Annotated in this window: 193 protein-coding genes, 4 tRNA genes, 1 other RNA gene, 3 pseudogenes and 1 riboswitch (2 of these 202 running past the window's edge); of the genes and pseudogenes, 90 read left to right on the top strand and 111 right to left on the bottom strand. The window is 71.1% G+C overall.

The features are described from left to right. On the bottom strand, positions 1–349 hold the beginning of the coding sequence (locus tag EGX94_RS08515; protein ID WP_028706683.1) for a proline dehydrogenase family protein. Its footprint begins 584 nt before the window's first position; the window shows 349 of its 933 coding nt (coding positions 1–349); the start codon lies at positions 347–349; its stop codon lies beyond the left edge, outside the window. A gap of 608 nt (positions 350–957) precedes the next feature. Here EGX94_RS08515 and radA point away from each other — a divergent pair. Continuing rightward, entirely contained in the window at positions 958–2,352 is a 1,395-nt protein-coding gene (radA, locus tag EGX94_RS08510; RefSeq protein WP_123826189.1) for a DNA repair protein RadA, read from the top strand. 93 nt (positions 2,353–2,445) lie between these two features. On the opposite strand, the gene EGX94_RS08505 is transcribed toward radA, so the two are convergent. Then, positions 2,446–3,039, bottom strand: a complete 594-nt coding sequence (locus tag EGX94_RS08505) for a hypothetical protein (protein WP_021798728.1) — start codon at positions 3,037–3,039, stop codon at positions 2,446–2,448. Positions 3,040–3,509: 470 nt separating this feature from the next. Here EGX94_RS08505 and EGX94_RS08500 point away from each other — a divergent pair, with 470 nt between their 5' ends. The 4 genes from EGX94_RS08500 (at position 3,510) to EGX94_RS08485 (ending at position 7,826) form a co-directional block, all read left to right on the top strand. Next, complete coding sequence (locus EGX94_RS08500; protein ID WP_043150541.1) at positions 3,510–4,418, top strand: HhH-GPD family protein; 909 nt, start codon at positions 3,510–3,512, stop codon at positions 4,416–4,418. 405 nt (positions 4,419–4,823) lie between these two features. After that, positions 4,824–5,510: an ECF transporter S component gene (locus EGX94_RS08495; protein WP_021798890.1), complete on the top strand. Its 687-nt coding sequence runs from the start codon at positions 4,824–4,826 to the stop codon at positions 5,508–5,510. A gap of 1 nt (position 5,511) precedes the next feature. Next, complete coding sequence (locus tag EGX94_RS08490) at positions 5,512–7,029, top strand: ABC transporter ATP-binding protein (protein ID WP_123826187.1); 1,518 nt, start codon at positions 5,512–5,514, stop codon at positions 7,027–7,029. Further along, the gene (locus tag EGX94_RS08485; RefSeq protein WP_123826185.1) at positions 7,026–7,826 is read left to right on the top strand and encodes an energy-coupling factor transporter transmembrane component T family protein; all 801 of its coding nucleotides are present in this window, start codon (positions 7,026–7,028) and stop codon (positions 7,824–7,826) included. The genes EGX94_RS08490 and EGX94_RS08485 overlap by 4 nt, the downstream gene beginning before the upstream one ends. Before the next feature lie 56 nt (positions 7,827–7,882). Here the strand turns inward: EGX94_RS08485 and aroD are convergent, their stop codons facing one another. From aroD to dacB, 10 genes are all read right to left on the bottom strand, one after another. Further along, positions 7,883–8,662: a type I 3-dehydroquinate dehydratase gene (gene aroD, locus EGX94_RS08480; protein WP_123826183.1), complete on the bottom strand. Its 780-nt coding sequence runs from the start codon at positions 8,660–8,662 to the stop codon at positions 7,883–7,885. Between the two features lie 136 nt (positions 8,663–8,798). Then, positions 8,799–11,330 carry an ATP-dependent Clp protease ATP-binding subunit gene (locus EGX94_RS08475; RefSeq protein ID WP_021798281.1) on the bottom strand — a complete coding sequence of 844 codons (2,532 nt, stop codon included), beginning with the start codon at positions 11,328–11,330 and terminating at the stop codon, positions 8,799–8,801. A 566-nt stretch (positions 11,331–11,896) separates the two neighbouring features. Next, a complete protein-coding gene (locus EGX94_RS08470; RefSeq protein WP_021796748.1) occupies positions 11,897–12,217 on the bottom strand; it encodes a histone-like nucleoid-structuring protein Lsr2 in 321 nt (106 codons plus the stop codon). Between the two features lie 172 nt (positions 12,218–12,389). Then, positions 12,390–12,959 (bottom strand): 2-amino-4-hydroxy-6-hydroxymethyldihydropteridine diphosphokinase, encoded by a 570-nt coding sequence (gene folK, locus EGX94_RS08465; protein WP_021796750.1) that lies wholly within the window; start codon positions 12,957–12,959, stop codon positions 12,390–12,392. Then, entirely contained in the window at positions 12,956–13,426 is a 471-nt protein-coding gene (folB, locus tag EGX94_RS08460; RefSeq protein ID WP_226906017.1) for a dihydroneopterin aldolase, read from the bottom strand. The genes folK and folB overlap by 4 nt, the downstream gene beginning before the upstream one ends. Then, positions 13,423–14,235, bottom strand: coding sequence for a dihydropteroate synthase (gene folP / locus EGX94_RS08455; RefSeq protein ID WP_028706677.1), 813 nt, complete (start codon positions 14,233–14,235; stop codon positions 13,423–13,425). Before folP ends, folB begins: the two co-directional genes overlap by 4 nt. Before the next feature lie 366 nt (positions 14,236–14,601). Then, positions 14,602–15,207 carry a GTP cyclohydrolase I FolE gene (gene folE / locus EGX94_RS08450; RefSeq protein ID WP_051245516.1) on the bottom strand — a complete coding sequence of 202 codons (606 nt, stop codon included), beginning with the start codon at positions 15,205–15,207 and terminating at the stop codon, positions 14,602–14,604. Positions 15,208–15,265: 58 nt separating this feature from the next. Then, positions 15,266–15,817 carry a hypoxanthine phosphoribosyltransferase gene (gene hpt / locus EGX94_RS08445; protein WP_021796752.1) on the bottom strand — a complete coding sequence of 184 codons (552 nt, stop codon included), beginning with the start codon at positions 15,815–15,817 and terminating at the stop codon, positions 15,266–15,268. A 217-nt stretch (positions 15,818–16,034) separates the two neighbouring features. Further along, positions 16,035–17,033, bottom strand: coding sequence for a tRNA lysidine(34) synthetase TilS (gene tilS / locus EGX94_RS08440; protein WP_028706676.1), 999 nt, complete (start codon positions 17,031–17,033; stop codon positions 16,035–16,037). Positions 17,034–17,037: 4 nt separating this feature from the next. Then, positions 17,038–18,366, bottom strand: coding sequence for a D-alanyl-D-alanine carboxypeptidase/D-alanyl-D-alanine endopeptidase (dacB, locus tag EGX94_RS08435; RefSeq protein ID WP_021798867.1), 1,329 nt, complete (start codon positions 18,364–18,366; stop codon positions 17,038–17,040). A 100-nt stretch (positions 18,367–18,466) separates the two neighbouring features. Between dacB and EGX94_RS08430 the strand changes: the two genes are divergently transcribed. Then, positions 18,467–19,024 (top strand): inorganic diphosphatase, encoded by a 558-nt coding sequence (locus EGX94_RS08430; protein ID WP_021798865.1) that lies wholly within the window; start codon positions 18,467–18,469, stop codon positions 19,022–19,024. Positions 19,025–19,317: 293 nt separating this feature from the next. Here the strand turns inward: EGX94_RS08430 and EGX94_RS08425 are convergent, their stop codons facing one another. Together EGX94_RS08425 and EGX94_RS08420 are read right to left on the bottom strand one after the other, a co-directional pair. After that, on the bottom strand, positions 19,318–19,686 hold the full coding sequence (locus tag EGX94_RS08425) for a fluoride efflux transporter FluC (protein WP_021798868.1): 369 nt from the start codon (positions 19,684–19,686) through the stop codon (positions 19,318–19,320). Continuing rightward, positions 19,683–20,333, bottom strand: coding sequence for a fluoride efflux transporter FluC (locus tag EGX94_RS08420; RefSeq protein WP_123826181.1), 651 nt, complete (start codon positions 20,331–20,333; stop codon positions 19,683–19,685). The genes EGX94_RS08425 and EGX94_RS08420 overlap by 4 nt, the downstream gene beginning before the upstream one ends. Positions 20,334–20,435: 102 nt before the next feature. On the opposite strand from EGX94_RS08420, the gene EGX94_RS08415 reads away from it, so the two are divergent. From EGX94_RS08415 to EGX94_RS14495, 6 genes and pseudogenes are all read left to right on the top strand, one after another. Then, entirely contained in the window at positions 20,436–21,509 is a 1,074-nt protein-coding gene (locus tag EGX94_RS08415) for a TRM11 family methyltransferase (RefSeq protein WP_021796864.1), read from the top strand. A gap of 133 nt (positions 21,510–21,642) precedes the next feature. Beyond that, complete coding sequence (locus EGX94_RS08410) at positions 21,643–22,188, top strand: SixA phosphatase family protein (RefSeq protein ID WP_081707324.1); 546 nt, start codon at positions 21,643–21,645, stop codon at positions 22,186–22,188. Between the two features lie 105 nt (positions 22,189–22,293). Continuing rightward, complete coding sequence (locus tag EGX94_RS08405; RefSeq protein ID WP_021796862.1) at positions 22,294–23,325, top strand: hypothetical protein; 1,032 nt, start codon at positions 22,294–22,296, stop codon at positions 23,323–23,325. Positions 23,326–23,461: 136 nt separating this feature from the next. Continuing rightward, positions 23,462–23,737 carry an ammonium transporter gene (locus EGX94_RS13870; RefSeq protein ID WP_021796860.1) on the top strand — a complete coding sequence of 92 codons (276 nt, stop codon included), beginning with the start codon at positions 23,462–23,464 and terminating at the stop codon, positions 23,735–23,737. Beyond that, positions 23,734–23,922 carry a hypothetical protein gene (locus tag EGX94_RS13865; RefSeq protein ID WP_021796857.1) on the top strand — a complete coding sequence of 63 codons (189 nt, stop codon included), beginning with the start codon at positions 23,734–23,736 and terminating at the stop codon, positions 23,920–23,922. Before EGX94_RS13870 ends, EGX94_RS13865 begins: the two co-directional genes overlap by 4 nt. A gap of 156 nt (positions 23,923–24,078) precedes the next feature. After that, positions 24,079–24,381, top strand: a pseudogene (locus EGX94_RS14495) (P-II family nitrogen regulator); the annotation flags it as partial. A gap of 7 nt (positions 24,382–24,388) precedes the next feature. On the opposite strand, the gene EGX94_RS08390 reads toward EGX94_RS14495, so the two are convergent. From EGX94_RS08390 to EGX94_RS08380, 3 genes are all read right to left on the bottom strand, one after another. Then, complete coding sequence (locus EGX94_RS08390) at positions 24,389–25,750, bottom strand: flavin monoamine oxidase family protein (RefSeq protein ID WP_021796863.1); 1,362 nt, start codon at positions 25,748–25,750, stop codon at positions 24,389–24,391. 152 nt (positions 25,751–25,902) lie between these two features. Beyond that, entirely contained in the window at positions 25,903–27,399 is a 1,497-nt protein-coding gene (locus EGX94_RS08385; protein WP_021796858.1) for an amino acid permease, read from the bottom strand. 303 nt (positions 27,400–27,702) lie between these two features. Further along, on the bottom strand, positions 27,703–28,191 hold the full coding sequence (locus EGX94_RS08380; RefSeq protein ID WP_123826179.1) for an NUDIX hydrolase: 489 nt from the start codon (positions 28,189–28,191) through the stop codon (positions 27,703–27,705). A 123-nt stretch (positions 28,192–28,314) separates the two neighbouring features. Here EGX94_RS08380 and EGX94_RS13440 point away from each other — a divergent pair, with 123 nt between their 5' ends. Beyond that, complete coding sequence (locus tag EGX94_RS13440; protein ID WP_155945028.1) at positions 28,315–28,473, top strand: hypothetical protein; 159 nt, start codon at positions 28,315–28,317, stop codon at positions 28,471–28,473. 291 nt (positions 28,474–28,764) lie between these two features. Here EGX94_RS13440 and EGX94_RS08375 read toward each other — a convergent pair whose 3' ends face one another. After that, positions 28,765–29,643: a hypothetical protein gene (locus EGX94_RS08375; RefSeq protein WP_021796176.1), complete on the bottom strand. Its 879-nt coding sequence runs from the start codon at positions 29,641–29,643 to the stop codon at positions 28,765–28,767. 461 nt (positions 29,644–30,104) lie between these two features. Between EGX94_RS08375 and EGX94_RS08370 the strand changes: the two genes are divergently transcribed. After that, positions 30,105–30,533 carry a hypothetical protein gene (locus EGX94_RS08370; protein ID WP_021796174.1) on the top strand — a complete coding sequence of 143 codons (429 nt, stop codon included), beginning with the start codon at positions 30,105–30,107 and terminating at the stop codon, positions 30,531–30,533. Positions 30,534–30,793: 260 nt separating this feature from the next. On the opposite strand, the gene EGX94_RS08365 is transcribed toward EGX94_RS08370, so the two are convergent. Beyond that, positions 30,794–31,063: a hypothetical protein gene (locus EGX94_RS08365; protein ID WP_021796173.1), complete on the bottom strand. Its 270-nt coding sequence runs from the start codon at positions 31,061–31,063 to the stop codon at positions 30,794–30,796. A gap of 14 nt (positions 31,064–31,077) precedes the next feature. Beyond that, complete coding sequence (locus EGX94_RS08360; RefSeq protein WP_021796177.1) at positions 31,078–32,790, bottom strand: sodium:solute symporter family protein; 1,713 nt, start codon at positions 32,788–32,790, stop codon at positions 31,078–31,080. Positions 32,791–32,994: 204 nt separating this feature from the next. On the opposite strand from EGX94_RS08360, the gene galK reads away from it, so the two are divergent. From galK to EGX94_RS08340, 4 genes are read left to right on the top strand one after another with little or no spacing between them, the layout of a single operon-like run. Continuing rightward, the gene (galK, locus tag EGX94_RS08355; RefSeq protein ID WP_021796170.1) at positions 32,995–34,176 is read left to right on the top strand and encodes a galactokinase; all 1,182 of its coding nucleotides are present in this window, start codon (positions 32,995–32,997) and stop codon (positions 34,174–34,176) included. After that, positions 34,176–35,552 carry a UTP--glucose-1-phosphate uridylyltransferase gene (locus EGX94_RS08350; protein WP_028706665.1) on the top strand — a complete coding sequence of 459 codons (1,377 nt, stop codon included), beginning with the start codon at positions 34,176–34,178 and terminating at the stop codon, positions 35,550–35,552. The genes galK and EGX94_RS08350 overlap by 1 nt, the downstream gene beginning before the upstream one ends. Next, positions 35,549–36,487, top strand: coding sequence for an aldose 1-epimerase family protein (locus tag EGX94_RS08345; RefSeq protein WP_021796169.1), 939 nt, complete (start codon positions 35,549–35,551; stop codon positions 36,485–36,487). Before EGX94_RS08350 ends, EGX94_RS08345 begins: the two co-directional genes overlap by 4 nt. Further along, positions 36,466–37,488, top strand: coding sequence for a LacI family DNA-binding transcriptional regulator (locus tag EGX94_RS08340; protein ID WP_028706664.1), 1,023 nt, complete (start codon positions 36,466–36,468; stop codon positions 37,486–37,488). Before EGX94_RS08345 ends, EGX94_RS08340 begins: the two co-directional genes overlap by 22 nt. A gap of 111 nt (positions 37,489–37,599) precedes the next feature. Here EGX94_RS08340 and EGX94_RS08335 read toward each other — a convergent pair. The 12 genes and pseudogenes from EGX94_RS08335 to EGX94_RS08285 all read right to left on the bottom strand — a co-directional run bounded on the left by EGX94_RS08335 (position 37,600) and on the right by EGX94_RS08285 (position 49,926). Beyond that, a tRNA-Thr gene (locus tag EGX94_RS08335) sits at positions 37,600–37,675 on the bottom strand. 123 nt (positions 37,676–37,798) lie between these two features. Continuing rightward, complete coding sequence (locus EGX94_RS08330; protein ID WP_051383697.1) at positions 37,799–39,433, bottom strand: alpha/beta hydrolase; 1,635 nt, start codon at positions 39,431–39,433, stop codon at positions 37,799–37,801. Continuing rightward, complete coding sequence (locus EGX94_RS08325) at positions 39,433–39,687, bottom strand: hypothetical protein (protein ID WP_123826177.1); 255 nt, start codon at positions 39,685–39,687, stop codon at positions 39,433–39,435. Before EGX94_RS08325 ends, EGX94_RS08330 begins: the two co-directional genes overlap by 1 nt. A 118-nt stretch (positions 39,688–39,805) precedes the next feature. Beyond that, positions 39,806–40,858, bottom strand: a complete 1,053-nt coding sequence (locus tag EGX94_RS08320) for a DoxX family protein (RefSeq protein WP_021796790.1) — start codon at positions 40,856–40,858, stop codon at positions 39,806–39,808. A 320-nt stretch (positions 40,859–41,178) separates the two neighbouring features. After that, positions 41,179–41,607 (bottom strand): annotated as a pseudogene (locus EGX94_RS13860) (transposase); the annotation flags it as partial. Continuing rightward, a complete protein-coding gene (locus tag EGX94_RS13855; RefSeq protein WP_196807730.1) occupies positions 41,580–42,572 on the bottom strand; it encodes an IS1634 family transposase in 993 nt (330 codons plus the stop codon). The pseudogene EGX94_RS13860 and the gene EGX94_RS13855, both read right to left, overlap by 28 nt. 449 nt (positions 42,573–43,021) lie before the next feature. After that, complete coding sequence (locus EGX94_RS08310; RefSeq protein ID WP_123826175.1) at positions 43,022–44,335, bottom strand: DNA polymerase III subunit delta'; 1,314 nt, start codon at positions 44,333–44,335, stop codon at positions 43,022–43,024. A gap of 146 nt (positions 44,336–44,481) precedes the next feature. Then, a complete protein-coding gene (locus EGX94_RS08305) occupies positions 44,482–44,883 on the bottom strand; it encodes a hypothetical protein (protein WP_021798943.1) in 402 nt (133 codons plus the stop codon). A gap of 17 nt (positions 44,884–44,900) precedes the next feature. After that, on the bottom strand, positions 44,901–46,973 hold the full coding sequence (locus tag EGX94_RS08300) for an ABC transporter ATP-binding protein (protein WP_021798942.1): 2,073 nt from the start codon (positions 46,971–46,973) through the stop codon (positions 44,901–44,903). Positions 46,974–47,042: 69 nt separating this feature from the next. After that, positions 47,043–47,765, bottom strand: coding sequence for a hypothetical protein (locus EGX94_RS08295; RefSeq protein WP_123826173.1), 723 nt, complete (start codon positions 47,763–47,765; stop codon positions 47,043–47,045). A gap of 119 nt (positions 47,766–47,884) precedes the next feature. Continuing rightward, positions 47,885–49,255: an alpha/beta fold hydrolase gene (locus EGX94_RS08290; RefSeq protein WP_192962639.1), complete on the bottom strand. Its 1,371-nt coding sequence runs from the start codon at positions 49,253–49,255 to the stop codon at positions 47,885–47,887. Between the two features lie 278 nt (positions 49,256–49,533). Then, entirely contained in the window at positions 49,534–49,926 is a 393-nt protein-coding gene (locus tag EGX94_RS08285) for an SdpI family protein (RefSeq protein WP_043123583.1), read from the bottom strand. A 311-nt stretch (positions 49,927–50,237) separates the two neighbouring features. Here EGX94_RS08285 and EGX94_RS14075 point away from each other — a divergent pair, with 311 nt between their 5' ends. Then, the gene (locus EGX94_RS14075; RefSeq protein WP_231386122.1) at positions 50,238–50,399 is read left to right on the top strand and encodes a hypothetical protein; all 162 of its coding nucleotides are present in this window, start codon (positions 50,238–50,240) and stop codon (positions 50,397–50,399) included. 95 nt (positions 50,400–50,494) lie between these two features. Here the strand turns inward: EGX94_RS14075 and EGX94_RS08275 are convergent, their stop codons facing one another. From EGX94_RS08275 to EGX94_RS14380, 6 genes are all read right to left on the bottom strand, one after another. Beyond that, entirely contained in the window at positions 50,495–50,899 is a 405-nt protein-coding gene (locus EGX94_RS08275) for an SdpI family protein (protein ID WP_021798948.1), read from the bottom strand. 35 nt (positions 50,900–50,934) lie between these two features. Then, positions 50,935–51,867 carry a methyltransferase gene (locus EGX94_RS08270; RefSeq protein WP_192962638.1) on the bottom strand — a complete coding sequence of 311 codons (933 nt, stop codon included), beginning with the start codon at positions 51,865–51,867 and terminating at the stop codon, positions 50,935–50,937. Between the two features lie 154 nt (positions 51,868–52,021). Beyond that, positions 52,022–53,143: a radical SAM protein gene (locus tag EGX94_RS08265; protein WP_192962637.1), complete on the bottom strand. Its 1,122-nt coding sequence runs from the start codon at positions 53,141–53,143 to the stop codon at positions 52,022–52,024. After that, positions 53,140–55,041: a RiPP maturation radical SAM C-methyltransferase gene (locus EGX94_RS08260; RefSeq protein WP_021798945.1), complete on the bottom strand. Its 1,902-nt coding sequence runs from the start codon at positions 55,039–55,041 to the stop codon at positions 53,140–53,142. Before EGX94_RS08260 ends, EGX94_RS08265 begins: the two co-directional genes overlap by 4 nt. A 1,096-nt stretch (positions 55,042–56,137) precedes the next feature. Beyond that, complete coding sequence (locus tag EGX94_RS08255; RefSeq protein WP_043123589.1) at positions 56,138–56,539, bottom strand: SdpI family protein; 402 nt, start codon at positions 56,537–56,539, stop codon at positions 56,138–56,140. Positions 56,540–56,787: 248 nt separating this feature from the next. Further along, entirely contained in the window at positions 56,788–57,159 is a 372-nt protein-coding gene (locus EGX94_RS14380; RefSeq protein ID WP_081660811.1) for an SdpI family protein, read from the bottom strand. A 155-nt stretch (positions 57,160–57,314) separates the two neighbouring features. On the opposite strand from EGX94_RS14380, the gene EGX94_RS08245 reads away from it, so the two are divergent. From EGX94_RS08245 to EGX94_RS08235, 3 genes are all read left to right on the top strand, one after another. Then, positions 57,315–58,382 carry an IS630 family transposase gene (locus EGX94_RS08245; protein ID WP_021798944.1) on the top strand — a complete coding sequence of 356 codons (1,068 nt, stop codon included), beginning with the start codon at positions 57,315–57,317 and terminating at the stop codon, positions 58,380–58,382. Positions 58,383–58,596: 214 nt separating this feature from the next. Next, the gene (locus tag EGX94_RS08240; RefSeq protein WP_123826171.1) at positions 58,597–58,956 is read left to right on the top strand and encodes a helix-turn-helix domain-containing protein; all 360 of its coding nucleotides are present in this window, start codon (positions 58,597–58,599) and stop codon (positions 58,954–58,956) included. 483 nt (positions 58,957–59,439) lie between these two features. Then, complete coding sequence (locus EGX94_RS08235; protein WP_123826169.1) at positions 59,440–59,688, top strand: hypothetical protein; 249 nt, start codon at positions 59,440–59,442, stop codon at positions 59,686–59,688. A gap of 1,156 nt (positions 59,689–60,844) precedes the next feature. Here the strand turns inward: EGX94_RS08235 and tmk are convergent. The 4 genes from tmk to EGX94_RS08215 form a co-directional block, all read right to left on the bottom strand. Beyond that, complete coding sequence (gene tmk / locus EGX94_RS08230) at positions 60,845–61,498, bottom strand: dTMP kinase (RefSeq protein WP_028706577.1); 654 nt, start codon at positions 61,496–61,498, stop codon at positions 60,845–60,847. After that, a complete protein-coding gene (locus EGX94_RS08225) occupies positions 61,495–62,916 on the bottom strand; it encodes a hypothetical protein (RefSeq protein WP_123826167.1) in 1,422 nt (473 codons plus the stop codon). Before EGX94_RS08225 ends, tmk begins: the two co-directional genes overlap by 4 nt. A 125-nt stretch (positions 62,917–63,041) precedes the next feature. Then, entirely contained in the window at positions 63,042–65,864 is a 2,823-nt protein-coding gene (gene topA, locus EGX94_RS08220; RefSeq protein WP_021796668.1) for a type I DNA topoisomerase, read from the bottom strand. Positions 65,865–66,273: 409 nt separating this feature from the next. Further along, complete coding sequence (locus tag EGX94_RS08215) at positions 66,274–67,869, bottom strand: DUF7059 domain-containing protein (RefSeq protein WP_021796666.1); 1,596 nt, start codon at positions 67,867–67,869, stop codon at positions 66,274–66,276. A 759-nt stretch (positions 67,870–68,628) separates the two neighbouring features. Between EGX94_RS08215 and EGX94_RS08210 the strand changes: the two genes are divergently transcribed. Next, positions 68,629–71,178: a DEAD/DEAH box helicase gene (locus EGX94_RS08210; protein WP_123826165.1), complete on the top strand. Its 2,550-nt coding sequence runs from the start codon at positions 68,629–68,631 to the stop codon at positions 71,176–71,178. A gap of 295 nt (positions 71,179–71,473) precedes the next feature. Here EGX94_RS08210 and EGX94_RS08205 read toward each other — a convergent pair whose 3' ends face one another. The 7 genes from EGX94_RS08205 to ssd form a co-directional block, all read right to left on the bottom strand. Beyond that, complete coding sequence (locus EGX94_RS08205) at positions 71,474–72,067, bottom strand: Rv3654c family TadE-like protein (protein ID WP_021798562.1); 594 nt, start codon at positions 72,065–72,067, stop codon at positions 71,474–71,476. Continuing rightward, positions 72,064–72,507, bottom strand: a complete 444-nt coding sequence (locus tag EGX94_RS08200) for a TadE family type IV pilus minor pilin (RefSeq protein WP_021798556.1) — start codon at positions 72,505–72,507, stop codon at positions 72,064–72,066. The genes EGX94_RS08205 and EGX94_RS08200 overlap by 4 nt, the downstream gene beginning before the upstream one ends. 258 nt (positions 72,508–72,765) lie before the next feature. Continuing rightward, positions 72,766–73,071, bottom strand: a complete 306-nt coding sequence (locus tag EGX94_RS08195; protein ID WP_021798555.1) for a DUF4244 domain-containing protein — start codon at positions 73,069–73,071, stop codon at positions 72,766–72,768. Positions 73,072–73,889: 818 nt separating this feature from the next. After that, positions 73,890–74,636, bottom strand: a complete 747-nt coding sequence (locus tag EGX94_RS08185; RefSeq protein WP_021798558.1) for a type II secretion system F family protein — start codon at positions 74,634–74,636, stop codon at positions 73,890–73,892. Beyond that, entirely contained in the window at positions 74,633–75,433 is an 801-nt protein-coding gene (locus tag EGX94_RS08180) for a type II secretion system F family protein (RefSeq protein WP_051245470.1), read from the bottom strand. The genes EGX94_RS08185 and EGX94_RS08180 overlap by 4 nt, the downstream gene beginning before the upstream one ends. After that, on the bottom strand, positions 75,430–76,581 hold the full coding sequence (locus tag EGX94_RS08175; protein WP_021798561.1) for a TadA family conjugal transfer-associated ATPase: 1,152 nt from the start codon (positions 76,579–76,581) through the stop codon (positions 75,430–75,432). Before EGX94_RS08175 ends, EGX94_RS08180 begins: the two co-directional genes overlap by 4 nt. Continuing rightward, entirely contained in the window at positions 76,574–77,623 is a 1,050-nt protein-coding gene (ssd, locus tag EGX94_RS08170) for a septum site-determining protein Ssd (RefSeq protein WP_051245471.1), read from the bottom strand. The genes EGX94_RS08175 and ssd overlap by 8 nt, the downstream gene beginning before the upstream one ends. Positions 77,624–78,078: 455 nt before the next feature. On the opposite strand from ssd, the gene EGX94_RS08165 reads away from it, so the two are divergent. The 3 genes from EGX94_RS08165 to EGX94_RS08155 all read left to right on the top strand — a co-directional run bounded on the left by EGX94_RS08165 (position 78,079) and on the right by EGX94_RS08155 (position 80,940). Beyond that, the gene (locus EGX94_RS08165; RefSeq protein ID WP_021798639.1) at positions 78,079–78,828 is read left to right on the top strand and encodes a class I SAM-dependent methyltransferase; all 750 of its coding nucleotides are present in this window, start codon (positions 78,079–78,081) and stop codon (positions 78,826–78,828) included. 139 nt (positions 78,829–78,967) lie between these two features. Beyond that, a complete protein-coding gene (nhaA, locus tag EGX94_RS08160; protein ID WP_226906016.1) occupies positions 78,968–80,317 on the top strand; it encodes a Na+/H+ antiporter NhaA in 1,350 nt (449 codons plus the stop codon). A gap of 143 nt (positions 80,318–80,460) precedes the next feature. After that, positions 80,461–80,940, top strand: coding sequence for a phage holin family protein (locus tag EGX94_RS08155; RefSeq protein ID WP_021797738.1), 480 nt, complete (start codon positions 80,461–80,463; stop codon positions 80,938–80,940). Between the two features lie 106 nt (positions 80,941–81,046). On the opposite strand, the gene EGX94_RS08150 is transcribed toward EGX94_RS08155, so the two are convergent. Further along, on the bottom strand, positions 81,047–81,310 hold the full coding sequence (locus EGX94_RS08150; protein WP_021797736.1) for an HPr family phosphocarrier protein: 264 nt from the start codon (positions 81,308–81,310) through the stop codon (positions 81,047–81,049). Between the two features lie 211 nt (positions 81,311–81,521). On the opposite strand from EGX94_RS08150, the gene ptsP reads away from it, so the two are divergent. Continuing rightward, positions 81,522–83,207 carry a phosphoenolpyruvate--protein phosphotransferase gene (ptsP, locus tag EGX94_RS08145; protein WP_028706586.1) on the top strand — a complete coding sequence of 562 codons (1,686 nt, stop codon included), beginning with the start codon at positions 81,522–81,524 and terminating at the stop codon, positions 83,205–83,207. A gap of 133 nt (positions 83,208–83,340) precedes the next feature. Here the strand turns inward: ptsP and EGX94_RS08140 are convergent, their stop codons facing one another. From EGX94_RS08140 to EGX94_RS08125, 4 genes are all read right to left on the bottom strand, one after another. Next, complete coding sequence (locus tag EGX94_RS08140) at positions 83,341–83,694, bottom strand: RNA-binding S4 domain-containing protein (RefSeq protein ID WP_021796479.1); 354 nt, start codon at positions 83,692–83,694, stop codon at positions 83,341–83,343. Positions 83,695–83,763: 69 nt separating this feature from the next. After that, positions 83,764–84,462 (bottom strand): NUDIX hydrolase, encoded by a 699-nt coding sequence (locus EGX94_RS08135; RefSeq protein ID WP_021796466.1) that lies wholly within the window; start codon positions 84,460–84,462, stop codon positions 83,764–83,766. Next, positions 84,459–84,914 (bottom strand): RidA family protein, encoded by a 456-nt coding sequence (locus EGX94_RS08130; RefSeq protein WP_021796469.1) that lies wholly within the window; start codon positions 84,912–84,914, stop codon positions 84,459–84,461. Before EGX94_RS08130 ends, EGX94_RS08135 begins: the two co-directional genes overlap by 4 nt. Further along, positions 84,911–85,123, bottom strand: coding sequence for a DUF4177 domain-containing protein (locus EGX94_RS08125; protein ID WP_021796472.1), 213 nt, complete (start codon positions 85,121–85,123; stop codon positions 84,911–84,913). Before EGX94_RS08125 ends, EGX94_RS08130 begins: the two co-directional genes overlap by 4 nt. Before the next feature lie 171 nt (positions 85,124–85,294). On the opposite strand from EGX94_RS08125, the gene EGX94_RS08120 reads away from it, so the two are divergent. The 3 genes from EGX94_RS08120 (at position 85,295) to EGX94_RS08110 (ending at position 88,601) form a co-directional block, all read left to right on the top strand. Then, positions 85,295–87,499, top strand: coding sequence for a transglycosylase domain-containing protein (locus EGX94_RS08120; protein WP_021796463.1), 2,205 nt, complete (start codon positions 85,295–85,297; stop codon positions 87,497–87,499). A gap of 4 nt (positions 87,500–87,503) precedes the next feature. Further along, positions 87,504–88,418: a metallophosphoesterase gene (locus EGX94_RS08115; RefSeq protein ID WP_021796477.1), complete on the top strand. Its 915-nt coding sequence runs from the start codon at positions 87,504–87,506 to the stop codon at positions 88,416–88,418. Between the two features lie 109 nt (positions 88,419–88,527). Further along, positions 88,528–88,601, top strand: a tRNA-Pro gene (locus tag EGX94_RS08110). A 115-nt stretch (positions 88,602–88,716) separates the two neighbouring features. Here EGX94_RS08110 and EGX94_RS08105 read toward each other — a convergent pair. From EGX94_RS08105 to EGX94_RS08095, 3 genes are read right to left on the bottom strand one after another with little or no spacing between them, the layout of a single operon-like run. After that, the gene (locus EGX94_RS08105) at positions 88,717–90,126 is read right to left on the bottom strand and encodes a sugar porter family MFS transporter (protein WP_021796464.1); all 1,410 of its coding nucleotides are present in this window, start codon (positions 90,124–90,126) and stop codon (positions 88,717–88,719) included. After that, positions 90,123–90,914, bottom strand: a complete 792-nt coding sequence (locus tag EGX94_RS08100; RefSeq protein ID WP_021796476.1) for a TIM barrel protein — start codon at positions 90,912–90,914, stop codon at positions 90,123–90,125. The genes EGX94_RS08105 and EGX94_RS08100 overlap by 4 nt, the downstream gene beginning before the upstream one ends. Next, positions 90,911–91,144: a Gfo/Idh/MocA family oxidoreductase gene (locus EGX94_RS08095; RefSeq protein ID WP_021796480.1), complete on the bottom strand. Its 234-nt coding sequence runs from the start codon at positions 91,142–91,144 to the stop codon at positions 90,911–90,913. The genes EGX94_RS08100 and EGX94_RS08095 overlap by 4 nt, the downstream gene beginning before the upstream one ends. Positions 91,145–91,436: 292 nt before the next feature. On the opposite strand from EGX94_RS08095, the gene EGX94_RS08090 reads away from it, so the two are divergent. Then, positions 91,437–92,453 carry a LacI family DNA-binding transcriptional regulator gene (locus EGX94_RS08090; RefSeq protein WP_021796465.1) on the top strand — a complete coding sequence of 339 codons (1,017 nt, stop codon included), beginning with the start codon at positions 91,437–91,439 and terminating at the stop codon, positions 92,451–92,453. Between the two features lie 76 nt (positions 92,454–92,529). Here the strand turns inward: EGX94_RS08090 and EGX94_RS08085 are convergent, their stop codons facing one another. The 8 genes from EGX94_RS08085 to EGX94_RS08050 form a co-directional block, all read right to left on the bottom strand. Continuing rightward, positions 92,530–94,341, bottom strand: a complete 1,812-nt coding sequence (locus EGX94_RS08085) for an ABC transporter ATP-binding protein (protein ID WP_081707285.1) — start codon at positions 94,339–94,341, stop codon at positions 92,530–92,532. A 16-nt stretch (positions 94,342–94,357) separates the two neighbouring features. After that, positions 94,358–95,041, bottom strand: a complete 684-nt coding sequence (locus EGX94_RS08080) for a hypothetical protein (RefSeq protein ID WP_021796468.1) — start codon at positions 95,039–95,041, stop codon at positions 94,358–94,360. Between the two features lie 44 nt (positions 95,042–95,085). Beyond that, on the bottom strand, positions 95,086–95,949 hold the full coding sequence (locus EGX94_RS08075) for a hypothetical protein (RefSeq protein WP_021796459.1): 864 nt from the start codon (positions 95,947–95,949) through the stop codon (positions 95,086–95,088). Between the two features lie 4 nt (positions 95,950–95,953). Next, the gene (locus tag EGX94_RS08070; RefSeq protein WP_021796470.1) at positions 95,954–96,664 is read right to left on the bottom strand and encodes an ABC transporter ATP-binding protein; all 711 of its coding nucleotides are present in this window, start codon (positions 96,662–96,664) and stop codon (positions 95,954–95,956) included. Next, positions 96,661–97,044: a lasso peptide biosynthesis B2 protein gene (locus tag EGX94_RS14375; RefSeq protein ID WP_211223462.1), complete on the bottom strand. Its 384-nt coding sequence runs from the start codon at positions 97,042–97,044 to the stop codon at positions 96,661–96,663. The genes EGX94_RS08070 and EGX94_RS14375 overlap by 4 nt, the downstream gene beginning before the upstream one ends. A 44-nt stretch (positions 97,045–97,088) precedes the next feature. Next, positions 97,089–97,349, bottom strand: a complete 261-nt coding sequence (locus tag EGX94_RS14370; protein ID WP_021796473.1) for a PqqD family peptide modification chaperone — start codon at positions 97,347–97,349, stop codon at positions 97,089–97,091. A gap of 30 nt (positions 97,350–97,379) precedes the next feature. Then, complete coding sequence (locus EGX94_RS08055; RefSeq protein ID WP_192962635.1) at positions 97,380–98,960, bottom strand: asparagine synthase-related protein; 1,581 nt, start codon at positions 98,958–98,960, stop codon at positions 97,380–97,382. A gap of 342 nt (positions 98,961–99,302) precedes the next feature. Next, complete coding sequence (locus tag EGX94_RS08050) at positions 99,303–99,533, bottom strand: lasso RiPP family leader peptide-containing protein (RefSeq protein WP_123826157.1); 231 nt, start codon at positions 99,531–99,533, stop codon at positions 99,303–99,305. A gap of 473 nt (positions 99,534–100,006) precedes the next feature. Between EGX94_RS08050 and EGX94_RS08045 the strand changes: the two genes are divergently transcribed. Together EGX94_RS08045 and EGX94_RS08040 are read left to right on the top strand one after the other, a co-directional pair. Beyond that, a complete protein-coding gene (locus EGX94_RS08045) occupies positions 100,007–101,083 on the top strand; it encodes a sensor histidine kinase (RefSeq protein ID WP_162142573.1) in 1,077 nt (358 codons plus the stop codon). An 8-nt stretch (positions 101,084–101,091) separates the two neighbouring features. Then, positions 101,092–101,742: a response regulator transcription factor gene (locus EGX94_RS08040; RefSeq protein WP_231386071.1), complete on the top strand. Its 651-nt coding sequence runs from the start codon at positions 101,092–101,094 to the stop codon at positions 101,740–101,742. A gap of 86 nt (positions 101,743–101,828) precedes the next feature. Here the strand turns inward: EGX94_RS08040 and dhaM are convergent, their stop codons facing one another. Genes dhaM through dhaK form a run of 3 tightly spaced genes read right to left on the bottom strand, consistent with a single transcriptional unit; the run spans position 101,829 to position 103,874 of the window. Further along, entirely contained in the window at positions 101,829–102,236 is a 408-nt protein-coding gene (gene dhaM, locus EGX94_RS08035; RefSeq protein ID WP_021796475.1) for a dihydroxyacetone kinase phosphoryl donor subunit DhaM, read from the bottom strand. Beyond that, on the bottom strand, positions 102,233–102,871 hold the full coding sequence (gene dhaL, locus EGX94_RS08030; RefSeq protein WP_021796474.1) for a dihydroxyacetone kinase subunit DhaL: 639 nt from the start codon (positions 102,869–102,871) through the stop codon (positions 102,233–102,235). The genes dhaM and dhaL overlap by 4 nt, the downstream gene beginning before the upstream one ends. 1 nt (position 102,872) lies before the next feature. After that, complete coding sequence (gene dhaK, locus EGX94_RS08025) at positions 102,873–103,874, bottom strand: dihydroxyacetone kinase subunit DhaK (protein WP_021796461.1); 1,002 nt, start codon at positions 103,872–103,874, stop codon at positions 102,873–102,875. Between the two features lie 106 nt (positions 103,875–103,980). Between dhaK and EGX94_RS08020 the strand changes: the two genes are divergently transcribed. The 4 genes from EGX94_RS08020 (at position 103,981) to EGX94_RS08005 (ending at position 107,859) form a co-directional block, all read left to right on the top strand. Continuing rightward, the gene (locus EGX94_RS08020; RefSeq protein ID WP_021798916.1) at positions 103,981–105,255 is read left to right on the top strand and encodes a threonine/serine exporter family protein; all 1,275 of its coding nucleotides are present in this window, start codon (positions 103,981–103,983) and stop codon (positions 105,253–105,255) included. A 48-nt stretch (positions 105,256–105,303) separates the two neighbouring features. Next, complete coding sequence (locus tag EGX94_RS08015; RefSeq protein ID WP_021798918.1) at positions 105,304–105,825, top strand: YbaK/EbsC family protein; 522 nt, start codon at positions 105,304–105,306, stop codon at positions 105,823–105,825. A 150-nt stretch (positions 105,826–105,975) separates the two neighbouring features. Next, positions 105,976–106,833, top strand: a complete 858-nt coding sequence (locus tag EGX94_RS08010; protein ID WP_021798917.1) for a class I SAM-dependent methyltransferase — start codon at positions 105,976–105,978, stop codon at positions 106,831–106,833. Between the two features lie 90 nt (positions 106,834–106,923). After that, the gene (locus EGX94_RS08005) at positions 106,924–107,859 is read left to right on the top strand and encodes a carbohydrate kinase family protein (protein ID WP_021798919.1); all 936 of its coding nucleotides are present in this window, start codon (positions 106,924–106,926) and stop codon (positions 107,857–107,859) included. A 75-nt stretch (positions 107,860–107,934) separates the two neighbouring features. Here the strand turns inward: EGX94_RS08005 and EGX94_RS08000 are convergent, their stop codons facing one another. Beyond that, complete coding sequence (locus EGX94_RS08000; protein WP_051245479.1) at positions 107,935–109,779, bottom strand: murein biosynthesis integral membrane protein MurJ; 1,845 nt, start codon at positions 109,777–109,779, stop codon at positions 107,935–107,937. Next, positions 109,776–111,047, bottom strand: coding sequence for an aspartate kinase (locus EGX94_RS07995; protein ID WP_021797022.1), 1,272 nt, complete (start codon positions 111,045–111,047; stop codon positions 109,776–109,778). Before EGX94_RS07995 ends, EGX94_RS08000 begins: the two co-directional genes overlap by 4 nt. A gap of 72 nt (positions 111,048–111,119) precedes the next feature. On the opposite strand from EGX94_RS07995, the gene EGX94_RS07990 reads away from it, so the two are divergent. From EGX94_RS07990 to EGX94_RS07980, 3 genes are all read left to right on the top strand, one after another. Further along, positions 111,120–111,767: a DUF1707 SHOCT-like domain-containing protein gene (locus tag EGX94_RS07990; protein WP_021797021.1), complete on the top strand. Its 648-nt coding sequence runs from the start codon at positions 111,120–111,122 to the stop codon at positions 111,765–111,767. A gap of 95 nt (positions 111,768–111,862) precedes the next feature. After that, a complete protein-coding gene (locus EGX94_RS07985; RefSeq protein WP_021797019.1) occupies positions 111,863–112,849 on the top strand; it encodes a Gfo/Idh/MocA family protein in 987 nt (328 codons plus the stop codon). 226 nt (positions 112,850–113,075) lie between these two features. Beyond that, on the top strand, positions 113,076–113,966 hold the full coding sequence (locus EGX94_RS07980; RefSeq protein ID WP_028706594.1) for an NAD(P)-dependent oxidoreductase: 891 nt from the start codon (positions 113,076–113,078) through the stop codon (positions 113,964–113,966). Positions 113,967–114,173: 207 nt separating this feature from the next. Here EGX94_RS07980 and ileS read toward each other — a convergent pair whose 3' ends face one another. Next, positions 114,174–117,365, bottom strand: coding sequence for an isoleucine--tRNA ligase (gene ileS, locus EGX94_RS07975; protein WP_021797928.1), 3,192 nt, complete (start codon positions 117,363–117,365; stop codon positions 114,174–114,176). 700 nt (positions 117,366–118,065) lie between these two features. Between ileS and EGX94_RS07970 the strand changes: the two genes are divergently transcribed. Next, positions 118,066–118,965 (top strand): RNA polymerase sigma factor, encoded by a 900-nt coding sequence (locus EGX94_RS07970; RefSeq protein ID WP_021797926.1) that lies wholly within the window; start codon positions 118,066–118,068, stop codon positions 118,963–118,965. Positions 118,966–118,973: 8 nt separating this feature from the next. Next, positions 118,974–119,942: a hypothetical protein gene (locus EGX94_RS13435; protein WP_021797929.1), complete on the top strand. Its 969-nt coding sequence runs from the start codon at positions 118,974–118,976 to the stop codon at positions 119,940–119,942. A 5-nt stretch (positions 119,943–119,947) separates the two neighbouring features. Here EGX94_RS13435 and recR read toward each other — a convergent pair whose 3' ends face one another. From recR to EGX94_RS07930, 7 genes are all read right to left on the bottom strand, one after another. Beyond that, positions 119,948–120,553 (bottom strand): recombination mediator RecR, encoded by a 606-nt coding sequence (gene recR / locus EGX94_RS07960; protein ID WP_021797924.1) that lies wholly within the window; start codon positions 120,551–120,553, stop codon positions 119,948–119,950. Between the two features lies 1 nt (position 120,554). Next, positions 120,555–120,863 (bottom strand): YbaB/EbfC family nucleoid-associated protein, encoded by a 309-nt coding sequence (locus EGX94_RS07955; RefSeq protein WP_123826457.1) that lies wholly within the window; start codon positions 120,861–120,863, stop codon positions 120,555–120,557. A gap of 109 nt (positions 120,864–120,972) precedes the next feature. Next, the gene (locus tag EGX94_RS07950; protein ID WP_043150458.1) at positions 120,973–123,534 is read right to left on the bottom strand and encodes a DNA polymerase III subunit gamma and tau; all 2,562 of its coding nucleotides are present in this window, start codon (positions 123,532–123,534) and stop codon (positions 120,973–120,975) included. 136 nt (positions 123,535–123,670) lie between these two features. After that, on the bottom strand, positions 123,671–126,343 hold the full coding sequence (locus EGX94_RS07945) for a multicopper oxidase domain-containing protein (RefSeq protein WP_021797038.1): 2,673 nt from the start codon (positions 126,341–126,343) through the stop codon (positions 123,671–123,673). Next, positions 126,340–127,590, bottom strand: a complete 1,251-nt coding sequence (locus tag EGX94_RS07940) for a hypothetical protein (RefSeq protein WP_021797035.1) — start codon at positions 127,588–127,590, stop codon at positions 126,340–126,342. The genes EGX94_RS07945 and EGX94_RS07940 overlap by 4 nt, the downstream gene beginning before the upstream one ends. 43 nt (positions 127,591–127,633) lie before the next feature. Continuing rightward, positions 127,634–128,338 (bottom strand): helix-turn-helix transcriptional regulator, encoded by a 705-nt coding sequence (locus EGX94_RS07935; protein WP_123826153.1) that lies wholly within the window; start codon positions 128,336–128,338, stop codon positions 127,634–127,636. A 5-nt stretch (positions 128,339–128,343) separates the two neighbouring features. Then, positions 128,344–128,631 carry a DUF2249 domain-containing protein gene (locus EGX94_RS07930; RefSeq protein ID WP_021796327.1) on the bottom strand — a complete coding sequence of 96 codons (288 nt, stop codon included), beginning with the start codon at positions 128,629–128,631 and terminating at the stop codon, positions 128,344–128,346. Between the two features lie 688 nt (positions 128,632–129,319). Here EGX94_RS07930 and EGX94_RS07925 point away from each other — a divergent pair. The 15 genes and pseudogenes from EGX94_RS07925 (at position 129,320) to ffs (ending at position 146,734) form a co-directional block, all read left to right on the top strand. Further along, positions 129,320–135,484 carry a DNA/RNA non-specific endonuclease gene (locus EGX94_RS07925; protein WP_021796344.1) on the top strand — a complete coding sequence of 2,055 codons (6,165 nt, stop codon included), beginning with the start codon at positions 129,320–129,322 and terminating at the stop codon, positions 135,482–135,484. 10 nt (positions 135,485–135,494) lie between these two features. Then, the gene (locus EGX94_RS07920) at positions 135,495–135,989 is read left to right on the top strand and encodes a hypothetical protein (RefSeq protein ID WP_123826151.1); all 495 of its coding nucleotides are present in this window, start codon (positions 135,495–135,497) and stop codon (positions 135,987–135,989) included. Positions 135,990–136,173: 184 nt separating this feature from the next. Then, a complete protein-coding gene (locus EGX94_RS07915) occupies positions 136,174–137,160 on the top strand; it encodes an IS630 family transposase (RefSeq protein WP_123826149.1) in 987 nt (328 codons plus the stop codon). Between the two features lie 12 nt (positions 137,161–137,172). After that, entirely contained in the window at positions 137,173–137,565 is a 393-nt protein-coding gene (locus tag EGX94_RS07910; protein ID WP_021796345.1) for a GIY-YIG nuclease family protein, read from the top strand. Then, entirely contained in the window at positions 137,566–138,420 is an 855-nt protein-coding gene (locus tag EGX94_RS07905) for an Imm51 family immunity protein (RefSeq protein ID WP_081707271.1), read from the top strand. 706 nt (positions 138,421–139,126) lie between these two features. After that, positions 139,127–139,267: pseudogene (locus EGX94_RS14365) on the top strand (hypothetical protein); the annotation flags it as partial. A 66-nt stretch (positions 139,268–139,333) separates the two neighbouring features. Continuing rightward, entirely contained in the window at positions 139,334–140,605 is a 1,272-nt protein-coding gene (locus tag EGX94_RS13430; RefSeq protein WP_192962634.1) for a polymorphic toxin-type HINT domain-containing protein, read from the top strand. Further along, a complete protein-coding gene (locus EGX94_RS07885; protein WP_123826147.1) occupies positions 140,595–140,915 on the top strand; it encodes a hypothetical protein in 321 nt (106 codons plus the stop codon). The genes EGX94_RS13430 and EGX94_RS07885 overlap by 11 nt, the downstream gene beginning before the upstream one ends. Positions 140,916–141,017: 102 nt before the next feature. Next, positions 141,018–141,443 (top strand): hypothetical protein, encoded by a 426-nt coding sequence (locus EGX94_RS07880; protein ID WP_123826145.1) that lies wholly within the window; start codon positions 141,018–141,020, stop codon positions 141,441–141,443. Positions 141,444–141,618: 175 nt separating this feature from the next. Continuing rightward, positions 141,619–142,686, top strand: a complete 1,068-nt coding sequence (locus tag EGX94_RS07875; RefSeq protein ID WP_081707272.1) for an IS630 family transposase — start codon at positions 141,619–141,621, stop codon at positions 142,684–142,686. 14 nt (positions 142,687–142,700) lie between these two features. Continuing rightward, positions 142,701–142,913, top strand: a complete 213-nt coding sequence (locus EGX94_RS07870) for a hypothetical protein (protein WP_021796346.1) — start codon at positions 142,701–142,703, stop codon at positions 142,911–142,913. A gap of 215 nt (positions 142,914–143,128) precedes the next feature. Then, entirely contained in the window at positions 143,129–144,505 is a 1,377-nt protein-coding gene (locus tag EGX94_RS07865; RefSeq protein ID WP_021796348.1) for a polymorphic toxin-type HINT domain-containing protein, read from the top strand. Continuing rightward, entirely contained in the window at positions 144,492–144,914 is a 423-nt protein-coding gene (locus EGX94_RS07860) for a hypothetical protein (RefSeq protein WP_021796349.1), read from the top strand. Before EGX94_RS07865 ends, EGX94_RS07860 begins: the two co-directional genes overlap by 14 nt. Positions 144,915–145,420: 506 nt before the next feature. After that, positions 145,421–146,065: an IS630 family transposase gene (locus EGX94_RS07850; protein WP_081707275.1), complete on the top strand. Its 645-nt coding sequence runs from the start codon at positions 145,421–145,423 to the stop codon at positions 146,063–146,065. 572 nt (positions 146,066–146,637) lie between these two features. Then, positions 146,638–146,734, top strand: an RNA gene (gene ffs, locus EGX94_RS07845) — signal recognition particle sRNA small type. 255 nt (positions 146,735–146,989) lie between these two features. On the opposite strand, the gene ilvA is transcribed toward ffs, so the two are convergent. Further along, the gene (ilvA, locus tag EGX94_RS07840; protein ID WP_226906015.1) at positions 146,990–148,264 is read right to left on the bottom strand and encodes a threonine ammonia-lyase IlvA; all 1,275 of its coding nucleotides are present in this window, start codon (positions 148,262–148,264) and stop codon (positions 146,990–146,992) included. A 128-nt stretch (positions 148,265–148,392) separates the two neighbouring features. Here ilvA and EGX94_RS07835 point away from each other — a divergent pair. Both EGX94_RS07835 and EGX94_RS07830 read left to right on the top strand, forming a co-directional pair. Continuing rightward, positions 148,393–148,480: transfer RNA gene (locus EGX94_RS07835), tRNA-Ser, on the top strand. Positions 148,481–148,921: 441 nt separating this feature from the next. Next, positions 148,922–149,755: a hypothetical protein gene (locus tag EGX94_RS07830; protein WP_021796342.1), complete on the top strand. Its 834-nt coding sequence runs from the start codon at positions 148,922–148,924 to the stop codon at positions 149,753–149,755. Positions 149,756–149,797: 42 nt separating this feature from the next. On the opposite strand, the gene EGX94_RS13425 is transcribed toward EGX94_RS07830, so the two are convergent. The 3 genes from EGX94_RS13425 to EGX94_RS07815 form a co-directional block, all read right to left on the bottom strand. Then, positions 149,798–150,037, bottom strand: a complete 240-nt coding sequence (locus EGX94_RS13425) for a hypothetical protein (protein WP_021796328.1) — start codon at positions 150,035–150,037, stop codon at positions 149,798–149,800. Continuing rightward, positions 150,034–151,623, bottom strand: coding sequence for a class I SAM-dependent methyltransferase (locus tag EGX94_RS07820; RefSeq protein WP_021796331.1), 1,590 nt, complete (start codon positions 151,621–151,623; stop codon positions 150,034–150,036). The genes EGX94_RS13425 and EGX94_RS07820 overlap by 4 nt, the downstream gene beginning before the upstream one ends. Before the next feature lie 165 nt (positions 151,624–151,788). Then, on the bottom strand, positions 151,789–152,559 hold the full coding sequence (locus EGX94_RS07815; protein WP_021796332.1) for an SDR family oxidoreductase: 771 nt from the start codon (positions 152,557–152,559) through the stop codon (positions 151,789–151,791). A gap of 227 nt (positions 152,560–152,786) precedes the next feature. Here EGX94_RS07815 and manD point away from each other — a divergent pair, with 227 nt between their 5' ends. The 6 genes from manD to EGX94_RS07785 all read left to right on the top strand — a co-directional run bounded on the left by manD (position 152,787) and on the right by EGX94_RS07785 (position 162,389). After that, positions 152,787–154,001 carry a D-mannonate dehydratase ManD gene (gene manD, locus EGX94_RS07810; protein WP_043120127.1) on the top strand — a complete coding sequence of 405 codons (1,215 nt, stop codon included), beginning with the start codon at positions 152,787–152,789 and terminating at the stop codon, positions 153,999–154,001. Between the two features lie 31 nt (positions 154,002–154,032). Beyond that, positions 154,033–155,058, top strand: a complete 1,026-nt coding sequence (locus EGX94_RS07805) for a zinc-binding dehydrogenase (RefSeq protein WP_021796347.1) — start codon at positions 154,033–154,035, stop codon at positions 155,056–155,058. A gap of 61 nt (positions 155,059–155,119) precedes the next feature. Continuing rightward, positions 155,120–156,625: an MFS transporter gene (locus EGX94_RS07800; protein WP_021796339.1), complete on the top strand. Its 1,506-nt coding sequence runs from the start codon at positions 155,120–155,122 to the stop codon at positions 156,623–156,625. 366 nt (positions 156,626–156,991) lie between these two features. Further along, on the top strand, positions 156,992–158,212 hold the full coding sequence (locus EGX94_RS07795; protein WP_043120208.1) for a metallophosphoesterase family protein: 1,221 nt from the start codon (positions 156,992–156,994) through the stop codon (positions 158,210–158,212). 1 nt (position 158,213) lies between these two features. Further along, a complete protein-coding gene (locus tag EGX94_RS07790; protein ID WP_043150866.1) occupies positions 158,214–161,459 on the top strand; it encodes an AAA family ATPase in 3,246 nt (1,081 codons plus the stop codon). Between the two features lie 69 nt (positions 161,460–161,528). Continuing rightward, entirely contained in the window at positions 161,529–162,389 is an 861-nt protein-coding gene (locus tag EGX94_RS07785; protein WP_021797512.1) for a MerR family transcriptional regulator, read from the top strand. Between the two features lie 522 nt (positions 162,390–162,911). Here EGX94_RS07785 and EGX94_RS07780 read toward each other — a convergent pair. The 6 genes from EGX94_RS07780 to EGX94_RS07750 all read right to left on the bottom strand — a co-directional run bounded on the left by EGX94_RS07780 (position 162,912) and on the right by EGX94_RS07750 (position 170,835). Next, on the bottom strand, positions 162,912–165,695 hold the full coding sequence (locus EGX94_RS07780; RefSeq protein ID WP_021797513.1) for an FAD-binding and (Fe-S)-binding domain-containing protein: 2,784 nt from the start codon (positions 165,693–165,695) through the stop codon (positions 162,912–162,914). Between the two features lie 316 nt (positions 165,696–166,011). Continuing rightward, positions 166,012–166,344 carry a hypothetical protein gene (locus EGX94_RS07775; protein WP_043121543.1) on the bottom strand — a complete coding sequence of 111 codons (333 nt, stop codon included), beginning with the start codon at positions 166,342–166,344 and terminating at the stop codon, positions 166,012–166,014. A gap of 351 nt (positions 166,345–166,695) precedes the next feature. Next, entirely contained in the window at positions 166,696–166,908 is a 213-nt protein-coding gene (locus tag EGX94_RS07765) for a hypothetical protein (protein ID WP_123826141.1), read from the bottom strand. Positions 166,909–167,196: 288 nt separating this feature from the next. Continuing rightward, positions 167,197–168,873 carry a glucose-6-phosphate isomerase gene (pgi, locus tag EGX94_RS07760; RefSeq protein ID WP_021797509.1) on the bottom strand — a complete coding sequence of 559 codons (1,677 nt, stop codon included), beginning with the start codon at positions 168,871–168,873 and terminating at the stop codon, positions 167,197–167,199. Positions 168,874–168,956: 83 nt separating this feature from the next. Beyond that, on the bottom strand, positions 168,957–169,928 hold the full coding sequence (locus EGX94_RS13845) for a C40 family peptidase (RefSeq protein WP_021797511.1): 972 nt from the start codon (positions 169,926–169,928) through the stop codon (positions 168,957–168,959). A gap of 205 nt (positions 169,929–170,133) precedes the next feature. Next, positions 170,134–170,835, bottom strand: a complete 702-nt coding sequence (locus tag EGX94_RS07750; protein ID WP_021797517.1) for a beta/alpha barrel domain-containing protein — start codon at positions 170,833–170,835, stop codon at positions 170,134–170,136. Between the two features lie 324 nt (positions 170,836–171,159). On the opposite strand from EGX94_RS07750, the gene EGX94_RS07745 reads away from it, so the two are divergent. Continuing rightward, on the top strand, positions 171,160–173,766 hold the full coding sequence (locus EGX94_RS07745) for a DEAD/DEAH box helicase (RefSeq protein WP_021797508.1): 2,607 nt from the start codon (positions 171,160–171,162) through the stop codon (positions 173,764–173,766). Positions 173,767–174,120: 354 nt separating this feature from the next. Here the strand turns inward: EGX94_RS07745 and EGX94_RS07740 are convergent, their stop codons facing one another. From EGX94_RS07740 to EGX94_RS07730, 3 genes are read right to left on the bottom strand one after another with little or no spacing between them, the layout of a single operon-like run. Then, positions 174,121–175,773: a glycosyltransferase family 39 protein gene (locus EGX94_RS07740; RefSeq protein WP_123826139.1), complete on the bottom strand. Its 1,653-nt coding sequence runs from the start codon at positions 175,771–175,773 to the stop codon at positions 174,121–174,123. Then, a complete protein-coding gene (locus tag EGX94_RS07735) occupies positions 175,766–177,283 on the bottom strand; it encodes a glycosyltransferase family 2 protein (protein ID WP_051383865.1) in 1,518 nt (505 codons plus the stop codon). Before EGX94_RS07735 ends, EGX94_RS07740 begins: the two co-directional genes overlap by 8 nt. Then, positions 177,280–177,876 carry a hypothetical protein gene (locus EGX94_RS07730; RefSeq protein ID WP_021798778.1) on the bottom strand — a complete coding sequence of 199 codons (597 nt, stop codon included), beginning with the start codon at positions 177,874–177,876 and terminating at the stop codon, positions 177,280–177,282. The genes EGX94_RS07735 and EGX94_RS07730 overlap by 4 nt, the downstream gene beginning before the upstream one ends. A gap of 423 nt (positions 177,877–178,299) precedes the next feature. Between EGX94_RS07730 and EGX94_RS07725 the strand changes: the two genes are divergently transcribed. The 5 genes from EGX94_RS07725 (at position 178,300) to EGX94_RS07700 (ending at position 185,919) form a co-directional block, all read left to right on the top strand. Next, positions 178,300–178,383: transfer RNA gene (locus EGX94_RS07725), tRNA-Leu, on the top strand. A 593-nt stretch (positions 178,384–178,976) separates the two neighbouring features. Continuing rightward, entirely contained in the window at positions 178,977–179,651 is a 675-nt protein-coding gene (locus EGX94_RS07720) for a hypothetical protein (RefSeq protein WP_021798779.1), read from the top strand. Between the two features lie 331 nt (positions 179,652–179,982). Further along, positions 179,983–183,678, top strand: a complete 3,696-nt coding sequence (locus tag EGX94_RS07715; protein WP_021796600.1) for a DEAD/DEAH box helicase — start codon at positions 179,983–179,985, stop codon at positions 183,676–183,678. Positions 183,679–184,224: 546 nt separating this feature from the next. Beyond that, positions 184,225–184,806: a transposase gene (locus tag EGX94_RS07705; protein ID WP_021796593.1), complete on the top strand. Its 582-nt coding sequence runs from the start codon at positions 184,225–184,227 to the stop codon at positions 184,804–184,806. 48 nt (positions 184,807–184,854) lie between these two features. Continuing rightward, entirely contained in the window at positions 184,855–185,919 is a 1,065-nt protein-coding gene (locus EGX94_RS07700; RefSeq protein WP_123826135.1) for a type ISP restriction/modification enzyme, read from the top strand. Between the two features lie 161 nt (positions 185,920–186,080). On the opposite strand, the gene EGX94_RS07695 is transcribed toward EGX94_RS07700, so the two are convergent. Together EGX94_RS07695 and EGX94_RS07690 are read right to left on the bottom strand one after the other, a co-directional pair. Beyond that, positions 186,081–186,464: a type II toxin-antitoxin system death-on-curing family toxin gene (locus tag EGX94_RS07695; protein ID WP_021796595.1), complete on the bottom strand. Its 384-nt coding sequence runs from the start codon at positions 186,462–186,464 to the stop codon at positions 186,081–186,083. Next, positions 186,461–187,015, bottom strand: a complete 555-nt coding sequence (locus EGX94_RS07690; RefSeq protein WP_123826133.1) for a Panacea domain-containing protein — start codon at positions 187,013–187,015, stop codon at positions 186,461–186,463. Before EGX94_RS07690 ends, EGX94_RS07695 begins: the two co-directional genes overlap by 4 nt. A 692-nt stretch (positions 187,016–187,707) precedes the next feature. On the opposite strand from EGX94_RS07690, the gene EGX94_RS07685 reads away from it, so the two are divergent. Then, positions 187,708–189,234: a hypothetical protein gene (locus tag EGX94_RS07685; RefSeq protein WP_021796606.1), complete on the top strand. Its 1,527-nt coding sequence runs from the start codon at positions 187,708–187,710 to the stop codon at positions 189,232–189,234. Positions 189,235–189,354: 120 nt separating this feature from the next. On the opposite strand, the gene EGX94_RS07680 is transcribed toward EGX94_RS07685, so the two are convergent. Beyond that, the gene (locus tag EGX94_RS07680; protein WP_021796592.1) at positions 189,355–190,191 is read right to left on the bottom strand and encodes a phosphoenolpyruvate hydrolase family protein; all 837 of its coding nucleotides are present in this window, start codon (positions 190,189–190,191) and stop codon (positions 189,355–189,357) included. Between the two features lie 9 nt (positions 190,192–190,200). Then, positions 190,201–191,433 carry a Tm-1-like ATP-binding domain-containing protein gene (locus EGX94_RS07675; protein WP_021796605.1) on the bottom strand — a complete coding sequence of 411 codons (1,233 nt, stop codon included), beginning with the start codon at positions 191,431–191,433 and terminating at the stop codon, positions 190,201–190,203. 122 nt (positions 191,434–191,555) lie between these two features. Between EGX94_RS07675 and EGX94_RS07670 the strand changes: the two genes are divergently transcribed. Next, on the top strand, positions 191,556–192,962 hold the full coding sequence (locus EGX94_RS07670) for an aminotransferase-like domain-containing protein (protein ID WP_021796599.1): 1,407 nt from the start codon (positions 191,556–191,558) through the stop codon (positions 192,960–192,962). Positions 192,963–193,172: 210 nt separating this feature from the next. On the opposite strand, the gene EGX94_RS07665 is transcribed toward EGX94_RS07670, so the two are convergent. The 5 genes from EGX94_RS07665 to EGX94_RS07645 all read right to left on the bottom strand — a co-directional run bounded on the left by EGX94_RS07665 (position 193,173) and on the right by EGX94_RS07645 (position 197,898). Beyond that, complete coding sequence (locus EGX94_RS07665; RefSeq protein WP_123826131.1) at positions 193,173–193,646, bottom strand: hypothetical protein; 474 nt, start codon at positions 193,644–193,646, stop codon at positions 193,173–193,175. A 194-nt stretch (positions 193,647–193,840) separates the two neighbouring features. Then, complete coding sequence (locus EGX94_RS07660) at positions 193,841–194,674, bottom strand: ABC transporter ATP-binding protein (RefSeq protein WP_021796598.1); 834 nt, start codon at positions 194,672–194,674, stop codon at positions 193,841–193,843. Continuing rightward, positions 194,671–195,696: a FecCD family ABC transporter permease gene (locus EGX94_RS07655; RefSeq protein ID WP_021796596.1), complete on the bottom strand. Its 1,026-nt coding sequence runs from the start codon at positions 195,694–195,696 to the stop codon at positions 194,671–194,673. Before EGX94_RS07655 ends, EGX94_RS07660 begins: the two co-directional genes overlap by 4 nt. A gap of 11 nt (positions 195,697–195,707) precedes the next feature. Beyond that, complete coding sequence (locus tag EGX94_RS07650; protein ID WP_021796601.1) at positions 195,708–196,739, bottom strand: ABC transporter substrate-binding protein; 1,032 nt, start codon at positions 196,737–196,739, stop codon at positions 195,708–195,710. Between the two features lie 121 nt (positions 196,740–196,860). Then, positions 196,861–197,898: an ABC transporter substrate-binding protein gene (locus EGX94_RS07645; RefSeq protein ID WP_021796603.1), complete on the bottom strand. Its 1,038-nt coding sequence runs from the start codon at positions 197,896–197,898 to the stop codon at positions 196,861–196,863. Between the two features lie 56 nt (positions 197,899–197,954). Beyond that, positions 197,955–198,131: riboswitch (cobalamin riboswitch) on the bottom strand. 490 nt (positions 198,132–198,621) lie between these two features. Between EGX94_RS07645 and EGX94_RS07640 the strand changes: the two genes are divergently transcribed. Continuing rightward, complete coding sequence (locus EGX94_RS07640; protein ID WP_043150214.1) at positions 198,622–199,890, top strand: coiled-coil domain-containing protein; 1,269 nt, start codon at positions 198,622–198,624, stop codon at positions 199,888–199,890. Further along, positions 199,877–200,815, top strand: coding sequence for a hypothetical protein (locus EGX94_RS07635; RefSeq protein WP_123826129.1), 939 nt, complete (start codon positions 199,877–199,879; stop codon positions 200,813–200,815). Before EGX94_RS07640 ends, EGX94_RS07635 begins: the two co-directional genes overlap by 14 nt. A 152-nt stretch (positions 200,816–200,967) precedes the next feature. On the opposite strand, the gene EGX94_RS07630 is transcribed toward EGX94_RS07635, so the two are convergent. After that, the gene (locus EGX94_RS07630) at positions 200,968–201,672 is read right to left on the bottom strand and encodes a hypothetical protein (RefSeq protein WP_123826127.1); all 705 of its coding nucleotides are present in this window, start codon (positions 201,670–201,672) and stop codon (positions 200,968–200,970) included. Positions 201,673–202,056: 384 nt separating this feature from the next. On the opposite strand from EGX94_RS07630, the gene mmuM reads away from it, so the two are divergent. The 3 genes from mmuM (at position 202,057) to EGX94_RS07615 (ending at position 205,037) form a co-directional block, all read left to right on the top strand. Next, positions 202,057–202,983: a homocysteine S-methyltransferase gene (gene mmuM / locus EGX94_RS07625; protein ID WP_028706340.1), complete on the top strand. Its 927-nt coding sequence runs from the start codon at positions 202,057–202,059 to the stop codon at positions 202,981–202,983. A gap of 256 nt (positions 202,984–203,239) precedes the next feature. Continuing rightward, positions 203,240–203,758 (top strand): hypothetical protein, encoded by a 519-nt coding sequence (locus EGX94_RS07620; protein ID WP_028706339.1) that lies wholly within the window; start codon positions 203,240–203,242, stop codon positions 203,756–203,758. Between the two features lie 97 nt (positions 203,759–203,855). After that, positions 203,856–205,037 (top strand): mannosyltransferase family protein, encoded by a 1,182-nt coding sequence (locus tag EGX94_RS07615; protein ID WP_021797742.1) that lies wholly within the window; start codon positions 203,856–203,858, stop codon positions 205,035–205,037. A 35-nt stretch (positions 205,038–205,072) separates the two neighbouring features. Here EGX94_RS07615 and EGX94_RS07610 read toward each other — a convergent pair whose 3' ends face one another. Then, complete coding sequence (locus EGX94_RS07610; protein WP_021797749.1) at positions 205,073–205,309, bottom strand: hypothetical protein; 237 nt, start codon at positions 205,307–205,309, stop codon at positions 205,073–205,075. A gap of 211 nt (positions 205,310–205,520) precedes the next feature. Between EGX94_RS07610 and EGX94_RS07605 the strand changes: the two genes are divergently transcribed. Both EGX94_RS07605 and EGX94_RS07600 read left to right on the top strand, forming a co-directional pair. Further along, complete coding sequence (locus EGX94_RS07605) at positions 205,521–207,341, top strand: glycoside hydrolase family 2 protein (protein ID WP_021797747.1); 1,821 nt, start codon at positions 205,521–205,523, stop codon at positions 207,339–207,341. Between the two features lie 331 nt (positions 207,342–207,672). Next, positions 207,673–207,939 carry a hypothetical protein gene (locus EGX94_RS07600; protein ID WP_021797745.1) on the top strand — a complete coding sequence of 89 codons (267 nt, stop codon included), beginning with the start codon at positions 207,673–207,675 and terminating at the stop codon, positions 207,937–207,939. Positions 207,940–208,321: 382 nt separating this feature from the next. Here EGX94_RS07600 and EGX94_RS13840 read toward each other — a convergent pair whose 3' ends face one another. Continuing rightward, the gene (locus EGX94_RS13840; protein WP_226906115.1) at positions 208,322–208,897 is read right to left on the bottom strand and encodes a hypothetical protein; all 576 of its coding nucleotides are present in this window, start codon (positions 208,895–208,897) and stop codon (positions 208,322–208,324) included. A 34-nt stretch (positions 208,898–208,931) separates the two neighbouring features. Between EGX94_RS13840 and EGX94_RS14360 the strand changes: the two genes are divergently transcribed. From EGX94_RS14360 to EGX94_RS07555, 9 genes are all read left to right on the top strand, one after another. After that, entirely contained in the window at positions 208,932–209,009 is a 78-nt protein-coding gene (locus tag EGX94_RS14360) for a hypothetical protein (RefSeq protein ID WP_377175672.1), read from the top strand. A gap of 617 nt (positions 209,010–209,626) precedes the next feature. Continuing rightward, positions 209,627–211,132 carry a hypothetical protein gene (locus tag EGX94_RS07590; RefSeq protein ID WP_021797741.1) on the top strand — a complete coding sequence of 502 codons (1,506 nt, stop codon included), beginning with the start codon at positions 209,627–209,629 and terminating at the stop codon, positions 211,130–211,132. A 302-nt stretch (positions 211,133–211,434) separates the two neighbouring features. After that, complete coding sequence (locus tag EGX94_RS07585; RefSeq protein ID WP_021797739.1) at positions 211,435–212,151, top strand: FhaA domain-containing protein; 717 nt, start codon at positions 211,435–211,437, stop codon at positions 212,149–212,151. Between the two features lies 1 nt (position 212,152). Further along, on the top strand, positions 212,153–212,626 hold the full coding sequence (locus EGX94_RS07580) for an FHA domain-containing protein FhaB/FipA (RefSeq protein WP_021797744.1): 474 nt from the start codon (positions 212,153–212,155) through the stop codon (positions 212,624–212,626). Positions 212,627–212,629: 3 nt separating this feature from the next. Continuing rightward, a complete protein-coding gene (locus tag EGX94_RS07575; protein WP_021797748.1) occupies positions 212,630–214,177 on the top strand; it encodes a PP2C family protein-serine/threonine phosphatase in 1,548 nt (515 codons plus the stop codon). Further along, the gene (locus EGX94_RS07570) at positions 214,174–215,571 is read left to right on the top strand and encodes an FtsW/RodA/SpoVE family cell cycle protein (protein ID WP_021797746.1); all 1,398 of its coding nucleotides are present in this window, start codon (positions 214,174–214,176) and stop codon (positions 215,569–215,571) included. The genes EGX94_RS07575 and EGX94_RS07570 overlap by 4 nt, the downstream gene beginning before the upstream one ends. After that, on the top strand, positions 215,568–216,992 hold the full coding sequence (locus EGX94_RS07565; RefSeq protein ID WP_021797754.1) for a peptidoglycan D,D-transpeptidase FtsI family protein: 1,425 nt from the start codon (positions 215,568–215,570) through the stop codon (positions 216,990–216,992). The genes EGX94_RS07570 and EGX94_RS07565 overlap by 4 nt, the downstream gene beginning before the upstream one ends. Before the next feature lie 82 nt (positions 216,993–217,074). After that, a complete protein-coding gene (pknB, locus tag EGX94_RS07560) occupies positions 217,075–218,880 on the top strand; it encodes a Stk1 family PASTA domain-containing Ser/Thr kinase (protein WP_021797752.1) in 1,806 nt (601 codons plus the stop codon). A 42-nt stretch (positions 218,881–218,922) separates the two neighbouring features. Beyond that, a complete protein-coding gene (locus EGX94_RS07555; RefSeq protein WP_192962633.1) occupies positions 218,923–220,704 on the top strand; it encodes a serine/threonine-protein kinase in 1,782 nt (593 codons plus the stop codon). 91 nt (positions 220,705–220,795) lie between these two features. On the opposite strand, the gene EGX94_RS07550 is transcribed toward EGX94_RS07555, so the two are convergent. The 5 genes from EGX94_RS07550 to EGX94_RS07530 all read right to left on the bottom strand — a co-directional run bounded on the left by EGX94_RS07550 (position 220,796) and on the right by EGX94_RS07530 (position 225,427). Beyond that, positions 220,796–221,959: a galactokinase gene (locus tag EGX94_RS07550; protein WP_123826123.1), complete on the bottom strand. Its 1,164-nt coding sequence runs from the start codon at positions 221,957–221,959 to the stop codon at positions 220,796–220,798. Further along, positions 221,956–222,492, bottom strand: coding sequence for a helicase HerA-like domain-containing protein (locus tag EGX94_RS13830; protein WP_123826121.1), 537 nt, complete (start codon positions 222,490–222,492; stop codon positions 221,956–221,958). Before EGX94_RS13830 ends, EGX94_RS07550 begins: the two co-directional genes overlap by 4 nt. Before the next feature lie 46 nt (positions 222,493–222,538). After that, entirely contained in the window at positions 222,539–223,120 is a 582-nt protein-coding gene (locus EGX94_RS07540) for a NifU family protein (protein WP_404825113.1), read from the bottom strand. An 11-nt stretch (positions 223,121–223,131) separates the two neighbouring features. After that, positions 223,132–225,018, bottom strand: coding sequence for a ferrous iron transporter B (feoB, locus tag EGX94_RS07535; protein ID WP_043122603.1), 1,887 nt, complete (start codon positions 225,016–225,018; stop codon positions 223,132–223,134). Positions 225,019–225,145: 127 nt separating this feature from the next. After that, positions 225,146–225,427 (bottom strand): FeoA family protein, encoded by a 282-nt coding sequence (locus tag EGX94_RS07530; protein ID WP_021798277.1) that lies wholly within the window; start codon positions 225,425–225,427, stop codon positions 225,146–225,148. Positions 225,428–225,776: 349 nt separating this feature from the next. Here EGX94_RS07530 and EGX94_RS07525 point away from each other — a divergent pair, with 349 nt between their 5' ends. Then, the gene (locus EGX94_RS07525; RefSeq protein WP_021798274.1) at positions 225,777–226,283 is read left to right on the top strand and encodes a LytR C-terminal domain-containing protein; all 507 of its coding nucleotides are present in this window, start codon (positions 225,777–225,779) and stop codon (positions 226,281–226,283) included. Between the two features lie 5 nt (positions 226,284–226,288). Here the strand turns inward: EGX94_RS07525 and EGX94_RS07520 are convergent, their stop codons facing one another. The 3 genes from EGX94_RS07520 to EGX94_RS07510 all read right to left on the bottom strand — a co-directional run. Then, positions 226,289–227,791 (bottom strand): potassium/proton antiporter, encoded by a 1,503-nt coding sequence (locus tag EGX94_RS07520; protein ID WP_021798278.1) that lies wholly within the window; start codon positions 227,789–227,791, stop codon positions 226,289–226,291. Between the two features lie 27 nt (positions 227,792–227,818). Then, positions 227,819–229,072, bottom strand: coding sequence for a hypothetical protein (locus tag EGX94_RS07515; RefSeq protein WP_028706326.1), 1,254 nt, complete (start codon positions 229,070–229,072; stop codon positions 227,819–227,821). Positions 229,073–229,422: 350 nt separating this feature from the next. Beyond that, positions 229,423–230,686 carry the 3' portion of a hypothetical protein gene (locus tag EGX94_RS07510; RefSeq protein ID WP_021798313.1) on the bottom strand. It continues 41 nt past the right edge of the window, so only the last 1,264 of its 1,305 coding nucleotides appear in the window; the start codon falls outside the window, past its right edge — the gene reads right to left on this strand; the stop codon is at positions 229,423–229,425.

Raw genomic sequence — 230,686 nt, 5'->3', positions numbered from 1 at the left:
GCGCGAGCCGGGCGCGCAGGAGCCCCTCGTCCCCGCCCGGGGCGCCGAGGGCGGACGGGGCGACGTCGAGGTCGGCGCCTGCGGCCAGCCCGGCCCCGGCGAGCGCGTCGAGACAGTCGAGGTAGGAACGCTCGTTGGCGGCCGCCGTCGCCTCGTCCGCGGCGTCGGCGAGCAGATGGTCAACACCGGCCGACAGGCCCTTGCGACGCAGATCGGCGAGCACGCCGACGAGCTCGTCGAGGGTCTCGCCGGCGACATACCGGCCGATCAGCTCGCGGGCGGCGGGCGCCTCGGCGAGCAGGCGGTGGAAGCGGTCGAGGCGCGACAGCCGCATGAGCATCCGCCTCATCGTCGCTCCGCTCGTCGTGGGGTGCCGCGGCACCGTCGGGGTCAAGGGGCCCCGCCGGGCGCCGGGGCCGTTTCAAGGGTAGTGGACCCCCGCGGGCCGGATCGACCGGCCGGCGTCTGACCCGCAGAAGGTGCGGGCCGAAGTGGACCCCCGCGGGCCGGATCGACCGGCCGGGGCGCCCCTCCGAGCTCCGAACGGGCGGGGGCCGCCCTTGATGTGGTCGGCAGGCCGGGCCCTCGCCGATCCCCTCCGAGCGGGCGGGGGCCGCCCGGGGCGCCGCTCCGGGCGGCTCGTGCGGCTCGGGGCCGCGGCCGTCTCGTCCCCGGCCCCGCCGCGGGGGGCGGAGGGATCGGTTCCGGAGCGCAATGATGTCCTCGGCCCCGCCGCGGGCGAGGCGGAGCGATGGCGATGCCTGCATCCCGCATGATCCGTCCCCCGGCCCCGCCCGCGGTCGAGGCGGAATGCTCGCGGTCGTCGGTGCTTTCCAGGGGCGCCTCGGCCCCGCCCCGGGCGGGGTGGGGGACTGTCTCCACGGTCTGCTGCGGCGTGCCAGCCAGGTGGTCCCGCCCGGGCGGAGAACTGTCGGTGCCGGTCCCTACGGTGGGGGCATGGCCAGGAAGCAGGACGCGTACCGGTGCGGCGAGTGCGGGTGGACGAGCCCCGTGTGGGTCGGGCGCTGCGGGCAGTGCCAGACCTGGGGCAGCGTCGCCGAGCGCGACGCGCCCCGGCCCGGGTCCGTCGCCGCGCACCGGCCGGCCGCGCAGGCGGTGCCCATCGCGCAGGTCTCGGCGCAGGCCGCCGACCGGCGGCTGACCGGCATCGGCGAGCTCGACCGCGTCCTGGGCGGCGGCCTCGTGCCCGGGGTCGTCGTCCTGCTGGCCGGCGAGCCGGGCGTCGGCAAGTCGACACTGCTGCTCGAGGTGGCGGCGCAGTGGGCGCGCGGCGGCAACCGCACGCTCTACATCACCGGCGAGGAGTCGGCCTCGCAGGTGCGGCTGCGCGCCGAGCGCACCGGGGCCCTGGCCGACGAGCTCTACCTGGCCGCCGAGAACGACCTCGGCACCGTGCTCGGCCACATCGAGCAGACGGCGCCGACGCTCATGGTGCTCGACTCCATCCAGACCGTCGGCGCCTCCCAGGCCGACGGCATCATGGGCGGCTCGGCCCAGGTGCGCGAGGTGACAGCGGCCCTCGTGCGGGTCGCGAAGACCCGCGGCATGGCGGTCGTCATCGTCGGCCACGTGACGAAGGACGGCGCGATCGCCGGCCCCCGCACGCTCGAGCACCTCGTCGACGTCGTCCTCAACTTCGAGGGCGACCGCCACTCGGGCTTCCGGATGGTGCGGGCGGTGAAGAACCGGTACGGCCCCTCCGACGAGGTGGGCTGCTTCGAGATGGCCGAGCACGGCATCGTCGAGGTGCCCGACCCCTCGGGACTGTTCACCACCCGCCACGACGAGCCGGTGCCGGGCACCTGCGTCACGGTGACGATGGAGGGGCGCCGCCCGCTGCTCGCCGAGGTGCAGGGCCTCGCCGCGGCGGTGCGCCGTGAGGGCCCGGTGCGCCGGGTCACCAACGGCGTCGAGTTCTCGCGCGTCTCGATGGTGCTCGCCGTGCTCCAGTCCAAGGCGCGGCTGCGCCTGTTCGACCGCGACGTCTACGTCAGCACCGTCGGCGGGGCCCGCATCACCGATCCGAGCGCCGACCTGGCGGTGGCGATCGCCGTCGCCTCGGCCCTCGTCGACCGCAACTTCCCGCACAAGGTGCTGGCCCTGGGCGAGGTCGGCCTGGCCGGCGACCTGCGCCGCGTGCCGGGCCTGGAGCGCCGCCTGGTCGAGGCGGCGCGCCTCGGCTTCGAGCTGGCCGTCGTCCCGGCGGGCAGCCGCGACCGCGGGGCGCGGCTCCCGGGCCGTCTGGAGGTCGTCGAGGTCTCGAGCGTCGCCCAGGCCCTCGGCATGCTCGATCTGCGCAGGCCGGGCCGGGCCGGGGACGACGAGCGGTGAGACCGCCCGACCGGCGCCGGGGCGCCGACCGCCGTCAGCGGGCGACGCACCAGTGCCGCCCGGCGGGCGCCGGGGGCCCGCTTCAGCGGTGGATCAGCTCAGCGTGAGCTGCGAGGTCGCGGAGGCCCCGCCGGCCACGCCGACGGTGACGGCGTAGGTGCCGGCCGCGACCGCCTCGCCGGTGTCCGCGCAGGCCCCGTCCACATGGGTGCCGGGCCAGGTGACGGTCAGCGGCACCGGGTCGGCGTCCATGATCGCGATCTGCCCGCTCGGGGCCGCGTCGGTGCAGGCCTCGGTGCTCCAGTACTCGTCCGTCCCGGAGTTCACGGTGACGGACAGGGCGTGGTCGTCCAGACTGAGCGAGCACGGGGTGCTGGCGCCGGCGCCGGGCTCCACGGTCAGATCGACCGCCTGACCGGCCGCGACGCCGTCCGGGGCGGTGATGCCGAGGGTCAGCTCGTCGAGGACGCACCGGCCCTCGTCCCCGGAACCGCCCGCGCCGGACGTCCGCACCACTGCGGTCGCCGTGGGGCCGGCAGCGGCAGCGCCCCCGGCGCCGTGGCGGATGCGCCCCGTGACGAGGCTGATCACCGCGATGATCGCGATGACGACGAACATGATCACGGCGCGTCGACGCCAGTACACGGCCTCGCCCTCGGGCCCCTGCGGGTGCAGGAGTGTGTTCATGCCCCTCATGCTACGGGCGGAGAGCATCCGCCCCGGGCGCGGCGCGCCTAGTCGCTGCGCATGAATCAGGGCCGAGCCGCGCTCCGGCGCCGTCCGTGGCCGGGCCCGGCCACGGGGCGCGGACGGGACGGCTCAGCGGTGCTGCCCGGCACCCGGTCGAGTGGGGCAGCCCTGCCCGGGCTGTCTGCCGAGCGGGTCTCTGGGATCAGCCCCGGACGCGGAGGCGGCCGCAAGCTCATTGTGAAATCCTCTCATGGTGAACGGGCCAACCCCGAGCGCGGGGGCGGCCCCTCCGACCTGGCTGCTGGACCATCCGTGACGCCGGGGCCGGCCCCGGATCGTCGCCGCGGGCCCGGACGCCGCACCGGCCCCAGCGCGCAGGAGGAGCGGAACGTGTTGGAGCGGCGCCCCTCGGCGCACGGCGCGCCGGACGGGGAGCGGCACGCGCGGGCGCGCATAGGCTTGTCGGCATGTCCGCCGCACGTCCCGCGCCCGCCGGGCCCGGCCCGGACGAGCGCGCTCGGGTCGTCGCGGCCGTCAACGACTGGTTCGCCGACGCCGCGCGGCCGCTGCCCTGGCGGGAGCCGTCGACGAGCCCCTGGGGCGTCCTCGTGAGCGAGGTCATGGCCCAGCAGACCCCGGTGGCCCGGGTCGTCGAGCCCTGGCGCGCCTGGTTGCGCCGCTGGCCCGGGCCGGCGGATCTGGCCGCCTCCCCGGCGCGCGAGGCGGTCGCCGCGTGGGGACGGCTCGGCTACCCGCGGCGCGCCCTGCGCCTGCACGGGGCGGCCACCGCCATCGTCGAGCACCACGGCGGGCGGGTGCCGGCGGGACTCGACGAGCTGCGCGCGCTGCCCGGCATCGGCGAGTACACGGCGGCCGCCGTCGCGAGCTTCGCCTTCGGCGCCCGCGCCGTCGTCCTCGACACGAACGTGCGGCGCGTCCTGACCCGGCTCGACCGGGGCCGGCAGTACCCGGCGAACTCGACGACCGCCGCCGAACGGCGCATGGCCGCCCGGTGGCTGCCCGACGACGCCGCGACGGCCTCCCGCTGGGCCGCGTCCTCCATGGAGCTCGGGGCGCTCGTCTGCACGGCAACGGCCCCCGGCTGCGCGGGCTGCCCCGTGGCGGGCCACTGCCGCTGGTCGGCGACCGGCCGCCCCGCCCACGAGGGCCCGCCCCGGCGCCGGCAGGCCTACGCCGGCACCGACCGGCAGGCCCGCGGGCGGCTGCTGGAGCAGTTGCGCAGCCACGAGGCCGGCGTCGAGGTCGAGGCACTGCTCGGCCACTGGGACGCCGACGAGGCCCAGGCCCGCCGGGCCCTGGCCGGGCTGCTCGCCGACGGACTCGCCCACCGCAGCGGGGATCTCATCACCCTGTGAGGCGGGCCAGCGCGCACCCGGGTCCGCGCGTCCGGACAGGCCGGATCGGGCCCCTCCCGTGCGCGCGCGTGCGCCCGTTCGACGCCTGCTGATAAACCCGCAGATCATCCGCCCCTCCCGTGCGCGCACGCGCGCCCGGGTCCTGTGAGCCGGCCGATGCGCTCGGCACGGAGGCGGGCGCGCGACGAACCGCTCGGGCCCTCGGCCGGGGCGCGCGCCCGGGGACGCGCCCTATACTCGGGTACCGAACACGGGAGTCCGGTGCACCGGGCTGAGAGGAGGGCGACGAGCCCTCGACCGTCGAACCTGATCCGGGTCATGCCGGCGCAGGGAGGCCTCTTGCGGAGCGCTTCCGCACCGTGCCCGCCGGGACCGCACGAGCGGCCCGCAGAGGAAGGGGCACACATGTCATCCACACCATCCACGTCGTCCTCGTCGTCAGCATCGTCGGCGGGCCAGGCGCGACCGGCCGAGGACCGTCCCGATGTCGACGAGACCCGCCCGGCCGAGACGGGCCGCCACGGCTGGCGCGTCGTCGACATCGTCGTCGCGGCGGTCCTCGCCGTCGCGGTCGGTCTGATCTTCTGGCTCTGGAACACCGCCGGCTACGCCTGGGGCCAGGCGCTCGGCGCCCTCACGCCGGGCCTGTCCGGCCTCGCCAACGGCATCTGGCTGCTCGGCGGCCCGCTGGGCGGCCAGGTCATCCGCAAGCCCGGCGCCGCCGTCTTCGTCGAGCTCGTCGCGGCCCTCGTCTCGACGGTCATCGGCAACCAGTGGGGCATCACGACGCTCACCTCCGGCCTGTTCCAGGGCCTCGGCGCGGGCCTCGTCTTCGCGCTCGCGCGCTACCGCGTCTGGTCGCTGCCCGTCACGATGCTGGCAGGCGCCGGCGCGGGCCTCGGCGCCTGGTTCAACGAGCTGTTCATCGGCACCACCCCGAACATCACGCTCGGTCCGGCCTACAACGCGATCTACCTGGTGACGAACGTTCTCAGCGGGGCCGTCCTGGCCGGCCTCCTCGCCTGGCTCATCACCCGCGCGCTGGCCCGCACCGGCGCGCTGAGCCGTTTCGCCTCGGGCCGTACGGCCTGAGATGGGCCGGGCGGTCGAGGCCGGCGACTGGGGCTGGCGCTGGGCCGGCCGCAGCGCCTGGGCGGCCCGCGGGCTCTCGTTCGCCCTCGACGAGGGCGAACGGGTGCTGCTCCTGGGCCCCTCCGGCGCGGGCAAGTCGACGCTGCTCGCGGCCCTGGCCGGCGTCCTGGGCGGGGCGGACGAGGGCGAGGAGTGCGGCTCCCTGCTCGTGGCCGGCCGCCACCCCACCCGCATGCGCGGCGCCGTCGGCCTTGTCATGCAGGACCCCGACTCCCAGGTCATCTGCCAGCGCATCGGCGATGACGTGGCCTTCGGATGCGAGAACCTCGGCATGACCCGGGCGGACATCTGGCCGGCGGTCCGCGCCGCGCTCGAGGCGGTCGACCTGCGCCTGCCGCTCGACCGGTCCACCGGGGCGCTGTCGGGCGGCCAGAAGCAGCGCCTGGCGATCGCCGGGGCCCTGGCCATGCAGTCGGCCGGCCCCGACGGCCCGCGCCTCCTGTGCCTGGACGAGCCGACCGCCAACCTCGACCCGGCCGGTGTGGCGCAGGTGCGCGGTGCCGTCGAGGCGGCGGTGGCCGACCGGCGCACCGGCCTCGTCGTCGTCGAGCACCGCGTCGAGGTCTGGTCGGGGCTCGTCGACCGCGTCATCGCCCTGGCCCCGGGCGGCGGCATCCTGGCCGACGGGACGCCCGACGAGGTCTTCGCAGCCCGCCGCCGGGAGCTGACCGACGCCGGGGCATGGGTCCCGGGCGCGGAGCCGGACGTGCGGCCCCGTCGGACGGCGCCGCCGGACGGGGCCGCCGCTCCGATCCTGGCCGGCCGCGGACTCGCGATCGGCCACCGCGCCGATCGGCCCGTCCTCACCGGGCTGGAGGTGGCCGTCCCGGCCGGCCGCTCGACGGCCGTCGTGGGCCCGAACGGGGCGGGCAAGACGACGCTGGTCCTCACCCTGGCCGGCCTGCTCGCGCCGCTCGGCGGGCGGGTCGAGGCGGCAGAGTCGCTGCGCCCCGGCCACGGCGGCCTGCTGCCCCGCGCCCTGCGCCGCCGCTTCGATCCGGCGGACCCGGCCACCTGGGCCAGCCGCGACCTGCTGACCCGCATCGGGGTCGTCTTCCAGGACCCGGAGCACCAGTTCGTCGCGGCGAGCGTGCGCGCCGAGCTCGGCGTCGGGCTGCGCGCCCTGGGCCGGGGCGCCGCGAGGGTCCGCGACGAGGTCGACGCGCTGCTGGAGCGCCTGCACCTGGACGGGGTCGCCGACGCCAACCCGTTCACGCTCTCGGGCGGCGAGAAGCGCCGCCTGTCGGTGGGCACCGTGCTCGCCACCGGCCCGGCGCTCATCGTCCTGGACGAGCCGACCTTCGGACAGGACCGCAGCACCTGGACCGACCTCGTGCGCCTGGTCCAGTCGATCCTGGACGAGGGCCGCACGATCGTCTCCGTCACCCACGACGAGGCCTATCTGCGGGTGCTCGGCGAGAACCTGCTGCCCCTGGGTCCGGCCGGGGAGGAATCATGAGCGCGACCGCCGCGACGCGCCGGAGCGGCGCCGGCCGAGGAGCGATCGAACGGCTCAACCCGGTCACGCGGCTGCTGCTGGCCGTCCTGGCCTGCCTGCCGGTGCTCGTGAGCCTCGACTGGCTCAGCGCCACCGTCATGCTGGTCGGCCTGCTCGTCGTCCTGCGGGCCGCCGGCGCGCGCCCTGCGGCGATGCTCGTCCGGCTGGCCCCCGTCGCCGTCGCCGCGGCGCTGGCGGCGGCGACGATGGCCCTCTACGGCAAGCCGGGCGGGCGGGTCTACTGGCAGTGGTGGCTCGTCGAGGTGACCCGGCGCTCGGTGACGATGGCCGGGGCGGTGGTCCTGCGGGTCCTCGTCCTGGGGCTGTCGGCCGTCGTGCTGCTCGGCGGCCTCGACCTCACGGCCATGGCCGACGGACTGGCGCAGGTGCTGCGGCTGCCCGCCCGCTTCGTCCTGGGGGCGCTGGCCGGGATGCGGATGCTGAGCCTGTTCGTCGAGGACTGGCGCACGCTGGGCCGGGCCCGCCGCGCCCGCGGCCTGGGCGACACCGGGCGGCTGCGGCGGTGGACGACGATGGCCTTCGCGCTGCTCGTCCTGGCGATCCGCAGGGGCACGAAGCTCGCCACCGCCATGGAGGCCCGCGGCTTCGACGCCCAGCACGCCCGCCAGCGCACCTGGGCCCGCCCCTCCCGGCTGGGGGCGCCGGACGTCATCGGTCTCACCGCAGCGGCGGCGCTGGACGCCCTGGCCCTCGTCGTCTCGATCCTGGCGGGCACCTTCGCCCCGGTGACCTCCTGACGCGGCCGCCCGCGGGCGCCGGCGCAGCGGGTCCGCGCCGCGCGGGGCCGGCCGGTTCAGGCGGAGGCCCGCCGGGGGCCTGGCACCCGGCGCAGCCGGTCGAGGCGCCCCATGACGTCCACGAGTTCGTCCACGGGCACCTGGCCCGGCGCGGAGGACCTGCCGCCGAGGGAGCCGAAGCCGGCCGCCGAGCCGAAGTCCTGGCCCATCACCCGGCTGACCAGGCCCAGCGGGCCCATCGCCATCGAGATGATCGGCCGGTCGAGTTCGGCGTGGGCGAGCGCCGTGGCCTCGAGGAGACGGGCCGTGTCGGCGGGCGTGCGCGCCGTGACGGCGAGCTTGCAGACGTCGGCGCCGAGCTCGGCCTGGGAGCGCAGCACCGCCACCATCGTGCCGGTGTCGGGGGTGAGGCTCACCTCGTGGTTGGACCCGACGACGAGCCGGCCCGCCGCGTGCACGGCGCCGATGAGTTCGTCCGCGCCGGGACGGGCGCACTCGACGTCCACGAGACCGACCCCCTCGGCCCCGGCCAGCGCGCCCACGAGACGGCCGTACTCGACGAAGCAGCTGTCGAAGCCGCCGCCCTCGACCACCGTGCGCACGGTCGCGAGCAGAGGGCGGTCGGCGTGGGCGGACACCTGGGGGGCGAGCCGCACGGCACGGGCCGGCGCGGGGTCGTCCAGCAGGTCGACGCGCCACTCGACGACGTCGGCCCGGCTCGCGGCGGCCTCGTCGGCCTCGGCGAGCAGCTGCGTGTCATCGACGCCGGTGAGCGGGACGATGATGGCGGCGCGCGGCCCGCCCAGTTCGACGGTTCCCAGTTCGATCGCGGGCATGGCCCTCAGGCTACCGCCGCGCGGCCCGCACGGTGCGGGGCCGAGGACGGCGGCGCGTCGCGCGGCACGGGGACCCGCACGGGAGGGGGCCGGCGCGCATCGCGCGCCGGCCCCTCGCGTCGTCGGATCGCCCCGATCACCCCTGAGCGGGGCCGCCGCCGGCCAGCTGGGCCAGCTCGGCGTCGGCGACGGCCGCCTTGGGCGTGCCGCCGAAGGTGAAGGGCTCGGAGCTCTTCTCGTCGGCGCCCTCGACCACGTCGACCAGGACGATCTCGCCGGGCTTCAGCTCGCCGTAGAGGATCCGCTCGCTGATCGGGTCCTCGATGTCGCGCTGGATGGCCCTGCGCAGCGGACGGGTGCCGAGCACCGGGTCGAAGCCGCGCCGGCCGATGAGCCGCTTGGCGGCGTCGGTGAGCTCGATGCTCATGTCGCGCTCGGCCAGGCGCTGCTCGATCTGGCCGACCATGAGGTCGACGATCCGCAGGATGTCCTCCTGGGTGAGCTGGTGGAAGACGACGATCTCGTCCACGCGGTTGAGGAATTCGGGACGGAAATGCGTCTTGAGCTCCTCGGACACCTTCGCCTTCATCGAGTCGTAGCTGCTCTCGGTGTCACCGACCCGGCTGAAACCGAGGTTGACGCCGCGGCTGATGTCGCGCGAGCCGAGGTTCGTCGTCATGACGATCACGGTGTTCTTGAAATCGACCACCCGACCCTGCGCATCGGTCAGCCGACCCTCGTCGAGGATCTGGAGCAGCGAGTTGAAGATGTCCGGATGGGCCTTCTCGATCTCGTCGAACAGGATGACGCTGAACGGCTTGCGGCGCACCTTCTCGGTGAGCTGGCCGCCCTCCTCGTACCCGACGTATCCGGGCGGGGAGCCGAACATCCGGCTCGCCGTGTGCTTCTCGGAGTACTCGGACATGTCGAGGGTGATGAGGGCGTTCTCGTCGCCGAACAGGAATTCGGCCAGCGCCTTGGTCAGCTCCGTCTTGCCGACGCCCGAGGGGCCGGCGAAGATGAACGAGCCGGAGGGGCGGTTCGGGTCCTTCAGCCCGGCGCGCGTGCGGCGGATCGACCGCGAGATCGCCTTCACCGCCTCGTCCTGGCCGACGTAGCGCTTGTGCAGCTCGTCCTCCATGTGGATGAGGCGCTGCGACTCGGCCTCGGTCAGACGCGAGACGGGCACCCCGGTGGAGTCGGAGAGGACCTCGGCGATCTGCTCCTCGCCGATGATGGCGGGCACGTCCGAGGCGCCCTCCTTCCAGGAGGCCTCCTTCTCGGCCCGGGCCGCCAGGATCTTGCGCTCGTCGTCGCGCAGCCTCGCCGCGGTCTCGAAGTCCTGGTGGTCGATGGCCGACTCCTTCTCGGCCCGCACGCCGGCGAGCCGCTCGTCGAACTCGTGCAGGTCCGGCGGGGCGGTCATGCGTGCGATGCGCATCCGGGCGCCGGCCTCGTCGATGAGATCGATGGCCTTGTCGGGCAGGAAGCGGTCCTGAACATAGCGGTCGGCGAGGGTGGCCGCCGCGGTGAGCGCCTCGTCGGTGATGGTCACCCTGTGGTGCTCCTCGTAGCGGTCGCGCAGGCCCTTGAGGATCTCGATGGTCAGCGGGATCGAGGGCTCGTCCACCTGGATGGGCTGGAAACGACGCTCCAGGGCCGCGTCCTTCTCGACGTGCTTGCGGTACTCGTCGAGCGTCGTGGCGCCGATGGTCTGCAGCTCGCCGCGGGCCAGCATGGGCTTGAGGATCGAGGCGGCGTCGATCGCGCCCTCGGCCGCACCGGCCCCGACGAGGGTGTGGATCTCGTCGATGAAGAGCATGATGTCGCCGCGGGTCTTGATCTCCTTGAGCACCTTCTTGAGGCGCTCCTCGAAGTCGCCGCGATAGCGCGAGCCCGCGACCAGCGCGCCGAGGTCGAGCGAGTAGATCTGGTGGTCCCGCAGGGTCTCGGGCACGTCGCCGCGCACGATGGCCTGGGCGAGGCCCTCGACGACGGCGGTCTTGCCGACGCCGGGCTCGCCGATGAGCACCGGGTTGTTCTTCGTCCGGCGGCTCAGCACCGTCATGACCCGCTCGATCTCCTTCTGGCGGCCGATGACCGGATCGAGTCTGCCCTCGCGGGCGGCCTGGGTGAGATTGCGGCCGAACTGGTCGAGCGTGTTGCTCGACGAGCCGGAGCTCGGGGCCTCGGGCGCACCGGCGGTGGCCGGCTGGGCGCCGTTCTCCTCCTGGTAGCCGCTCAGCAGGGCCAGCACGGTGGTGCGGACGCGGTTGAGATCGGCGCCGAGCTTGATGAGAACCTGGGCCGCGATGCCCTCGCCCTCGCGGATCAGACCCAGGAGGATGTGCTCAGTGCCGATGTACGAGTGGTTCATCTGGAGCGCCTCGCGCAGCGAGAGCTCGAGGACCTTCTTCGCACGCGGGGTGAAGGGGATGTGGCCGGTGGGCGGATTCTGACCGTGGCCGATGATCTCCTCGACCTGCTCCCGCACGGCCTCGAGCGAGATGCCCATCTGCTCCAGCGCCTTCGCGGCGACCCCCTCGCCCTCGTGGATCAGACCCAGGAGGATGTGCTCGGTGCCGATGTAGTTGTGGTTCAGCATCTTCGCTTCGTCTTGGGCAAGCACGATGACGCGGCGTGCCCGGTCGGTAAAGCGCTCAAACATTGGTCTCCTTCAGCGGACCCTCCGGGAGTCCTCCACGAGCGCTCGGCCCCGATCCCCGAGTGGCCTGAGTCCGGTGCGCTCAACTCTCATGATACAAACCCGTGCTCAAGGCCCAATCATCCCGCTGTTCGCCCCCGGCGCAAGGCCCGGGCCCGCGAGAAGGGATGACGCCGGGCACCGCTCCGAGGCGATGACGAGCCGGTCCGGGAGGCGGGCGGCGCCGGCGCCTCCACGGAGCAGGCAGCGCGCCTCCTCGGAGCGGGAACGACGCGTGCGCGCCCGTCCGGGCGGCGGGACGGGCCCGCGCAGTGCCCACGGCGCGGGCCCCGCGATCCCGTGGGGCATCACGGCCCCGTGGGACGAGGAGCCGCACGCGGCCCCGATCCGACGCCGTCACGGCGCGAGGGCGGGCCCTCGGCGCCGAGAGGCAAGAAGGACGGAGGGCCCCTTCCGTGACGACGCGGCGGGGCCGTCGGGGGACGGCAATGGGGCGAGGAGACCGGCTCCTCGCCCCATTCGCCGCATCACGGCCGTCGCGCCGCGGCACGACGGCGGAGGAATCGGAATCAGTGCTTCGCGGCCTCGTAGGCCTGGCGGACCTCATTGGGGATGCGCCCGCGCGGGGGGACCTGGTGACCATTGGCCTGGGCCCACTCGCGGATCTTGGCGGCATCGCTCCCGCCGCTGCGGCGGCGACCGGTGGTGCGACGACCGCTCACCCGGCGAGCATTGCCGACCCAGTAGGCGAGCTGATCGCGCAGCTTCGCGGCATTCTCGTCGGACAGGTCGATTTCGTAGGTGACGCCGTCGAGGGCGAAATTCACCGTCTCGCTGGCCTCGCCGCCGTCGACGTCATCGGTGAGGACCACCTGAACCTTGCGCGCCATTGTTCTCCTCCTCGTGGTGGCACCGCCCTGGTGCGATGCCGGTTGGTGTCTGCATGGACAGGAGCAATATAACCAGAGGAATGCGCCGAGGACAAAGAAATCGGCGAGGGCGGGCCCGAATTCGTGCAATTCGGGCGGCCGCGGCCCTTTGCCGGGTCAGGGGATGATGGGGTCATTCGCCGCGGCGGGGGTGGATCGGCGGATCGGTGCGCACCACACCGGAGGCGTCCATGCCGTCCAGCAGATCGAGAATTCTCCCCTGCGGGAGCACCGCCCGCGGTTCCAGCTCCGCCCAGGGAACGAGGACGAAGGCGCGTTCGTGCGCGCGCGGATGCGGCAGCCGCAGACGCCGCGTGGCGCTCGTGAGGCCCTCGACGACGACGAGGTCGATGTCGAGGGTGCGGGGGCCGTGGGGCACGCGCGGATCGCGCCGACGCCCGTGGGCGGCCTCGACGGCGTTGGCGCGCTCGAGCAGCGCGAGCGGCTCCAGTACGGTGTCGGCCGTGACGACGATGTTGAGGAAGTCGTCCTGACCGACGACACCGACCGGCTCCGTGAGGTACACGGATGAGACGCGGACGTGCGCGATGCCCGGCGTGGCGGCGAGGTCGTCGACGCCGGCACGCAGCGCGGCACGGCGATCCCCCAGGTTCGAGCCCATGCTGAGCACGACGTGCCGGCCCGCACCGGGATCGTCGGACGCCCCATTCGCGCCGGCGCCCGGCCGGGCGGCCCCGTTCATGCGGGCGTCCCGTCGGGCGTCGTGCCCGTCCCGGCGCCGTCGCCTGCGCGTCGGACGACGGTCGCCGAGACGTCCCGGAAGGGCAGGCCGATGGGCGCCTCGGGCTTGTGGACGCGCACGGCCGATGCGCGCACTCCGGGAAGGACCAGGCAGGCGTCGGCGATCCGGGCGGCGAGGGTCTCGACGAGGTCGACGTGGCCGCCGCCGACCGTCCGGACGATGACGCGGGCGACCTCAGCGTAGTCGACGGTGCGTGAGAGCTCGTCGCGCTCGGGTTCGTCGACGACCAGCTCCGCATCGACGATGAAGGGCTGCTCCTCGGCGTGCTCGACGGGCAGGACGCCGTGGCGGGCCATGATCCGCAGCCCGGTCAGCGCGATCCTCGCCCGGCCCGGCACCGCGTCTCCGCCCGGCCCGGCGCCCAGCGGCGACCCGTCCGCAGACATCGGGAACGGGCCGTCGCTCATGAGGCCCCGCGCAGGTGCTCGATGACGGTGATCGTGTCGACCTGGGAGCGCACCTCGTGGGTGCGCACCGCCCAGATCCCGCGCACGCAGCACCATGCCGAGACGGCGGCGGTCGCGGCGTCCCGCTCGGCGGTCGGGCGGCCGTTGAGCAGGCTGCCGAGGAAGCGCTTGCGGCTGGCACCGATGAGCACCCGGTGGCCCAGCCCGGTGAACGCGTCGAGGTGGGCGAGGATCCGCCAGTCGTGCTCGGCGTTCTTGGCGAAGCCCAGGCCCGGGTCGGCGATGACCCGCTCGGGCGCGATGCCGGCGTCCACGGCGGCCCGGCAGCGGGCCTCGAGCTCTGCGCGGACCTCGGCGACGACGTCGTCGTACTCGGCGGCCCTGTTCATCTCCGATCCGAAGCCCCGCCAGTGCTGGCAGATGTAGTCGACGCCGAGCTCGGCGACGGCGCCGAGCATCCCCGTGTCGGCCAGACCGCCCGAGACGTCGTTGACGATCGACGCGCCGGCCCGCACGGCGGCCCGGGCCACCGACGAGCGCATCGTGTCGACACTCAACGCGACACCGGTCGCCGCCGCCGGGATGCGGAGCCCCTCGATGACCGGCATGACGCGCGTCATCTCCTCCTCCTCGCTGACCCGCTCGGCGCCCGGACGCGTCGACTCGCCGCCCACGTCGAGAATCTTGGCGCCCTGGGCTATGAGGTCGAGACCGTGCCCGACGGCCGCCGACGTGCCCAACCACATGCCCCCGTCGCTGAACGAATCAGGAGTGACGTTGATGATGCCCATCACCAAGGTATGACCCATGGGGGTGAGTGTACGGAGTTCCGGGGCCCACGGGCCGGAATCCCACGCCCCGGGCGGAATCCGGCGACGAGTACGCCCTCCCCCGCGCGTCCGGCGACGGTCGGGCCCGGGGTCGGGCGGGCCGCCGTCGCGTAGCGGGGACCCGATCAGAGGGCATCCAGACCAAACCACCGACAGAACCCGGACGACACCGAACAGGACACCAGCCCGAAGGACCACGAGCCGGATCCCACACGACCCTCCCCCGACGCCGACCTCCGGACCGGGGCCCGCACTGGCCTCCGAGAGCCGGACCGGTGTGCCGGGCGGGCGGCCTCGGAGGGCCGACCGGCCCGGACCAGGCCGGGACCGATCGGCGGAACGGCGTCAGGAGTTGATGAGGCTCATGGCCTCGGCCCGCGTGGCGGGATCGCGCAGCTGGCCCCGCACGGCGGAGGTCACGGTGCGGGCACCGGGCTTGCGCACGCCGCGCATCGTCATGCACAGGTGCTCGCAGTCGACGACGACGAGGGCGCCGCGGGCCTGCAGGGTGTGCACGAGGGCGTCGGCGACCTGGCCGGTGAGGCGCTCCTGCACCTGGGGGCGGCGGGCGTACAGCTCGACGAGCCGGGCGATCTTCGACAGGCCGGTGACACGGCCGTTCCGGGGCGGGATGTAGCAGACGTGGGCGACGCCGTGGAAGGGCATGAGGTGGTGCTCGCAGGTGCTGTAGACCTCGATGTCGCGCACGAGCACCATCTCCTCGTGGCTGATGTCGAAGGTGCGGGCCAGCACCTCGTCGGGGTCGCGGCCGATGCCGCTGAAGACCTCGGCGTAGGCGCGGGCGACGCGGGCCGGGGTGTCGCGCAGGCCGTCGCGGTCGGGGTCCTCGCCCATGCCGATGAGCAGCTCGCGGACGGCCGCCTCGATGCGGGCGCCGTCGAAGCCCGGGGCGGGCCGGGCGCCCGGTCCCAGACAGGGCGTGTTGTCGATCTCGCGGGACGGCTTCTCGGTCACTGGATCACCTGGTCGGGGGTCGATTCGGCGGGCATCAGCGGTAGACGTGGGGCGCGAGCGTCGCGAGGTCGCGCAGGTTCCGGTAGCGGCCCGCGTAGTCGAGCCCGTAGCCGACGACGAACTCGTCGGGCAGGTCGAAGCCGACGTAGTCGGCCTCGACCGGGGCGTTGAGGGCCTCCGGCTTGCGGAACATCGTCGCCACCCGCACGCTCGCCGCGCCGCGGGTGGCGATGTTGTGCACCAGGTAGCTGAGCGTGAGGCCGGTGTCGATGATGTCCTCGACGATGAGCACGTCGCGACCGGCGACGTCGACGGTGAGGTCCTTGAGGATGCGCACGACGCCGGAGCTGCGGGTGCCGGAGCCGTAGGAGCTGACGGCCATCCAGTCGACCTCGACATGGCAGTGCATGGCGCGGCACAGATCGGACATGACGATCATCGCGCCGTTGAGCACGCCCACGAGGACCGGCCTGCGACCCGCGTAGTCGGCATCGATGAGGGCGGCGAGCTCCGCGACCCTCGCATCGATCTGGTCGGCGGTGCGGAGCACGTGCTCCAGGTCTGCGCTGATGTCGGCTGCATCCACGCCGACAAGGTTAGTGCAGCAGGATCGGCGCACGGGATCAGTGCCACGCGCGCGGCGGGGCCCGAGCCCGGCCGGCATCGACGCCGTGCGCCACGCGGATCAGCGCCGCGCTTCCGGGAGCCGACCCGCTCGTTCCGACGACCCACGGGTGCTTCGGCGCCGCGAGCGCGCGGCAAGAGCGGATCCGCGGCTCGGGATCCTTCTCCTCGGACCGTGATCAGTGCCGCGGGCGGGCGGCCCGCAGCGTGCCACCGGCGCGGACGACCCGCACGCCGCCGGGCAGGTCGACGCCCCGCTGGCCGTGCCAGTCCTCGACGAGGGCGAGCACCGCCCCCGTGTGGGCGGCGCTCGGCTCGACGACGCCGGCGCCGACCAGCCATGACCGGACGATGCGCCCGCGCAGGGCCGGCGGCTGGGCGGCGAGGGCGCCGGCGTCCAGGCCGCCGTCCCCGACGAGGCCGGGCGCGGCGCGGGCGGCGAGCCCGTCGAGCAGGTCGGCGTCGGCGGCGGCGAGGGAGGCGGTGCGGGCCAGGGCCCGGGCGATGCCGGGGCCGAGGCGGGCCTCGAGCAGCGGCATGATCTCGCGGCGCACCCGCACGCGGGCGTAGGCGGCGTCGTCGTTCTGGGGGTCGTGCCACGGCTCCAGGCCCCAGTCGGCGCAGGCCGCCGCCGTGTCGGCCCGGCGCAGACCCAGCAGCGGCCGCACGAGGACCGGGGCGGTGCCGCTGCGGGCGGGCATCCCGGCGAGCGAGCGGATGCCAGAGCCCCGGGCCAGGCCGAGCAGGACGGTCTCGGCCTGGTCGTCGAGGGTGTGGCCGAGCAGGACGAGGCCGGGCGCGGCCCCTGACGGCCCGGGGCCGCGCAGGGCCGCGTACCGGGCGCGCCGGGCGGCCGCCTCGGGCCCCGGGCCGGCGCCGCGGTCCACGTCGACGGCCGTGACGCGGGCCGCCAGGCCCAGCGCGTCCAGCTGCTCGGCGACGCGCCCGGCGACGCGCCCGGAGCCCGGCTGGAGCCGGTGGTCGACGACGAGGGCCTCCGCCATGAGGGCGGGCTCGCGGCGGGCGTGCCAGGCCAGCGCGGCGGCCAGGGCGAGGGAGTCGGGGCCGCCGGAGCAGGCGGCCCGCACCCGCAGGGCGCCGTCGAGGGCCTCGGCGACGACGGGCGCGAGGGCCCTCGTCACGGCGAGGGCCCTCGGTCCGAGGGCGCGGGTGCTCATGGGCTCAGGCCGCGCATCGGCAGCCGGTCAGGGCGGCGGCGAGCCGGTCGAGGAAGGGGCGGGCCTCGGTGCCGGAGCCGTTGATGACGATGGTGAACACGGCGATCGAACCGTCGGCGGTCGGCGTGTAGCCGGTCAGGGTGCTCGCCACGTCGAGGGTGCCGGTCTTGGCGCGCACCAGGCCGGCCCCGGCGGACGACGAGGAGTCCAGGTAGCGGGTCTCGAGGCTGCCCGTCGCCGCGGCGACGGGCATGCCGGCCAGGCCGGCCCGCATGTCGTCCGAGCCGGCGGCCACGACGACGATCCGGCTGAGTGTGTCGGAGGTGAGGCGGTTGTTCCCGGACAGGCCGGAGCCGTCGTGCAGGGAGTCGGCGTCCGACCAGACGCCGAGTGCGCGCATCCGCTGCTCGAGTGCGGTCACTCCTCCGGCGAAGTCGGCCGGCAGGCCCTGGGCGATCGCCAGGTGGCGCAGCAGGTTCTCGGCGATCGCGTTGTCCGAGTGCCGCAGGCAGAGCTGGACGATCTGGGACAGCGGCAGCGACTCGACCTGGGCGACGGTGCTCGCCGAGCCGTCGGCGGTGCGGGCCGTCGGTTCGCCGTCGACGGTGATGCCGGCCGCGGTGAGCTGCTCGGCGAAGGTGCGGGCCGCCGCGGCGCCCGGGTCGCCGGAGTCGTCGCCCTGGTCGATCGTCAGGGCGGAGACGTCGTTGACGTACTCCATGTCCCCCTCGGACCAGTCCGGATGACGGGTGGGGCCGGTGAACAGCGACTCGTCGTAGCCGAGGGAGATCGAGGTGACGCCCTGCGCCGACAGGGCACGGGCGGTCCGTTCGGCCAGCTCCTGCGAGGTCGCCGGGCGGGGGCCCTCGCCGTGGTAGGCCGACTCGGTGCTCGCCAGCAGGGGGTCGCCGCCGCCGACGAGCGTGTAGCCGCCGTCGGGCTCGGCCACCACGCTGGTGGTCCAGCGGGTGTCGGCGCCGACGGCGTCGAGCAGGCTCGTCGTCGTCATGAGCTTGAGGTTCGAGGCCGGGATGATGGCCTGCCCGCCGTTCTGGTCGAAGACCTCGTCGCCGCTCGTCGGGTCGCGGACCGAGACGGCCCACGAGGGGTCGAGGCCCGCGTCGGACAGGGACCCCGAGACGGCGCCGGGGGACAGTTCCGGGTACGGCCCGGGTCCGAGCGCCGGGTCGACGACGCCGACGCCCTCGTCCTCTGCCGCGTACAGGCCGGACGGGGCCGTGGAGGCCCCGCCGTCGACGAGCAGACCCGCCGCGCGCGCCCCGAATCGTCCCCCCGCGCCGACGGCGGCGAGCGCGACGACGACGCCGAGCACCGCCCTCCGTCGTCCCGACTGTCTTCTCGTGGAATTCACTCTGCCGCCCCCGAACGGGTAGTGTCTGGCCCAGGTTCCCCAATCATAAGGACGCAACGCTGTGACCGATGATTTTCGAATTGCCACGGGCCTGCCCCAGTACGGCTTGACCTTCGACATGACCGTCGAGATCCCCCGCGGCACGAAGAACAAGTACGAGATGGACCACAACACGGGTCGCATCCGCCTCGACCGGACCCTGTTCACCTCGACGCAGTACCCGTACGACTACGGCTTCATCGAGGGCACGCTCGGCGAGGACGGTGACCCGCTCGATGCGATGGTCATCGTGCCCGAGCCCACCTTCCCCGGATGCCTCATCGAGTGCCGGGCGATCGCCATGTTCCAGATGCAGGACGAGATGGGCGGTGACGACAAGGTCCTGTGCATCGCCACGGCGGACCGTCGGCGCGACTACATGGACGACCTGGACGACGTGCCCCAGATGGTGATGCTGGAGATCGAGCACTTCTTCACCGTCTACAAGGACCTCGAGCCGGGCAAATCGGTCGAGGGCGCGTCGTGGGCGGGCCGTGAGGAGGCCGAGGCGGAGATCCGCGCCTCGTACGCCCGCGCCAAGGGCACCCCGTACGAGCACCACAAGGTGGACCTGCAGTGAGCGGTCCCGCTGGGGCGGCGTAGCGGAGAACGGCGGCACCGGGGCCGGACGGCGATCCGTCCGGCCCCTCGTCATGCCCCGCGCCGTACGGCGGTCCGTCCTCCGGCCGGCACGGCCCGGTGCAACGGCCCACGATCCCGGTCCGCGGGCGCCGACGCATGGTCGGGACCGCTGCAGGCGCGGCCGCCGCCCGGGGCCGGAAGAGGACTCCTCCGCGTGCGTCGGCGGAACCTCCGGGGCCGGGGAGCACGACCCCGGGAGGGGATCCGCCACGGCCCCCGCCGGGCCCTGCCCTAACCGGCGACGAGCAGGCCGAGCCAGGCCGCCGCCACGGCGCCGAGGGCGTTGAGGCAGAGGGCCGCCAGCGCCGGCCGCGGCCGGTCGCCCCTCAGCAGGAGCACGATCTCGACGCTGGCGGTGCTGAAGGTGGTGAACCCGCCGCAGAAGCCCGTGCCCGCCACGGGGGCCAGCCGGCCGTCGGCGCCGGAGACGACCAGCCCGGCGACCAGGCCCAGGAGGAACGAGCCGACGAGGTTGATCGTGACCGTGCCCACCGGCACCGCGGTGCGGACGCGGGACTTGAGGAAGGCGTCGACGACGAACCGGGCGACGGCGCCGAGACCCCCGGCCAGGCCCATGAGGAGCACGAGTCCGGGGCTCATCGGCCGCCTCGTTCCCCGCGCGCCGCGCGTCCGCCACGAGCAGGACGCTCCGCGCTGCCCCCGCCGGCACCGCGAGCGGTACGGCCCGGATCAGCAGCACGCGCGGCACGACCTCGACCGGCAGGACCCTGACCGGCGGCACGGCCCCCGATGGCGGCGTCCCCGACAGCGCCCGGGGCCGCGGCGGCGCCGCGCTGCGCGCGGGAGCCTCGACCGGCGAGGAGGACGCCGGCCAGGGCGAGGAGCAGACCGCCCGCCACGGTGACGCACGGGTAGAGGAGCGCGAGCAGGCGGTTCCCGCCATCGGCGAGCATCACGACCTCGACGGCGAAGGTCGAGTAGGTGGTGAGGGCCCCGCAGAAGCCGGTGCCGAGACCGAGCCGCAGCGCACGGCGAAGACCCTCGTCCCGGTGGTGCGAGAGGGCCTCGAGAAGGAGCCCGAGGACGAAGGCGCCCACCAGGTTCACGACGAGGGTCGCGAGCGGCCAGCCGCCGCGCTCGCCGACCAGCCGCCGGAGGCCCCAGCGGCAGAGCGTGCCGAGGAAGCCGCCCGCGCCGACGAGCGCGAGAACGGACGGCCGGGAGTACGGGGGCCGCGGCGCGACGGCGAACCCCGGCCCGTCGCCGGCGCCCCGTGATGCGGCCATGTGCCTCGTCTCCGTGGTGCGTCACGGCCCCGGCCGTGATACGTGAAGGGGCGCCCGACCGCACCCGGACGGCGGGGTCCTCGTCGTGGGAGGATGGGGCGCGTGAGCGATTACGTCATGCTCGTCGCCCCGTCCGCGAACCGAGTCTACGCCGATGCCGCCCCCGCGCTCGCGGTGGCCGAGCTGGCCGTCACGACCGGCATCGAGGGCGCCCACCGCATCCGGATCGCCGGCGTCGACTACGTGGGCCTCGGCACGGACCGGCTCGACCCGGCGCAGCTGGCGCGCCAGTCCAGCGCGCTCGCCCTGTTCGAGCTCGCCGACGGGCTGCTGCGCCCGGTGGAGCTGCCGCGGGCGCGGATCATGGACGACGACCTCCTCACGATCACCAAGTACGCGGGCAAGACGAACGAGATGTTCACCCGCCTGCTCCTCCATGTCACCTGCGCCCAGGTGCGCACCGGTGGCGAACGGGCGGCCCTGCCGGGCGGGGGCGTCCAGCTGGACGTCCTCGACCCGATGGCCGGACGCGGCACGACGCTCCAGGCCGCATGGGAGACGGGCCACAACGGCTTCGGCGTCGAGCTCGACGAGAGGGCCGTCGAGCAGCTGGCCGCGTTCATGCGGACCTATCTGCGCCGCAAGCGCCTCAAGCACTCCGCCGAGGTCCGCCCGGTGCGCCGCCAGGGCCGCGTCATCGGTCATCGCTTCGACGCGAGCACCGCCCCGGCGGTCGCAACGAGCGGGCACCCCGCCGTCGAGGGCGCCCCCGCGCTGACGATGGGCGTCCTGACCGGAGACACCCGCGACGCGGCGGCCCTGTTCGGCCGGCGCCGCTTCGACGCCATCGTCACCGACGCGCCGTACGGCATCGTCCACGGCGCCCGCCGGAGGGGCCGGGACGCCGCGGCGGGGGACGGCGACGGCAGGGCCGAGCGCTCCCCCGCGGCGCTCCTGGCCGAGGCGGTCCCCGTGTGGGCGGGGCAGCTGCGCGGCGGCGGCGCGCTCGGCATCGCGTGGAACACCCTCGGGCTCGACCGGGACGGGCTCGCCGCGATCTGCGCCGGGGCCGGTCTCGAGGTCTGCACCGGCCCCGGATGGGACGACTTCGCCCATCGGGTCGACTCGTCGATCCGGCGGGACCTCCTCGTCGCCCGCAGGCCCCGCTCCTCCTGAACCCCGCCCGCCCGGGCGGCTCGCCCCCCATGCGGCCGGCGGGCCGGCCGGGCCGGTGCGCCGGTCCCCGCGGCCGCCGTCCGTCCTCGCGAGAACCGCGGGACGGGGAGCCGGGCGGCCATAGACTCGCCCCATGATGCGACGTCTCTACCTCATGCGCCACGCCCAGGCGGAGTCCTTCGGCCCGCACGGCGACAAGGACCGCAGGCTCAGCACCCGCGGGCGCCTCCAGGCGCGCGAGGTCGGCGAGCGGCTGGCCGGGGCGCGCATCGAGCGGGCGCTCGTCTCGGACGCCGAACGCACCCGCGAGACATTCGCCGAGCTGCGCCTGCCCGACGTGGACGGCGTCCCGGTGCATGTCGAGTTCCGGGCCGAGCTCTACGACGCCGGCACCCGCACCATGCTGGCCCGCATCGCCGAGACCCCCGACGAGGTGCGGACCCTCCTCGTCCTCGGCCACGCCCCGACGATCCCCGCGCTGGCCGGGGAGTTCACCCGGGCCTTCGACCGCGCCGGGGCGGCCCCGGCGCACGGCTCCTTCCCCACCGCGGCGATCGGCGCCTTCGACGTCGAGGTGCCGTGGGGCGAGCTGGCGGACTTCGACCCGTACGACTACGCCGGCTCGGGCCCCGACGAGGCGCCCGAGCCGCACTGCCCGGTCCGCCCGTCGACCGACTGACCGGCGGGCGCCGGCCCTAGGATGGTCCCGGCTCCGGCACCGGGTGCGTCGCGCCCCGTCGGGCGCGCACGGGGCACGGAACACGAGGCACGTAAGGAGACTCCGATGACCGGCAGACGCTCGTCCTCGGGACGCCTCCGCGGAACGGGCCGGCGCATCACCGCGTCCTCCGGCTACCGCGGGGCGCTCGGCAGCGCCCGGCACGTCTGGCACGCGCCGCTGCCCCTCGTCGTCGTGCCCATGGCGCTCGTCCTCCTCGCCGTCATCGTCTTCGGCGCCAGCCGTTCGGCGAACGGGCGCCCGGCCCCCGTGGAGGTGACCACCAGCGGGACGCCGACGCCCTCGCCGAGCCGCACGCCCCCGCCCCCGCCGGGCCCCGTCGAACCCGTCGCCGACGTGAACCTGGCCGTGCTGCGCTCCCAGGTCGAGGGGATCGAGTCGCGCTACGGCGTGCGGGTCGGCCTGGCCGTCGCCGGCGTCGCGCCCGTCGGGCAGCGCCTCACGGCCACCTGGACGGCCGGCTCGCTCACGAGCGGCCCGACGTGGGGCACGCTCGACGTGCCGATCGCCCTGGCCGTCCTCGACCTCGACCGGATGCCGAGCAATCTGACCTATCTGCTCACCAAGTCGATCAGCGAGTCGTCGCTGTCCTCCGACGAGGCGCTCTACACCTTCCTCGGCGGCGCCGACGATGCGGCGCAGGCCGTCGACAAGGTCTTCCAGGAGTTCGGGGACCCGGTGACGACCGTCGCCACGAGCACCGACCGGCAGGGCGTCCCGCCCTTCACCCAGACGGACTGGACGGTCGCCAGCCAGTCCGAGTTCGCCGGGCAGCTGTGGTGCTCCAGCGGCGACTGGTACGTCACCAGCCGCATGCGGCACGTCGACGACGAGCACTCCTACGGCTTCGGCGGCGTCGTCGGCAGCTACATCAAGACCTCCGAGGGCACGACCGCGGACGGCTCGGTCGTCGCACGGCAGATGGCGATCATCCCCACCTCGACCGGGGAGCGGGTCGGCGTGAGCCTCGTCGTCACCGCCCCGCCCGACCGGACGGGCGCCGCCCGCGAGGCCGCGGACGCGGTGGCCGGGCAGGTCTACTTCACCGCCCGCGGTTTCGAGGCCGGGCACTGCTGACCCGGGCCGATCCGTCGACGCCGACCGCCCGGGGCCGGGCACCGTCTGAAACGCGGCCGTAACGGGGCGGCGGAAGTCAACACGGGGTTGCGCGGACGTCACCGGAGCAGCAGGAGCATCCGGGAGAGTTCGGGGCATGACAGCTCTGGAGATCAACACGGGTGACACCGCGCGGGTGCTCATGAGGGCCGCGCTGGTCCTCCTCATGACGCCGGCCCCGGCCTTCTTCCACGGAGGCATGGTCCGGGCCAAGGGCGTCCTCACCATGATGATGTCGATCGTCACGATGGGCATCGTCGGCGTCGCATGGGTGCTGTCCGGCTTCTCGGAGGCCTTCGGCGACTCTCCTGGCACGGCCTGGTCGGCGACCCCGCCCAGCCGGGCCGCCAGGCGGTCGGGGCGCTCGCCGTGATGATCCACTCGTTCGTCGCGAGCCTGCTCATCGCCCTCATCGCCAAGCGGGCGATCGGCCAGCACGCCGAGGCCGGCTACGACCTCTCGCACGTCGGCCGCTCCACGCGCAGCATCTCGCGGACCGTGATGGTCCCGCCCGCGGAGCGCCCGGACGAGCCCGCCGGAACCACCGCACGGATCTGAAGGAGTCATCATGAAACTCATCACGGCGATCGTCCAGCCCCCGTCCCTCGAGGACATCGAGGTGGCCCTGGCCCGTGCGGGCGTCCACGGCATGACGTCTCGGGGGTCTCGGGCTACGGCCGCCAGCGGGGCCGCACGGAGGTCTACCGCGGGGCCGAGTACACGATCGACCTCATCGCCGAGGTGCGCATCGAGATCCTCGCCGCCGACCGCGAGGCGGAGCCGATCATCGCGACGATCTGCGAGGCGGCCCGCACCGGCACCGTCGGCGACGGCAAGGTGCGGAGCTGCCCCGTCGAGGATGTCGGATCCGCACCGGCGAGCGGGGCGTGGGCGCCGTCTGAGCCGCGGCCCCGGGCCGCCGCCGAGGAGCGTCTCAGCGCTCCTCGGCGCCGTTCCGTGTCGGCGCCCCCGCTGCGCCGTCCGGCCGGACGAACCGACCGCGGACCGCCCCGATGAGGGCGAGTCAGCGGGCGGTCCCGTTGAGCCTCAGAACGACCTCCTGAGCGGTCTCGGCGCCCGAGCGGACGGCGCCCTCCATGTAGCCGTTGAACTTGCCGGCGTACTCGGCGCCGGCGAAGTGGATGCGTCCGCACGGCTTGCCGAGCTCGGCGCCGGTGACGCTCCACACCCCCGGTGCGAAGTGCGCGCCGTGGCTGCCCCTGGTGAACTCCTCGGCGCCCCAGTCGATGTCGGTGTACTCGACCGGACGGGCCGCTTGCGGGCCGAAGACGTCGACGAGAGTGTCCTTGAAGATGCGCTGGCGCATCGACCGTGAGAACTTGGTGAGCATCGAGGCCTCGCCGCCCTCGAAGAAGCCCATGAGCACTCCGCGCCCGTCCGGGGAGTCGGTGCAGTCGAAGGTGACGCGCACCGCGCCGTCGTCGGCGCTCATCTGGCCCGACAGACCCTTGTCGCGCCACCACGGATGGTCGTAGACGACGTAGCACTTGATGACATTGCCGGCGCCGATCCTGCGCACCGCGTCCTCGCGCCAGCCGGCCAGCGGCGGGGTGACGCGGATCCGGAGGGCCAGCCACGGCGGCAGCGCCACGATCGCAGTGCGGGCCTCGAGGGCCTCGCCGAGGCTCGGGTGGACGACGACGCGGTCGTCGTCCTGCTCGATGGCGTCGACGACGAAGCGGTACCTGAGCCGGTCCCCCAGCTCGGACGCCATGCGCTCGGGCAGTTGGGCGAGGCCGCCCAGGACGCGGGCCTGGCCGATGTCGCCGTTGGCGGCGATGAGGTTCTCCATGTCGACGCCCTCGCGCACCTTGCCGAGCGCCTTGCGCAGCGAGATCCTGTCGAGCGGGCTCTCGAAGACGGCCTTCATGGCGGCGCGGATGTCACGGCGACCGGTGGGCGTGCGCAGATTGGAGACGATCCAGCGGTCGATGGACTGGTCGAGCCAGGCGGCGTTCGCCTCGACCCACATGTCGTCCTGGCCGGCGCGCTCGGCGAGCCGGCGCAGCCGCATGAGGCCCTGCCCGAGGTCGGCCACGGCGAACGGGGTGCGGGCGTCCTCGTCGCTGTCGGACTGGGCGACGTCGCGGATCTCGCCGTGCTGGACGAGGGTGAGCATCCCGGGGTTGGCCCCGATGAGCTCGAGGCCGGCGTTCTTGACGAGTTCGAGCATGCGGTCGTGGCTGGGGGCGATCCACTGACCGCCCAGGTCGATGATCTCGCCGCCGGAGAGGGTGGTGGAGACGACGCGACCGCCGGCGCGGCCCCTCGCCTCGACGAGCGCGACGTCGTAGCCGCGCTGGATGAGCTCCCTCGCCGCGGACAGGCCGGCGAAACCGGCACCGACGACCACGCAATCAAGCACTTTGCCCCTCCTGGACTCCCCGGTGGACGAAAAGGACATGCTGTGCCCGCGACTTTACTCATGGCCCCCTGCCCGGACGCAGTCGGGGTCGTACGGCCTCGCCGGGGCCGGAACGGTTGAGCCGCGACGGCGGTTCGGCCGTCCGGCGCCCGTCATGCCGGCGGTTCGGCGTCCTCCGCCTCGCGAATCTCCTCGGGGGCGCCCGGTTCGGGCCCTGCGGGGGCGAGCGCCAGGGAGCGCTCGCCCCCGACGATCGTGTCGTCGTGACGGGCGCGCCCCCGCACGAAGAGCCAGGCGATACCCAGGCCGATGAACCAGGCCGGTGTGACGGCCAGGGCCGCCAGGGTGTCGTGCTGGCGGGTGAGCACGTAGAGCGTGAAGGCGAAGAAGGCCAGCACGAGCCAGCTCGTGAAGCGCCCGAGCGGCATCCGGTACACCGACGCGGCGTGGGCCTGCGGGAACCGGTGGCGGTAGACGAGGTAGCTCACGAGGATGAGGCCCCAGATGAAGATGAAGAGCACGGCCGAGACGGTCGTCACGAGCGTGAAGGCCTCCATGATCGACTGCGAGAGGGTCAGCAGCAGCGAGGAGCCGACGAGGACGACGGTGACGAACAGGCCCCAGGCGGGCACGCCGTTGCGGGTGAGGCGACCGAAGCCGTCCGAGGCCATGCCCTTGTGGGCCAGGCCGTAGAGCATGCGGGAGGTCGAATACAGGCCGGAGTTCGCGCCGGAGGCGGCGGCGGTGATGACGACGAAGTTCATCACGGCCGCCGCGGCGCCGAAACCGACCAGCCCGAACATCGTGACGAACGGGGACTGGCCCGGGTCGAGGCTGTTCCACGGAGTGACGCACATGATGGCGGTGAGCGCGGCGACGTAGAAGACGAGCACCCGCACGGGCACCGCGTTGATGGCCTTCGGCAGATTCCTCACCGGGTCGTGCGTCTCGGCGGCGGCGGTGCCGACGAGTTCGATGCCGACGTAGGCGAAGACGGCGATCTGGAAACCGGCGAGGAAGCCGTTCGCGCCGGTCGGGAGGAAGCCGCCGTGCGTCCACAGGTTCGTGAGTCCGGCGCGGGCTCCGCCGGGCTCGGTGAAGCGCACGACGAGCAGCACGGCGCCCAGCACGATGAGCACGATGATGGCGATCACCTTGATGAGCGCGAACCAGAACTCCAGCTCGCCGAAGAGCCGCACGGTGAGCAGGTTCAGCAGGAACAGGACGACGAGGGTGCCGACGGCCAGGACGAGGGACCAGTTCTTCGACGGCACCCAGAACCGCCAGTAGTTCGACACGGCCACGATGTCGGCCATGCCCGTCACCACCCAGCACAGCCAGTACGTCCAGCCGGAGAAGAAGGCCGCCCAGGGGCCGAGCAGATCGGCCGCGAAGTCCTGGAAGGACTTGTACTGCAGGTTGTGGAGCAGCAGCTCCCCCATGGCGCGCATGACGAAGAACAGCATGACGCCGATGAGCGAGTAGACGAGGACGATGCTCGGTCCGGCGACGCTGATCGTCTTGCCCGAGCCCATGAACAGGCCGGTGCCGATGGCTCCGCCGATCGCGATGAGCTGGATGTGACGGTTGGAGAGGCTGCGCTGCAGATGCTCCCCGTCGTTGTCGACCGAGGCGTTCCCCGTGACCATTCGAGTCCCTTTCCCGTGACCGCGGCGCCCTGCGGGACCGGGCGCGCAACGGCCCGCAATCTACTCGCGGCACCGGGGCGCCGGGCCGCGGGTCCCAGCACCCAGACGGGCCGATGCGCGGCGCCAGGTCGGCGCCGAGGGGCACGAGCGACGCCCGCAGGTCGGCGCCGGGGGCGGGAGGAGTGCCGGCAGGCGCAGGGCGGGAACGGACCGAGGGGCGAGGGGCGGGGACCGTCCTTGCGCCCGGGCCCCGCCGCGGGAGGCGGCCGGGTCCCGCGAGGACGGCGCCGGGCCGAGGCGGGCTCAGCGCCCGTCCGCGCCGATCCGCACGCGCCGCTCGCCGGACAGGGCGTGGGCGACTTTGCGCCGGAAGCGCTCCGCCATCGGGGGCAGCGCGGAGACGGGGAACCAGCCGACCGCGGTGGACTCCTCGTCGCCGACGTGGGCCCGGCCGCCGACCGGATGGGCCAGCAGGCAGGTGTCGAAGAACTGGCACCGGTCGCCGTTGCCGTAGGTCTGGGGCGCGAGGGTCTCGACCCAGGTGACGCGGTCTATCTCGATCCGCACGCCGGTCTCCTCCAGGGCCTCGCGGACGGCCGCGGTGTCGACGTCCTCGCCCGGGTCGGCGATGCCGGTCACGGGGGTCCACTGGCCGTTGTCGGAGCGGCGCACCAGCAGCAGCTCGCGCCCGTCCGGGCCTTCGCGGACGATGACGGCGCTGACGCCGGGCAGGACGAGCAGTTCGTGCCCGACGCTCTCGCGCAGTCGCAGGACGTACTCCGGTGTGGCCATGGGGATCCTCCGCTGGATGGTGTGCCCGCTCTCCTCCCTCATCGTGGCACAAGGTCGTGGCCGTCGGTGCCGGGCGCACCAGGGCGCTCACTGCGCCGGCAGCGGCCTCCCTCGAAGGACCCCATGAAGAACCGCCTCACCATCGCCGCCGGAACCGTCCTCGCCCCGACCGGGTGCTCCTCTGCCGCGCAGCCCTCGAAGAACTCGTCGGCGTCCGCGAGCGCCTCGACCGACGAGCAGGAGTTCGACGCCTTCCTCGACGGCATCACCCGGGTCGGCTGATCCCGCCCGGCTCCGGCGGCACGGGTCCGGCCCGCGTGGGTGACGGTCGCGCATCGACGCCGGGGCGCCGACCGAAGAGGACCCCCGGCCGACGCCGCCGGAGGGACACGGGCAGGCGGGGACGGGACGGGCCTCGGACCGGCCGGCCGGCAGCCCCTCGGCCCCGCGCCCGGCCGGCGCGAGTGACCGCTTCAGCGCCGCGCGGGCTCCCACCGCGCCATGGCCGGGCGCATGGGCGCCCCGCCCGAGGAGGACGAGCAGCGTCATGACACGCCCCCCGGGCAGGGGCGGTCATGACCAGACCGAACCGGCGCGCGAGGCGGCGCTGTTCGCGCGGATGCCCTGCACGACGCAGACGAGCAGGTGCACCACCGTCAGAAGGGCCCAGAAGAGGATGTCGAGCATGACGCCCGAGTTGAGCGCGGCGGCGTCGCCGGGAGACTCCGCCATCGTCGTGAGACCGACCGCATAGAAGAGCACGAGGAGCGCGGCCGAGATGCTCGCAACGGCGATGCCCCAGTACATCGCCTGCGACGCGAACCGCCCCGGCGTCCCACCCGGACGCCGCTGGTTGGAGCCGACGACGATCATGACGATGCCCGTGATGAGGAGGTTGAAGAACGGGAACCCGATCAGCGCGATGAGCCCGAGGAACCACGACAGCGCGCCGGTCGGCGCCTGGACGATGCACGCCCCGGGTTGGTACGAGGTGTACGGGACGGGCCGGTAGGGAGCCGGCTGGTACGGGTACTGCTGGGGGACGGGCGCGGGGAGCTGCTGGCCGGGCACCGGCTGCGGCGGCGCGTACGGGAACGGGGGCACCGGCTGCTGGTACGGGTACTGCTGGAAAGCGGGCTGCTGAACGGGCTGCTCCGCGGAGGACGCTGCCTGGGCGGGCGACTGCTGCCCGACGAACGGCAGGGGCTGCTCCTGCGGCTCGCGGATCGGGACCCGTGCGGACTGCCCGGTCAGGTACGCCCCCTGCTGCGGGGCGGGCTGCGGCGGCGGGAACGGCGCGGTCTCGGCAGGGGGCTGCTCCGACGGCCCGGCCTCGGGCTGCGACGGTTCCTGCCGAGCGGACATCCCTCCGGGCTCCGACTCGTCCCCCGACAGGAAATCAGGACCGACGATGGGTTGTTCGGCGCCGCCGGCGGACGACTCCTCGCTCATGAATGCCCCCTGCCCCCCTCGTGCAGCCCTGTCCCGGGCGCCCCGTCCGGCCCGTTCGTGCGGCGCCGGCTCGCGGATCCTCTCCGGCAAGACTACGGCATCCCGCCCGATCCCGTCCCCCGGAGGAGGCCGACCGCCGGAGCGGCTGCTGCTCCCCGGGCACGCCCGGACCGCACGGGGCCCGCCCGCACGGAACCGCACGACGCACCCGGCCGACTCCCCGCCGGCCGGCCCGTCGTGCAGGGCTGCGAACGCCGGGGCCCACCAGCGGTCGGAGCCGTCGCCGCGCGGCGCCCGGGGACGATGGTGCCCGCCCCGGCCCGCACCCGCTGTGCGGAGATCGACACCGAACGGACGATCACCGCGCAGTGAACGGCTGCCGGGCGGTGTTACAGTACGGACGTCGACGCGCCGGGGACGACCGCACCCGAGGCGCACCCGCTCGAGGTCAGGAGAGCGCGATGGGCGCGAAGGACGTCATGCGCAAGGGAGCGAGGGGCGCGAGCGCCCTCCTCGCGAGCAAGGCCGTCGAGAGGCTCGTCACCCCGGAGAACACCCAGCGGGTCGTCGACGCCGTCAAGGACGCCCACCTCGGCAGGAGGGCGAAGCAGGCCGCCGCGAGGATGACGCCGCCGAAGCGGCCCAGCCGCTCGGAGCAGCTTCGGCGCACGCTCGACCAGATCGAGCGGATCGTCCGCGAGGACACCACCGGCAGCTTCACCGACGAGCAGACCGGACAGTGGCTGCGCACGGCGGGCTCACTGCGCAACTCGCTCGACATGACGCAGGTGCGCCGGGGCAAGGACCGCCGGACGAGGACCCAGGACCTCGAGGCCCGCGTCAACGCCCTCTACGAGGAGGTCTTCCAGGCGGCGATGCCGCAGGACTGAGCGCCCGGCGGTGACCGGGCGTCCCGCAACGGACGCCTGCAACGACCGCGAGCGGCCCGCGACCGCTCGACGCGACCCCCGCGCGCACTCACTGTGCGGAGTTCGACATCAGACGGATGATCTCCGCACGGTGAACAGTCCCGGACCGCCGGACGCGGCGGGCGGACGGGGACGGCGAGCGCAGGAGGACGAAGGCGGAAGGCGCCGTCCGGCCCTTGGGCCGGACGGCGCCTTCCGCCAGCAGGACCGGGAGTCAGCGGTCAGACGGCCTTCGCGGCCGCGTCGTCCGCCGGCTCCGGCACGTAGGTCGGGCGCAGCCTCGCCCAGGTCAGGAAGACGGCGCCGACGACGAGCAGGGCGATGCCGCCCCACAGGTTGGCGTTGACGCCGCCGGTCTTGTCGAGGGCCTTGTCGGCGAAGCAGCCCATCAGGGTGATGATGATGCCGTAGAGGCCCATGAGGCCCCCGATGACGTTGCGGACGTCGAACAGGCCTGCGCTGTGGCGGTGCGTCTGTGCGGATTCACTCATTGTCCGAACCCTCCTCAGAAGGCGATGTTGAGAACGATGACCAGGACCAGGGCGGTGATCGCCAGCGGCACCGGGCGCTTGAGCAGCGGCAGCGACGCCTCCTCCGGGTCCTTGAAGTGCGACCTCGGCGTCTCGGAGTAGACGAAGCCGACGAGCTCGGAGACCGGCTTCGGCTTCGTGCACAGCGAGACGATGACGCTCACCAGGACGTCCACGACGAAGCCCGTCGAGGCCGCCACGAAGGCCGTCCCCTGGCCGGGCAGCGTGATGACACCGACCTGGCTGAGCGCCCAGACGAAGATCGCCGAGAAGGTGCCCGCCAGCAGACCGCTCCAGCCGGCCGCCGGCGTCATCCGCTTCCAGAACATGCCCACGATGAAGGTCGCGAACAGCGGGGCGTTGAAGAAGCCGAACAGCGTCTGCAGGTAGTCCATGATGTTCGAGAACTGGCCGGCGATGAGGGCGGTGAAGATGGCGATGACGGTCGCGGCGAGGGTCGCGATGCGGCCGACCTTGACGTAGTAGGCGTCGTCGCGGTTCTTGACGGCATAGGCCTGCCACAGGTCGACGGAGACCACGGTGTTGAACGCGGAGATGTTGGCCGCCATGCCGGCCATGAACGCGGCGAGCAGACCGGTGATGGCCAGGCCGAGCAGACCGTTCGGCAGCAGATCGCGCATGAGCAGGATGATCGAGTCGTTGTACTTGACGACGGTGCCGGAGGCGCCGCCGGCGACGTCGACGCCCATCTTCGTCTGCATGATCTCGGGCACGAGGACGGCGGCGAGCATGCCGGGCAGAATCGTGATGAACGGCACGAGCATCTTCGGGAAGGAGCCGACGATCGGCGTCTTGCGGGCGGCCGTCATCGACTCGGAGGCCATGGCGCGCTGGACCTCGACGAAGTTCGTCGTCCAGTAGCCGAAGGAGAGCACGAAGCCGAGGCCGAAGACGATGCCGATGACCGACAGGACGGGGCTGTTGAAGCCGGACAGCGCCTGGCCGGGCCAGGAGTGCAGCTGCTGGGAGGCGGTGGCGACGTCGGCGCCCTGCGCGGCGGCGGTGTCGGCGAACTCGGTGATCCTGGCCTTCAGCCCGCTCCAGCCGCCGACGCGGTGCAGACCGATGAGGGTCAGCGGCAGCAGCGAGGCGACGATGACGAAGAACTGGAGCACCTCGTTGTAGATCGCCGCGGACAGGCCGCCGAAGCTGATGTAGGCGAAGACGATGACGGCCGCGACGACCAGCGCGACCCACAGCGGCCAGCCGAGCAGGGCGTGGACGATGGAGCCGAGCAGGTACAGGTTGATGCCGGCGATGAGCAGCTGGGCCATGGCGAACGACAGGGCGTTCACCAGGTGGGCGCCGACGCCGAAGCGCTTGCGCATGAACTCCGGCACGGAGCGCACCTTGGAGCCGTAGTAGAAGGGCATCATGACGACGCCCAGGAAGAGCATGGCCGGCACCGCGCCGATCCAGAAGTAGTGCACCGTCGGGATGCCGATCTCGGCGCCGTTGGCCGACATGCCCATGATCTCGACGGCCCCGAGGTTGGCCGAGACGAACGCCAGGCCGGTCACCCAGGCCGGCAGCGAGCGCCCCGACAGGAAGAAGCCGATGGTGTCGGACGCCTGTCGGCGGGCCGCCAGTCCGATGCCGAGGACGGCGGCGAAGTAGATCGCGATGATCAGGTAGTCCACGAGGTTCGCGTGGATGATGGTGCTCATCGTCCTTGATGTCCTCTCTCGCGGGTGACACGGGACCGGCCTCCGTGGCGGGCCCCGAATGTTTACGTCACCATTTGTGTTCCATCTCAGTCTGCGCGAAATGACGGATCATTGTCAACCCGAGGAGCCACTTGCGTACAACAGGTGTTTACGTCACCATATTGACGTGCGGGCCAGAGCGGTCCCGCATGAAGGAGACGAACGATGACGTACGAGATCTCTTCCTGGCCCGAGGCCGTCGGGGCCGCCCGGGCCGCGGAGCTGTTCACCACCGCCTTCGGGGCGGAGCCCGCCGGCGTGTGGGCCTCGCCGGGGCGCGTCAACCTCATCGGCGAGCACCTCGACTACAACGGGGGCTCGTCCGTGCCGATCGCCCTGCCGCACGCCACCTACGTGGCGCTGAGCCCGCGCGAGGACGGCAGGGTGCGCATCACCTCGGACGGCGCCGAACCGGGGCTGTGGACCGGCGCCCTGGCCGACGTCATGCCCGGCGGCGGGCAACCGACCTGGGTGAGCTACGCCCTCGGCGCCGCCTGGGTGCTGTCCCGGGCCGGGCACGCGCTGACCGGCGTCGACGCGGCGATCGTCTCGTGCGTGCCGACGAGCGCCGGGCTCTCCTCGTCCGCGGCCATCGAGTGCGCGGTCGGGCTGGCCCTCGTCGAGGTCCTCGGCCTGCCGGTCGGGCGCCGTGAGCTCGTGGGCGTCTGCCAGCGGGCCGAGAACGAGGTCGTCGGGGCCCCCACCGGCTCGATGGACCAGTCGGCCTCGCTGCTGGCGGACGCCGGGCGCGCCCTGGTGCTCAACACGCTCGACGGATCCACCGAGCTCGTCCCCTTCGACCTGTCGGACCGGGGTCTCTGCCTGCTCGTCATCGACACCCGCGCCAAGCACGCCCTCGTCGACGGCCAGTACGCGGCCCGCCGCGCCGCCTGCGAGCGGGTCGCCGCCCGCGAGGGCGTGGATCTGCTCGGACGGATCGCCGACCCGCACGCCCTGCTGGAGCGCCTCGACGACCCCGTGGAGCTCAAGCGGGTGCGTCACGTCGTCACCGAGATCGAGCGGGTCGACGCCTTCGTCGCGCTGCTGCGCGCCGGGGACTACGACCGGATCGGCCCCCTCATGGACGCCTCGCACGCGTCGCTGCGCGACGACTACGAGGTCAGCTGCCCCGAGCTCGACGGCGCCGTCGACACCGCCCGCGCCGCCGGGGCGCTCGGCGCGAGGATGACCGGCGGCGGCTTCGGCGGCTCGGCCATCGCGCTCGTGCCCGCCGGGCTCGTCGGCCGGGTGGAGCGGGCCGTCGAGGAGGCCTACGCCGAGCACGGCTGGGGCCCGCCGCGGTTCATCCCGGCGGTCGCCGCCGAGGCCGGACGGAGGGTGCGGTGATGAGCGCCACGGGTCTGGAGCGCGCCACCGCGCGGATGAGGGACGCCGGCATGCCGCAGCTGGCGATCGACGTCTTCGCCGACTACTACCACCAGCTCGAGCAGGGGCGCACGGGGCTCATCCCCGAGGAGTCCATCACGCCGATCACACAGGTCGACGACCTCGCCGACGCACGGTTCGGGGCCGAGGAGCAGGCGCAGGCGCTGCGCCGCACCGTCTTCGTCAAGCTCAACGGCGGCCTGGGCACCTCGATGGGCATGGACCGGGCCAAGTCGCTGCTGCCGGTGCGCGAGGGGCTGTGCTTCCTCGACATCATCGTCCGTCAGCTGCAGGCCGTGCGCGCGGCGACCGGGGTGCAGGCCCCGCTCATCCTCATGAACTCGTTCCGCACCAGGGACGACAGCCTCGCGCTGCTGGCCGGCCATCCGCCGCTGAACCCCGACGGCATCCCGTCCGACTTCTGCCAGCACCGCGAGCCGAAGCTTCTCGTCGAGACGCTGGAGCCGGTCGACTGGCCGTCCGACCCCGGGCTCGAGTGGTGCCCGCCGGGCCACGGCGACATCTACGTGGCCCTCCAGACCACGGGCATCCTCGACGAGCTCATCGCCCGCGGCTACCGCTACATGAACACCTCGAACGCCGACAACCTGGGGGCCGCCCCCGACGGGCGACTGGCGGCCTGGTTCGCCGCCTCGGGCGCGCCGTACTCCCCCGAGGTCTGCCTGCGCACCCCGGCCGACCGCAAGGGCGGCCACCTGGCCGTCCGGCGCAGCGACGGACGGATGATCCTGCGCGACACGGCGCAGACCCCCGACGAGGACATGCGCTGGTTCACCGACGAGCACCGGCACCGCTTCTTCCACACGAACAACCTGTGGTTCGACCTGGTGGCGCTGCGCGACGCGCTGGCCGTCCGCGGCGGCCCGCCGGGGCTGCCGCTCATCCGCAACCGCAAGCACGTCGACCCCTCGGACCCCTCGTCGCCCGAGGTCTTCCAGATCGAGTCGGCCCTCGGGGCGATCGTCGAGCTCTTCGACGGGGCCCGCCCGGTGCTCGTGCCGCGCGAGCGCTTCCTTCCGGTCAAGACCACCGACGACCTCGCGCTGCTGCGCTCGGACGTCTACGAGCTGGACGCCGACAGCCGCCTCCGCCGCACCACCGGGGGCATCCCGCTGGTGCGCCTCGACCCGGAGCACTACAAGCGGATCGCCGACTTCGAGGCCCGCTTCCCGGCCGGGGTGCCGTCCCTGCGGGAGGCCTCGAGCCTCACGGTGCAGGGCGACTGGACCTTCGGCTCGGGCGTCGTCGTCCACGGCGACGCGGTGCTGGGGCCGACCGAGCGGCCGATGCGCGTCGAGGACGGGGCACGGCTGTGAACGGCGGGCGGGGCACGGGCGCCGGGACATCCGGCGACGAGCTGGCCCTGACGCGGGAGGGCCAGAGCATCGTCGTCACGGCGTCCGGAGGGGCGCTGCGCAGCTACCGGGTGGGCGGGCGCGACGTCGTCGTCCCCTTCGCCCCGGGGGCGCCCACGCCGGGCATGCACGGCGCCGTCCTGGCCCCGTGGCCGAACCGGCTGGACGGCGGGCGCTACGTCTTCGACGGCGTGGAGCACCGGGTACCGGTCAACGAGCCGGGGCGCGACAACGCGAACCACGGCTTCACGCACGAGCTGCGCTGGCGACTGGCCTCGGACGGGGCGTCCGTCACCGCGTCGGTGCTGCTCGACGGGCTGCCCGGCTACCCGTTCACGATCCGCCTGGAGGTCCGCTACGCGCTCGGCCCGGACGGCCTGACGATCACGGCGACCGCGACGAACAGGGGCCGGACGGACGCGCCGTTCGGGATCGGCTTCCACCCCTGGCTGTCGCCGGGCGCCGAGCGCGTCGACGACTGCCTGCTGAGCGTCGATGCGGCCGCCTGGGTCGAGACCGACGACAGGCTGCTGCCGGCGGGCGTCCGGCCGGTTCCGCCGGAGCTGGACTACTCCACGCGCCCCCGGCCCGTCGGCGCGGCACGACTGGACGACGGCTTCGCCGAGGCCGTCCGCGGACAGGACGGCCGCTCCTGGGTGCGGCTCGCCTCGCCGGACGGCCTCACCGCCGCCGCCTGGTCCCGGGCCCCGCTGGACTTCTGGCAGGTCTGCACCGGCGACTTCCCCGACCTGGGGCCGTTGGAGCGGGCCGGTGTCGCCGCCGAGCCCATGTCGTGCCCGGCGAACGCGCTGGCAAGCGGTGATCATCTGATGAGACTCCACCCGGGGCGAAGTCGGACCGTATCCTGGGGACTGTGTCTGAACGAAGTCAGGTGAGTCGGCGCCCCCGGGCGTCCATGCAGGATGTTGCGCGCCTGGCGGGGGTGTCCGCGCAGACGGTCTCGCGCGTCGCGCGCGAGGAGGGCACGGTCAGGCCCGAGACGACCAGGAGGGTCCGCGAGGCGATGCGCCAGCTCGGTTACGCGCCGAACCGGGCGGCCCAGGCGCTGCGCAGCGGCGCCTTCAACACCGTCGGCGTCATCGGGCACAAGCTGGCCAGGACCGGGGAGGCCCACATCATCGACGCCGTGACGACGGCGCTGCGGGACGAGGGCTTCGGCATCCTGCTCGTCGACGCGCCCTCGAACAGCGCGGTCGACTTCACCCGGGCGCTCAACTCCCTGTCGCAGGCGGTCGACGGGGTCGTCGTGCTGCGCCTGGAGACGCCGAGCGCCACGCCGGTGCAGCTGCCCGACGGCATCCCCCTCGTCGTGGGCGACTTCCGCTACACGGACCGGCACACGGCCGTCGGTACCGACCAGACGAACGGCGCCCGCGACGCGGTGCACCATCTGCTCGGCCTCGGCCACGAGACGGTGCACCACATCGCCGGCCCATCGTCCTCGGTGCAGGCCCGCGCCCGCGAGCAGGCGTGGATCGCGACCCTGTGGGAGGAGGGCCGGGCCGTGCCCCCGCTCGTGCGCGGCGACTGGTCGCCGCGGTCCGGCTACGAGGCGGGGCGTCGGCTGCTCGAGGACCCGGACGTGACGGCCGTCTTCTGCGCCAACGACGAGATGGCGCTCGGCTTCATCCGGGCCTGCCACGAGGAGGGGCGGAGCATCCCCGAGGACATCTCGGTGGTCGGCTTCGACGACATCATGGCCGAGTGGATGTGGCCGCCGCTCACGACGGTCGCGCAGGACTTCGCGACGATCGGCACCGAGCTCGTGGCGGCCCTGCTGCCCCAGCTGCGAGGCGAGCCCGACGAGCCCCGCGGCATCCTCGTGCCGGCTCCTCTCGTGGTGCGGGGCAGCACGACGACGCCGCACCGGCGCTGAGGGCGAGCGCCGACGGAGGGGCCCGGCGCGCGCACGGGCCGGGAGGCACGAGTGGGAGGGCCGCTCGGCGGCCCTCCCACTGCGCGCTGGAGTCAACTGCCCACTGCGCGCTGGAGCCAACTGCGGGAATCGAACCCGCGACCTACGCTTTACGAGAGCGTCGCTCTACCGACTGAGCTAAGTTGGCGCGCCGTCCCGTCGGACGGCGGATTCACTATACCGGGTGGATCGGTCCGGGGGCGAATCCCCGGCCGGACGGGTCCCGCCGGCGCGGCGCCGTGGATGCGACGACCGGGCCCCGGCGGATGGTTCAGTCCGTGCAGACCAGACCGTTCTGGGGCACCGCGCCGTCGGCGAGGAAGCCGGTCACGGCGCCGTCGAGGCAACCGCTGCCCTCCCCGTAGGCCCCGTGGCCCTGCGCCTGCCGGCTCACGAGCACCGTCGTCGGCATCTGCTCGCGCATCCACTGCGCGTACTCGTGCGGGGTCGCCGAATCGCCCGTGTTCGAGACGATGAGGATCGTCGGCGCGTCCGCGGCCGTGATCCTGATCTGCGCCGCCGGCTCGGCCGCCCAGGTCGGGCAACTCAACCCGACCCCCATCGCCCGGCCCAGCACCGGCGCGGCGGCATGGTCGTCGTCCCGCCAGTCGTCGATCGCCGCCTCGACGCCCCGGTCCGTCGCGTCAGCGCAGCCGATCGCCGGGAACGAGTAGGCCAGCTGCTCGTACCCCCCGTCACCGCGCCCGTTCATCGTGTCGGCGGCCCTCAGCAGATGGTCCCCGTCCCCCGAACGGGCCCGCCCGATCGCCTCGGCGAGATCCGGGTAGGAGCTCGTGTCCTGGTAGAGGAACATCAGGATGCCGTTCACCGCCAGGGTCTGGGTCAGCATCCGGCCGCCCACCGCCAGCGGCCGCCCGTCCAGCCCGTCGAGGAGCGACGAGACCGCCCCGAGCACCTCCTCCCGGTCCTCGCCGAGACCGCACGACGAACCGGCGCACCAGTCCGCGAACGCGTCGAGGGCCTGTTCGAAGCCATCGGCCTGACTCACGCTGTCCCGGTCCGTCACGTTGACCGCCGAATCGAGCACCATCCGCCCGACGTGATCCGGGTACAGTTCCGCGTAGACCGCACCCAGCCACGTGCCGTAGCTGACCCCGTACCAGTTGAGCCTGCGCTGGCCGAGCAGGACACGGACAAGATCCATGTCGTAGGCGTTCTCGATGGAGCTGATGTGGTCGAGCAGCGCGCCCGAGTGCTCGCGGCACTGCGCCGCGAAGTCCTTGTTCACCGCGACGAGCGCATCCGTCTCGGCCTGGTCGTCGGGCGACCAGTCCGCGTCCTCCAGGGCGTCCGTCTGCTCCAGGTCGCCGCAGACCACCGGCGTCGAGTCCCCCGAGCCCCGCGGATCGACGCCCACGATGGTGTAGTCCTCGAGCCCGGTCGTGTCGATGGAGCCGACGAAGTCCTGGGCGCTGCCGCCCGGCCCGCCCGGGTTCACGAAGAGGGTCTCGTCCGAGTTCCCGTTCTCGGCCGGGCGCATCCGCATCGCCAGGGTGATCGCCCGCCCGTCCGGGTCGTTCCAGTCGAGCGGGACGATGACTCTCGCGCACCGGTAGCCGAAGCCCTCCCCACCGGAATCGCACCGGCCCCAGTCCACCTGCTGGTTCAGGTACCGCTGCAGCCCCTGACCGGCGGGCGCATCCGTGAACCCCGGCACCTCCGGCCCCGCGACGTCCAGCTTCTGGCGATCGGGCGCATCCCCGAGATCGTCCCACGTCGCCGACGGGACCGGCACGGTGAGCACCTCGTCCGCCGCCGAGGGGCTCCAAGCCGTCGACGTGGAGGGGATCAGTGTGGAGGGGAGGTCGGGTCCGCATCCGGTGAGTGCCACGGCGCAGACCACGGCGAGCAGAAGGGCCAGGCGGCCGGGACGGGGATCATCCATCACTGATTCCTCCTCGAGGTCACGGCGGCGGACCGGGCCCCATGGCGCCGGTGCACCTCGCAGCGGGCCGGGGCGGCGCAGGCGGGCACGCCGGAGCCGTGGGCGGACCCGCCGCGCCGCACGGCGGTGTCCGCCTCGACAACGCCCTCGACGGGACGGAGGCCCCCGTTCCCGGGCACGGGCCTGCCGTCACCGCCGACGGGAGGATGGCGCTGCCCGAACGGCTCGGAACACACGGCCGGGGTCCTCGTCATGACCAGCACGATACAGCGGGCGCCCGGGAGTCGGGCCGGGTGAGCGACACCGGCCCCGAACGCGACGGCCCCGCCCGGCGGTTCGCCGGACGGGACCGTTCGTCGGAGAAGGATGGGATCAGCCCTGGAGCCTGGCCTTCCTCCTGGCCCGCGAGCGGCGCAGCCCGGCGTCGACGGACCAGCCGCCGGCGCCGACGAACAGGAGGCACAGGCCGATGCCGGCCAGCAGGAACTCCAAGTCGCCGGAGAAGCCGGCCCGGCCCGCGACGAACGGGTTGAAGTGGCCCCAGCGGAAGAGCACGAGGGTGGCCACGGCCAGCGCGGCGAGCAGGACGGCGGCGATGCGGGTGCCCAGGCCGAAGAGGATCATCGCGGCGAGGACGAGGGCGAGGATGCCGACGCCCATCGCAACCATGTCGGCCTGCGGGACGCCGATGCTCTGGAGGGCGTCGGTGACCGGGCCGGTCTCGGTGACGATCTGGAAGCCGAGGACTCCGACGACGGCGGCCGCGACGATGCGCAGGAGAACGAGGCCCAATGAGCCGGCGAACCTGTCGGTCGTGCGCTTGGCGGGCGCCGCGGCGGCGGGGGCCTCGGCAGCAGCAGGGGCCTCGGCGGCAGCGACGGTGCCGAGACGGCGGTCGCGCTCGGCCTTCTGACGGGCGCGGGCGGCGGCTTCGGCCTGCTGGGCACGGACCTCGGCCTCGCGAGCGGCGCGCTCGTAGGCGGCCTGGGTCTCGGCGTCCTTGCCGGAGGCGTCCTCACCCGGGGCGATGATCCTCGTCCCGTCGGCCTTCGTCCCGTCGAGGCCGTCGTCGGGCCCGGCTGCGGCGTCCTCGGCGGCGTCATCGTCGACCGCACCGAGGAGAGCGGTCCGCTCGGGGTCGTCCTCCGCAACAGGGGCCCCGGGCCCGCCGCCGACGGCCGAGTCCTCCAGGGGGGACGTCCCGACGACACGGGTGTCCTCGTCGAACTCGGCGAGCGCGGCCGTCTCGTCGTCGAGCTGCTCGTCGGGCTCCTCCACGGCCGCCCGCTCGGCGACGACGGGCTCGCCGCCGAGGGGCTCGGGGTCAACGGATGCGCCCGCCCGGGACGGGACGCCGGAAGTCTGCACGGGCTGGTCGGCGGGCGTGCTCACACTGTCGTACAGGCCCTCGTTCTGGTCGCTCACAGGCTGGTCCTCTCCGCTGCTCGGTGCGCTGCGCCCATCAGGGCGCTGGACATACACACGTCATTGTCGTGGAGCCGTCGCGGGACGAGCCGCTTCAACACGCCCGGCGGGGGCGGATCGGGTCGCCCGGCCCGGGGCGGCGGGCGCGTCGCCCCGCTCAGCGGGCCGCCAGGACGTCGTGGTACCACGTAGTGAGCTCGGTGAGGCTGCGGTCGAGGGCGTCACCTGACTCGTGTCATTTTAGTGTGGGGCCAGGTGAGGCCGAGGGTGTCGAGGATGTCTTGGGCTGCTGGTGTGATCCGATCGTGGGCGTGCAGGGTTCACCCGGCGATGTTGACGTTCATCTCGTGGATCGGTTCGAGTGTCTCGATGACTTCGGCGACGGATTCCCCCGTGATTGTTTGCAGGCGGTGAGAGACGGCGAGTGCGGCCATCACGATGGTGAGGCGGGCTTCGATCTCCTCGTGGGTGCGATGGAGGATCGGGCGGGCTTTCAGATCGCTCTTGCCCATCCTGAATGATTTCTCGACTCGCCAGAGCCCGTGATAGTCGCCGACAACTTCCGCAGCGGAGATCCGAGTGGCGGGCATGTTCGTGACGTAGTCTTTCAACCCGACCAGTCGACGAGCCCGATCGAGGGCCTTCTTGCCGCGCAGTGTTTTCACGAATCGCGAGCTCTTGACCGTCTCGGCGCCGTTGATGACAGCAACAGCCCTGTCGGTCATCTTCGCCAGGTTGCGGGTGTCCCTGACAGCCCGCTTCCCGGAACACGCCCAGACCGCCCGCCACGACCCCGAATGAACCGCCGGGCCCCGGACAGGTTCATCACGAAAACGCGGATCCGAAACGGCTTCGCGGCAGCCGCCGCGCCGGGAAGTGGCCGGGAAGTGATCGTGTCGATGATCCGGCCGCCCTCGAACGCGTCACCGCGCCAATGGAAATGTGATTCCAGATCGATGGGCGCTTTGACCTGCCGGGATCCGACAATGAATTTCAACCCGGCCCCATCCAGAGCGGTCAGGTTCGCCGCTGACAGCGCACCAGCGTCAGCAGCGACCACGAGATCACGCAGATCGTGGCGGGCGAGGAAGTCCATGACCTTCGGCAGCATCGTGAGCGTTTCGGTCCTGTCACCTTTCCAGCAGGTCAACCCCAGCGGGAACCCGGCCCTGTCGGTGAGCAATCCGACCACGATCCGCGGGTCGACACGACACTCCTCGGAGAAGCCGACTTCGCGGAGCCCGTCTTCATGCTCGGCCTCGAAACACAAAATCGTCACATCGTAGAGGACCAAGGTCAGGTTCCCATCAACACGGGCATTCTCGAAACACAGCTGCGAGATCTCCGAACGATAATCCTCGGCCCGGAACCGGGCCGAGCAACGGAACACGGAGCGCAACCCGGCATGCGGGATGCCCAAAGCATCAAGCTTGCGGATGCTACCGGCCTTCGAAGTCGGCTTGATCACCCGCGCCAGCACCAGCTGAGCGAACGCGTCGTCCGCGAGGACCTCGAAACCAAGATCGGTGTGGACGCGGCGCAAGCTGCCCCACAACGCGATCGAACGCCTGCCAGTGATGGTCACCGACCGCGACGCCGCAGCCGACGGCAGGAAGTCCAGCTCGTCCTGCAGCGGCGCAAGCCTCTGCCTTGCCGCGGCGACAAGGGGAAACAATTCCTCGGAGGTATGGGCCGAACCGAGATGCTCCAGCACACGGTCGCGCCTATCCCGATGCTCCGCGATCTGGACGGCCGTCGCACCCGAGGCCGTTCTCACCTTCCGAACGTAAGCCACAACGCCCCCTCCCACAACCCGATTAGCGCGTGAAACACACCACCCAACTCCGCCCTGACCAGGCAAAACACCCACACACGCCCACCCACCGCCAAAAATGACACGAGTCAAGTCCGGATGCGCCCGCCCGGGACGGGACGCCGGAAGTCTGCACGGGCTGGTCGGCGGGCGTGCTCACACTGTCGTACAGGCCCTCGTTCTGGTCGCTCACAGGCTGGTCCTCTCCGCTGCTCGGTGCGCTGCGCCCATCAGGGCGCTGGACATACACACGTCATTGTCGTGGAGCCGTCGCGGGACGAGCCGCTTCAACACGCCCGGCGGGGGCGGATCGGGTCGCCCGGCCCGGGGCGGCGGGCGCGTCGCCCCGCTCAGCGGGCCGCGCCGACGAGCCGGACCAGCATGGCCTCGACGGCGAGCACCTCGCCGACGTTGTGCTCCAGGGCCTCGCGGCAGGCCAGGATCGCGTCGATGCAGGCGAGCGTGCGCTCGGGCGTCGAGGCCGCGGCGGCCGCCCGCACCTTCTCGTGCATGTCGACGTTGATGAGACGGGGCTCCGGCGCGGAACCGCCGGCGGACGACGGCGGGACCTGCCCGGGGTCGACGGCGCCGGTCTGGACCGCCAGGACGTCGCGGTACCACGTGGTGAGCTCGGTGAGGCTGCGGTCGAGGGCGTCACGGCGCAGACGCTTGGCGCGGGCGGCCTGCTGGTCGGCGAGCGACCTGAGGGCGGCCGCCGCGTTCCGCGGTCGGGCGCCCCTGGCCCCGTAGCCGAGGGCCTCCTGGAGCTCCTTCTTCTCGCGATCGTCGAGCTCGTCGGTGACCTTCCGGGCCTCGGCGGCGGCGCCGTCGACGAGCTCGGCGGCGATCGACAGCGCGGCGCCGAGATCGGTGAGCCGAGCGGGCACCCGGAGCACCGCGCCGCGGGCGACGCGGGCCTCCTCGCTGCGGGCCAGCGCCTTGGCCCGGCCGATGTGCCCCTGGGCGGCGCGGGCCGCGGACTCGGCCATGGCGGGGTCGACCCCGTCGCGCTCGACGAGCAGGCGCACGACGTCGGCGTCGCCGGGGGTGCGCATGCCGACCCGGCGGCAGCGCGAGCGGATGGTGACGATGACGTCGTCGGCGGTGGGCGCGCACAGCACCCACACGGTGCGTGCGGGGGGCTCCTCGATGCTCTTGAGCAGCGCATCGGCGCCCTGGACGGTGATGCGGTCGGCGTCCTCGACGACGAGCACCTGGTAGCGGCCCAGGGTGGGGCTCATGGCGCCCTTGCGGACGAGCTCGCGCACCTCGTCGACACCGATGGACAGCTTCTCGGTGCGCACGAGCGTGACATCGGGGTGGGCGCCCGACAAGGCCGAGCGGCAGTCGCGGCAGCGGCCGCAGCCCCCCGAGGGGCACTGGAGCGCGGCGGCGAAGGCGCGGGCCGCGTTGGAGCGCCCGGAGCCTGGCGGGCCCGTGACGAGCCAGGCGTGCGTCATGGCGTGGGCGCCGCCGGCGACGGCCCGGCGCAGGGCGGTGACGGCGTCGCGCTGGCCGACGAGGTCGGCCCACACGCCGGTGAGGGGGCCGGGCGCGGAGGGTGCGTCAGGCTCGGGGACGGCCCCGGACTGCCCGGGGCCCGTCTGCCCGGTGTCTGATCGTCCGACGCCCGCAGGCGCGGCGTCGGACGTGCTTCCCGTCATGATGTGGACCCTCCCCTCGGCTCCGCCATTCGCCGACGCCACCCGCCGGCCGCGGCCGCACCGGTCAGCGCTGCCTGCCGACACCGTCCACCGGCCAGGGCCCATCATGCCAGCAGGCACGGACAGGGCCGACCCGTCGGGGACGATCAGGTCCCGTGGCGCGTGGAGCGGTTCTCCCGCGCCTCCTCCTCGGCAGCCCGCTTGGCCGCGGACCGGGAGAACACGGCGTTGAGCCCCAGGGAGACGAGGCAGCAGCCGAAGAGGACGCTCTCGACGAGGACGAGATCAGAGGGCCGGGACCGGAGGACGATCAGGCAGACGAGGGCGACGCCGCTGATGCCGACAAGGTCGAAACGGATGAGCCACAGAGCCGTCGCGTACCCCGCCCGAGAAGGCGCCGGGGAGTTCGCCGGCCCCCCGGCCGCCCGGGACGACCGGGCCGCCTCGGCCAGCGCCCGGCTCCTCCGGGAGATGATGGCCGTGGCCGTCACCGGGACGACGACATCGGCCGCGAACATCACCCATGCGATGACTGGAATTCCTGACATGGTGTCACTTCCTCGGTTCATTGATTCTTGGAGGCTTGTTCACAGGGGTCGTCAGCAGGAGGGTTTCTCCTTGTCAGGCCTCTATCCTGTCGTGCTGTGAATAAGCTTCCCGGTTCGGTGGTCTGCTGCGCGCGCCGCGCCGCGCCCCACCGTCCCCCGTCCGCACTCGCGCCGTCCGTGCCCGGGACCCCGACGACCGCGCGGGAGGGATCGGGGCGGCCAGGCGCGCCGGATCGACCGGCGCCCGGGCCGAGCGGCGCTCCACGAGTCGGCCCCTCCGGCGGGGCCCCGCGAGGTCCCCCGCGAAGGCCCGCGGCCTGAAGAGCGAACATCTGGGCGTAGACCCCTCGTCTCGCGAGAAGCTCCGCATGCCGTCCGACGTCGACGATGCGGCCGTCGAGGCAGCAGACGATCAGATCGGCCTGGCGCGCCGTCGACAGCCGGTGCGCGACGACGATCGTCGTCCTCCGCGCGCGGTCCGCGAGGACGCCCTCGATGACCCGCTTCTCCCCGAGCGAGTCGAGGGCTGCGGCGGGTTCGTCCAGGACCATGACGTCGGCATCGCTGAACAGGGCGCGGGCCAGTCCGATCCGCTGCCACTGCCCGCCCGACAGCTGCGCGGCGCCGCCGAAGGCGTTGCCGAGGACCGTGTCGAGGCCGGCGGGCAGACCCCTCAGCCATTCGCCGAGCCCGACCCGCTCCAGCGCGCGCACGATCTCGTCGTCGGAGCCCGACAGGCGACTGACATCGCCGAGGGCCACGTTCTCGCGAAGGGTGAGGTCGAAGCGCACGAAGTCCTGCTGGAGGACTGCGACCCTCGATCGCGCCGGCGCATCGGCCAGCAGGCTCGCATCGACGCCGCCCACGCGGACCCGCCCCTCGGTCGGGGCGTAGTACCCGGCGATGAGTTTCCCGATGGTCGACTTGCCGGAGCCGTTCGGGCCCACGACGACCACGTGCGCGCCGGCGGGCAGGTGGACGTCCACGTCGTGGAGGACGCAGCGGTCGGAGCCCGGGTAGCGGAAGCTCACGCCGTCGAGATCGACCGCCGTGTCCCGCGGCCGGGGAACGACCGGTGCGGCGTCGCGCTCCGGACCGTTCAGGAAGTCGACGAGCTCGCCGAAGAAGAGCCCGCCCTCGTAGATCGACCCCAGCTTCGAGAAGAGCCCCTGCGCCCCCGACTGGACCGTCGTGATCGCGGCGAGGAAGCCGGCGAACCGGCCGACCTCACCGGACGCGATGGCCCCCTGGGCGGCCATGAAGATGGCCCATCCCGTCGCCACGACCGACAGCGAGCCCAGCCCGCCCGCGACGAGCGTCCGACGGTTGAGGAGGCGGGTGTCGGTGCTCTCCATCTCGTCGTCGAGCCCGACGATCCGGCCCACCAGGGCCCTGGAGCAGCCCAGCCCGCGGATCTCCCGGAACGTGGACTCCGTGGTGAACAGGCCGGAGAGGTAGGAGACCCGCCGGCGCAGTGCGGTGCGCTCGTGCTCGATGCGCCAGGCGACCCGTCCGTACAGCGCGCTGGCGACGATGCCCGGCGCGGGGCTGACGATGACGGTCACGGCGACCATCGGGCTCCACGAGAAGAGCAGCACGGCCGTGCCGACCAGCGAAAGCACCCCCGTCATGGCCGAGACGAAGTCCGTGAACAGCTGGTACGCGCGCTGACCGCCGTCGCGGGACGCGCGATCGATCCGGTCGTAGGTGTCCGTCTCCTGGAAGCTCGCCAGGTCGAGCCGTTCGGTCTTGCGCACGATGTCCTCGGTCACCGTGCGGGTGACGCGGAGCCGCACCAGCCCGGAGGCGTGGTCCCGCAGCACGGTGAGCAGATACGACAGGAACGCCAGACCGATCAGCAGGGCGACCGAGATCATCACGCCCGCCCCCGTCGCGGGGCCCGAGACGGAGACGGCGTTGGCGACGGCGCTCACGGCGACGGCGAGCAGCAGAACGTTGAGGGTCGGCACGAGGGCCAGCAGGACGTAGCAGGCGCAGACCGCGGACGATCCCGGCGGTGACACCCGGAAGCAGAGCCTGATCGCCCTGCCCGCGTTCACCGTTGCCGGCGGGTTGGCGCGATGAGCCATCTCGGCTGTCCCCCTCGGTCGGGGTGTGGCCTCCCGGCGATCCGGGAGGCCACCCCGGTGTTGATGCGATCAGGCGGCGACGGCCTCGGCGTCCAGAACGATGATGTCGTCGATGCTCACCTTCGACTCGACACGCAGGCGGGTGCCGTCCGCCTCGAACTCGACGACCTTGTGCTCGTAGCCGTCCTCGGTGAACTCCGACCGCTCGGTCTCCCCCTCGAGAACGCCGCGCCGCAGCAGGGCCCGCAGCCTCGCCGGGCTGAGGTCGAATCCCTCCTGAAGGCCGGAGATGAGGCCGGGGTCGACGCTCTCGTCGAACTGCAGCCGCAGGGCATGCGGAGTGCTCTCCGAGGGCTCGGATGGATTACCGGTCAGAGTGAAAGCGGCACCGGCAACAACAACGACGACGGCGCCTCCCATCGAGTAGACCGCGGCCTCATGGTAGACGACGCCATTGGCGACGACCTCGGCGTTCGCCGCACCGTTCGTGTTCGCGCCCCAGAATGCCGCCGGCTGCCTCGGGGCGGAGTCGTCGAGCAGCGTCCGCACGGTCTCGATGCTCGAGGACGCCGAGGCGGCCGGGACGGCCCGGAGCAGCTCGGACAGCGTCGCGGGCCCCGCCTCGACGGGCAGCTCCACGTCGAGCGAGCGGACGACGACGGCCCCGGACGGGTCCGAGGCGAACTGCTTCTTGAACATCTCGTCCTCGTCGAGCAACCGCTCCAGCTCGAGGACGCGATCCAGCGGTCGCGTCGGAACCGAGGTGGTGATCGGTTCAATGGTGGTGGTCATGGTGGTGTTCCTCTCTGTGAAGAAGTTCTCGTACCCCTCACCGACGGCGAAAGGCACTCCGTGATCCGCAGATTCCGACCTCCTTTCAGCTGTTGTCAGCGCCGGCATCGAGCGAGAGCTCACCCGGCGAAGAGCGGCGCGTCACTGCCGCACCCGGCCGATGGCCGGGGAGGGGCGCCGGAGGCGACGTACTCGGAGAACTGCGCGGCCGCGCACGACGATCCCCGCAGCACCCCGTGCCCCCAGCCGTCGGCGACGACGACCGCCGCGCCGCGGGGGCCGAGGCCCTTCACCCGGTCGGCGCCCCATTCCCCGACGACAGGATCATGGGCGTTGCTCAGGACGAGGAAGGGCACGTCGATCGTGCCGTAGTCCGGAATGCCGACAGAATCCTCGAGGTTCCCGGTGGCGGGCCAGCCGTTGCAGATAGAGTCCTGGGAGATCCAGTAGTAACCGAATCCCGGGCTGTCCGCCTCGGCGGCCGCGGCGCTCATGAACCATGCCTCCCGCTGCGGCGGCTCATGGGCGTCGGCGCACATCACCGCGTCCACGGTGAGCATCCGGGAGACCGTCGTGTCCTGCGATGGCGCCCCTGACCCGGCGCGAGTCTGCGGACCGATCACAGAATCGCCTGATGCGGGTTCCCCATCCGGCGCCGTGCCGTCGGCGACCTGGGCCAAGGCATGGATGAGACCGAGCAGCGTCTCGTAGTCATCGCGGCCGTTCTGGTTGAACCGGTACAGCGCGCTGACGACCGTGCTCTGGAACGCCGAGGCGTCGAAGCTCCCCGTTCCCGGGACCGTGAGCCTCTCCGTCCGCAGTGCCCTGGTCACGCGCTCGTAGTCGGATCGGATCATCGGTGCCCACTGGCAACGGCTGCCCGCCGACTCGCAGGCGCTGAACAGGTCCTCCAGGGTCTTCCCGCTGTACTCCGCCGTGCCGAGCCGGGCCCACAGGGGGTCGGGCTGGCCCGCACCGAACCAGGCGTTCGGGTCGTCCGGGCTGTCGAGGGTCAGGGTGCGCAGATGCGCCGGGAAGAGCCGGCTGTACACGGCGCCGATGACGGCTCCGTACGAGATGCCGTAGTAGTCGATCCGGTCGACCCCGAGAAGACATCTCACCTGCTCGATGTCGCGTGCCGCGTCGACACTCCCGGCATGCTTGAGAAGGGGCGAGTCGGAATCGCAGGTCCCCCGCAGCCACGGGTCGAGGGCGTCGAACTGCTCCGCCAGCTGCTCGGCGTTCGCGGGGAGGACGCTGTAGGAGGTCGACGGGGGCTCCGTGGTCATGGCCCCGCAGGGAATGCCCTCCGAGCCGCCGACGCCGCGCGGGTCAACACCGATGATGTCGTGGTCACCCCTGACCTGCGGGCTCAGCTTGGCCGCGAAGGATGCCAGGCCCTCGACCGGGGAGAGGCCGGGGCCACCAGGGTTGTAGAAGATCGTCCCCCTGGCGTTGCCACCAGTCGCGGGAATCCTCCCCACCCTCACCGCAGTACTCCCAACCGAAGGATCCGAGTGGTTCAGGGGAACAGTGACGACCGCGCACTCGACGCTCTGATCACCCCGATCCGAGGAGCACGGGCCCCAGTCGAACGGACTCGGGGCAGCGCCCCGGGGCGTTGCATCAGCGCCACCCGCATCAGCCGACGCAGGAACCGGGAAGGACGAGAGGACGACCATCGCAGTCATCACGGACAGGCACGTGATGCACCGCGTCATGTGTACAAGGCCCTGACCACGAGCACGCCAGCCGGTCAGGACGCCTGTCATGAGCCGCGATCCTCGTCATGCCGGCGCTGGGAGTGAGCCATTTTCCCAGCCATCGTGCTGGTGTGCCAGAAGTTGAGCAGGAACGAGATGACATAGCCGCCGAAGATGATGCACTCGGCGAGCACCAGATGCCACGACCTGAGCGTGAGCAGGCAGATCACCGCCGCCCCGCAGAAGCAGATGACGTTCACCCTCTCCCACCGGAAGGCCGCCCGGTGCGCCGCCCGCCACACCTCCGGCGAACTCGCCACCACCCTGATCCTGATACCGGCCCAACGATTGGGCCTACCGCCGGGCCTCACCTGAAAATAGTAGGACAGAAAGACCGCTACCGGAAGAATGATGTTCGCCGCAAACATGATCCATCCAGTGGACGTGACGTCAGACATCGCATTACCTCCTCATCCCTGTCAACTCCTGCATGACCCGATCGCGAAGCCCTGACCAAGAGCACCCCGTCCGATCAGGACGCCATCCATCGGCACCTCGGACACGACGCGAGGCACCCACTCGTACGCCCCCGCAGCCGGCGAACCCGCCCTCGGCAACCATCATGGGTCGGGCCCCATCCTCACGGCGACTCTGGGAATCGACCATTCTTCTCGCCACCGCGCAGGCATGCCGGACGTTGAACCCGAACGGGATGAGATAGCCGCAATAGAGAATGCTCTCGGCGAGCACCAGATGCCACGACCTGAGCGTGAGCAGGCAGATCACCGCTGCCCCGCAGAAGCAGACGAGGTTCACCCTCTCCCACCGGAAGGCCTCCCGGTGCGCCGCCCGCCACACCTCCGGCGAACTCGCCACCACCCTGATCCGAATACCAGCCCAACGATTGGGCTTGGCCCTGGGCCGACTCTGAGCATAATAAGTCAGGACAGCCGCCACCAGCAACACCATATCGAGCATGAACATTATCCATCCGGTACTCGAAATACCGGTCATCGCCTTGCCCCCTCACATCTTTTCATTTCGACCCCTTCCACGGAGGTGCTCATAATCCCACGAAAGAACTTTCTCGGCCGCCTTGACGGCGTGCCATGTGTTGAGTCCGAGCGAGACGATGCAGCAGGCGAAGACAACGCACTCCGCCAGGACGAGCCACCGCGCCGGGAGGAGGAGCAGGCAGATCAGGACGGCGCCGCAGACACCGATGACATCGAGTCTCGACCAACGGAAGGCCGCCGGGTGCGCCGCCCGCCACGCCTCGGATGATTTCATCGTCGCCCCGACCCGAATTCCGGCCCAGTGCGTGGGTTCGACCTTCGGACGGCTCTGGAACCGACTCGTCGCAGCGACTGACAGCGTCGCCACGATATTGGCCCAAAATATCACCCAAGCCGTGATCGAGATTCCGTTCATCTTGCTGCTCCTCATATTCTCTAACTCGCGCCCAGTCACGCGGCGTACCAACCCTGATGATTCTGCGGATGCTCAGCACGGACATCGAGAATCCCGACAGATCCGTGCTGTTCCTCGGCAACCGCCATGAAGAAGAAGACCACCCTGTGGGCCCCCAGATCCGCGTAGCCTTGGGAAACCTGGATGGTCCGTTCCTCGAGAGAGGACTGAGTGACCGCCGAGCCCTCGAAACTGAGTGATGTGGCGGCAATGGCCCTGTCCCAGGTGCTGCCGGATCCTGCACCGTGTTCGGAGGTCACTGTGAGTCTCATCCGCAGACCGAGACGGCGGGCCTCGGACCGCAGCGCGTCAAGGGCGAGCGGGAGCTCATCGCCGGCCGCGGCGACCCCGAGAGTGTAGGCGTTTCCTCGGGGCGCAAGACGCCCGGGCAGTTCCTCGATGATGCGGAGGATCACCCCGAATCCGTCCGGGCCGCCGTCCCCGACGAAGGGATACGGTATCCCCGGCGGGACGGCGACCATCGGCGGATTCGCCACGACGACGTCGAAGCTCCCCTCCGGAAGCTCCGCGTAGAGATCGGAGCGGAGGGGGTGAACCCGGTCCTGGACGCCATTCAACCGGGCGTTCACGCCGCAGAGATGAACGGCCCGCTCATTGATCTCGCATCCGGTCACCCGCATACCGCGGGAGGCGAGCCAGAGGGACTGAAAACCAGGCCCCGAGCACAGGTCCAGGGCAGAGCCCCCGACGAGGGGGATCCGATCAGCCAGCGCCAGGGAGTCCGCTCCGAAGTACAGGGTCCGCTGAGCCGACGGCCTGCCGGCCAGGAGCCACAGCCCGTGGACCCGCTGGAGCACGAGATCACGGATCGACCATGTCGGCCGTGGTCCACTCCGCGTCGCGAACCCGGCGTTCGTCAGGTCCTCGAGAGCCGGCACGATCACCGGGTCCAGGTCCGCCTCGGGCACCTCACGGCCCAGGCAGAAGAGCTCGACGAGCGGTAGCAGGCCGGGCGGGATCACCGAGTCCGTGAGAGCGCTCGTCTGAGCAGCGGGTGTGTAGCTGCACAGCAGATCAGCCAGTCCGACCCGCTCCAGATGCAGGCCGAGCCGTTCGAGCGGATCATGTCCCGGCATGGGCTGTCCTCAGTTCTGCGTCACGACCGAGAATCCGGTCATCGTCGCCCTGCTGGGCCCTCTCGGCCAGCGCGACGTCGAGGGCGATGCGCGCCTTCGCCGTGTCCAGGGCGGCGAGTGCGCGCCGCGACGCGGTGACGTCCTCGCACACCTCGCAGATGCCGGCGTACTCCGGCCTCATGCGGACCCGCGGATCAATGCTCCTCGCGACGTCGAGAAGGTATTTGGGCCCCAGGAATCTGAGCGCACGGATGAGGACGTCATGCTGAGCCGCGTCAGCCAGTTCAGCGTATGTCGACTCACGGAGGGAGCCGATGCGCAGCACCCGGTTGTTCCTCACGCTCAGCCCGCAGCAGATACCGGCATCCAAGCGGGCATCGACAACCGGTTGGCTGAGGATCTCAGCGCAGCAGCAGTACTGCGCGAGCATGCTCTCATCGGGCACGATGTCCTCCTCGCCGAATCCCCGAGCGCGCCCGACCCGGCTGTACCCGTGATGGGCGATCTCGTAGAGGGTCCCATCGGCCGAACGAGGAGGATGGGCACCCGCTCTGGAGGACCGCTGGTCGACGAACTGCACTCCGGGGGCGATCTCGTGCTGCACCCATTCCCTGGTGATGGTGCTCCGCGGTCCCTCGGCGAGTGCGATGACGACCGCCTCGAAGCCCTGCCCTCGGCTGGCGTCGAAGGCGCGTCTGACGTTCTCCGGGGGTATCCACGAGGCGTGGTAGTCATCCATGCTGAAGTTGATCTCGGCGAGGCCGGCCGATCTCAGCTGCTGCACCATGACGTTCGCGGCGTCATCATCCGTCGCCCATGAGGCGTTCGTCACGACGCGGGTCACCGGGCCCTCAAGGCTGATTCGGGCGATCGCCTCGAGGAGCTCCTCACCGAGGAGGGTCGGTTCTCCTCCCGTGAAGACCACCGTTCTCACGGGGCGCGTCGCTGCGATCGACAGATAGCTCTCGTACATCTCATCGGCGGTGAGCATCGTCGTCTGTTTCGGCGAGCACAGGGCGAGGCAGTGCGCGCATCTCACATTGCACTGGTCGGTGACCGAGAAGGTCATCATCTCCTTCTCATGGGCGACCATCCGGGATGATGTCATGATGGGCACTCCTCTTTTCTCTTGGGTTGAGTGATGTGTGCGGGCCATGCCGCATCGACGGAGGCCTCGGCATCCACGGGTATGGGCAGGGCGAGCATCCATGTGCCGTCGACGAGCATGAGCCCGGCCGTCACGAGGCGTTCGGCGGCGGTCAGCAAGGCGTCCGAGTCGTAGGGGCCGTTTCGGATCAGGCCGGGAAGGGAGCGGACCTCGGCGCACTCGCGCAGCAGGAAGAGCTCCGCGGCGTCCGCCACGGCCGTGAGGGACTGCGCGCCGTTGAGCGCGCGACGGATGATGAGGATGCAGTCCCCGCAGTCGTCAGCGGTGAGCGAGGGTGCCCGCGCAGAAGAATGATGAGCGGCGATCCACTCCTCGACCGCGCGGAATGCGGCGAGGTACTCCGGATCCCGATGGGAGGGAAGGGTGTAACGGTACATGGACACGAGGTCTTGGAGGACAGATTCGGGAGCCTGATAGGCCAGCCGTTCCGCCTCGAGCGGCTGCACGTCCTGGAAGCCGTACGAGTCGCGCTGTTCGTAGTAGTCGCTCGTCTGGAACAGGAGCAACCAGTTCAGCTGCTCCGGGGCGTCGAGATGCTCGATCGCCCGCAGGACGCTCAGCACCTGCCGGAGGTCCTCCGCCGTCTCACCGGGCGTCCCGGCGATGAGTCCGTAGCCGGCATGGACGCCGTACGCCGAACACCACTTGAGGAAGTTGACCTGCTGGAGCGCGGTGGCGCCCTTGCGCATGTGTCTCAGCGTCCTCGTGCTGAAGCTCTCGATCCCGGGCTGAACCTCCCGTACACCCGCGCAGGCGAAGCGGGCGATGGTCCGTCGGGGGACCGTAGACTTCGTCTCATAGAAGAGACTCCAGCAATCACTCCGGCTGTCCTCAGCGAGCCGGGCGAGATGATCCTCACGGTAGGAGTACGGGAATATCGAGTCGGTATAGAGCACGACCCGTGGGCTGTAGGTGACCCAGAGCTTGCGGAGCTCAGCGATGGTTCGGTCGCTGGACTTCGTACGGTATGGCCTCGTCCTGCTGTCGATCGCGCAGAAGGTGCATCTGCTCCTGGCCCCCCACCAGCAGCTTCTCGAGGACTCGAGGACGAGAACGGAACCACCGTCCTGTGACCACTCGCTCGCCTCGTACTGCCGGATGTAGTCCCGATAGTCCGGCGTCGCGCACCCGTCGAGATCCTCCGGGGGCCTCTCCGGCGGGCCGACGAGGACAGTTGAGCCCTTGCGGCAGAGGATGCCCGGGATGCCAGCAAGATCCGTGCGGCCCGCGTTGATCCGGTCCAGACAGCTCACCCAGGACTCATCGGCCTCGCCCACCAGAACGGCGTCGAATTCGGTGAATGTTCGCAGGAACGCCAATGGCGATCGGCCGTCCATGGCTGAGCCGCCGGCCACCAGACGACCGGAGAATCCCTTCTCGCGCAGACCCCTTGCGATGGCCGCTGCCGGCATCTTCTGAACGTCGAGAGTGATACTGAAACCGACGACATCCGGGGAGTCGTCGAGAATCTCAACAACGGCACGCCGCACCACATCACGAGCAGCATTCATGGCGCGGATGTATCGTTTCGTCATGTAATCAGGAGGAGCGATCCCAGCATCACCGAGCTGGGGTCTGAGTACCCTGAGATCAGCGTGGACAGCCGCAGCCAGTTCCTGGGCGAACTGTGGCACGCTCTGCCCGAAGTACGTGGGAGAATAGAGCCCAGCCGTCGAGATCGAGAACTCCTCGAGCGAGTCCCCCTTCGGCTGGAGGAGTTGCGCATAGTGCACTGTGGTGTCGTGCCCGGCACGACGGCTCACCGCAGCGATCACCTCGGCACCCATGGACGGCCAGTCAGGATTGGCCGCCGGTGGAACCACGATACTGACACGCATGGGCGCCCTCACTTCCTTAGGAGACCGGGGATGACTCCCCTGCAGTAAGCACCACCGCACGACCCCCCAACACAGGGGAATCACATCGCACCGCAAAGGACGACGCGCCTGTCCGGCGGCCCCATGAGTTCCGGATCTCAGCAGCAACGGACATACCGATCATGTCGATCCGATCATGTCGATCTCATCTTCTTCCATCACCGGTGATGCCACGGGTTCCGCACGGGCATTCGGCGACGACCGCCTCTGACGGCCAGCAGCCGTGGAAGCACCGTGACTTCACAGAACACCCCGACGCGTTCCACTGTCAAGGACTTCCGAACGGCCCCGAAGAAGCTCCAGGCCGTGCATGAACGCATCACTCAGGGTGATTTCAGGGAATCGGGGGAGAACCCCGAGAAAAGACTACGTTCTCACCATTGAATCAGGTTATGCATGCCTGAATTCTCACGCCGGGGAGCCGCGGGCGCAGCCCCCGCCGGAACACCGCTCGCATGCCGCCGGATCAGTGCGCACAGCCACCATCGGGGCCGGTCGCCCGACAGCGTGTGCCCGTCCGCGCCGGGGCGATCCGCGTGCCCGGCGGCGCCCACGGGCACGGCCCCCTGGAAAGACCCGGAGCAGGGGCCGTGCAGCACGGTGCTCGTCAAGCACGGTGCTCATCAAGGCTTGTCGAGCGGGGAGACCGGCGCGGCTGCCGAGACCGGCGGCGCCAGCGGCGGGTACCAGCCCTCGTCAGGGCTTGTCGAGCGAGGGACCGGCGCAGCGGGTGGTGACGGTCGGCCGATCGGGCGGGAGCCGCCTGGGGCGCAGGGGCTGTTCACCGCATGGGATCGCCCGCCGAGTCGGTCGATGCGTCCCGTCTGTTCCGCGCGAGATCGCTCGGAACCGGGACGGACCGTGAGACCCATTCACAGCCCCATGGATCAGCCCGCAACCAAGGATTACCCTTCCGTCGAGCCTCCTGTGAACAACCCTCTGCGGACGAAATGGTTTCCGGTGGAGTTCTTGCCGTGGAACCACGCAGAACCGAAACGGGCCCGGACGCGCGGGCGCCCGCGCGAGCCGTCAGACGCGGGGCCGGGCCGCGGAAGAATCACACCCTCGGCACCGCCTTCGTCGCACCATCGTGCTTCTGGTCCGCTGCGACGCCCCTCGCCGCCCTGTACGCGGAGAACACATACGGGAAGGCGGTCAACACATCGATCACGAACGCGGTGCGCGGACCCCAGATCGCCCTGCGGACCCCATCATCCACAAGAAGAAGCACGAATCCCACGGTCAGGCAGCAGACATCATCCACGACCGCGACGATCCCCCATCTCAACGCCGCCCTGTGCCCGGCCCGCCACGCGGCATCGCTCGCGGGGGTGGGCCCGAGCCTTGTCCCGACCCACCCGTTCCTCGGCAGCACCCCGGTCGAGGCGAGAAGAGCACAGCAGAACGCCACGGCACCGAGCACCATGCAGCAGACAGTCAGCACGACGAAATCAGTCATGACCCGCTCCCCTCATGTGAAACAGAGGCAGAATCCTTCGGGTCCTGGTTCGCAGGGCCCATGCAGAGGCGCCGCCTTCCTGCCACACCCTCAGCAGTCGCAGAAGCCGCGAGGCTTGTGCAAGGCTTCATTCCATGAGACTCATTCACAGGGGTTGAATCACGACCACAGCTCCTGGTCGAAGCACCCTCCATGGGTTCTGCGAACAAGCCCCCATGATCCCACTGACCAAGCTTATCTGTGAATTTCTAATGATTATCAATCGTTGAGACATCTCTCGTCGCCTTGTACGCAGATACGAGATATGGGACAAAAATTAACACATTAGAGGCAAGTGCCGCACCCGGGCCCCAGACAGCTCTTTGCGGCCCTCCATCATAGAGAAGAAGCACCAACCCTGCCGTCAAGCAGCAAACATCATCCATAACAGCCACAGCACCCCATTTCAATGCTGCTCGATGCCCTATTCTCCATGCGACATCACTCGAAAGCGTGAATCCTAATCTAATCCCAATCCAACGATTTCTTGGTAAAATTCCCCTCGAAGCAAAAAAAGCACTGCAAAATAATGCAGCTCCAACTATTGCACAGCAAACAGCTAATGCCACAAAATTAGCCATTGGCAACCTTTCGATCTAAAAACTTATGCAAAGAGGTTTATTAAAATCCTTGTCAGATCCAATCTTGGTTCTCCCTTGATAACGAGCTATGGCTGACATGAAACGAAATCGTATTTTTCGTGGATTTTCTGTGCCGTTTCGGATATGATTGAGGCATGCAGGTTGAGGTCACCCCGGAAGAAACCGCCGTCCTGATCAGATGGAAGAAGCGTTCCGACAATTATGTGCTGGTTCGGATGAAAGCAGAAGCTGTCCTGTACGCCTCCGAAGGAGTCAGTATCAGCATCATTGCGAAAATGGTTGAGCGCACGGAGCGGACAGTGCTGGAATGGTTGGCCGAGTGGCGGGCCACGCGGATGTGCTCGGTGCTGACAGGGCATGCCGGGAACCAGAACGCGGCGAAACTCACCCGCGCCCAGAAGGAAGAACTCAAGGCCATCCTGGCCCAGCCGCCCTCCCGGTCCGGTGTTCACGCCGAGTTCTGGGACGTCCCGGCGATACGTGAGGTCGTGAAGATCATGTTCGATGTCGAGTACCAGTCGGACTCCTCGTACCAGCTGCTCCTGCGCCTGTGCGAGCTGAGTCTCGAGCTGCCCGACCCGTTCGACAAGCACCGCAACGAGAAAGCCATCACCCGGCGCATGGCCGAGGTGAAGGCCCAGGTCAAGAGCTTGTTGGACCAAGGCTGGGAGGCCTACACGGCAGACGAGGCCCGCCCCGAGCACGAGGCCGAGACTCGCCGTATGTGGCTCCCAAGGGGGCAGCGCACCAAGCTGTACGTGGACCGGAAGAAGACGTCCCAGTCGTTCTTCGGTGCGCTCTCCCTGACCAGCAAGAAGGTCAAACTGTACCCGATCGAGGGCAACCAGAACACCGCGCAGACGATCCTCGCCCTGGACCGGCTCCAACGAGAAACCGAGACCGGCAAGATCGCGGTCGTCCTGGACAACGCCCGCTTCCACCACGCGAAAGCATTGACCGATCTCTACGAGCCGGGTCAGCTGCTGGAGCGCATCACGCCGATTCATCTGCCGCCGTACGCGCCCGACCACAACCCGGCCGGGCACGTCCGGAACACGGCCAAGAACAACACCGTCACCATCCAGCACGAGACCCCCGAAGAAACCCTCGGCGCGTCCGCCCCATACGTCACCGGACGCTCCTTCGACCACGACTCCGAACACCTCCCACTCCGCGAAACCAGAAACGATTTTGTTTCATGACGGCCATAGTTTTAAATAACCCTCAAAGTCTCGCTTCACGATCCTGAAGGTTTATTCACAGCGCCTGTGGATTACGCTGTGATCAGGGGCGATGATCGCGATCTGGTCCCCTGTTAATAAGCCTCCTTTTTAGCAAGGATTCCATGTATGGCTGACATGAAACGGAACCGTGTTTTTCGTGGATTTCCTGTGCCGTTTCGGATGCGGTGGGGGCGTGCGGGTCGGGGTCGCCCCGGAGGAGACCGCCGTCCTGGTCGGGTGGAGGAAGCGTTCCGACAATCATGTGCTGGTGCGGATGAAGGCCGAAGCGGTCCTGCACGCCTCCCGAGGCGTCGATGCGGGCACCATCGCAGAGACGGTCGAGCGCACGGAGAGGACCGTGCAGGAACGGCCGGCCGACTGGCAGGCCACCAGGATGCGCCGGGTCCCGGCCGGGCACGCGGGGAACCAGGACGCGACGGAACCCGCCCGCGCCCGGAAGCAAGAACTCGAGACCATCCTGGCCCGGCCGCCCCTCCCAGACGGGTGCCCGCGCCGGGTTCCGAGACGTCCCGGCCCTGCGGTGACGCCGTGACCTGCGGTGACGCCGTGAAGATCCTGTCCGACGGCCGGTACCAGTCGGGCCCCTCCCACCAGCTGCTCCCGCCCCTGTGCGGGCCGAGCCCCGAACCGCCCGACCCGTTCGACGAGCACCGCGACGAGCCGGCCACCACCAGACGCATGGCCTGGGCGACGACCCGAGTCAAAAGCTTGTCGGGCCAGGGCTGGAAGGCCCACACCGCAAGACTGAGGCCCGCCCCGAGCACGAGGCCTGGACCCGCCGGATGCAGCCCCCAGAGGACAGCGCACCAGAGCGGTCCGTGGACCGGCAGAGGACGTCCCAGTCCTTCTCCGGCGCCCTCCCCCCCGACCAGCAGAACAGTCACGCCGTATCCGACCGAGGGGAACCAGAACACCTGGCAGACGATCCTCGCACCGGACCGGCTCCAACGAGAAACCGAGACAGAGAAGATCGCGGTCGTCCCGGACAACGCCCGCCCCCCACCACGCGAAAGCGTTGACCGGCCTCCACCAGCCGGGTCAACTGCTGGAGCGCATCACCCCTGTTTTCCTGCCGCCGTACGCGCCCGACCACAACCCCGCCGAGAACGTCCGGAACACGGCCAGGAACAACACCGCGAACATTCAGCACGAGACCCCCGAAGAAACCCTCGGCGCGTCCGCCTCACACGTCACCGGACACACCGTCGACCACGACTTCGAGCACCTCCCACCCCGCGAAACCAGAAACGATCCTGTTCCATGACAGCCATAGAACCGAATCATTATAGTTTCCATCTTCTTTCCCAGTCAGCCCCGTCATGGACCTGCGAACAGCGCACCACGACGACGACAACTAAACTCTTGCCACTCTTGCCCCTACGCGTCGTATTCGCGTGAAGGAGAAGCATCCATCATTTTTAACGAGACACCCGACCGAGCACCCGTGTCAAGGGGGTGAGACGGTTTCATGAGGCCTCTTTGGCGCGTATGAGCGTGCCCCTCAGGGAGATCCCAGGGAAACGAGACGAGCCCCCTGAAGGGAAATCCTGAGTTTCGCCGTTTGATGGCTCTTCCCGGATGAGGGTGTAGGTAGGGGTTTCGGCGTGGCGGCTGGGCAGAGGGGTCGAGGCCTTCCGATGATGGGAGCTCTCACACACCCGTCTGGAGGGCCTCGACGTGCCCAACGCTCCCTTCACCGCGCCTGAATGGCGCACAGAGCATCCAGAACCCGGGACGGAGAACTCTTCGAGCGAGGAGAACGCCGGAGGCCACGACGGTTGAAGGCGGAGCTCCGCGAAGCCCGAATGGAAGCCGAGTTCCTGAAAAAGCGACGGTCTTCTTCGCCCAGGAGTCCCGGTGAACGCCAAGTATGGCTGACGCGACCGACCCTTGCCGGCAACAGCCCGGAGAAGACAGGACCCCGGCCGCCACCATCGCCCGGTTCTTCGACGAGTCCGAGCAGATTCTGCGGCCACCGGCCGCATCCGGGCCGAACTCGCCCGCCACGGAATCCAAGCCAGCGCGCTAGAGCCTCCGGAAGATCATGGCCGCAAACGGCATGACTCCTTGTCAACCCAGGAAGAAGGCCCGAACCACCATCCAGGCCGCGGACCTCCCGGGCCGGCCGGACAGGCTCCGCAGGAACGTCACCGCCGACGCGCCGGCGGTGACACGGGTCGGTGACATCACCCTGCATCCCGACCTGGCAAGGATCCGTCTACCTGGCCACGGTCACGGGGCTGCATCTGGCAAGAAGATCATCGGCCACGCCATGGCCGGCCACATGCGCACCGGGCTGACCGGCGAGGCCCCCACCCGTGGTCACCAGGGTCCGCCCACCGGTCCGGGGCGCCACGGTGTCCCCGTTCCGACCACCCGACCCGCCGGACGGGCAGCGATTGCGGGCTCCTCCTGGGCGGTCACCCCCGCAGCCCCTCGATGCCGAGCCCGGTCAGCCGGTGGCGGATCAACCGGGCCAGGTGCTCGCGGCCGGTGCGGGCCGGCAGCACCAGGTAGCGCTCGGGCGCCCGGGCGGCGAGGTCGAGGAAGCCCTGGCGCACCCGCGCGTGGAAGCCGTCGCCCGCCTGCTCGAGGCGGTCCCTGCCGCGCTTGACGCCGACGGCCCGCGCCGGGTCCATGTCGAGCAGCACCGTGAGATCGGGGACGAGCCCGCCCGTGGCCCACGCGCCGATGGCGGCGACGTCCTCGACGTCGAGCACCCGCCCGGCGCCCTGGTAGGCGAGCATCGAGTCAAGGTAGCGGTCGCAGATGACCACCGCCCCGCGGTCGAGGGCCGGACGCACCACCTGGTGCAGGTGCTGGGCCTTGTCGGCGGCGTACAGGAGGACCTCGGCGCGCGGTGCCACGTCGCCCGTGGCGGGGTCGAGCAGCAGCCCGCGCAGCGCCTCGCCGAGTCGTGTGCCGCCGGGCTCGTGGGTCACGACGTGCTCGACGCCGGCCTCGGCCAGGGCGCGGGCGGCGAGGCGCACCTGGGTGGACTTGCCGACCCCGTCGCCGCCCTCGAAGACGACGAGCCTGCCCGCACGGGAGCGCCCGGATGCCGCCACGGTCAGCCCTGCCGTCCGAGCTCGGTGAGGGCCTCCACGACGCGCGCCGGGCCGGGCCGGGGCCGGGAGCCCCCGGAGGCCCTCGGCAGGTCGTCGCGCAGGCCCGGCCAGTCCCCGACGAAGGCGGCGCGGGCGGCCGAGGCCCGGGCGCAGGCGCGCTCGGCGGCGCGTCCGGCGCGGTAGGCCTGCTCCGGCGTCATCGCGGCGAGCCCCTCCGGCTCGGGCTCGGGCCCCTGGGCCGCCGCGAGGCCCCGCACGATGCGCTCGAGCAGCCTGGCGGTGCGCTTGGCCTTGCGGATGGCTGGTCGGCCGGCGCGGACGAGGGCGAGCGCCCGCTCGGCGCTGGCCAGCGCCTGGGCCCACGTCGCGTCGTCGTCGGGATGACCGACCGCGAAGTCGGCGCCGGCGCGCAGACCGGCGAGCTCGGTGCCCAGCCTGGCCCCGAGGGCCTCATCGGCCCGCTCGGCGGCGGCATCGTCGACGCGCGGGATGCGCACCGCCAGCTCGAGTGCGTCGAGCAGCTCGTCGTACTCGTCCATCCTCCGGACGGCCCCGGGCGCAGCGGCCTCGAGAACGTCCAGCCGGCCGAGCTGGTCGGCGCGCCAGGCCGGGTCGGCGACGCCGCGCAGGACGTCGAGCTCGCCGCGGAAGCCGCGCAGGGCCCCGGCCAGGGCGTCCGGGTCGTCGGTCCCGCCGCTGCGCAGCTCGAGATCGGCGCCGACGATCGCGTGGAAGCGCCGGGCCAGCAGCCAGGACAGGAAACCGGCCGTCGTCGGGTCCGCCGGCCGCCCGCCGATGGGAGCGGGGGCCGGGGCGAGCTCGCCGACGCGGGCGAAGAGGCCCTTGAACCCGTCGACCCGCACCGCACCGATCTGGGCCATCTGCTCGGCGACGAAGGCCCGCTGCTGGGCGCTGAGACGGGCCACGTCGACGGTGGACTCGCGGAAACGGCCCGTGGCGATGCCGCCGCGGCGCACGGTGACGCGGTCGTCGGTGAGCACGGCGAGGATCCCGCCGGACTCGTCGAGGATCCCGTAGCGGGCGCGCGCCCGGGTGCAGCCGATGACCGGGCCCAGGCGCGCCCGGCGGCGGAAGGGCGCGACGAGATCGGCGACCTCGTCGGGCAGCTCCGAGTCGCCGTCGGAGGCGATCGGCCCCGACCGTCCGTCGGGCAGCCAGGGCCCCCACGCGGGCGCCCGGACGAACCACTCCCCCGATCCCCCGACGACGCGTTGGGCGACCATGACGCCGGCGTGGAGCAGGCGCTCGGTCGACGTGTCGAGGACGGTCAGCCGCACCTGCCCGGCATCGGGGTCGTCGAGGAGGACGACCCGGTCGAGGTCGAGCGCGGTGCTCGTGAGCTCGGGCGCCTGCACGTGCCAGGGCGTCTCGAAGAACCAGTTCCTGCTCTCATGTGCGCTCATGCCCGCTCCTCGGATCGGTGTTCGGGTCCTGCCCGCCGGCCCCTGCCGCGGTCAGGAGGAGGGTCTCGACTGCCAGTCCTACCACGAAGGCCGTCCCCGCCCCGCCCCGCAGGCGGGAGGAGGGCCTACTCGGTCGCCCTCGCCGTGCTCCCGGCGGCCGTTCCGGGCCTCTCCCCGGCCCGGGCGTCCGACGCACTCCCGGCTGCGGAACCGGCCGCCCCCTTCGGGCCGGCGGCCCCGGAGGCCTTGGCTGTCCTCTTCGTCGTGGCCTTCTTCGTCTTCGCAGTGGCCCTCTTCGCCGTCCCGCGCGAGCCGCGCCGCTTCGGGGCGGGCCCCTTGGCGCGCTTGGCGGCGAGCAGCTCGGCCGCGCGCTCCAGCGTCACGGCCTCGACGGAGTCGGTCCTGGGCAGCGTGGCGTTCGTCTCGCCGTCGGTGACGTACGGGCCGAAGCGGCCGTCCTTGACGACGACCGGCCTGCCGTTGGCCGGGTCGGCGCCGAGCTCCCTGAGCGGGGCCGCCGCGGCGCGGCCGCGGCGCTTCGGCTGGGAGAAGAGCTCCTCGGCCTGTTCGAACGTCGTGGTGAAGATGGCCTCCTCGCTGGGCAGCGAGCGGGTGTCGGTGCCGCGCTTGAGGTACGGGCCGTAGCGGCCGTTCTGCGCGGTGATGACGTCCTCGCCCTCGCCGCCGACGACGCGCGGCAGGGACAGCAGCCGCAGGGCGTCGTCGAGGGTGACCGAGGCCGGGTCCATCGAGCGGAAGAGGCTCGCCGTGCGCGGCTTCGCCCTCTTCGAGCCCTTGGCCGGCGCCTCGTCCTCGGGCAGGACCTCCGTGACGTAGGGGCCGAAGCGGCCGTTCCTCACGACGATGGCCACGTGGGTCTGCGGATCGAGGCCCAGCTCGCGGTCGCCGCCGCCGGCCCTGGCCAGCAGCTCACGGGCCGCCTCGACGGTCAGCTCGTCGGGGGGCATGTCCTCCGGCACGTTGGCGCGGTGCGCATCCTCGTCCTCGACGTAGGTGCCGTAGCGGCCGACCCGCACGTCGACGCCCGAGTCGAGGTCGCCGAGGTGGAAGGTGGACAGGGCCCTCGCGTCGATGTCGCCGAGGGCCCTGGTCAGCTCGTGCAGGCCCTCGCGCGCGGACCGGCCGGACGCCTGCCCGTCCTGCGGACCGAAGTAGAAGTCGCGCAGCACCTCGAGCCGGTCGACCTGGCCCTTGGCGATCGAGTCGAGCTGCTCCTCGAGGTCGGCCGTGAAGTCGTAGTCGACGAGCGCGGTGAAGTGCTCCTCGAGCAGGCGGGTCACGGCGAACGCCAGCCAGGTCGGCACGAGCGCGGCGCCCCTCTTGAAGACGTAGTCGCGACTCGTGATCGTGCGGATGATCGACGCATAGGTCGACGGGCGGCCGATGTCGAGCTCCTCGAGCTTGGCGACGAGGCTCGGCTCGGTGAAGCGCGCCGGGGGCTTCGTCGCGTGCCCCTCGGCGGCGACCCGGACCGGGTCGAGCGGCTGGTCGGGGGACAGCCGCGGCAGCCTGGTCGTCCGCTCGGCCGGGTCGTCGGTGGACTCGACGTAGGCCTTGAGGAAGCCGGGGAAGGTGATGGTGCGGCCGGAGGCGGCGAACCGTGCGGTGCGCACGGCGCCGGCCCGCTCGCCGAGGTCGACGCGCTGGGGGCAGGAGGCCTCGATGCGCACGATCATCTGCTGGCCGGTGGCGTCGGCCATCTGGGAGGCGACGGTGCGCTGCCAGACGAGCTCGTAGAGGCGGAACTGGTCGCCGCTCAGCCCGGACTGGGCCGGGGTGCGGAAGCTCGCGCCGGCCGGACGGATGGCCTCGTGGGCCTCCTGGGCGTTCTTGACCTTGCTGGCGTAGATGCGCGGCCGGTCGGGCAGGTAGTCGGCACCGTAGAGCGAGCGCACGGCGTCGCGCGCGGCGTCGACGGCCTGGTCAGACAGCGTGACCGAGTCGGTGCGCATGTAGGTGATCCAGCCGCCCTCGTAGAGCTCCTGGGCGATGCGCATCGTGCGGTCGGTGGTGAAACCGAGTTTGCGGCCCGCCTCCTGCTGCAGGGTCGTGGTGCGGAAGGGCGCCGCCGGACGGCGGGTGTAGGGCTTGGCCTCGACGCCGGCGACGGAGAACGGGGCCTTCTCCAGGGCCGCGGCGAGCACGGCCGCCGCGGCCTCGTCGAGGACGACGACGTCGCCCTTGACCCTGCCGAGGGAGTCGAAGCTCGCGCCCTGGGCGATGCGGCGGTCGTCCAGACCGACCAGTCGGGCGGTGAACTCGCGCGGGGAGGCCTCGGCCCCGGCGTCGAGGGTCGCCTCGAGGTCCCAGTAGGAGGCGGCACGGAAGGCCATGCGCTCGCGCTCCCGGTCGACGATGAGACGGGTGGCGACGGACTGCACGCGGCCGGCGGACAGGCGCGGCATGACCTTCTTCCACAGCACGGGGCTGACCTCGTAGCCGTAGAGACGGTCGAGGATCCGGCGGGTCTCCTGGGCCTGGACGAGGTCCTCGTCCAGCTCGCGGGGGTGGGCCACGGCCTCCTGGATGGCGTCCCGGGTGATCTCGTGGAAGACCATGCGCCTGACCGGCACCGTGGGCTTCAGCTCCTGGAGCAGGTGCCATGCGATGGCCTCGCCCTCGCGGTCACCATCGGTGGCCAGGTAGAGCTCGTCGGAGTCCTTGAGATCGGTCTTGAGCTTGCGGATCGTGGCCTTCTTGTCGGCGCTGACCACGTAGATCGGGGTGAAGTCGGCGTCGACGTTGACCCCGGTGCGCGCCCACGGCTGGCCCTTGTACCTGGCCGGCACCTCGGCGGCGCTGGTGGGGAGGTCGCGCACGTGCCCGCGGCTCGACTCGACGACGTAGCCGGGGCCGAGGTAACCGGCGATCTTCGTCGCCTTCGTGGGGGACTCGACGATGACGAGCCGGCGCGGTGTGTCTGCCACAGTGATCCTTCGTGTGCCTTCGTCCTTGGACGGCCCCGGGACGGGCCGATGACCGTTCGCCCGGGTGGACGGACGCCAAGATCGTAGCGCTCACCGGACCGGCGCCCGTCGTACCGAACGGGCACGGGGTCGATCCTCACCGGCCCCGTGTGGGGCTCACCATAGCCTCGCCGGACGCCGACGGCGAACCGCGCGCCGGGAGAATGTGGGTGCGTCGGCCGTGTCGGCCCACGCGTCGTGAGGCTCGGGGAACCGCACGCCCGGGAGCGGGCGCCGAGGGGCCGTCTGGCAGCCAGAGCCCTGGGGCGTCGAACCGCGTGCCCGAGGACGGATGATGCGGAGGCGCCTCCGCTCGCGGGACCGGGCGCGGATCGCGCCCGGGAGCGGGCCGTGGCGGCGGGACCGATCATCAGGCGGGCGGGGCATCGGACGGGCGGACGGTGATGAAGCCGTCGACGAGGGCGTCGCGCAGTCTCGGGGCGAGTCGGGCGCGCAGCGCGGCGGGGTCGTCGCCGAGCAGTTCGGCGACCGCGTCGACGATCCGGCCCAGCGGGAGCTCGCCGTCGCAGGCGCCGAGCACGCCGCCCAGCGCCGTGTCCACCTCGATCGCCCTTCGCAGCCCGGTGGTCCGGCGCAGGACGACATGGCTCGGGTCGGCGGCCCCGGGCGCGCCCGTGGTCTCCTGGACGACGTCGGGGTCGAGCGTGCAGCGGGTGGCGAGGAGCGCGTCGTCGTCCAGGGAGCGGGCGTCGAGGGTCCGCCACCCGGATGACAGGGCGGGCCCGACGGGTCGGCCGATGTCGTAGGGCCATTCCTCGATGCGGATCCGGGGCCGGGCGGCCCCGGAGTTGCGCAGCATGATCCACCCCATGCCGACGCCGGTGATGCCCAGCCTCTCGAAGTAGTCGAGCCACCGGCGGTAGCGGGGGCCCCATTCGTCGCTGCCGGCCAGGCCGGCGTCGGTGAGCCACATCTCGATGTACTCGTAGACGTCGAGTCTCTCGCGCTGGATCACCCACAGATCGCAGCCGGTGCCGGCCGCCCATCCGGACAGGCGGTCCTGCCAGCGCGCGCCGCCTCCGTCGGCCCAGTTGGCGAGCACTTGGAGCAGGCCGCCGCCGGTCAGGTGCCGCGGCCCCCGGCGGACGACCCTCTCGACGAGGCCGTCGCCGGCGAAGGACCCCTCGCGGTAGACGAGGCGCTCGGCGCCGTCGTCGGGCGGGCTCATGACGTAGGGCGGGTTCGTGACGATGAGGTCGAAGCGTTCGCCGTCGACGGGCTCGTAGAGGCTGCCCTCGCGCAGCCCGACCCGGTCGATGCCGTTGAGAGCCATGGTGAGCCCGGCGAGCTCGCAGGCCCGCGGGTTGAGGTCGGTGGCGACGACACGGCCGGCGTGGCGGGCCAGGTGCAGGCTCTGCACGCCGCATCCGGTTCCGAGGTCGAGGGCCGTGCCCACCCGGTCGGGGACGGTCAGCCGTGACAGCGAGGTGGACGCCGGGCTGACGCCGAGCACGTAGTCGGGACGGGTGGGCGTGACGATCCCGTCCAGCCCCGGGACGGGATCGGCGGCGACCCAGCCCGACCAGGAGCCGTCGGCGTCCTCGAAGCCGTAGGGGCGGATGTCGACGGCCGCCCTGACGCGGGGGCCGCCCGGGGCGGGCCCCGTCGGAAGGGGGTCGCCGGCCGGCGGCGCCGCCCCCGGCACGGGGAACGCCGCGGGCCCCGACTCCCGAAGAACGCCCTCGTCGATCAGGGACCGGAGCAGTCGGGCGCCGAGCACCCGCTCGACCGGTCCGCGCAGCAGGGTCTGCTGCAGGGGGAAGAGGCGGATGAGGACGGCCTGAGCGTCGTCGGCGGCGCCGAGGACGTGCAGCGCGGGGATCGTCGCATTGCGCGCGAGCCCCTCGCTGCCGGAGGGGCCGAGCCGCTCGAGCACGGCGTCGACGGTGTACCCGGCGTCGACGAGGACGACGCGGAGCGCGTCGACGGCCTGACTGCTGAGCATGGCCCCACTGTGGCACACAGGGGCGGCAGGTGGGGCGCCGTCCGGCCGGGCCGCCGACGACGGGTCCGGCAGGGCGCCCGGAGTCCGAGCGAGGACGAAGGGCGCCCGCTCCGCAAGATGCGCGGACGACGAGGACGCCTGCGGCAGGGCGTCCGGGGCCCGATCCGATGCGGCGTCCGACCGGACGCGGCGGGCCGTCCGGCGGCACCACGAGGATGAGTCCCATAGCGTGGTGGCATTCCCGTGGCAATGTGCTCGGGCTGTTGAGGTCTTGGGTGGGTCATCGTGGGATCTGTCCGGATTCCGCCAGAAGCTCCAAGGATCCCACGATGACCCACAACCAGTCTGCCCTGTCCGCGCTCGTGCAGGAGATGGACGCCACGAGGACCGGGCGACGAGCGGCCGATGCGCGGCGGGCACTACGCGGACGTGCAGTGGGGCCCGCGCGCAGTGGACCTCCGTCCAGCAGCTCGACGACTCGGACGTCGAGCTCGTGGGGGCCGCGCGCAGTGGACCTCCCAGACCGAGCTCCATGGCCCGCTGGGTTGGCATGCGGGCCCGCGCGCGTAGTAGACCTCCGCTCGGCCCGGTGTCGGCGGTGGCGGTCACGGCTGCAGGCCCGCGCGCAGTGGGCCTCCAGTCGGCAGCCGGCGGCGGGCACGAGAGGCGCTGCCGGATCTTCTCACGGCCGGCGTGGAGATGTGGACCTCCAGTCGGCAGCCGGCGGCGGGCACGAGGCCTGCGGGCACAATGGGCTTCATGGCAGTCCCCGAGTGGTTGAGCGAGCATCCCAGCGCGATCCACATCGACCACCGCGACGCCACCGGGGGCAGGCGCGGGCAGTGGCCGGCGTGGTTCTCCCCGCACCACCGCGAGGGCCTGGTTGCCCACGGCATCGAAACCCCCTGGGAGCACCAGGTACGAGTCGCGGAGCTCATGCACGCCAGACGTCACGTGGCGGTCTCCACGCCGACCGCCTCGGGCAAGACGCTGGCCTATCTGCTGGCGATCATCGCCGACACGGCCCCGGCCGGGGTTCCGACGAACTCCGCCACGGCCGGGGCTCCGCCGGACGGCGCACCGCAGAAAGCCGTCGGGAACGGAATCCCGACGGACGGCCCCTCCGGGAGGGCCGCGCCGGGCAGCGCCCCGGGCGGGACCGGCGCCCCCATGGGCCCCGCACGGCCCGGGGCCGAGGCCGGGGCGGGCGCAGACGCCCCGCACCCGTCCGGCGGGCCCCCGCACCTCTCGGAGGGACGCCGTCCTCCCCCGGACGGTCTCCCCCGGTTCCCGGGCGGGCCCCCAGGCCGCCCCCGGGCGGGGCGCGCCGCGACAGCGTCGTCGGCCCGTGCGCTGCTGGGCATCCACCGCGAACCGACGGCCCTCTACCTCGCGCCGACGAAGGCGCTCGCGCACGACCAGCGTCGCGTGGCGCGCGAACTCGGCCCGAAGGGCTGGCCGATCGTCGCCCTGGACGGCGATTCCGACGCGGCGACAAGGCGTTTCGCTCGCGAGCACGCGCGCCTCGTGCTGACCAACCCGGACATGCTCCATCATGCGGTCCTCCCCCGGCACGCCCGATGGGCCCGCCTGCTCGGCGGGCTGCGCCACGTCGTGATCGACGAGGGGCACCGCTACCGCGGCGTCTTCGGCGCGCAGGTGGCCTGCGTCATCCGGCGGCTGCGCAGGCTGTGCCGGGCCTACGGCTCCGACCCGGTGTTCGTCATCGCCTCCGCGACATCCGCCTCGCCCGGCGAGTCGGCGGCGCGCCTCATCGGCGAGCCCGAACCGATCGACGAGGTGACGCTGGACACGGCACCGCACCCGGCCCGCGACGTGGTGCTGTGGCGGCCCGAGGGCGACCCCGGCACCGACACCGCGGCCCTCCTCGCGAGGCTCGTCGACGACGGCAGGCAGACGATCGCCTTCGTGCCGAGCCGCGCCCAGTCCGAGCTGGTGGCGGAAGGGGCGGGGCGCAGCCTGCGCACCGACCGCCGCGTCCTCGCCTACCGGGCGGGGTATCTTGCCGGTGACCGGCGCGAGATCGAGCACGCCCTCACGACCGGCGGACTGGCCGGGGTGGCCGCCACGAACGCCCTTGAGCTGGGCATGGACATCTCGGGCATGGACGCCGTGCTCATCTGCGGTTTCCCCGGCACACTGGCCTCGCTGTGGCAGCAGGCCGGGCGCGCCGGGCGGGCCGATCGCGACGCCCTCGTCGTGGTGCTGGCCAACCAGAACCCGCTGGACGCCTACCTGTTCGCGCACCCCGAGCTCATCTTCGACGCCCCCGTGGAGCGCACGGTACTCAGCCCGGACAATCCGTACGTGCTCGGCCCGCACCTGGCGGCCGCCGCCCAGGAGATGCCGCTCCAGCCGGACGATGCGCGCTGGTTCGGCCCAGGAATGGCCGCGCTGGCCGATCAGCTCGCCTCGGCCGGGCTGCTGCGCCGCCGCCGGACCGGATGGTTCTGGCCGAGGCCGGAACGGGCGGTGGACGCCATCGACCTGCGCGGTCTGGAAGGCGGGCCGCTGGACATCGTCGAGACGGAGTCGGGGCGCGTCCTCGGCCAAGTGGATCTGGAGGCCGCTGACCGCAGCGTCTTCCCCGGCGCCGTGTACCTCCAGCAGGGCGAGCAGTACGTGGTGGACCGCTTCGCTCCGGAGCGCCGCGAGGCGCTCGTGCGCAGGCAGCGCCCCGGCTATCACACGCAGCCGCTGTCGACGACGCAGGCGCGCATCCTCCACGAGGACGCCGGTCGGCGCTTCGGCGCGACGCAGGTGCGCACCGGCGACGTCGAGCTCGTCACGCAGGTGATCGGCTACCTGCGTCGGGACGAGAGGACCGGCCAGGTGTGGGACGAGAATCCGCTCGAGCTGGACGAGCACCGCATGGTGACGAAGGCGGTGTGGTGGACGGTGCCGCAGGAGGTGGCCGACCGTCTGGGCCTCTCGGCGGTCAGGCTGGGCAGTGCCGCGCATGCGGTGGAGCACACGGCGATCGGCCTGCTGCCGGCCTTCGCCCCATGCGACCGCTGGGACATCGGCGGGGTGTCGATGGTGGTGCACCCGGACACCGAGCTGTGCACGATCATCGTCCACGACGGGGTGGCGGGCGGCGCCGGCTTCGCGGCGCGCGGCTACGAGATGGCCGATGAATGGGGGCGGGCGACGCTGGAGCGGCTGCGCACCTGCGCCTGCTTCGACGGCTGCCCGGCGTGCGTCGTCTCGCCGAAGTGCGGCAACGCCAATCAACACCTCGACAAGGAGGCGGCCGCACAGCTGCTCGCCGCTCTCATCGGCGACTGAGCCGGCTGGGACGACTGCCGCGGCGTCTCCGGCGCCGGGCGTCGTTCCATCGCCCGCCGCCGCGTCGGCAGCTGGACCGCCGACCGGGACCGCTCCCGTGGCCGAACCGGTGACCGGGCGCCGGACGACCGCCGCCCAGCGGAGTCCCGCGCACCGGACGGCCACGCCGATGACAGGACCCGGCCCGGTGAGCGGGCCCACGCCGATGAGAAGGCTCATGCCGCCGGCCAAGGCCGCTCCCATGACCGGACCGGTGACCGGGCGCCGACCCGTCGCCTCCCCCCGGGCAGTGCGGCTAGCCATCGGGGCCGTCCTCGTCCTGGGCCGACTCCGGGACGTTCGGGCCGGCCCGCCGGGCGGCCGGATCCTCGTCGGGGACGAGGAAGCCGGCATGGGCCCGTTCGTTCACCCGGGAGGGAGCCCCCGCCAGCGCCGGCCGGAGCTCGACCGACACCTCGACGTGGACGATGTACTCCCCGCCGCCGGCGCTCACGTCGCAGTCGGCGAGTTCACCGCCGTTGCGCTGAGCGTACTCACGGGCGGCGTCGCAGGCCGATGCGCCCTTCTCGTGGGCGTGCGCCCCGGCGAGGGCCGCCAAGTCGGCGGCTTGCCTGGCGCGCTGGTCGCTGGCGATCCAGCCCGACAGGACAAGCACCCAGAAGGCGGTGACGCACAGGACGACGATGATCGAGGCGGACAGCGCGGTGCCCGAGCCCCGCTCGTCGTCGCCGAGGACGGGCCGGACGGCGCGTTCGGGCGGGACCCCGCCTGAACGGGTCGGACCATGGCGACGGACCAGACCGGATCGACGGGCCGGACCGCCGGACCGGACCGGGGTGGCGGGCCGCGTCGCACGGGCCGCGTCGGGCCCGTCCGTCCGCGCGGTCATGGCCGCTGCTCCCTCGCGTGGGGCTCCTCGGTGACGGTGGCCCGACCACTGACCCGAACCGGCCCGAGGCGACCCCACCGCAGTTCATCGGTGACACTCACTCGGACGACCCCGTCGTCGACGTCGGTGAGGACCTCGCTGCCGGGCGGCACCGAGGCGCGGGCGCGCTCGGCGGCGGCCTCGTCGCCCCGGGCGAGCTGCCGAGCGATGGCGACCGCGGAGTCCTGGCAGCGCATCTGGGCACCGACGACGCCGATGACCCAGCACAGGCATGAGGCCATGAGCGCGGCCGAGAGGATCGAGACGGCCAGCTCGACGGTGACCATGCCGCGCTCGGCGCCTCGCCGGGCGCTCCGGGCGCTCCGGGCGCGCCGGATGCTGAGGTCGGGGAAGCACCGGTCGTGGGAGCAGCGACTTGGAATGGTGCGGATGACGCGCATCGTTCTGTCCTTCTGAATGGTTGGGACGGTCCGACTGGACGTCGCCGGACCGCGCGAGGACCCCGGCGGTGGGGCTGGGCCGGCCGAAGGGGACGAGCCGAGCGGGATGACGAGCCGGACGGGACCGACGGATGGGCGAGCCAGGCCCGAACGGAACAGGCCGGGCGAAGTCGGCCTCGAACGGGGTGGGCCCGCCGGGCCCGCCCGGACGATGGCGCGCCGGAGGGGGTGGGCCCGGCGCGCCACCGGGCGATGCGGTCAGGAACCGATCATCGGGGCGACCTTGTCGATGAGGTCGAGCACGAACTTGAGCATCTTCTGGAAGAACTGGTTGTCGGTGAAGATGTGCAGCAGGACGAGGGCGAGGGCCACCGCGGCGAGGATGCCGACGGCGTACTCGGCCGTCGCCATGCCCCGCTCGTAGGCCCGGCGCAGCCGACCGGACCGCGGGCGCTCTGCGGCGACCGGAACATCGACGAACTCGGGAACGCCCTGGTCGTCGGCCGGATCGGGATCGGGCTCGACGACGTCATGCGGGTGCAGGGGGATGATCTGCGCGGTCATGGTGATTCCTTTCTGCGGCGAGGCCCGTGCGGGCCCCGCGGTCTGCGCCGGGCCCGCGGGCGGGCCGGCCGAATCGCCTTCGGCCCCATCGCCTCAGGCACCCGCAGTGTGTGCGTCGACCGGCCGGGCAGATCAGGCGGACAACATCGGCGCTGAACGGACAACACCCTGTGCGGCTCGTGACCCCACGAGGCCCGAGCCTGCCGGACCCGGTGGACGTGCACGCCGGGCCCGGCGCAGCACTGCGCGAGACTCGAGCCCGCGGGCCCTGGCCCCGCGGGCGGCGGCCACGTCGTCGACACGCGAGCGGAGCCCCTCCGCCCCGGGTTCCGGCCCGCGGACGCCTCTGCCAGGGACTCCCCGAGCAGGCCGGCGGGGTCGGCGACACGGGTAGCGGTCATCGTGATGGCTCCTGTTCGAGAGACCTGCGGTGAGCGAACTCGAAGCTCGAAGGACGACACGGTGGCCGCGTCCCCGTCGGGGACCGAGGCGAGCACCGCGCCACCCACCGTGCGGGACTCCGCTCCAGGTGGTGCGAGGCGGTTCCCACCCGGCCAGCACGATCCCCTCGGGCGATCAGCGGCGCCCGGGCCGCCCGGCGACAGCCCGGATCGACAAGTCCCCGTACATCCGATTCTTCCCAGCGCCCCGCGCGCCCGGCGATGACATGTTGGCCTCCCAGCCGCTGATGGGGAGGCCCCGCAGCGCCCCGCGCGCCCGGCGATGGCATTGCACCGTGCTCATCTGGACGTCCGTGGCGACGACGCGCCGCGCGCACCGGGGCGTCCCGGAGGGCGGGCCGGTGCGGAGGACCCGCCTCAGAAGTGGACGTTCGCCAGCACACCGGCGATGATCGGCACGACGCCCGAGAGGATGAACGCGGGCAGGAAGCAGCCCATCATGGGACCGACCGCCCGCACGCCGACCGTGCGGGCCCGCTCCGTCAGATGATTGCGTCGAACGCGTCTGGCCAGGTCGGCGTGCATGTCGAGGGTCTCGGCGAGCGCCTCCCCGGTGCGGGCCCCGCGCGCCAGGTCACGGCCGGCCGGGCCCCAGACCGGATGGTCGCGCAGGCCGTCCCAGGCCTCCGCCTCGCTGAACCCGACGGCCAGGCGCGCCTCGACGTCGCGCAGCAGCGCGGCACTCGGCTCGGGCGCCACGGCGGCGACCTCGCTCGTGGCGGTGCGCAGGGCCGCCCCGGCCTGGAGAGACGAGGCCATGAGCTCCAGCACCTCGGGCTGTTGGAGCATCAGCCGCTCCCGGCGCCGGCGCACCCGGCCCGGTTCGAGCCTGCCGATGAGCACCCACACGGCGGCACCGGCTCCCAGGCCGCACGGCCAGGCGACGAGGAGGGGCACCGGGAGCAGCACCAGTAGCGCCACCGCCGAGGAGGCGGCGCCGACGCCCCGCGCCCAACCGGGCAGTGCCGCCTCGCGCTCGCCCTCCCGGCCGGACCGGATCGGGCCGGCCGCGGCGGCAGCCAGCCGCCCGGCTCCCCCATCGGGCACGAGCAGGAGCCCGCACACCGCCACGGCGGCACCGGCCGCCACCGCCTGTCCGATCATGATCCGTCCTCCTGGGCCCGTCGGGCGAGCAGCTCGGTCCAGATCAGACCGGCGCAGGCGAGGACGACGGCAGCGGCCAGGCAGGACTTGCCGGCGAGGGTCGTCGTGAGGAAGCTGATCGGGTTGCCGCCGGCGAAGAAGCCCATGGCGACGCCGGCCGCCGGCAGGGCGCACAGCAGGCGGCCGGTGAGCCGGGCCACCGCCAGCTCGCCGGAGACCTCGGCCCGCATCTGGGCCTCGTCCGAGACGTTCTGGGCAACCCGCTGCGCCACCGGCGACAGGGGCGCGCCGGCCCGCTCGCACAACCGCCAGGCACGCCCCAGGGACGACAGCCCGGAACAGCCCGGGCGGGCGCCGGCGGCCAGCAGTGCGCCGCCGACCTCGCCGCCGACCAGCAGGGAGCCGACCGCCTCGTCGAGGACGGGACAGTCCTCGGCGGCGATCTCGAGGGCCCTGCGCGGGGTCTGGCCGATGCGCAGCTGGGCGGAGATGACCCGGCAGGCCCGGGCGACCGACTCGGCGCGCCGGAGCGCCCTCCTCTCGTTGCGGTGCTCCCACAGCACCCAGCCGAGCGTGCCGCACAGGGTCGCGGCGATGACGATCCACGCCAGCGCCCACGGCATGACCACCGCCGCGCCGGTGCAGCAGGCGGCGAATGCGAGCACGACGAGTGGCGCGACCCCGGGACGGTGCGGCGCGCCGACGGCCTCGTCGAGCCTGCGCAGCCGCCGCGCCCCGGAGGGCCCGATGGCGCAGACGAGGGCGAGGGCGAGCATGAGCGCGGCGAGGATCCTCATGAGGGCACCCCCGACAGTTCGGCCAGGCGCGACCACTGCCCGGCGGGCCGCGAGACCCCGTCGGCGTCGACGACGAGCGCCTCGTCGATGCGGACGCGCCCGTCATCGCCGCTGCGCACCACCCCGATCTGACCGACGCCGCGCTGCCCGTCGGCGCCGCGCCGCACGTGGATGACGGCGTCGAGCGCGGCCCCGATCTGGGCGTGGCAGGCCTCGCGCCCCATGCCCCCGAGCGCGGCGAGGGCCTCGAGCCGAGCGGGCACGTCGGCGACGCTGTTGGCGTGGACCGTGCCGCACCCGCCCTCGTGGCCGGTGTTCATGGCGGTGAGCAGATCGCACAGCTCCGGCCCCCGCACCTCGCCGACGACGAGCCGGTCGGGCCGCATGCGCAGCGCCTGCCTCACGAGGTCGGTCATGGTCACGGCCCCGGCCCCCTCCGCGTTGGGCGGGCGGCACTCCATGCGCACCGCGTGGGGGTGGTCGGGGTTGAGCTCGCGGGAGTCCTCGACGATGACGATGCGCTGGTCGTCGGGGACGAGCGAGAGCAGGACGCCGAGCAGGGTCGTCTTGCCCGATCCCGTCCCGCCGGTGACGAGGAAGGCGGCCTTGTTGCCCACGAGCCCGGCGAGGACGGCCGCGGTGCGCCCGTCGATGCTGCCGCCGGAGCGGAGCTCTTCGAGCGTCATGGACCGGCGGGCGGGCACGCGCAGCGAGATGCACGTGCCGGGCTCGGCCAGACACGCGAGGACCGCGTGAAGACGGGTGCCGTCGGGCAGGCGGGCGTCGACCCACGGGCTGGCGTCGTCGAGGCGCCGGCCGGCCGACGCCGCGAGCCTGGCGGCCAGGCGGCGCACCTCCTCGTCGGAGGCGAACCCGGTCTCCATGCGCTCCAGGCCTGCGCCGCGATCGATGAAGACGTCGTCCGCTCCGTTGACGAGCACGTCGGTGACGCCGTCGAGGTGGAGGAGCCCCTCAAGCGGGCCGGCACCGACGCTCGTGCGGCGCAGCGCATCGGTGGCGGCGAGCACCGACGCGTCGGAGACGACCAGGCCGAGCCGGTCGAGCCCCCGGGCCACCTCGGGCGGGCCCCAGTCGCGGCCGTTGGCCGCGAGCCAGCCGCGCAGGAGGTCGAGTTCGTCGTCACGCATCGGCGATCACCGCCTCGACGAGGGCGTCGACCTGACGCAGGTAGCGGCGGCGAGCCGCGCGGGCCGGCGGCTCGCCGACCCGGGAGGCGGCGGGCAGACGCGGGTCGGAGCCGATGACGCCGACGACCGGCAGGCCGAGCGAGTCCGACACGGCGCCCGGGGCGAGCGGAAGACCGCGGCCGGTACGCACGACGACCTGGGCGTCCTGCCAGCCGTGGTGGGCCGCGCGGGCCCGGGCGGACATGACCGACCGGACCTCGGCCGCCACGACGAGCAGGCGCAGCGCGTTCTCGGCACCGGGCAGGTCGACGGGCGAGGGGTCGTCGAGGACGACGACCCGGTACGAGCGGGCCAGCGCGTCGAGGACGGCCCGCACCGCGACGGGTCCGGGCAGGCCCACGGCGGCCCCGTCCGGGCCGTCGGGGCCGCGCCCGCCGCCCGGGGTGCGCGTGGCGGCGAGCAGGTCGACCCCGCACATCCGCGGCAGCCGCCCGCTCAGATCGCCGACCGTGCCGGCTGCCGAAGCGAGATCGCTCCACCGCCAGCCCGGCTCGCGCTCGGCGCCGAAGAGCAGGTCGACTCCCCCGCTGCACGGGTCGAGGTCGACGAGCACCGACGACAGCCCGCCCTCGACGCAGCGCTGCGCCATGGCGCCGGCGAGCGTGGACGCCCCGACCCCGCCGCTGCCGCCCATGACGTCGACGACGACGGCCGTGGCGGTGCTCCCGCCCCGGGCCCGGGTGAGCAGTGCGGGCAGGTAGCCGGCGTGCCCGGGCAGGACGATCGCCGAGGCCCCCAGCGGCACCGACCACGCCGCGGCGGTCTCGGGATCGTCGCCGACGATGTGCACGTCCGTGCGGAAGGCCAGCCCCATGCCGGCGATGCACGGCGCCAGGTCGGCGCCGACGAGCACGAGCGGGGCCCTGCCCCAATGCTGGCGGATCTGAGCGCTCTCGCGTGCCACGATCGGCTCGACGCCGCACGAGGCGGCGGCCGCCAGGACGGCGTCGAGGAGCCGGGCGTCGCGCGTGGCGACGAGCACCGGGTGCCGGGCCGGCCCCGGGCGCTCGCCCCGGCGCCCGTCCGTCCCGACTCGGCGCCGGTGGGGCCCGTCCCCTCGGGTGCGGACCGGCCCGGACAGGCCCCGCCCCAGATCCCTCCCCCGGCGGCCCTGCCGGCCCGGATCATGTGGGCCCGGATCACGTCGGCCCCGGCCCTGCGGGGGCGGGGGGAGGATGCGCGGGCCGTCGGGCCCCGTGACCGGCTCGGGAGCGGGCCCAGCCCGCTCCTCCCCTTCGACGGTCACGGGCCCACTCGGCACGGGCCCCATGGTCACGGGCCCCACTCGCACTGCTCTCATGCCCGCAGTGTGTCCGGCGGGCCGCGGATTTCTCGCCACCGGACGCATCTGTGGACAACCCTCCGCGTCGCGTCGCCGAGGCGGCCCGCCCGGCCGGTCTCCCGGCCCGCTCCCCCGGCCGCCCTAGTATGGGCGCCATGTCGTCCTCCGGTCTCCGCTTCCCCACCCAGGCGCTGAGCTGGCTCACCGGCGACCGCACCGACAGCAGGGTCCTGACCCTGTCGAACTCGGCCGGTCTGCCCCGCCGGATCGCCGCCGCCGGGAACCGTGTCTGGTGCCTCGGAACGGGGTCCGCCGCCGTGCGGCGCCTCGGCCCGGCGCTGGGCGTCGAGCCCCTGGCGGCCACCACCGCGGCGCTGCCCTTCGACGCCTGCCGGTTCGACGTCGTCCTGGCCCACCAGATGCTCCACCTCCTCACCGAGAAGCCGCACGTGTCCGAGATGGCGCGCGTCCTGCGTCCCGGCGGGTGGGTGGCCGCGTCCTATCTCGTGCGCGACGACTCGGTGCCGTGGGTGCGCCGCCTCATCTCGCTCATGCGCAGCGTCGACCCCGGGGCGATGAGCGCCGACCTGGGCGTCGGCTCGATCCGCACCCTCGTCGACCACAAGTACTTCCCGCGCTGCGAGCAGCGGGACTTCCGCCTCTGGGTGCCGGTGACGCGCGACGCCCTCGTCGGGATGGCGGCCGAGCTGCCCGCGGTGGCCGAGCTGGCCGATCGGGATCGCCGCCGCGTCCTGCTCGGCGTGGGCGCCATCTACGACGGCGCCTCGGCCGGCGGCGAACTGCGCCTGCCCTACCACCTGACCTGCCTGCGCGCCTACGTCGACCACGCCGAGATGACCACGCCGATCCGCCTCGGCGAGGACGCCCTCGTCATCCGTCTCTGAGGCGCCCGGCGGCGCCGGCCGGCCCGTGCCGGCATCCGTCCGGGGAGCCGCGTCGAGGGGCCGGCCTCGCCCCCGACGACTCCGCCGGGTGGACGGCGGGCGGTCCGTCGGGCAGCGCACGCTAGAATTCCCTGCGGGTGTGTCGGGAAGTCTGGTCGACGACGAGTCCCGCTCCGTCCACCCGAAAGCCGATCCGATGACGAAGACCGCTCCCCAGCCGCCGCGCCGCGCGCGCCGCATCGACCCGAACAACTTCCATCTCGGCGAGGTCCTGCGCGCCAACACCGCAGGGGGCGTCCTCATGCTCATCGCCACCCTCATCGCGCTGGTGTGGGCCTTCCTCGGCAAGCACGGCTACGAGGCCTTCGTGGAGTACCCGATCGGCCCGTACACGGTCGCCGAGTGGGCCTCCGACGGCCTGCTGACCGTCTTCTTCTTCATCTCCGGCCTGGAGCTCAAGCGCGAGTTCACCGAGGGGAGCCTGCGCCGCCCGGCCGATGCGATGGTGCCGATCACCGCCGCTGCCTGCGGCATGGCCGGCCCGGCGCTCGTCTTCATCGTCATCAACGTGCTCGGGGGCGGCACCCTCCACGGCTGGGCGGTGCCGGTCGCCACGGACATCGCGTTCGCCCTCGCCGTCCTGGCGGTGGCGGGCAGGCACCTGCCGCCCTCGCTGCGCGCCTTCATGCTCACCCTGGCCATCGCCGACGACCTCGGCGGCATCATCGTCATCGCCATCGTCTTCAGCACGGACCTGTCGTTCGCCTGGCTGGGCGGCGCACTGGCCTGCATGCTCCTGTGGTGGATCCTTCAGCGCCGTCGCGTCGACAACGGTTGGATCTATCTGCCGATCTTCCTCGTCTGCTGGTTCTGCATGCTCCACTCCGGGGTGCACGCGACGATCGCCGGCGTCGGCCTGGGCCTGCTCACCCGCAACACCCCCGAGGCCCTCAACGAGCCGCTCGACCGCTGGCAGCACGTGCTCGACCCCTGGTCGGCGGGTCTCGTCGTGCCGATCTTCGCCCTGACGAACGCCGGCGTGCACGTGGACGGGCAGTTGTTCGCCGCGCTGTGGACGAATCCCGTACCGCTGGGCATCATCGCCGGTCTGGTCCTCGGCAAGTTCATCGGCATCCTCACGGGCAGCTGGCTGACCGTCCACCTGTCGCGCGCCCGGCTCGGGGACGGCCTGACCTGGGGCGACATGATCGCCGCCGCGGAGCTGGGCGGTGTCGGCCTGACCGTCTCGCTGCTCATCGCCCACCTCAGCTTCCTCAACAACCCCGAGGTCTACGACGAGGCGAAGGCGGGCGTCCTGGCCGGCAGCACCATCTCGGCCATCCTCGCGGTGCTCCTGCTGCAATGGCGCACGGCCGTCCACAAGCGGTGGCGCCGCGAGAAGGCCCGCGCAGGACGCGCCCTCCGGGCCGGCGCCGGGGCCGCGCCGGTCCGGACCGGGACCGGGCCGGGGTCCACCGCCGGGGCCTGAGCCGCCGGCTCCCGACCGGGGCCGTCCCCGCAGGCCGGTTCAAGCCGGACCTCGTTGACCACCGGGCGCGCCGACCCGTTACGCTCTTGTCAGACGAGCACCGTCTTCATGCGAGCACCGTCGTCACAGTTCGGAGGAAAACCATGGCTGAGCGTTCCCGACTCGGGGAGTACATCTCCACCATCAAGAGCGGTGCCCCGCAGATGATCTCGGGCATCAAGGAGCTGGCCCGGGCCGAGCTCGTCCCCTCGGCGAAGCACGCCGGGATCGGCGGCGTCGGGCTGGGCGCCGTGGCGGCCTTCGGCCTGTTCCTGCTGCACTGCCTGCTGTGGGCCGCGGTCTTCGGCATCGCGGTCTTCTTCCACGCCGTCGTCGGCTTCGGGTGGCTCGGCTCGATGGCCTTCGCCTTCCTCGCACTGGCCGCCATCTCGCTCATCCTCGTCATCGTCTTCGCCATCGTCGCCTTCCTGCAGTTCCGCCAGGTCAAGGCCCCGACCGCCACCATCGCCGAGACGAGGGCCTCCATCACCGCGCTGTCCACCGCCGTCACGGAGGGCGTCTCCGAGGCCAAGCGCGGTGTCATCAACCGCCGCGGCGACGACACGATCACCTACGTCGGCTGAGCCCGGGCCGGGCTCCGGACGCGCACCGACCCGGGACGCGCAGTGGGGCCGCATCCGTGACGGATGCGGCCCCACTGCGTCGTCGGGCGCCCAGCGGACCGCCCGCTCAGGCGTCGAGGTCCTGTTCGATGAGCGCGGCGATGGCGTCGACCGCGGCGGCGTCATCGGACTCGACGCGAACGGTCGCCCCCTTACCGGCGCCGAGGGTCATGATCATGAGCGGGGAGGCGGCGTCGACCCCCTCCTCGTCGCTGCCGGGGACCGACAGCAGGATCTCGTCGTCGAACTCGCCGGCCTTCTCGGCGATCAGCGCCGCGGGACGGGCGTGCAGACCGACCGCGGAACCGACGACTGCGTCTTTGCTGGCCATGAGACGTTCCCTTCGTAGAGGAGTTCCGAGGAACAAAGGTACGGGAAGAATTCTTCCACACGAGTGCACGGCCGTGGTGGCTTCTCAACTCCGTATTCCGAGCATCCTGCGCACCACCGTCCGGACGTGCCAGACTGGAGTCATTCGTCCGCCCCGATGGGCCGCACGGCCGCGGTTCGTCGTCCGCCCGGGGCCAGCGCAGGAGGAAGTCATGGCTCAGACCGGATCACTGACAGTCACCGGGACCGGCGTGGTGTCGGGCATCGCGTACGCACCGGTCCGCAGGGTGCAGCCCCGTCCGCAGCTGCCGACGGGCGGGACGATCGACGAGGGCGAGCAGCAGGCCGAGATCGACCACTTCGCCGAGGCGATCGTCGCGGTGCAGAACAATCTGCTGGAGCGCGCCGAGCACGCCACCGGCAACGCGGCCCAGGTGCTGCGCGCCACCGCCGAGCTCACCGCGGACCGCGGCCTGTCGCGGTCGGTGCGCAAGCTCATCAAGCAGAACGAGACCGCCGAGTGGGCCGTCGTCCAGGCCGTCGACAACCTCGTCACCCAGTTCGAGCGCCTCGGCGGCCTCTACGCCGAGCGCACCACCGATCTCAAGGACATCCGCGACCGCGTCGTCGCCGAGCTGCGCGGCGAGCCGACCCCCGGCGTGCCCGAGCCCACCGAGCCCATCGTCCTCGTGGCCGAGGACCTCGCCCCGGCGGACACCGCAGGCCTCGACCCGGAGCTCACCGTCGCGCTGGTCACCGAGGCAGGCGGCAAGACGAGCCACACCGCGATCATCGCCCGCCAGCTCGGCATCCCCTGCATCGTCGGCACCGGCAAGGCCATCCGCCGGATCAAGAACGACACCACGGTGCTCGTCGACGGCGCCGCGGGGACCGTCGTCGCCAACCCCGATCCGGACAAGGCCGCGGCCGCCGTCGCGGAGTCCGCCGACTACCTCAACCGGGTGCGCTCCTGGCGGGGCCCCGGGCGCACGAGCGACGGCTACGGCGTCGAGCTGCTGGCCAATGTGGGCAGCGGCGAGGCGGCGGCGAAGGCCGCCGCGGGTCAGAGCGAGGGCGTCGGCCTGTTCCGCACCGAGCTGTGCTTCCTCTCGGCGCCCGTCGAGCCCGGCATCGACGACCAGGCGGCGATCTACCGGTCGGTCCTCGAGCCCTACGCCGGGCGCGGCGGCCACACGCACGTCGTCATCCGCACCCTCGACGCCGGCTCCGACAAGCCGCTGGCCTTCGCGAACCTCGAGACCGAGGAGAACCCGGCGCTCGGCGTGCGGGGCCTGCGCCTGGCCACCGACAACCCCGATCTGCTCGCCCACCAGCTCGACGCGATCGCCGTGGCGAGGAAGGGCCTCGACATCGACGTGTGGGTGATGGCCCCGATGGTCGCCACCGTCCCCGAGGCCCGCGAGTTCGCCGGGGCCTGCCGCGACCGGGGGCTGTGGCCCGGCGTCATGGTCGAAGTGCCGGCCGTCGCCCTGAACGCCGACCAGGTGCTCGCCGAGGTCGAGTTCTTCTCGATCGGGACGAACGACCTGACGCAGTACACGATGGCCTCGGACCGGCTGTCGCCGCACCTCGCGGCACTGAACGACCCGTGGCAGCCGGCCGTCCTCAGACTCATCCAGATGGCGGCCCAGGCCGGCCTGCGGGCCAACAAGCCGGTCGGCGTCTGCGGCGAGGCGGCGGCCGATCCGCTGCTGGCCTGCGTGCTCGCCGGCCTCGGCGTCACCTCGTTGTCGATGGCCGCCCCCGCCCTTCCGGCGGTCGGCGTCCGGCTCGGCGACGTGACGATCGAGCAGTGCCGGCAGGCCGCCTGCGGTGCGCTCGCCGCGCCCGACGCGGTGAGCGCGAAGGCGAGGGCGGCGGCCATCCTCGGCGGCTGAGTCCCCCCGCCTCTGGAGCCGGCCCGCCCCGCAGCCCGGCGTGCCTGTCCCGCCGGAGTCGTCGGCGCCCGCCGGTGATGGTGGCGCCGTGCGGCGCCCCGCCCGTCCCGGACGCCACCGACCGATGCCGCCGTCAGCGGCCCCGCAGCCTCTCGATCTCGCGGCGCTCCTTCTTGGTGGGCCGGCCCGAGCCCCGCTCGCGGCGCGCCACCGGGGCGGACAGGTGGGCGGGCCGCTCGGGAGACAGGTCCCGGTAGGCGGCCCGGGCGAGCGGGGCGCCGACGCGTCTGTCGAGCAGCTGGACGACCTCGAAGCGGCGCTCCCAGCCCGGGGTGCGGACCGTGATGAGGTCGCCGGGGACGACCCGCTGGGCGGGCTTGACCGGTGCGCCGTTGCAGCGGACGTGGCCGCCCCGCACGGCCTGGGTGGCCATGCTCCGGGTCTTGTAGATGCGCACGCTCCACAGCCACACGTCGATCCTCGTCATGGGTCCACAGTGGCGCGGCCGGGGGCGGCGAGTCAACGCGGCGCGCGCCGGTCGACGGGCTCCGTGCCCTCAGTGCCGGTCCGAGCGGAAGCGCTCGGGAACCTCGATGACGCGACCGGCGTCCCAGGGGCGCTCCCAGCCGCCGAGGCGCAGCAGCAGGTCGGTGAGGAGGGCGGTGAGCCCCCACACGAACAGCTCGCCGAACTGCCAGGCCGGCCCGGTCGTCCTGCCGGCGTGGCGAGCGCTGATCCTCCGGGCCGGATCGGCGAGCGCGCTGACCGGCCAGGCGTGGACGCCGGCGACCTCGCGGGGGTCCCCGGGCGCGAGGACGGCGTCGGGATGCCACCAGCCGACGACGGGGACGACGTCGAAGCCGGTGGCCGACAGGTCGACGGCGGGCATCGTGCCGAGCACGTGCACCTCGTCGGCGGCGAGCCCGATCTCCTCGGTCGTCTCGCGCAGGGCGGTGGCGACGGCGCCGGCGTCGCCGCACTCGGCCCGGCCGCCGGGGAACGAGATCTGCCCGGCGTGGTCGCGCAGTCCGCCGGCCCGCTCGGTGAAGACGAGGCTCGGGTCGGGCGCGTCGGACAGCAGCAGGAGCACCGCCGAGGGGCGGCCCCGGCCGCCGGCGCGCCAGCGGGGCGGCAGCACGGCGTCCACCGCCGGGTCGGCGAGGGCCCGCCTCAGCCCGTCCAGCGCCGGTGGCACCGGCGCCGGAGGGGTGCCGGGCGCGGCGCCGACGGGCGGCACGTCGACCGGGTGCGTCATACGCGGGCGACCAGCTCGACCTCGACCGAGGCGTTCTTGGGCAGCACGGCGACGCCGACGGCGCTGCGGATGTGGCGCCCGTCGGCGCCGAAGATCTCGGCGAGCACGTCGGAGGCGCCGTTGGCGACGGCGGCCTGCTCCGTGAAGCCGGGCGCGCTCGCCACGAAGACGGTGACCCTGGCGATGCCCCTGAGAGCGTCGACGCCGCCGGCGACCTCCGCTGCGGCGGCCAGGGCGTTGAGGGCCGCGACGCGGGCGGCGGCCTGCGCGGCCGCGGCGTCGGTCTCGGCGCCGACGATGCCGGTGACCAGGCCGTCGGGGGTGAAGGGGATCTGCCCCGAGGTCTGGACGGTGTCGCCCAGACGGGTGGCGGGGACGTAGGAGCCGACGGGCGCGGCGACCGGCGGCAGCTCGATGCCGAGTTCGGCGAGGCGCTGGGACGGGGTGCTCATGAGTTCACCGGCCTCTTGAAGAAGCCGACGTAGCTCGCGGCGGCGGGCAGGCCGTCGGAGGGCGGGGCGGGCTCGGGGCCGGGGACGAGCTGGACGAGCTCCCAGCCGTCGGCGCCGAAGTTGTTGAGTATCTGCTGGGCGACGTGGCCGAGGACGGGAGCGGTGAAGTACTCCCATCTCGTCGCGCCGGCGGTGCCGTTGTCGGGCATGGGACCCCCTTGGTCAGCTGTGCGACGGAGCGCCCGGCGGTCGCCGGACGCGGGCCCGGGCGGGCGCGCCCGCCCGTGAGGCACCGTCCAAGCTACCGCAGGGCGCCGGTGCGGCGACCCGGCCGACCGGAGCCCGGGCGATCCGCCGACCGGGCAGTTAGGCTTGTCGCCATGAGTGATCGACAGTCGGGGACCAGGCTCAACTCGATGCTGATGTTCGTGCTCGTCAGCGTCGTGTGCGGCGTCGTCGTGGCGGGCATGTGGATGCCCTTCGCCGGCGCCGCGTCGTCGGCGACCAAGACGGTCGCGGCCAACCTGAAGAACGTGCCCGCCGATCTCACCGTCCCCCAGCAGGCCGAGGGCTCCAAGGTGCTGCTCGCCGACGGCTCGACGCTCGCCGAGTTCTACGACCAGAACCGCGAGTACGTCCCCCTCGATCGGATCTCCCCGCTCATGCAGAAGGCCCAGCTGGCCGTCGAGGACCACCGCTTCTACTCCCACGGCGCCATCGACCTGCAGGGCGTGCTCCGCGCCTTCGCCGGCAACGTCGTCGGCGGCGGCATCAGCGGCGGCGGCTCGACGCTCACCCAGCAGTACATCAAGCAGGTGCGCATCCAGCTGGCCCAGGAGAACAACGACGCCGACGCCGAGGCCGCCGCCCAGGAGGCCACCCTCAGCCGCAAGATCCTCGAGATGCGCTACGCAGTGGCCCTCGAGAAGCAGCTCACCGACCAGCTCGGCTCCCTCCATGCCGCCAAGGAGCAGATCCTCGAGCGCTACCTGAACATCGCGTACTACGGCGACGGCGCCTACGGCGTCCAGGCCGCCGCCCAGCACTACTTCGGCGTCAACGCCTCCGAACTCGACCTGGAGCAGTCGGCCATGCTCGCCGGCCTCGTCCAGAGCCCCAGTGACACCGACCCGGTGAACAACACCGAGGCGGGCATCGCGCGACGCAACGTCGTGCTCGACCAGATGCTCAAGTACGACCAGGAGGGCGTCTGGTTCGAGGGCGCCGACCAGCTCACCCAGGAGGTCGTCGACGCCGCCAAGTCCACCGGCTTCGACCAGAGCAGGGTCACCTCCGACTCCAGCGGCTGCACCGCTTCCCGCTACCCCTTCATCTGCCAGTACGTCGAGAACGTCCTGCTGTCCGACCAGATGGGCGATCTCGGGTCCACGGCCGACGAGCGGCAGCGCACCCTCTACCGCGGCGGCCTGACGATCCAGACGGTCATCAACCCGGCCACCCAGGACGCGGCCCAGCAGGCCATCAGCAACCTCGTCTCCCCCTCCGACCCGGCCGTCTCGGTGGCCGTCATGACCGACCCGAGGACGGGCCTCATCAAGGCGATGGCGCAGTCCCGCCCGGTCATGGGCGACGACGCGGAGGCCGGCCAGACCTACTACAACTACGCCGTCGACCAGTCGATGGGCGGCGCCGAGGGCTACCAGGCGGGCTCGACCTTCAAGGCCTTCGTCGCGGCGGCCGCCATCGACGAGGGCTTCATCCCGGACCGGACGGTCTACAACGCGCCCGCCAGCAAGGACTGGGCCGGCACGACCTTCCGGGGCTGCAGCGGCGACTTCTCGCTCGTCGACTCCTGGAAGGTCTCGAACTCGTGGAAGACCGGCCAGATGAACCTCAACACGGCGATGGCCTACTCGGTCAACAACTACTTCGTGGCCCTCGAGCGCGACGCCGGCGTCTGCGCCTCGGTGCAGATGGCCGAGAAGGTCGGCATGAGGCTGTCCAGCGACGACGGCAGCACCCTCGAGGACTACGGCGACGTCGCCTCGTTCACGCTCGGCGCCCTCAACGTGACGCCGCTGTCGATGGCCGAGTCCTACGCCACCTTCGCCAACCGCGGAGTGCACTGCGCCCCGATCATCCTGTCGTCCATCAAGACCGAGGACGGCGCCGACGTGGCCGTGCCGAGCGCCAACTGCCAGCAGGTGATCGACCAGAACACCGCCGACGGCGTGAACTCCGTGCTCAAGTCCGTGCTGCAGAACGGCGGCACCGGAGCCGCCGAGCGCCTGGCGGGCAACTACGACCAGGCCGGCAAGACCGGCACCGCCGGCTCCACCGAGACCGAGTCCGCGGTGTGGTTCAACGCCTACACCCCCGACCTCGAGGGCGTCGCGATGATCTCCGTCGACTCCGGCGACGACTACTGGGAGGGCCGCTCCAAGACCCTGACCGGCCTGCGGCTGGCCAACGGCAGCTACCTGTCGGGCAACTCGACGACCGAGTCCGGCAGCATCTGGAAGTCCATGATGACGGCCGAGATCGCCAACGTCACGAACCCGTCGAGCTTCGCGGGCTACTCGCCCAAGAACTCCAACCAGTCCGACCTGTACACCGGGAGGTGACCCGATGGCCCACCACGCACGAGCGCTCGCAACGACCCTGGGCGGCACCGCGGCGTTCGGCGCGGCCGTGCTCGGCGCCGCCGTCGTCGAGGCGCACGCCTTCACGACCCACCACGTCGACGTCCCGGTGCTCGCGCCGGGCTCGGCCCCGATCCGCGTCCTGCACATCTCCGACATCCACCTGCAGGCCCGACAGCGCGACAAGATGGCCTTCCTGCGCCGCCTGGCCGACGAGAGGCCCGACCTGGTCGTGAGCACCGGGGACCACATCAGCCAGGGCCGCGCCATCGAGGAGCTCGTCGAGGCCCTCACGCCCCTGCGCGAGCTGCCCGGCGTCTTCGTCCTCGGGTCGAACGACTTCGAGGCGCCGGTCTGGCGCAACCCGGCCGCCTACCTGTGGAGCACCACGTCCGATCTGGAGAACCCCGCCCGCGTCGCCCTGCCCACCGAGCACCTCCGCGAGCGGCTGCAGGGCCTGGGCTGGGTCGACCTGGACGACGCCGCGGTGCGCGTGCGGGCCGCCGGGTGCACGCTCGACCTGCGCGGCACGGGCGACCCGCACATCGGCCTCGACCACTACGAGCGAGTGGCAGGCCCGCCGGCCGCCGACGCCGCGGTGACGATCGGCGTCACCCACGCCCCGTACCGTCGGGTGCTCGACGCGATGGTCGATGACGGCGTCGGGCTCGTCCTGGCCGGGCACACGCACGGAGGCCAGGTGTGCCTGCCGAACGGGCGGGCGATCATCACGAACTGCGACATCGATCCGGGGCGGGCCAGCGGGCTGCACCGCTGGGCGCACGCCGGCCACGAGGGCTGGCTGCACGTGAGCAACGGCATGGGCACCTCGCCGTTCGCGCCGTACCGGCTGTTCTGCCGGCCCTCGGCGACCCTGCTGCGGCTCGTGCCCGCCTCCTGAGGCCCGACCCGCCACTGCCCCGGCGGCGCCCCGGGGCCCGGGGCGCGATTCGTCATCGGCGCCCCCGTGGGCTAGACTGACCGGCGGCCGGGCCGCTGGGCCCGGGCCACGGGGTGTGGCGCAGTTTGGTAGCGCGCTTCGTTCGGGACGAAGAGGTCGCAGGTTCAAATCCTGTCACCCCGACCGGTGACGGGGCGGAAGCACTTGAGGTGCCCCGCCCCGTCCGGTGTGCTCCGCCCCTGCAAGCTCTCGCGTGTCCTCCCCACGGGAACCGCAGGGGCGGATCCGATCGGTCCGGTCAGGAATACCTCTTCTCGAAGCGCCGTTCCAGGGACTCCAGCGAGTGGCCGAAGGTCTCGGGCAGGAAGCGCCAGTAGAACAGCAGCGAGCAGATGTTCACCGCGGCGAAGATGAAGAACACCGTGCCCTGCACCGCCTCGATGAGATTCGGGAAGGCGAAGGCCACGATGACGTTGCCGGTCCAGTTGCAGAACACGGCGATGCCGTTGGCGATGCCGCGCACCCGCATCGGGAAGATCTCGGAGAGCATGAGCCAGAAGGTCACGCCGATGAAGCACTGCATGAAGAACAGGAAGCTCAGCATGAACAGCAGCACCAAGTAGCTCCGTGCGGTCGACTCGGGCAGCAGGAAGACCAGGCCGAGGACGATGAGCGAGCCGACGCACCCGCTCTGCCCGGTGAGGATCATCCGGCGGCGCGGGAGGCGGTTCAGGAAGAACGTGATGCCGATGTACACCGAGACGACCGAGACCACGCCATTGGCGATCGTCGCCACGAGGGAGGCCCGGGTGCCGAGACCGGTGGAGATGAGGATCGTCGGCGCGTAGTACATGATGCCGTTGACGCCGGTGAGCTGGGAGAAGAAGGCCAGCCCGATGCCGATGAGGGTGATCCGGCGGATCCACCTGATGCGCAGGTCGGCCCAGCCGCCCCGCCCGACGGCGCGCTCCTCCTCGACGCGACGGATGATGTCCTGGCCCTCGTCCTCGACCTCGTCGGCCATGCGCACCTCGTTGAGGACCGCCCACATCTCCTGGCCGCGGTTCCTGTTGGCGAGCCAGCGCGGGGACTCCGGGAGCAGATGGATGCCGATCCACAGGCCGATGGCCGGCAGGGTCGCGACGGCGAGCATCCACCGCCACATGCGGGCCTGCGGCCAGACGGTCGCGATGATCGCATTGCAGGTGTAGGCGAGCAGCTGGCCCGTGACGATCATGAGCTCGTTGCGCGAGACCATCGTGCCGCGGATCTTCACCGGCGACATCTCCGACAGGTAGACGGGCACGGTGGCCGAGGCGCCGCCCACGGCGAGGCCGAGGACGAACCTGAAGACGATGAGCACCTCCCGGTCGGGGGCGAGGGCGCAGCCGAGGGCGCCGATGAGGAAGATGACGGCCACCGTCATGATGCTCCTCCTGCGCCCGAAGCGGTCGGACAGCCGGCCGCCGATGAGCGCGCCGAAGGCGGCGCCGACGGTCAGCCCGGTCGTCACGAGGGACTCGTCGAAGGCGGACAGTCCGAAACCGCCGGCCTCGCGCGGCTCCTTCAGGAATGGCAGGGCGCCGGAGATCACGCCGGTGTCGTAGCCGAAGAGCAGGCCGCCGAGGGTGGCGATCGAGCGGATGGTGAACAGGCGCCGGTCGACCCTGCGCTGCTCGTCGCCGGCGGACGCGGCCGGGCTGCTCATGTCCGGTCCTCCCGCGTGAACGCGGCGATGAAGTCGTCGAGGGCCGCGTCCGAGTCGCCGGCGGCGAAGGCCTCCATGCCGACGACGCCCTCATAGCCCATCTCCCGCAGCCCGCGGGCCACCCCCGCGTAGTCGATCTCGCCGGTGCCGGGCTGGCAGCGACCGGGGACGTCGGCCACCTGGATCTCCCCGATCCAGGGCAGGGACTCGCGGCAGGTCTCGATGAGGTTCCCCTCGCCGATCTGGCAGTGGTAGAGGTCGAGGTTCATCCGCAGGTGGGGCGAGTCGACCGCCCTGACGAGCGCGCGGGTGTCCCGTGCCAGGGCGAAGGGCGTGCCGGCGTGGTCGACGAGGAGGTTGAGGTTCTCCAGGGTGAAGACCCGGCCCGCGGCGCGGCCGATCTCGGCGAGCCGGGCGAGGGTGTCCCGCGCCGTCAGCCACATGTCGGGCGTGACGACCTGGACGGGGCGGACGGGGCGGCCATCGCCGTCGAGCCCGGTGCCGTGCACGTTGAGGCGCGGGCTGTCGATGATCTCGGCCGCCTCCACCGAGCGGCGGGCGGACTCGAGGAACTCGTCGATGGCGTCGGCGTCGGTGAGATTTCCGGAGATGTAGCCCGTCATGGACGAGAAGACGGCCCCGGTGGCGGCCAACTCCTTCAGGTCCTTGGCGGTCCAGTCCCACATCTCGACCTGGAGTCCGCGGGCGGCGATCCTCTCGACGCGCTGGACGAACGGCAGATCGGTGAAGATCATCTCGGCGCATGCGGCCAGGGTCAGGGTGCTCATCGTGCGACCTCCTCGAGGGTGACGGAACGGTTCTCCTGCACCGAGACGATGGCGGCACGGGCGATGGCGGGGGTGCCGAGCTCATCGGCCAGGGCCGTGGCGGCGTCGAGGCGCGGGTCGATGACGGCGGCGAGTCGGGCGCCGGGCACTTCCCGGGCGATGGCCCGGGCGTGGTGGGTGCCGATGCGCCCCGAGCCGACGAGCGCGAGTCGGATGGGTGATGCAGTCATGTGAACTCCTTCGTTCATCTCGGACTGGACAGGAAACTAGCACGTTCTAGTTCTCATGAGAAGACCCTTCGTCGTGGGATCGGAGATGAAAACGTCGGTTGACCACGAAAACATGCTCTGACGTTGGGCAAAGGCGTTCGAAGCGGCACCGCGAACCAATGATTGAAGAATAACTGTAACTAGTACGTTGCAGTGCGTCCTGAGGACCTCGCCGCGATGGCCTAGGCTTGCCGCAGACCGGTGGCCGGCAGATCGGTGGCCGGGCGGGGCGGGACCGGCGGGAGGAAGGGCCATGACCGAGCAGGCGAGGCGGCGCCCGACGCTCGTCGACCTCGCCGACGCCGCGGGCTGCTCCACCTCGCTCGCCTCGATCGTCATGCGGGGGGCCCCGGGCGCCTCGGAGGCCACCCGACGGCGCGTCATGGCCGCTGCGGAGCGGATCGGCTACCGGCCCGACCAACGGGCCCGGAGCCTGCGACGGAGCACCTCGGGGCTCATCGGCGTCGCCTACCACGTCTCCGAGCCGTTCCACGCCGACCTCGTGGAGGGGCTGTACGAGGTCGAGGCCCCGTCCGGCGACGACTTCGACCTCGTCCTCGGCGCCGTCGTCCCGGGGCGCGGCGTCGAGCAGACGATCGAGCCGCTCCTGCGTCAACGGTGCGAGGCGATCATCCTCATCGGCACCATGCTGCCGGTGGCGAGGCTGCGCCGCATCCGGGAGGAGACGCCCCTGGTGCTCGTGGCCCGTCGGGTGCGGGCCGCGGGGATCGACGTGGTGCGCACCGACGACCATGACGGGCAGCGGCTTGCCATCGAGCACCTCATCGGGCTCGGGCACCGGTCGATCGCCTATGTGGACGGCGGGCAGCACCCGGGCGCGGCGACCAGGCGCCGCTCCTACCGGGACACGATGGCCGCGCACGGTCTGGGCGACCGCGTCCGCGTCGTGGCGGGCGGGAACACCGAGGAGGAGGGCATCCGGGCCACCCGTCGGCTCCTCGAGGGGGACGAACGGCCGACGGCGATCGCGGCCTTCAACGACCGTGCGGCGACGGGCGTGCTCACCATGCTCATCCGCGCGGGGCTGCGGGTGCCCGAGGACGTCTCGGTCATCGGCTTCGACGACGCGCGCATCGCCCGCACGACGATCGTCCCGCTCACCACGGTCCGGCAGGACACGGCGCTCATGGCGCGGGTCGCGCGGGAGCGGGCGGCAGGTCTTGCGCGGCAGCGCTTCGTCGCCGGCGAGCAGGTGCTCGTCCCCGAGCTCACCGTGCGGCAGAGCACCGGCCCAGTGCCACGGAGTTGAGCGCGCGGACGTCGGACGCGCCGTGCCCGGGAGCCGCTTCCGCACCGCCCGAGCGGGCCGAAGGCCGGGACGGAACTCATCCCCTCAACCGGCCCGGGCTACCGCCGATGTGTTGCAAGCGAACCAGTTCGGCATACAGGGGACAATTCTCCATGAGTTCATGATGGGTACCCGAAGCGATTATACGGCCATTGTCTATGACGATGATCCGATCAGCGTTGAGAATGGTGGACAGACGATGCGCAATGACGATCACGGCACGGCGTGTCTTCGCACGAACAATGATGTCCTGAAGAACGGCCTCGTTCCCGCTGTCGAGATTGGAGGTGGCTTCATCCAGCAAGAGGATGGGCGCGTCTGACAGCAGCGCACGAGCTATGGCCAGACGTTGGCGCTCCCCACCGCTGAGAAAGACGCCATTCTCTCCGATTTCTTGGTCAAGGAACTCCTGTGCCGTCATGGCAGGCGGGATGAGATTGCAGTCGGCAAGGGCTTGGACACACTCAGCATCAGTCGCAGTACGACGCCCGAGCCGGAGGTTGTCACGGATCGTTCCGGACAGCGCTGGAGCGTCCTGTTCGACATAGGCGATCTGGCGCCGGATCGTATCCCTGCCGTACGACGTCGCCTCCTGTCCTCCGAAGAGAATCCGACCGTGGGTCGGATCATAGAATTGCTCGACGAGACCGAACACCGTTGTCTTCCCAGCACCGCTCGGCCCGACGAGAGCGGTCATCCCCGCGTTGACATCGAATGTGACGTCGTCCAGAGCCAAGGAAGCCGCGGAGGAATCCGGATAAGAGAATCCGACATGGTCGAAACTGAGGATGCCATCGCCTGAAGAAGTTGCGTCCACCACGACGGCAGGAAGCGGCACATCTTTCTGACGTCCTTCTGGAGCCATGTCGAGAATGGACTTGACCCGATCGAATGATCCGAGAGCCCGGTTGACGGATGTCGTGATCGTGGCGAGCATCATCATCGGCGCGATGATCAGCATCACGTACATGACGAATGCGCTCAGCTGCCCGATGCTCATCTTGCCGGACGCCACACGCAGCCCGCCGACACCGATCACCCCGAGAAGCATGACCTGCACTGCGACGCCCACGAAGGAATTAACCATCGCCTTGAGCCAAGCGATCTTCAGACCCGCATCGCGAGAGCTCCTCGCATCGGAGATCGCACGCCCGACCTCGTCAGCGGTGGCACATGTGGCACGAATCGTACGGATCGCGGACAGGGACCTGTCGACACGGGCGGCCAGCAGGCCAAGGCGCTGTTGCTGCTCATGGGCGGCTGGACGGGACCTCCGGCCCAAGAGCAGGCTGATGATCACCAGAGCAACCGCCACCGTCACCACGACGAGCAGCAGCACCGGATCGATCAGGGCCATCAGCACCACAGCTACCACGATGGTGATCGACTGTGAGCAGAGTTCAACGATGCCCTGGCTGATGATCTCCCGTGCAGTGGCGACATCCGCGGTAACCCGTGAGACGAGATCTCCTCGTCTATTCGCGTCGATAACCGAGATCGGGAGATTGAGCATGCGATCGATCACCCCTGATCGCAAAGAGAATGAAAACTGCTCGCCGCTGCGCTCGAGGATGAGTTGTTGCATGGATGTCAACAGAGCTGACAGGGTGAGCAGCACGATCAAGGCCACCACGGGGAAGGCCAAGGAACGGTGTCCGTAAGTGTCGATGATCCGTGACACCATCAGCGGCTGCGCCGCACCCGCCAGGGAACCGAGGATTCCGAGGACCAAGGCCCCCATGAGTGATTTCCCAAGCGGTTTGACATGAGGCCATACATCGCTGAGTCCTGCCGCGCCGTAGCCGTTACCGGTCGTCTGATCAAGACCTGTCGTGTCGGAATATGTCATGATGTTCGCACACCTATCATCCGTTCCTGAGCAGAAGATGAGTCGTGTAGACCGCGGCTGCAACGATCGCCCAACCCACCAGTTCGAGAATTGCCGTGGCCCATCCGGGCCCGGTGAGAGCGGCACCGCACGCAGAATAGGGGAGCAACCGCACCAAGAGAGGACACCAGCGGTCCACCCAGGGCAGGAGAAGAACGGGCACGAGTGACAGAATCGCCGCCGCCAGCACCGCGTTCGACAGAACAACCGACAGGGCCATCCCTACCAGCGTGAAGGCCACAACAGAGCAGAGGTACCCCGCCAACACCGCCCACCACGACGATGAGCCATCGACCCCCCGCTCGGTCCACGACCGGACCGATCGGTCGATTACTGCGATGACCAAGGCCGGAGGCACCGTCGTCAGCAGGAGCGACGCGATGCGCGCCCCGGCCAGGATCCCTCTGCGGGGGACTGCGAGAAGCGCGGTGACGGCCTCCCCGCCCGAATCCATCGCGCCGGCCGAGCAACCGCCCAGGCAGCCGAGCGCCACCACGCCGGTGAGTCCGAGGGTTTCGGGAAGACGATGCGGTTGCTCCCCACCGGTCGAGATCATTACTCCCCCCAGCAGAGCCGGGACGACGCCGATGAGGAACGCAGCGGCGCCGAGCGCTTTCGCACGAGGCAGGGTGAGCAGCCTCACCGTCTGGGAGACGAGCACGGACCGGAGTCCCGGAAAATCCCAGTCGTGCTTCGCCGGAGTACTCATACGACCGCCCGTCGAGTGCCGTTGATCATCACGGTCAGCGCCGACACGGCGAGCCAGCCCGCGAGGATCATCGTCCCCGCCGTCGCCCCGGGTTCCCCCGGCTCCCGCTGGTAACCGAACAGGAATGTCTTCGCGGCGATCATGGGAAGAACATTGTTCACCCCTTGACCGATGATCCTGAGAAGGCCGGACATCGAGGCGACGGCCTGCAGCACGATGAAGATCGTCCCCGCCAAGGTGCTGCGCATCAGCACGGTGACGGCGAGCGCCGTCACCGTCATGACGCACGCGACCAGAGCGATGCGCAGGCACGAGAGGATTCCCGCTGCAGAGACGATGACAGAACGGGCCGGGGCAGGCAGCATGAGCCACAGAACGGCGTCGGAGAGCAGGAAGACCGTGATCGTCGAACCAACCGTCGCTACGAATGCGAACGTCATTCCGGCAGCCGCACGGCGGGCCCCCGAGGGAACCGCCAGAGCCGTCAGCTGGAGTTGCTTCTGACCGGACCGGTAATCCTGACCGCAGACCATGACCAGCAAGAGGGGGAAGAAAACGGCCATGCTCTGGTAGGGGGCTGAAATAATCATGTCCCCCACATACCGTTCCAGAGGAACCGCCCCCTCAAGATCATCGAGAACCACGCCGTCATGAAGGGTGGGCAGTGCCCCCCGGGCGAGGATCACTCCGTTGTAGGTGAAGTAGAGATTCAGAGCCAGGATGACGGCGAAACCGATCCACCAAGAACGCAGGGTCAGTGTCTTGGCCACCTCCATCGCTGCAGCGGCCCGCCATGCCGCGAATCGGCTCTGTTCGGTGGCTGCAACCACTCGGTGCGAGGACAGTTCAGAGGCAAGCATGCGATCAGATCCTCTCGACCTCGTCCACGAGATGAAAGTATGCCTCCTCCAGATCCGCATGATCCGCGCGGATCTGGTCGGTAGCGCCATCGGCGATGACTCGGCCGCGGGAAAGCACGACGACGTGGTCGGCCACGCTTTCGAGTTCCTTGATGAGATGGCTGGACACCAGCACGACACCGCCACGATCGGCATGGCCGCGGATCAGGGTGCGCAGCCATCTGATGCCATCGGGGTCAAGCCCGTTGAAGGGCTCATCGAGGATGAGGGTCTCAGGATCACCCAGCAGGGCCGTGGCCATCCCCAGACGCTGCCTCATCCCCAAGGAGTAGTCCTTGACTCTTTTCCTCTCGCTCCCCAGCAGGCCGACAAGGCCGAGTACCTCTTCGACCCGCGCCGGGGGGATCCGATTGCTCCGCGCCACCCATCCGAGCTGATCGACTGCCCGACGCCCTCCATCGGGGATGGCGCCGTCAAGCAGCGTCCCGACCCGGCGTAGGGGGTACGGGCCCAGATCACGATACCGGCACCCGGACACGAGGGCCTGCCCGGAGGTCGACCTGGTCAAATCGACGATCATGCGCAGGGTTGTGGACTTGCCCGCCCCGTTCGGCCCCACCAGACCAGTCACGCAGCCATTCAGGGCCATGAGGCTGACGCCGTCGACGACCCGGCGACCCGAGTAATCCTTGACGAGAGCATGGACGTCGATCATCGTGGTTCTCCCCTCCGTCGCGGTCCGACCACGACCGCTCTGTGATAGCCGCTCACCTGCTCGGGTTCATCAACAGGGACTCCGGCGACCTCCACCCAAGCATGAGCAAGGAATGGGGTCGTCTGAAAGCCCGTGCACCATACCGGGGTCCTCCTTGCCATCCCGCCGAGCAGCATGACGGCCACGGATCGTTGAAGGCATCCCTTTCCTGCGCACCTCTTGCTCACGACGTTCACTGCATTGCGCCACTTGGACACCTCAGCAGCCTCAGCCGGCAGGGTGCCGCAACACACGAGTCGCAGGACCATCGAGATCACCGCTGGTGGGAGAAAACTGATCAGTCTGGCCACGGCAACGGCCAGGCTGGCAGCCAGTTTCATACGCGAACCGGCCTCATGGCGAGGCTGGGGCATCAGCGGAGCACTCATCGGATCCTCCTGATCAGACGAGCTTTGCGCAGGTCGGCCAACAGACGTACACAGTCACGCAACACGTGGTCCGGATCGGCGCCGGTGTCCCTCGCGATATCCGCCCCCACCTCCTCGAGAGTTCTTCCCCGATCGAGCGCTTCGATGACACGCACTGCCGTGGGATTGACATGCCAATAAACCCCACGAACAGTGTCCAAGAGCACCGTCCCCTCAGCAGTAGACGTGACAGCAACGTTCTTACTCAGCACAGTCATTTTAATTCCTCATGTCCATGACGAGGTAATTCAACGCGTGGCGGAGAAGGACCTCAACCAGCGCTCCACCATCTCCACCCGCAACAAATCCTCATATACCAGGCCATCGGGTGAATAAGCAGAAAGCTCCTGGTTCAACACATCCGGATCAATCAGCCCCATGTCCACCAGAACCGACCCCTCGGAGAAAAGGCTCCGAATCCTGTCACGGGACGAACTGAACGCGACAAAAGTTTCAAATGAGTACTCTCCTTTGTCGTGCCGTTGGAAATAATCTATGGGCATGTTCTCGGGGCGAGCCGCCGCCAGCAATGGCTTGATCACATCAGCTCGAAATCTGTCCTCGATCCTCAGACGCATGGCGATCGCAACAACGCGATCATCCAGATATGGACTGACGAGTCTCACTCCAGAGCCGGAAGGAAGCATCTGCTCCGTACGCCTTACCAGTGTCCCATGATAGAGCGTAGCACCCCTTACTTGATGCGAAGTACGGTCATGATGAAGCATCAGATCAGCACGCTCAGCATATTGCAATGCACGTTTCGAAAAATTGTCTCGGGCCTCGTTGGTCAAATATTTTGGGAGTCGCATGGCCGGAACCCAACGGGCTCCTTCGACGAACATATCGGAAGCCCTTGCGGAAACCCCACGAGCGATTCGCAACAGATCCGACACGGGCCCTTCATGTCGCCTGACGTGTTGTAACGTCGCACTCCATCTGAATTTGTTGACCTGACTCCATGAAAAAACATCTCGCAAACCATGTCGGACGTGCGAATGCGCCATGGACCAAGCCATCGCAGGCATTGCAGCGAAAAGCTCGTCCCCACCATGTCCATTGACATGCGCCACCGACTTTGAATTCTCATACAGTCGCCCTATCTCATCAGCAAGAGCGAGATACCTGGCATCATCACTCGGCCCCTCTGGCATCCACGCAAAAAGATCTTCTGAAAATCTGTCCCAATTCTCCTCAACCATCATTGAGACATAATCACAAATCTTGTGAGTGCTTCTCACGTCCCGCGCCGCTCGATCCGACCAGAAATGATCATGGTTTGCCGGGTCAGCCGTTCTGAAAAATAGAGTGTTGATATCATCCATAGAGCACTGCCGGGCGATGTAGACGAGCGTCGTGGAATCCAGACCACCAGACAGATCCATACTCAGCAGATCCGTTGAATCCACCAATGAATCTATCACTTCGACCAAGGCATCATGCAGAACAGGAGATAGCGACTCCACAGCGTCAATCGGATCGGGAGTACGCCACCATGAAACCTCATCGACCCTCCCATCAGCCGTGATCCTCAACCAATTCCCCGGATGCACCATACTGACTCCCGTCCAGATGATGCCCTCCGAGAATGGAAAATCCATCTGAGCCTCGGTCAACCGAATGACCAACTCATCCCGACTCACCTCAGGTCGAGTCCTGCGGAACAACGTCTCCTGTCGATCGCTGACGAGGATCTCGTCTCCACGCCGTGCCCAGAAGACGGCACTCGTACCACTGGCGGATCCTTGGGCCCTGATCGTACCGGAGGAATCACATGCGATGACCAGTCCCCCATCCTGCACCAGACTGCTCAAGTCGAGCTCCTGCACGCAACGGCAGTCGGCAGGCAGCGTCACTGACGGGTCCTGCAGACCACTTGGAAAGATGACCACCTGAACATCTCGTGACCGCCATGATCGCACACGGACCCCCTCTGAGACGACCAGCTCCCCGCCACCTAGTTCAGTCGAGGAACATATCCGCCCCTCTCCCGATGCAGCACCCCCAAATACCTGCTCACACCCTCTTCCACCGATAATGTATAGAAATGACATGGATGACTTCACCTCTTGCTTCGTACGGCTAAAACCGACGGGTCGCCGGAAAGTGGCGACCCGTCGGAGCTGGACTGATTCGACATCAAATCTGCATCTCACAGTCCACGGTGATCGTCAGGACCATGGCCAGTAGACAACAGCCAGTGCACGGAACCCCCATACGTCTTTCAGGGGTGCATGCCCTGCGCCATTGGTGGCGTCGGCAAAATCAGCGATCCTCGTCAGAACCGGCGTCTCGTACATGTCGGAGCCTCCTTCCTGTCTTGCTGCTTCGACTGCGCGATTCAACTGCGCATAACAAAGCTCTCGCACCTCTTTTAGCTCCGTTTTTAGCTCCGTCAACATCTGCACGCATGATTGACAACGAATGATGTCAGGACGTCCAACCAAACTGTCATGATATGATGATAACTGTCATAATGTGATGACATCTGGGTTTGTGTGCCACCCGACACAGGAAACCAACCAAGCCGAAAAACGAGTTCGTCGTCTGTTCACCTGCGCATCGTCCATTTGCAGGCGGTACAACCTTGGCACTCAGTCCGGAACGGTCAGAACTCCGGCGCCTCGTAGCGCACCGGGTCCGACGTGCAGCGATCTTCCTACTCCGCTCGGGATGATGTACCATCAATCTCATTGATGCTGCTCGGTGGACCACCTGCGGAGGGATGCCCATGACTCATCGCCGTTTCCTCTCGTCGTGGGGAGGAAGCACATGCCTTCTCGCTCTACTGAGCGTGGCGGCGATGTCGATCAGTTTCTCGGGGCAGAGGAGTTCGGCGCCGCCGATGATGGTGCGATGCCTCACCCTGTTGATAATGGCCATCGGCATCACGGCCATGGCCCTGCGGACTGGCCGCCCTCTGCTGGCCCTGTCAATGGTCGCCGGCGCCTATCTGCCGGCGGTCGCCCTCCATGCGGAGCAGAGCATGGCGATACCGTATTCGGCGGTTCTCCACTCCTGTCTCGTCCGGACCAGCGCAAGACGCGCAGCCGCTGGCGTCGCCGGCACCTTGGTCCTCGTCACGGTGCCAGCAGTCGTGGAGCGACCCGACTCCGACGATGAAGGCCTGCTGCTGGCCGGGCGCGCAGGAGCCGTGCTCTGCGTGGTGATGGCCGGCCTCATGGCGCGGGCGTGGCGGGCGCGGCAGGAGTCGCTACGCGAGGCGGAACGGGAGCGCCTGCGCGCCGACCGGGTGGCCCAACAGCGCGACCGGTCCATCGAGCGGGAACGACTCGCCGTTCAGCTGCACGACAGCGTGGGTCACTGCCTGACGACCATCATCGCGCTGTCCGAGGGTCTGACGGGCCTCTCGACCGACCCCGACTGCGCCAGGGCCGTCCAGGGCATCAACTCGCTGGCCCGAGAGGGGCTCGGTGAGACGCGGCAGGTCGTCGAGTCGCTCGGTACCACGCAGTCATCGGGGCCCGGCGCCGACGTCACCGGATCGGGGGTCGGCACCGTGTCGCAGCAGTGCACCGCGCAGCACGGCTGGGACGACGTCGGAGAGCTGCTCGACCATGTCCGCGCCTCCGGCATCATCACGAGCTTCACCGAGGAGGGCGCCCGCCCCGCAGGCGAGAACGGCGGGCTCTGCTTCTCCCTGACCCGCGAGGCGCTGACCAACTGCCTACGCCATGGCGCGGGCATCACGCACATAGCGGTCCTGTGGCGACACCACCCGGACGGCTCCACGCACGTCCTCGTCGAGGACGACGGCGACGTGCGGGGGCGGGAGGGGAAGGAGCCGTGCAGCGGCACGGGACTGCGCCGTCACCGGGACCTGATCCTCGCCCGACACGGGGACTTCTACGCCGGTTCACCGGACGGCAGCGGCTGGGTGATCGATGCCACTGTCGCGCCGGAGGGCGCGGAGAGGGCGACAGCGCCATGATCGGGGTCATGATCGTCGACGACCACGAGCTCGAACGCTTCGCTCTGTCCTTGGTCGTCCGCAAGGACCCGCGAATCACCGTCGTCGCCGAGGCCGAGGACGGGCGTGCCGCGTTGGACGTGATCGCCGGCCTGAGGGAGCGAGGTCGACCGATCCCGGACGTCATCCTGATGGACGTGCGCATGCCCGGTATGGACGGGATCCAGGCGACCCGGCGGATCGTCAGGGCGTTCCCCGGGGTGCACGTCCTCATCCTGACCACGTACGACCAGGACGATTACGCGTTCAAGGGGCTGTCCGCGGGCGCAGTGGGCTTCCTTCTCAAGGACGCCAGAGGGGAGGACATCACCCGTGCCATCCACGCGCTGGCCGCTGGAGAGGCGGTGCTGACCCCACGGATCACCCGCAAGATCCTGAGCAGGGCAGGACGCCTGGACCCGCCCGATGGGCGCCCGCCGGACGCCCTGTTCTCCGAGCTGTCCCCGCGCGAGCGGCAGGTCGTCGAGCTGATGGCCGACGGCCGGTCGAACGGCGAGATCGCGAAGGTCATGACGATCCAGGAGGCATCGGTACGGCGCAGCGTCAGCAGGATCCTGGCGAAGACCGGGCTGCGCGACCGGGTGCAGATCGTATCGGCCTGGTACAAGGCCATGAGCTGACGGCCCGGCCCTGCGCGCGGCGGCAGGCCTCGATGGCGCACACCCGGCCGGTGAGCGGGCGTGCGCCATCCGCGCGTCGGCCGCCCTCAGTCCGCGAGCTGCCTGCGCTTCGCCTCGACGGCCCGCTCGGCCTCGGCGCACACGCGGTCGAGGTCGCGGCCGATGCCCGCCGCCGAGTAGGCGGCGAACAGGCCCTCGACGAGCGGGGCCGCGAGCAGCCTCGTGCGCTCGGCCACCTCCGGATCGAGGAACTCGACGGCGGTCTGTGCGCTCATCACGGCACTGCCCAGGTCCATGAGGACGACGACGCCCTCCCCGTCGTCGGCGCGCCCGACGGCCTCGACGATCGCCATGGCATCGGTGCCGAGCGCGCCCTCGGCGGTGCCGGCGGCCGTCTCGAGGCGCACCCGCGAGGCCGGCATGAGCCGCCTCGTGAGATCGACGGCGGCCCCGGCCAGCTGCCGCGAGTGGGAGACGACGACGATGCCGGTCATGCCGTCTCCCCCGCCACGGCCCGGGCCAGGGCGTCGACGATGATGGCCGTCGAGGCGGCACCGGGGTCGATGTGCCCGGCGGAGCGCTCCCCCAGGTAGGAGGCGCGCCCCTTGGTGGCGATCATCGGCTCCGTCGCGTCCCGGCCGGACGCCGCGGCGTCCGCGGCGGCGCGCGTCGCGGCGACGATGTCCTCGGGGTGCCCCCTGAGGGCGCGCAGCGCCGGGTACCAGGCGTCGAGCATCGTCTTCTCGCCCTCGGCGGCCTTCCCCCGGGCGACGAGGCCGCCGACGCCCGCCTCGACGGCGTCGGCCAGTGAGGTCGAGCCGATCGCCCCGACATCCTTGAGGGCCCCGCCCATGCGCAGGAGGAAGGTGCCGTAGAGCGGCCCGGCCGCGCCGCCGACGGTGGACACGAGGGTCATGCCCGCCTTCTTGAGCAGGGCGTCGGCCCCTCCGGGCCCGCCCGCGTCCACCGCCTCGACGACGGCCGCCATGCCGCGCCGCATGTTGGTGCCGTGGTCGGCGTCGCCGATGGCCGCGTCGAGCTCGGTGAGCTCGTCGGCGCGCTCGGCGATCGCGGCGTCGGCCAGTCGCAGCCAGGTCACGAGGACGTCGGAGCCGATCGTCGCCGCCATCTCAGGCCCCCCAGCGCAGCCCGGGCGTGTTCACCGGGGCATCCCACAGGCGCAGCATCTCGTCGTCGGCGCGCAGCAGGGTGAGCGAGCAGCCGGCCATGTCGAGGCTGGTGATGTAGTTGCCGACGAGGCGGCGCTCGATCCCGACGCCCCTGGCCGCGAGCAGCTCGGCGACCTCGTGGTACATGACGTAGAGCTCGATGAGCGGGCTCGCGCCCATGCCGTTGAGGAAGGCGATGACGCCGTGGCCGTCGCCGGCGGGCAGCTCGGCGAGGATCGGCTCGACGAGTCGCCCGGCGATCTCGGAGGCTGGGGCGATCTTCTCGCGGTGGCGGCCGGGCTCGCCGTGGATGCCGATGCCGATCTCCATCTCGTCGTCGGGCAGGTCGAAGGACGGCTTGCCGTTGGCGGGAACGGTGCAGCTGGTGAGCGCCATGCCCATCGAGCGCCCGTTGGCGTTGACGCGGGTGGCGATCTCGGCGACCTCGGCCAGGGGGCGGCCCTGCTCCGCGGCGGCGCCGGCGATCTTCTCGGCGAGGACGGTGACCCCCACGCCGCGGCGACCGGCCGTGTAGAGGGAGTCCTCGACGGCGACGTCGTCGTTCGTGACGACCGTGGCGACCTCGATGCCGGAGCCGGCGGCGATCTCGGCGGCCATCTCGAAGTTCATGACGTCGCCGGTGTAGTTCTTCACCAGGTGGAGCACGCCGGCGCCGCGGTCGACGGCGGTGGTGGCGGCGATGATCTGGTCGGGCACCGGCGAGGTGAAGATCTCGCCCGCGCAGGCGGCGTCGAGCATGCCGGGGCCGACGAAGCCCCCGTGAAGGGGCTCGTGCCCGCTGCCACCGCCGGAGACGATGGCGACCCTGCCCTGCTCCTTGGCGCGGGCCCGGTAGACGATGTGCTTGTCGAGGTCGACGCGCAGGGCGTCCGGATGCGCGGCCGCCATGCCCGCCAGGGCATCCGCGACGACGGTGTCGACGGAGTTGATGAGTTTCTTCATGGCACGAAGGTACCGCCACCGCCCCGCGCCGTCGCCCCCGACCGGCCCATCCCGGGGCGGCGGGGCGCGCGGGGCGGGGCCGCCGGGCGCGACTATGGTTGGCCCCGTGCCCTCGTCCGTCACCCCGTCCGGTCATGACGCGCCCCACGCCACCCTCATCGCCCAGGCGGCGCAGATCCTCTACACGAACGGCGAGACGACGCACGCCACGACCGAGGTCGTCGGCGAGCTCAACGCGCTGTTCGGCACCGACTACACGCTCGTCCCGTCCTGGCCCCAGCTGAGCCTGCTGCATCCCGACGGCACGATCGTCCGCGCGGTCCCCACCCGCATCGAGGGCATCAACATGCGCCGGGTCAGCCGCATCCACAAGGCGCTCCACGCGCCCGGCGGCCCCGACCGCGCCGGGCTGACCGCGGCCGTCACGCAGGCGGCCCGACTCCCCGCCTGCCCCACCTGGCTGTTCTGCCTGGCCTGCGGGGTCGGCGCGACGATGATGTCTCTGCTCTACGGCATCGGTCACGTCCACTCCGTGGCACTGCTCTTCGCGGCCTCCGCCCTGGGCGGGCTCCTCCGGCGGGTCCTGCCGGCGGGCGCGGGCCAGGCGACCCGGGCCCTGGCCGCCGCCTTCGTCGCGGGCCTGGCCGGAGCCCTCTCGGTGCACCTGGGCTGGTCGAGCTCGGCCCGACTGATCGCCGTCTGCCCCGGCATGATGCTCGTGCCGGGCCCGCAACTGCTCAACGCCTGCATGGACATCGCCCGACACCGCCACGACTTGGCGGTGGCGCGCATCTGCGAGGCCGGCCTCACGATCCTCGCCATCGCGGCGGGCATCATCGGCGGCCTGGCCCTGGGCGGGGCGGACCTGCCCGTCACCGCCCGGACCGGCGCCATCCCACTGTGGCTCGACGTGCTCGCGGCGGCCGGTGCGGCCTGCTGCTTCCCCGTCTTCTTCTCGATGCCCTACCGGACGATCATCCTGGCCTTCCTCGCCGGGGCCCTCGGTCACGGCGTGCGCTGGCTGGCGATCAACGACCTGGGCTGGAGCGCACCGGCCGGGGCCCTCCTCGACTGCCTGGTGGTGAGCCTCGTCGCGACGCCCATCTGCCGGTTGCGCCACGTCCCCTTCGCCGGGGTCGGCTTCGCCTCGGTGGTCGCGCTCGTGCCGGGCGTCTACCTGTTCCGCGGCATGGCCGGGCTCATCGCCTTCACGACCTCGGCGGGCGACCCGGCCGAGGCGCTGGCGACGATGACCGACCTCACGACGGCGGGTTTCATCATCGTCGCGATGGCCATCGGCCTCATCGCCCCGCACCGGCTCATCGACGCCTGGATGGACCGCCTCGACGCCCGGAGGGCCCGCGGCCGGACGAGCGGGTGAGCTCCGGGACGCGGCCGGGCGCGCCGGGCCCCGTCTACGCTCGGAGGCATGTTCGACCAGCTTCCGCACCAGCCCGCCGCCGAGCACCCCGAACTGCTCGGCGAGCCCGTCCGCCGGCTCATCCACCTGCTGCCCGACGCCGAGGTCTTCGTCATCGACCCGGCGCTGTCCGACACCGAGGCGCTGTGCCGGGCCTACGGCGAGGACGAGTCGACCTGCGGCAACTGCGTCATCGTCCGGGGCCGGCGCGGCGAGACGGAGCGCACCGCGGCCTGCCTGGCCCTGGCCACCACTCGCGTCGACGTCAACCGGCTCGTCCGCAGGCGCCTCGACGTGCGCAAGTGCTCCTTCGCCCCGATGGACGACGCGGTCGCCGAGTCCGGCATGGAGTACGGCGCGATCACCCCGGTGGGGCTGCCGCCCGAGTGGCCGATCTGGATCGACACGGCGGTGGCGCGGGCCGAGCGGGTCTGCATCGGCGCCGGGACCAGGTCCGCCAAGCTCATCGTCCCGGGCCGTTCGCTGTCGGCGTTGCCGAACGCCGAGATCGTCGACCAGCTGGCGCACTGAATCCGCCCTGAGCGTCGACACGGCCCCACCGGCCCGGAATATCAGGGTCTTGACATGGGATTTCACCGGGGACCGAACGGCCCTTCCCCTGGCCTTGCCCCCACCGGTTCACTAAGCTGTTGCCAGCCGACAGGGGGTGCAGGAGCCGTCATGACCAACCGTGATGAGCAGCCGTTGCGCACCGATCCGGCGGAGTACGCGGCCGCCGAGTTCGAGCTGCAGAGCACCGGTCAGGCCGACTACGGCAACTGCGTGCCGTCCCGGCTCATGCGCGTCCTGTTCATCCTCTGCGGCGTCCTGCTGCTCGTCTTCGCGCTGCTGCTCATCGTGTGGGCCCACGCGAGCGCGCTGATCGTCGTCGGTCTCCTGTGCGCCCTCGTGATCGCCTTCACCGTCTACATGGAGCTGTGCCGCCGGCTCTTCGCCTTCGACGGCGGAGGCCTCATGGGCGCCATGCACCAGATGGTCGTCGACAACCTCGACTGGGACGGTCGCGGCCGGCTCCTCGACATCGGCTGCGGCGCCGCGGCGCTCACCGCCCGTTGCGCCATGACCTTCCCCGACGGGGAGTTCACCGGCATCGACGACTGGGGCGCCACGAGGAGTCGCGCCAAGGAGCAGTGCGAGGCCAACGCGCGCGCCGAGGGCATCACCGCGCCCACGTCCTTCGTCGAGGGGGACGCGGCCCATCTCGACTTCCCCGACGGCTCCTTCGACGCCGCGGTGAGCAACTTCGTCTTCCACGAGGTTCGCTCCGAGCCCGACAAGCGGGCCCTCGTCCGCGAGGCGCTGCGCGTCGTCCGCCCGGGCGGCGCCTTCAGCTTCCAGGACCTGTTCGCCCAGCCGAGGCTCTACGGCGACATGACGGCCTTCGTCCAGGAGCTCCGCGCCGAGGGCGTCTCCGACATCGAGTACATCCCCCACACCGAGAACCTCGTCGGCGCCCCCTCCTGGGTCAGGACGCCGTGGATGATCCGCAACGCCGGAATCCTCCACGGCCATCGCTGAGCCCCCGGGGCCGCCGGTCGGGGTCGAACCCGGTGGCACGAGATTCCGGACGAGGCGGCACGTCGGCGCAGCCTCGTTTAGAGTGAGGTCATGCGCGTAGTGGTGTGCGGCGAAGCACTCATCGATCTCATCCCCGACAACTCCGTCCCCGGCACGACGCAGTCGAGCCTGTGGCAGGCGCACTCCGCCGGCGGTCCGCTCAACACGGCGATCGCCCTGGCCCGCCTGGGCATGCCCGCCCAATTCCTCGGCCGTCTCGGCGGCGACGGCTTCGGCGCCCAGCTGCGCAGTCACCTGGCCGTCAACGACGTCGGTCTGGACCTGACCGTGCAGACCGAGGCCGAGCCCACCTCGCTGGCGATCGTCAGCGTCGACTCCACCGGTCAGGCCACCTACACCTTCCACCTGAGGAACACGGCCAACTTCAACTGGAGGCCCGAGGACCTGCCCGAGCTGACCGCCGACGACTGGCTCCACACCGGCTCGCTGGTGGCCGTCGTCGAGCCGGGCCGCAGCACCCTGCTCGACTACCTGGCCAGGACGCCGGCGCGGCTGTCGTTCGACCTCAACGTGCGTCCCACCGTGGAGCCCGACCCCGGGCGCTACGCCGAGCTGCTCGACCCCTTCCTCACGGTGCTCGGCGAGCGCGGCGGCATCGTGAGGGCCAGCGACGAGGACCTGCGCTGGCTCGACCCGTGCAGCGGGGCGAGCGCCCAGGAGCTCGCCGCCGGCATGGCCCGCGACCACGGGCTCGACATGGTCGTCGTCACGGTCGGCGGTCAGGGCGCCTTCGCGGTCGGCGCGGATCGCGAGCTCGCGTCGGTGCCGGGCATCCCGACGGCCGTCGCCGACACCGTCGGGGCCGGGGACACCTTCACCGCCGGCTTCCTCAAGGTGTGGCTCGACGAGCAGGATCTCACCGAGGCGATGCGCAGCGGCTGCGCGGCCGCCTCGATCACCTGCTCGCGCATCGGCGCGGACCCGCCGGACGCCGACGAGGTGGCGGCCCTGCTCGCCCGCTCCTGAGCGGCCGGCGCGGCCCCGGGGGCATCGTGGGGAGGGGTCCGGGGATTCCCCGGGCCCCTCCCCGCGGAACCGGCCTCATCCGCGCCGAAGGTGCAGCCTGCGCAGGATGGAGTCGAGGAAGGCGTCGAACTCGCGGACCCGGAAGATCCTCACGCCGATGAGCAGGAAGACCGAGAAGACGACCACCCCGACGGCGTCGGCCGCGTACTGGGCGAGCAGCGTGTCGTGCATGGTCCAGACGATGAACGAGCCGACGAGGTAGGCGGGCACGCCGCCGACGACCGAGGCGGCGAGCATGCGGGCGTACAGGCCGAGGACGCCGCGCAGGTTCAGGCCCTCCATCTGGCGGCGGGCGTACCCGGTGAAGACGATGGACAGCGCCGCATTGCCGACGAACATGCCCGCGCAGATCGTCACGACGCCGACCCTGGCCGGGGCGAACGAGGCCGCCAGGGCGAAGAGCACCTGGAGGCCGGTGACCAGGCACTGCATCCACAGGTTCGTGCCGCCCTGCTCGGTGGCGAAGCAGTACTGCTGCTGCAGCGTGACGATCGTGTACGGGACGGTCGAGGCGGCCATGAGCACGAGCGCCCAGGCGGTCGCGGTGGCCTCCACCGGGGCCAGGCTCCAGTAGATGCCGCGCACGACCGGGCGGGCCAGCGCGATGAGCACGACGCTCGTCGGGATGATGCCGACCATCGGCAGGGTCAGGCCCTTGTGGAGCAGTTCGCGCATGCCGTCCAGCCCCGACTCCTCGTCGCGGCGTTGCCAGGCGCGGGCCAGCTGCGGGAACAGCGCCGTGAGGATCGAGAAGGCGATGAGCGAGTAGGGCATCTGGAAGAGCGTGTTGGCGTTCTGGTAGGCCGCGTAGCCGGCCACGTACTGGCCGGCGGGGCCGCGGTCGATCATGCCGGTCGCGACGTTCATGATGAACAGGCCGCCGCCCTGGGCGATGCACAGCGCCAGGAAGGTGAGGCCGGCGAAGCGTCCGACCTGGCCGAAGCCGTAGCCGCGCAGGCCCCAGCGGGGCCGCCAGCGGAAGCCGGTGCGCGCCAGCACGGGCACGAGGACGAGCGCCTGCGCGAGGATGCCGAGGCTCGCGGTGCCGGCGAGCACCAGGATCATCGAGCCGGTCCAGGCCGACGGGTCGGCCTGCTGGCCCCACAGGCGCAGGAAGGCGAGCTCGCCGGAGATGGCGACGACATTGTTGAGCACGGGCGCCCACCCGTAGGGTCCGAAGGAGCCGCGCGCGTTGAGCAGATTCCCGAAGACGGCGAAGACGCCGTAGAAGAGCACCTGCGGCATGCAGAGGAAGGCGAACTCGACCGCCAGGTGCAGGGCGGGGCCCTGCAGCCGGGTGAAGACGCGCATGAGCACCTCGGCGCCGACCGTGCACAGGAGCGCGACGCCCGCGATGAGCGCGAAGGTGACCGTGAGGAGCCGGTCGACGAACTCCCGGCCGCCGTCGGGGCGCTTCATCGCCTTGGTGATCTGCGGCAGCAGGACGGCGTTGAGGATGCCGCCCGACAGGAGTACGAGGATGTAGTTCGGCAGCGAGTTGGCCGAGCGGAAGGCGTCGGCGGCGAGGGTCTGGCCGACGACCTTGACCAGGAGCATGGCGTTGACCATGCCCAGGACCCGGGACACGAGGGTGCCCGAGGCCATGAGGACGGAGTTGCGGCCGAGATTGCGGCGGTCGCGCTCGTCGAGCTCGTCCTGGCTCAGCCCCCCGTCCGACGGCGGACCCGCGCCCACGCGCGGCGCCCCGGGACCGCTCGGGCCCGGGCTCACCAGGCGCCCCACCCCCGGCAGGGCGGGCGCCAGGGCCTCGAGCTCGGTGCGCGGGATGATGCGCGTCTGCTCGTCGTCGCCGTAGGGGTCCGGCGGCGGCTCGGCGGCCCGGCGGGGGCGATAGCTCAACGCCCGGTACCCGCGTAGACGACGGCCTCGCCGTCGGCGTCGAGGCCGAAGGCGGTGTGGGCGGCGCGGACGGCCCGGTCGAGCAGGTCGACCTCGACCACGACGGAGATGCGGATCTCCGAGGTGGAGATCATGTCGATGTTGATGTCCTGCTCGGCGAGGGCGTCGAAGAAGCGGGCGGTGACGCCCGGGTGGGTGCGCATGCCGACGCCGATGACGGACAGCTTGCCGATCTGGTCGTCGTAGAGGAGCTTCTCGAAGCCGATCTCGTCCTGGCCGGCCTTGAGCGCGTCGATGGCCCTCTTGCCGTCGCTCATCGGCAGGGTGAAGGAGATGTCGGTGCGGCCCGTGGCGGCCGAGGCGTTCTGGACGATGACGTCGATGTTGATCTCTGCCTCGGCGATGACGTCGAAGATCCTGGCGGCCTTGCCGATCTGGTCGGGCACCCCGACGATGGTGATCTTCGCCTCGCCGCGGTCGGAGGCGACGCCGGTGATAATGGCCTGTTCCATCTCATTGCCCTTCTTCATGTCGGTGTGGCCCGTGACCCAGGTGCCCGGCTTGTCGTCGAACGAGCTGCGGACGTGCACGGGGATGTTCTCGCGGCGCGCGTACTCGACGCAGCGCAGGTGCAGCACCTTCGAACCGCAGGCCGCCATCTCCATCATCTCCTCGTAGGTGATCTCGGGGATCGGGGCGGCCGCCGGGACGATGCGGGGGTCGGCGGTGAAGACGCCGTCGACGTCGGTGTAGATCTCGCAGTACTCGGCGCCGAGCGAGGCGGCGAGGGCGACCGCCGTGGTGTCGGAGGCGCCGCGGCCGAGCGTCGTGACGTCCTTGGTGTCCTGGCTGACGCCCTGGAAGCCGGCGACGATGGTGATGTTGCCGGCCTCGAGGGACTTGTTGACGCGGCCGGGGGTGATGTCGATGATGCGGGCGTTGCCGTGCAGCCCGGTCGTGATGACGCCGGCCTGGCTCCCGGTGTAGCTGCGGGCGGGCACGCCGAGGTCGTTGAGGGCCATGGCGAGCAGGGCGGCGCTCTGGCGCTCGCCGGTGGTGAGCAGCATGTCGAGCTCGCGGGGCTGGGGCTGGGGGCTCACCTCGAGGGCCAGGTCCATGAGCTCGTCGGTGGCGTCGCCCATCGCCGAGATGACGACGACGACGTCGTTGCCCTCCTGTCGGGCGCGGGCGATGCGCCGTGCGACGCGCTTGATGGACGCGGCATCCGCAACGGATGATCCGCCGTACTTCTGGACGATCCTGGCCATGGGTCCCCCCTGTGGTTCGACGCAGCCAACTCTAGCGGGCGGTCACCGGGCCCCGGGGAATAGCATGGCGGGGTGGACATCTCATCATCCCTGCGCATCGGCGATGTCGAGCGCGACGCCGCCCTCGCGCGGCTCCAGTCGCACTACGCCGCCGGTCGGCTGAGCACCGGGGAGTTCGAGGAGCGCATGGAGAAGGCGCTCGCCGCGCACTACCAGAGCGAGCTCGACCCGCTGTTCACCGATCTTCCCGACGACCCGCAGACCCGCTTCTTCGACGAGACGGGCCCGGTCGGGCGGGCCGCCCGTCCCAGCGCGCTGACGCCCTGGCAGGCGCCGCCGGCCCCCCGGCCGTCGCATCGCGGGGTGACGGGCGCGATGCTCGTCGCCGTCGGCGGGCTGGTCTGGTCGGCCGCCCTCATCGCCACCCTGCTCGGCGCGCCGGGAGAGGTCTGGGCCGCCGCGATCGCGGTCATGGTGGGCTGCGGCATCATGAGCAGGAGCCTGCGCCGCGGCGACCGACAGGAATTGCCGGCCGTCGGGGAGCGGCCGGCGGCCCTGCCCGGGGGCCCGGACGACTCCGTGCGGCCACACGCGGGCCGGGAGCAGTACCGCACGGCCCGGCAGGAGGCGCGGGCCGTGCGTCGCGAGCTCCGCGACACCGTCCGGGAGCAGTACCGCACCCGGCGCCGCGAGTACCGCCGCAGGCGCCGCGGCCGCTGACCCGATCGTCCACCGGTACGGCCCCCTACCGGCCGGCCCCTGAATCCGCTGTGCGGAATCTGTTCATCGAGCGCGCGAGATTTTAGGCTCATGCCATGAGCATTCAATGGGGAATCGCCGGGTCGGGCCGCATCTCCCACATGATCGCGGCGGAGTTCGGGGCCGTCGAGGACGCCGAGGTCGTCGCCGTCGGCTCGCGCAGCACGGAGCGGGCGCGGGCCTTCGCCGTCGAGTTCGGCATCCCGCACGCCCACGGCAGCTACGAGGCGCTCGTCGCCGACCCGCAGGTCGACGCGCTCTACATCGGCACGCCCAACGCCCGGCACTTCCCGCTGGCGCTGGCGGCGATCGATGCCGGCAAGGCAGTCCTCGTCGAGAAGTCGATGTGCTGCCAGGGCGAGCACGCGCGCCAGCTCATCCGCGCCGCCGCCGAGCGCCGGGTCTTCCTCATGGAGGGCATGTGGACGCGCTTCCTGCCGGCCATCCGGGCGGCCCACCAGGCCGTCGAGTCCGGCCGCATCGGCCAGGTGCGCACGCTCCAGGGCGACCTGTTCGCCCACCGCCCCTTCGACCCGACCGACCGCCTCTTCGCGCCCGAGCTGGGCGGCGGGGCGATGCTCGACCTGGGCGTCTACGTGCTGCACTTCGCCCAGGACTTCCTGGGCGCGCCGTGCTCCATGCAGTGCACGGGGCGCTGCTACGACAACGGGGTGGACGCCGACATGGGGCTCCAGCTGCGCTACGACGACGGCTCGTTCGCGCAGCTGTGCTGCTCGCTGGCCGGCCACGGCCCGGCGCGCATGGTCATCGCCGGCACCGAGGGATTCATCGAGGTCGGCCCGCGCTTCCACCACCCCTCGGAGATCACCGTGCACGCCCCGGACGACGGCCCTCAGGTGATCAGCGAGCCGTTCGAGGGCTCCGGCTACCGCCTCGAGCTCCAGTCCGTCACCGATGCCATCGCCTCGGGCGCCACCGAGCACGAGCTGGTGCCGCTCGCCGACTCGCTGGCCGTCTCGCAGACGATGACCGAGGCGCTCGACCGGTTCGGCTACCGTCCGCACGACCAGCTGACCCTGTGAGGCCCCGAGGCGCCGGAGCGGGGCATCCCGCGGACGGGCCACCGCCCCGACCCGACGGGCCGACCCGCGGGCGACGACCGGGACGCCCGACTGGTTCGGACGCCGCCCGCACGACCGCGCGTCCCCCCGTCCCGGGCGGGCGGGCCCCGGGCCACCGGGGCGGGGCGCCGTGGTGGGATCCTGGATGCGGCGCGCCGACGGTCGACGCGCCGACGGAGGGAGCACGATGACGACAGTCGGATTCATCGGGGCGAACGGCCTCATGGGCCATGGCATGGCCTCGAACATCGCCAGGAGCGGTTTCGATCTTCTCTACACGGTGCACGCGCACGCGCCGGCCGGGCTCGACGAGCTGGGCGCCCGGCGCGTCGACTCGAACGCCGAGCTGGGCGCCCGCTGCGACATCGTCGTCCTGTGCATCACGACGGCCCAGGACGTCCAGCAGACGGTGACCGGCCCCGACGGCCTGCTCACCCGGCCCCGCGAGGGCCTGGTCATTGTCGACGCGGCGACGAGCGAGCCGGCCGTCACGCGCGAGCTCGCCGCGCAGGCCGCCGCGCTCGGCGTGGCCTATGCGGATGCGCCGCTCACCCGCGGCCCCGCCGAGGCGGAGGCGGGCCGCCTCAACACGCTCGTCGGGGCCGACGATGAGGTCTTCGCCCGGATCGAGCCGGTGCTGGCGAGCTACTGCGAGAACATCCTGCGCGCCGGCCCGGTGGGCGCCGGTCACACGATCAAGCTGCTCAACAACTTCTGCCTCCAAGCGGCGACGACGGCCCTGGCCGAGTCGTTCGCCGTGGCGCGGGCGGCGGGCGCCGATCCGCGGACGCTCGTCGACGTGCTGGGCAGGGGGATGTTCGACAACCAGCTGCTGGCCATCATGGGGGCCGCTCTGGACGGCGACCACGAGCGTCAGCAGTTCGCCCTGGGCAACGCCCGCAAGGACGTGCGCTACTACACGCGGCTGGCGGGCGACGTCCAGGTGGCGCCGGTCGTGGGCGACGGCGTCCACGAGGCGCTGTCGCTGGCGTGCTCGGCGGGCTACGCCGAGCGCAACGTGCCGTGGGTGACGGAGGCGGCGGCCCGGATCAACGGCCTGCCGGGTTCGGAGTCCTGACGGGCCCGGGATCCTGACCATCCCGGCCGCCAACCCATCGCCGCCGCCATCCCGGCCGCTCTCCGAATCCGCTCCCACCCCATTCTCCGGCCAACACCCCAGATATGTCCGATGTGGGAACGGAAAGGGGGGATGGGAACGAAAGAGGGGGGAGTGGGGCCCGCTCGGCCGCGCATCCGCTCGAGGACCCGACGGGCGCGCCGCGCCTCAGGCCCTGCCGACCCTCACCCGCAGGCCCAGGTCGTCCTCGGCACGCCAGTCGTCGGCTGGCTCGGCCCGGTGCATGCTCGTGGCGAGCACCTCGGAGGCGATGAGCCCGGCATGGGTCTCGATGGCCTCGACCAGATCGGCGTCGTCGCTGGCCCAGGCCAGGTCGATGCGGTCCGAGACGTCGAGCCCGGCGGCCTTGCGGGAGTCCTGCACGAAGCGGATGACCTCGCGGGCCCGCCCGGCGCTGACGAGCTCGGGGGTGAGCGTCAGGTCCAGGGCGATGGTGTCGCCCTGGACGTCGGCCACCGACCAGCCCTCGCGGGGGCGCTCGGTGATGAAGACGTCGTCGGGGCCCAGCTCGACGGCCCCGACGCCCTCGACGTCCAGCGTCACGGATCCGTCGGCCAGCCCGGCCGCCAGGGCGGCGGCGTCGGCGGCGGCGATGGCCCCGGCGACGACGGGCGTCTGCTTGCCGTACCGCCTGCCGAGCGCCCGGAAGTTGGCCTTGGCGCTGTGGACGACGACGTCGCCGGCCGAGCCGAACGAGTCGAGGCGCTCGACGTTCAGCTCGGCGGTGATCTCCGCGACGAGCTCGGCGGGCAGCTTCGCCAGGGCGGCGGAGCTCACGAGCGCCCTGCCCAGCGGCTGGCGGGTCCGCACCCCGGCCTCGGCACGGGCGGCGCGGCCGACCTCGACGAGACGGCGGGCGAGACCCATGGCCTCGTCCAGCCCCGCGTCGATGAGGGCCGTGTCGGCCTGCGGCCAGCTGGTCAGGTGAACCGACTCGGGGGCGCCGGGGACGGTCGGGCGGAAGAGGTCCTGCCAGACCCTCTCGGTGATGAAGGGCGCCAGCGGCGCCATGAGCCTCGTGAGCGTGGCGAGGGTCTCGTGCAGCGTCCACAGGGCGCCCGGGTCGCCGTCCCAGAAGCGGCGACGGGAGCGGCGCACGTACCAGTTCGACAGCTCGTCGATGAAGGCCTGGACGAGCGTGCCGTAGCGCTGGGAGTCGAAGTCCTCCAGCGCCGCCGTGGCGTCGACGACGAGCTTGTTGGTGGCACTGGTCAGCCACCGGTCGAGGACATGGCGACCGGCCGGCTCGGGGGCCCGTCCGACGGGCGCCCAGCCGTTGGCGCGGGCGTACAGGCTCTGGAAGGCGACCGTGTTCCAGTAAGTCAGCATGACCTTCCGGACGACCTCCTGCAGCGTCGTGTCCCCGACGCGGCGGGCCGACCACGGAGAGCCCGCCGCGGCCATGAACCAGCGGACCGCGTCGGCCCCGTGCCGGTCCATGAGCGGGACCGGCAGGAGGATGTTGTTGAAGTGCTTGCTCATCTTGCGGCCGTCCTCGGCGAGGATGTGGCCCAGGCAGAGCACGTTCTTGTAGCTGGACCGGCCGAAGACGAGGGTCGGCACCGTCATCATCGTGTAGAACCAGCCGCGGGTCTGGTCGATGGCCTCGCAGATGAAGTCGGCCGGGAAGTGCTCCTCGAAGCGCTCCTTCGAGCCGGGGACCCACGGATAGCCCCACTGGGCGAAGGACATCGAGCCCGAGTCGAACCAGGCGTCGATGACCTCGGGGACGCGGCGGTAGGTGCCGGGCTCCCCGGGCAGGGCGAAGGTCACGTCGTCGACGAACGGACGGTGCGGATCCATGTCGGCCAGCTCGGGCCTGCCGGCCAGTCGGGCGAGCTCGGCGCGCGAGCCGACGCAGCGCAGCCTCGAGGGGTCCTCGTCGTTGCGCCAGATCGGCAGCGGCGTGCCCCAGTAGCGGGTACGCGACAGCGCCCAGTCGATGTTGTTGCGCAGCCAGTCCCCGTAGCGGCCCCACTTGATGGACTCCGGGTACCAGGTGGTCTCCTCGTTCTGGGCGAGGAGCTCCTCCCTGCGCCGGGTCGTGCGGATGTACCAGCTAGGCTGCGCGTAGTAGATGAGCGGGGTGCCGCAGCGCCAGCAGTGCGGGTACGAGTGGGTGTGCATGTCCGAGCGGAAGAGGATGCCCCGCTCGGCCAGGTCGGACAGCACCACCGGATCGGCGTCCTTGAAGAACAGGCCTCCGACGAGGGCCAGCCCCTCCTCGAAGGTGCCGTCCGGGCGGATCGGGTTGATGATCGGCAGGTCGTTGGCGCGCCCCACGGCCATGTCGTCGGCGCCGAAGGCCGGGGCCTGGTGCACCAGGCCGGAGCCGTCCTCGGTGGTGACGTAGTCGGCGAGCACGATGAAGTTGGCGCGCCGGTCGAAGGGCACGATGTCGTAGGGGCGCTCGTAGTCCCAGCCGGCCATGTCGGCGCCGGTGACGGTCTCGAGGACGCGCCAGAGGCGGTTGCCGTCCTCGTCGACGTCGCCCAGCACGGCGTCGAACAGCGGGGCGGCCACGACGAGCTCCTGGGAGCCGTCGGTGGCGAGCACGTAGTCGACCTCGGGGTGCACGGCGACGGCCGTGTTCGAGACGAGCGTCCAGGGCGTCGTCGTCCACACGAGCAGCCGGGCGCCGCGGGCGGCCCACGGGCCGCTGGTCAGCGGGAAGGTGACGTAGATCGACGGCTCGGTGACGTCCTTGTAGCCCTGCGAGACCTCGTGGTCGGACAGGGCCGTCTCGTCGCGGGGGCAGTAGGGCGTGACGCGGTGGTCCTGGACGAGCAGGCCCTCGTCGAAGATCCGCTGGAGGGCCCACCACTCGGAGTCGACGTACTCGGGCGCCATCGTCCAGTAGGCGTCGTCCATGGCCACCCAGTAGCCCATGCGGCGGGTCAGCTCGGCGAACTCGTCGACGTGCTCGGTGACCGAGGCGCGGCACCTCTCGTTGAAGCGCCCGATGCCGTAGTCCTCGATCTGGCTCTTGTGGTCGATGCCGAGCTCCTTCTCGACGGCCAGTTCGACGGGCAGGCCGTGGCAGTCCCAGCCGGCCTTGCGGTCGACGCAGAAGCCCTGCATCGTCTTGAAGCGGGGGAAGAGGTCCTTGAAGACACGGGCCTCGATGTGGTGGGTTCCGGGCTGGCCGTTGGCGGTGGGCGGGCCCTCGAAGAAGTTCCAGCGCGGCCCGTTCCGGGTGGCCCGCCAGCTCTTCCCGAAGGTGCCGTCGGCCTCCCAGAAGGCGATGATTCCGTGGTCCATCGCCGGAAGGTCGATCTGGGCCGGAACCGCCCGGTAGCCGGCGGTGGTGGATTCGTGCCCGGACTCGCTCGATGTCATCGTTCCTCTTCGCTGTTGACGCCTCCGACGCTGCGAAGGGACGGGATCCCGGCGTCAGGACGCCGGGGGCGGCCCACGGTACCACCCTTCTTGGGGCGCCCCGGGGGCGCCCCCTCTCGCTTGCTCGCCGCTGCCGGTTCTAGTGAGCAGGCTCCCCTGCCGTTCTTCCGGCGGCTCCGGAGTGATGGCTCCCTCGACGCCTGCGACCCGGAACATTGTAGACGAGTCCGCGCAGAGCCCCACCCGGCCGCCGCGGACCGGCCGTTCGCGGCGTTCCGGCGCGCACGAGGAGCGCATCCCGGTCCTGTCGGGATCGAGACGCCCGGGGCCGGTTCCGGCGCGCCCGAGGCGGCACAGCACATGCGTCCAGAACCCGAGGGTCCTGCCGCATGGCGGACGTCCCGGCGCACTGAGGGGCGCATGCCGCAGAGGCCGACGTCGCCCCGGCACGGAACAGGCGCTCGGGGCCCGATCGAGGGCCCCGCGCGAGCGCTCGACGCAGGCGCCCGGGGCCCGTCGCTGGTCCCCGCCCCGGGACACGCCCACGGAGCGCCCCCTGCGCCGCTCCGGACCCATCCTGTGAACAAGATTGATTTTTTGACTAGGCATGATATGAATTTTCGTGCTCGATTGATAAGCTGAGGGGGTTCACCTCCACAGCGGGACCGCCGTGCCCGCATGAGCGATTCGGAGTCTGTGCATGGCAGTGCCAGAGGGCTACCGCGAGTTCGTCGCGGAGCACACCCCGGCGCTCTACCGCACCGCCTTCCTCCTCTGCCACGACCGCGAGAGGGCGGAGGACCTGCTCAATCGCACCGCCAGCTCCCTGCTGAAGCAGTACAAGCGCCGCACGAGCGACGCCGAGTGCGCCGAGTGGGTCAGGCTCCGCGTCTACCGCATCTTCCTCGAGGACACCGCCAAGAAGGGCTACGAGGAGGCCCCCGCCTCGAACGCGGGCGAGCAGAGCGGCGAGGCCTTCATCGCCCGCCGTCTGGCCGCTCTTCCCCCCGCCGACCGGGCCATCGCCGTGCACGCCGTCCTCGACGACTGCAGCAGCCAGAAGGTCGCGAGCGACCTGGGGTGCACGACCGGCGAGGTGCGCGTCGCCCTGGCCTCCTTCAGCGCGCTGGGCAGCTCCTACGCCGAACCGTCGGGCGAGGGCGCCGCCCCCACCGTCGTCATGCCCTCCGAGGGCGAGACCGACGAGGGCTACGAGCCCGACGCCCGCGAGCGGCACGGCCTCATCCCGCTCAAGGTGTCGCGGCGCAGGCGGCCCGGCTCCGTCGTGGAGATCCGCCGTCACCTCGACGAGCGCTCGCGCAGGAGCTCGGCCGCCGAGACGGCGGCCGAGAGCTCGCCCGTCGGCTCGGCGGCCCAGATCGGCCTCACCTGGGTGCAGGGCGACGAGCCCGGCTCGAAGGGCAGGGTCTACCGCGGGGACCCCTCCCTCTCGCCTCCGGACCGCGGCGCCGAGGCGCCACCGGAGCGGCCCGGAGACGCCGGTTCCGCGCAGGGCGAGCCCCCGGCCCGAGCGATGACGAACACTCCCGATGACGACCGGCCGGAGGGGCCCTCGCCCCGCAGGCTGGCCACAGGTTAGGACATTCTGTGGGTATCAGCGACGAACTGCGCGACCTCGCGGCCACGCCCCCCGAAGCCACCGCCCTGAGCGCCTCCCTGGCTGATCAGGCGATCGGTTTCGCGGTGCGCGCGCGCCGCGTCGCGCACATGAAGGTCGCCGCGGCCGTCTCCGCGGTCACCATCGCGGCCGCCGGCGTGGGCATCGGCATCGTCACGTCCAACAACGACTCCGAGCTGCCCACCACCACCCCGGTCGTGACGATCACCTCGACCCCGTCGGGTTCGCCGAGCTCCCCGCAGTCCCCGTCCTCGCAGGAGCCCTCGTCCGCCCCCGTCCTCGAGCAGAGCCCGGCCCCCCAGCAGCCGGTCGAGGTGCAGTCCGCACCCGAGCAGACCACCGGGCCCGAACCGGAGAAGAACATCGTCGAGCGGATCATCGACACGCTGGCCTCGATCCCCCAGTGGGTGATCGACCAGTTCACCCACCAGGACCAGCCCGCCGATCCGGGGCAGACGACGTCCCCGTCCGTGAGCCCGGAGCCGTCCTCGACGAGTCCCAGCTCGGCGGCGCCAGGCTCGCCCGCCACTCCGGATCAGACCTGCACACTGAAGAAGGAGTGGCGGAACGGCGGCCCCTCCCCGCAGGAGGGGGGATCGGTCACGCGCAGCCCCGAAGATGGCCGTGACAGCGTCTCCCCGATCGACTGCGGGAGGTACAGGGACTACCTCCAGAGCCCGGGTGCGAACGGCTCGCCGACACCCAGCCCGGTCCAGCCCGGCGGCACGACGCCGGTCTGCACCCTGATCGTCAAGCAGGACGGGAGCGCCGAGCGCAATGTGACCGTCCCCTGCGAGGTGCCCCCCACCCCCACCCCGTCGCCGAGCGGCGGGGACTCCACGAACCAGCCGAAGCCCTCCGACAACGGAAGCGGGAACAAGGGTGCGTCGGACCAGAAGTCCTCCGGGTCCCCGTCGGGCTCGAAGGCGCCCCGCTGAGACCCCTACTCGTCCCCCACGTAGCGCCGGCCGTTGAAGGCCCGGCCGAGGGTCACGTCGTCGGCGTACTCGAGGTCGCCGCCCACCGGCAGGCCGGAGGCCAGCTTGCTGACCCGGATGCCCGGGGTGTCGGCGAGCAGGCGCGAGATGTAGGTGGCGGTGGCCTCGCCCTCGAGGTTCGGGTTGGTGGCGAGGATGACCTCCTCGACCGCCGGGTCGGACAGGCGGCGCACCAGCTCGGCGATGCGCAGATCGCCGGGGCCGCGGCCGTCGATGGGGCTGATCGAGCCCCCGAGCACGTGGTAGAGGCCGTGGAACTCGCGGGTTCGCTCGATGGCGACGACGTCCTTCGACTCCTCGACCACGCAGATGAGCGACCTGTCGCGGCGCGGATCGCGGCAGATGCGGCAGGTCTGCTCGTCGGTGACGTTGAAGCACACCGAGCACGTGCGGGTGTGCTCCTTGACCGTCATGAGCACGGTGGCGAGCCGCTCGATGTCGGCCTGCGGCTGCTCCAGCAGCCAGAAGGCGATGCGCTGGGCGCTCTTGGGGCCCACGCCGGGCAGCCGCCCCAGCTCGTCGATGAGGTCCTGGACAGGTCCGTCGTACACGTCACAGACCCAGCTGCCCGAGGCCGGGCATGACCTGCTGAGCGGCGGCCGAGGCCTTCGCCGTGGCGTCGCGCACGGCGGCCAGGACGAGATCGGCCAGGCTCTCGGGATCGGACGGGTCGATGGCCTCGGGGCTGATGGCGAGGCCCGTCAGCTCCCCGCTGCCCCTGACGGTGGCCTCGACGAGCTCGCCGCCGGCGGTGCCGGTGAAGCTCGTGGCCGCCAGGTCGCGCTGTGCCTCCTGGAGCCGGGCCTGCACCTGCTGGGCCTGCTCCAGCAGGGCGTTCACATCCATACCCTCGGGGAACATCATCCGCCTTTCGTGCCGGGACGACCGGGGCCGACGGTGGGCCGACCGGCGCTCAGTCCATGGTACGCAGCCCGCGGAGACGGGCCCCGTGCCCGCGCGGGCGCCCCGATCAGAAGGCGGGCTCGTTCGGGATCTCCTCGATGAGCTCGGCCCCCAGCTCGTCGATGAGCAGCTGGGCGGCCGAGCCGTCGGACTCCTCGACGGGGGCGTCGTCCATGCTCACGTCAGCGTCGGGGTCGTGCGCATCCTCGGGCCCGGCGGGCGGCTCGAGGACGTGGTGCACCGGTGCGGGCGGCGGGGACGGGGACGGCCCGGGGGGCGCGGCGGCCCCGCTCGGGCCCCCGGCGGGGGCGTCCGGGACGGCGGCGGGATCGGGCTCGGCCCACGGGTCACGGCCCGGCTCGGCACCGCTCGCGGCCCCCGCGGGATCGGCGGGCGTCTGCCGGGCCTGAGCAGACGCCCGCTCAGAAGGGTTCGGACCGCCGCCTCCCGAGGGGCCGCCCCGCCGCGTGAGGTCGTCGACGGCGGCCCGCCCCTCGATGACGGTGTCGATCTCGAGGGCCGCGCCGATGACATCGATGAGCGCCGCGTGGAGCACCTCGGAGCCGCCGTGCGAGACGAAGGACTCACGGGCACCGGGGTTGTTGAAGGCCAGGGTGAGGCGGCCGGAGGTGACGTCGAGCACCTGGGCGTTGGGGCCGAGTGTCATCCAGGCGAAGCGGCGGCGGTTCTTGACCGCCTCGAGGACCTGCGGCCACATCTGGCGCAGCTGGGCCGTCGTGACCTGCGCCGCCGCGGCGCCGGCCGCGGCGCCGGGATCCTGATGGTCCTGCGACCGGTCGGACCGGGACGGGCGCTCCGGCGCCGGTGCGTCCGCGGGGGGCCGCCCCGCCGGACGCTGGGCGGCGGGAACCCCGGGGCGGGAACCGGGGGCCCCGCGGTCGGGGAGCCGCCCGACGGAGGGGGCCGCCGGAGCGCCGGCCGGACGCCGGGCCGCGGGGGCCGTGCCCGGCGCCGAGGGCGCGTCCTGCACGGGGGCGGGGGCGGGCGAGGGGCGCGGGGGCCGGCCGGCGAGCCGCTCGTCCTCCGCGGACGGAGCGCCCGGCGGAGCGGATGCGCCCGGCGGGACGACGGGGCCGTCGGCCGGGGCCGGTGCGGGGGCCGCGCCGACGACTCCGAGGCGGCGCTCCAGACGGTCGAGGCGGGCGGCGGTGCCGTTCTCCGCGGCGTCGGCGCCGGGCACGAGCACCCGCGCGCACATGAGCTCCAGGTAGAGGCGGGGGGCCGTGGTGCCGCGCATCCGGGTGAGGCCCTCCGCGATGACCTGGGCGCCGCGGGTCAGCTCGCCGGCACCGAAGCGCGCCGCCTGCTGGGCGAGACGGTCGGCCAGGTCGGGGGCGACGTCGAGGAGCCCCGAGCTGAGGGCATCGGGCACCTGGGCGATGATGACGAGGTCGCGCAGCCGGGTGAGAAGGTCCTCGGCGAAGCGACGGGGGTCCTGGCCTACCTCGATGACCCTGTCGATCGCGCCGAAGACGCCCCTGCCGTCGCCGGCCGCGAAGGCGTCGATCATCTCGTCGAGCAGGGCGTCGGGCGTGTAGCCGAGCAGGGCGGCGGCCTGCCGGTAGCCGACGCCGTCCTCGCCGGCCGAGCCGAGCAGCTGGTCGAGCACCGACAGCGAGTCGCGCACCGAACCGGCCCCGGCCCGCACGACGAGCGGCAGCACGCCCGCCTCGACCCGAACGTGCTCCTCGTCGCAGATGCGCTGGAGGTAGCCGGTGAGCACCTTCGGCGGCACCAGCCGGAACGGGTAGTGGTGGGTGCGCGAGCGGATCGTGCCGATGACCTTGTCGGGCTCGGTGGTGGCGAAGATGAACTTCACGTGCGCCGGGGGCTCCTCGACGACCTTGAGCAGGGCGTTGAAGCCCGCCGGGGTGACCATGTGGGCCTCGTCGATGATGTAGATCTTGTAGCGCGAGTGGACGGGCGCGAAGTAGACGCCCTCGCGCAGGTCGCGGGCGTCGTCGACACCGCCGTGCGAGGCGGCGTCGATCTCGATGACGTCGATGCTGCCCGGGCCCCCGGTGGCGAGGTCGCGGCAGCTGCGGCAGCGACCGCAGGGCGCCGGCGTGGGCCCCTCCTCGCAGTTGAGGCAGCGGGCCAGGATGCGGGCGCTCGTGGTCTTGCCGCAGCCGCGCGGGCCGCTGAACAGATAGGCGTGGCTGACCCTGCCGTTGGCGATGGCGCGCATGAGCGGCTCGGTGACGTGCTCCTGGCCGATCACCTGGTCGAAGGTGTCGGGGCGGTAGCGGCGGTAGAGGGCGAGCTGGGCGTCCGACGCCTCCTGCTCGACGCGGGCCTCGATGGCGGCCTCCGGGTCGGGGGCCGGGGCGAAGGAGGGGGCGGTGATCTCGGCGTCGGGGCCCTCGTCGACGGCCGCGTCCGGCTCCTGCCCGTCGTCGGGCTCCCCGAGGGAGGGGTCGTCGGGGTCGAAGCTCTCGTCGGCGGGCTCGCCCTCCTCGTCGGGGCCGGCCTCGGCGCCGGCCGCCGGCTCGACGGGCGCGGCGGGCGCGGGCGGCTCGTCGTCGCCGAAGAGACTCGGGCCGGTCTGCACGAAGAAACCGTCATCGACGGCGTCGACGGGCTCGATGTCCTCTGCTGGATCGCTCACGGGAACCAGGGTATTAGCCCCCGCCGACGATTCGGGCCCCGCCTCCGGCAGGCCCGCGACGAGCGCCCGGGGCCGGCGCCGCCCGCACCGCGGCCCGTACGAGGGGGGACGAGCAGGCGCCTGCCGCCCGGCGCGGCTACCCCGCGGTCACCTCGAGGACGCCGTGGGCGCCCTTCTCGGCGTAGGAGAACGAGTGGTTGACGAAGCTGTAGTGCCCCGGCTCGCCGGCGACGAGCTCGACGAAGCCGCCCTCGGCCGCCCCCAGCGAGAGCGCCTGCGAGCCGCCCGTCCCGGGGCTGTCGCACGAGGGGTCCGCCTCCGGGGACGGCTGGCGGCCGCACTCGAGCGTGTAGGCGCCCTCCTTCCACACCGTGTCGAACTGGGCGCCGACGACGTGGAAGTCGAGCTGCTCGTCAGGGCCCGCGTCGAGCACCCAGAAGCGCACGCGGTCGCCCGCCCTGGCGGTGAGCGGGTGGTCGTCGTACTGGAAGGCGTAACCGTTGAACATGACGGCGTCGGGGGCGGTGACGCCCAGCCGGTCGGCGTCCTCGCCGGCGCCCTGAGCGCCGAACCAGGACTCCGACTCGAGCAGGACGTACTCCTCGTCCACCGCGGGCAGGCCCTCGGGGTCGATGACGACCGCCCCGAACATGCCGTTGGCCAGGTGCAACGACATGGGCGCGGTCGAGCAGTGGTAGAGCCAGATGCCCGAGCGCCTCGCCGTGAAGGTGTACGTGAGGCTCTGACCCGGCGGGATCGTGCGCATCGGGTCGTCAGGGGAGATGTCGCCGGCGTGGAAGTCGATGGAGTGGCCCATCGACCCGGAGTTGGTGAGCGTCACGACGAAGGTGTCGCCGAGGCGCCCGTGCAGGATCGGCCCCGGGGCCCGGCCGTTGTACATGGAGCGCAGCTGGCGCACGCCGGGGGCGACCTCGACGACCTGCTCCGTGACCTCCAGGTGGACGTCGTGGACGGTTCCGCTCGGGACCGGGGGCAACGCGGCGTCGCGGGCCCCGACGCTCATCGTCGCGTCCGGGTCGAGCACGGCGTGGTCGCCCGGGGACGAGCCGGACGGGTCCTGGCCGGCGGGCGCGGCGGCGCCGTCCACGACGATCCGCAGGACCATGCCCATCTGGCGGTGCCCCGCCACCGAGCACCAGGCCTCCTGGGAGGCGGTGATGACCCCGGCGTCCACCTCGGCGGTCGCGCCGGGCGGGAGGAGCCCGCTGCTCACCCCGCTGCCGAGGGTCAGGTCGTGCACCTGACCCCCGGTGTCGGTGTTCGTCACGGTGACGATCAGGCGCGTGCCCGCGGCGACCGAGATCCTGTCGGGCGTGAACCGCATGTCCGCGCCGGTGACCGAGACCCGCTGGACGGGGGCGTTCGAGACGTCGGACCCCGCCGCAGCGCCGCCTCCGGGACGACCGGCCGCCGTCGGGGGCGAGACGGCGGCGGCGACCGACATGGCCAGCGCCACGACGCCCGCGCCGAGGATCCAGGTGAGGCGGCGGCCGCGCTCGGCCATCGTGCCGTCCGTGGCGGGCGGCAGGGGCTCCCCGACCGTGCCGCAGCGGGCGACCATCGCGAAGAAGAACAGGACGTTGGCCGCCAGAACGGCCAGCGCCGCGGCGCGGGCGGCGGGCGGCAGCGGGGCCAGCAGGGCGAGACCGGCGACGTTCGAACTGACCAGGCGGGCGTCGCCGAGGGTGTCCATGACGGCGTTGCGGCGGCGCACGAGGCCCGGGCCCCCGCCGATGATGACCGGCAGCAGGTACGACAGGGAGCCGACGATGAGCTGCGCCGCGAAGCCGCCCAGGAGGGGCCAGGCCAGGCGCGGCAGGACCGTCAGCATCCGTCGGCGGTCGGCGCTGGCGGCCATGAGGACGGCGGCCACGACGAGCGTCCCGACGAGCCAGGCCATGCCGCAGATGACCGAGCGCGCGGCATGGCTGACCGGGCGCTTCACCCTCGAGGCCGCCCACATGGCGTGGATCGTCACGCCGACGCAGGCGGTGTAGCCGAACAGGCCGAGCGCCGAGATCCAGCCCTGCGCGGCGGCCCCGCCCAGGCCGGTCGCGGCGACGGCGAGGCAGAGCAGGGGCAGGGTGCGGCGGGCGTCGGCCTCGGCGCCGGGCACCATGCGGGTGCGCAGCATCGTCGGCCACAGGGTGAGCAGCGTGCCCACGACGGCCAACCCGAGCCAGCCGAGGACGCCGGCGGCGATGTGCGGGAGCAGGAGGACGCCGAGATGGCTGCCGCCGGCGGAGGTCATCAGGAAGCCGAGTACTCCGCAGACGACGAACCAGCAGCCGCAGACGACGTAGTGGGCCAGCACGGTCCTCCCCAGGCGCGTGGCCAGGGCCCCCGCCGAGCGCACGCCCAGGTTGACGACGTGGCCGATGACCGCCAGGACGCACAGCAGCGCGCCGACGGCCTGCAGCGGTCCGACGCCCGCCTCGATGCCGCCCATGAGGGCGAGGACGCCGACGTTGAGCGCCGAGAGGATCGCGATCTGCGGGGCGCGGCGAGTGGACGGGCTGCGCATGAGGGCGACGGTGAAGTAGTCGCTCCACACGACGACCGCATTGGTGGCGACGCCGAGCGCAGCGGCGTGCAGCCCGATCCAGCCGAGGTCGGGACGCCAGCGCCGCCCGATCGTCCCGGCGAGGGCGACGAGCGCCCAGAGGCAGACGAGGACGGCCGACATGCGGTGCCACACCCGCCTCGAGGCCAGCCCGCGGGGCTTCCCGCGGACGTTCCCGGAGTCTGCGTTCCGACGGCCGGCCGGCTCCGTGCTCTCGATGTTCATGCGTCGGTCCTCGGGATCGTCATGGCGGGCGGGTTGTCGGGGGCTCCCCCGCCGACCGGGCCGGGGCCGCCCCGCGCGGACGGGGGCCGCTCGGCCTCGGCGGCGTCCCGGACCACGGACGACCAGACGGCCACGGCGACGAGACCGAGCAGGGCTGCGATGTTGCCCAGGCCGCCCACCTGGCGCCAGTGCTCGGAGCCGGCCAGGTCGGCGGCGATGCGCACGAGCAGGCTCAGGTGCAGCACCAGGCCGACGCCCCAGAAACCGGCGACGAAGCGCATCCGCACGCCGAGCAGCGTGGGCAGGATCGTCAAGGCGTGGGCGGCGATCATCGACAGGACGAAGCCGAGGAAGACGGCGTGCAGCGTCGCGTCGTAGTGCAGGCCCGACAGGGCGGGCCGGAGCAGCAGGAGGCCCGTGACGACGAGCCAGCCGTAGCCGGCCAGGATCATCAGCGCCGTGAAGCGGTGGGGGCCGGCCGCGCGGACGCCTCGGCGGGCGACGTCGCCGGAGGCCGACTGCGCCGCCAGCGCGATGAGGACGAGGCCGTGGGCCGGCAGCCCGATCGTGGGTCGGGCCATCGCCGCGGGCCCGGCCAGCACGGACAGGGCGGACAGGAGCACCAGCGAGTCCTCGTGGCGGCGCCGCCTGCCCGGGGTCCAGGCCAGTTGGCCGATGCGCGACAGGTCGAGGCGCTCGGCGATGACCGTGAGCACGAGGAACGGGATGAGGAAGGGGACGAGGCTCGGGACCGCCGCGCCGCCGAGCCAGACGATCGTCCCGCACAGCGCCGAGATGCCGCCGCCGATCTGGACGGCGACGAGCGGCTCCCGGTTGCGGCTCCACAGCACGACGTAGTCGACGCACAGGACGAGGCAGCCGGCGACCATGACGGCCCTGCCGGCGCGCACCGGCAGCGGCCCCACGAGGGTGAGCAGCGGGCCGAGGGCCATGCACACGGGTGCGGCGTGGGCCCACCAGCGCCCGATCGCAGCCGAGCGCTCGAGGGCGATCAGGGCCCCGACGAAGCCGATCACCATGAGCATGCCGTGCCCGCTCGTGAGGCGATCGCCGCTCAGTGGGGCGGGCAGGCCCAGCAGGGCGAGCGCGGCGTCCACCCCCATGAGCATGGCCAGCCCGCACGGGACGAGGAGGAGGACGCGGCGCAGCCGACCGCCGGGGGCCCGCCCCGACGCGGCCGCCGGGGAGGACGCGGATGTGGCCTGCGACGATGTGGTCTGCGGCATGGTGCTCTTTCGTGGGATCGGTGACGGACTCCGGGACGCGGCCTCAGCGGCCGGCCCGGCGGCAGGTGAGCGAGCACCGCCCGGGCGGGCTGTGCGGCACGAGGTCGACCACCCGCCAGGCGCCGCCGAGCCGTTCGAGCACGCCGGCGGCGATCCCGCGGTGCACCGGGCAGACGGCGTCGGGCTGCTGCTCGACGCCGTGGGCGAAGGGGCAGCGGCACAGCTCGATGGTCCTCCGGTCGCCGTCCTCGGCGCCGGGGCCGTCGGCCATGACGGGCGAGAATCCCCAGTCGTCGAGCAGCCTCATCAGGCGGGCCGGGTCGTCGGCGCCGTCGCCGGGGGCCACGGCCCCCGGCTCGAGCACCTCCTCGGCCCACCCGCGCCCGGCCCGCTCGGCGGCGCCCGCCGGGTCGTCGCTCTCGCGCACGAGGTGATGGATGAGGACGTCGGCGAGCAGCCGGTCGTTCTGCGGGCCGGCGCTGAAGGCCTTGTCGGTGGCGGCGTAGAGCATGCGGGGACGGCCCCGACCGGCCGCGCCCGCCCTGGCGGCGGCGACGACGCCCTCCTCGACGAGACGGTTCAGGTGGAAGCGCACCGTGGTGGAGGGCATGCCCGCGCCCGCGGCGATGTCGTCGATGGGCAGCGGGCCGGGCGCCCCCAGGAGCGCCGACACGACGCGCTCGCGCGCCGCACCGGTCGGCTCGGGCGGGGGCGCGGCGGCGCGGCGCGCACGGGGGATGCCGGCCATCGGGGTCAGGCCCTGCGGGTGAAGCGGATCCTCCAGGCGTCGGGGCCCGCCTGGACGTACTCGCGGACGAAGACGCCCGGCCAGGAGTCGTCGATCTGGGCGAGCAGCGGCAGCGGGTCGTGCGGGGCGACGAGGACCATCGAACCACCCGCGCCGATGCCCCGGAGGGCGCCGAGGATGGCGGCGTGACGGATCTCGTGCGGGATCCGGGTGGCGTCGAGCTCGGGCTCCTCGGCGGCGCGCCCGCCGCAGCCGCAGTCGTGATGGGTCTCGGTGATGGGCAGGTCGGCCATGTCGGTCTCCTCCGGTCGGGCGGCCGGGGCCGCCGTGCTCAATTAATTACAGGATGATTGTAATAATAGTTCGCCGACGACCCGACGGCCGCTCCGAGGATCCGACGAGGCGAGCGCGGGGCGCCGCGCAGGACGGGACCGGCCTCGTCGCCTCGGACCGGGGCACGCCTCACGCCGACGCGGGGACGCCGCCGCGCCCGAAGCGCCCTCCGCGTCCCGGTGGGGCCGTCCCGCGGGGACGCGGGGCGTCGCTCGAACGACTTCAGCGCCCCGTCGATCTTGAAGGCCGCCCCACGCCGACGCAGGGCGCCGCCGTGGCGTCCGGGGGCGTCGGGAGCGGTTGAGGCGCCGACGGCTCCCGTCCTGCTCGATCGTGGCTTCGCGGGCGCGGGGGCGGCCACTCCCCCTCCGAGTGCACCCTCTCCCCTTCCTCCCCATCCAACGTGGCTCCGCGGGCGCGGGGCGGCCAGCGGATCCAACGGCGTTCCGCCGGGCGTATCGGCGTGGTTCCACGGGGGCGGGGGTGGCCGCGGTTCGGGGTCCGGGTTGTGGGTTGACCGGTGTTGTTGCTTGTGGGTAGCGTGTCGGGGAGCGCGGTCGTGGTCGATCTCGTCGTGGTCGATCTCGTGGTGCGTTGTTCCACTGCCCCCGGCGTTGGGGGCCACCCCCTTTGTGGAAAGGCGTTGCGGTGAAGGTTGACGAGGCGAATCTCGACGGTTTGAGGGGCATGCCGGATGTCGATTATGACTTCGACGTGTCGGCGTCGTTGGAGGCGGCGTTCCGGGCCGCGGCGACGGCGGTGGAGGGCCAGCGGGGGTCGCGGGCGGGTTACCGTTCGGGCGGACTGATCGATTTCCAGGGTTATTACTCGGCGTTGTTCGGCGAGAACGGGACGACGCAGCTGGGCGACCTGGACGAGATCGTGTCGAATCTGCGTCTGGTGGCGTCCAGGGTCACGACCCTGGACGAGAAGGCGCGGGCGGAGAACGACCGGCGCCGGCAGGCCCGGGAGTGGGCGCAGCGGCAGGCCGACCGGAACAGGGTCGAGAAGTTCGTCGACAGGTTCACTGGTGGTGAGGAGCCGCCGTTCGAGGAGATCTCCGACGATGAGAGGGATTCGTCGGCGTCGGAGTCGGTGGCGGCGGCTGCTCCTGCGGCGCGTCAGGAGTTGACGGGTTCGGGGCCGTCGGGCGGGGTGTCGAGCGGGAGCCCGTCGAATCTGCGGGGTTTCGCGTCGAGTTCGAGGGCGGCCGACGGCGAGTTGTCGGGGACGGCCGGGACCCTGACGGGCCATTGTGATGATTTCGCGGAGGCGTGTTCGTGGGCGACGTTGGACGCGTCGAGCGTGATCGGGGCGTTGGGTTCGTGGTTGGAGCAGAACGAGAACGACGCGAAGTGGGCCGATGTGGTGGCGGGCGCGTTCGAGGCGGCCGGCGCCGGGGATGGCGTGGCGGCCGTGCCGGATGCGGCGATCGAGGCCTCGTTGGCGGCTGCGGGGGTGCAGGCGGGCCGGGAGGATCTGCGGGTTGATCCGCCCACGGCCTATGGTTCGCCTCCGACGACGGGTTATGCGGATGATCCGGTGAACGCGTTCACCGGTAATTTCGTGGAGGTCGAGGACGACCTGGGGTTCGCCGGGCCGGCCGGGGGCCTGTCGTGGCGGCGGTCGTACAGCGCGTTGAACCCGGGGGTCGGGGGTTTCGGGCCGGGCTGGTCGTCGTGGTGCGAGGCCGGGTTGACGGTTGACGGGGAGGGCGCGAGGCTGCGGTTGTTCGACGGCCGGGTGATCGTGTTCCCGCGTCTGGGCGACGGCTGGGGCCGGGCTGCCGGGGAGAACCTGTGGCTGGCCGCGGTGCCCGGCGGCGGCTGGCGGGTGTCCTCGTCGTGGGGTCTGGTGTGGCGGGTCGATGCGGCGGGACGGGTGCGCAGCACCAGTGAGGGCGAGGGCACCGGTGTCGAGTTGTCGTACGACCGGCAGGGGCGTCTGGTGCGGCTGACGCACGAGTGGGGCCGGGCCCTCGACGTCGTGTGGGACGACACCGTCGGCGGCGACACCGCAGGCGGCGGTGACGATGCCGGTGCTGGTGTCGGGGGGCGCGTGAGCGCGGTGGTGGCCGATGACGGCCGTCGGGTCGACTACGTCTATGACGGGTCCGGGCGCCTGGTCGAGGCCCGTGGTGGCGGCGGGGCGCGGCACTACCGGTGGAACGGGGCGGGGCTGATCGAGTCGGTCATCGACGCCGACGGTGTCGTCGAGGTCACCAACAACTACGACGAGCGGGGCCGGGTGTCGCGGCAGCGTTCGCGTTTCGGGCGCATCACCCGGTACGCGTACCTGTCCGGCGGTGTCACCGTCACCAGTGACGAGGACGGTTCGCGGGGCAACACGTGGATCCATGACCGCAACGGCCGCCTGGTGGGCCTGGTGGACGCCGACGGGCGTCGTCAGTCCACCGGCTACGACCGGCACGGGAACCCGGTGCTGGTGCGCGGCCGGGACGGGGCCGAGACGGTGTCGGTGTACGACGGGCGGGGCCGTCTGGTGACGCGGCGTCTTCCCTCGGGCGCCAGGGTCGACCAGGAGTGGGACGGGCTGGACCGGCTCGTGCGCACCCGCGTGACCGGCGCCGACAACGACGACACCACCGGCGGCACCGGCGGCGTTGCCGGTGGGGCTGCGGGCCGGGTTGCGGTGACCAGCTACGAGTACGAGGCGGGCCAGCGCAGGCCGTGCCGGGTGGTGGATGCCGAGGGCGGTGTCACGTCCATGGTGTGGCGCGGCGGGCTGCTGATGCAGGTCACCGACCCCACCGGGGTGCGGGTGCGTTTCGGCTATGACGAGCACGGCGACCTGGTGACCTCGACGGACGCGGCGGGCAGCACGGCCCGGCTGGAGCATGACCGGGCCGGGCGGGTCACCGCGGCGGTCACTCCGCTGGGGCACCGCACCGAGTTCGTCTACGACCCGGGTGGGCGTCTGGCCGCGCGGACGGATCCGGACGGGGCCCGGACGCGGTTCGAGTACACGGCCGCGGGCCGCTTGACGGCGGTGGTGGACCCCGAGGGCGGGCGCACGCTGATCGAGCACGGCGACCATGGTGAGCGGGAGCGGACGACGGATCCGCTGGGCCGGGTCGTGGGCGAGCGTTGTGACGGTCTGGGGAACCTGGCGGCGGTGGAGCTGCCGGACGGTTCGACGTGGGAGTTCGGCTACGACGGCCTGTCGCGTCTGACCGGCATGCGTGATGGCGGCGGCGGCGAGTGGGCCATGGGGTACGGGCCCGACGGCATGCTGGCCGCCACGACCGACCCGACCGGTGTTGAACGGCGGGTGGCCCGCGGGCCCTTCGGCGCCCCGGTGGCCGTCACCGATGGCGGTGATGATGCGGCCGCGGTGTACGACCGGTTGGGCCGGTTGATGTCGGTCACGGGGCCCGATGGTGGCACCCGGGTGAACCGGTACGACCTGTGCGGGCGGCTGGTCGAGACGATGGACGCGGCCGGGGCGACGACCCGGTTCGGACGGGACGCGGCGGGCCGGGTGGTCGAGGTGACCCAGCCCACCGGCAGGTCGTACCGGTACGAGTGGGACGAGTGCGGGCGCTGGGCCGCGACGGTCAGCACCGGCGGGGACCGTTACGAGATCGTCCATGACGCGGATTCGCGGATCGTCGGGGAGGTCTGGCCGACCGGGGAGACCGTGTCCACCCGGTTCGACGCGTGCGGGCGGATCGTGGCGCGCCGTCAGCCCGGCCGCGGGGTGGTGCGATTCGGCTACGACCGGTGCGGCCGGATCGTGTGGGTGCGTGACCGGTGGAACGGGCGGCGCAGGTTCGGTTACGACGAGGCGGGCCAGCTGGTCTGGGCCGCCGACGCGCTGGGCCGGGTCACCCGGTTCGAGTACAACGAGGCGGGCCGGCAGGTCGCGACCGTCGACACGACCGGGGCCCGCAGCGAGCGGGTGTTCGACCCGATGGGCCGGCTGGTCTCCCGGACCGACCCCCTCGGCAGGACCACCACCTACGGCTACGACAAGACAGGCCGGCTCACGTCCCGCACCGATGCGGGCGGGCGGCGTCTGGAGTGGTGCTACGACCGGACCGGCCGGCTGGAGCGCACCCTGGCCGACGGGCGGCTGCTGACCAGGGTGGAGCGGGACTTCGCGGCCCGTACCCTCACCTGGACCAGCGCCGACGGCGAGCGGGTCGAGACCGCCTGGGACACCCAGGGCAACCTCGTCCGGCGGCTGCGTGACGGTGTCGGCGTGTCCTACAGCTACGACATCGGCGGGCGGCGCACCGGCATGCACCTGCCCGACGGCAGTAGTACCGGGTACGAGTACGACGCGAACAACCGGCTCGCCGCGATCGTCCGGCCGGGGCTCGGCCGGGTGCGGATCGACCGCGACCGGCTCGGCCGGGTCGTCGGCGTGCACGGGCCCGGGCTGGACGCCACCTGGACCTGGCACGACGGCGCCGTGGTCGCGAACCGGGTGAACCGGCGCGGTTTCATCCAGCAGACCCGTGTCGAACGCGACCGGGACGGGCGCGTCACGGCCGACGTGCGCGACGGGCTGCGCACCGAGTACGCCTATGACCGGGCCGGGCAGTTGACCGGGGCGGTCACGAGCGAGGGCACCCGCACCAGCTACGAGTGGGACACCGGAGGGCGGCTGGTCGCCGAGACCTGCGACGGCCAGACGACCCGTCACGGCTACGACCGGGCCGGCCAGCTGGTCTGGACCCGCTGCCCCGACGGCACGCGCCTGACCTATGACTACGACCCGTCCGGGCGCCGCGTCCGCGAGACCGGGCCCGACGGGGAACGCCTCTTCGACTGGGATCCGCGCGGTTTCCTGGCCCAGGTCACCCGCGTCAGCCGCCACGGCGACCAGGTCCGGGCCCGCCGCACCCGGCTCCACGTCGACGCCGGCGGTCTGCTCGCCGCCGCAGGAGACCAGCCCGTCCACTGGGACACCGCCGCCGCCTGGCCCGCGCTCGCCCAGATCGGCGCCCGAACCATCACCGACGCCCTCGCCGCCACCGCCCTCACCACCCGGACGGGCGGCGACGACACGGTGTGGCTCGTGCCCGACACCGACGGGCCCGCCGCCCAGACCCCCGGCCTGCTGGCAGGCCCCGAAGCCCTCCAGAGCAGGCTCTGGGAACAAGCCCCCACCGCCGCCGGCCGGGCCGCGCCCGCAGCCCCCGAACCCGGCGCCATGACTGACGCAGGGCCCGGGGCGGCGGACGTCGGGATCGGCGCCGACGGGACCCTGCAGGCCGCGGGCCTCGGCTGGATGGGCGCCCGGGTCTACGATCCCGCCACGAGGGCGTTCCTGTCGGCCGATCCCCTCGAACCCGTCACCGGGGCCGCGTGGGCGGCCAACCCGTACTCGTTCGCGGGTAACGACCCGGTCGGGTTGACCGACCCGTCCGGGCTGCGGCCGGTGTCCGAGGACGACCTGCGCGCCTACCAGCAGGCCTCGAACGGGATGCTGCAGAACGCCGCGAGCGCGGCCGGGAACTGGCTGTCCGACAACTGGGAGTACATCGCCGCCGGCGCCATGGTCGCAGCGGGTGTCGCGGTCATGTGCACAGGCGTCGGCGGGCCCATCGGCGCCGCGATGATGGCCGGCGCCCTCACCAGCGCCGGCGGCAGCATCTGGTCCCAGAAATCGGCCAACGGCACCGTGGACTGGGGCACCGTCCTGCGCGACGGCGCCGTCGGCGCCGCGACCGGCCTCATCGGCGGCGGCGCCTCCGCCGCGGCCGCCAGAGCCACCGCCGGCATGACCAGCTGCCTCGGCAAGAACATCCTCACCGGCGCCGTCGAAGGAGCCATCGACGGCGGCGCCGGCAACGGCCTCCAATACCTGACCGGCGGCCAGCCCGTCACGGCGGCCGGGTTCGCCCGGGCCGTCGGCCAAGGCGCAGGCCAAGGAGCCCTCGGCGGCGGCGCCGGCGGGGCCCTGTCCCACGTCACCGGCATCGCCCGCTACGGCTGCTTCACACCCGACACCCCCGTCCTCATGGCCGACGGCTCGACCAAGCGCATTGACCAGGTCCAGGCCGGCGAGCAGGTCCTCGCCCACAACCCGGCCACCGGCCAGGACGAACCCGCCACCGTGGAACAGACCTTCACCCACGAGAAGGTCCCCACCCTGCGGGTCACCACCACCAGCGGCACCGTCGAGACCACGGCCACGCACCCGTTCCACGTCCAGGGCCGCGGCTACACACCGGCCTCGGACCTCCACGAGGGCGACATTCTTCACACCCCCGACGGCCACACCACCACCGTGGTGTCGATCCAGGCCACCGGACGAGCCGAAACCGTCCACAACCTCGCCATCACCGGCCACCACAACTACCACGTGGCCACCACCACCGGACAACCCATCCTCGTCCACAACAACGGATGCGAAGTGACCGGTCAGGGTTCAGTGAATATGGGGGAATTGGATGATCTTGAAAGGCCAACGGGGGTCACGGCGCATCTTACGCCCGACATGGTCGGAACTGGCAGCAAGGTTCCGCCGAGTCTCAAGCCTCCAGGATTTGAGGGCGGTTCCGCAGGTCAGGCCAGGGGGCATCTCTTAGGAGCACAGCTTGGTGGAGATGGAACCAATCCAAGAAATGTTGTTACCCTGACTCAAAATCCCACCAACACCCCTGTGATGCGTGGATATGAAAACCAAGTCAGAAAAGCACTTGACGCAGGCGCAGAGGTTGATTATACGTCAACTCCTATATACAAGGGCGATGATCTGGTACCTCGAGGGGTGACACTTACGGCAGACGGATCGAACGGCCTCAATTTAGGTGTATCCATTTTAAATGGAGGTAAATAGCATGGAATGGTTGAATGAACTCGTCAAGATAGTCCCGCCGAGTAATGCCCACAATATTTCAAACGGTTCAACACAGGACGACAGTGGTGAATTTCCGGAAAGTTATACCACCCTTGTCAACACCTATGGCCCGGGGTATTTTGATGACTTTCTTTATCTCTTGTCATTGAATAATGAAAACAAATACTTGGATGCTCGCTTTCAGACTCGTGCGCAACGCGACGCTCTGCATACAGTCAACGCCAGTGGAGAACGGCTGCCAGATCGCATCGAATCGATCGATGATCTCCTAGTATGGGCCATGACGGATAATGGTGATGTTTGTTATTGGATGCCATCTGGCACTGGGGGATGTGTTGTGATCATGGATAGTCGCGCCCCGGAATGGTGTTTCTATGACATGGGTGTCACTGAGTTCATGTACAGATTATTGCGCAAGGATATCATCGTGCCGATCTTCCCCCCCGATTTCCCAAGTACAATCCACACATTCTCTAGATTATGACAAGCTGCATACTGCAGAATAGTGCAGCTTGAAGATAGGTTGGCATGAAACGAAATCGTGTTTTCCGTGGGTTTCCTGTGCTGTTTCGGATGCGGTGGGGGCGTGCGGGTCGGGGTCGCCCCGGAAGGAGACCGCCGTCCTGGTCGGGTGGAGGAGGCGTTCCGACAATCGTGTGCTGGTGCGGATGAAGGCCGAGGCGGTCCTGTACGCCTCCCGTGGCGTCGACGTAGGCATCATCGCTGAAATGGTCGAGCGGGCCGAGAGGGTCGTGCAGGAATGGCCGGCCGAGTGGCGGGCCACGCGGATGTGCTCGGTCCCGGCCGGGCATGCGGGGAACCGGGACGCGGCGGAACTCGCCCGCGCCCGGAAGCAGGAACTCGAGACCATCCTGGCCCAGCCGCCCTCCCAGGCGGGTTCCCGCGCCGAGTTCTGGGACGTCCCGGCGATACGTGAGGTCGTGAAGATCCTGTTCGATGTCGAGTACCAGGCGGATTCTTCGTATCAGCTGCTCCTGCGCTTGTGCGGGCTGAGCTTCAAACTGCCCGACCCGTTCGATGAGCACCGCAACGAGAAAGCCGTCACCCGGCGCATGACCGAGGTGAAAACCCAAGTCAAAAGCTTGTTGGACCAAGGCTGGGAGGTCTACACGGCGGACGAGGTCCGCTTGGAGCACGAGGCCGAGACCCGCCGCATGTGGCTCCCGAAAGGACAACGCACCAAACTGTCCGTGGACCGGCAGAGGACGTCCCAGTCGTTCTCCGGCGCCCTCTCGTTGACCAGCAAAAAAGTCAAACTGTACCCGATCGAGGTGAACCGGAACACCGAGCAGACGATCCTCGCGCTGGACCTGCTCCAACGCGAAACCGAGGCAGAGAAGATCGCGGTCGTCCTCGACAACGCCCGATTCCACCACGCCAAGATGCTGGCCGGCCTCTACGAGCCGGGTCAGCTGTTGGAGCGCATCATGCCGATTCATCTGCCGCCGTACGCGCCCGATCACAATCCGGTGGAGCACGTCTGGAACGCGGCCAAGAGCAACATCGCGAACATCCAGCGCGAGACCCCCGAAGAGACCTTCGGCGCGTTCGCCTCATACATCACCGGCCGCGCCTTCGACTACGACTTCGAGCACCTCCCACTCCGCGAAACCAGAAACGATTTTGTTTCATGACAGCCATACCACGTGGCCACCACCACCGGACAACCCATCCTCGTCCACAATGATACGGCTTGCACTCAGGGCGATGATCTACCCAGGGGCGGTGTCTATACCTTGAGCGATCCGGATACGGGTGAGGTTGTTCGGACGGGGCGGACCAATGATCTGGCAAGACGCCAAAGCGAACACCAGCGAAACAGCGTGACAGAAAACCTTCAGTTTGATGCAGTTCATTATACAGATAACTATGCAGAACAACGTGGTTTAGAGCAAATCGTGTACGACAAGAATCCACAAGCGATGGCTTCCAACGGCGGTTTGAATAAGGTGAGACCGATCAGCCCGAAGAACAAGAACCGTGAGAGCTACATGGATGCAGCGAACAAACATTTGGAGCACGATGAAGGGGGAAGTTAGATGGTTGTAAGGTTTGGCGAAGGGGACTGGTTCGGGCTCCCGGTGAAGGGAGGTGGCTGGGCGTTGGGTGTTATAGCCAGGCGCCGGCCGAGGTCTTCGGCGTTGCTTGGGTATTTCTTCGGACCCCGCCACCCGGAACCGCCCGTGCTGGCGGATGCGGAAGGCCTGACCGCCGAGGATGCTGCCTTCGTGTGCATTTTTGGGTACCTGGGATTCAAGAAAGAGCAGTGGCCGGTTCTAGGGAAACTTGACGATTGGAACCGGGATGCATGGCCCATGCCCGTATTCACGCAAACGGCCAGAGGTTCTGTCAAGCCTGTTCGTGTCTTCTATGACCCTGATGATCCATCGAAAGTGATTCGGCGTGAGCTCATCCGCCCTGACGAACCCACTGATGGCCCAGAAAGCGGGAGTTTCGGGCACGTTGCCGTGAGCATCCGACTGGGGAATCTGTTGTCTGGTGCTGGCCAGTGGCCCGATGTGGTACAGTATCCGCCGCCGAGGCAGATCCCGAGAGGGCTGGTTGCTACACTCACCAGACCAGAGCCCGAGGCTGGTGACGATCAGGGTTGTCTGACGATCCAGGCCGGCGCCTGCCTGAAGGAGGTTTTCGCGACCCGGACTGATGAGGGTGCTGAGGGAAGCGGTTACGATTGGGCGTCCTTGACTCGTGTCCTGATCGATGAACGAGCCCCCGAACTGGCCGACCGAGTCGAGCTCGACCCCGACGCCCAAGAACTCCTCGTCTTCAGCACCGACATGGAAGCCCTCAAAAAGCTCAAAATCCTGCTTGAGCAACTCGTCGACAGCCCCAAAGACGCGCGGGCCCTTTTCAGCAAGGCCGAATTGGAATAGACGGACATTCCCAGCATGTGGACTGTCCGGATGCTCGATTTGCCCCGGCTCCCACGTGGAAAGCCAGCATGTCACCTTGGGTGTGACTTTGCCAGTCTGAACGTTGAGAGAGCATGGAAGTTTGTCCATCAAGCGTCCAGTTGAAGCTTTTCCTGGTTTACCTGTATCCCGTAGTAACAACTAGCAGGAGGCATACATGGCAGCCTACCCACGGAACCCATGGAGGGTGTTCCGGCCAGGGCTGATGATCGCGATCCATCCCCATGGACAAGCCTCAAAGTTGCGAAGCCGGTTCAAGAACGCCACAATCTGTTATCCAAGATGTCGATGATTTAAAACCACAAACCCATGGACTGAGATCAGAGGAGCTCAGTGACTGATTATGGCTTTGATTGGCTCATGGGTGAAGCTGATGGAAGGAGTGTGCAGGCAAATCATCCCGGGCACCATCGGATTGATCGAGGATCCCCTCCGGGAAGAAGGTCGCCAGTCTCGCTTGCCCCCTTGGACAAGCGGTATTTCGCGCTCTGCTCACGAGAAGAAGAGTACTGCCCAAGCAGCCGATGCCGCTCTTCTTGGCTTGTTCCGTGTCTTCGATGGGGGTCTTGGACATCGACCTCGGCGGGGAAATCAGGATTGCTTGGGGGTGGGCATGTCTTGAAAGATGATCCCACCCTACATGAGATCTGCAGGTCGATAGCCGCCGATATTTTCGAGCAACAGTTTCTTACAACTGAATAGTGCCTTCTGGCAGTCACGAGCTGGGGGCGCCCGGGTCTACGACCCCGCCACGAGGGGTTTCCTGTCGGCCGATCCCCTCGAACCCGTCACCGGGGCCGCGTGGGCGGCCAACCCGTACTCGTTCGCGGGTAACGACCCGGTCGGGTTGACCGACCCGTCCGGGCTGCGGCCGGTGTCCGAGGACGACCTGCGCGCCTACCAGCAGGCCTCGAACGGGATGCTGCAGAACGCCGCGAGCGCGGCCGGGAACTGGCTGTCCGACAACTGGGAGTACATCGCCGCCGGCGCCATGGTCGCAGCGGGTGTCGCGGTCATGTGCACAGGCGTCGGCGGGCCCATCGGCGCCGCGATGATGGCCGGCGCCCTCACCAGCGCCGGCGGCAGCATCTGGTCCCAGAAATCGGCCAACGGCACCGTGGACTGGGGCACCGTCCTGCGCGACGGCGCCGTCGGCGCCGCGACCGGCCTCATCGGCGGCGGCGCCTCCGCCGCGGCCGCCAGAGCCACCGCCGGCATGACCAGCTGCCTCGGCAAGAACATCCTCACCGGCGCCGTCGAAGGAGCCCTCGGCGGCGGCGCCGGCGGGGCCCTGTCCCACGTCACCGGCATCGCCCGCTACGGCTGCTTCACACCCGACACCCCCGTCCTCATGGCCGACGGCTCGACCAAGCGCATTGACCAGGTCCAGGCCGGCGAGCAGGTCCTCGCCCACAACCCGGCCACCGGCCAGGACGAACCCGCCACCGTGGAACAGACCTTCACCCACGAGAAGGTCCCCACCCTGCGGGTCACCACCACCAGCGGCACCGTCGAGACCACGGCCACGCACCCGTTCCACGTCCAGGGCCGCGGCTACACACCGGCCTCGGACCTCCACGAGGGCGACATTCTTCACACCCCCGACGGCCACACCACCACCGTGGTGTCGATCCAGGCCACCGGACGAACCGAGACCGTCCACAACCTCGCCATCACCGGCCACCACAACTACCACGTGGCCACCACCACCGGACAACCCATCCTCGTCCACAACAACCAAAACCCACTCACAGGCGAAAACGGAGCCTGCGAAGTTCTTGGGGATGCAGCGGAGTCGTCGGAAGTTCCCATGTACGAGAGCCGCAGCGCTGCTTTCCGAAGTGCTAAGCGCGATGCCGGCGTCCCTATGTCAGAGCAACCTTCTCTCGTTAGTAACGTGGATATGACAGATAAGTTTGATCGACATATTCTCGACGACAATGGACTGCCCATTTCGACTCGCGAATATCATTACACTGGACAAGGTCACGATCCCGTTATGATCCAAGATCATGCAGCCGGCCACGTTTTTGATGATGATGGCCGTGTAGGACAGCATTTTAATGTGAGGGACCCCCAGAGTCCGAGACATGGGAATCCGGATGGCACGCACAAACATTATCCTTGGAGGGAAGATGGAAGTTGACATTGACTTGAGATTTTTGTCGGATGGTGATCAACTCAAAGACATATACCGCCCTGGGAATGGTGCTACTTTTTCTGCTGCCTGCGATACAGTTTCAATCCACCCCGATTTAGGTATTGTGGAGATGCCGGTTTATGTTTTGAGTGTCAACCCAGACCATCCGATGCTCAAGGGGACAAAATATAATGCGTTGAGCTTCATCCTGAAATTCACTGGAGAGGTGTATGTCGACTGCACGGGGATAGCGAATTGGAAGCGCTCCTTGAGAGTGCAGGGTGAAAAAACAGTCCCCGGATCGAGGCCACACTGACCGCGCTTGGAACAGTCTTCCGCGTTACATGCACCAAGTGCAGTGTTGTCGATTTAAAACCAGCCTTCGTTGAGGTTGATTATTTTAATCAAAAGGAGCATTATGAGTCAATCAAATGAAATGCGACCGCCAAGTGACTGGTGGGCCAAAAATATAAGACGCTCGCGAAGTCTTTTAGAGGTATTCGGGCAACGACCAGCAAGTCTTGAGGGAGCGGCCTGCCGCAAAATCCAGTTCGATGCCCTACCGACCACGGTTTTCCTTCACGTCGAGTTAGCGGATTTTCCCGAGGTACCTCCAGCCAGATGGCTCTCGAATGGATGTGATACAGTAGCACTCAAGATCGAAATGTCTGACTGCCGCGATTTATCTGGCAGTGGAGCGGTGGAGCCCTGCTCAATAAACATCACCCCGGTAGGGGAAAAAAGTAATGTTATGCTTTTTGGTCCCAATTTTAATTTTGGCTTCACTGCAAAATACCCCCTCATCTGTCTAATGCGCGCAATTAAGAGCCAAGGCGTGCAATGATGGCCCGAGTCTATCTGAATGATGTGCCATGCAGTTGACCAAGGCGTCGAGTGAATTTTGACCCGTAACCAGCTTCAACATGAAGCGCATTGAGAAATGATCGTGATTATGGCTGACATGAAGCAAAACCGTATTTTTCGTGGATTTCCTGTGCTGTTTCGAACATGATCGGGACATGCAGGTTGAGGTCACTCCTGAAGAAACCGACGTCCTGATCAGGTGGAAGAAGCGTTCCGACAATTATGTGCTGGTGCGGATGAAAGCAGAAGCGATTCTGTACGCCTCCCGTGGCGTTGATGTGAGCATCATCGCTGAGATGGTTGAGCGCACTGAGAAGACGGTGCAGGAATGGCTGGCCGAGTGGCGGGCCACCAGGATGTGCTCGGTGCTGACCGGCCATGCGGGGAACCAGAACGCGGCGGAACTCACCCGCGCCCAGAAGGAAGAACTCAAGGCCATCTTGGCCCGGCCGCCGTCCCGGTCCGGTGTTCATGCCGAGTTCTGGGACGTCCCGGCGATGCGTGAGGTCGTGAAGATCCTGTTCGATGTCGAGTACGAGTCAGATTCTTCGTACCGGCTGCTCCTGCGCCTGTGCGGGCTGAGTCTCGAGCTGCCGGACCCGTTCGACGAGCGCCGCGACGAGCAGGCCATCACCCGGCGCATGGCCGAGGTGAAGACCGAAGTCAAGACCCGGTTGGACGCCGGCTGGGAGGTGTATGCGGCAGACGAGGTGCGCCTGGAGCACGAGGCCGAGAGCCGCCGCACGTGGCCCCCGAAAGGCCAACGCACCAAACTGTCCGTGAACCGGCAGAAAACAGCCCAGTCGTTCTTCGGCGCCCTCTCCCTGACCCGCAAAAAGGTCAAGCTGTATCCGATCGAGGGGAACCAGAACACCGAACAGATCATCGGCGCCCTGGACCGACTCCAACGTGAAACCCGCACCGAGAAGATCGCGGTCGTCCCGGGCGGCGCCCGGTTCCACCACGCCAAGATGCTGACCGGCCTCTACGAGCCCGGCCGGCTGTTGGAGCGCATCACGCCGGTTCATCTGCCGCCGTATGCGCCGGACCACAACCCGGTCGAGCACGTCTGGAACACGGCCAAGAACAACATCGCGAACATTCAGCGCGAGACCCCCGAAGAAACCTTCGGCGCGTTCGCCTCATACGTCACCGGACGCTCCTTCGACTACGACTTCGAACGCCTCCCACTCCGCGAAACCAGAAACGATTTTGTTTCATGACGGCCATAGTAACTATGGCATACACTGATTACGACCGCATCAGTGACAGTGAGCGCAGCGAAGGACTCATTAAGATAGGATACGCGCTCGGTGAGTATGCACGTGACCACAGCACCACTGATGCAATTCTTGACGCCTATCAGCAAGAAGAGTTCAAAGGGGTTTTCATCCGTAAGGAGGTTCGTGCTTTGATGGATGAGGTCCTCGCCGCCCGCACGCAAGAGTAGAGGACACGACGACGCCTCGCGTCGTACGGCTTCCGGTCTCCCACGAGGACGACCCCGACATGCGGCCACAAGCTGCTCCGCAGTGTTGAGAACTGAACAGAGTCCCCCCACCGGGACCATCGATGGCACGTTCCACGTCACCGATGCCGTGATGGCTGGCCCTCGCCACCAAGACACTGCGCCACCCCTCGTTCGCGGGTAATGATCCGGTCGGGTTGGTCGATCCGTCCGGGCTGCGGCCGGTGTCCGAGGACGACCTGCGCGCCTACCAGCAGGCCTCGAACGGGATGCTGCAGAACGCCGCGAGCGCGGCCGGGAACTGGCTGTCCGACAACTGGGAGTACATCGCCGCCGGCGCCATGGTCGCAGCGGGTGTCGCGGTCATGTGCACAGGCGTCGGCGGGCCCATCGGCGCCGCGATGATGGCCGGCGCCCTCACCAGCGCCGGCGGCAGCATCTGGTCCCAGAAATCGGCCAACGGCACCGTGGACTGGGGCACCGTCCTGCGCGACGGCGCCGTCGGCGCCGCGACCGGCCTCATCGGCGGCGGCGCCTCCGCCGCGGCCGCCAGAGCCACCGCCGGCATGACCAGCTGCCTCGGCAAGAACATCCTCACCGGCGCCGTCGAAGGAGCCATCGACGGCGGCGCCGGCAACGGCCTCCAATACCTCACCAGCGGCCAACCCATCACCCCCGCCGGGTTCGCCCAAGCCGTCGGCCAAGGCGCAGGCCAAGGAGCCCTCGGCGGCGGCGCCGGCGGGGCCCTGTCCCACGTCACCGGCATCGCCCGCTACGGCTGCTTCACACCCGACACCCCCGTCCTCATGGCCGACGGCTCGACCAAGCGCATTGACCAGGTCCAGGCCGGCGAGCAGGTCCTCGCCCACAACCCGGCCACCGGCCAGGACGAACCCGCCACCGTGGAACAGACCTTTGTTCATGAGAAAGTTCCGACTCTGCGGGTGACTACCACTAACGGTGTGGTGGAGACGACTGCTACGCACCCGTTCTACGTCGAAGACCGCGGCTACACCCCAGCCGAGCAGTTGCGTGAGGGCGACATTCTTCACACCCCCGACGGCCACACCACCACCGTGGTGTCGATCCAAGCAACCGGACGAGCCGAGACCGTCCACAACCTCGCCATCACCGGCCACCACAACTACCACGTGGCCACCAGCACCGGACAACCCATCCTCGTCCACAACAACACCAACCCCAGCGGATGCGGAACCGGAGATGTCAGCACTGATGATCTCCCCGTACTTGAGATTTCGAGTGAGCGCATGCCAAATATCGCCGACAACATCGAATCTGCCATCGATGCCGGCCATCCATCTGTACTTACTCGAACAAGTCCTGCTCAAGCTGTCCAAAATAGGCGAGAGGCATGCGCAGGTTTCAGTGGTCCAGGAAGTCCTGACGAATATCCCTTTGCGTCAACAATGGAAGGCGGCGCCGGATCCCAGGTTCGAGGAGTTCCTCTGCAGGAACAATATCGGCAAGGCGGAACGGTCAACGCGTTTTATCAACAAAATAGTATTGGCGTAGGAGATAAATTCAAAGTGCAAGTAACACATGATTGGAGTTGAGATCATGATTTCTTTTATGATTGTACCTTTTTATGCACAAATCTGGCTCTTTGATTCGACTACGAAAAATATTCCGGAAATGGGAGAAGAGCTGGGTAGAGTTGTGGCAAATGAAAATGTTGTTATGATTTTTACTCAACCTGATACAGATGGCGATGTTGAAGTGTCTATCGGATCAGTTGGTGATGATACGTCAGGGACTTTGATATACCAAGGAGAGATGAGTTTCTTAAGCGGGGTTGCTCGCGTCGGGAGCATAGCCGCGGGGGATCTGTATGATATAAAGCTTACCCAGAATATAGGCGTTCATGTCGAAATTTATGCATCGCCATTAGAATTGCCTAACAAAATCGATATCTTCTTTTCATCACGTGATTTGATTGAGTCCATTGAGAAGGTTCTCCTGTGAGGATCTAAAATGGCTATGGCCGTCATGAAACGAAACCGTATTTCTCGTGGATTTCCTGTGCTGTTTCGGATATGATTGGGACATGCAGGTAGAGATCACCCCGGAAGAAACCGCCGTCCTGATCAGGTGGAAGAAGCGCGCGGACAATTATGTGTTGGTGCGGATGAAAGCAGAAGCGATCCTGTACGCTTCTCGAGGCGTTGATGTGAGCATCACCGCTGAAATGGTTGAGCGCAGCGTGAAAACCATCCGGGAGTGGCTGGCCGGTTGGCGGGACAGCAGGATGTGCTCGGTGCTGACCGGGCACGCCGGGAACCAGAACGCGGCGAAACTCACCCGTGCCCAGAAGGAAGACCTCAAGGCCGTCTTGGCCCAGCCGCCCTCCCAGACGGGTGTCCACGCCGAGTTCTGGGACGTCCCAGCGATACGTGACGTCGTGAAGATCCTGTTCGACGTCGAGTACCGGTCGGACTTCCTCGTACCAGCTGCTCCTGCGGTTCTGCGGCATGAGCTTCAAACGGCCCGACCCGTTCGACAAGCACCGCGACGAGCAGGCCATCACCCGACGCATGGCAGAGGTGAAAGCCCAGGTCAAGGACCTGTTGGACGCCGGCTGGGAGGTGTACGCGGCAGACGAGGTGCGCCTGGAGCATGAGGCCGAGACCCGCCGCATGTGGCTCCCCAGGGGACAGCGCACCAAACCGTCCGTGGACCGGCAGAAGACGTCCCAGTCGTTCTTCGGTGCTCTCTCGTTGACCAGCAAGAAGGTCAAGTTGTATCCGATCGAGGGGAACCAGAACACCGAGCAGACAATCCTCGCGCTGGACCGACTTCAACGCGAAACCCGGGAGGAGAAGATCGCGGTCGTCCTCGATAATGCCCGGTTCCACCACGCCAAGATGCTGACCGGTCTCCACGAGCCCGGTCAGCTACTGGAACGCATCACCCCGATTCATCTGCCACCGTACGCACCGGACCACAACCCGGTCGAGCACGTCTGGAACACCGCCAAGAACAACATCGCGAACATCCAGCGCGAGACCCCCGAAGAAACCTTCGGCGCGTTCGCCTCACACATCACCGGCCGCACCTTCGACCACGACTTCGAACACCTCCCACCCCGCGACACCGAAAACGATCTTGTTTCATGACCGCCATACTTAGATGCTTACGCTGTTGTTGAGCCGCCTGTCGGGTGGCGCCCCGACCAGTGGCCAGCCGATCGCCCCGCTGGGTTCGCCCAAGCCGTCGGCCAAGGCGCAGGCCAAGGAGCCCCCGGCGGCGGCGCCGGCGGGGCCCTGTCCCACGTCACCGGCATCGCCCGGTACGGCTGCTTCACACCCGACACCCCCGTCCTCATGGCCGACGGGACGAGGAGGCTTATTCACAGCGTCTGCGGATGACGCCGTGACCAGGGGTGATGATCGCGATCTGGCCCCCTGTGAATAAGCCTGGAGGATCATGCAAAAATGATGGCCGAGTCCCTCGGCGGCACCCTGAAGAAGGAACCCGTGAACCGCAAGGTCCACCCGCCCAGAGCCCACCCGCACCCGGGAGGTGACATCCCGGATCGAATGGACGAGGGCCCCGCACCCCGACCGGGCATCACGGTGAGACCGCCGGCCCATGCGCCAGGCGGGCGGATCCGGCCGTCCGCGCCCGGCGGACCGACGCGCAAGACCTCCGGATTCCGATGCCGCGGCCCTGCGGCTACACTGGGGCGTAAGGTCTCTCGCGCGGCGGTACCTCGCCCAACTCCCCCAGGGTCGGAAGGCAGCAAGGGTCAGTGAGCTCTTCCGGGTGCGCGAGAGGCCCCTTTTCATGCCCTCCCCGTCCCTCCTGCGGGGACGCCGAGCACCATCCAGGGTCATCCTGGCGGACCGCCGGCCCGCCTCGCCGTGCGCCCGGCCGAACGGGGCGTCCCGCCACCGGACCGGCCGCAGACGGAGCCTTCCCGCCGGGCGGCGGGTCGAGCGGGCGGGCGATCCACCGGAGAGCCGGCCTGCGGCCGACGGCCCGCCCCGCGCGTGGCGCGGCATCCGGCCCACGGCCCGGACGAGCACCGGCCGCAGGGCTCAGACGAGCATCCGGTAGATGGCCGTGTCGGGCTCGAGCACCTCGACCTTGAGCGGCGAGCCGTCGATGCGGGCCAGCAGCGACCGGTAGCTGGCCGGGTCGCCGAGCTCGATGCCGACGAGGGCCGGGCCGGTCTCGCGGTTGGAGCGCTTGGTGTACTCGAAGACGATGATGTCGTCGTCGGGGCCGAGCACGTCGTTGAGGAAGCGGCGCAGGGCACCGGGCTCCTGCGGGAAGTTCACGAGGAAGTAGCGGCGGCGGCCCTCGTGGACCCCGGAGCGCTCGATCACCTCGGCGTAGCGGGAGACGTCGTTGTTGCCGCCGGAGACGATCACGACGACCTCCTGGCCGGGCTCCAGCTGGACGGAGACGTCGAAGGGGCGCCTGCTCAGGGCCGCCGAGGCGAGGGCCCCGGCGGGCTCGGCGATGATGCCGTCGACCTGGTAGAGGCCGAGCATCTCGGAGCAGACCTGCCCCTCGGGCACGGCGAGCAGCTCGGGGCTGATGAGACGCGTCATCGCGTAGCTGAAGTCTCCTGCGCGGGCCACCGCGGCGCCGTCGACGAAGCCGTCGACGTGATCGAGGGTGACCGGCCGGCCCTCGCGCATGGCAGTGACCATGCAGCGGGCGCCGGCCGGTTCGACGCCGATGATCCGGACGCCGGGATGGTTGACGCGCGTCCAGGCGCCGCAGCCGGACAGCAGCCCGCCGCCGCCCACGGGGATCATGAGGACGTCGGGCGCATGACCGAGCTGGCTGAAGACCTCGCGGGCGACGGTGCCCTGGCCGGCCGCCGTGCGTGGATCGTCGAAGGCGGGGACCATCGTCGCGCCGGTGCGCCCGGCCTCGGTGGCCGCCGCCGCGGCGGCCCGATCGTAGGTCTCGCCGCCGACGACGAGGTCGACGTGGTCGCCGCCGAAGAAGCGGATGCGGTCGCGCTTCTGGCGGGGCGTGGTGCTGGGCACGTAGACGGTGCCCCTGATCCGGAGCCGGGCGCACGACCAGGCGACGCCCTGGCCATGGTTGCCGGCCGAGGCGCAGATGACGCCCGCGGCGCGCTGGTCCTCGGTGAGCCGGGAGATGAAGGTGTAGGCGCCGCGCAGCTTGTAGCTGCGCACGGGTTGGAGATCCTCGCGCTTGAGCCAGACCGTGCAGCCGGTGGCAGCCGAGAGGCGCTCGTCGTACTGCAGGGGCGTCTCGGTGGCGACGCCCCTGAGACGTCCGGCGGCCTCGTCGACCATCCCGGCGAGTTCATTCATGTCCACTGCGCTCACCCGTTCATTGTGCCGCGCACCGCCCCGGGAGTCCGCACGGCGGCGGCATGCGGGAACGGCATCGGCAGGGCCCGCGCCCCGGACGCTCGGATTGGTCCGGGTCGGGGTGAGGCGGTAAGCTCTCCGGCGGAGGATTCGCCTAGAGGCCTATGGCGCTCGCTTGGAAAGCGGGTTGGGTTCACGCCCTCACGAGTTCGAATCTCGTATCCTCCGCCATCGCCCTCCGACGGATGCGAAAACGCTCGTCGGAGGGTTTTCCCGTTCCGCCGCACCGGCCTGGCCGCCGCCTGCCCCTCCCGCCCGCTGTGGTGCACGACGCTGGACGAGCACGCCTTCGTCGCCTCCCGTGACCTCACGCCGTACGTCTGACGAGGGAACCGGGCCCATTCCCTCTCCGGGCCCGGGGCCGTCACGGGAGACGACCCGCAGAGCCGTGGAGTCCCGGCCCCGAGACGACCGATGCCGCGCCCAACGCGCTCCCGCCCGGGGATGCGGACGCCGCGTGAACGCCCGTTCCGGTGACCGGAGACCATGCGCGAGAAGAAGGGTCGGCCCGGAAGAAGTGCGGGCCCCGGCCTTCACATCCACGAACCAGCAGTTTAGGCTCTCCTGAGTGCCTCATCGTGGGGCGACGGCTTCCAGACGGAGGGTCACGAGATGTCCTTGATCCCTGAGACGGGTGCGGCGACCACCGGCGCTCTCGCCGGACGCACGCAGTCGATCGCCCACCGGCTGCTCAGCGGCGCCGGCTGCGCCTCGCTGCTCGCCCACCGCCTGGACCCCCAGGTCGGCATCGAGTTCCTCGCGCACGGCCTCACCCCGTCCGGCCGCATCGTCGTGGCCTGCTGCCCGGTCCCGGGCGACGGGGCGGCCGGGCTGCCGACGACCGAGCCCATCGCCGTGCGGTTCGACATCACGAAGGCCTCGTGCGAGCCGGGCGTGCACATCGTCTCGTCCGCGGTGCACCTGCTCGGCACACTCGAGTGGCTGCCGCCGCGGGTGGCCGCCCAGCTGCTCGCCGACGGTCAGCTGCCGCCGCGGGTGGCCGTCACGACGACCCACCCGTACGGCCGCCTCGGCGTCGTCCGGGCCCGACGCGTGCTGCTGCACGACTCGACCGGTGTCACCCCGATGGACCTCGGCCCTCTCCTCGACGCCTGCACCGGCATGCCCTTCCCCACCTGCGAGGACGAGTTCGACGCCTTCGACGCCGCGATGGGCCTCGGCGAGGACGCCCTGTGGGCCATCGCCGACGCCATCGTCGACGAGCGCATCGCCGGACGCATCTGCTCGCGCCACGACATGACCGCGGGCTGCCCGCACACCTGGAACCGCATCTACTGCGTCGACGTCGACCGCCACGGGCTGACGCTCATGGCCGTCGAGCCGACGACGACGAGCACCTTCTTCGCCCCGTTCGACGCCCCCGTCGACGAACTGGGGACGATGACTGACGCGCTGCGGGCCCTGGCGGACCGGGCGGCGGCCTGAGCCGAGGGCGACGGGAGCCCGACGGGTGGGAGCGCCGGGCTCTCAGACCCCCGCGGCGGAGGCCCGGGCGACGATCTCGCTCTGGACTATGTCGAGCAGCTCGGCCGCGCGCAGGTTGAGACGGCGGGACTCGTCCAGGTCGCGGTCGAGACGCTCGACGACGGTCTCGAGCTCGCCGACGCGGCGCTCCAGCTCCGAGACGCGGTCCGGGGCGAGGCGCACCTGGTCATAGGCGCGGACGGCCGAGCCGGCGCTGTGGCGGACGCGGGACATGATGCTCATGGTCGTGCCTTCCTGATGAGATAGCGGTGGCGGGGGCTCGGACCCTGCGGGTCGACGATCTCGACGGAGTCGATCCGCATGCCGAAGCGATCCAGACGGTCGGCGAACTCCTGCGGATTCCAGAAACGGTCGCCGCGCGGTTCGTCGGCGGCCAGGTCATGGCCGTGGCAGCCGCCGCCGACCCCGACGAGTGCCGCCCCGCCCAGGCCGAGCAGGTGGCGCATGACGCGCATCGTGCCGTCCCAGCCGAGGAAGTGCATGCCGTCGAAGAGATTCTCGACGACGACGTCGACCGGCCCGCCGAGCGAGGCCGCCTCGTGCAGGGCGTGCGAGGTCTGGCGCGTCGAGTACTGGTTGGACTGGAAGAAGCGGACGTCGACGTCGGCGCGCTCGGCCCGCTCCCTCGCGAGCATGAGGGCGGGGCGGGCGTAGTCGCTGGCCAGAACGGGGCGGTCGGCCGCCAGGTGGCAGGCGGTCAGGCCGTCGCCGCAGCCCATCTCGTAGACGCCCGCACCGTCGGTGAGCCGCTCGGCGGCCCAGAGGGCGAAGTCGGAGGGGCGCGGATCGGAGGCGAGCGAGGAGTTGCAGCGCCAGAAGTCCTCCCAGTCCTCGCGATGGGCGTCGAAGTGGTTCTGCCACCAGTAGTAGCGGCGGGCGACCTGCGGCGGGGTCTCGTACTGGTAGGAGGGATCGGGCGTGGCCCAGCCGGGGCCGTACATGGCGACGAAGATCGTGCTCGGGTCGGCGGGGACGGGCAGCTCGTGGCCGCGCACCTCCATCGTACCCAGCGGATGGACGCGCATCGAGTCCATCGGCTCGTGGGCGTGCGCGGTGGCGTAGAACCAGCCACTCACCTCGAAGCAGGTGAAGATGTCGACGTAGTAGCGGTCGATCATCGAGCGCCCGGAGAACATCACCTGGATGTGGCCGGTGGAGTGACGGACGAAGTCGTATCCGGCCGCGCTCAGCGCGCGCTCGATGCGGTAGGACTCCAACGCGATGTCGGTGGGGTTCGTGCACACCGACAGATAGGCCAGGTCGGAGTCGTCGTCATTGGGGATGAGATCACCGTCGCGGACGGGGCCGAGCAGTGAGCCGCAGTGCAGGAAGGCCTCGATGCCGCACTCGTCCCGCAGGAAGTCGGCGATCTCGCGGGTCGAGGAGAGGAGGGCGTCGAAGAACCCGTCGTCCTTGTCCTCGAAGCTCTTGGCGACCCGGCCCCACTTGTTGATGACCTGCGGGCTGCCGTCCGCCGGATGGTTGAGCTCCAACGGCTCGTCCGAGCCGCCGAGCGTGACGGCGACCCCCTCGACCAGGACGCGGTCCCCGCGCGGGCCCACCTCGACGCGGACGTCGCCGGTGCCGACGAGGCGCGGGCGCATGGCGGCCGGCCAGGGCAGGTGCCAGCGGCCATCGGCGCCCCACCACCCGCGAGAGGTCCGCGTCGTCCAGATGCGCCGGCCGCCCAGGTAGACCTCGACCATGAGGTCCTCGCAGCCGGCGGGCAGGACGAGGGAGATGTCCTCCCCGGTGATCTCGAGGGTCCCGGTCGGGACGGACGCGGAACAGTGGTCCGGTACCGTCATCGACATACCTCCTGCGTCGTTCGGACACGGGCGGCGCGACGGGGATCGGGAGCGGGGATCCGCCAATACGAGCCTGATGCCCCCGAGCGGCCCGGCACGGCGGAGCCGCCGGACGGAGGACCCTTGCAGACTAGCGTCCAACGGCCGGGAGCGGCGAGCGCCCCGTCACAGCACAGAGGTCATGCCCCCGTCGACGAGGATGTTCTGCCCGGTGACGAAGTCCGAGGCCGGGGAGGCGAGGTAGACCAGGGTCCCGAGGAGCTCCTCGGGCTCGCCCCAGCGCCTCGCCGGGGTGCGCTGGACGACCCAGGAGTCGAACTGCGGATCATCGATGAGCGCCGTGTTCATCTCGGTCTTGAAGTAGCCCGGTGAGATGGTGTTGACCTGGATGCCGTGCCGGGTCAGATCGGCCGCCATCTCCTTCGTGAGCATCGTGATGGCGCCCTTGGCCGCCGTGTAGGGCGGCAGCGTCCGGCGGGCGAGGACGGTGACGACGGACCCGATGTTGATGATCTTGCCCGAACCGCGCTCGACCATCGCCGGGGCGAGGGCCCGGGAGACGTAGAACACGCCGCTCAGGTTCGTCCCGATGACCTCGTCCCACTGCTCCACCGGGAATTCGTGGAACGGCGCCCTGCGCTGGACCCCGGCGTTGTTGACGAGGATGTCGGGGACCCCGACCTCGTCGACGAGGGCCGCGACGGCCGCCGAGACGTCCTCGCGGTCGGCCACGTCGAAGATGCAGGACGCGGTCCTCACGCGGTACTGCCGGGCGATGTCGGCGGCCTGCGCCTCGACGACGTCGCGGTGGCGCCCGTGGACGATGATGTCGCACCCGGCGGCGGCGAGGCCGCGGGCGTACACGTTCCCCAGTCCGCGCCCCGATCCGGTGACCAGGGCGAGTCGGCCCGAGATGTCGAATGACGGCGATGTCATGCCAACCTCCTCCTTCTCCCCGGCGCGGGGAGGCTCGACGTCGGGTCGACCCCGGTTCCCCGAACGGGACCACTTGCCACCCGACCCCGAATAGGGTAACACTATGTTTCATTCAGTGATATATCTATTTCATTGTTAAAAATGAGTTGAAGGGTGCGCGGCGTCGCGAGGACGGGCGCCAGACCCCGGGCCCGCCGACGGCGGGCACGAGCGGACAGGTGGGCCTCATGGCAGACAGGATCGAGTCGGTCGACGTCATCGTCGCCAGCCCGGGACGGAACTACGTGACCGTCCGGATCACGACGGCGGACGGCGTCGTGGGCCTCGGCGACGCCACGGTGAACGGCAGGGAGCTGGCGGTGGCCTCCTGTCTGCGCGATCACATCGCCCCCACCCTCATCGGGCGCGACCCGGGCGCCATCGAGGACACCTGGCAGTACCTGTACCGCGGCGCCTACTGGCGCCGGGGCCCCCTCACGATGGCCGCCATCGGCGGCGTCGACACGGCCCTGTGGGACATCCTCGGCAGGCGCACCGGCCAGCCCGTGCACCAGCTCCTGGGCGGCAGGGTCCGCGAGCACCTCACCGCCTACCGGCACGCGTTCGGCTGGGACCTGCCGTCCCTCCTCGACCAGGTCGACCGCCGTCTGGCGGAGGGATGCACCCACGTCCGGGTCCAGAGCGGCGTGCCCGGCCTCGACACCGTCTACGGGGTCTCGCGCGAGACCGTCTACGAGCCCGCGGGCCGCGCCGCGCGTCCGGTCGAGGAGCGGTGGGACGCCGAGCGCTACATCGCGACCGTGCCGGGCGTCCTGGGCGCCGTGCGCGAGCACGTCGGAGACGGCATCGGTCTGCTCCACGACGCCCACCACCGGCTCACCCCCAACCAGGCGGCCCGTCTCGCCAGGGCCGTGGAGCCGGTCGGCCTGTACTGGCTCGAGGACGTCACCCCGGCCGAGGACCAGGAGGCCCTGGCCCTCGTGCGGAGCCACACGACGACCCCGTTGGCGATCGGCGAGGTCTTCAACACGGTCTGGGACTGCCAGCGGATCATCGAGGAACGGCTCACCGACTACATCCGGTGCGCCGTCGTCCACGCGGGCGGCATCAGCCACGCCCGCAAGATCTTCGCCCTGGCCGAGATCCACGGCGTCGGGGCCGCGCCCCACGGCCCCTCCGACATCTCGCCGATCGGGCTGGCGGCGTCGATCCATCTCGGCATGGCGACCCACAACGCCGCCATCCAGGAGTACATGGGCCACCCCGAGCCGGCCCACGAGGCGTTCCCCCACGCATGGACCTTCTCCGACGGGCACCTCGACCCCGGCGACGCGCCCGGTCTCGGGGTCGAGCTGGACGAGAAGGTCCTCCTGGCCCACCCCTACGACGCCGCCCACCTGCCCGTCGCCCGTGCGCTCGACGGCACGCTCACCGACTGGTGAGCGCGGAAACCCCTCACGGAAGGACCCACCGATGAAATCGCTCAAGATCCTCGGCCCGGAGACCATGGTCGTCCAGGATCTTCCCGTCCCCGACCCGGGGGACGACGAGGTCCGCGTCCGGATCCACTACGTCGGCATCTGCGGCTCGGACCTCAACTACTACTTCAAGGGCGCCAACGGTCCCAACACGGTTCGGGAACCCTTCAGCTTCGGCCACGAGATGTCCGGTGTCATCGACGAGGACCCCTCCGGCACCTACGCGCCGGGCACGCCCGTCACCGTCGCCCCGGCCTCGCCCGGCCGGCCCGTCGCCGGGCTCGAGGCCAAGCCCTACCTGTGGCCCGGCAGCCACTACATGGGCAGCGCCGCGAACATCCCCCACGACCAGGGCGGGGCCAGCGAGTACGTCGTCATCAAGCGGTGCATGGTCCGGGTGCTGCCCGAGTCCGTCCCCCTGAGGAACGGGGCGCTCGCCGAGCCCCTGGCGGTGGCTCTCCACGCGCTGGCCATCGCCGGGCGCAGCTCGGACGGCATCGCGGACCGCGATCTCCTCGTGTCCGGCTCGGGCCCCATCGGGCTCCTCGTCGCGGGCGCCGCGAAGATCCTCGGGGCGCGCTCCGTCACGTCGAGCGACATGCTGGCGGGCCCCCTCGAGCGGGCCCGCGCGCTCGGCGTCGACCGGACCGTCCGACTGGACCGGGAGAGCCCGGACGACTCGGGATACGACGTCGTGCTCGAGTGCTCTGGCTCGCCGCGGGCCGTCGAACCGGCCATCCGGGCGGCCCGCAGGTCCGGCACGGTGTGCCAGGTGGGGACGCTGCCCGACGAGGACATCCAGGTCAACATCGCCCACCTCGAGACCAAGGAGATCCGGTACGTCGGAACCTTCCGCTACGACGCGGAGATCGACGAGGCGATCGCCATGATCGCCGGGCACCCGCGGATCGCCACGGCGGTGACGCACACCTTCCCCGCCGAGCGGGCCGTCGAGGCCTTCGCCACGGCCCGCGACAGTGAGAGCTCCGGCAAGGTCCTCGTCACCATGTGGACGGACTGACCGCCCGCACCATCCAGAAGCAGAACGACCCGCTGAGCAGAAGGGACGAGGAGGTCTCATCATGTCGAACGAGGAGAAGCAACGCCGGAGGGTGACCACGGTCCGCTCCGCCAACGGAGTGGTGGTCGAGCGGACCGTCTCCGACCTGGCCCGAGCGGCGGTCTCGGGCTGGCTGGGAACCGCCCTGGAGTTCATGGACTTCCAGCTGTACTCGCTGGCCGCCGCGCTCGTCTTCAACCACATATTCTTCGCCAACGAGAACGCCGCCATGGCCGTCGTGGCGGCGATGGCCACCTACGGCGTGGGCTATCTCAGTCGCCCGCTCGGGGCCTGGTTCTTCGGCCGGCTGGGCGACCGCACCGGCCGCACCAAGGTGCTCTACTACACCATCGCGCTCATGGGGGTCTCGACGACCCTCATCGGCGCCCTGCCGACCTACGCGCAGGTCGGCATCCTCGCCCCGATCCTCCTCGTCGCCCTGCGGCTCCTCCAGGGCTTCGGAGCGGGGGCCGAGATCGCCGGCTCGTCCGTCATGCTCACCGAGTACGCGCCGAGCCACCGCCGGGGCCTCGTCGGCTCCCTCGTCGCCCTCGGCACGAACTCCGGGACCCTGCTGGCCTCCGCCATCTGGGGCGTCCTCGTGGATGCGATGTTCGACGAGACGCTCCTGTCCTGGGGCTGGCGGGTCCCCTTCCTGGGATCGGTGGTCATCCTCCTCTTCGCGGTGTGGATCAGGCGCTCCCTCAAGGAGTCCCCGGTCTTCGAGGCCAGGGCGGACGTCAAGGACGGGGTCGCGGTCTCCAGGTCCGAGCTGCGCGAGATCATCGCCGAGGGCGGCGCCGACGAGGTGCGCAGCCCCGGCCGGAGGAAGGGCCGCGGCTTCGTCGCCGCCTTCTTCCTCCGCCTGGGGCAGGCCGGCAACTCCGGGATGATCCAGACCTACCTCGTGAGCTACATCACCGCCGTGCTCCTCATGAGCAAGTCCGTCGGCACCAGCGTCGTCATCGTGTCGTCGCTCGTGGGCTTCGCGACGGTCCCCCTCGTCGGCTGGCTGAGCGACATCTTCGGGCGCAAGACGATGTACATCCTCATGGCGTCCATCGCGATCGTCCTGGCGTTCCCGATGATGTACGTCCTGTCCGGCAGGACGGTGCCCGCCGTGTTCGCCGGCTACATCATCATGCACCAGACGTCGGTCCTCGCCATGGCGTCGCTGGAGAACCTCACGATGTCGGAGATCTTCGGCGCCAGGAACCGCTACACCCAGCTCGCCCTCGCCAAGGAGCTCGCAGCGATCCTCGGCACCGGCGCCGGCCCGGTCATCGCATCGGCCTGGGTCGCCGCGGCCACCGGCTCCTGGCTGCCCATCGCGATCATGCTCGTGTTCTTCTCCGTGTGCTCGCTGTCGGCGGCCATCGGAATGCCCGAGGTCGCGGGTCGTGACCTCACCCTGCTGACCGACTGCAGGCGGGGCGAGTCCGAGATCGGGCCGTTCGCCCGCCACGAGCGGGCGGCTCTGGGCGCCGACGGGACGCAGGACGAGCCGGCCCCGTCGCCGACGGCCTGACCCCTCCGGCGGGGTCCGCGGGCGGGTCCGGGATCCGACCGGCGCGCGGAGCGGATGCCCTCCGAGCCGGGAACGGAGGCAGCCGGCCCGTGCGGGGGGCGTCGGTACTCCGCCAGGCTGCTGCAGTATCGGTCCGTCTCCAGCCGGCCCGTGCGGGGGCCTCGGGCTGACTCCGGCGCCGCACCCCCGCCGGGGTCCACTCCGGCGGGGGTGCGGCCGTGGCCGACGGCGACGGGACGCGCGCGGGGTTGTGCCCGGCACAGGTCCGGGTGCGGCCGTGGCCGACGGCGACGGGACGCGCCGCCCGGGCCCGCCCCGGGGCGGGCCCGGGCGGAATCGTCACCGATCGCCCCTACCCTTCTTGTCATGAGGATCCTGCACACGAGCGACTGGCACCTGGGACGCACCCTGCACGGGGTCGACCTGTCGGGGCCCCAGGCGCGCTTCCTCGACCACCTGGTCGAGCTGGCGTCGGCCGAACGGGTCGACGCCGTGCTCGTCTCGGGTGACGTCTTCGACCGGGCCCTGCCCCCGGTCGGCGCCGTCGAGATGCTCGACGACGCGCTGGCCAGGCTGTGCGCCCTCACGAGGGTCGTCATCATTCCCGGCAACCACGACAGCCCGCAGCGCCTCGGTCTCAACGCCCGGCTGCTCGGCGAGCGGCTGCGCATCCTCACCCGTCCGTCACGGGCCGGCGAGTCGGTGGTCGTCCCGGAGGCCGACGGTTCGGCAGGGCTGCTCGTCCACGCCCTGCCCTATCTCGACCCCGACATGACGCGCGCCGAGCTCGCCGAGGCCGTCGGGGCCGACGAGCCGCTGGCCCGCTCCCACGAGGCGGTCGTCCGGGCCGCGCTGGGGCTCGTCCGGGCCGCCCTGACCGCCCGGCGCCGGGGCGGGGCCGAGCGGGTTCCGGCAGTGGTCATGGCCCACGAGTTCGTCACCGGCGGGCGGGCCAGCGACTCCGAGCGCGATCTGCGCATCGGCGGCGTCGACTCCGTGCCGGCCGCGCTGTTCTCGTCCGTCGGCGCCGACTACGTCGCGCTGGGGCACCTGCACGGCCCGCAGGCCGTCGCCGGCTCGCGCGACCCCGACGCCGACCGCGGAGCCTGCGCCCGCCCCGGGCCGGTGATGCGCTACGCGGGCTCCCCCCTGGCGTTCTCCTTCTCGGAGAAGGACCAGCGCAAGTCCACGGCCGTCGTCGACTTCGACGCCTCCGGCGCGGTGAGCCGGGTGCGGCTCGTGCCCGCGCCGGTGCCGCGACGCCTGTCCGACGTGGCGGGCGGACTCGACGAGGTGCTCGGGCGCCGTTTCGAGGCCCGGCGCGACGACTGGGTGCGCGTCGTCGTCACCGGCGCCGAGCGCCCCGACGACCTCGTCCGCACTGTCAGGCGGGTCTTCCCGCACGCCCTTCAGGTGCTCTTCGAGCCCACCGGGCGCGGACCCGGGGCGTCCGGAGCCATCGGCCGGGCCTCGGATCCGCTCCGGGTCGCCGACGAGTTCGTCGAGCAGGTGTCGGGACGCGCGCCGAGCGACGCCGAGCACGCGGTGCTCGCACAGGCGCTCGAGGCCGCCGGGAGGCGGGGCTGAGATGCAGATCCTCCGAGTGGAGCTGTGCGGCATCGGCCCGTACACCGGCACCGAGTCCATCGACTTCCAGGCGCTCGGCGCCGACGGCCTCTTCCTGCTCGAGGGGCCGACGGGCTCCGGCAAGACGACGATCATCGACGCCATCGTCTTCGCGCTCTACGGCCAGGTGTCCGGCGCCGAGTCGAGCAACGACCGCCTGGCGTCCACGCACCTGGAGCCCGGCACCTCCCCCTACGTCGAGCTCGTCGTCGACACGAGTCGGGGCCTGTACCGGGTGCGGCGCTCCCCGCGCCACGAGCGGGCCAAGAAGCGGGGCAGCGGCACGACGACCGAGAACCCGCGCATCATGCTGTGGAAGCTGTCCGACCCCTCCGACACCGAGGGCGCGGCGGTCTCGTCGAACATCCAGGACGCCACCGGGGAGCTGCGCAGGGCCATCGGCCTGAGCCGCGAGCAGTTCACCCAGACCGTCGTCCTCCCGCAGGGCCAGTTCGCCACCTTCCTCCGCTCCGGCCCCGAGGAGCGCCGCGACGTGCTCCAGCAGATCTTCGGCACGCAGGTCTACGAGGCCATGGCCGACGAGCTGAAGGAGCTCGCCAAGGAGCGCACCGGGCTGGTCCGAGACGCCCTCGACCGGATCGGCGCCGCTGCCGACGAGTTCGTGCACGCGGCCTGGCCGGAGCCGTCCGACGAGCCGGACGACCCCGCCGCCGAGCAGATGGGAACCGGTGACGCGGGGCCCGGCACCACCGAGGTTCACGGTGGTGGGATCACCGGAACCCGGCCGGGGCTCCCCACCGGCCACGGGCTGCCCACCGGGGACGTCGACGACTCCCCCGCTGACGCCGCGGGATCCTCCCCCACCGGCGATCCGCAAGCCATGAGGACAGCCGTCGAGTCGGGCGAGTTCTCCGCGCTCGGGCCCCTGGCCCAGGCGCGCCTGTCCATGCTGCGGGTCCGCTGCGAGAGGCGGGCCGAGACATCCGGGCGCGTCGCCGAGGCGGCCGACGCGGCCCACGAGGCGGCTCACCAGGGGCACCGGGTCGCCGCGGCCCGCGAGCGCCATGCCCGGCTGCGGCGGGAGCAGGCCGAGCACTCGGCCCGGTCCGAGGCGATCGAGGCCTGTCGGCGGCGCGCCGACCTCGCCCAGCGCGCCGCCCGCTGCGTCGAGCCGCTCCGCGCGTCCGAGACGACGGGGGCGCGCCACGAATCGGTCGCCGACGCCTGGCGGATCAAGGCCGCCGAGCAGGCCGGCCCGCTCGGCGGCCTGCTGCCGGACCGCTTCGAAGCCCCCGACGACCAGGCAGGCGCGACGGAGTCCCCCGCCGTCGCCACTGCCCGGGCCGCCCTCGCCGGAGCGCTGAGCGAGGCCGAGCAGTCCAGCGGCTCCCTGACCGATCTGCTCGAGCTGGAACAGTCACTGGCCGAGCGACGCGCGGCCGTCGAAGACCAGCACGCCCAGGTCGAGGCGGTCGCCGAACAGCTGGCAGGGCTCCGGCAGGAGCGGGACGACCTGTCGCGACAGCGCGAGAAGACCGCGGCCGAGGCCGAGGCGCTGGCGCCCCTCGCCGAGAGCCTGGCCGATGCCAGGGAGAGCCGGCAGACCGCGGCGACGAGGCTCCAGGCCGCGCAGGCGGCCGAGAACGACCAGCAGGCCCTGGCCGGGGCGCGACGCGCCGAGTCCGAGGCGAGGCGGACAGCGGGCTCGGCGACGACCGAGCACGCGGCCGCCCGCGCCCGCTGGCTCGACGGCCTGGCCGGAGAGGTCGCCGCTGAGCTGACCACCGGCCGGCCGTGCCCGGTCTGCGGCTCGCTCGAGCATCCGAGCCCTGCGTCACGTCCCGCCGACGCGCCGACGAGGGACGACGTCGAACGGCTGGCCGAGATCTCGGCCGCCCAGGAGAGAGCCCTGACGCGGGCGACGGCGGAGTGCGACCGGATCGCCACCCATCTCGCCGAACAACGAGACCGCACCGGGGGCCTGACCGCGGCGCGGGCCCGAGAGGCCGCCGAGGACGCGATGCGAGCCGTCGAACAGGCCACCGCCGCCGTCACCCGCCGCAAACAGCTCAGGACCAGGCTCGAGGAGCTGCGGGTCGACGCCGAGCAGGTCACGTCAGAGATCGCCTCGCGCGCCGCCCAGCAGGCCGCGCTGGCCGAGGCCGTCCGGGCGGCGCGGGCCGCGCTCGCCGACGACGAGACCCGCATCGAACAGGCTCGGGCGGGCTTCACCAGCGTCGCCGACCGGGCCGCATCGGTCACGGCGCGCATCCACGCGATCACCGCCCTGCAGCAGGCACTGGACCAACTCGTCCGGACCCGCCGGGAGCACGCCGCGACGCGCGCCACCGCCCTGGCGGCCATGGCCCGGGAGGGTTTCGGCGACGACCCGGCGCAGGTGTTCGAGGCCGCCCTGCCCGACGCAGAACTGACGGCCCTGACCAACCGGATCACCGAGTACGACGCTCGCACCGCCGAGCTGCGCACCCGGCTCGCCGACCCGCAGCTGGTGGCCGCCGCGCAGGAGCCCGAGCCCGAGCTGGAGGCCCTGGACGCCGCCGCGTCACGGGCCCGGCAGGCGGCGCAGACCGCCCAGCAGTGGTTGGGCGAGGCCAGCGCGCAGCTGTCGCACAGCCGCCAGGCGGCCGAACGTCTGGACCGCGCGCTTGCCGCGTACGACCAGATCGCCCCGCTGGCCGAGCCCTACGTCCGCATGGCCGAGCTGGCCAACGCCACCGGCGAACGGAACCTCGCCGGCATCACGCTGCCGACCTTCGTCCTGAGGCACCGCTTCGAGCAGGTCATCGACCGGGCGAACGAGCGCCTCGAGGTGATGACTCACGGGCGCTACAGCCTGCGACGCACCGACGAGCGCGAGGGCAGGGGCCGGCGGCAGGGCCTCGGGCTGGTCGTCGTCGACCACGTGCCGACGGACACCGAGCGCGACCCGCGGACGCTGTCGGGCGGCGAGACCTTCCTGGCCTCGCTCGCGATGGCGCTGGGGCTGTCCGACACGGTGACGAGCGAGGCGGGCGGCGTCGAGCTCGACAGCCTCTTCGTCGACGAGGGCTTCGGCAGCCTCGACCCCGACGCCCTCGACATGGTGATGGACCAGCTGGAGCGGCTGCGCGCCGGAGGGCGCTGCGTCGGCGTCATCAGCCACGTGGCCGAGATGAGGCAGCGCATCGCCGAGCGGGTGAGCGTGCGGCCGAACGGCGACGGCACGTCCACCCTCACGACGAGTTGAGGCCGGCCCCGAGCGCACCAGCACCGGCCGCGTTGACCTTGACACCGTGACAACCCGGAAGGTGGGTGCATGCCCGAGAAGGACCCGAACGAAGCGCGCTGGACCATCGGCCAGTTCTCGCGGATGACGATGCTGAGCGCCAGGATGCTGCGGCACTACGACCGCATCGGCCTGCTGAGCCCCGGCGACGTCGACCCCTGGAACGGCTACCGGTACTACTCGGAGGCCGAGTTCGCCCCCGCCATGGTGCTGCGGCGCCTGCGCGAGGCGGGGCTCGGCCTCGACGAGATCGCCGTGGCCCTGCCCGCGCTGCTCGCAGGCGACGAGAGCACCTGGCGACCCGTCGTCGAGCACCACCTCGACCGCCTCGAGGCCGAGGCCGGGGAGCTCGGGCGTCGGCGCGAGCGAACGCTCGCGCTGCTCGACCACGGAGAGGAATCCATCATGACCGCACGACCCGTCGCCGTGACGACGCTCACGATCCCGGCCCACACGATCATCGCCCGGCGCGAGACCATCCCCACCTACGGCGACGAGGGCGCCCTGTTCGGCGAGTTCGAGCCCCGTCTCCACGAGGTCCTGGCCGCCACCGGCACCGCGCTGACCGGCGAACCCAGCGGGGCGACCTTCTACGAGGAGGGCCATGTCGAGCACGACGTCGACGTCGAGGTCTGGGAGGTCGTCGCCGCCCCGGTCGAGGTGCCCGCGCCGCTGACCTGCCGGGCGGTCCCCGAACGGACCGTCCTGGCGGCCGAGCACGCCGGCCCCTACGAGGGCATCTCCGATGTCTACACGGCGCTCCTGCACGAGATCGGCGAGCGCGGCCTGACGATCACCGGCTTCTCCTTCGAGCGCTACCTCGTCGGCCCGGCCCACAACCCCGATCCGAGCACCTGGCGCACGCAGGTCTGCTTCCCGGTCGAGGGCTGACGCGCGGCCCCCGCGCCGTGCAGCGTCGGGCAGCGGGGCGGAGCGGGCGTCCGCCCCGCCGGCCATCGGTCCGGCGGGCGCGGGAGCGATGGCACGAGGACGACGTGCTGCACCCTCATGACGCATCGGCCCCGCCGGACACGGGGACGATGGCCGCGCACCGCTCCGACGCGCGGTCGGCCCGGGGATGCGGCCCCCCGGGGATGCGGCCCCGGCCCGCGACGCCGGAACCGGACTCGACCGTGCCGATCCGCACCGGAGTCCCCGCGACGGGACCCGCAGCCGGGTCGCGCACCGCTCACCGGCCCACCGCGCCCCGTGCGGGAAGGCCGCACGTCCTGGCGGAACGACGCAGACCAGCTGCGCCTCGGCCGAGCCCCGTACGGGAGAGCCGCATGGGGGCGCGGAACGGACGACCCGGACGCCGGACGGCCGCCGCGCACGGCGGTGGGCCGCCCCGTCGGGGCGGCCCACCGCGTCATGCCCGCCGGGCCGGTGGTCACACCTCGGCCCGGCACCGGCTCACACGTGCTCGGCGAGCACCTCCAGCACGTGGCGGTACTCGTGGCCGGTGGCGCGGCTCATGCCGAGCTCGCAGGTGCGGTTCGCCGAGACGTACTCGTCGTACTCGCGCTCGGCGACCTCGGCGGCCTCGGCTCGGGTCGCCGAACGGGTCAGCTCCGGGTGGAGCAGGCCGCGGTCGCCGGCGAAGGCGCAGCAGCCGGCGTTGACCGGCACGGTCACGTCGTCGCTCACGAACTCTGCGCAGGCCACCGTGTCCTCGACGCAGTCGAGATGGCGCATCGAGCAGCTCGGGTGGATCACGACCGAGCCGGCCTTCGAACGCGGCTGGATCCGGCCGAGGACGAACCTGGCCACGTAGGTGGTCGCGTCGTAGACCGTGACCTTCGCCCAGTTCTCCGCCTCGGCCCCCTTCAGGTGGTTGGCGGTCTCCTCCAGGCCGTGGGTGCAGCTCGCCGCGTCGCAGACCACCGGCAGGCGTCCGTGCTCGCTGGCCTCCCACAGCGAGTCGTAGACCCTGCGGGCCATCTCGTCGGCGCCGTCGGTGAAGCCCTTCGACACCCACACCGTGCCGCAGCACAGCTTGCTGAGGCCCTCGGGGACGCGGGCGCGCAGCCCGGCCTTCTCGACGAGCCTGGTGAAGCTCGCGCCGGCCCCGCCGCCGCAGCTGCGCTCCGCCGGGGCGAACAGGGCGCCCATGCAGCTGGAGAAGAACACGAAGTCATCGGCGGAGGTGGACTGCGGCGACGGGCGCTTCGGGCCGCCGGCCGGCAGGTCGTCGCCCACCAGCGGGATGACGTCCTTGGGCAGCACGGCGCGGGCCGCGGTCGTCACACCGGTCATGACCGGGCTCGGCACCTTGTCGACGACGTTGAGCGCCACCTGGAGCACCGAGACGATCGGCCCCCAGCCCTTGGCGGCGGCGTCCATGACGGCCTTGTACGGGCTCGTGTGGCGGGCGGCGCGGAAGCGCTTCATGAACTTGCCGGTGTCGATGCGCAGCGGGCAGGCCAGGAAGCACAGCGAGTCGGCGGCGCACGTGTCGACGGCCTCGTAGGCGTAGTCCTTGCGGATGTCGGCGGCGGCCTCGGGCGAGAGCACCTTCATCGAGCGCAGCAGCGCGATGCGGCGCCGCGGGGTCTGGGTGAGGTCCTTCGACGGGCAGGTCGGCTCGCAGTAGCCGCACTCGACGCACCGGTCGATGAAGCCGTCGACCGGCGGCATCATCTTGAAGTGCTTCATGTGGATCCTCGGGTCGTCCGTGATGATCGTGCCCGGGTTGAGCACGGAGTCCGGGTCCGCCAGGCGGCGCACGGTCTTCATGACGTCGTAGATCTCGGGACCCCACTGGCGCTCGACGTAGGCGGCCATGACGCGGCCGGTGCCGTGCTCGGCCTTCAGCGTGCCGCTGTGGCCCAGCACCGAGGAGACCATGTCCTCGGTGAACGCCTCGTAGCGCTCGATGTCGTGCGGGTTGTTCCAGTCGCAGGTGACCATGAAGTGGATGTTGCCGTCCTTGGCGTGGCCGAAGATGACGGCCTCGTTGAAGCCGTTGGCGGCGAAGATCGTGCGCAGGTCCTCGGTCTGGGCGGTCAGATCGCCGACGGGGACGGCGATGTCCTCGAGGAGGTTCGTCGTGCCGGCCGGGCGCGAACCGGCGACCGAGGTGTAGAGGCCGTTGCGCAGCTGCCACAGGTTGGCGCGCTCGCGCGGGTCCTTCGTGAAGCGCGGCGGATCGGCGATCGGCAGGCCGCCGAGCACCGAGTTGAGGGCGTCCATGCGCTCGACGAGCTCCTGCTCGGAGTCCGCGAGGGCCTCCACGAGCAGACCGGAGTCCTCGCGGACGTTGAGGGCGGCCAGTTCGGGCGTGGCCTCGGGGTACTTCTGGACGACGCGCAGGCTCGCGGCGTCCATGAGCTCCAGGCACTTGGCGCCGTTGGCGATGAGGTCCTCGAGCGCGTCGGTGGCCACGCTGAGCTCGGGCGTGATGAGCAGCGCGGTGGCCGCGTGGGGCTGGATCGGGACGGTGCGCAGCGTCACCTCGGCGACGAAGCCGAGCGTGCCCTCGGAGCCGATCATGAGATGCTCGAGGATGCGCACCGGCTCGTCGTGGTCGATGAAGGAGTTCACGCCGTAGCCCATGGTGTTCTTCATGGCGTACTGCTGCTCGATCTTCGCGACGGCCTCGGGGTCGGCGCGCAGCCGGTCCCGCTGGGCCGCCAGGCCCTCCCACAGCTCGGGCTCGGCGCGGTGCAGGTACTCGTCGGCGCTGGGCGAGGAGGTGTCGATGATGGTGCCGCTGGGCAGCACGATGACCATCGACTCGACGGTGCGGTACGAGTTCAGCTGGGTGCCGCAGCTCATGCCCGACGAGTTGTCGGCGATGACGCCGCCGATCGTCGCGGCGCGCGAGGACGCCGGGTCGGGGCCGAGCTTGCGGTTGTGGCGGGCCAGGTGCGCGTTGATGTTGAGGATCGTGGCGCCGGGCTGGCAGCGCACCCGCTCGCCGCCGTCGAGCACCGTGACACCGCGGAAGTTCTTGCGCACGTCGAGCAGGATCGAGTCGCTCAGCGCCTGGCCGGACAGGCTCGTGCCGCCGGCGCGGAAGGTGACGTGCCTGCCGTCGCGGTGCGCCTGCGCCATCACCGAGGCCACGTGGGCCGCATCGGTGGCGGTGATCACGACCTCGGGGATGAGCAGATAGTGCGACGCGTCGTGGGCCATGCCGACGCGATCGATCAGCCGGGTCGTGCCGATCTCCTTGTTGATGGTGGTGGACGACATCTCGCCTCCTCGCAAGGGCCGGCGCGTCGCTGGCGCCGACCGGGTCGTTGCCTCTCCTGTCGACGATAGCCCCCTCGGGGCGATTAGGGACCAGCAGGGTCCGTATCAGTTCGGGGAATATCCGGGACCGGGCGTCCCGGAGGCGCATCCTCGGGCCCACGGGGCCCGCGACGCGGCCGGGCGTCGGCACCGTGCGCCGCGTCCGGGGGCGCTCCGGAGACCTGTTCAGGACCATGGCCTCCGGCCCTCCGGCTCGGAGGATCGTGTCTGACATCGTCAGGTTCCGGACGAGCCCTCTGAGCCGCGCGCAGGGGCGTCACCCGGCGTGCGAGGCGCGCGCCCCCTCATGGATGGCGCGGCCGCCCATGGGCCAGCAGCCCAAGGCGCAGTGGCGCGTCCGCAGTCTCCAGATCAGTCTCCACCGCTCGCTGCCCACGTCGGCCCGATCAGCAGGAAGGCCACAACCGGCCGCATGATCGACAGAGATCACCGCAGAGTGGCTGGCAGGCGCATCGATGAGCGGTTCCTCGAGTGTTTGGAGGCCAATCGACTGCACGTCCTCCTCGCTGCGCCCCTGGGCCCTCGAGGCCTCCTGCATCAACGCCCCGGAGCGCGACAGCGCAGCCCTGGCCTGCTCGACCATGAGCATGGTGGCATCGGACAACAGCGAGGCGAACAGCGGGAAGGAACAGCGGGAGCGGGAAGGAACAGCGGGAAGGAGTCGGGGTTGACCTTGATGCGCTCCTCGGCCTCGGCGACAGCAGCGACGACCTCCTTCGCGCTGGCCACTGCGGGGCTGGCCACTGCGGGCTTGCCGTCGCCGCCGGGGAACAGCATCTGGGGACCGATCGGTCCGAGATCGCCACCAGGACCCATGAGGATATGGTGCGCCCCCGGACAGAGGATCGTTGCCGCGCTCCTCGCCATGTCCGGCACGACAACAGTCAGTCCCCGACAGCGCAGCTGCACCGAACGGACCATGCGCAAGGCAGTCTCTCCGTCACCACCCGGCGAGGACAGGAGCAGATGCAGATCCTCGGCGGGGTCGCGATCGACGAGGAGCTTCCTCGAGCACGGTCATGTCCGTCGTCGTGACCTGATCGATCACGACGACGGGATCGGACCCCGTGAGCTCCTGATCATCCTGAACGAGTGCCTGACGCTCGTACCGGGCGGAGTTCTCGGCGCGGAACAGTGGCGTCTGGTCGGGCATCAGATCCTGCCCACCACGGGACGGAAGCTCTTGGGCTTGCCCTCACGGAGCCGTGCTCCCAGCCGACGGGCCTCCATCGCCCTCCTCACCTGGTCATTCCAGCAGGGCCCGTTCTCGTTCCGCCCGACGCGGCGACGCGGGTCCTCCAGCACAGGGGTCCTCGAAGCATCGGTCCCGCCCCATGGCGCTGCTCACCTCCTGCTGTCCGACTGATGATGAAATCAACCGGTCGGCGACGACTAGGGCCCGAGGGCAGGTCGCTCGCGCCCCGTCGGACGGGTCATCCGGTCAGCTCCTGCGCAGGCGCAGGTAGTTCTCGATGAGTCCGCGGGTGGAACCGTCCTGGGCCGCCAGGGCGTCCGCGTCCCCGCCCAGCGCGGGAGCGATCTGCAGGGCGAGCTTCTTGCCGAGCTCGACGCCCCACTGGTCGAACGAGTTGATGCCCCACACGACGCCCTCGGTGAAGGTGATGTGCTCGTACAGGGCGATGAGCTCGCCGAGCACCCGCGGGCTGAGCTCGGGCGCCAGGATCGAGGTGGTCGGGCGGTTGCCGCTGAACACGCGGGCCGGAACGATGGCCTCGTCGCAGCCCTCGGCGCGCACCTCGTCCGCCGTCTTCCCGAAGGCCAGGGCCTTCGTCTGGGCGAAGAAGTTCGACATGAACAGCGCGTGGACGTCGTTGCCGCTCTCGTGCAGCGCGTGCGCGGGGTTGGCGAAGCCGATGAAGTCGGACGGGACGACGCGGGTGCCCTGGTGCAGCAGCTGGTAGAAGGCGTGCTGGCCGTTGGTGCCCGGTTCGCCCCAGAAGACCTCGCCGGTCTGGCTCACGACGGGGCTGGCGTCCCAGCGGGTCGACTTGCCGTTGGACTCCATCGTGAGCTGCTGCAGGTACGCCGGGAAGCGGTGCAGGTACTGCGAGTAGGGCAGCACGGCGTGCGACTGGGCTCCGTAGAAGTTCGAGTAGAAGACGTTGAGCAGACCCATGAGAGCGGGCACGTTCTCGGCCAGCGGCGCGGCGGCGAAGTGCTGGTCCATCGTGTGGAAGCCGTCGAGGAGAGCCCGCCAGTTCTCGGGGCCGACGGCGATGAGGTCCGACAGGCCGACAGCGGAGTCGACCGAGTAGCGTCCGCCCACCCAGTTCCAGAAGCCGAAGGCATTGGACGGGTCGATGCCGAACTCGGCGACCCGGTCGAGTGCGGTCGAGACCGCCACGAAGTGCTTCGCCGTGGCCTCCTCGCGGGCGGCGAGGGTTCGCTCGATGGCGCCCGTGTTCTCGAGCGAGTTGATGAGCCAGTTCTTGGCCATGCGCGCGTTCGTCATCGTCTCGAGCGTCGTGAAGGTCTTCGACGCGACGATGAACAGCACCGTCTCGGGATCGACGTCCTTGGTCTTCTCGTACATGTCGGTGGGGTCGATGTTCGAGACGTAGCGGCACTCGATGCCGTCGGCCTTGTAGGGCTTCAGCGCCTCGTAGACCATGACGGGACCCAGGTCGGAGCCGCCGATGCCGATGTTGATCACGGTGGTGATCGGCCTGCCCGTGACGCCCGTCCACTCGCCCGAGCGGACCCGATCGGCGAAGGCGATCTCCCGGTCGAGCACCTCGTGCACCTGCCGGACGACGTCCTCGCCGTCGACGACGAGCGACTCGGCGGCCGGGCGTCGCAGGGCGGTGTGCAGCACCGCGCGGTCCTCGGTGGTGTTGATGTGCTCGCCGGCGAACATGGCGTCCCGGCGGGCCTCGAGCCCCACCTGCTCGCCGAGGCGCACGAGGGCGTCGCGCACGACCGGGGTCAGGTAGTTCTTGGACAGGTCGACGAGCAGGTCGCCGGCGGTCAGCGTGTAGGTCTCGGCGCGCCTCGGATCGTCTGCGAACCAGGTGCGGAAGTCGACGGTCAGCTCGCCGTGCAGTCGGCTGAGCTCTGCCCAGGCGCCGGTGGTCGTGGGATCAACTGGGGAGTTCATGGGCCCAGCCTACGGCGCGGACCCGCATCAAGAGCAACGCCCCGCGGTCTGCGCCGCGGGGCGTCGGGAAGAAGGTCGGAGGATCATCCGGCGACGCGGGCCGCGCCGGTGGGCCCCATGGAGTTCATGTCGCTGATCTTGACGACATCGCCCTCGGTGGGCGCGTGGACGACCTGACCATTGCCGATGTACATGCCGACATGGCTGCCGCCGTAGAAGAAGACGAGGTCGCCGACCTGCAGATCGCTGAGGGAGACGGAGGTGAGGCCGGACTGCTGGGCCTCGCTCGTGCGGGGGATCGAGACGCCGGCGGAGGCGTAGGCGGCCATCACGAGGCCGGAGCAGTCGTAGCCGTCGGGGCCGCTGGCGCCGTACTTGTAGGGCTTGCCGATCTGGGCCATGGCGAAGTTCACGGCGGCCTGGGCGGAGGCGCTGGAGGCGGTGACCGAGCCCGAGCCCGAGGTGGTGCTCGCGGCGGGGGAGCTGCCCTGCGCGCTGGCAGCGCTCGAGGAGGCCTCCTGCTGGGCGAGGGCGGCGGCAGCGGCCTTCTTGTCGGCGGCCGCCTTGTCCTTGGCGGCCTGCTCGCTGTCGGCGGCCTTGACAGCCGCATCGGCGGCGGCGGTGTCGATGCCGGAGCTCAGGTCGGCCAGAGCGCTGATGTCATCGTTGAGGGCGTCGGTGGAGGCCTGACCCTCGCTCACGGCGTTGAGGGCGTTGGCGCTGAAGACCGCCTCGTGGCCACCGGTGGCGCTGTCGACGCCGGCGGGAGCGGCCGAGCCGCTCGTCGCGGCGGCGGGGACGAGGCTGGAGATGACGCCGAGGGCGGAGACCGCGGCGACGGCGGCGGCCGGGGCGGCGACACGATGACGGCCCCGGGCGCCCTTGGAGGCCGTGCGGGACGAGGCACCATCGATGACGCGCAGCTCGGCGGTGGCCTCGGAACGGGAGGAGACGGCCATGTCGGCCAGGGCCGGCATCACAGCGCGGCGCGGGGCGACAGCGGGTTCAGCGATCTTGACGACCTCGTCGTCCAGCAGAGCTCGGCGTGCAGTCACAGCATTCCTCGTTCCTCGTTCGGATCAGGGAGCGGTCAGTGGGAGGGGGACCGACCGGGCTCCACCATACGACAGTTCCTGAGAAAAGTTCAACTTCGGGTGCCTGGAATCTCAGAAACCAGCCGTCCTCCACCGGGGACCCGGGCGAGCAGTGCCGCGTTCCTGAGAGAACCAGGGTTCCCTGAGCCGAACCCTGAGCCCCTGACTAGCGGCGACGTTGCCGGCCCAGCTGCTGGGCCGCCTCAGCGGCCCGCTTGCGCAACGAGGCGTGGTCGCCGGAGACGAGGACCCGGGAGAGGACCGGATCGGTGACATCGATGGCAACCGCGCCCTCGTTCAGCCATCTGCGACCCGTCCGGATCTCCTGGACGCCGGCGACGAGGCGCGCCTCGGGCACCATCGCGGGCAGGGCCTTGAGGTAGCGCTCCCCCAGCACGTCGGCGGGCGTCACCTCGACGGCGGCGACCCCGCGGCGCCAGACGGCGCGGACCTCGCTCGGGGTGAGCGCCTCGCAGATCGCCGGGACGCCCCCGTCCCGCAGGACGGCCAGGGCCTCATCGCTCGGGTCGGGGCACAGCGCGAAGGCCGCGCCCAGGTCGACCGCACGGCGGGCGTGGACGGCGCTGGACACGCGGGCCGCGCCCAGGCAGGCGCGGAAGGAGTACAGGGGGAAGAGCCCGGCCGGGTCGCCCCCCTCGGCGAGCTCGACGGCCACGACGTCCAGCCCCTCCTGGACGAGCACCTCGATGATCGGCATGAGCCTGTCGACGCCCCTGTCGGGCAGGACGACGAGGGCCCGCGCGAGCTCGAGCTCGCGCGGCAGCGGTGCGGGCGCGGCGGCCGACCCGTCAGCCGGGTCGCCGGCCCCGCTCGGGCTCGTCCCGCTCGCGGGGCTCGTCTCGTTCACGGGTCGATTCTAGGCCCGGCCCTCCCGTCGTCCGCCTCTCCGCCGTCCGCATCGTCGTCTTCCCTCCCCGCCATCGCATTCCCTCCCCGCCATCGCACCGCCCCCGTTCCCATCTCACATATGCGCCCCCACCTCACCTGTGTGCTCCCGCCCCGGACATATCCCGGGTGTCAGCACAGAAGCGAGGTGGGAGCCGAAGAGGGAGGGGAATGAGGGGAAGGAGGGACGACGAACGACGACGCCGACCCGACCCCTGGAAGACCCGCCCGGACGCCCCACCGACCCGACCGGGATCCCCGGCCGGACGCCCCTAGACTGGCCGCGATGATCCGGACACTGACCGACATGCTGCCCGCCGGGGCGCTCGCCCACGACCCCGACGCGCTGTTCGACGCCTTCGACGGCTGGGTGGCGGGCCAGGGGCTGTCGATGTACCCCCACCAGAGCGAGGCGCTCCTGGCGCTGCTCGCCGGGGACAACGCGATCGTCACGACGCCGACCGGCTCGGGCAAGTCGCTCATCGCCACGGCGGCGCACTTCGTCACGCTGGCCGCCCGCGGCCGCAGCTACTACACCGCCCCCATCAAGGCCCTCGTCAACGAGAAGTTCTTCGCGCTCTGCGAGGTCTTCGGCGCCGACCTGGTCGGCATGGTCACCGGCGACGCCTCGGTGAACCCCGAGGCCCCGATCATCTGCTGCACCGCCGAGATCCTGGCCAACATCGCGCTGCGCGAGGGCGCGGCGGCCGACGTCGACCTGGTCATCATGGACGAGTTCCACTTCATCGCCGACCCCGACCGCGGCTGGGCCTGGCAGGTGGGGCTGTCCGAGCTGGGCGACTGCCGGTTCGTCGTCATGAGCGCCACGCTCGGCGACGTCACCGAGCTGTCGCGGAGGCTGACCGCCTGGTCCGGTCGGGGCACCACGGTCGGCGACGTCACCGAGCTGTCGCGGAGGCTGACCGCCTGGTCCGGTCGGGGCACCACGGTCGTCGCCGACGCCGAGCGCCCGGTGCCGCTCACCTACCACTGGGCGCTCACGCCCCTGCACGAGACGATCGGCGAGCTCGTCGAGACGGGCCAGGCGCCGGTCTACATCGTCCATTCGGGCCAGAGGCTCGCCACCGAGCAGGCCCAGGCGCTCATGAGCGTCCGTCTCGTGAGCACCGAGCAGCGCCACGAGATCGTCGAGGCCATCGGCGACTTCCGGTTCGCGCCCGGCTTCGGCGCCACCCTGTCGCGGATGCTGCGCCACGGGATCGGCGTCCACCACGCCGGCATGCTGCCGAAGTACCGCCGTCTCGTCGAACAGCTCGCCCAACGCGGCCTGCTCCAGGTGATCTGCGGCACCGACACCCTCGGCGTCGGCATCAACGTGCCGATCCACACGGTGCTGTTCACCTCGCTGAGCAAGTTCGACGGGCGCCGCCAGCGCCTGCTGCGCAGCCGCGAGTTCCACCAGATCGCCGGGCGCGCGGGCCGCGCCGGGTTCGACACGATCGGCCACGTCGTCGCGCAGGCTCCCGAGCACCAGGTGGAGAACGCCCGGATCGCCGCGAAGTTCGCCGGCGACCCGAGGAGGCTCCGCAGCGTCCGCCGCAAGAAGCCGCCGGAGGGCTTCGTCAACTACACCGAGGCGAGCTTCACCAAGCTCATCGAGTCCGCCCCCGAGACGCTCCACGCGCGCATGCGGGTGACCAGCTCGATGATCCTCAATCTGCTCGGCCGCGACGAGGACACCGGGGCCGCGCTCGTCCACATCGTCGACGCCTGCGTCGACGACCGGAGGATCCGCGCGCGGCTGCTGCGCCGGGCCGTCCAGCTGGGCCGCTCGATGATCGCCGCAGGGGTCGTCGTCCGCCGCGACGAGCCGACGCCCGGCGGGCGCCGGTACGACCTCAACCCGGCCCTCCAGGACGACTTCGCCCTCAACCAGCCGCTCAGCGCCTTCGCCATGGCCGCCCTCGAGCTGCTCGACCCGGAGGACGAGGACTACGCCCTCGACGTCGTGAGCACGATCGAGGCGACCCTGGAGGACCCGTGGCCGGTCCTGAGGGCGCAGGAGCGCCGGGCCAGGGACGAGGCGATCGCCGAGATGAAGGCCGACGGCATGGACTACCTGGAGCGCATGGCGGCCCTCGACGACATCGGTCACCCGGAGCCCCTGGCCGACGAGCTCAAGGCCGCGTTCACCGCCTTCTCGGCCACGCGCCCGTGGCTCGCCGACCACCCGCTGCACCCCAAGGCCGTCGTGCGCGAGATGTACGAACGGGCCATGACCTTCGGCGAGTACTGCGCCTTCCACAAGGTGCAGCGCTCCGAGGGCACCGTGCTGCGCTATCTGTCGGACGCCCTGCGCGCCCTGCGCCAGACCGTCCCGCTCGCCGCGCGGACGCCGGCCCTCGACGAGATCCTCGACTGGCTGGGGCAGATCGTCCGCATGACGGACTCCTCGCTCCTCGACGAGTGGGCACGGATGGGTTCCGACGCGGGGCCCGTCGGGGAGGAGCCGGAACCGGCCGCCGCCGACCGCGCCCTGTCGGCCAATCGGTCGGCCTTCCGGGTGCTCGTGCGCAACGCGATGTTCCGCCGCGTGCAGCTGGCCGCCGCCGACGACGTCGACGCCCTGGCCGCCCTCGACGCGTCCGATCCGGGCGCGAGTTTCGGTCGCGGCGACTGGGACGACGCCCTGGGCGACTACTGGGACGAGCACGACGACATCGGCACCGACGCCGACGCGCGCGGCCCGCAGTACCTGCGGATCGACGAGGCGGGCCGGCTGTGGACGGTGCGTCAGACCATCGCCGATCCCGAGGGCGACCACGACTGGGCGATCACCGCGACGATCGACCTGGACGCCTGTGACGAGGCCGACGACCTCATCGTCCACGTCGTGCGCTTCGGCCGCATGGACGGCGCAGGCGACGCCTGACACGGCCCCGGACGGGCGGCCGGCCGGCCTCGACGGCACCACCTGCGGTCCGCCGCGAAGCGGTCCGGCAGGTCCGGCCCCGGCCGAGCAGGATCCGTTCCCCCCAGCGGGGCGCAACGAGCAGGTCGTCGGCCCCGGACGGGCGGGGCCGTGTGGTCGGGGGCGGCCCTGTGATGCGAAGTACACGTCGGCCCCCGGACGGGCGGGGCCGTGGAGTCCGCCGGTGATGACGCCCCGCATGCCCCGCCGGCCTCCGGACGGGCGGGCTCTCGTCGCGGCCCATGGGCGGCGCCGGCCGGCGCCGCCGAGCCGGGCCGCCGTTCGGCGCGCGTCGCGGAATCGGGCGGGCCGGTCTCAGCCGGTGAAGCGGTACAGCCGCCAGGTCAGCCCGCGGCCGTCGCTCCACTGCCGCGCCATCTCGGCCCGGCCGGCGCCGTCCTCCCACATGCCCGGGTAGCGCTCGGCGACGGCATCGGCCGGGGCCGTGTCCGGCGACGTGAGAAGGGCGTAGGACACCCCATTCGACCGAGGATCGGCCAACAGGGCATCGAAGTCCTCATCCGTGGTGATCGCGTAGACCCGCGGATCCTCGGCACTCAGGACAATCGGGAACGAGTACGCGACATCGGTGATGACGGCGCCGCGGCCCAGGCCCATCGCCGCGATGTCGGCGGCGACCCGCCGCTCCATCGGGTACTGGCCGCCATCGGCGACCTGGACGGCCAGCGCCTCCTCGCGGGCCAGGCTCGGGTTCCGCTCGGCCCTCCAGGCCAGCGGCAGGGTGGCGACCATCGCCACCCCCAGCATCACGGCGAGCACACGGCGCGGCGCGGACGGCCGGCCCCGGCCGGTCAGGACGCCGGCCAGGTAGCCGGCGGCGGCGACGCCGAGCGGGACGGCGGCGATCTGGAAGCGCAGCCAGCCGAAGGACATCCCGCGCAGGAAGGTGAGAGCCTGGAAGGCGAGCACCGAGCCGAGCACGAAGACAGGGGCCAGGGGCGTCGCCTCGCGCCGTCGCAGCGCCACGACGAGCGCCACGAGGACGAGGGGCACGGCCAGCGGGGCCGTGTTCGCCAGCTGGGTCGCGATGTAGGCCACGTGGGCGTGGGTGCCCGCGCCGATGATCCCCTCGATGGACTCCCGGAAGGTGCCGACCTGGGCCGAATTGCCGTACTGGGAGGTGAAGGTCTCGAGCCACGAGCCGACGATCACCTTGCTCGCCAGCGCCCACAGCCCGAAGGACGCGGCGACCGGGGCGGCGACGAGGACCATGTCGGTGAGGGCCAGACCCGCCGCGCTCCGACGGTGACGGGAGCGCCACCACGAGACGAGCAGGACGAGCAGGGCCGCGGCGGCGCCGGCCGCGAGCGCCTCGTAGCGCACGAGGTAGGCCACCCCGGCGCCGACGCCCACATGGACGAGCTGCCACGGATCGGCCCCGGTCAGCCAGTCCACGAGGTGGACGGTCACGTAGAGGCAGACGAGCAGGAGCATGGCCTCGCTGGCGCCCGTGGCCGAGCCGAGCAGGACGAGCGGGTGGAGGGCGAAGACGGCGGTGAGCACGAGGCGCATCGCCGGGCCGGCGCCCAGCCGGCCCAGCAGCCGGTGCATGAGCGCCACCGAGCAGGCCCCGCACAGCGCCGAGACGAGGCACCCGGCCAGCGCCCTGGACGCCAGCGCGGGCCACAGCGGCGTGGCGAGGAGCAGCGGAATGGCGGCGAGCGAGGGCAGCGGGTTCCACACGAAGCCGATGGCGGCCAGGTGCGGATCCCGGCTGAACAGGACGTAGTAGCCGTTCGCGACCCGGCTCATCGCGTCGGGGAAGACGAGGTCGTGGGCGCTGAGCCACAGGGCCACCGCGAGGTAGCAGACGAACGCGGCCGCCCCCGCCCGGCCCCCGGCGCGGCGCCCGCCCCCGTCGACGACGGCCCCGGCAGGCGCCGTCGCGGGCGCCTCGGCGGGAGCCCCGGAGGCGGGGACGAGCGCCGCACCGCCCGTGTCACTCATCGGGGGCCCCCTCGACCGCGGACTGCTCGTCCACCGTCTGCTGCTGGTCGAGGCCGTGCGCGGTCTTCTCCCAGTAGGACGGCTTCGTGACGAGCTGGATCACGGCCTTGAGAGCCGCCAGCCACATGAGCCCCCAGTACAGCGGCATGAGGAGCGCCGCCCCGAGCAGATCGGGCCGCTCCATCTGGCGCGCCGTGAACACGCCCATGTAGAGGACTGCGAGATTGCCCAGTACGAGGCAGACCATGCCGAGGTAGTAGACCGCCGACGGGAAGAGCGCGGCGACGGCCGGGTCGCGCGAGGTGAACCACATGGCGGTGAGCGCCCAGAAGAAGCCGTTGAAGGCCGACAGCAGCGGCGTCCCGGCGATGAAGACGAGCAGACCGGCCACACCGCGCAGCCCCAGCTGGCCGGCCACGAGGCGCGGCCGACGGACGTGGACGAGGAAGGTCTGGATGTAGCCCTTGTACCAGCGGCTGCGCTGCCTCACCCAGTTGATGCCGTCGGAGTTGGCCTCCTCGAGGGTGGTGGAGTCGAGGACACCCACCTTGTAGCCCGCACGGTGCAGACGCAGCCCGAGGTCGGCGTCCTCCGTGACGTTCCACGGATCCCACGCGCCGACCCCGCGCAGCACGTCGGAGCGGAAATGGTTCGAGGTGCCCCCGAGCGGGACGGGCGCGCCGAGGGAGACGAGCCCGGAGAGCATGTTCCCGAACCAGGAGCCGTAGTCGAGGGTGAACCAGCGGGTGAGGAGGTTCTGCGAGGCGTTGTAGAAGCCCAACCGCGCCTGGATGCAGGCGTACTGCGGGCCGAGGCGCCGCATGGCGACGACGGCCCGCCGCAGCTGCAGCGGGTCGGGAGCGTCCTCGGCGTCGAAGATCGTGCACATGCCGCTGTCGGCGGCGAGGAAGCCGTAGTTGCACGCCTTCGGCTTCGTGCGGGGCTTCATCGGCGGGACGCGGACGACGGTGAGGTGCTCGCGGGGGGCGAGACTCCGCGCCGCGGTGACCGTCTCGTCGTCGTCGTCCTCGAGCAGAAGACGGATGTCCAGGAGGTGACGGGGGTAGTCGAGGCCCTCGAGGCGCTCGACGAGCTCACCGAGCAGCGGCTCGTGGAACACCGGCACGAGCACGGTGTAGACGGGCAGCTGGTCGTCGGGAACCGAGTGGGCCTCCTCGTCGCTCACCGTGACCATCCGGTCGCCCCGGGCCCCGTATCGGAACAGGACGAACCGGTAGCCGAGCGCCACCGCGTAGGCGATGGTCACCACCGCGATGATGACGATGCACGTCGCGGCGGGGGCCACCAGCAGGCCGGCGAGCGCCGCGATGGCGAGGACGATGAGCGTCACGCGCTGCCAGGGCACGAAGACGCCCCAGGCGGAGTACTCGGGGGCCGCCGTGGCCAGGCCGTGGCAGGCCAGCTCGATCAGCTGGTCGGGGTCCTCACGCAGTTGCGCGACGGGCGGCGGCGTGAGGAGCCGTTTCCCATGGGCGACGTCGGGACTCACCGGAACCACCCCCGGGCCAGCAGGAGCACCGCGAGAGCGGCGAGGGCGGGGACGATGAGCCGGAGCGAGTGGATCGGGTCGAGCTGCTCCTGCGGCGCCGGGCCCCGGCGGATGAGCGTGACGGCCGCGACGAGCAGGCACAGGACGAGTCCGACGGTGCCCGCCGGCACCGAGCCCAGGGCCGGGACGGCGCCGAGGAGCGGCGCCGGTGCGGCGGGCAGGGCCCAGCAGGTCTCGCGGGTGCCGAGCGTCCAGAACATGCAGCCGAGGGCGAGGGCGGTGGCCGCCGCGCCGGAGGCGAACGGGTGGCCGCTCACATCCCACTCGACGACGATCCATGCCGCGGTGAGCAGGCCGCCGGAGCCGAGGATCCGGTCGAGGTCGCGGTCGTCGATGCGGGGCTGGCGGCGACGGGCGAGCACGAGGAAGACCGCCATGACGAGACCGCCGACGTCCCACATCCAGGCGCCCGGAGGCGCCGTGGGACGCGGCACCGCGATCCAGGCGCAGACGACCGCGACGAACACGAGCGCATGGTGAACAGTGACAGGAAGATGTGGGACGGGCACCGGGACCGGGGATGGGGTGTTCACCGCACTTCTCCTCTCCGACGCCCGGCCGGGGGGTGGGGCGCCCTCGGGACAGGGCCCGCGAGACCACCGCGAAACCCCAAGTGACAAGGCCATTTTTTCACGCTAGCAAGGTGCCCGACTGTGATCCACCTGTGGATGACCTGGTTCTTCGCCCCTGGACCCGGGCCGGTCCCCGACCCGGGAGCGCCCCGCGTCTCAGGGGTGCGGTCGTCCATCGCCTTCTCCGCCGTCGAGGAAGGAGGGAGCGCCCCGCGCCTCAGGGGTGCGGGCCCCTCGGGGCGCCGTTCGGCGACGGCGGACGAGCGGGATCGCGCGCCGGCCGTCGGCGATCGAGGCCGCTCGGGACGCCGGCCGCCGCCCCGGATGGATTGCCGGGCGCCCGCGTCGCTGTGCTATGGTTTCCGAGCCGCCGACGGCGGCGCTGCGCGAGTGGCGGAATGGCAGACGCGCTGGCTTCAGGTGCCAGTGCCCGACAAGGGCGTGGAGGTTCAACTCCTCTCTCGCGCACAACGCAGAACCCCTGGTCAATCCCGATTGACCAGGGGTTCCGCCGTTCTCGGGCGAATCCGACGGCGCTGATGGCGCCGTTCCCGACGAACCTCGCGTCGCGCCCACCGCACCGGGGATGATTCCGGGCGGCCTGCACCGACCATGCTCCCCGAGCATGTTCAACCCGTCATCACCCCCTGGCAACCCGAATGAGACCCGCCGTCCCGCCCGGATCCCCACCCATGGTCCTGTTCCGCGCCGGCCGGGCGGCGAGGAACAGGACCATCCCGTCGGGGTACGGCCGGATCATGGCCAGTCGGTGCGGCACGCGGCGGTCCCTCAAGGCGAGGACGGAGCCCCCGCACAGGGCCCGACGGCGCCGGGCGCCACGGGCAGCGGTTCGCCCCCGGCAATGATGTCCGCGGGCTCCGGGGCGGGCCCGGTCGACATCCCATCGCCCCCTGACTCCCGCCGCGTCTCGGTCCCCGGCGGAGGCCCGCCGGGGGTCGACAGCACGTCGGGATGCACGCCAGGATGAGAGACATTCCTGCATCCACAAGCCGAATCGCACACACGCTGATCGCATGCGATGACCACCGAGGAGGACTCCGATGCCGAAGCAGCCCGATCCGATGACGATGGACCTGTACGGCGCCGACAGGTACGAAGTGGCACCGAAGTGGGGACCGGGCATGGTCTCGGGCCCCTACAGCACGAACGCGGCCTATTTCACGGCCGCCGCAGACCAGCCCGTCATGGCCATGGGGTGCTCCGTGGCGTTCGACGAGCTGGCCGGGCACGACCGCCCCTGGTCGAGCGTGACCCTCGTCCCCTGGCACGCGGGGCCCCTGACGAAGACCCGTCTCGGGCAGGCCACTCCCTGGCACGTGTCCGTGACGAGGTCGACCGTGGCGCTCTACGTCCGCCAGAGCACCCGGGGCAGGCTCGAGCAGATCGACCAGATGACCTTCCCCGACATCGCCCCGAACGGCGCGGTGACGCCCGTGGCCGTGGTGCAGAACAAGCAGGTCGTCGCCTGCTGCATCGGCGAGAAGGTCCACGTGTCGAGGAGCCCGAAGTACGCGTCGGCGGAGCGCGGCTACTGGCCCTGCTGGGAGACCTACGTGTACGGCATCGACCAGGACCCGCGGCCGTGGTTCGGTCAGCCGTGGTACATCCAGTCGGCCGGCTCCCTCACGAGCAGCGCCTGGACGCGTGAGATCCGCTCGCTGCCCCAGGGCGCCCGCGCGGCCGCGACGACGGCCCAGGCCGCCGCGATGGGGTGACGCGCCGGGCCCGCGCGTCCACCGTCCCGCGCGCCCCGGCCCACGGGCGTTGCGACGAGGCGGGCGCCCGCCGGAGGACCGCCCGGTGGTGGGCCCGACGGTGGGCTCCGCGCCGCGGCGCCGGTCCGCATCGCTGCAAGCCCCCCGTCCCGGCCCTCGGCATCCTCGTCGTGCGCCCCGGCCCACCTCACCGTGAGCCCCGCCCTGCTCCGTCCGCGATCGCGTGGCGGCGTCCTGACCATCCGACCGCTCACCACGCGCGGTCCGCAGCCGCGTCCGGTCCTCCCTGCCGCTACTGTTTCCCCAGTACGAGGGACACCGGAGGGCTGCTGTGGCGACGAGGACGACGATCCATCAGGTCATCGAGGACTTCCGCGGCCGGGGCTCGACCGCCGAGCGGGGTACGCGGTTCGAGCAGCTGATGGCCGCCTGGTTCCGCCTCGATCCGACCCTGTCGAGCGAGTACGACGAGGTGCAGGCGTGGCCCGACTGGTCGCACAACGAGCACACCCATGACTCGGGCATCGATCTGGTGGCACGCAACGCGCAGACGGGCCGGTGGACGGCCATCCAGTGCAAGTTCTACGACCCGAGGTACTCCCTGCAGAAGGCCGACATCGACTCCTTCTTCACCGCCTCGGGCAGGGCCTGGGACAGCATCGCGTTCGACAACCGCATCATCATCTCCACGACGGACCGCTGGTCGAGCCACGCCGAGCGGGCCCTGGAGAACCAGACGGTGCCGGTGCAGCGCATCGGGCTGGCGGACATCGCCGAGTCCCCCATCGACTGGATGCGCCACGACGACGTCGAGGTGCGCTTCGAGCCCCGCAAGGCCGTGCGCCACAGCCTGCGTCCCCACCAGAAGGAGGCCGTCGCCAGGATCCAGGAGGGCTTCCGCACGCACGACCGGGGCAAGTGGATCTCGGCATGCGGCACGGGCAAGACCTTCACCTCGCTCAGGCTCGCCGAGCAGCGCTGCGCCGAGAACGGCGGCCGCCTCACGGTCCTCTTCCTGGCGCCGTCGATCTCCTTGGTCTCGCAGACGCTGCGCGAGTGGATGGCCCAGTCCCAGACGCTCATCCGTCCGTTCGTCGTGTGCTCGGACACGAAGGCCTCGAAGCAGGCCGAGGACATCGCCGTCCACGACATCCCGCTGCCCACCACCGACGCCGGGCGGCTGGCCGCCCAGATGAGCGGGATCGGCCGCAGGGGCCGCCAGATGGTGGTCGTCTTCTCGACCTACCAGTCGATCGACGTCGTCGCCCGGGCCCAGCGGTCCTCGGATGAGCGGTTCGACCTCATCCTGTGCGACGAGGCGCACCGCACGACGGGCGTCACGCTGCCGGGCGCGGGTGACGAGTCGGCCTTCGTCAAGGTGCACGACGACTCCTATCTCCCCGCCGACAAGCGCCTCTACATGACGGCGACCCCGCGCATCTACGGCGAGGAGGCCAAGCGGAAGGCCGAGGACCGGTCCGCCCTCATCGCCTCGATGGATGACGAGACCATCTTCGGCCCCGAGCTCCACCGGCTCGGTTTCGGCGAGGCGGTCGAGCGGGATCTGCTCGCCGACTACAAGGTGATGATCCTGTGCGTCGCGAACGATGCCGTCGCCGGGCCCTTGCAGGGCTCCTTGGCCAACGAGGAGCACGAGATCACCCTCGATGACGCGGCGAGGATCGTCGGCTGCTGGAACGGCCTGGCCAAACGCACCACCGACATGGACTTCGGCCCGAATCCTGCACCGATGAGGAGGGCGGTCGCTTTCGCGCAGAACATCAAGGCCTCGAAGGCCTTCGCCCGGGCCGTCCCCGATGTCGTCGACAGTCTCATCGCCGACCGGAACACCCCCGATCTGGAGGTGGCGTGCCACCACGTCGACGGCACGATGAACGCGTTGGCCCGCTCGGAGCAGCTCGCCTGGCTCAAGGCGCCCGTGCCCGAGAACGAGTGCCGCGTCCTGTCGAACGCGCGGTGCCTGTCGGAGGGCGTCGACGTTCCGGCCCTCGACGCCGTGCTCTTCCTGTCGCCGCGCAATTCGCTGGTGGACGTCGTGCAGTCGGTCGGGCGCGTCATGCGCAGGGCCAGGGGCAAGGACTACGGCTACATCATCCTGCCGGTCGCCATCGACGCGAACGAGTCGCCTGAGACGGCGATGCGCAGCAACAAGCGGTTCAAGGTGGTCTGGGACGTGCTCAACGCGCTGCGCGCCCACGACGACCGCTTCAACGCGATGATCAACTCCATCGACCTCGACGGCTCCACCAAGGGCAGGATCGGCATCGGGGTCTTCGACGCCGTGGGAACCGGCAGCGATGAGGACGCCGAAGGCGCTGCCGCGACCAGGACGGCACTGGTGGCCCAGGCGCCCTTGTTCGCCCTTGAGATGAGGAATGCGATCCTCGCCCGCATCGTCAGGAACGTCGGCGAGCGCGACTACTGGGACAACTGGGCCGATGACGTCGTGCACATCCACACGAACCAGATCAGCCGCATCGGCGCGATCCTCGCCACGGCCCGGCGGGACGGCGGCCCGCCGGCGGGTCGTTTCGAGGAGTTCCTCGAGGGCCTGCGCGCGAACCTCAACGAGTCGATCGGCGAGGCCGACGCGATCGACATGCTGAGCCAGCACCTCATCACCCGGCCGGTCTTCGAGGCCCTCTTCCCCGCCGGCTCGTTCGCCGAGCACAATCCGGTCTCCGTCTCGATGCAGACGATGGTCGACGCGCTGGCCGGGCAGGGGCTGGAGGCCGAGACGGCCGACCTGGCCGGTTTCTACGACTCCGTGCGGGCCAGGGCCGCCGGCATCACGACGCCCAAGGGGCGCCAGACGATCATCCACCGGCTCTACGAGGACTTCTTCAAGAAGGCCTTCCCGAAGCAGGCCGGCTCCTTCGGGGTGGTCTACACGCCGGTGGAGATCGTCGACTTCATCCTGCGCGCCGCCGACGAGGTCTGCCGCAGCGAGTTCGGCTACGGCATCAGCGACGAGGGCGTGCACGTGCTCGACCCGTTCACCGGCACGGGCACCTTCATCGTGCGGCTGCTGCAGTCGGGCATCATCGCCCCGGCCGACCTGGCGAGGAAGTACGCGCACGAGCTGTGGGCCAACGAGATCATGCTGCTGGCCTACTACATCGCCTGCGTGAACATCGAGACGACCAATCAGGCGATCCGTCAGTGCGAGCTCGGCCCCGATGAGCAGGCCCCCTACGTGCCGTTCCCCGGCGCGACGCTCGCCGACACCTTCCAGATCACCGAGGACGGCGACCGGGCCGACAACTCGCTCATCCCGGTGAACAACGAGCGCATCGAGGCCCAGCTGCGCACGCCCATCAAGGTGATCGTCGGGAACCCGCCGTACTCGGCGGGCCAGTCGAGCGCCAACGACGACAACGCGAACCTGCGCTACCCCACCTTGGACGGCAGGATCGCCGACAGCTACGCGGCCCGGTCGACGGCCACGAACAAGAACAGCCTCTACGACTCCTACATCCGGGCCTTCCGCTGGGCCGGCGACCGGCTCGGCGAGCAGGGCGTCATGGCCTTCGTCTCGAACAACGGCTGGGTGGACGGCAACACCGCCGACGGAATCCGCCAGTGCTTCACCGATGAGTTCAGCCACATCTGGGTGTACAACCTGCGCGGGAATCAACGCACCGCCGGCGAGACCTCCCGCCGCGAGGGCGGCAAAGTCTTCGGCTCGGGCGCCAGGACCGGCGTCGCCGTGCTCATCGCCGCCAAGGATCCCGCGGCCTCGGGCTGCCGGCTGCACTACTGGGCCGTGCCCGACTACCAGAGCCGGGAGGAGAAGCTGACCGGCATCGACGACGCACGATTGAGCACGGTGCCCTGGCGGGAGATCACGCCGAACGAGGCCGGCGACTGGATCAACCAGCGCAGCGAGAACTTCGACGCCTTCCCGCCCATCGGCAACAAGAATAAAAATGAATCACAACCACCGATATTTCGTCTATTCTCAGCAGGACTGAAGACCAATCGTGACGCCTGGTGCTATGGCTGACATGAAACGAAACCGTATTTTTCGTGGATTTCCTGTGCTGTTTCGGATATGATCGGAGCATGCAGGTCGGGGTCGCCCCGGAGGAAACAGCCGCCCTGATCAGGTGGAAGAAGCGTTCCGACAATCATGTGCTGGTGCGGATGAAAGCAGAAGCGATCCTGTACGCCTCTGAATGAGTCGGAATCGGCATCATCGCGAAGATGGTCGAACGGGCCGAGAGGACGGTGCAGGAATGGCTGGCCGACTGGCAGGCCACCAGGATGTGCTCGGTCCTGACCGGCCATGCGGGGAACCAGAACGCGGCGAAACTCACCCGCGACCAGAAACAAGAACTCAAGAAAATCCTCGCCCAGCCGCCCTCTCAGACGGGTGTCCGCGCCGAGTTCTGGGACGTCCCAGCGATACGTGACGTCGTGAAGATCATGTTCGACGTGGAACACCAGTCGGACTCCTCGTACCAGCTGCTCCTGCGCTTCTGCGGGCTGAGCCTCGAACCGCCCGGACCCGTTCGACGAGCACCGCGACGAGAAAGCCATCACCAGACGCATGGCCGAGGTGAAAACCCAAGTCAAGGCCCTGTTGGATCAGGGCTGGGAGGTCTACACGGCAGACGAGGTCCGCTTGGAGTACGAGGCCTGGACCCGCCGCATGCAGCCCCCGAAAGGACAGCGCACCAAGCTGTCCGTGGACCGGCAGAGGACGTCCCAGTCGTTCTTCGGCGCCCTCCCCCCGACCAGCAGAACAGTCACGCTGTACCCGATCGAGGTGAACCGGGACACCGAGCAGACGATCCTCGCACTGGAACGACTCCAACGAGAAACCGAGACAGAGAAGATCGCGGTTGTCCTGGACAACGCCCGATTCCACCACGCGAAAGCGTTGACCGGCCTCCACGGGCCCGGTCAGCTGCTGGAGAGCATCACTTCTGTTCTCCTGCCGCCGTACGCGCCCGATCACAATCCGGTCGAGCACGTCTGGAACGCGGCCAAGAGCAACATCGCGAACATTCAGCGCGAGACCCTCGAAGAAACCTTCGGCGCGTTCGCCTCATACGTCACCGGCCGCACCGTCGACCACGACTTCGAGCACCTTCCACTCCGCGAAACCAGAAACGATTTTGTTTCATGACGGCCATACAACTTCAGCCGCACGAAACTCGAACGCACCATGCGCGCGATGATCTCCGCGTACAACAGCGAAGCGCTGAGCTGCGAGGGCGACAAGGATCGTTTGGACAAGGACCCCACGAGAATCAGTTGGAGTCGTGGTCTCATCAGAGATGCTACACGGGGACGACGTCACGAGTTCAGGCCGGAGCGCATCTACCGAGCCTCGTACCGCCCCTTCACGGCGCAGTACGGATACTTCGACCGACCGTTCAACGACATGATCTACCGACTCGAAGAGATCTTCCCCACGCCGAAGCATGAGAACTATGGGTTCGGAGTAATTGCACCCCACCCTCATGCGAGTTTCGCTGTTTTGATGCAAGATTCTCTCCCGGATGTTGCAACTTACACATACACGGCTCAGTTCTTCCCCCGCTGGACCTATGAGAAGGTCGAGGATGACACCGCCCTCTTCCTTCCGCCGGTCGAGGGGCCCGTCATCAACGGCTACCGCCGCGTCGACAACATCACCGATGAGATTCTCACCATCTATCAATCGGCCTTCGGACCCCAAGTGAGCAAGGACGACATTTTTTATTATGTCTACGCAGTGCTGCACTCGCCGCAGTACCGCAACACCTTCGCCGCCGACCTGAAGCGGATGCTTCCTCGGATCCCGCTTGCTGCCAGCAGGAATGACTTCGGCACCTTCGCCGAGACCGGCAGACGGCTCGCCGATCTGCACATGAACTACGAGTCTGTCGACCCCTACCCGCTGCACGAGTCGACTCATCCGTTCGGGGTCGATGACGGGGATCTTTACCGGGTGCAGAAGATGAGATGGCAGGACAAGCAGACGAAGAAGGCCATCGTCTACAACACCCATCTCACCCTCAGCGACATCCCGGCCGAGGCGAACGAGTACATGCTCGGCTCTCGCTCTGGCCTCGAGTGGCTCATCGACCGCTACCGAGTGAGAACCGACAAGGACTCGGGCATCGTCAACGATCCGAACGACTGGTGCCGTGAGCACGACGACCCCCGCTACATCATCGACCTCGTCAAGCGCGTCACCCGCGTCTCCGTCGAGACGATGAGGATCATCCGCTCACTTCCCGAACTTCCGCTGTGATCCGCTCTGGTCCCGTCCCATTCCTGCGCCGCACAAGAAGAAGGCTCATTCATAGAGGATAGAGGTCAGACCACGGTCCCCGCCCCTGGTCAGAGCGTCATCCGAGGATGCCGTGAACAAGTCTCAAGACATCGACAAGTCAGCAGGAGTGCAGCCCGCAGCTACTCGGCTCGGATCATCTCGGTGTGCTCGATGAGCCATTCAGCGAGTTCCTCGTTCCGCCACACGTTCATGACGACCATCAGGACGGCGTTCGCGGCGTCCTCCTGTTCGGCAACGACCAAGAGCCCATTCAGTTCCAAGAAGGCGACGCCGAGGTGCCAGGCGAGCCGCTTGTTGCCGTCACGGTAGGCGTGAGCTGTCGCGACGGCCGCGATGAGCTTCGCGGCCTTGCCGGGCAGCGTCGGATGGGCCTCATGGCCGTCGAATCCGAGAAATGGTGCACACAGGGCGCCCCGAAGTTTCCCTTCATCAAGGAGCAGCCCTGCGTGCACCTGCTGGGAGTAGATCCGTTGACACTGCTCCCAAGTGATCTCGACGGTCACGAGCCGAGGATGGCCAGCGTCTTGGCCCAGCGGCGCGAGGTGTCAGCGGCGATCCGCTCAATCGCCCCATCAGAGGCCTCCACCGTGGGCGTCATGGGGCGTCGCGGCCCCTCCCCCCGCAGGGCCATGCGCGTGTAGAACCTGCGCATCGCGTCGAGGGGGATCGGGTCGCTGCACTGAGCGTCTCGTGGTCTGTCGCCCCACACCTCGCGCCACGGCCCTTCGCGATGGGTCAGCTCGCCCAACGCGCTGCCGCCCATGGCACCGTAGTAGCCGGTCACTGCGTCGAGAGTGGCCTCCTCAGAGGCGGTGAACACTCCGGCAGGAGGCGCCTGCTGGATCACATGAAGAGCATGACGCAGGGAGGGGACCACAGGACCCATCTGCCACGCCTCGATCCGGTTGGAGAAGAGCGGACGACCGTCCCACACCAAGGACCACGCCTGGGCGTAGTAGACGAGCTTCTGGGCCTGCATCTCGCCGAACACCCGGCTCAGGGCATTGATGGTCTGCGCAGCGGCCATCGCGCGGTCAACAGTTGACTCTCGCATCTCGTCCACCTCCCCGTGATCGCTTCAACGCTAGCGCAGACGACCCACATTCCGTGAGTCCTCACTCTTCGACAACGTCCTTCAGCGTCCTGAGCAACAGAGTGAGAGCGACCCGCACATCGTACGGCCCAGCGCTCACGGTGCCTCTTGGACCCGAACCACGAGTCACCGCCGCCGGCGTCACCAGATCGGCACGCCTCCGGACGATCACCGGCTCCGAGCCGGAGCCCGACACCGCCCACGCAGGATCATCTTGCCTTTGGCCAGGGTGAGCACCGGCAGCCCTCGGCGGCCAGCAGCCGCGCTCAGAGCGGCCAGCTCCCCAGCAGTGATCCTGGCCCGGAGAACCCTCGCACGCCCGTTCCCCCACGTCGCCTCCGCACCAGGTCTGGGTCCGGCGTCCTTGCGAACCCCGGTGACGGCAACCGTTCTGCATACGTCCCTGACCGACCAGAGCGCAGATGCCCTCTGCTGTGAACGAGCATGAGCCACCCATTGCATCGGTTCCAAGGGCTGAAGGGATGCTGACAGGCGAGGGGCACCCCCAGTTCTCCCGGGCCTCTGCTGCGACTCCAAGGCGCGGGCCCACGCAGGCTGCATGATGAGGGTCATGCCAGCTGGAACCCCGGCAACATGATGACCTTCCACGATGCAGAACTGCATGGGCCTGAGGGGAGGGGCCAGACCGACGCATGATGAACGCAACCTTGAACCGGCAGTGGAGACAGATCGTCCGTGACATGAGTTCACCAGAAGTCGCCGAGGCGATGACATGTCTCGACCAAGCGGGGAGGCCCGACTGCCAGCACCCGATGAGCACCGCGAGCGCGGTCCGCGTCCTCCTGTGGAGGATCCAGGCACTCCCGCACCGTGAAGCGCCGGACAAGAGACTTCGCGCTCTGGCCTCCCAGAGGGTGGCGTGCATGACCTCGGCCCTGGCACGAGTTGAGCTTCCCGCGGACAGTACCAGTTCGGTCGACTCAGACCTTCGTTGCGCGAACCAGGCATTACGTGAGCTCCACGGGAACTCGGCGGAACCCATCGTGCTGAGACATTTCGTTCATCGGGACCGACGGAGCACCGGAGACCCGTCGTCTGAAGACCCGTCCCCGTCAGCGGCAGCTCAGGGCTCTGGCGCCTACCGCATCCTGCACGACTTGACGATAATTTATGTCCTGTACGCAGCCATCATCCTGACCGCCGGATTCGCTGTCACCATGCTCGTCCACTGGATCGCGAGACCACCTGCCCCGTTCACAGTGGCTGGCTTCGCGCAAACTTGGGCGCGAATAGCGGGATTCCTCGGCGATCTCACCCCCCTGACGCTTCCGATGATGACACTGGTCATCGGATTGTTCTCCATACCGATTCTCACCGGAGACGGGCGATCGGCGTCCCTCGAGGACCGCGGCCGCCAGCTCTTCCTGAACAGGGCGATCCACATCGCCAGTTTCACTGTGGCCACCCTGTCCATCCTCTCGATGCCTCATTCATCCTCAACGGAGGTCGGGGTCTCAATCTACGGCGTCATCTCCAGCGTCATGATCATCCTGTTCGCCCTCCTTCCGCCGACCCTGACCAACATCGTTGTCGACGAGCGGCGTCGGAACCTTCACAAGGCCGAGAAGACCATCGGGAGAATCGATGCGCTGCTCTCCGAGGACCAGTCGACATCGAGTGAACCGGTGCATCGATCATTCTTGGAGAAGCTCGAGCACCTGTTCCATCAGGCACTCAGCGTGGGATTCCTGGTCATCTTCGCCGCCGTTACTGTTGTCATCCTCTGCTTCGCCTTTGTTTGCACTCATGCGATCAGGCATTCGGTGAAACTGACCATGGCTTTACCCCTAATTTCTCTGGGTATCATGCTGTTCTTTCTCGCCTACTCCACGAGAAACTTGGCACGAGCACGGTGGTTCACCAAGATGTACGACGACAAGCCGCCCCGTTGGGCTGTGATGTTCTTGCCAGCTGTCTCGTCCTCTGTCCTGTCATCTTTCACCCTGTGCTTACCCATAGCACTCACCGGGCATGCCCACTGGTTCCTCATCTCGTTCATCACCCTGACAATCCTCCAGACCGTGTTCGCCGCTGCATTCCAGCATCTCCTTCCCACGAAGGAGGCCGAGCGCAGGAGACGCTTCCTCATGGACCAGCGCACATTGAACGAACAGACGGTCGAGACCGAGCGCAGGAGACTGGGGGACCGGGCCGCCTGAGCACGGCCCCGATGAACCCTGATCCTCGTGCCTCGGAACCGCCGGGCGTCGGGGATGAGGACCGACGAACAGCGGCGGGGACGAGCCCGGCCCGCCCCCGCCGCCCCGGTCCGCCGGCCGTCACCCCTGCTTCGTGAAGGTGATCGCCTTGAACCTCTCGGTCTGCTCCTTGATGCCGGTCTCGGTGGGGAAGCGCTCCACCGAGCTGGCCCCGTAGAATCCGGTGATGCCCTCGGTGTGGTCGAGGACGTACTGGGCGTCCTCGGGGTTCGCGATGGGCCCGCCGTGGCACAGGCAGAGGATGTCGGGGTTGACCCTGCGCGCGGCGTCGGCCAGGGTCTGGACCTTCACTGCCGCCTCCTCGAGGGTGATGGCCGTCTTCGCGCCGATCGTGCCCGAGGTGGTCAGGCCCATGTGGGGCACGAGGATGTCGGCGCCCGCCCGGGCCATGTCGGCGGCCTGCTCCTCGTCGAAGACGTACGGCGAGGTGATGAGATCGAGCTCGTGGGCCATGCGGATCATGTCGACCTCGTGGCCGTAGCCCATGCCGGTCTCCTCGAGATTCGCGCGGAAGACCCCGTCGATGAGGCCGACGGTCGGGAAGTTCTGCACGCCGGCGAAGCCGATCTCCTTGACCTGCCTGAGGAAGTGGGGCATGACGCGGAATGGATCGGTGCCGTTGACGCCGGCCAGCACCGGGGTGCGCTTGACCACGGGCAGGACCTCGTTGGCCATCTCCATGACGATGGCATTGGCGTCGCCGTAGGCGAGCAGCCCGGACAGGGAGCCGCGACCGGCCATGCGGAAGCGCCCCGAGTTGTAGATGATGAGCAGGTCGATGCCGCCGGCCTCGGCGGACTTCGCGGAGATACCGGTGCCCGCACCACCGCCGATGACGGGCCTGCCCTCGGCGACCTGACGACGGAAACCATCCAGGATCTCGTGACGTGACGACATTGTTCCTCCTCAGTGCTCGGAGTTCTTGATGAGTTCATCGAGGGCCTCGGCCATGTCACGGCCGAAACCCGGGTCGTTGATCGTCTGGTCCTTCTCGACCACGACGACGTCGCTGCCCGCCAGCCCCTCGCGCAGGGCGTCGAAGAGCCGCTCGTCCGCGCCCTCGTCGCGGAAGGGGCCGCCCTCGACGTCGATGCCGGAGAGGCCCCGCAGCGGAATGTGCAGCCGGACCGGGCCGTTCGACGCGGCGAGCTTGTGGGCGATCCGGCGCCCCAGCTCGGCCATCTCGTCCGGCGTGGTCCGCATGAGAGTGACCGTCGGGTTGTGGACGAGGAAGGTCCGGCCGCCGAACCTCTCGGGAACGGTGCTCCTCGGTCCGAAGTTGACCATGTCCAGGGCCCCGAGGCTCACGACCTGTGGGACGCCCAGGGCTCCCGCCCTCTCCAGCCGGTGGGGGCCGGCGCTGAGCACGCCCCCGACGAGCTCGTCCGCGAGCTCCGTGGTCGTGAGGTCGAGGACGCCCGTCACGAGACCGGACTCGACGAGCTTCTCCATGGCGCGCCCGCCGGCGCCGGTGGCGTGGAAGACGAGGACCTCGTAGCCCAGCTCGTTCAGGCGCTCGCGGGCCTCGTCCGCGGCGGGCGTGGTGAGCCCGAACATCGTGATGGCCACGACCGGCGGCCGGTCGGCGTCAACGGGTTCGCTCCGGCGCCTCTCGCAGGCCCGGGCCATCGCGGCGATGCCGGCGCACGCATTGCCGAGGATCGGCGCCGAGACGTCGTTGACGCCGGCGATGTCCACCACCGAGTACATGATCGTCGCGTCCACGTCGCCGACGTAGGGCCTCACGTCCCCCGACGCCATCGTCGAGACGAGCAGTTTGGGCAGACCGACCGGCAGCGCCTGCATCACGGCCCCGACGACCGAGCTGCCACCGGAGCCGCCCACCCCGAGCAGACCCTGGATGCGTCCCTCCCCGGCCATCGCGCGGGCGAGGACCGCCGCCCCGCGCGACATCGTCGCCATCGACCGTCCGCGGTCGCGGGCCGCCCTCAACTCCTCGGGGTCCTCCCCGGCCGCCACGATCACCTCGTCCGAGGTGACATCGGCCATCGGACTCCTCGAGAAGGAGCCCACGTCCATCATGCACGTCCCGACGCCGTGCTCGCGCAACCGTTCACGCAGCCAGGCGTACTCCTCGGCCTTGGTGTCGAGCGTGCCCACAAGCAGGACAACCGCCATGCTCTCACTCCTTCGTGATCCGCACCATGCCCACGACTCTAGGGGCGGAGGCCGTCACGGCGATGGGCCGGTTGGGAGCAATTGGTCCGTTCGCGGATCGCGGCGGGGAGAAGACTTGACCCATGGCAGTCATCAGTCGCACCGCCGCGGAGCTGTCGGCGATGCTGGGGCCATGGCAGGACGGCAGGGGCCCCCTGTCCTCGGCGCTCGCGGACGGGATCGCCGAACTCATCGACGCGAACATGATCCCGGCGGGCACGGCCCTGCCCGCCCAGCGCGAGCTCGCCCGGCAGCTGGGCATCGCTCGCGGCACCGTCACGAGCGCCTACGGGCTCCTCGAACAGCGGGGACGACTGCTGACCCGGACGGGATCGGGTTCGAGGGTGCGCGCCGAGCCGAGCGCCCCGGGCGCGAACCTGACCGGGCGCCTGTTCTCCTTCTCGGACGAGTCCCGCCGGCGGATCGACCTGTCGAGCGGCGCCCTCCCGGCCTCCGCGGTGGCCCGTGAGGTGATGGGGCAGATCCGCTTCGACGCCCTCCACGACTATCTGCCCACCAACGGCTACTTCCCGGCGGGGCTGCCCGCCCTGCGGACGGCCATCGCGGAGCGGCTGAGCCGCGACGGGGTGGCGACGGCGCCGGACCAGATCGTGGTGACCAGCGGCGCCCAGCACGCGACGTCCCTGGTGTTCGGCACCTATCTGACCGCCGGGGACGAGGTGGTCGTCGAGGATCCCAGCTATCGCGGCGCGCTGGAGACCCTCCGGACGAGAGGGGCCCGGATGAGGAGCGTGCCCTTCGAGCGGCACGGCATCAACCTGCCCCTCCTCGAGCAGGCCCTGGCGAAGAGGCCGGTGCTGGCCTATCTCCAGACCGGCGTCCACAACCCCACCGGCCTCGCGACGGACCCGGCCAGGCGCCGCCGGCTCGCCTCGGCGCTCGCCGGCGGCCGCACCCTCGCCGTCGAGGACTGCTGCTCCTACGACCTCACCCTCGAGGGCCGCCCCGGGCGGACGCTTGCGGGGCTCCTCCCGGACGACCGGCTCGTCTCGATCGGGAGCCTGTCGAAGCTCTTCTGGGGCGGGATCCGCGTGGGGTGGATCAGGACGTCCCGCTCCCGGGTGCGGACCCTTCTCGAGGCGCGCAAGGCCGTCGACCTGAGCACCTCGGTCATCGACCAGTTGATCGCCGTCCGCCTGCTCGAACGCGCGGACGAGGCGCGGCGCGAACGCGCAGCGATGCTCTCCGTCGCCAGATCCATCGCCGAGGGGCTCCTCCACGAGCACCTCCCCCGCTGGACGTGGCCGCCCGTCGACGGCGGCGCGGCTCTGTGGATCGACACCGGCGAGGACGCCGCGGCCCTCGCCGAACGGGCGAAACAGGCTGGTCTCCTCATCTCGGCCGGACCGAACTTCTCGGCCCACGGATCCCACCGGACGCATTTGCGGCTCCCCGTGGCCCGCGACCGCACGACCCTCGACAGGGCGCTGGCGACCATCGCCGGGCTGACCACCGACCGGCGCCGATGAGGTCCGTTCACAAGGACCCGAATCCGATCAAGGGTGCCGCCCCTGGTCGGGAGCGCCCCATGGATGCCGTGAACAAGCCTCGCATGACGTGCGGGAGTCCGGACCCCACGACGGAACCACCGCTCCACGCGCGCCGGCCCACCAGCCGGCCAGCCGTTCCCGCACGGCCCTCCCAGTGCCGGCATGGAATTCCATCCCCGCATGGGCGAATCATCCCCCCGGGCAATAGTGGTCATCGACCTCTGTCACCACGCCGCCTTCGTCCGTGAACATGGCATAGCGCACAGCAAGATGCGAGGGCATGATTGCCGCTTCGTCCTCATAAAGAGGGTAGCAGTAGCCATGGCCGCCGCACTCCTCTGCTTCGCCGTACCTTTCTTCGACCTCGGTGATGCTGCTTCCGATGATCCAATCGTCGTCATACTTCAACCGGATGAGACCGTAATGCCCACCGAGCGCCCACCAGAATGCCGTGCTCCCCAGCAGATGGATGGTCATCAGGGTTGCACCGGCGCTCAGCACGACCCTTCTGCGAGCCCGCACGGCCGCACCACCGGAAATGATGGCGACAACCGCAGCGACGATGACGAGGAGCACTCCGAGCGCATGGAGCAAGAAAAATAAGGACGTATACCTGTCTCCCGGATCAGAGACGGACGCGAGAATCGCGATGGCAACAATCACCAGTCCGGCCGCAAGGAGCACAGGCGCCCATCCCCTTCTCCTCTCCCCTGCTCGTTCCACTCTTCAACTCCCTCCGGGGGTCATGCAGCACTCTTCGCCTCGGACGACGGCCATCGCCCTCGAATCCTGCGGAACAGTCTTGCACGGCCCTCGGCGCCTCCGCCGTTCCTCCCGGCCCCGGCGACCGCCCTGCCTCACCCGCCACCGTCCCCACCGGGATCCGGTCCGGTCCCCCCGCCCGCGTCCTCCCCCGCCGCGGCGATGTCCGAGCGCAGATACTGGAACAGCGGCGGCCCGTCCGGGTCGGGGTGGAGCACTCGCACCTCGACCCTGTAGACCTCGCGCACCACCTCGGCCGTCAGCACCCGCGCAGGCGGCCCGTAGTGCACGGCCCGCCCGTCCTGGAGCACGAGCACCTCGTCGCAGTAGGCGGCCGCCAGGTTGAGGTCGTGCAGGGCGACGACGACGGTCAGCCCCGTCGCCCGCACCCGGTCGAGCATGTCGAGCTGGTGGGCGATGTCGAGGTGGTTCGTCGGCTCGTCGAGCAGCATGATGCGGCCCTCCTGCGCGAAGGCCCGGGCGATCTGCACGCGCTGCTGCTCGCCGCCCGACAGGGACTGCCAGTGGCGCTGCAGCAGCTGCTCGACGCCCGTCTGCCGCGCGGCGCGTCGAACGACCCCGCGGTCGTGCCGGCTGATGCCGGACCAGCGGCCGCGGTGCGGGATGCGCCCCAGGTCGATGACGTCCTCGACGATCACGTCCTGCTCGGTCGTGGCCTGCTGCTGCACGGCCACGAGGGTGCGGGCCATCTCGCGGCGGCCCCACTGCGAGTAGTCGCGCCCGTCGAGGCTCAACTCGCCGTGGTCGGGCGCGACGAGCCTCGCCAGGACGTTCATGAGCGTCGACTTCCCGGCGCCGTTGGGCCCCAGCAGCCCCAGCACGTGGCCGGGGACGGCGGTCACGTCGATGCCGTCGATGATGACCGTGCCGCCCGCCGACCAGCCGACGCCCTTCGCCTCGAGCCTCATCGGGAACCCCTCCTCCTCGACAGCAGCACGGCGAACACGGGCACGCCGACCATCGCCGTGATGACGCCGACCGGCACCTCCAGCGGGGCGAACGCCGAGCGGGCGATCGTGTCGGCCCACAGCAGGAAGATCGCGCCGAGCACCGCCGAGACCGGCAGCACCCCGCGGTGCCGCGAGCCGACGAGCATGCGCGCCATGTGCGGCAGCACCAGGCCGACGAAGCCGATGGCCCCGCTGGAGGCCACGACGACCGCGGTGAGCAGGGCGGTGAGCACGAGCAGCGTCACCCGGGTGCGCCGCACCGCCACCCCCAGCGAGGCCGCCTGGCGCTCGCCGAAGGTGAAGGCGTCGAGCGAACCGGCCATGCCCAGGGCCAGCGCCATGATGACGGCGAAGCCCGCCGCCGTCTGCGCCACGTCGGTCCAGGAGGCGCTGGCCAGGGAGCCCATGAGCCAGTACAGGACGCCGCGCGTCGTGTTCGCGTCGGCCCCGACCATGATGATGAACGAGGTGAGCGCCGAGAAGCCCTGCGTGACGGCCACGCCGGCCAGCACGATCTTGTCGGTCGTCCCGCCGGCCAGTCCGGCCAGGGCGAGCATGATCGCGAACGCGCCGAGGGCGCCGACGAAGGCGCCGCCCGACAGGCCGAGGGCCGAGCCGACGCCCAGCACGAGGACGAGGACCGCACCGGTCGAGGCTCCCGAGGAGACGCCCAGCAGATAGGGCTCGGCCAGCGGGTTGCGCAGCAGCGACTGCATGATGACCCCGCAGATGCTCAGCGAGGCGCCGCAGGCGGCGGCCAGCAGGACGCGCGGCAGGCGCAGCTGCCAGACCATCGCCACCTGGAGCGTCGTGAGGCCCGGATCGCCGGCCAGGTGCAGCCTGCTGGCCAGCACCGACCACACCTGGCCGACACCGAGGTCGGCGGGGCCGAAGGTGATGGCCGTCACCACCGACACTGCGAGGAGGACGACGCCGACGGCGGTGACGAGCCCGGCGTTGAACCGCCCGGAGCGCGCCATGGGCCGCGGGCTCATCGCAGCCCGTACTGCTTCAGACCGGCGCCGATCTTCTCGGCCAGGTCGACGGTGCGGATCGACGGGTTCATGTCGCCGCCGGCGACGATGATGAAGCGGTCGTTGCGCACCGCGCCCATCTGGGCCGTGACCGGGTTGGACCTGAGGTAGTCGATCTTGGCCTGCGCCGTCTCGGCGGTCTGCGACTTGCGGGTGAGGTCGCCGAGGACGAGGACGTCGGGATTCTTGGCGGCCAGGTCCTCCCAGCTGACCTGCGGCCACTCCTTGGCGTCGTCGGAGTAGACGTTCGTCACCTTGAGGTCGTTGGAGATCATCTGCGAGGCGCCGGTGCCTCCGGCGACGTACGGGGACTCGGAGTTGGCGAACCAGAAGGCGGCGCTCACCTCGCCGCCGTCGACGTTCGCGCCGGAGACGGCGGCGTCGAGGCGGCCCCGCAGCGAGTCGACCAGCTCGTTGCCCTTGTCGGGCACGCCGTGGATGGCGGCCAGGTCGTCGATCTCCTGGTAGATGTCGTCCATCGCGAGCACCTCGGACCTCTCGGAGTCGCCGTCCCCGCTGTCGCCCTTCTCGCACTGGTTCGGGGCGAGATAGGCGGGCACGCCGAGGTTGGCGTAGCTGGCGTAGGAGCCCGAGCCGGTGTCGTCGAGCGTGTTGGGGAACGACGCCGAGACGAAGTCGGGGCTCGCCGCGAGGACCGTCTCGAACGAGGCGTTGTTGTCGGCCAGACGCGGGACCTCGTCGTTCTCGGCCTCGAGACTGCTCAGCACCGGATCGGTCCACGTGGCGGTGCCGACCATCGTGTCGGCGACGCCGAGGGAGAGCTGGATCTCGGTGGACGACTGGTTCAGCGAGACGGTGCGCTCGGGGGCCTTGTCGAAGTGCAGCTCGTGGCCGCAGTTGGTGATGGTCAGCGGGAAGCCGCCCGCGGCCGAGCCGGACTGCGTGGACGAGTCGCCGGCATTGCCCGAGCAGCCGGCGAGCAGCAGCGAGGCGGCGGCCAGGCCGATGAGCGGGGTGCGGATGCGCATGATGTTCGTTCCTCCTTGCGATGGCCCGGTGGACGGGGGACGCCGTGGCACGGGCGGCGTCCCGGTCGCGCGCTCGCGGAGCCGGGCGGGCGCGGGCGGCGATGGTGCAGATGGGTGCGGGTCAGCCGGATTCGGCGAGGGCCCCGGCCAGGGCCTCGGCGAGGTCGACGGTGCGCATCGACGGGTCGAGCGAGGAGCCAGGGACGATGACGTAGCGCCTGTTGCGCACCGCGTCCATCTGGGCCGTGACCGGGTTGGACTCGAGGTGGGCGATCTTGTCGTCGGCGGTGTCCCCGGACTGCATGGCGCGCTTGAGGTCGCCGAGGACGAGGACGTCGGGGTTCTTGGCCGCGACGTCCTCCCAGTTCACCTGCGGCCATTCCTCGTCGGAGTCGGCGTAGATGTTCGTGGCTCCGACGGTGTCGGCGGCGATCTGCGGGGCCCCGATGCCGCCCGCGCTGTAGGGGACCTCGTCGGAGGAGTACCAGTAGAAGACGGTCCTGCCCCGGGAGCCGGCATCCGAGGCCGTCCTCGCGGCCGCGTCCATGCGGGCCCGGAGCTCGCCGACGAGCTCGTCGCCGCGCTCTGGTACGCCGTGGATGGCGGCCAGGTCGCGGATCTCCTGGTGGATGTCGTCCATCGTCAGGCGCCGGCCGGTCGTGTTGTTGTTGACGATCGTGCACTCGTACTCGGGCAGGTACGCCGGGATGCCGAGCTCGGCGAACTTCGACTGCGGGGCGACGCCCTCGTCGGTGAAGGTGTACTCGAAGGCCGCGGTGACCAGGTCGGGGTTCTTGTCGAGCACCGTTTCGAGCGACGGGTAGTTCATGGCGAGCTGCTCGATCGAGGAGTTCTCGTCGGCGTACTCGTCGAGCACCTGGTCGGACCAGGCGGCTGTGCCGACCATCTGCGGGCCGGCCCCGAGGGCGAGCTGGATCTCGGTGGAGGCCTGGTTGATCGTCACCGCGCGTTGGGGAGGCGCGTCGAAGTGGAGCTCCTGGCCGCAGCGGGTCATCGTCAGCGGGAAGCCGGCCTGGACCGAGGCCGGGGCGGACGAGGATCCGGCGCCCGCCGAGCCCGACGAGCAGCCCGCTGCGATGAGCGCGCAGCAGCAGATGACCGTACCGATGCGGATGGCAGGGGGAATTGTCCGCCCCATGGCGGTTCTCCTTCGAGGTCGGGGTGCATGCGCGGCACCCGCTGCCTGCGCCCCGTCCTCGGGACGCGTCACCGATCGGTCTTCGGACTCGGGCTCGCCCGCCGGGATCGTCCTTCCCAGGCCGTGGTGCCCAGTGGATCGTCGATCCGGCGTCACCCATACCGCTGCGCGTCAGTTCCGGCCTCGCACCGGATTCCCTGCTCCTGCGAGCACTCGATGACGCGAGCACCATATCCCATTGCCGTCGTCAGGACGAGCAGGGGGCAGCGGCCCGCCAGCACCGACGACGACTCAGTACGATGCGTCCCGAGCACCGAGCGGCTGCACCGCCATCGGGGGACTCAACGACGCGCAGGGACTCGACGGCGCGTCCCGCCGACAGCACGGGCGGCGCAACCCGGGCTCCGACGCCGCCCGCATCCGGAGGGCGCGCCCTCCGGATGCGCCGCGCCCGGCGCGGACCGCTTCCCCTTCGTGGCCTCGGCAGTTATCGTGATCCTGAGGCGTTCGTCGCGCCGCTCCACTCTCCGCGCCCGCGGGCGCGGGTGACGCGTGACCGTCGCGACCGCGAGAGCGCGCCGCAGGCCCGACCGGGCCGGGCGCGCTCCCACGAACAACAGAAAGCAGAGAACCGTGAATCGGGACCTTCCCCTTTACTCGAAAACGGCTTCTCGTGCCGGGCACCGCCGGTGGCGTCCCGCACGAGTCGCGCTGTCCGTCGCGGTGGCGTCCGCCCTGCTCCTGGCCCAGGGAGCCGCGAGCGCCCGCGCCGACGACCTCGATGACCAGTACGCCGCGCTCCAGGACCAGATCGCCGGTTCGTCCGGCGCCGTGTCCGACGGCTACGCAGCCCTCGACGCGGCGATGAGCGCCCTCACGGCCTCCCGCGACGAGCTGGCCGGCGCCCAGCAGGCCGCCGACGCCGCGAACCGGGCCCAGCAGGACGCCCAGAGCGCCGCCGACGCCGCATCGGCCGCCCTCACCACGGCCCAGGACAACCGGCAGGCCGCGCAGAGCGAGGTCGATGCCGCCCAGACGCGGGTCGACACGGCCAAGCAGGAGGTCGGCATGGTCGCCAGCCAGGCCGCCCAGCAGAGCACCGGGCTCACGAGCATCGCCCTGCTCATCGGCGACGGATCGACCAACCGGATCAGCAACCGCGTCCAGTGGGCCAACCAGTCCTTCTCGGCCACCGAGACCAAGGTGAACGCCTACCAGGACGCCCTCGACGAGCTCCAGACCAAGCGGGACGCGCTGGTGACGGCCGAGAACGACGCCCAGACCGCCCGCGACAACGCGGTCGGACAGCTCGACGCCGCCCGGACCGCCGCCCGGACCGCCGCCGACGCCGCGGCGACAGTCCAGACGAGGGTCGACGCGAACCAGGCCGCCCTGGCCACGGCCCAGGAGCTCGTCGACCAGGCGGTGTCCGACGACGAGACGCTGAAGGGCCGGGCGGGCGACCTGGCCGCGCGGATCCAGGCCCGCGACGAGGAGGCCGCCGCCGCTGCCGCCGCCTCCGCCGCAGCGGCCGCCCGGTCCAGCGTCGAGGCGGGGGCCAGTTGGCTCACGGCGAACATCGCGCCCGGGCAGATCGCTCCGTACAGCGTCGACGAGGCCGTGTCCACGGCCCGGTCGCTCGAGGGGAACATGTACTACGGGAACATGTGCCTGGCCCTCGTCGCCGCCTTCTACGGCTACACCAGCTCCGGGGTGAACTCGGCCACCGACGCCGCGGCCACCATCGAGGCGGCCGGGCAGATGCAGCACGACACCTCGAACATCCCCGTGGGCGCCCTCGTCTGGTACGACGGCACGCCCGCCGGCAATCCCTACGGCCACGTGGCCATGTACGCCGGCAACGGCATGATCTACTCCAACGGCGCGGCGAACGGCGGCGTCGGGATGATCTCGCTCGACACACCGTCGGCGGGCTGGGGCGAACCGCTCATCGGCTGGTCCAGCGTCTGGCTGCCGAATGCGACCGCCTGAGCCTTCGGCGGGCCTCCCGCGCGGGCACGGCTCGTCGAACCGCGCCGCAGGCCGCGCGAGGACGCTCGGCGGCCGTCTCGCCGCGGCGTTCGCCGCCGTCTGCCTGTGCGGCTGCGCCGCAGCGCCCGCGACGAGCACCCCCGCGTCCTCGACGGCGGCGACGCCGTCCGGGGCGTGGTCCGACGCGGCGGGCGCGTCCCTGCCGCAGGGCTGCGACACCGGCGGGCTCGGCCCCCCGGACGGGGACGAGGCCGGCATCCGGGCGGCCGTCGAGGCGGCGGAGGCCTCGGGCGCGGCGGTGCGGATGAGCTGGTACGCCCCCGACGGGGGCATCCGGACCGCCGGCGCCCTCGAGGACCTGCCGGCCTGGAGCACCTCGAAGATCCCGCTCGCCCTGGCGGTCATCGACTCCGGCCAGGGCGAGGCGCAGGCCGACTCGGTCGCCCTGGCCCTCGAGGAGTCCGACAACAGCGCAGCCGACGCCCTGTGGATGTCCCTGGGCGGCACGGACGCGGAACGGGCCGATGCCGTCACGCAGGTGCTGCGCCGGGCGGGGGACGGGACGACGACGGTTCCGGCCGAGCAGCTCGCCGCCGGCTTCTCGATCTTCGGGCAGACCCAGTGGACGACCGACGCCCAGGTCGGCTTCCTCTCCCAGCTGCCCTGCCTCGACGGGGCGGACGAGGTGATCGCCGACATGGGCCGGGTCGATCCCGCCCAGGCCTGGGGCATCGGCTCGCGCCCCGGCGCCGTCCACAAGAGCGGCTGGGGCCCCTCGCCCGCCGGGGGCTACATGGCGCGCCAGCTCGGCTGGTACACGAACCCGGCGGGCCAGCGGGTGCTCGTCGCCATGGCGGCCCAGGACGCCGACGGCTTCGAGGCGGCCACGGCCGTGCTCGACCGGCTGGCCGCCTCCCTCGGGTAGGCCCCGCCCGCGCCGTGCGGACGATCGGGTCGGGCCGCGCCCGGCCCGTTGACTTGTCGATGGCCCCGTCGGGAGGGGTCACGGCCGCCGGGCACGGCACCGCCAGCGACCGCGCCCCGACCCCCGCCCCTCTCGTCTCGGGCGGACCGCCGTCAGCTCCGGATGTAGACCACGGCTCCGTTGCCGCCGGAGCAGGTCGTGTACCCGGCGACGGTGGCGCACCCCATCGTGTACTTCTCGTTGGTCACCGGGCTGTAGGCCTCGACCGTCTGGGTCGAGGCCCTGTCGCTCCGCTGCCAGGCGTCGGCGACGTTGAGGGCGAACTCGCAGCTGGTCCGGTCGTTGCCGGCCGCGACGCTCGAGGAGCACTCGACGGCGCCCGCGGGCCAGCCGAGCGCCGACGAGCTCGTCGCGCTGGGAGCGGTCGTCGAGTACGAGTACGACGAACTCGGCGCGACGCCGCCGGAGCCGCCCGGGCTCCGGGGGGCCAGGCCGGCGAGGATGCCGACGCCGGCGATCATGCCGATGGCCACGATGACGTAGATGGACACCCTCACGAGCTCGGGGATCCAGAAGGCCAGCCAGTGGGGCCTCGTGGGGAGACTGAGCCGCTTGGCCCGGCTCGTGCTGATGAGGCACGGGATGAGGCCGAAGAGACCGAAGAAGAAGGTGATGATCGCCGTGACGGCCGGGTGCAGGGGCTCGGCGGGCGGCACGTGACTCGGGTGGCCGGCGCCAGGGCATCCGTTCGCGCGCCCCGGCTGCGGCGCCCCGCAGCGCGGGCACCGCGCCGTGTCGGGAGCCAGCAGGAGCCCGCAGTTGAAACAGGCGAATCCACCGTTCACGGGACTGCTCATCGTCGACCACCTCAGATTCGCGGCCCGCGCCCACCGCACGGACCCGCGATCAGGGTACCGGGAGCACCGCCGAAAGCACGGAACGGGGCCGGCGGAGCACGGGACGGGACAGACGGGGCACGGGACGGGACCGACGACCGGCCGGCTCCCCTCGTCCCCCTCACCGCTTCCCACCCCACTTCCGTGCTCGCACCCCACCTCACCTCCCCGCTCCCACCTCACCTCTGCGTCGGCACCTCGGGCACGACCCGGGTGTCAACACGGAAATGAGGTGGGAACGGGAGAGGGACGGACGACAGGGCACAGGACAAGAGGGCTGATGCGGGCGCAGGAGGACGGGCCCCGAACGGAGAGGGACGGACGGCGGCGCGGCAGGATGGGGCCATGGGCTCCTTCACCGATCTGCTCGCGGCGGGCCCGGTCGTCCTGGACGGGGCGATGGCCACCGAGCTGGAGGCCCGGAGCGTGCCGATGCACGAGAGCCTGTGGTCGGCGGCGGCCATCGACTCGGCGCCCGAGGCGATCGGCGCAGTGCACGCCGCGTATCTCGACGCGGGCGCCCGGGTCATCGAGACGAACACCTACCAGGCGTCCGTGCTCGGCCTGACCGATGCCGGGGCGCGACCGGCCCAGGCGCGCGGGCTCATCCGCGACGCCGCCGAGCTCGCCCGCCTGGCCGTCGAGGACCGGGCCGACCGGCGCCCCGGGCGACGCGCGCTCGTGGCCGGCAGCATCGGCCCCTTCGGCGCGTACCTGTGCGACGGCTCGGAGTACACGGGCACCTACGAGCTGAGTCCCGCCGAGTACCGCGTCTTCCACGTCGAGCGCGTCCGCGCCCTCGCAGAGGCCGGCGTCGACGTCCTCGCCGTCGAGACGATGCCCCGGCTGGACGAGGCTCGCGCACTCGTCGGGCTCATCGCGGCCGAGACCGACCGCCCGGCGTGGGTCTGCTTCCAGGTGCGCCGCGACGGCGGCCCGGTGGTCCTCGCCGACGGCACGCCCCTCGTCGAAGCCACCCGATGGGCGCAGGAGGAGGACACGGTGGCGGCGGTCGGCGTGAACTGCGTCGCGCCGGCCCTCGTCGCCCCCGCGCTGGAGACGCTCGCCTCCGGCACCGGCAAGCCGCTCGTCTGCTACCCGAACTCGGGGGAGGCGTGGGACGCCCGGTCCCGCCGCTGGAGGCCCGCCCGGACCCCGGTCGACTGGGCCCGCCTCGTACCGGGCTGGCTCGCCTCGGGAGCCCGCCTCATCGGCGGCTGCTGCCGCACGCGGCCGGCCGACATCGCCCGGATCGCCGCCGCCCTCCGATGATCGGGGATCGATCAGGGGCGCTTCTCAGCATCCTGCCAGGAAGTCACAGCCGTTTCCCAGCAAACCGCCCGGTCAGGGACTTCATCACCCGTCCGGCCATGCGGCGGGCCCCGGGGAGCGCCGCGGGCCGCCCGACGCGCTCCGCCCACGACCCGATCCGTGCTATTCATCACCTGTGAGGGCCTCGTCGGCGGGGCGTCGGCGGACGATCCCGCACGACGACCACCCGTCCGGGACAGGGGGAAGCGAAGCGACCATGAGCAGCGGCATCCTGCACCGCACGAGCGCCACCACGACGGCGGCGCCGCACAGCGACAGGCGGCCGGGCGCCGTCCATGCGCGGGCCGTCGCCGAACTCGACATGGAGCGCCGGATGATCGAGGACCGCATCCGCTTCCCGATCCCGCACCTCGCGGCGCGGGCCCCGTGGACCCGCCGCCATGCGCTGCGCTGCGCGACCGCCGTCGAGGCCGCGCTCCTCGCCGTCCTGCTGACCACTGGCGCCGGCACGAACCCGGGCCGCCTCGTCGCGACCGTTCCGGCCGCCCTCCTCCTCGGCGGCCTGGTCGTCCTGGCCGTGAACATCGTCGTCATCCCGTACCGCAACGAGCGTCTGGGCGCCGCCAACGGGCGCATCGACGAGCGCAACGAGAGCATCCGCATCGAGAACCGCCGCATGATGGCCGAACTGGCCCGCATCGACGAGCGCCGCGCCGGGCTCGACGCCTGGTTCGCGCGGTGCGCGGCCGCAGGGCGGATCGTCCCCGGTTGCTGAGAGGGCCGTCCCGGGGCGCCGGAGGGCGCCGGGCCTTATCCTTGGGTGGGCCCGCGCCGGGCCGACCGCCCCGAGGATCCGAGGAACCGAACGCGTCATGACCGCTGTCCCCGCACCGCGCATCCGCGGTGATGCGCTCCGATGGCGCGATGACCTGCGCACCGGCGCGCTCTGGTGGGCGCTCAGCCGGGCCTTCTTCCTCGCCCTGGCGGCGGCCCTCGGCGCGGCCGGGCGCGCCGTGCGGCCCTCGGCGGGCGGGCCGTGGCCGCTGAACGCCTACGTGCGCTTCGACGCCGGGCACCTGCTGCGCATCACCGAGTCCGGCTACTTCACCCCCGACAACGGCGTCAACGCCTACGACGAGGCCTTCTTCCCCGGATACCCGTTCCTCTCGCGGGTCGCCGCGCGGACCATCGGTCTGGGCAGGCTCGACGTGGACACGGCCGTGGCCGGTGCGACGGTCGTCACCTGGCTGGCGGCCCTCGGCGCCGCCGTCCTCCTCGCGCGCATCGCCCGCGAGGAGCTGCGCATCAGCCCGCACGCGGCGGCCGCCGCCTATCTTCTCGGGCCGTACGCGCTCTTCCTCATGGCCCCCTACACCGAGGCGCTCTTCGGCCTGTGCACGCTGTCGGCCTGGTACCTCGCCCGGCACCGGCACTGGTGGTGGGCGATCGCCGCGACGGCACTGGCCTGCGCGGTGCGGGTGAACGGCCTGTTCGTCGTGATCATGTTCGCGGTCATGATGCTCCGCCGGCCGGACGACGGCGGGCCGAGCCCCCGCGTCGGGTGGCGACGACTGCTCGGCCTGGGCATCCCGGTGTGCGCGCCGCTGGCGTACTTCGGCTATCTGTGGGCCCGCACCGGGGACGTCTTCTACTGGATGACGGCACAGGAGCTGGGCTGGGGACGCGGCTCGGCCTGGTTCGGCCGCGTCCTGGTCGCCAGCGCCCGGCACATCGGCGCTGCGGAGACTCGCGCGGTGGCCTGGCAGCAGGGACTCGAGTTCGTCTTCCTCGTCGTCTTCTGCGCCGCCCTGTGGTGGTGCCTGCGCCGTGGCCGCGCCGAATGGGCGGTCTTCGCCTGGCTCACCCTGTACAGCCTGTGCCGGGGGCCGGTGCTCCTGTCCCTGCCCCGCAACGGGCTCGACTGCTTCCCCGTCGTCCTGGCGATGGGAGCCGCGCTGGGCAGCCGTCGGTGGCGCTGGCCGCTCGTCGCCGCCGGGCTCGCCGTCGCCGTGATCAACACGGCGACGATCCTCGCGGACCAGTGGACGGGATGAGGGCCCGCGCGGAGGACGCCGCGCGGGGTCACTGCTCACTGCTCGTCGTCGGTCGATTCGACAGTCTGGACCTGAACGGGGCTCGGCTGGATCACCAGGGGCCGGCTGATCCCGGCCGCATGGGCCTCCTCGGGGCTGATGACGGTGATACCGCCGAGGGCGATCGCCGCGGCGAGGCCCAGGGCCTCGAGGGAACGCCGGATGCCGGGACGACGGCCGGCGCCGTTCCTCCCGATGCCGCTCTTGCCGGTACTGCTCCTGTCGGTGCTCATGACCCCACCGTGGGCGCCGGATCAGTGCTGTTCCTGTGAACCCTCTGTACGGTTCTTGTGACGAACGGCCTCCCCGCGGCGCCGCCGGAAGAATCCGGGACGCCCCTACGACCAGCGGATTAGTCTGGTTCCGACAGGGGCGGGCCGAGCCGCCACCGCGACAGCGCCGGAACCACCGGGCGCCAGAACCACCGGGCGGGAGGAGGGGCCGATGCGCGAGGACCCCGCCGAGCTCGCCGCCCGGCTGCGACCCAGTCGCCAGGACGGCGACCACCCGCGCCCCGTCCTCGTGCGCCCGCAGTGGGCCCCGCTCGACGGCCCTGCCGGCTTCGCCACCGACGACGAGGGCGTCGGCCTCGACGAGCGCTGGTGGGAGCGTCCCGAGCGCCTCGACCGGACGATCACCCTGCCCTTTCCGCCGGAGTCGCGCGCCTCGGGCATCGCGGACGAGCGCCCGCACCCCGTCGTGTGGTACCGCATCGCGTTGCCGGCCGAGCGGCTCGCGGCGGCCGGTCATCGGCCGGGGCGGCGTCTGCTGCTGCACTTCGGCGGCGTCGACTACCACGCGATCGTGTGGGTCGACGGCGTCGAGGCCGGCTCCCACGAGGGCGGGCAGAGCCCCTTCGCCCTCGACGTCACCGATGCGCTGACCGGCGGCGGCCCGCACACCGTCGTCGTCCGCGCCTGGGACGACCCGCACGACCGCAGTCAGCCCCGCGGCAAGCAGACCTGGCGCGACGAGCCCGCCGGCATCTGGTACCAGCGCTCCACCGGCATCTGGCGGCCGGTGTGGATCGAGTCGGTGCCGCCGGTGCACGTGCGGCGGATCCTCTGGCGCACCCCGGCCGCCGAGGAGGCCGTGACGGCGGTCATCGAGCTGAACCGCCGCCCACGACGGCCACTGCCGCTGCGCCTCGGCCTGGCCCACCGGGGTCGGCCGCTCGCCCGCGCCTCGGCAGTCGCCCGCGAACGGATCACGACGGTGCGGCTGACGGTCCCCGGCGGCGCCGGGCTGCGCTGGGGCCCCGAGCACCCGGAGCTCGTCGACGCGGTCGTCGCCGTCGGCGACGACCTGGTGTCCTCCTACCTCGGGCTGCGGGAGATCGGCAGGACGCCCCGGGCGCTCACCCTCGACGGACGGCCGGTCTACCTGCGGCAGGTGCTCGAGCAGTGCTACTGGCCCGACTCCCTGTTCTCGGCCCCGAGCGCCCGGGCCCTGGCCGACGAGGCCGAGCTCGTCCTGCGTCTGGGCTTCAACGGCATGCGCATCCACCAGCAGAGTGCCGATCCGCGGCTGCTGCACTGGGCCGACCGGCTCGGCCTGCTCGTCTTCGGCGAGATCGGCGCCGCCCACGACTTCGACTCCGAGGCGGTGCGCCGACTGCGGCGCGAGTGGGCGCAGGTCGTCCGGGCGAACCAGGGGCACCCCTCGATCGTCTGCTGGGTGCCGGTCAACGAGTCGTGGGGCTTCCCCGACATCCCCCGCCGCCCCGAGCAGGCCCGCGCGGCCGCGGCGCTCGCGCGGCTGACGCGCAGCATCGACCCCTCGCGGCCGGCCCTGTCGAACGACGGCTGGCACCACGTCGACTCGGACCTGCTCACCGTCCACGACTACGACGCGAACCCCGCCCGCCTGCGGCTGCGCTACCGCGGCCGCCAGATGGAGCGCTGGATCGCCCCGGGCGTGCTCGGACCGGCACGCGCCTTCGTCGTCGTCGGCTCGGACCAACCGGTCGATCTTCCGGTCCTGCTCGACGAGTTCGGCGGCGTCGACTTCCGTCCGGACGGCGGACGGGGCTGGGGCTACTCGACCGTGCGCACGCGCGGTCGGTTCGTACGACGGATCGGGGAGCTCGTCGCAGCGGTGCGGGCGAGCGACGCGCTGGGCGGTTACTGCTGGACGCAACTGACCGACACGGGCCAGGAGACCAACGGCCTGTGCGACGAGAACCGGCGGCCGAAGGCCCCGGTGCAGGAACTGGCGGCCATCTTCGGCCAGGACCCGCAGCCGCCGACCCGGGCCGGGAACTGAGCCGCGGGACCGGACGGGACCGGGGCCCGAAGGAATTCATCGCGTCTCGCCGGGCGCGCTTCCTCAGGCGTCGTCCCTCGTCAGGGAATCCTCTTCGCCGGGAGCGAGGCCCGCCGGAGCGCCGGCGGGCCGCCCTGCCCCGCGATCTGCACCAGAAGCCCTCGTCAGGAGGGGATCCGGCGCAGATCGGGGCGCGCAGCAGCCCCGAGGCACGAGTACGAGAGCATCTTCTTCAAGGGGATGGCTGCGGTTCCGTCACGGCTTCGCGGGCCTTCTCGCCCACCGGGCCGTGTCCCACCCCTCACCCCAGGAGGAGACACCAGGAGGGGACATGAGCGGGCTCGGGAAGGCGGGTCTGGGCCTGCTGGCCCTGGCCTTGGCGCTGCCCACGGCGTCGGGCATCGCCGCAGCGGACCCCGCGACGGACGACCCCTCGCCCCAGGCCGCCGGCACCGCCGGGGGAGCCTCGACCGCCGACGGGACGACCGGGGGCGCCGCCGACGCGCCCGCCGACGATGCGACGGGCACCCGCGCACTCGCCGATGACAGCGCCTCGGACGGGACCACCGACGGCGTGGCCGTGCACGAAGGGTGCTGACGGACCCGATCGGACGCACCACTGGACCGCAGGGGCCCGGAGCGTTGCGCTCCGGGCCCCTGCCGCCTCCGGCGCCGGAGCCCCTGAGCGGCCCCCGGATGTGTGTGCGCTGTGCGCTCCGGGGTGCAAAACTGTGAATCACTTAACTTTCCCCCATGTTTTGGCTACATTGGTTCGCGTTCACCCCCGATGAACGAGCGCACCCCCGCCATCCTCCGGATCATCACGGCACGGACCGAGCAGGGCCGGGTTCTCCGACTCCTGCGCAGACGCGGACGCGCACGTTCATCCCTGAATAGGAGTCCGACGTGAAGAAGACAACCAAGATCACCCTCGCCGCTGCGGCGTCCAGCATCGTCCTGCTCGCCGGAGCGGGGACGGCTCAGGCCGCCACGGGCCCGGCCAGGCCCGCATGCCACGAGCAACACCCGTGCCAGTGCCAGTGCCCGACTCCTTCCCAGCCCGACGAGACATCGGCTCCCTCCGAGACGCCGAGCACCCCCACCTGCACGGCCTCCCCCAGCACGGCGCCGTCCGCCTCGAACGCAACGCCGGACACCCCCTGCACGGCATCCTCGAGTTCGAGCGCCCCCACCTGCGCGGCATCCCCCAGCACGGCGCCGTCCGCCTCGAACGCAACGCCGGACACCCCCTGCACGGCATCCTCGAGTTCGAGCGCCCCCACCTGCGCGGCATCCCCCAGCACGGCGCCGTCCAGCACCTCCACGAGTGCCAGCTCCGAAGACAGCACGTCCGCCGACCAGCAGGCCACCAGCACCCCCTCAGGCACTGCCACCCCGAGCGCGGCCCCCTCGAGCACCACCTCCTCCAGCTCCAGCGCCACCCCGTCCGACACGGCCCCCTCGAGCTCCGCACCGACCAGCGCCGCCCCGAACGCGCCGCAGAGCACGAGCAGTTCCGCCCCCACCACACCCAGCCAGCAGACCAAGACGAGCAAGCCGACCCGGCTCCCCCGCACCGGCTCTGACACGCTGGTCGGTCTGACCGGCGTCGGCGTGGCCGCCGCCGCGGGCGGCACCGCCCTCGCGATTCGTCGTCGTCGCCGCTGAGCGAACCAGAACCGGGACCGGCCCGAACCCCGGCCCCGGCCCGAGAGGGGCCCGGACCCGTTCCGGGCCCCTCATCGCGTCTTCGGCGCGGGGCCACTGCCGGTCGCGTCACGGGCCGGTCGCAGCGCGAGGCGGCCGTCCGCCGGCGCCGCCCCGCGGAGTCATCGGCGTCAGCTCGCGGCGCGTCAGCGCCCCTCCGAGGGAGCACCGGGCCCAGCACCGAAGAAGCCGAGAAAGCCGTCACCCCAGTGATGCCAGTGGCCCCATCGAGCCCTCTCCCCGAGGGACCTCATCCACGGCCCCGATCATCCTGTTCGCGCTTGTGGAGCACCTTCTTCTCCCGGGAAACCGGGGAGGATCTCCGGGCCGACCCGCAGAAAGGGGAGAATGCTGAGCTCAAGCTGTGAAAAAGGTATGATTCCTCAGAATCCTCCGTTAGATTTGAGCTCATCCACCCGGCGGGCAGGCGCACCTCGTACCGCCCATCGGGGCGCGTCCCGGAGGACGTGGCCCACCAGGGCACAGCAGCCCCGGGGCGGCCCATCCAGGGACGCCCACCCGGAGGGTTCGTGCGCGTCCGCACGCCAACGGCACAGCAACGGCAGAGGAGTTCCGACGTGACACCACCGCACACCCTGGCACGAGCGGGCATCGCCCTCGCGGCGATCGCCCTCGCCCTGCCCGCCCCCGTGGCAGCCGCCCAGGCGGAACCGGACGCCTCCGGCACGGCATCGGACACGGCCTCGTGCACGGCGAGCGCCCTCGACGCGAGCACGCTCAACCTCTCCCTCACGACGAGCTCGGGCGCGGCGGCGACCAGCTACCACGGCGGCCAGAGCTACCTCGCGAACCTCATCGGACCCGTTGAGCCGTCCTGCGTCGGCGACCACCTCGACATCACGGTGCCCCCGGCCTTCGACGTCACCGGCGACCGCAGCTACCCGATCCAGTCGATCGACGGCAGCGCCCGGGTCGCCACGATGGACGTGACCACCGTCGGCGACGTGACGACCGCCCGCGTCACCTTCAACCAGACCGGCGTCGACATGGCCGCGACCGGCGAACTCACCCTGCGGGCCTATCTCGCGGTGAGTCTGGACAACACCGTGGCCCCCGGCCAGGTCGTCCAGACGGACTGGGACGTCAACGGCGTCCGCACCCCGATCTCCGTCAACGTCACCCGGTGCGAGAACTGCGACGCGCTGCCGACCTCGCTCGACACGTGGCTGTACTCCGATGCCGGGAACCAGGCCGGCGCCGACACCCTGCGCATCCATGCCGTCTCGCAGCAGCCCGCGGTGGGGCAGGCCGGCGCGACGAGCCCCACGACCTCGACCTTCACCATGACCGACACCCTCGAGGCCGGCTCCGGTCAGCGGCACGACTGCGGCACTCCGCTGCACTGGTCCTGGTACACCTCCAGGGATCAGAACGGCAACCCGAGCGACCTCACGAGCGGCACCGTCGGTACCGACGAGAGCGAGGTCATGAACGTCACCGAGACCTCCTGCTCGGACACCGTCCGCAGCTACACCGCCACGGTGACCACCCCCGCCGGTGACGACGGCACCTACACGCCGGTCGCCACCCGGGTCCGCCTCCCGATCGTCATCGACGATCTCAACGGCAGCTACTCCGCCACCCTCACCGGCGACCAGGACGGCACTGCGCTGCCCTCGCGCCGGGCGTCGGTCCGGGCCTCGAACGGCGGCGGCAGGCTCATCAGCGACGCCGTCTCGATCGATGCGAAGGACGCCGACGGCCACGATGCGGACACCGCGGCCGACGCCGCCGACCTGACCAGCGCGAACGGCGCCGCCCGGCTCGTCCTCACCGTCCGCAACACCGGCGAGGAGCAACTGCAGAACGTGCGGATCGACGACTCGGTGGACACCGGCGACGCCACCGTCTCGAACCTCACCTGCGCCTTCCCCGACGGCACGACGGGCACCGTCTGGTCCGGGCCGTTCGAGGTCGGCGGGGAGTTCACCTGCACGGCCGACCTGTCGGGCGTCACGGCCGGCAGCGAGCACGCCGACACCGCGACGGTGACGGCCAACGGCGTGACGAGCGGCAACGAGGTGAGCGGACTGAACGGCTACCACGCGAGGGTGACCGGATGACCACGGCGACGCACGCGCCGTGACGGACCCGCGGCGGTGGGCACCGGGGTGATGCCCGCCGCCGCTGCGCGTGCGGATGGGTCGGGCAGAGGGCGGCCCCGCCCGACCCATCCGCACTTCGTCGCGCCCGCTGCACGGCCCGCCCCCCTCGGCTACGGTTGACCCACCCGGGCGAGTCCCGGCGGGCCCCGGCAAGTCTCAACCGGCGCTGCAGGCCGGACGACGGAACTGGGCCGCGCACAGGGCTCCGCACTAGGATTCGCAGAGGGTGAGCCGCACCGGCGTCTTGGTTGGAGGAGCACGTGGGTCTGTTCGACAAGGTCGAGAAGAAGCTCGAGGGCGCCGTCAACGGCGTCTTCGCCCGCGCGTTCAAGGGCGACGTGCAGCCCGTCGAGATCGCCTCCAGGCTGCAGCGCGAGCTCGACGCCGAGGCGCGGCTTCTGACGCGCGACAAGCGCCTGGTCCCCAACGACTTCCAGGTGCACCTGTCCCAGCACGACTACGACCGGCTGGCCCCCTACTCGCGCACGCTGAACGCCGAGATCGTCCCCGATCTGCGCTCCCACGCGGCCGAGCGCCACTACGTCTTCGACGGTCCGGTGAACATCGAGTACCTGCTCGACGAGTCGCTCAGCACCGGCCACTTCGAGATCACCAGCGCCGCCGTCGCCACCGTCGCCGAGACGAACGGCGCCGCCTCCTCGACGATGATCCGCCGCGCGCCCCTCGTCCTCGAGGTCAACGGCGTGCGGCACCCCCTCATGCCGCCCGGCTTCACCATCGGACGCGGCACCGAGGCCGATCTGCGCATCAACGACCCGGGGGTCTCGCGCATCCACGCGCGGGTGCGGATCGGCGAGAACGAGTACGGCGAGCTCGACATCGCCATCGAGGACCTGGGTTCCACCAACGGCATCGTCGTCAACGGGCAGCGCATCCAGCACTGCCGCCTCGACGACGGCTCGCGCATAGAGATCGGTTCGACGCGCATGCTCGTGCACTCCCCCGCAGGTTCGTGACGTGAGCACCATCCTCGCCGCCACCCTGAAGGTGGTCTTCCTGGCCCTGATGTGGCTGTTCATCCTGTTCGTGACGAACACCATCAGGACGGACCTGTTCGGCCGCACGGCGACCGCTGCGGAGCTGTCCGACGTCCCCGGCCCGACCGGGGCCAGACCCGCGGCACGTCGCAGGCGCCGCAAGGGGCCGAGCCGGCTCGCCGTCATCGCCGGCCGACGCACCGGGACCGAGGTGCCGCTCGACGGCGAGATCAGCATCGGACGCTCGGTCGACTGCGTCCTCGACATCGACGACGACTACGCCAGCGGCCATCACGCCCAGCTGTGGCAGGACTCCGCCGGCCGGTGGGTCATCACCGACCTGCAGTCCACCAACGGCACCTACGTCAATGGCGCGAAGATCGCCGAGCCCACCCTCGTGGGGCCGAACGACGTGATACGCATCGGACGCTCCCAACTGAAACTGGAGCGCTGATCCGTGACCGATTCCCAGACCACCAGGACGCCCGACGAGGACGCGACGAGGACCCACCGGGCGGTGCCCGCGCCCGGAGGGGATGCCCGCCCGCCCGCCGAGGGGACGCCGGAGACCGCCGGGCGGGAGCGTCTCAGCCTCGACACCAGCGCCCACTCGGAGATCGGCCTGGTGCGCAAGAACAACCAGGACTCCGCCTACACCTCGCCGACGATGATCGTCGTGGCCGACGGCATGGGCGGCGCGGCGGCCGGCGACCTCGCCAGCGCGGCGACCATCCAGGAACTGGCCCGCGGCGACACCCGCCACGAGGGCGAGCAGATGCTCGAGGCGATGGCCGGGATCCTCACGCGGGCCAACGACCGGCTCGCCGATCTCATCAACGCCGATCCGGAACTCGAGGGCATGGGCACGACGGTCTGCGGCGCCATGTTCAGCGGCACCCAGCTCGGCCTGGCCCACATCGGCGACTCGCGCGGCTATCTGCTGCGCAACGGCTCCCTCACCCGGCTGACCCACGACCACTCGTGGGTGCAGTCGCTCATCGACGAGGGCAAGATCACCCCCGAGGAGGCGGCGGTGCACCCGCACCGCTCGCTGCTGCTCAAGGTGCTCAACGGCCAGCCCGCCCACGAGCCGGACCTGCGCCTCGTCGACGTGCAGGCGGGCGACCGGCTGCTCTTCTGCTCCGACGGCCTGTGCGGCCTCGTCGAGGACCGCCAGATCCGCCGACTGCTGCGCGAGCGCACCCCGGCGGCCGCCGTCGAGGCGCTCACCCAGGCCGCCCACGAGGCGGGCGGCTACGACAACATCACGATCATCGTCACCGACGTCGTCCCCGCCTCCGAGGAGCTCGACGCGCGGCCGGGCACGATGATCGGCGCCGCCTCCACCGTCGAGGTGCCCCGCATCAAGCCGCCGTCCGGCGCGAACGAGACCACCGCCGTCCTCAGCGCATCCGGCACGAGGGCCGTCCGGCCCGGCGGGGACGACCAGGACGCGGACGGGCCCCGGCTCATCGACCCCGACGCCCGCGAGGACGTGCGCTACACGCCGATGATCGGGCGACGACGACGCCACTGGTCGGTCATCATCTCGGTCCTCATCGCCCTGGTCGTCCTCGCCGGAGGGCTGTTCGGGGCTTGGCGCTATGCGATGGGCCAGTACTACATCGCCCCGGCGGGCGAGCAGGTCGCCATCTACAAGGGCATTCCCGACACGATCGCCGGCCACGGGCTCGGCGGACTCGTCGAGCGGCGCGACACCAGGGTGGCCGACCTGCCCAGCTACTACCGCCAGAAGGTCAACGGCTCCGACATCAAGGCCGACTCCCTCGACCAGGCCCGCAGCCAGGCCGACTACCTCGACGAGCTCGCCCGGGTCTGCATCGCCCAGCGCGCCGAGAGCTCGCCCGCGCCCGACGAGGGCCAGGGCGGCGCGACGCCGAGCGGCGGCGCCTCCCCCTCGGCGTCGGCGAGCGGCTCGTCCGGCCCCTCCGAGCCACCGTCCATCCCGATCAGCGGATCGGTCAGCCCGGAGGACTGCGGATGAGCAGCACCGGCACGGGGCCCACGATCGTCTACCGCAAGCGCCGCAACGTCGAGCTGGCGCTCGTCGTCGTCGCCGCGCTCCTGGGGCTCGGCGGTTTCATGATGACGACCATCAACCTGAGCGGCGCCCTTCCGGCGAACCTGCCGTGGGTGATCGGCGGCTGGCTGGCCCTGTGCCTCGTCGCCCACCTGGCGGTGCGACTGCGCGCCCCGTGGGCCGATCCGGTGATCCTGCCGTGCGTACTGGCGCTCAACGGCCTCGGCCTGGCGATGATCTACCGCCTCGACCAGGACGAGCCGGTCTCGACCCTCGTCAACGGCCAGCTGCTGTGGACCGCCATCGGCATCGGCCTGTTCGTCGCGGTGCTCTGGGCCGTGCGCGACTACCGAGACCTGCAGCGCTACCCCTACGTGCTCTTCCTGGCCGGCCTGCTCCTCCTGCTCATGCCGCTGACGCCCGGCCTGGCCTCGTCGGCCAACGAGGCCAACGGCTCGCGCATCTGGATCTCGCTGGCGGGCTTCAGCTTCCAGCCGGCCGAGATCGCCAAGATCATCCTCACGCTCGCCTTCGCGTCCTACCTGGCGGAGCACCGCGACGTGCTCCAGCTCGCCGGGCGCAGCTGGGGCCGCTTCCGCATGCCCCGCGGCCGTGACCTGCTGCCCATCATGGTGATGTGGCTGGCCGCCGTGGCGGTCATCGTCTTCGAGAACGATCTGGGCACGGCGCTGCTGTTCTTCGGCCTGTTCGTCATGATGCTCTACGTGGCCACCAGCCAGGCCCGCTGGGTCGTCATCGGCGTCGTGCTCTTCGGGGGCGCGGGCGTCCTCGCCTACAGATTCCTGTACCACGTCCAGGTGCGCTTCTCGTCCTGGCTGGACCCGTTCTCCGATCCGGGGCAGAACGGCCAGATCATCTCGGCCCAGTACGGCATGGCCTGGGGCGGCCTGTTCGGGCGGGGCTGGGGCCAGGGACGCCCGTCGCTCGTGCCGCTGGCCCAGTCCGACTTCATCGCCAGCTCCCTCGGCGAGGAGCTCGGCCTGATCGGGCTCATGGCCATCATCGTCGTCTACGGCCTCATCATCGCCCGCGGCCTGCGCGCCGCCCTCACCGCGCGCGACGTCTTCGGCAAGCTGCTCGCCGGCGGCCTGTCGTTCACCTTCGCGCTGCAGGTCTTCGCCATCATCGGCGGCGTCACCCGGCTGCTGCCGCTGACCGGCCTCACGACGCCCTTCCTCTCGCAGGGCGGCTCCTCGCTCATCGCCAACTGGGTGATCATCGCCGCCCTCATGCAGGTCTCGCACGCCGGGCGCGCCCCGGCGGGGGTCCCCGACGAGACCTCCGAGGCCGACCTGGCCGAGGCCCCGACGGCCTTCATCAGGAAGGTGGGATCATGAACAAGGCACTGCGCAGGGTCTCGGTCTTCGCCGCCCTCATGGTCCTCGCCCTCCTGGTGAATGTCACTGTCAACTACGCCTGGCGGTCCGCCGGTCTGCTGTCCGACCCGGGTAACCGGCGCGTCGTCGACGCCCAGTTCGACGCCCCGCGCGGCTCGATCCTCGTCGGCACGACGGCCGTCGCCGAGACGGTGCCGGTCGAGGGCGGACGCTTCAGCGTCCAGCGCAACTACTCCGACGGGCCGCTCTACGCCCCGGTCACCGGCCACTACTCGTACATCTACGGGCGCACCGGGCTGGAGCAGACCTACAACGACGAGCTGTCGGGCACCGGTGACTCGCAGCTGTTCCGACGCATCCTCGGCGAGCTGAGCGGCACCCCGGCGCAGGGAGCCACCATCCAGACGACGCTCGACCCGAACGCCCAGCAGGCCGCTTCGAACGCGCTCGGCGGGCGCACCGGCGCCGTCATCGCGATGGACTACACGACCGGAGCGATCCTGACCTGGGCCTCGACGCCCGGCTACGACCCGAACGAGCTGTCGAGCACCGACCTGGAGAGCACGCAGGCCGCGTGGGACCGGCTGAACTCCGACGAGGGCCGCCCGCTGGAGGACCGCGCCACCCAGGAGATCTACCCGCCCGGCTCGACCTTCAAGCTCATCGTCGCCTCGGCCGCCCTCGAGGACGGCATGGGCGCCGACAGCACCGTCGAGTCGCCGACCACGCTGCCGCTGGACAACTCGACGACGACACTGCCGAACTCCACGAACTGCGGCGGCGACACGACGACGATCGACCACGCCCTGCAGGTCTCCTGCAACACGGCCTTCGCGAACCTGGGCATGTCCCTCGGCCAGGACAAGGTCCGCGCGCAGGCCGAGAAGTTCGGCTTCAACGCGTCCTTCGGCGGCGACGTGAACTCGGCGACGAGCGTCTTCCCGTCGGACCTGGACAACGCCCAGCTGGCCATGAGCTCCATCGGCCAGTACGACGTGTCGGCCACCCCGCTGCAGATGGCCTCGGTGGCCGCCACCCTCGCCAACGGCGGCCAGGTCATGCAGCCGTACGCCGTCTCCCAGGTGCGCGACGCGAACCTCAACGTCATCTCCGAGACGGGCCCGACGACGGTCCGCCGGGCCGTGAGTGAGCAGACGGCGTCCTCGATGCAACAGATGATGATCCACGTCGTCCAGTCCGGCACCGCCACCTCGACGCAGATCGGCGGGCAGACGATCGGCGGCAAGACCGGGACCGCCGAGAACATGCCCGGCGCCAGCGCCTACTCCTGGTTCGCCGGCTTCGACCAGGAGACGCATGTGGCGCTCGCCGTCTTCCTGGCCGACCCCAACCAGTCCGGCACCGCCACCGGCAATGCCACCGTCGCGGCGCGCACCGTCTTCGAGGCGCTCGCATCATGACGGCCCCGACCGGGGGGACGAGCCGCCGGGGCTGGCCCCGAGACCCACGACGCGACGAGGCGATGAGGGGAGGAGATCAGCGATGACCGCTGCGAACACCGTGCTCGGCGGCCGTTACGAGCTCCAGGAGATCATCGGCCGCGGGGGCATGGCCGAGGTCTGGCGCGCCCGCGACGTGCGGCTCGGCCGCGACATCGCCGTCAAACGGCTGCGCATCGACCTGGCGACCGACCCGACCTTCCAGGCTCGCTTCGGCCGCGAGGCCCAGTCCGCGGCCGGGCTCAACCACCCGAACATCGTCTCCGTCTACGACACCGGCGGCCAGGTGGACGAGGCGACCGGCGTCGTCGTGCCGTACATCGTCATGGAGCTCGTGGGCGGGCGCACCCTGCGCGACATGCTGCGCGACGGGCGCACCATCGAGCCCGCCGAGGCCCTCGGCTACACGCGGGGCGTGCTCGACGCCCTCGACTACTCGCACAAGCACGGCATCATCCACCGCGACATCAAGCCCGCCAACGTGATGATCACTCCCACCGGCCAGGTGAAGGTGATGGACTTCGGCATCGCCCGCGCGGTGACCGACACGTCGGCGACGATGACGCAGACGGCCGCCGTGATCGGCACCGCCCAGTACCTCTCCCCCGAGCAGGCCCGCGGCGAGACCGTCGACTCGCGCTCCGACATCTACTCGGCCGGCTGCCTCCTCTACGAGCTGCTCACCGGCCGTCCCCCGTTCACCGGCGACTCCCCCGTGGCGGTCGCCTACCAGCACGTCCGCGAGACCGCGGCGCTGCCCAGCACGCTGGCGCCCAAGGTCACCGGGGCCATGGACGCCATCACGATGACGGCCCTGGCCAAGAACCCGAACGATCGCTACCAGACGGCCCGGCAGATGCGCGAGGACATCTCGCGCGTCCTCGAGGGCCAGCAGGCGACCGCGCAGATGCCGGCCATCGCCGCCGACACCACCCAGGTGGCGCTGCCCGCCGCACCGACCCGCCCGGCGCGCGCCCTGCCGGCCGAGGAGGAGCAGGACACCGGCAGCGTCGCCACGAAGAAGAAGCGCCGCGTCACGACGCCGACCGTCATCCTCGTGATCATCCTCGCGCTCATCGCGGTGGGCCTCGTCTACGGCGGCATCCGCCTGCGCGAGCTCCGCCGGGAGGCCCAGCAGACGACCGTCCCGGCCGTCATCGGGTTCACCCAGGAGCAGGCCGTCTCGACGCTCAAGAACTACAACCTCGACCCGCAGGTGCAGCACACCAACGGCGACTCCGCCACGAAGGGACAGGTCATCAGCACCGACCCGGCCGACGGCACGACCGTGCCGGTCAACTCCTCCGTCGTCATCGTCATCAACGACGGCCCCGCGGCCGGCACGATCCCCGACGTGACGGGCATGGACGAGGATGACGCCCGCGACGCCCTGCGCGCGGCGGGCTTCACGAACGTCGTGACGAAGGACGCCACCGAGGACCAGGAGAAGACCACGGACGTCGCCGACAAGATCATCGCGACGAGCCCGAGCGCGAACACCTCGGCCGACCCGGACTCGACGGTGACGCTCTACCGCGCCACCGGCCGCTCCCGGATGCCCGACGTCTCGGATTCGGGGATGAGCGAGGACGAGGCCGTCCGGGCGCTGGCCGGCGCCGGTTTCACGAACGTCCAGGTCATGGAGGTGGAGAGCTCCCAGTACCGGGCCGGCACGGTCTTCGAGCAGTCGGTGGCCGCCAACCAGCTGTACTCGCGCACCGACCAGGTGACGATCAAGGTCGCCGCGGCCCCCAGCGCCTCGGCGAGCCCCACGGCGGGGGGCGCGGCGAGCTCGCCCTCGTCGGGCTCGACCGCCCAGAGTCCCAGCCCGCACAAGTCGGGTTCATGACACCCATCGCCCGTGTGCGGGCAGATGAGGAACAATGGACCTGTGAGCACCGATGAACCGCTCAGCGGCAACCCTTCCTCCCGCACCGGCCAGAACGACGCCCGGACGACGCGCCCCATGCCGGTCGCGGGCGAGGCCGGGGCGGACGGGGACGGGTCCATCGCCTCCCTGAGCAACGGGCGCTACCAGCTCGTCGAGCGCATCGGCGCCGGCTCCATCGGCCAGGTCTGGCGCGCCCAGGACACGACCCTGCAGCGCGAGGTCGCCATCAAGACCATCAACCTGGCGACGAGCGCCGACCCGAGCACCGAGGCGCGCTTCCGCCGCGAGGCGATCGCGACCGCCGGGCTCAACCACCCGAGCATCGTCCAGATCTACGACTCCGGCGTCGACGGGCACAGCGCCTACATCGTCATGGAGTTCCTCCACGGCCCCAATCTGCAGTCGATCGTCACGGAACGGGGCCCGATCGACTGGCGGGCCGCCGTCCCGCTGCTCGCCCAGGTCGCCGCGGGGCTGGGCTCGGCCCACCGCCTCGGCGTCGTCCACCGCGACGTGAAGCCGGCCAACGTCGTGCTCTCGTCCGAGGAGCTCACGAGCACGCCGAAGCTCGTCGACTTCGGCATCGCACGCCTGGCGGACCAGCAGGCGACCGCCCTCACGAGCACGATGACGGCGATCGGCTCGGCGGCGTACATGTCGCCCGAGCAGGCCGCCGGCGAGCGCGTCGGGCCGAACTCCGACATGTACTCGTTCGGCTGCCTCATGATGACCGTGCTGACCGGTCAGCCCCCCTTCCCCGGCGAGTCGCCCGTGGCGGTGGCCCGCGCCCAGGTCTACGACACGCCCCCGCTGCTGCGCTCGCGCGTCCCGGACGCTCCGGTCTCGCTCGAGAACCTCGTCGCCGCGCTGATGGACAAGAGCCCCGAGGCCAGGCCCAGCGCCACCGAGACGGTCGCCGCCCTCAACGCGATCCACGGCGACCCCGACGCCCCCGGGCTCATCGAGCCTCCCCGCCCGGCCGGCCCCGGCACCGACATGGCGACCGTCGCCATGTCCGCCGCGGCGCTCGGGGCCGCGGCGACGCAGACGGCCGACGGGCAGGGCCTCACGAGGATCCTCCCGGCCGATGCGTCGGCCGCCGAGGCCGCCTCCGGCCCCGGGGCCACGGGCACGACGGCCGGCGCAGGCGCCACGGGCACGACGGCCGGGGGCACGACGGGCGCGACGACCGTCGCCGGTACGGCGCCCTCACTCGTCCCGGTGGCCGGTGCCGCGGCGACCGGCGGCGGCGCCCGCCCGCCCGCCGGCCCCGGCGGAGGACGGACCGGGGGCAAAAACCCGGGCCGGAACAGGCGCATCGTCCTGGCGGTCATCATCATCGCGGTGCTCGCCGCGCTCATCATCGTGGCCTGGGCGCAGGGCCGCCGGTCGGCCGCCCCGAGCCCGTCCCAGACCGTCACCCAGACGCAGACCGCCACGGCCTCGTCCGCCCGCACGACCACCGCCGCGCCGACGAGCCAGGCCACCGCCGACGAGGAGGACCACAGCACCGGCTACGGCACCGGCGGCGACGAGGAGGACGGCGGCTACGGCACCGGCGACTACGGCAACGGCGACTACGGCAACGGCGACTACGGCGACTACGGCACCGGCGGAACCACCGGCGGGGCCACGGCCACGGGCGGGGCCACCGCCGCGGAGCAGACCACGGCCGCCGGCCAGCCCACCGAGCAGCAGAACAACAACGGCGGCCAGCAGAACGGACAACAGGGCCAGAACGCCCCGAACATCTCGAACGATCAGCCCCAGTCCCAGGCCTGAGCGGGGTCATGCCCCGGGCCCCGGGGCACGACCGTGGGACCGGCGCCCCCGCTGCCCCGTGGGACGGGTCGCGCCCGGCCGGGGCAGCCCGTCACAGGTCGCGTCCGGCGGGCGAGCCCGCCGTCGCGAGGAAGCCGTCGGGGGCGTCGTAGCCGGCCGCCGCGAAGGCCCGGTCCACGGCGCCGGCGACGCCGCCGACCAGGTCGAGCGGGACGACGGCCATGACGCAGCCGCCGAAGCCGCCGCCGACGAGACGGGCGCCCCAGGCCCCCGCCCCGATCGCCGTCCCGACCGCCAGGTCGATCTGCGGCACGCTGACCTCCAGGTCGTCGCGCATCGAGACGTGGGCGGCCGTCATGCCCTCGGCCACGGCCCGCCAGTCGCCGGCCTCGAGGTCGTCGGCCATGCGGACGGCGCGGGCGTTCTCGGTGACGACGTGGCGCAGCCGTCGGAAGAGCACGTCGTCCAGCCTCGCCTCGGCGGCCGGGAGCTCGTCGACGCCCACCCGGCGCAGCAGGTCGACGCCGAGCAGCACGGCCGCGCGGTCGCACTCGGCGTGGCGGTCGCCGAAGTGCCCCGCCGACAGCGAGTGGCGGGTCCGGGTGTCGAGGATGAGCACGCCGACCCCGGCGCTCGCCGGATCGTAGGGCACCGGGCGCAGCGTCCGGTTCAGGAAGTCGATGAGCAGGGCGTGGCCCTTCACGCCGCGCAGCGCCGAGGTCTGGTCGACGCCGCCGGTGGGGGCCTGCGCGATCTCGTTCTCCGCGGTCTGGCAGTGGACGGCCAGGGCGACTCGGCCCGCGTCGTCGGCAAGCAGGCCGAGGCCGAACAGGTCGGAGGCCGCGGCGGCCACGGAGCACTCGAGGGCGGCGGAGCTCGACAGGCCGGCGCCGATGAGCAGATCGGAGCCGATGAGCATGTCGACGCCGCGCACCGGCAGGCCGGCCCGCCGCAGCGCCCACAGGACGCCTGCGGCGTAGGCGCCCCAGCCGCCGGGACGGTGGGCCGTCACCTCGTCGAGCCGCACGTCGACCTCGCCGGGCACGTCCAGGGAGACCATGCGGAGGCGCCCGTCGTCGCGGGGGGCGGCGGCCACCCAGGTACGCCGGTCCAGCGGGACCGGGAGGCAGAAGCCGCCGTTGTAGTCGGTGTGCTCGCCCACCAGGTTGAAGCGGCCGGGGGCCGACCAGACGCCGGACGGCGCCCGGCCGAAGCGCTCCCGGAAGCCGTCCGCGAGCCCCTGCGCGGTGCTCATCGGCGCCGCCCCGTGCCGAAGAGGGAGCGGACGATCCCCCGTCCGGCCGAACGGGCGAACCGCTCGAGGATCGAGGACTCGGCGACCTGCCCGACGACCGACTTCTCCCGGCGGGGCCGGCCCCGCCGGGCCTCCTGGACGGGGGCGGGCTCCTGCCGGGGCTGCCGGGCGCTCCGCCCGCCCTCGGCCTCGGCGGCCCGGGCGCCGGCGGCGGGTCGGGCGGCGAGCCCGTCGCCGGGGACGCCGGGCAGGGCGATGCCCGACAGATCGCCCTCGATGTCGGCCGCCAGGACGGGCACGCCGGCGGCGCTGAGCGACTCGGCGAGCAGCTGGAGGGTGACCGTCCTGCCGGTGCCCGTCGCGCCGGCGATGAGGCCGTGCCGGGCGACCATCCTCAGCGGGATGCGGATGCGCGCATCGGTGACGGGCCCGCCGCCGTTGCCGAGAACGCCCAAGTCGATGGCGGGCTCGCCGAAGGCGCAGCTGTCACGGATCCCGTCCACCTGCTCGGCGGGCAGTTGCTGATCTGCCATGGCACCCAGCCTCTCACATCCGCCGAGGGCGGTGACGGATCGTTCCTCAGGCCTCCTCGACGGCCCGCATGCCGGGGACCCGGCGGCGCAGCTGCGTCTCGAGGCGCTGGCGCATCGTGAGGACGGCGGCCGGGCAGCCGCGGCAGGCCCCGTGCATGCGCACCGTGACGACGCCGTCGCGGGCGCCGACGAGTTCGATGGAACCGCCGTGCGCGGCGGCGATCTCGCCCACGGGGCCGTCGATGAGCTCCCGGGCGCACCAGCGCAGGGTCTCGTCCGGGCCGAGGCGCCGCGCACCGGGACCGGGGGCCCAGGCGCCGATCCGGCCGAGGGCCGTCACGAGCGCGGTGCGCGCCCGAGGGCCGAGCTCCCGCCAGGAGCCGCCGGGGGCGGCGGTCACAAGGAGGGCGCCCGGGACGGCCTCGACGGCGGTCAGCTCCGCGCCGAGCAGCTCGTCCAGGCCGGGCGCGCCGAGCAGCGGGCCGACGAAGGGCAGCTCGACGCCGTGGACGACCCAGCGCAGCACGGCGGGATCGCCGGTGCGCTCGGGGTGGATGACCGCCGGGGCCGGCGCGCGCCCCGCACGAGCGGCGGGGCATCGGGGCGGGCGTCCCCTCATGATCCTCATGCCCGCGGCCCTCACGTGATGAGCAGGGTGATGCCGCGGCCGATGAGGGCCATCACCCAGGCGAGGACGAACATGTAGCCGAAGGCGATGCCCGGCCACTTCCAGCCGCCCGTCTCGCGCCGCATGATCGCCACCGTCGACATGCACTGCAGGGCGAAGGCGAAGTAGAGGAGCAGGGCGACGGTGGTGGCGGGCGTGAACACCTTCTCGCCGGCGTGCGGGCCGGCGGTGTAGGTCCAGCCGTCGAGGGCGTCGGCCACCTCGGCGTCGTCCTCGGGGTCGAGGGCCGCGGCCATCTGGCCGAGCGTCGAGACGGAGACCTCGCGGGCGGCCAGCGAGCCGAGCAGGGCCACGTCGATGCGCCAGTCGAAGCCCAGCGGCTCGAAGACGGGCTCGATGGCCTTGCCGACGGACGCGGCGGCCGAGTGCTCCATCGTGTAGGCGGTGACGGCGACCTCGTCGCCGGGGTCGACGCCGGCGGCCGTCAGCTCGGCGTCGCCGCGCATCGGGAAGGTCGTGAGCGCCCAGATGGCCATCGTCGTGACGAGGATGATCGTTCCGGCCTTGCGCAGGAAGGCCTTGGTGGGCTCCCACATGGCGATGCCGACCGAGCGAGGGGTGGGGATGCGGTAGGGCGGCATCTCCATGTAGAACGGCAGGATGGTGCTGCGGCGGTCGGTGATGCGCTTGACGACGGCCGAGGCGGTGAGGGCCGAGAAACCGCCGAGCAGGTAGAGCAGGAACATGGCCACGCCCTGCCCGCTGAAGGGCCCGACCCGGGTTCCGTCGGGGACGAGGATGCCCACGAGCAGGATGTACACGGGCAGTCTGGCCGAGCAGGTGGCCAGCGGCACGCCGAGCATCGTGGCGATGCGATCGCGGCTGTTCGGCAGGGTGCGGGTGGACATGACGCCCGGGATGGCGCAGGCGAAGCTCGAGAGCACGGACACGAAGGCGCGCCCCTCGAGGCCGAAGCGGCTCATGAGCCGGTCCATGAGGAAGGCCGCCCGCGACATGTAGCCCACCGCGTCAAGCAGGGCGAGGATGAAGTACATCATGACGATCTGCGGCACGAAGGTGAGCACGCTGCCGACGCCGCCGAGCAGGCCGTTGGCGACGAACGAGGACAGCAGGGAGTCCCCGAGGCGGTCGCCGACGATCCCTGCGAGCCAGCCGAAGAAGTCCTCGACCCCGTCCTGCAGGGGCGCCGCCCAGGTGAAGATCGCCTGGAAGAAGACGAACATGACGGCGAAGAAGATGACCGTGCCGAGCACCGGGTGGAGCAGGACGCGGTCGATGCGCTCGGTGCGGGCGTCGGAGTGGGGGTCCCGGTAGCCGCTGTCGGTCAGCACCGAGTCGACCCAGCCGGCGAGCTCGGTCGTGTCGGCGGGCGGGTCGACGGGCGGCACCGTCCAGTCCCGCCAGCCGGTGATGAGATCGCGCAGCTCGCCGATCCCGATGCCCCGGTTGGCGACGACGGACACGACCGGCACGCCGAGCGTCCGGCTCAGCGCCGCGGTGTCGATCGAGCCACCGCGACGGTTCAGCTCGTCGCCCATGGTGAGGACGAGGGCCGTCGGCATGTGGCGCTGGACGACCTCGGCGAACAGGAGCAGGGAGCGGCGCAGGGCGGTGGAGTCGGCGATGACGAGCAGGCCGTCCGGTGCGCCGATGCCCTCGACCTCTCCGTTGAGCAGATCGACGACGAGCTGTTCGTCGGGCGAGATCGGGGTGAAGGAGTAGGCGCCGGGCAGATCCTCGATGTTGTACTCGTCACCGCCGATGCGGGCCACCCCGGCCGACCGGGAGACGGTGACGCCGGGGTAGTTGCCGGTGCGGGCGTGCAGGCCGGTGAGACGGTTGAAGACGGAGGTCTTGCCGCCGTTCGGCGAGCCGATGAGGGCGATGCGGGGTGCGCCGCCGGCCGGTGCGGGCGAAGCGGGGACGCAGTGGCTGAGAGCTGTGGACATGGGCGATCATCTGGACCTGGGGTCGGGTTCTTGGGAAATGGGCCGGGAGGAGCGGTCAGGAGGCCGCCGCCACGCGGATCATGGCGGCCTGCTCCGCGCGGATGCACATGTGCACGTCGCAGACCCGGAAGACGATGGGGCCCGACCAGAAGGCACGGCGCACGTAGGAGATCTCGCGCCCCTCGCAGAATCCGAGCAGACGCAGCCGGTGCTGCACCGAGTGGTCGAGATCGGGGTCGACGTGCGCGATGACGCCGCTGCCGCCGGGGCCGAGGGCCGTCAGGGGAACCATCCCGTCCACCGAGGAACACCGATCGGTCGTCGTGGTTGCTGACACTACGAACCTCCTCATCCGTGACCCGCCGACGGCGGGCCGTTGCCTCCGAGAAATAACCGAGGCAAGCCTACGCTGCTCACCGGGTGGAGGGAAGACCGGGTTCGTGCGGGGCCCGCGAGGGCGTCGGCGCCGTCGGGGCGTCCGACGAGGCCCGGGCCCGTGCCGCGCCCCTGCGAGCAGCTCCCCGGAACGGCCCGGGGCCCGAGAACCGCGCGTCCCGGTCCCCCGGTGCGTCTATGATCAAGGCACTGCATCGCGCGCCGCCGGCGACGCGGCCGGCGGAGTTTCCGGTGCGGGCGCGCGGGTGCCGTGGTGATGTGAGACGTGGTGGCGTGAGAGAGGCAATCCCATGCGCAAGTGGTACACACCGGTCCTCCTCGTGGTGCTCGTCCTCTTCGTCGCCTTCGCGGGCTGGTGGGGCGTCCGCATGGCCACCGGGCCGCTCGATCCCGCGAGCGCGTGCGAGACCACGGCGCTGACGAGCCTGAGCACCGGCCAGGTGCAGGTGCGCGTCTACAACGCCGGCACCGTCAAGGGCCAGGCCACGACGGTCGCGAACCAGCTGAAGGGCGCCGGCTTCGTCATCCACAGCACCAGCAACACCGACGACGACTACAAGGGCACGACCATCGTCGGCGCCTCGGGCGACGATCCGCAGATGCAGCTCGTCGCCTCGTTCTTCCCCGGCGCGACGGTCACCACCGACCACCGCCAGAACGGGCTGGTCGACGTCGTCGTCACCGACGACCTGGGACAGGGCTTCAAGGCCGACGCGGCCACGAGCATCGACGTCCCCTCGGGGCACGCCTGCCTGCCGGTCGCGCAGCCCAGTCACTCGGCGACGGGCGGCGCCTGAGCCCGTCAGGCGCGCCGGGACCTGCGCGTCCACCCGGCCAGCCGGCCGTGGCGCCCGACGGCCAGAAGGCGGGCCTCGACCTCGGCGCGCTGATCGGCGGGCGTGACGACGAGGATCTGGTCGCCCGTCTCGAGGGCGGTGTCGCCGTCGGGCGAGAAGGACTCGTCCCCGCGCATGACGAGCGCGACGATCGCATTGCGCGGCAGGCGCAGTTCGAGCACCCGCACGCCGGCCAGGCGCGAGCCCTCGGGGATGTTGACGGTCAGCAGGTCGGCGCGGCGCTCGTCGAAGGGCGCCACCTCGATGTCGACGTCGGTCGCGGCGCGCGGGTCGACGAGGCCGAGCCGCCTGGCCATCCACGGCAGCGTCGGCGCCTGCAGCGAGGTGAAGACGACGACGAAGACGACGACGACGTCGAAGAGCACGTCGGAGCCGGGCATGCCGGCCGCCATCGGGACGGTCGCCAGGATGATCGGCACCGCGCCGCGCAGGCCGGCCCAGCTCATGAAGGCCTGGTGCCGCCAGCCGGTGCCGAACCAGACGGTGCTGACGTAGACGGCCAGCGGGCGGGCGACGAGGGTCAGGACGACGCCGAGGGCGACGCCGGCGCCGATGTCGGGCCGGCTGATCGTCGAGGGGTGGACGAGCAGGCCGAGCATGACGAACAGCCCGATCTGGGCGACCCAGCCGATGCCCTCGGCGAAGGACTTCGTGGCGTGCCGGTGCGGCAGCTGCCCGTTGCCCAGGGCGACGGCGCAGACGTAGACGGCGGCGAAGCCGGAGCCGTGGATGAACCCGACCAGGCCGTACGTGACGAGGATCCAGCACATGACGGCCAGCGGGTACAGGCCGGAGTTCGACAACGAGAGGCGGCGCAGGAACTGCACGCCGATCCAGCCCATCACGAGGCCCGCGGCGACGCCGATGGCCAGCTCGCCGACGACCTCGCCGGCCAGGCCGGGCATGCCGCCGGCCGGGCTGCTGCCCATCGCCAGCTCGGTGCCGGCGATGACCAGAAGGACGGTGGGGGCGTCGTTGAAACCGGACTCGGTCTCGAGGGCCGCCCGCACCCTGGGCGGCAGCGACACCCCGCGCAGCACCGAGAAGACGGCCGCGGCATCGGTGGGCGCCACGACGGCGCCGAGCAGGAAGGCCACGGCGCGCGGCAGCCCCAGGACGAAGTAGCCGAACAGTCCGACGACGGCGATGGTCACGAGCGAGCCGACGACGGCCAGGGACAGGCCGACGCCGAGGACCGGTCTCATCTGCTTCCAGGAGGTCGTGAGGCCGCCCTCGGCGAGGATGAGGACGAGGGCGACGAAGCCCAGATCGTGGGCCAACGAGGCGTCGTCGAAGCGGATGCCGAAGCCGGCGTTGCCGAGGGCGACGCCGACGAGGAGGAACAGGAGCAGGGCGGGCAGCCCGGCACGAGTACCCAGGCGGGCGGCGGCGATCGCCACGAGCGCCACGGCGGCGGCGACGAGCAGTGTCAGGTCCGCTGCGGCCATGGGCTCCTCCCCCCTGTCTGCTCCGGGTCAGCTGGAGGGCTCCGGCTCGGCGCCGAAGGCCTCCTCACGGGTCATGTCGTCGGTGATGGCCCGCATCGGGCGGGTGGGGCGCTCGTCCTCGAGATCCTCGACGGCCCCGAGGACCGCGCGCCGGGCCCGACGGGGATGGTAGGACTCGTCCCGCCCGGCACCTGGCCGGCGGACGGCCGCCCGCCCCTCGCGCCGGGCCCGCTGCGGCGCCCGCGTCTCGGTGGTGACGACGGTGCTGGCGGCCTTGTCCCCGTACAACCAGGCCGCGTCCTCCTCGGGGGTGGCCCGGCGGGCCCCGACGGGCCAGCCGATGGGCTCGGAGCCGGCGGGGGGCCCGGACACCCCGTCCGGCGGTCCGGACCGGGACGGGCCCGGCCAGCCGATGGGCTCGGTGGCCTCGATGACGTCGTCCTGCTCGGAGGCCGCGCGGGGGGACCGGCCGGAGGGCGCATGAGGGTCCGGGCCCGGAGCCGCGGGAGGGCCCTGGTCGGGAGTCGCCGCATCGGGGACGTCGGCGTACCGGGCGGCCGGCACGGCCGCGGTCCGCCCGGCGGGAATGATCGCGGTCCGCTCGGCGGACGCCACCGGCGCGGCGGGTGCGGGATCGGGCGCCCGACCCGGGGCGGTCTTCGCCCCGGCCGCCCCGATGGCGTGCGCGGGGGCCTCGTCCGGCTCGGCGGACGCCCTCGCGGGGCCGGCGGCCGCGGCGGCGACGCCGGTCATGCCCATGGCGGTGGAGCCGACCCTGAAGGCGCCGATCTTGTTGATCTCCTCGGGGACGGCCTTGCGGCCGGCCTGCAGACCGATCGACGCGAGCGCGCGGGCGAGGCTCTCGGCCTGGGAGCGCCGGACGGGGGCCAGGTAGCTCCGCTCGGGGACGATGGTGGACTCCGTGTAACCGAGCGAGCGCTTCAGCGCGGCATCGGGCACCGGTCGCACCCAGATCGTCGGGTGCTTGGCGGCGATGACGCCGCCGTTGGCGATGCTGGCGCGGTCGATGGACCACGGGGCGTGGCCCTCGTTGCGCACCCCGTCCTCGTCGACGGTGACGTGGAAGGTGATGGGACGCAGCATGAGGACGGCGATGACGATCTCGAGCACGGCCAGGACGATCCAGATGATGGAGGTCGTCGGCGTGCCGAACCGGAACCAGATGACGGCGATGGTGATGAGCACGATGGCGACGACCACCGAGAAGATGCCGACCGGCAGCGAGCGCCGAGTCGTGACGCGGGACTCAGCCAGTGCCATGCATTCCGCCTCCAAACATTCGATGACCAGCGCCGGAGCCGCCGTTGGCGCGTCCTGGGCGGCCCATTGCGACGCGGGCCGGCCGGGCAACGGTGCGACGGAGCGGCACCATGCGCGGCAAGTTTACCGGAGCCCCCGATCCATGAGGATGGTTCAACGCCGCGCGCCGCCGCCCGGGAGGGGCGACCGGACGGCGGCCACCGGGCTCCCCTCGGAGTTCCCCACCCGCCAGATGGAACGCGGAACAGCGGGATCATCCCCGCCCGCGCGGGGCGGAGGAGTACACGGGCGGCGCCTGGACCCGGGAGCAGGGATCATCCCCGCCCGCGCGGGGCGGAGTCCCCCACCCGTCAGATGGAACGAGTTCCGCCCGACCGAGGATCTTCCCCGTCCCCGGCCGCATCCTCGCGTACGGGCGGCAGCCTCTCGAGCTCGGCCTCGGACCTGCGCTCGTCCAGGATCCTGTTCGCCCGTGCCACCACGGCGTCGTCGAGAGCGGTGTGCAATCTGCCGGCGCGCGCCCCGACGCCGTGCACGAGCCTCGATGCCCCGCCGGCCGCGTCGCCGGCCATACCCCCGACGGCCCGGAACCATTTCTTGCCGTCGAGCTGTCGTGAACCGCTCAGTTCGACACCGGCTCTGGAGGCGAAGGCGTCGATGATTTCGTTGACCCGGTTCGCATGCCGGGTCACCCTGCCGGAGTTGATGGGGTTCATGACACAGCCGGCATTCGACAACTCGGCGCTCCTGGCGATCGACCCGCTGATGCTCTCGAGGGCCTCGATGATGCTCGCGGTCCGCTCACTGCGCACCGTGACGATGACCCGACGGTGGTCCTCGAGCTCGTCCGGGGTGTCCGAGGCCACCCGTTCGAGCTCCACGCAGTACTGCTCGTCCTGGATGAGGATCGTCCTCGCAAGAACCTTCATCCAGAACGTGGTCTCCCTCTCCGCGCGCGTCAGCGCATCAGCGAGCCTGTCCACATCCTTTCCGCACCCCTCGATCTCGTCGGCCAAGGACCTCAGTTCCCGGATGGCCCGACTCTGATGGGCCCTGAGCGGCGTCGAGTTGTTCTCGACCTTGGACCACGTCGTCGCTGAGACCGTACCGGTCGCGACGCGGAGCGATTCAGCCTCGCGGACAGCTCCGGCGAATCCGTCGAGCTCGCTCATCACCCTGGTTCTGTCCGCCTCGATGAGCCGACCCACTTTCACGTCGATCTGCTCGAGGCACCGCTGCATCTGCTCGAGTGAGTGCTGAATGGCCATCTGGGTCGCCATGGATGACAGCACCGCCGTCCCTGCCGGGTTGGCCAGACTCACGCTGCTGAACCGCAGATGCTTGGCTATCCGGGTTCCCTCGCCTCCGGCAAGATCACGGGTACGCAGGACGCCGCGGGACAGGTTCGTCACCCCGTGCCGCCTGACGTAGGCGACGGAGGCGTCGTCGAGCCGGAGCCAGCGTCCGCTCTCGGTCATCAGCGCACTGGTTCCGCCGAGCACGTTCCCGAGGCGCGCCACGAGGTTGGACGGTCCGATCGTCCGGGTCGTGAGAGCAGGGTCCTCGTCGACCAGGGCGAGGGCCTCCGGCACGCCCCAGAGCAGGATCCCGTCC

Origin of the sequence: Propionibacterium acidifaciens (assembly GCF_003798325.1) — a bacterium.
Taxonomy (GTDB): domain Bacteria; phylum Actinomycetota; class Actinomycetes; order Propionibacteriales; family Propionibacteriaceae; genus Propionibacterium; species Propionibacterium acidifaciens.
The sequence above is the reverse complement of the archived record's forward strand: the minus strand, read 5'-3'. Positions and strand labels throughout refer to the sequence as shown.

Bases quoted from the DNA above. Each gene is read 5' to 3' on its own strand.
- radA (WP_123826189.1), top strand. From the start codon at position 958: ATGGCCAGGAAGCAGGACGCGTACCGGTGCGGCGAGTGCGGGTGGACG.
- EGX94_RS08505 (WP_021798728.1), bottom strand. From the start codon at position 3,039: ATGAACACACTCCTGCACCCGCAGGGGCCCGAGGGCGAGGCCGTGTAC.
- EGX94_RS08500 (WP_043150541.1), top strand. From the start codon at position 3,510: ATGTCCGCCGCACGTCCCGCGCCCGCCGGGCCCGGCCCGGACGAGCGC.
- EGX94_RS08495 (WP_021798890.1), top strand. From the start codon at position 4,824: ATGTCATCCACACCATCCACGTCGTCCTCGTCGTCAGCATCGTCGGCG.
- EGX94_RS08490 (WP_123826187.1), top strand. From the start codon at position 5,512: ATGGGCCGGGCGGTCGAGGCCGGCGACTGGGGCTGGCGCTGGGCCGGC.
- EGX94_RS08485 (WP_123826185.1), top strand. From the start codon at position 7,026: ATGAGCGCGACCGCCGCGACGCGCCGGAGCGGCGCCGGCCGAGGAGCG.
- aroD (WP_123826183.1), bottom strand. From the start codon at position 8,662: ATGCCCGCGATCGAACTGGGAACCGTCGAACTGGGCGGGCCGCGCGCC.
- EGX94_RS08475 (WP_021798281.1), bottom strand. From the start codon at position 11,330: ATGTTTGAGCGCTTTACCGACCGGGCACGCCGCGTCATCGTGCTTGCC.
- EGX94_RS08470 (WP_021796748.1), bottom strand. From the start codon at position 12,217: ATGGCGCGCAAGGTTCAGGTGGTCCTCACCGATGACGTCGACGGCGGC.
- folK (WP_021796750.1), bottom strand. From the start codon at position 12,959: ATGAACGGGGCCGCCCGGCCGGGCGCCGGCGCGAATGGGGCGTCCGAC.
- folB (WP_226906017.1), bottom strand. From the start codon at position 13,426: ATGAGCGACGGCCCGTTCCCGATGTCTGCGGACGGGTCGCCGCTGGGC.
- folP (WP_028706677.1), bottom strand. From the start codon at position 14,235: ATGGGTCATACCTTGGTGATGGGCATCATCAACGTCACTCCTGATTCG.
- tilS (WP_028706676.1), bottom strand. From the start codon at position 17,033: ATGAGCACCCGCGCCCTCGGACCGAGGGCCCTCGCCGTGACGAGGGCC.
- EGX94_RS08425 (WP_021798868.1), bottom strand. From the start codon at position 19,686: ATGAGCCCCGGACTCGTGCTCCTCATGGGCCTGGCCGGGGGTCTCGGC.
- EGX94_RS08420 (WP_123826181.1), bottom strand. From the start codon at position 20,333: ATGGCCGCATCACGGGGCGCCGGCGACGGGCCGGGGTTCGCCGTCGCG.
- EGX94_RS08410 (WP_081707324.1), top strand. From the start codon at position 21,643: ATGATGCGACGTCTCTACCTCATGCGCCACGCCCAGGCGGAGTCCTTC.
- EGX94_RS08405 (WP_021796862.1), top strand. From the start codon at position 22,294: ATGACCGGCAGACGCTCGTCCTCGGGACGCCTCCGCGGAACGGGCCGG.
- EGX94_RS13870 (WP_021796860.1), top strand. From the start codon at position 23,462: ATGACAGCTCTGGAGATCAACACGGGTGACACCGCGCGGGTGCTCATG.
- EGX94_RS08385 (WP_021796858.1), bottom strand. From the start codon at position 27,399: ATGGTCACGGGGAACGCCTCGGTCGACAACGACGGGGAGCATCTGCAG.
- EGX94_RS08380 (WP_123826179.1), bottom strand. From the start codon at position 28,191: ATGGCCACACCGGAGTACGTCCTGCGACTGCGCGAGAGCGTCGGGCAC.
- EGX94_RS13440 (WP_155945028.1), top strand. From the start codon at position 28,315: ATGAAGAACCGCCTCACCATCGCCGCCGGAACCGTCCTCGCCCCGACC.
- EGX94_RS08375 (WP_021796176.1), bottom strand. From the start codon at position 29,643: ATGAGCGAGGAGTCGTCCGCCGGCGGCGCCGAACAACCCATCGTCGGT.
- EGX94_RS08370 (WP_021796174.1), top strand. From the start codon at position 30,105: ATGGGCGCGAAGGACGTCATGCGCAAGGGAGCGAGGGGCGCGAGCGCC.
- EGX94_RS08365 (WP_021796173.1), bottom strand. From the start codon at position 31,063: ATGAGTGAATCCGCACAGACGCACCGCCACAGCGCAGGCCTGTTCGAC.
- EGX94_RS08360 (WP_021796177.1), bottom strand. From the start codon at position 32,790: ATGAGCACCATCATCCACGCGAACCTCGTGGACTACCTGATCATCGCG.
- galK (WP_021796170.1), top strand. From the start codon at position 32,995: ATGACGTACGAGATCTCTTCCTGGCCCGAGGCCGTCGGGGCCGCCCGG.
- EGX94_RS08350 (WP_028706665.1), top strand. From the start codon at position 34,176: ATGAGCGCCACGGGTCTGGAGCGCGCCACCGCGCGGATGAGGGACGCC.
- EGX94_RS08330 (WP_051383697.1), bottom strand. From the start codon at position 39,433: ATGGATGATCCCCGTCCCGGCCGCCTGGCCCTTCTGCTCGCCGTGGTC.
- EGX94_RS08325 (WP_123826177.1), bottom strand. From the start codon at position 39,687: ATGACGAGGACCCCGGCCGTGTGTTCCGAGCCGTTCGGGCAGCGCCAT.
- EGX94_RS08310 (WP_123826175.1), bottom strand. From the start codon at position 44,335: ATGACGGGAAGCACGTCCGACGCCGCGCCTGCGGGCGTCGGACGATCA.
- EGX94_RS08305 (WP_021798943.1), bottom strand. From the start codon at position 44,883: ATGTCAGGAATTCCAGTCATCGCATGGGTGATGTTCGCGGCCGATGTC.
- EGX94_RS08300 (WP_021798942.1), bottom strand. From the start codon at position 46,973: ATGGCTCATCGCGCCAACCCGCCGGCAACGGTGAACGCGGGCAGGGCG.
- EGX94_RS08295 (WP_123826173.1), bottom strand. From the start codon at position 47,765: ATGACCACCACCATTGAACCGATCACCACCTCGGTTCCGACGCGACCG.
- EGX94_RS08285 (WP_043123583.1), bottom strand. From the start codon at position 49,926: ATGTCTGACGTCACGTCCACTGGATGGATCATGTTTGCGGCGAACATC.
- EGX94_RS08275 (WP_021798948.1), bottom strand. From the start codon at position 50,899: ATGAACGGAATCTCGATCACGGCTTGGGTGATATTTTGGGCCAATATC.
- EGX94_RS08265 (WP_192962637.1), bottom strand. From the start codon at position 53,143: ATGACATCATCCCGGATGGTCGCCCATGAGAAGGAGATGATGACCTTC.
- EGX94_RS08260 (WP_021798945.1), bottom strand. From the start codon at position 55,041: ATGCGTGTCAGTATCGTGGTTCCACCGGCGGCCAATCCTGACTGGCCG.
- EGX94_RS08255 (WP_043123589.1), bottom strand. From the start codon at position 56,539: ATGACTGATTTCGTCGTGCTGACTGTCTGCTGCATGGTGCTCGGTGCC.
- EGX94_RS14380 (WP_081660811.1), bottom strand. From the start codon at position 57,159: ATGGCTAATTTTGTGGCATTAGCTGTTTGCTGTGCAATAGTTGGAGCT.
- EGX94_RS08245 (WP_021798944.1), top strand. From the start codon at position 57,315: ATGCAGGTTGAGGTCACCCCGGAAGAAACCGCCGTCCTGATCAGATGG.
- EGX94_RS08225 (WP_123826167.1), bottom strand. From the start codon at position 62,916: ATGAGCGCACATGAGAGCAGGAACTGGTTCTTCGAGACGCCCTGGCAC.
- EGX94_RS08215 (WP_021796666.1), bottom strand. From the start codon at position 67,869: ATGCTCAGCAGTCAGGCCGTCGACGCGCTCCGCGTCGTCCTCGTCGAC.
- EGX94_RS08210 (WP_123826165.1), top strand. From the start codon at position 68,629: ATGGCAGTCCCCGAGTGGTTGAGCGAGCATCCCAGCGCGATCCACATC.
- EGX94_RS08205 (WP_021798562.1), bottom strand. From the start codon at position 72,067: ATGACCGCGCGGACGGACGGGCCCGACGCGGCCCGTGCGACGCGGCCC.
- EGX94_RS08200 (WP_021798556.1), bottom strand. From the start codon at position 72,507: ATGCGCGTCATCCGCACCATTCCAAGTCGCTGCTCCCACGACCGGTGC.
- EGX94_RS08195 (WP_021798555.1), bottom strand. From the start codon at position 73,071: ATGACCGCGCAGATCATCCCCCTGCACCCGCATGACGTCGTCGAGCCC.
- EGX94_RS08185 (WP_021798558.1), bottom strand. From the start codon at position 74,636: ATGATCGGACAGGCGGTGGCGGCCGGTGCCGCCGTGGCGGTGTGCGGG.
- EGX94_RS08180 (WP_051245470.1), bottom strand. From the start codon at position 75,433: ATGAGGATCCTCGCCGCGCTCATGCTCGCCCTCGCCCTCGTCTGCGCC.
- EGX94_RS08175 (WP_021798561.1), bottom strand. From the start codon at position 76,581: ATGCGTGACGACGAACTCGACCTCCTGCGCGGCTGGCTCGCGGCCAAC.
- EGX94_RS08165 (WP_021798639.1), top strand. From the start codon at position 78,079: ATGTCGTCCTCCGGTCTCCGCTTCCCCACCCAGGCGCTGAGCTGGCTC.
- EGX94_RS08155 (WP_021797738.1), top strand. From the start codon at position 80,461: ATGGCTGAGCGTTCCCGACTCGGGGAGTACATCTCCACCATCAAGAGC.
- EGX94_RS08150 (WP_021797736.1), bottom strand. From the start codon at position 81,310: ATGGCCAGCAAAGACGCAGTCGTCGGTTCCGCGGTCGGTCTGCACGCC.
- ptsP (WP_028706586.1), top strand. From the start codon at position 81,522: ATGGCTCAGACCGGATCACTGACAGTCACCGGGACCGGCGTGGTGTCG.
- EGX94_RS08140 (WP_021796479.1), bottom strand. From the start codon at position 83,694: ATGACGAGGATCGACGTGTGGCTGTGGAGCGTGCGCATCTACAAGACC.
- EGX94_RS08135 (WP_021796466.1), bottom strand. From the start codon at position 84,462: ATGACGCACCCGGTCGACGTGCCGCCCGTCGGCGCCGCGCCCGGCACC.
- EGX94_RS08130 (WP_021796469.1), bottom strand. From the start codon at position 84,914: ATGAGCACCCCGTCCCAGCGCCTCGCCGAACTCGGCATCGAGCTGCCG.
- EGX94_RS08125 (WP_021796472.1), bottom strand. From the start codon at position 85,123: ATGCCCGACAACGGCACCGCCGGCGCGACGAGATGGGAGTACTTCACC.
- EGX94_RS08120 (WP_021796463.1), top strand. From the start codon at position 85,295: ATGAGTGATCGACAGTCGGGGACCAGGCTCAACTCGATGCTGATGTTC.
- EGX94_RS08115 (WP_021796477.1), top strand. From the start codon at position 87,504: ATGGCCCACCACGCACGAGCGCTCGCAACGACCCTGGGCGGCACCGCG.
- EGX94_RS08105 (WP_021796464.1), bottom strand. From the start codon at position 90,126: ATGAGCAGCCCGGCCGCGTCCGCCGGCGACGAGCAGCGCAGGGTCGAC.
- EGX94_RS08100 (WP_021796476.1), bottom strand. From the start codon at position 90,914: ATGAGCACCCTGACCCTGGCCGCATGCGCCGAGATGATCTTCACCGAT.
- EGX94_RS08095 (WP_021796480.1), bottom strand. From the start codon at position 91,144: ATGACTGCATCACCCATCCGACTCGCGCTCGTCGGCTCGGGGCGCATC.
- EGX94_RS08090 (WP_021796465.1), top strand. From the start codon at position 91,437: ATGACCGAGCAGGCGAGGCGGCGCCCGACGCTCGTCGACCTCGCCGAC.
- EGX94_RS08085 (WP_081707285.1), bottom strand. From the start codon at position 94,341: ATGACATATTCCGACACGACAGGTCTTGATCAGACGACCGGTAACGGC.
- EGX94_RS08075 (WP_021796459.1), bottom strand. From the start codon at position 95,949: ATGCTTGCCTCTGAACTGTCCTCGCACCGAGTGGTTGCAGCCACCGAA.
- EGX94_RS08070 (WP_021796470.1), bottom strand. From the start codon at position 96,664: ATGATCGACGTCCATGCTCTCGTCAAGGATTACTCGGGTCGCCGGGTC.
- EGX94_RS14375 (WP_211223462.1), bottom strand. From the start codon at position 97,044: ATGAAACTGGCTGCCAGCCTGGCCGTTGCCGTGGCCAGACTGATCAGT.
- EGX94_RS14370 (WP_021796473.1), bottom strand. From the start codon at position 97,349: ATGACTGTGCTGAGTAAGAACGTTGCTGTCACGTCTACTGCTGAGGGG.
- EGX94_RS08050 (WP_123826157.1), bottom strand. From the start codon at position 99,533: ATGTTGACGGAGCTAAAAACGGAGCTAAAAGAGGTGCGAGAGCTTTGT.
- EGX94_RS08045 (WP_162142573.1), top strand. From the start codon at position 100,007: ATGGCCATCGGCATCACGGCCATGGCCCTGCGGACTGGCCGCCCTCTG.
- EGX94_RS08040 (WP_231386071.1), top strand. From the start codon at position 101,092: ATGATCGTCGACGACCACGAGCTCGAACGCTTCGCTCTGTCCTTGGTC.
- dhaM (WP_021796475.1), bottom strand. From the start codon at position 102,236: ATGACCGGCATCGTCGTCGTCTCCCACTCGCGGCAGCTGGCCGGGGCC.
- dhaL (WP_021796474.1), bottom strand. From the start codon at position 102,871: ATGGCGGCGACGATCGGCTCCGACGTCCTCGTGACCTGGCTGCGACTG.
- dhaK (WP_021796461.1), bottom strand. From the start codon at position 103,874: ATGAAGAAACTCATCAACTCCGTCGACACCGTCGTCGCGGATGCCCTG.
- EGX94_RS08015 (WP_021798918.1), top strand. From the start codon at position 105,304: ATGTTCGACCAGCTTCCGCACCAGCCCGCCGCCGAGCACCCCGAACTG.
- EGX94_RS08010 (WP_021798917.1), top strand. From the start codon at position 105,976: ATGACCAACCGTGATGAGCAGCCGTTGCGCACCGATCCGGCGGAGTAC.
- EGX94_RS08005 (WP_021798919.1), top strand. From the start codon at position 106,924: ATGCGCGTAGTGGTGTGCGGCGAAGCACTCATCGATCTCATCCCCGAC.
- EGX94_RS07995 (WP_021797022.1), bottom strand. From the start codon at position 111,047: ATGGCCAGGATCGTCCAGAAGTACGGCGGATCATCCGTTGCGGATGCC.
- EGX94_RS07985 (WP_021797019.1), top strand. From the start codon at position 111,863: ATGAGCATTCAATGGGGAATCGCCGGGTCGGGCCGCATCTCCCACATG.
- EGX94_RS07980 (WP_028706594.1), top strand. From the start codon at position 113,076: ATGACGACAGTCGGATTCATCGGGGCGAACGGCCTCATGGGCCATGGC.
- ileS (WP_021797928.1), bottom strand. From the start codon at position 117,365: ATGACATCGAGCGAGTCCGGGCACGAATCCACCACCGCCGGCTACCGG.
- EGX94_RS07970 (WP_021797926.1), top strand. From the start codon at position 118,066: ATGGCAGTGCCAGAGGGCTACCGCGAGTTCGTCGCGGAGCACACCCCG.
- EGX94_RS07955 (WP_123826457.1), bottom strand. From the start codon at position 120,863: ATGTTCCCCGAGGGTATGGATGTGAACGCCCTGCTGGAGCAGGCCCAG.
- EGX94_RS07945 (WP_021797038.1), bottom strand. From the start codon at position 126,343: ATGAACATCGAGAGCACGGAGCCGGCCGGCCGTCGGAACGCAGACTCC.
- EGX94_RS07940 (WP_021797035.1), bottom strand. From the start codon at position 127,590: ATGCCGCAGACCACATCGTCGCAGGCCACATCCGCGTCCTCCCCGGCG.
- EGX94_RS07935 (WP_123826153.1), bottom strand. From the start codon at position 128,338: ATGGCCGGCATCCCCCGTGCGCGCCGCGCCGCCGCGCCCCCGCCCGAG.
- EGX94_RS07930 (WP_021796327.1), bottom strand. From the start codon at position 128,631: ATGGCCGACCTGCCCATCACCGAGACCCATCACGACTGCGGCTGCGGC.
- EGX94_RS07915 (WP_123826149.1), top strand. From the start codon at position 136,174: ATGAAGGCCGAGGCGGTCCTGTACGCCTCCCGTGGCGTCGACGTAGGC.
- EGX94_RS07905 (WP_081707271.1), top strand. From the start codon at position 137,566: ATGGTTGTAAGGTTTGGCGAAGGGGACTGGTTCGGGCTCCCGGTGAAG.
- EGX94_RS07885 (WP_123826147.1), top strand. From the start codon at position 140,595: ATGGAAGTTGACATTGACTTGAGATTTTTGTCGGATGGTGATCAACTC.
- EGX94_RS07880 (WP_123826145.1), top strand. From the start codon at position 141,018: ATGAGTCAATCAAATGAAATGCGACCGCCAAGTGACTGGTGGGCCAAA.
- EGX94_RS07875 (WP_081707272.1), top strand. From the start codon at position 141,619: ATGCAGGTTGAGGTCACTCCTGAAGAAACCGACGTCCTGATCAGGTGG.
- EGX94_RS07870 (WP_021796346.1), top strand. From the start codon at position 142,701: ATGGCATACACTGATTACGACCGCATCAGTGACAGTGAGCGCAGCGAA.
- EGX94_RS07860 (WP_021796349.1), top strand. From the start codon at position 144,492: ATGATTGGAGTTGAGATCATGATTTCTTTTATGATTGTACCTTTTTAT.
- EGX94_RS07850 (WP_081707275.1), top strand. From the start codon at position 145,421: ATGAGCTTCAAACGGCCCGACCCGTTCGACAAGCACCGCGACGAGCAG.
- EGX94_RS07830 (WP_021796342.1), top strand. From the start codon at position 148,922: ATGTCCTTGATCCCTGAGACGGGTGCGGCGACCACCGGCGCTCTCGCC.
- EGX94_RS13425 (WP_021796328.1), bottom strand. From the start codon at position 150,037: ATGAGCATCATGTCCCGCGTCCGCCACAGCGCCGGCTCGGCCGTCCGC.
- EGX94_RS07820 (WP_021796331.1), bottom strand. From the start codon at position 151,623: ATGACGGTACCGGACCACTGTTCCGCGTCCGTCCCGACCGGGACCCTC.
- EGX94_RS07815 (WP_021796332.1), bottom strand. From the start codon at position 152,559: ATGACATCGCCGTCATTCGACATCTCGGGCCGACTCGCCCTGGTCACC.
- manD (WP_043120127.1), top strand. From the start codon at position 152,787: ATGGCAGACAGGATCGAGTCGGTCGACGTCATCGTCGCCAGCCCGGGA.
- EGX94_RS07805 (WP_021796347.1), top strand. From the start codon at position 154,033: ATGAAATCGCTCAAGATCCTCGGCCCGGAGACCATGGTCGTCCAGGAT.
- EGX94_RS07800 (WP_021796339.1), top strand. From the start codon at position 155,120: ATGTCGAACGAGGAGAAGCAACGCCGGAGGGTGACCACGGTCCGCTCC.
- EGX94_RS07795 (WP_043120208.1), top strand. From the start codon at position 156,992: ATGAGGATCCTGCACACGAGCGACTGGCACCTGGGACGCACCCTGCAC.
- EGX94_RS07790 (WP_043150866.1), top strand. From the start codon at position 158,214: ATGCAGATCCTCCGAGTGGAGCTGTGCGGCATCGGCCCGTACACCGGC.
- EGX94_RS07785 (WP_021797512.1), top strand. From the start codon at position 161,529: ATGCCCGAGAAGGACCCGAACGAAGCGCGCTGGACCATCGGCCAGTTC.
- EGX94_RS07780 (WP_021797513.1), bottom strand. From the start codon at position 165,695: ATGTCGTCCACCACCATCAACAAGGAGATCGGCACGACCCGGCTGATC.
- EGX94_RS07775 (WP_043121543.1), bottom strand. From the start codon at position 166,344: ATGCTCATGGTCGAGCAGGCCAGGGCTGCGCTGTCGCGCTCCGGGGCG.
- EGX94_RS07765 (WP_123826141.1), bottom strand. From the start codon at position 166,908: ATGCCCGACCAGACGCCACTGTTCCGCGCCGAGAACTCCGCCCGGTAC.
- pgi (WP_021797509.1), bottom strand. From the start codon at position 168,873: ATGAACTCCCCAGTTGATCCCACGACCACCGGCGCCTGGGCAGAGCTC.
- EGX94_RS07745 (WP_021797508.1), top strand. From the start codon at position 171,160: ATGATCCGGACACTGACCGACATGCTGCCCGCCGGGGCGCTCGCCCAC.
- EGX94_RS07740 (WP_123826139.1), bottom strand. From the start codon at position 175,773: ATGAGTGACACGGGCGGTGCGGCGCTCGTCCCCGCCTCCGGGGCTCCC.
- EGX94_RS07720 (WP_021798779.1), top strand. From the start codon at position 178,977: ATGCCGAAGCAGCCCGATCCGATGACGATGGACCTGTACGGCGCCGAC.
- EGX94_RS07705 (WP_021796593.1), top strand. From the start codon at position 184,225: ATGGCCGAGGTGAAAACCCAAGTCAAGGCCCTGTTGGATCAGGGCTGG.
- EGX94_RS07700 (WP_123826135.1), top strand. From the start codon at position 184,855: ATGATCTCCGCGTACAACAGCGAAGCGCTGAGCTGCGAGGGCGACAAG.
- EGX94_RS07690 (WP_123826133.1), bottom strand. From the start codon at position 187,015: ATGCGAGAGTCAACTGTTGACCGCGCGATGGCCGCTGCGCAGACCATC.
- EGX94_RS07685 (WP_021796606.1), top strand. From the start codon at position 187,708: ATGATGAACGCAACCTTGAACCGGCAGTGGAGACAGATCGTCCGTGAC.
- EGX94_RS07680 (WP_021796592.1), bottom strand. From the start codon at position 190,191: ATGTCGTCACGTCACGAGATCCTGGATGGTTTCCGTCGTCAGGTCGCC.
- EGX94_RS07675 (WP_021796605.1), bottom strand. From the start codon at position 191,433: ATGGCGGTTGTCCTGCTTGTGGGCACGCTCGACACCAAGGCCGAGGAG.
- EGX94_RS07670 (WP_021796599.1), top strand. From the start codon at position 191,556: ATGGCAGTCATCAGTCGCACCGCCGCGGAGCTGTCGGCGATGCTGGGG.
- EGX94_RS07660 (WP_021796598.1), bottom strand. From the start codon at position 194,674: ATGAGGCTCGAGGCGAAGGGCGTCGGCTGGTCGGCGGGCGGCACGGTC.
- EGX94_RS07655 (WP_021796596.1), bottom strand. From the start codon at position 195,696: ATGGCGCGCTCCGGGCGGTTCAACGCCGGGCTCGTCACCGCCGTCGGC.
- EGX94_RS07650 (WP_021796601.1), bottom strand. From the start codon at position 196,739: ATGCGCATCCGCACCCCGCTCATCGGCCTGGCCGCCGCCTCGCTGCTG.
- EGX94_RS07645 (WP_021796603.1), bottom strand. From the start codon at position 197,898: ATGGGGCGGACAATTCCCCCTGCCATCCGCATCGGTACGGTCATCTGC.
- EGX94_RS07635 (WP_123826129.1), top strand. From the start codon at position 199,877: ATGCGACCGCCTGAGCCTTCGGCGGGCCTCCCGCGCGGGCACGGCTCG.
- EGX94_RS07630 (WP_123826127.1), bottom strand. From the start codon at position 201,672: ATGAGCAGTCCCGTGAACGGTGGATTCGCCTGTTTCAACTGCGGGCTC.
- mmuM (WP_028706340.1), top strand. From the start codon at position 202,057: ATGGGCTCCTTCACCGATCTGCTCGCGGCGGGCCCGGTCGTCCTGGAC.
- EGX94_RS07620 (WP_028706339.1), top strand. From the start codon at position 203,240: ATGAGCAGCGGCATCCTGCACCGCACGAGCGCCACCACGACGGCGGCG.
- EGX94_RS07615 (WP_021797742.1), top strand. From the start codon at position 203,856: ATGACCGCTGTCCCCGCACCGCGCATCCGCGGTGATGCGCTCCGATGG.
- EGX94_RS07610 (WP_021797749.1), bottom strand. From the start codon at position 205,309: ATGAGCACCGACAGGAGCAGTACCGGCAAGAGCGGCATCGGGAGGAAC.
- EGX94_RS07605 (WP_021797747.1), top strand. From the start codon at position 205,521: ATGCGCGAGGACCCCGCCGAGCTCGCCGCCCGGCTGCGACCCAGTCGC.
- EGX94_RS07600 (WP_021797745.1), top strand. From the start codon at position 207,673: ATGAGCGGGCTCGGGAAGGCGGGTCTGGGCCTGCTGGCCCTGGCCTTG.
- EGX94_RS07570 (WP_021797746.1), top strand. From the start codon at position 214,174: ATGAGCAGCACCGGCACGGGGCCCACGATCGTCTACCGCAAGCGCCGC.
- EGX94_RS07565 (WP_021797754.1), top strand. From the start codon at position 215,568: ATGAACAAGGCACTGCGCAGGGTCTCGGTCTTCGCCGCCCTCATGGTC.
- pknB (WP_021797752.1), top strand. From the start codon at position 217,075: ATGACCGCTGCGAACACCGTGCTCGGCGGCCGTTACGAGCTCCAGGAG.
- EGX94_RS07550 (WP_123826123.1), bottom strand. From the start codon at position 221,959: ATGAGCACCGCGCAGGGGCTCGCGGACGGCTTCCGGGAGCGCTTCGGC.
- EGX94_RS13830 (WP_123826121.1), bottom strand. From the start codon at position 222,492: ATGGCAGATCAGCAACTGCCCGCCGAGCAGGTGGACGGGATCCGTGAC.
- EGX94_RS07540 (WP_404825113.1), bottom strand. From the start codon at position 223,120: ATGAGGATCATGAGGGGACGCCCGCCCCGATGCCCCGCCGCTCGTGCG.
- EGX94_RS07525 (WP_021798274.1), top strand. From the start codon at position 225,777: ATGCGCAAGTGGTACACACCGGTCCTCCTCGTGGTGCTCGTCCTCTTC.
- EGX94_RS07520 (WP_021798278.1), bottom strand. From the start codon at position 227,791: ATGGCCGCAGCGGACCTGACACTGCTCGTCGCCGCCGCCGTGGCGCTC.
- EGX94_RS07515 (WP_028706326.1), bottom strand. From the start codon at position 229,072: ATGGCACTGGCTGAGTCCCGCGTCACGACTCGGCGCTCGCTGCCGGTC.